General features: G+C 72.2%; 209 protein-coding genes, 3 tRNA genes and 1 riboswitch (2 of these 213 only partly in view). Of the genes, 114 read left to right on the top strand and 98 right to left on the bottom strand.

The genetic code is table 11. The annotated features are described in order from the left end of the window. From JOD49_RS15755 to JOD49_RS15745, 3 genes are all read left to right on the top strand, one after another. Positions 1-713: the 3' portion of an ABC transporter ATP-binding protein gene (locus JOD49_RS15755; RefSeq protein WP_205308006.1), read on the top strand. The gene continues 262 nt to the left of window position 1, outside the view; the window shows 713 of its 975 coding nt (coding positions 263-975); its start codon lies beyond the left edge, outside the window; the stop codon is at positions 711-713. Beyond that, positions 710-1,939: an ABC transporter permease gene (locus JOD49_RS15750; RefSeq protein ID WP_205308005.1), complete on the top strand. Its 1,230-nt coding sequence runs from the start codon at positions 710-712 to the stop codon at positions 1,937-1,939. Before JOD49_RS15755 ends, JOD49_RS15750 begins: the two co-directional genes overlap by 4 nt. 80 nt (positions 1,940-2,019) lie before the next feature. Further along, positions 2,020-2,520, top strand: a complete 501-nt coding sequence (locus tag JOD49_RS15745) for a MarR family winged helix-turn-helix transcriptional regulator (protein ID WP_205308004.1) — start codon at positions 2,020-2,022, stop codon at positions 2,518-2,520. A gap of 51 nt (positions 2,521-2,571) precedes the next feature. Here JOD49_RS15745 and JOD49_RS15740 read toward each other — a convergent pair whose 3' ends face one another. From JOD49_RS15740 to JOD49_RS15685, 12 genes are all read right to left on the bottom strand, one after another. Continuing rightward, complete coding sequence (locus tag JOD49_RS15740; RefSeq protein WP_205308003.1) at positions 2,572-4,458, bottom strand: ABC-F family ATP-binding cassette domain-containing protein; 1,887 nt, start codon at positions 4,456-4,458, stop codon at positions 2,572-2,574. A 116-nt stretch (positions 4,459-4,574) separates the two neighbouring features. After that, positions 4,575-5,513 (bottom strand): 4-(cytidine 5'-diphospho)-2-C-methyl-D-erythritol kinase, encoded by a 939-nt coding sequence (locus tag JOD49_RS15735; RefSeq protein ID WP_205308002.1) that lies wholly within the window; start codon positions 5,511-5,513, stop codon positions 4,575-4,577. After that, a complete protein-coding gene (gene rsmA, locus JOD49_RS15730) occupies positions 5,510-6,430 on the bottom strand; it encodes a 16S rRNA (adenine(1518)-N(6)/adenine(1519)-N(6))-dimethyltransferase RsmA (protein WP_205308001.1) in 921 nt (306 codons plus the stop codon). The genes JOD49_RS15735 and rsmA overlap by 4 nt, the downstream gene beginning before the upstream one ends. A 67-nt stretch (positions 6,431-6,497) precedes the next feature. Next, positions 6,498-7,634: a resuscitation-promoting factor gene (locus JOD49_RS15725; RefSeq protein ID WP_239525234.1), complete on the bottom strand. Its 1,137-nt coding sequence runs from the start codon at positions 7,632-7,634 to the stop codon at positions 6,498-6,500. 607 nt (positions 7,635-8,241) lie between these two features. Next, positions 8,242-9,393, bottom strand: a complete 1,152-nt coding sequence (locus tag JOD49_RS20305; protein WP_275588980.1) for a resuscitation-promoting factor — start codon at positions 9,391-9,393, stop codon at positions 8,242-8,244. Between the two features lie 530 nt (positions 9,394-9,923). After that, positions 9,924-11,102, bottom strand: a complete 1,179-nt coding sequence (locus JOD49_RS15715; protein WP_307822582.1) for a resuscitation-promoting factor — start codon at positions 11,100-11,102, stop codon at positions 9,924-9,926. A gap of 156 nt (positions 11,103-11,258) precedes the next feature. Beyond that, entirely contained in the window at positions 11,259-12,188 is a 930-nt protein-coding gene (locus tag JOD49_RS15710) for a TatD family hydrolase (RefSeq protein ID WP_205307998.1), read from the bottom strand. Positions 12,189-12,190: 2 nt separating this feature from the next. Next, complete coding sequence (metG, locus tag JOD49_RS15705; protein ID WP_205307997.1) at positions 12,191-13,828, bottom strand: methionine--tRNA ligase; 1,638 nt, start codon at positions 13,826-13,828, stop codon at positions 12,191-12,193. 97 nt (positions 13,829-13,925) lie between these two features. Then, entirely contained in the window at positions 13,926-15,158 is a 1,233-nt protein-coding gene (locus JOD49_RS15700) for a PQQ-dependent sugar dehydrogenase (RefSeq protein WP_307822581.1), read from the bottom strand. Positions 15,159-15,304: 146 nt separating this feature from the next. Continuing rightward, complete coding sequence (locus tag JOD49_RS15695) at positions 15,305-16,501, bottom strand: aminotransferase class I/II-fold pyridoxal phosphate-dependent enzyme (protein ID WP_205307996.1); 1,197 nt, start codon at positions 16,499-16,501, stop codon at positions 15,305-15,307. Between the two features lie 64 nt (positions 16,502-16,565). Continuing rightward, on the bottom strand, positions 16,566-17,786 hold the full coding sequence (locus JOD49_RS15690; RefSeq protein ID WP_205307995.1) for a variant leucine-rich repeat-containing protein: 1,221 nt from the start codon (positions 17,784-17,786) through the stop codon (positions 16,566-16,568). Positions 17,787-18,000: 214 nt separating this feature from the next. Next, entirely contained in the window at positions 18,001-18,528 is a 528-nt protein-coding gene (locus tag JOD49_RS15685) for a winged helix DNA-binding protein (protein ID WP_205307994.1), read from the bottom strand. A gap of 185 nt (positions 18,529-18,713) precedes the next feature. Here JOD49_RS15685 and JOD49_RS15680 point away from each other — a divergent pair, with 185 nt between their 5' ends. Then, positions 18,714-19,319, top strand: a complete 606-nt coding sequence (locus tag JOD49_RS15680) for an isochorismatase family protein (protein WP_205307993.1) — start codon at positions 18,714-18,716, stop codon at positions 19,317-19,319. Positions 19,320-19,431: 112 nt separating this feature from the next. Here the strand turns inward: JOD49_RS15680 and rsmI are convergent, their stop codons facing one another. Next, on the bottom strand, positions 19,432-20,487 hold the full coding sequence (rsmI, locus tag JOD49_RS15675) for a 16S rRNA (cytidine(1402)-2'-O)-methyltransferase (protein ID WP_307822580.1): 1,056 nt from the start codon (positions 20,485-20,487) through the stop codon (positions 19,432-19,434). A 25-nt stretch (positions 20,488-20,512) separates the two neighbouring features. Here rsmI and JOD49_RS15670 point away from each other — a divergent pair, with 25 nt between their 5' ends. After that, positions 20,513-22,201, top strand: a complete 1,689-nt coding sequence (locus JOD49_RS15670; protein WP_205307992.1) for a dolichyl-phosphate-mannose--protein mannosyltransferase — start codon at positions 20,513-20,515, stop codon at positions 22,199-22,201. 157 nt (positions 22,202-22,358) lie between these two features. Here JOD49_RS15670 and JOD49_RS15665 read toward each other — a convergent pair whose 3' ends face one another. From JOD49_RS15665 to JOD49_RS15655, 3 genes are all read right to left on the bottom strand, one after another. Continuing rightward, a complete protein-coding gene (locus JOD49_RS15665) occupies positions 22,359-23,822 on the bottom strand; it encodes a beta-N-acetylhexosaminidase (RefSeq protein WP_205307991.1) in 1,464 nt (487 codons plus the stop codon). Positions 23,823-23,945: 123 nt separating this feature from the next. Continuing rightward, positions 23,946-25,520 (bottom strand): hypothetical protein, encoded by a 1,575-nt coding sequence (locus JOD49_RS15660; protein WP_205307990.1) that lies wholly within the window; start codon positions 25,518-25,520, stop codon positions 23,946-23,948. 195 nt (positions 25,521-25,715) lie between these two features. Continuing rightward, positions 25,716-26,804, bottom strand: a complete 1,089-nt coding sequence (locus JOD49_RS15655) for a fatty acid desaturase family protein (RefSeq protein ID WP_239525233.1) — start codon at positions 26,802-26,804, stop codon at positions 25,716-25,718. Positions 26,805-27,064: 260 nt separating this feature from the next. On the opposite strand from JOD49_RS15655, the gene JOD49_RS15650 reads away from it, so the two are divergent. Together JOD49_RS15650 and JOD49_RS15645 are read left to right on the top strand one after the other, a co-directional pair. Then, the gene (locus JOD49_RS15650) at positions 27,065-27,556 is read left to right on the top strand and encodes a DUF4190 domain-containing protein (protein ID WP_205307989.1); all 492 of its coding nucleotides are present in this window, start codon (positions 27,065-27,067) and stop codon (positions 27,554-27,556) included. 220 nt (positions 27,557-27,776) lie between these two features. Next, positions 27,777-28,079, top strand: a complete 303-nt coding sequence (locus JOD49_RS15645) for a hypothetical protein (protein ID WP_205307988.1) — start codon at positions 27,777-27,779, stop codon at positions 28,077-28,079. Positions 28,080-28,143: 64 nt separating this feature from the next. Here the strand turns inward: JOD49_RS15645 and JOD49_RS15640 are convergent, their stop codons facing one another. Next, positions 28,144-29,004 carry a carbohydrate kinase family protein gene (locus tag JOD49_RS15640; protein WP_205307987.1) on the bottom strand — a complete coding sequence of 287 codons (861 nt, stop codon included), beginning with the start codon at positions 29,002-29,004 and terminating at the stop codon, positions 28,144-28,146. A gap of 224 nt (positions 29,005-29,228) precedes the next feature. On the opposite strand from JOD49_RS15640, the gene JOD49_RS15635 reads away from it, so the two are divergent. The 6 genes from JOD49_RS15635 (at position 29,229) to JOD49_RS15610 (ending at position 33,679) form a co-directional block, all read left to right on the top strand. Next, positions 29,229-30,143: a hypothetical protein gene (locus JOD49_RS15635; RefSeq protein ID WP_205307986.1), complete on the top strand. Its 915-nt coding sequence runs from the start codon at positions 29,229-29,231 to the stop codon at positions 30,141-30,143. A 120-nt stretch (positions 30,144-30,263) separates the two neighbouring features. Beyond that, a complete protein-coding gene (locus JOD49_RS15630) occupies positions 30,264-30,659 on the top strand; it encodes a NucA/NucB deoxyribonuclease domain-containing protein (protein WP_205307985.1) in 396 nt (131 codons plus the stop codon). Positions 30,660-30,667: 8 nt separating this feature from the next. Next, complete coding sequence (locus JOD49_RS15625; RefSeq protein ID WP_205307984.1) at positions 30,668-31,183, top strand: hypothetical protein; 516 nt, start codon at positions 30,668-30,670, stop codon at positions 31,181-31,183. Positions 31,184-31,427: 244 nt separating this feature from the next. Then, on the top strand, positions 31,428-31,589 hold the full coding sequence (locus JOD49_RS15620) for a hypothetical protein (protein WP_239525232.1): 162 nt from the start codon (positions 31,428-31,430) through the stop codon (positions 31,587-31,589). 89 nt (positions 31,590-31,678) lie between these two features. Beyond that, positions 31,679-31,945 carry a hypothetical protein gene (locus JOD49_RS15615; protein WP_205307983.1) on the top strand — a complete coding sequence of 89 codons (267 nt, stop codon included), beginning with the start codon at positions 31,679-31,681 and terminating at the stop codon, positions 31,943-31,945. A 612-nt stretch (positions 31,946-32,557) separates the two neighbouring features. Then, the gene (locus JOD49_RS15610; RefSeq protein WP_205307982.1) at positions 32,558-33,679 is read left to right on the top strand and encodes a tyrosine-type recombinase/integrase; all 1,122 of its coding nucleotides are present in this window, start codon (positions 32,558-32,560) and stop codon (positions 33,677-33,679) included. On the opposite strand, the gene JOD49_RS15605 is transcribed toward JOD49_RS15610, so the two are convergent. The 3 genes from JOD49_RS15605 to JOD49_RS15595 are packed head-to-tail and all read right to left on the bottom strand — an operon-like array spanning position 33,676 to position 35,177. Then, positions 33,676-34,137 (bottom strand): hypothetical protein, encoded by a 462-nt coding sequence (locus tag JOD49_RS15605; protein WP_205307981.1) that lies wholly within the window; start codon positions 34,135-34,137, stop codon positions 33,676-33,678. The genes JOD49_RS15610 and JOD49_RS15605 overlap by 4 nt on opposite strands. Positions 34,138-34,183: 46 nt before the next feature. Beyond that, the gene (locus JOD49_RS15600; RefSeq protein ID WP_205307980.1) at positions 34,184-34,582 is read right to left on the bottom strand and encodes an ImmA/IrrE family metallo-endopeptidase; all 399 of its coding nucleotides are present in this window, start codon (positions 34,580-34,582) and stop codon (positions 34,184-34,186) included. Between the two features lie 10 nt (positions 34,583-34,592). Next, complete coding sequence (locus JOD49_RS15595; RefSeq protein WP_205307979.1) at positions 34,593-35,177, bottom strand: hypothetical protein; 585 nt, start codon at positions 35,175-35,177, stop codon at positions 34,593-34,595. 217 nt (positions 35,178-35,394) lie between these two features. Here JOD49_RS15595 and JOD49_RS15590 point away from each other — a divergent pair, with 217 nt between their 5' ends. The 22 genes from JOD49_RS15590 to JOD49_RS15485 all read left to right on the top strand — a co-directional run bounded on the left by JOD49_RS15590 (position 35,395) and on the right by JOD49_RS15485 (position 48,045). After that, entirely contained in the window at positions 35,395-35,664 is a 270-nt protein-coding gene (locus JOD49_RS15590; protein ID WP_205307978.1) for a helix-turn-helix transcriptional regulator, read from the top strand. Then, positions 35,661-36,470, top strand: coding sequence for a BRO-N domain-containing protein (locus JOD49_RS15585; protein ID WP_205307977.1), 810 nt, complete (start codon positions 35,661-35,663; stop codon positions 36,468-36,470). Before JOD49_RS15590 ends, JOD49_RS15585 begins: the two co-directional genes overlap by 4 nt. Next, complete coding sequence (locus JOD49_RS15580) at positions 36,467-36,694, top strand: hypothetical protein (RefSeq protein WP_205307976.1); 228 nt, start codon at positions 36,467-36,469, stop codon at positions 36,692-36,694. Before JOD49_RS15585 ends, JOD49_RS15580 begins: the two co-directional genes overlap by 4 nt. A 78-nt stretch (positions 36,695-36,772) precedes the next feature. After that, complete coding sequence (locus JOD49_RS15575; RefSeq protein WP_205307975.1) at positions 36,773-37,201, top strand: hypothetical protein; 429 nt, start codon at positions 36,773-36,775, stop codon at positions 37,199-37,201. Then, positions 37,198-38,421: an AAA family ATPase gene (locus JOD49_RS15570; protein ID WP_205307974.1), complete on the top strand. Its 1,224-nt coding sequence runs from the start codon at positions 37,198-37,200 to the stop codon at positions 38,419-38,421. Before JOD49_RS15575 ends, JOD49_RS15570 begins: the two co-directional genes overlap by 4 nt. After that, the gene (locus tag JOD49_RS15565; RefSeq protein ID WP_205307973.1) at positions 38,418-38,846 is read left to right on the top strand and encodes a hypothetical protein; all 429 of its coding nucleotides are present in this window, start codon (positions 38,418-38,420) and stop codon (positions 38,844-38,846) included. Before JOD49_RS15570 ends, JOD49_RS15565 begins: the two co-directional genes overlap by 4 nt. Beyond that, complete coding sequence (locus JOD49_RS15560) at positions 38,843-39,043, top strand: hypothetical protein (protein WP_205307972.1); 201 nt, start codon at positions 38,843-38,845, stop codon at positions 39,041-39,043. The genes JOD49_RS15565 and JOD49_RS15560 overlap by 4 nt, the downstream gene beginning before the upstream one ends. After that, positions 39,040-39,285: a hypothetical protein gene (locus JOD49_RS15555; protein ID WP_205307971.1), complete on the top strand. Its 246-nt coding sequence runs from the start codon at positions 39,040-39,042 to the stop codon at positions 39,283-39,285. The genes JOD49_RS15560 and JOD49_RS15555 overlap by 4 nt, the downstream gene beginning before the upstream one ends. Beyond that, on the top strand, positions 39,282-40,295 hold the full coding sequence (locus JOD49_RS15550) for a YqaJ viral recombinase family nuclease (protein ID WP_205307970.1): 1,014 nt from the start codon (positions 39,282-39,284) through the stop codon (positions 40,293-40,295). The genes JOD49_RS15555 and JOD49_RS15550 overlap by 4 nt, the downstream gene beginning before the upstream one ends. Next, positions 40,295-41,188, top strand: a complete 894-nt coding sequence (locus JOD49_RS15545) for a recombinase RecT (protein ID WP_205307969.1) — start codon at positions 40,295-40,297, stop codon at positions 41,186-41,188. The genes JOD49_RS15550 and JOD49_RS15545 overlap by 1 nt, the downstream gene beginning before the upstream one ends. After that, complete coding sequence (locus JOD49_RS15540; RefSeq protein WP_205307968.1) at positions 41,185-41,877, top strand: DUF2637 domain-containing protein; 693 nt, start codon at positions 41,185-41,187, stop codon at positions 41,875-41,877. Before JOD49_RS15545 ends, JOD49_RS15540 begins: the two co-directional genes overlap by 4 nt. Next, positions 41,874-43,511: a DNA cytosine methyltransferase gene (locus JOD49_RS15535; protein WP_205307967.1), complete on the top strand. Its 1,638-nt coding sequence runs from the start codon at positions 41,874-41,876 to the stop codon at positions 43,509-43,511. The genes JOD49_RS15540 and JOD49_RS15535 overlap by 4 nt, the downstream gene beginning before the upstream one ends. A gap of 109 nt (positions 43,512-43,620) precedes the next feature. Continuing rightward, a complete protein-coding gene (locus tag JOD49_RS15530; protein ID WP_275588979.1) occupies positions 43,621-43,953 on the top strand; it encodes a WhiB family transcriptional regulator in 333 nt (110 codons plus the stop codon). 57 nt (positions 43,954-44,010) lie between these two features. Beyond that, on the top strand, positions 44,011-44,685 hold the full coding sequence (locus tag JOD49_RS15525) for a hypothetical protein (protein WP_205307966.1): 675 nt from the start codon (positions 44,011-44,013) through the stop codon (positions 44,683-44,685). After that, positions 44,682-45,125 carry a hypothetical protein gene (locus tag JOD49_RS15520; RefSeq protein WP_205307965.1) on the top strand — a complete coding sequence of 148 codons (444 nt, stop codon included), beginning with the start codon at positions 44,682-44,684 and terminating at the stop codon, positions 45,123-45,125. The genes JOD49_RS15525 and JOD49_RS15520 overlap by 4 nt, the downstream gene beginning before the upstream one ends. Then, positions 45,122-45,418, top strand: coding sequence for a hypothetical protein (locus JOD49_RS15515; protein ID WP_205307964.1), 297 nt, complete (start codon positions 45,122-45,124; stop codon positions 45,416-45,418). Before JOD49_RS15520 ends, JOD49_RS15515 begins: the two co-directional genes overlap by 4 nt. Next, positions 45,415-46,164, top strand: a complete 750-nt coding sequence (locus tag JOD49_RS15510) for a DNA-methyltransferase (RefSeq protein WP_205307963.1) — start codon at positions 45,415-45,417, stop codon at positions 46,162-46,164. The genes JOD49_RS15515 and JOD49_RS15510 overlap by 4 nt, the downstream gene beginning before the upstream one ends. Then, positions 46,161-46,463, top strand: coding sequence for a hypothetical protein (locus JOD49_RS15505; RefSeq protein WP_205307962.1), 303 nt, complete (start codon positions 46,161-46,163; stop codon positions 46,461-46,463). The genes JOD49_RS15510 and JOD49_RS15505 overlap by 4 nt, the downstream gene beginning before the upstream one ends. After that, positions 46,463-46,657 (top strand): hypothetical protein, encoded by a 195-nt coding sequence (locus tag JOD49_RS15500; RefSeq protein WP_205307961.1) that lies wholly within the window; start codon positions 46,463-46,465, stop codon positions 46,655-46,657. The genes JOD49_RS15505 and JOD49_RS15500 overlap by 1 nt, the downstream gene beginning before the upstream one ends. Next, on the top strand, positions 46,657-47,448 hold the full coding sequence (locus JOD49_RS15495) for a hypothetical protein (protein ID WP_205307960.1): 792 nt from the start codon (positions 46,657-46,659) through the stop codon (positions 47,446-47,448). Before JOD49_RS15500 ends, JOD49_RS15495 begins: the two co-directional genes overlap by 1 nt. Continuing rightward, positions 47,441-47,725 (top strand): hypothetical protein, encoded by a 285-nt coding sequence (locus JOD49_RS15490; protein ID WP_205307959.1) that lies wholly within the window; start codon positions 47,441-47,443, stop codon positions 47,723-47,725. Before JOD49_RS15495 ends, JOD49_RS15490 begins: the two co-directional genes overlap by 8 nt. Further along, positions 47,722-48,045 (top strand): hypothetical protein, encoded by a 324-nt coding sequence (locus JOD49_RS15485; protein WP_205307958.1) that lies wholly within the window; start codon positions 47,722-47,724, stop codon positions 48,043-48,045. Before JOD49_RS15490 ends, JOD49_RS15485 begins: the two co-directional genes overlap by 4 nt. 40 nt (positions 48,046-48,085) lie before the next feature. Here JOD49_RS15485 and JOD49_RS15480 read toward each other — a convergent pair whose 3' ends face one another. From JOD49_RS15480 to JOD49_RS15470, 3 genes are all read right to left on the bottom strand, one after another. Continuing rightward, positions 48,086-48,331 (bottom strand): hypothetical protein, encoded by a 246-nt coding sequence (locus JOD49_RS15480; protein ID WP_205307957.1) that lies wholly within the window; start codon positions 48,329-48,331, stop codon positions 48,086-48,088. Between the two features lie 237 nt (positions 48,332-48,568). Continuing rightward, positions 48,569-49,438, bottom strand: coding sequence for a nucleotidyltransferase domain-containing protein (locus JOD49_RS15475; RefSeq protein ID WP_205307956.1), 870 nt, complete (start codon positions 49,436-49,438; stop codon positions 48,569-48,571). Continuing rightward, positions 49,431-49,964 (bottom strand): SLATT domain-containing protein, encoded by a 534-nt coding sequence (locus JOD49_RS15470; protein ID WP_205307955.1) that lies wholly within the window; start codon positions 49,962-49,964, stop codon positions 49,431-49,433. The genes JOD49_RS15475 and JOD49_RS15470 overlap by 8 nt, the downstream gene beginning before the upstream one ends. 140 nt (positions 49,965-50,104) lie before the next feature. On the opposite strand from JOD49_RS15470, the gene JOD49_RS15465 reads away from it, so the two are divergent. Further along, positions 50,105-50,782, top strand: a complete 678-nt coding sequence (locus tag JOD49_RS15465; protein WP_205307954.1) for a hypothetical protein — start codon at positions 50,105-50,107, stop codon at positions 50,780-50,782. Between the two features lies 1 nt (position 50,783). Here JOD49_RS15465 and JOD49_RS15460 read toward each other — a convergent pair whose 3' ends face one another. Continuing rightward, entirely contained in the window at positions 50,784-51,200 is a 417-nt protein-coding gene (locus tag JOD49_RS15460; protein ID WP_205307953.1) for a hypothetical protein, read from the bottom strand. Positions 51,201-51,322: 122 nt separating this feature from the next. Between JOD49_RS15460 and JOD49_RS15455 the strand changes: the two genes are divergently transcribed. From JOD49_RS15455 to JOD49_RS15315, 29 genes are all read left to right on the top strand, one after another. Then, positions 51,323-51,589, top strand: a complete 267-nt coding sequence (locus tag JOD49_RS15455; RefSeq protein WP_205307952.1) for a hypothetical protein — start codon at positions 51,323-51,325, stop codon at positions 51,587-51,589. A 5-nt stretch (positions 51,590-51,594) separates the two neighbouring features. Next, positions 51,595-51,879, top strand: coding sequence for a hypothetical protein (locus JOD49_RS15450; protein ID WP_205307951.1), 285 nt, complete (start codon positions 51,595-51,597; stop codon positions 51,877-51,879). Positions 51,880-52,090: 211 nt separating this feature from the next. Further along, positions 52,091-53,068 carry a hypothetical protein gene (locus JOD49_RS15445; protein WP_205307950.1) on the top strand — a complete coding sequence of 326 codons (978 nt, stop codon included), beginning with the start codon at positions 52,091-52,093 and terminating at the stop codon, positions 53,066-53,068. A gap of 9 nt (positions 53,069-53,077) precedes the next feature. Next, complete coding sequence (locus JOD49_RS15440) at positions 53,078-53,698, top strand: hypothetical protein (RefSeq protein WP_205307949.1); 621 nt, start codon at positions 53,078-53,080, stop codon at positions 53,696-53,698. A 339-nt stretch (positions 53,699-54,037) separates the two neighbouring features. Beyond that, positions 54,038-54,493, top strand: a complete 456-nt coding sequence (locus JOD49_RS15435) for a hypothetical protein (RefSeq protein WP_205307948.1) — start codon at positions 54,038-54,040, stop codon at positions 54,491-54,493. Between the two features lie 22 nt (positions 54,494-54,515). Next, on the top strand, positions 54,516-56,003 hold the full coding sequence (gene terL, locus JOD49_RS15430) for a phage terminase large subunit (RefSeq protein ID WP_205307947.1): 1,488 nt from the start codon (positions 54,516-54,518) through the stop codon (positions 56,001-56,003). An 18-nt stretch (positions 56,004-56,021) separates the two neighbouring features. Next, positions 56,022-57,626, top strand: a complete 1,605-nt coding sequence (locus tag JOD49_RS15425; protein WP_205307946.1) for a hypothetical protein — start codon at positions 56,022-56,024, stop codon at positions 57,624-57,626. A gap of 38 nt (positions 57,627-57,664) precedes the next feature. Then, positions 57,665-58,687, top strand: coding sequence for a phage minor head protein (locus JOD49_RS15420; RefSeq protein ID WP_205307945.1), 1,023 nt, complete (start codon positions 57,665-57,667; stop codon positions 58,685-58,687). A 165-nt stretch (positions 58,688-58,852) separates the two neighbouring features. Then, a complete protein-coding gene (locus tag JOD49_RS15415; protein WP_205307944.1) occupies positions 58,853-60,091 on the top strand; it encodes a hypothetical protein in 1,239 nt (412 codons plus the stop codon). A 1-nt stretch (position 60,092) separates the two neighbouring features. Continuing rightward, entirely contained in the window at positions 60,093-60,428 is a 336-nt protein-coding gene (locus JOD49_RS15410) for a DUF2190 family protein (RefSeq protein WP_205307943.1), read from the top strand. A 13-nt stretch (positions 60,429-60,441) separates the two neighbouring features. Further along, complete coding sequence (locus JOD49_RS15405; RefSeq protein WP_205307942.1) at positions 60,442-61,557, top strand: phage major capsid protein; 1,116 nt, start codon at positions 60,442-60,444, stop codon at positions 61,555-61,557. Between the two features lie 26 nt (positions 61,558-61,583). Continuing rightward, positions 61,584-61,988: a hypothetical protein gene (locus JOD49_RS15400; RefSeq protein ID WP_205307941.1), complete on the top strand. Its 405-nt coding sequence runs from the start codon at positions 61,584-61,586 to the stop codon at positions 61,986-61,988. Continuing rightward, a complete protein-coding gene (locus tag JOD49_RS15395) occupies positions 61,988-62,437 on the top strand; it encodes a DUF6093 family protein (RefSeq protein WP_239526474.1) in 450 nt (149 codons plus the stop codon). Before JOD49_RS15400 ends, JOD49_RS15395 begins: the two co-directional genes overlap by 1 nt. Continuing rightward, positions 62,434-62,802, top strand: coding sequence for an HK97-gp10 family putative phage morphogenesis protein (locus JOD49_RS15390; protein ID WP_307822578.1), 369 nt, complete (start codon positions 62,434-62,436; stop codon positions 62,800-62,802). The genes JOD49_RS15395 and JOD49_RS15390 overlap by 4 nt, the downstream gene beginning before the upstream one ends. Then, on the top strand, positions 62,799-63,218 hold the full coding sequence (locus JOD49_RS15385; protein ID WP_205307939.1) for a hypothetical protein: 420 nt from the start codon (positions 62,799-62,801) through the stop codon (positions 63,216-63,218). Before JOD49_RS15390 ends, JOD49_RS15385 begins: the two co-directional genes overlap by 4 nt. Positions 63,219-63,284: 66 nt before the next feature. Further along, the gene (locus tag JOD49_RS15380; protein WP_205307938.1) at positions 63,285-63,470 is read left to right on the top strand and encodes a hypothetical protein; all 186 of its coding nucleotides are present in this window, start codon (positions 63,285-63,287) and stop codon (positions 63,468-63,470) included. 6 nt (positions 63,471-63,476) lie between these two features. Continuing rightward, on the top strand, positions 63,477-63,998 hold the full coding sequence (locus JOD49_RS15375; protein WP_205307937.1) for a phage tail tube protein: 522 nt from the start codon (positions 63,477-63,479) through the stop codon (positions 63,996-63,998). A 101-nt stretch (positions 63,999-64,099) separates the two neighbouring features. After that, on the top strand, positions 64,100-64,795 hold the full coding sequence (locus JOD49_RS15370; RefSeq protein ID WP_205307936.1) for a hypothetical protein: 696 nt from the start codon (positions 64,100-64,102) through the stop codon (positions 64,793-64,795). Between the two features lie 32 nt (positions 64,796-64,827). Then, positions 64,828-65,091 (top strand): hypothetical protein, encoded by a 264-nt coding sequence (locus JOD49_RS15365; RefSeq protein ID WP_205307935.1) that lies wholly within the window; start codon positions 64,828-64,830, stop codon positions 65,089-65,091. 81 nt (positions 65,092-65,172) lie between these two features. After that, positions 65,173-68,406 carry a phage tail tape measure protein gene (locus JOD49_RS15360; protein ID WP_205307934.1) on the top strand — a complete coding sequence of 1,078 codons (3,234 nt, stop codon included), beginning with the start codon at positions 65,173-65,175 and terminating at the stop codon, positions 68,404-68,406. Beyond that, positions 68,406-69,254, top strand: coding sequence for a hypothetical protein (locus JOD49_RS15355; RefSeq protein ID WP_205307933.1), 849 nt, complete (start codon positions 68,406-68,408; stop codon positions 69,252-69,254). The genes JOD49_RS15360 and JOD49_RS15355 overlap by 1 nt, the downstream gene beginning before the upstream one ends. After that, positions 69,254-70,429, top strand: a complete 1,176-nt coding sequence (locus JOD49_RS15350) for a hypothetical protein (protein WP_205307932.1) — start codon at positions 69,254-69,256, stop codon at positions 70,427-70,429. Before JOD49_RS15355 ends, JOD49_RS15350 begins: the two co-directional genes overlap by 1 nt. Further along, on the top strand, positions 70,422-71,333 hold the full coding sequence (locus JOD49_RS15345; RefSeq protein WP_205307931.1) for a hypothetical protein: 912 nt from the start codon (positions 70,422-70,424) through the stop codon (positions 71,331-71,333). Before JOD49_RS15350 ends, JOD49_RS15345 begins: the two co-directional genes overlap by 8 nt. 1 nt (position 71,334) lies before the next feature. Then, a complete protein-coding gene (locus tag JOD49_RS15340) occupies positions 71,335-71,886 on the top strand; it encodes a hypothetical protein (protein WP_205307930.1) in 552 nt (183 codons plus the stop codon). Continuing rightward, positions 71,883-72,194 carry a hypothetical protein gene (locus tag JOD49_RS15335; protein WP_205307929.1) on the top strand — a complete coding sequence of 104 codons (312 nt, stop codon included), beginning with the start codon at positions 71,883-71,885 and terminating at the stop codon, positions 72,192-72,194. Before JOD49_RS15340 ends, JOD49_RS15335 begins: the two co-directional genes overlap by 4 nt. A 66-nt stretch (positions 72,195-72,260) precedes the next feature. Beyond that, positions 72,261-72,956 (top strand): M23 family metallopeptidase, encoded by a 696-nt coding sequence (locus tag JOD49_RS15330; protein WP_205307928.1) that lies wholly within the window; start codon positions 72,261-72,263, stop codon positions 72,954-72,956. A 13-nt stretch (positions 72,957-72,969) separates the two neighbouring features. Continuing rightward, positions 72,970-73,332 (top strand): hypothetical protein, encoded by a 363-nt coding sequence (locus JOD49_RS15325; RefSeq protein ID WP_205307927.1) that lies wholly within the window; start codon positions 72,970-72,972, stop codon positions 73,330-73,332. Positions 73,333-73,422: 90 nt separating this feature from the next. Further along, positions 73,423-74,358, top strand: coding sequence for a hypothetical protein (locus tag JOD49_RS15320; protein WP_205307926.1), 936 nt, complete (start codon positions 73,423-73,425; stop codon positions 74,356-74,358). A 26-nt stretch (positions 74,359-74,384) separates the two neighbouring features. Beyond that, positions 74,385-74,987 (top strand): hypothetical protein, encoded by a 603-nt coding sequence (locus JOD49_RS15315; protein WP_205307925.1) that lies wholly within the window; start codon positions 74,385-74,387, stop codon positions 74,985-74,987. A gap of 548 nt (positions 74,988-75,535) precedes the next feature. On the opposite strand, the gene JOD49_RS15310 is transcribed toward JOD49_RS15315, so the two are convergent. Together JOD49_RS15310 and JOD49_RS15305 are read right to left on the bottom strand one after the other, a co-directional pair. After that, positions 75,536-75,778 (bottom strand): hypothetical protein, encoded by a 243-nt coding sequence (locus JOD49_RS15310; RefSeq protein WP_205307924.1) that lies wholly within the window; start codon positions 75,776-75,778, stop codon positions 75,536-75,538. Beyond that, on the bottom strand, positions 75,778-75,957 hold the full coding sequence (locus tag JOD49_RS15305) for a hypothetical protein (protein WP_205307923.1): 180 nt from the start codon (positions 75,955-75,957) through the stop codon (positions 75,778-75,780). The genes JOD49_RS15310 and JOD49_RS15305 overlap by 1 nt, the downstream gene beginning before the upstream one ends. A gap of 307 nt (positions 75,958-76,264) precedes the next feature. On the opposite strand from JOD49_RS15305, the gene JOD49_RS15300 reads away from it, so the two are divergent. Both JOD49_RS15300 and JOD49_RS15295 read left to right on the top strand, forming a co-directional pair. Beyond that, positions 76,265-76,522: a hypothetical protein gene (locus JOD49_RS15300; RefSeq protein WP_205307922.1), complete on the top strand. Its 258-nt coding sequence runs from the start codon at positions 76,265-76,267 to the stop codon at positions 76,520-76,522. A 49-nt stretch (positions 76,523-76,571) separates the two neighbouring features. Then, complete coding sequence (locus tag JOD49_RS15295; RefSeq protein WP_205307921.1) at positions 76,572-76,823, top strand: hypothetical protein; 252 nt, start codon at positions 76,572-76,574, stop codon at positions 76,821-76,823. Positions 76,824-76,969: 146 nt separating this feature from the next. Here JOD49_RS15295 and JOD49_RS15290 read toward each other — a convergent pair. The 3 genes from JOD49_RS15290 to JOD49_RS15280 all read right to left on the bottom strand — a co-directional run bounded on the left by JOD49_RS15290 (position 76,970) and on the right by JOD49_RS15280 (position 79,315). Beyond that, positions 76,970-77,045, bottom strand: a tRNA-Ala gene (locus JOD49_RS15290). A gap of 107 nt (positions 77,046-77,152) precedes the next feature. Continuing rightward, the gene (locus JOD49_RS15285; RefSeq protein WP_205307920.1) at positions 77,153-78,568 is read right to left on the bottom strand and encodes a SepX/GlpR family protein; all 1,416 of its coding nucleotides are present in this window, start codon (positions 78,566-78,568) and stop codon (positions 77,153-77,155) included. 81 nt (positions 78,569-78,649) lie between these two features. Continuing rightward, the gene (locus JOD49_RS15280) at positions 78,650-79,315 is read right to left on the bottom strand and encodes a GNAT family N-acetyltransferase (RefSeq protein ID WP_239525231.1); all 666 of its coding nucleotides are present in this window, start codon (positions 79,313-79,315) and stop codon (positions 78,650-78,652) included. Positions 79,316-79,573: 258 nt separating this feature from the next. Between JOD49_RS15280 and JOD49_RS15275 the strand changes: the two genes are divergently transcribed. Further along, positions 79,574-80,212 (top strand): 5-formyltetrahydrofolate cyclo-ligase, encoded by a 639-nt coding sequence (locus tag JOD49_RS15275; protein WP_205307919.1) that lies wholly within the window; start codon positions 79,574-79,576, stop codon positions 80,210-80,212. A gap of 154 nt (positions 80,213-80,366) precedes the next feature. Here the strand turns inward: JOD49_RS15275 and JOD49_RS15270 are convergent, their stop codons facing one another. Then, positions 80,367-83,063: a penicillin acylase family protein gene (locus JOD49_RS15270; RefSeq protein ID WP_205307918.1), complete on the bottom strand. Its 2,697-nt coding sequence runs from the start codon at positions 83,061-83,063 to the stop codon at positions 80,367-80,369. A gap of 170 nt (positions 83,064-83,233) precedes the next feature. Between JOD49_RS15270 and JOD49_RS15265 the strand changes: the two genes are divergently transcribed. The 3 genes from JOD49_RS15265 to mscL all read left to right on the top strand — a co-directional run bounded on the left by JOD49_RS15265 (position 83,234) and on the right by mscL (position 85,005). After that, the gene (locus tag JOD49_RS15265) at positions 83,234-83,569 is read left to right on the top strand and encodes an FmdB family zinc ribbon protein (RefSeq protein WP_205307917.1); all 336 of its coding nucleotides are present in this window, start codon (positions 83,234-83,236) and stop codon (positions 83,567-83,569) included. Between the two features lie 100 nt (positions 83,570-83,669). Then, positions 83,670-84,374 (top strand): Flp pilus assembly protein CpaB, encoded by a 705-nt coding sequence (gene cpaB, locus JOD49_RS15260; protein WP_205307916.1) that lies wholly within the window; start codon positions 83,670-83,672, stop codon positions 84,372-84,374. Between the two features lie 136 nt (positions 84,375-84,510). Continuing rightward, a complete protein-coding gene (mscL, locus tag JOD49_RS15255) occupies positions 84,511-85,005 on the top strand; it encodes a large conductance mechanosensitive channel protein MscL (protein WP_205307915.1) in 495 nt (164 codons plus the stop codon). Positions 85,006-85,308: 303 nt separating this feature from the next. On the opposite strand, the gene JOD49_RS15250 is transcribed toward mscL, so the two are convergent. The 3 genes from JOD49_RS15250 to JOD49_RS15240 form a co-directional block, all read right to left on the bottom strand. Next, positions 85,309-85,593, bottom strand: coding sequence for a hypothetical protein (locus JOD49_RS15250; RefSeq protein WP_205307914.1), 285 nt, complete (start codon positions 85,591-85,593; stop codon positions 85,309-85,311). Positions 85,594-85,692: 99 nt separating this feature from the next. Beyond that, positions 85,693-89,796, bottom strand: a complete 4,104-nt coding sequence (locus JOD49_RS15245) for a PDDEXK-like endonuclease domain-containing protein (RefSeq protein ID WP_307822577.1) — start codon at positions 89,794-89,796, stop codon at positions 85,693-85,695. Positions 89,797-90,250: 454 nt separating this feature from the next. Continuing rightward, the gene (locus JOD49_RS15240; RefSeq protein ID WP_205307913.1) at positions 90,251-90,895 is read right to left on the bottom strand and encodes a vitamin K epoxide reductase family protein; all 645 of its coding nucleotides are present in this window, start codon (positions 90,893-90,895) and stop codon (positions 90,251-90,253) included. A 788-nt stretch (positions 90,896-91,683) separates the two neighbouring features. Here JOD49_RS15240 and JOD49_RS15235 point away from each other — a divergent pair. The 3 genes from JOD49_RS15235 (at position 91,684) to JOD49_RS15225 (ending at position 95,048) form a co-directional block, all read left to right on the top strand. Next, positions 91,684-92,940, top strand: coding sequence for an alpha/beta hydrolase (locus tag JOD49_RS15235; RefSeq protein WP_205307912.1), 1,257 nt, complete (start codon positions 91,684-91,686; stop codon positions 92,938-92,940). Positions 92,941-93,246: 306 nt separating this feature from the next. Beyond that, positions 93,247-94,227 carry a hypothetical protein gene (locus JOD49_RS15230; protein WP_205307911.1) on the top strand — a complete coding sequence of 327 codons (981 nt, stop codon included), beginning with the start codon at positions 93,247-93,249 and terminating at the stop codon, positions 94,225-94,227. A 62-nt stretch (positions 94,228-94,289) separates the two neighbouring features. Beyond that, on the top strand, positions 94,290-95,048 hold the full coding sequence (locus JOD49_RS15225; RefSeq protein ID WP_205307910.1) for a hypothetical protein: 759 nt from the start codon (positions 94,290-94,292) through the stop codon (positions 95,046-95,048). A gap of 26 nt (positions 95,049-95,074) precedes the next feature. On the opposite strand, the gene JOD49_RS15220 is transcribed toward JOD49_RS15225, so the two are convergent. From JOD49_RS15220 to JOD49_RS15190, 7 genes are all read right to left on the bottom strand, one after another. After that, entirely contained in the window at positions 95,075-95,335 is a 261-nt protein-coding gene (locus JOD49_RS15220; RefSeq protein WP_205307909.1) for a hypothetical protein, read from the bottom strand. A gap of 279 nt (positions 95,336-95,614) precedes the next feature. Beyond that, positions 95,615-95,687 (bottom strand) — tRNA-Arg (locus JOD49_RS15215). A 209-nt stretch (positions 95,688-95,896) separates the two neighbouring features. After that, positions 95,897-96,943 carry a glycoside hydrolase family 6 protein gene (locus tag JOD49_RS15210; protein ID WP_205307908.1) on the bottom strand — a complete coding sequence of 349 codons (1,047 nt, stop codon included), beginning with the start codon at positions 96,941-96,943 and terminating at the stop codon, positions 95,897-95,899. Positions 96,944-97,144: 201 nt separating this feature from the next. Then, positions 97,145-98,344: an ABC transporter permease gene (locus JOD49_RS15205; protein ID WP_307822576.1), complete on the bottom strand. Its 1,200-nt coding sequence runs from the start codon at positions 98,342-98,344 to the stop codon at positions 97,145-97,147. Then, positions 98,338-99,258 carry an ABC transporter ATP-binding protein gene (locus JOD49_RS15200; RefSeq protein ID WP_307822575.1) on the bottom strand — a complete coding sequence of 307 codons (921 nt, stop codon included), beginning with the start codon at positions 99,256-99,258 and terminating at the stop codon, positions 98,338-98,340. Before JOD49_RS15200 ends, JOD49_RS15205 begins: the two co-directional genes overlap by 7 nt. Further along, the gene (locus tag JOD49_RS20810; RefSeq protein ID WP_205307907.1) at positions 99,255-100,370 is read right to left on the bottom strand and encodes a peptidoglycan-binding protein; all 1,116 of its coding nucleotides are present in this window, start codon (positions 100,368-100,370) and stop codon (positions 99,255-99,257) included. The genes JOD49_RS15200 and JOD49_RS20810 overlap by 4 nt, the downstream gene beginning before the upstream one ends. Next, the gene (locus tag JOD49_RS15190; RefSeq protein WP_205307906.1) at positions 100,367-100,981 is read right to left on the bottom strand and encodes a hypothetical protein; all 615 of its coding nucleotides are present in this window, start codon (positions 100,979-100,981) and stop codon (positions 100,367-100,369) included. The genes JOD49_RS20810 and JOD49_RS15190 overlap by 4 nt, the downstream gene beginning before the upstream one ends. A gap of 112 nt (positions 100,982-101,093) precedes the next feature. On the opposite strand from JOD49_RS15190, the gene JOD49_RS15185 reads away from it, so the two are divergent. Beyond that, positions 101,094-101,750 (top strand): response regulator transcription factor, encoded by a 657-nt coding sequence (locus JOD49_RS15185; RefSeq protein WP_205307905.1) that lies wholly within the window; start codon positions 101,094-101,096, stop codon positions 101,748-101,750. After that, on the top strand, positions 101,747-103,117 hold the full coding sequence (locus tag JOD49_RS15180) for a HAMP domain-containing sensor histidine kinase (RefSeq protein WP_205307904.1): 1,371 nt from the start codon (positions 101,747-101,749) through the stop codon (positions 103,115-103,117). The genes JOD49_RS15185 and JOD49_RS15180 overlap by 4 nt, the downstream gene beginning before the upstream one ends. On the opposite strand, the gene JOD49_RS15175 is transcribed toward JOD49_RS15180, so the two are convergent. The 3 genes from JOD49_RS15175 to JOD49_RS15165 form a co-directional block, all read right to left on the bottom strand. Then, positions 103,050-104,528: an ATP-binding protein gene (locus tag JOD49_RS15175; RefSeq protein WP_239525230.1), complete on the bottom strand. Its 1,479-nt coding sequence runs from the start codon at positions 104,526-104,528 to the stop codon at positions 103,050-103,052. The two genes, JOD49_RS15180 and JOD49_RS15175, sit on opposite strands and share 68 nt — an antisense overlap. 99 nt (positions 104,529-104,627) lie before the next feature. Then, positions 104,628-105,233, bottom strand: coding sequence for a dihydrofolate reductase (locus tag JOD49_RS15170; RefSeq protein WP_205307903.1), 606 nt, complete (start codon positions 105,231-105,233; stop codon positions 104,628-104,630). Then, positions 105,230-106,069: a thymidylate synthase gene (locus tag JOD49_RS15165; RefSeq protein ID WP_307822574.1), complete on the bottom strand. Its 840-nt coding sequence runs from the start codon at positions 106,067-106,069 to the stop codon at positions 105,230-105,232. The genes JOD49_RS15170 and JOD49_RS15165 overlap by 4 nt, the downstream gene beginning before the upstream one ends. A gap of 163 nt (positions 106,070-106,232) precedes the next feature. On the opposite strand from JOD49_RS15165, the gene JOD49_RS15160 reads away from it, so the two are divergent. The 3 genes from JOD49_RS15160 (at position 106,233) to JOD49_RS15150 (ending at position 108,358) form a co-directional block, all read left to right on the top strand. Continuing rightward, the gene (locus tag JOD49_RS15160) at positions 106,233-106,706 is read left to right on the top strand and encodes an OsmC family protein (protein ID WP_205307902.1); all 474 of its coding nucleotides are present in this window, start codon (positions 106,233-106,235) and stop codon (positions 106,704-106,706) included. A gap of 63 nt (positions 106,707-106,769) precedes the next feature. Continuing rightward, positions 106,770-107,792, top strand: coding sequence for a hypothetical protein (locus JOD49_RS15155; RefSeq protein WP_205307901.1), 1,023 nt, complete (start codon positions 106,770-106,772; stop codon positions 107,790-107,792). After that, on the top strand, positions 107,789-108,358 hold the full coding sequence (locus JOD49_RS15150) for an SRPBCC family protein (protein WP_205307900.1): 570 nt from the start codon (positions 107,789-107,791) through the stop codon (positions 108,356-108,358). The genes JOD49_RS15155 and JOD49_RS15150 overlap by 4 nt, the downstream gene beginning before the upstream one ends. A gap of 129 nt (positions 108,359-108,487) precedes the next feature. Here JOD49_RS15150 and JOD49_RS15145 read toward each other — a convergent pair whose 3' ends face one another. Then, positions 108,488-109,468 carry a PadR family transcriptional regulator gene (locus JOD49_RS15145; protein ID WP_205307899.1) on the bottom strand — a complete coding sequence of 327 codons (981 nt, stop codon included), beginning with the start codon at positions 109,466-109,468 and terminating at the stop codon, positions 108,488-108,490. Between the two features lie 392 nt (positions 109,469-109,860). Between JOD49_RS15145 and JOD49_RS20295 the strand changes: the two genes are divergently transcribed. The 5 genes from JOD49_RS20295 to JOD49_RS15120 all read left to right on the top strand — a co-directional run bounded on the left by JOD49_RS20295 (position 109,861) and on the right by JOD49_RS15120 (position 115,583). After that, positions 109,861-110,811, top strand: a complete 951-nt coding sequence (locus tag JOD49_RS20295) for a dimethylarginine dimethylaminohydrolase family protein (protein WP_239525229.1) — start codon at positions 109,861-109,863, stop codon at positions 110,809-110,811. Beyond that, positions 110,808-112,070, top strand: a complete 1,263-nt coding sequence (rocD, locus tag JOD49_RS15135) for an ornithine--oxo-acid transaminase (protein ID WP_205307898.1) — start codon at positions 110,808-110,810, stop codon at positions 112,068-112,070. The genes JOD49_RS20295 and rocD overlap by 4 nt, the downstream gene beginning before the upstream one ends. 10 nt (positions 112,071-112,080) lie before the next feature. Further along, on the top strand, positions 112,081-113,352 hold the full coding sequence (locus JOD49_RS15130) for an aspartate aminotransferase type Ic (protein ID WP_307822573.1): 1,272 nt from the start codon (positions 112,081-112,083) through the stop codon (positions 113,350-113,352). A 279-nt stretch (positions 113,353-113,631) separates the two neighbouring features. After that, positions 113,632-114,741: an ATP-binding cassette domain-containing protein gene (locus JOD49_RS15125; RefSeq protein WP_205307897.1), complete on the top strand. Its 1,110-nt coding sequence runs from the start codon at positions 113,632-113,634 to the stop codon at positions 114,739-114,741. Beyond that, positions 114,741-115,583: an ABC transporter permease gene (locus JOD49_RS15120; protein WP_191796297.1), complete on the top strand. Its 843-nt coding sequence runs from the start codon at positions 114,741-114,743 to the stop codon at positions 115,581-115,583. Before JOD49_RS15125 ends, JOD49_RS15120 begins: the two co-directional genes overlap by 1 nt. Positions 115,584-115,662: 79 nt before the next feature. Here the strand turns inward: JOD49_RS15120 and JOD49_RS15115 are convergent, their stop codons facing one another. From JOD49_RS15115 to JOD49_RS15105, 3 genes are all read right to left on the bottom strand, one after another. Next, positions 115,663-116,610, bottom strand: coding sequence for a universal stress protein (locus tag JOD49_RS15115; protein ID WP_205307896.1), 948 nt, complete (start codon positions 116,608-116,610; stop codon positions 115,663-115,665). Between the two features lie 187 nt (positions 116,611-116,797). Continuing rightward, complete coding sequence (locus tag JOD49_RS15110) at positions 116,798-117,583, bottom strand: C40 family peptidase (protein ID WP_205307895.1); 786 nt, start codon at positions 117,581-117,583, stop codon at positions 116,798-116,800. Between the two features lie 2 nt (positions 117,584-117,585). Then, positions 117,586-117,748, bottom strand: a riboswitch (cyclic di-AMP (ydaO/yuaA leader). Positions 117,749-118,009: 261 nt separating this feature from the next. Next, a complete protein-coding gene (locus tag JOD49_RS15105) occupies positions 118,010-118,726 on the bottom strand; it encodes an iron-dependent transcriptional repressor DtxR (RefSeq protein ID WP_205307894.1) in 717 nt (238 codons plus the stop codon). A gap of 133 nt (positions 118,727-118,859) precedes the next feature. On the opposite strand from JOD49_RS15105, the gene serC reads away from it, so the two are divergent. Beyond that, positions 118,860-119,993 (top strand): phosphoserine transaminase, encoded by a 1,134-nt coding sequence (gene serC, locus JOD49_RS15100; RefSeq protein ID WP_307822572.1) that lies wholly within the window; start codon positions 118,860-118,862, stop codon positions 119,991-119,993. Between the two features lie 141 nt (positions 119,994-120,134). On the opposite strand, the gene JOD49_RS15095 is transcribed toward serC, so the two are convergent. The 4 genes from JOD49_RS15095 to JOD49_RS15080 all read right to left on the bottom strand — a co-directional run bounded on the left by JOD49_RS15095 (position 120,135) and on the right by JOD49_RS15080 (position 123,950). Further along, entirely contained in the window at positions 120,135-121,481 is a 1,347-nt protein-coding gene (locus tag JOD49_RS15095) for an MFS transporter (protein WP_205307893.1), read from the bottom strand. Further along, the gene (locus JOD49_RS15090; RefSeq protein WP_205307892.1) at positions 121,478-121,945 is read right to left on the bottom strand and encodes a MarR family winged helix-turn-helix transcriptional regulator; all 468 of its coding nucleotides are present in this window, start codon (positions 121,943-121,945) and stop codon (positions 121,478-121,480) included. The genes JOD49_RS15095 and JOD49_RS15090 overlap by 4 nt, the downstream gene beginning before the upstream one ends. A gap of 119 nt (positions 121,946-122,064) precedes the next feature. After that, positions 122,065-122,850: a DUF6270 domain-containing protein gene (locus JOD49_RS15085; RefSeq protein WP_205307891.1), complete on the bottom strand. Its 786-nt coding sequence runs from the start codon at positions 122,848-122,850 to the stop codon at positions 122,065-122,067. After that, a complete protein-coding gene (locus JOD49_RS15080) occupies positions 122,847-123,950 on the bottom strand; it encodes an LCP family protein (RefSeq protein WP_307822571.1) in 1,104 nt (367 codons plus the stop codon). The genes JOD49_RS15085 and JOD49_RS15080 overlap by 4 nt, the downstream gene beginning before the upstream one ends. Before the next feature lie 236 nt (positions 123,951-124,186). Here JOD49_RS15080 and JOD49_RS15075 point away from each other — a divergent pair, with 236 nt between their 5' ends. From JOD49_RS15075 to JOD49_RS15050, 6 genes are read left to right on the top strand one after another with little or no spacing between them, the layout of a single operon-like run. Further along, entirely contained in the window at positions 124,187-125,485 is a 1,299-nt protein-coding gene (locus JOD49_RS15075) for a glycosyltransferase family 4 protein (RefSeq protein ID WP_205307889.1), read from the top strand. Then, positions 125,482-127,227 (top strand): glycosyltransferase family 4 protein, encoded by a 1,746-nt coding sequence (locus JOD49_RS15070; RefSeq protein WP_205307888.1) that lies wholly within the window; start codon positions 125,482-125,484, stop codon positions 127,225-127,227. The genes JOD49_RS15075 and JOD49_RS15070 overlap by 4 nt, the downstream gene beginning before the upstream one ends. After that, positions 127,224-128,156: an ABC transporter permease gene (locus JOD49_RS15065; protein WP_205307887.1), complete on the top strand. Its 933-nt coding sequence runs from the start codon at positions 127,224-127,226 to the stop codon at positions 128,154-128,156. The genes JOD49_RS15070 and JOD49_RS15065 overlap by 4 nt, the downstream gene beginning before the upstream one ends. After that, on the top strand, positions 128,149-129,087 hold the full coding sequence (locus tag JOD49_RS15060) for an ABC transporter ATP-binding protein (RefSeq protein WP_205307886.1): 939 nt from the start codon (positions 128,149-128,151) through the stop codon (positions 129,085-129,087). Before JOD49_RS15065 ends, JOD49_RS15060 begins: the two co-directional genes overlap by 8 nt. 17 nt (positions 129,088-129,104) lie before the next feature. Continuing rightward, positions 129,105-130,241, top strand: coding sequence for a non-hydrolyzing UDP-N-acetylglucosamine 2-epimerase (gene wecB / locus JOD49_RS15055; RefSeq protein ID WP_205307885.1), 1,137 nt, complete (start codon positions 129,105-129,107; stop codon positions 130,239-130,241). Beyond that, the gene (locus tag JOD49_RS15050; RefSeq protein ID WP_205307884.1) at positions 130,238-131,404 is read left to right on the top strand and encodes a nucleotide sugar dehydrogenase; all 1,167 of its coding nucleotides are present in this window, start codon (positions 130,238-130,240) and stop codon (positions 131,402-131,404) included. Before wecB ends, JOD49_RS15050 begins: the two co-directional genes overlap by 4 nt. 575 nt (positions 131,405-131,979) lie before the next feature. Here JOD49_RS15050 and JOD49_RS15045 read toward each other — a convergent pair. The 7 genes from JOD49_RS15045 to JOD49_RS15015 all read right to left on the bottom strand — a co-directional run bounded on the left by JOD49_RS15045 (position 131,980) and on the right by JOD49_RS15015 (position 144,503). Next, the gene (locus JOD49_RS15045; RefSeq protein ID WP_205307883.1) at positions 131,980-133,278 is read right to left on the bottom strand and encodes an alginate O-acetyltransferase AlgX-related protein; all 1,299 of its coding nucleotides are present in this window, start codon (positions 133,276-133,278) and stop codon (positions 131,980-131,982) included. Continuing rightward, positions 133,275-136,739, bottom strand: coding sequence for a glycosyltransferase (locus JOD49_RS15040; protein ID WP_205307882.1), 3,465 nt, complete (start codon positions 136,737-136,739; stop codon positions 133,275-133,277). Before JOD49_RS15040 ends, JOD49_RS15045 begins: the two co-directional genes overlap by 4 nt. Before the next feature lie 53 nt (positions 136,740-136,792). Beyond that, entirely contained in the window at positions 136,793-138,049 is a 1,257-nt protein-coding gene (gene wecC, locus JOD49_RS15035) for a UDP-N-acetyl-D-mannosamine dehydrogenase (protein ID WP_205307881.1), read from the bottom strand. Between the two features lie 19 nt (positions 138,050-138,068). Beyond that, the gene (locus JOD49_RS15030; RefSeq protein WP_205307880.1) at positions 138,069-139,970 is read right to left on the bottom strand and encodes a glycosyltransferase; all 1,902 of its coding nucleotides are present in this window, start codon (positions 139,968-139,970) and stop codon (positions 138,069-138,071) included. Positions 139,971-140,098: 128 nt separating this feature from the next. Continuing rightward, entirely contained in the window at positions 140,099-141,382 is a 1,284-nt protein-coding gene (manA, locus tag JOD49_RS15025) for a mannose-6-phosphate isomerase, class I (protein ID WP_205307879.1), read from the bottom strand. A 16-nt stretch (positions 141,383-141,398) separates the two neighbouring features. Then, positions 141,399-142,871, bottom strand: a complete 1,473-nt coding sequence (locus JOD49_RS15020) for an NCS2 family permease (protein ID WP_205307878.1) — start codon at positions 142,869-142,871, stop codon at positions 141,399-141,401. A gap of 114 nt (positions 142,872-142,985) precedes the next feature. Further along, positions 142,986-144,503, bottom strand: a complete 1,518-nt coding sequence (locus JOD49_RS15015; RefSeq protein ID WP_205307877.1) for a sugar transferase — start codon at positions 144,501-144,503, stop codon at positions 142,986-142,988. A 637-nt stretch (positions 144,504-145,140) separates the two neighbouring features. Here JOD49_RS15015 and JOD49_RS15010 point away from each other — a divergent pair. Further along, positions 145,141-145,425 (top strand): DUF2530 domain-containing protein, encoded by a 285-nt coding sequence (locus JOD49_RS15010; RefSeq protein ID WP_239526458.1) that lies wholly within the window; start codon positions 145,141-145,143, stop codon positions 145,423-145,425. On the opposite strand, the gene JOD49_RS15005 is transcribed toward JOD49_RS15010, so the two are convergent. Genes JOD49_RS15005 through JOD49_RS14990 form a run of 4 tightly spaced genes read right to left on the bottom strand, consistent with a single transcriptional unit; the run spans position 145,422 to position 151,659 of the window. Beyond that, positions 145,422-146,720 (bottom strand): MFS transporter, encoded by a 1,299-nt coding sequence (locus JOD49_RS15005; RefSeq protein WP_205307875.1) that lies wholly within the window; start codon positions 146,718-146,720, stop codon positions 145,422-145,424. The genes JOD49_RS15010 and JOD49_RS15005 overlap by 4 nt on opposite strands. Before the next feature lie 49 nt (positions 146,721-146,769). Then, positions 146,770-150,273 (bottom strand): sacsin N-terminal ATP-binding-like domain-containing protein, encoded by a 3,504-nt coding sequence (locus JOD49_RS15000; RefSeq protein ID WP_205307874.1) that lies wholly within the window; start codon positions 150,271-150,273, stop codon positions 146,770-146,772. Then, the gene (locus tag JOD49_RS14995; protein ID WP_205307873.1) at positions 150,270-151,277 is read right to left on the bottom strand and encodes a DUF3027 domain-containing protein; all 1,008 of its coding nucleotides are present in this window, start codon (positions 151,275-151,277) and stop codon (positions 150,270-150,272) included. Before JOD49_RS14995 ends, JOD49_RS15000 begins: the two co-directional genes overlap by 4 nt. Before the next feature lies 1 nt (position 151,278). Next, positions 151,279-151,659: a cold-shock protein gene (locus tag JOD49_RS14990; protein ID WP_030144143.1), complete on the bottom strand. Its 381-nt coding sequence runs from the start codon at positions 151,657-151,659 to the stop codon at positions 151,279-151,281. Between the two features lie 229 nt (positions 151,660-151,888). On the opposite strand from JOD49_RS14990, the gene JOD49_RS14985 reads away from it, so the two are divergent. After that, complete coding sequence (locus JOD49_RS14985) at positions 151,889-153,856, top strand: hypothetical protein (protein WP_205307872.1); 1,968 nt, start codon at positions 151,889-151,891, stop codon at positions 153,854-153,856. Between the two features lie 111 nt (positions 153,857-153,967). Here JOD49_RS14985 and JOD49_RS14980 read toward each other — a convergent pair whose 3' ends face one another. Further along, positions 153,968-154,627: a TetR/AcrR family transcriptional regulator gene (locus tag JOD49_RS14980; protein WP_205307871.1), complete on the bottom strand. Its 660-nt coding sequence runs from the start codon at positions 154,625-154,627 to the stop codon at positions 153,968-153,970. A gap of 72 nt (positions 154,628-154,699) precedes the next feature. Here JOD49_RS14980 and JOD49_RS14975 point away from each other — a divergent pair, with 72 nt between their 5' ends. The 3 genes from JOD49_RS14975 to JOD49_RS14965 all read left to right on the top strand — a co-directional run bounded on the left by JOD49_RS14975 (position 154,700) and on the right by JOD49_RS14965 (position 160,007). Further along, a complete protein-coding gene (locus JOD49_RS14975) occupies positions 154,700-155,611 on the top strand; it encodes an alpha/beta fold hydrolase (protein WP_205307870.1) in 912 nt (303 codons plus the stop codon). A 97-nt stretch (positions 155,612-155,708) separates the two neighbouring features. Next, positions 155,709-158,291: a helicase-associated domain-containing protein gene (locus JOD49_RS14970; RefSeq protein ID WP_205307869.1), complete on the top strand. Its 2,583-nt coding sequence runs from the start codon at positions 155,709-155,711 to the stop codon at positions 158,289-158,291. 48 nt (positions 158,292-158,339) lie between these two features. After that, positions 158,340-160,007 carry a DNA repair helicase XPB gene (locus JOD49_RS14965; RefSeq protein WP_205307868.1) on the top strand — a complete coding sequence of 556 codons (1,668 nt, stop codon included), beginning with the start codon at positions 158,340-158,342 and terminating at the stop codon, positions 160,005-160,007. Between the two features lie 229 nt (positions 160,008-160,236). On the opposite strand, the gene JOD49_RS14960 is transcribed toward JOD49_RS14965, so the two are convergent. After that, complete coding sequence (locus JOD49_RS14960) at positions 160,237-160,728, bottom strand: GNAT family N-acetyltransferase (protein WP_205307867.1); 492 nt, start codon at positions 160,726-160,728, stop codon at positions 160,237-160,239. A 124-nt stretch (positions 160,729-160,852) separates the two neighbouring features. Here JOD49_RS14960 and JOD49_RS14955 point away from each other — a divergent pair, with 124 nt between their 5' ends. After that, complete coding sequence (locus JOD49_RS14955; RefSeq protein WP_205307866.1) at positions 160,853-161,641, top strand: SAM-dependent methyltransferase; 789 nt, start codon at positions 160,853-160,855, stop codon at positions 161,639-161,641. Between the two features lie 136 nt (positions 161,642-161,777). On the opposite strand, the gene JOD49_RS14950 is transcribed toward JOD49_RS14955, so the two are convergent. The 4 genes from JOD49_RS14950 to JOD49_RS14935 all read right to left on the bottom strand — a co-directional run bounded on the left by JOD49_RS14950 (position 161,778) and on the right by JOD49_RS14935 (position 165,118). Further along, complete coding sequence (locus JOD49_RS14950) at positions 161,778-162,794, bottom strand: hypothetical protein (protein WP_205307865.1); 1,017 nt, start codon at positions 162,792-162,794, stop codon at positions 161,778-161,780. Further along, positions 162,791-163,384 (bottom strand): SigE family RNA polymerase sigma factor, encoded by a 594-nt coding sequence (locus tag JOD49_RS14945; RefSeq protein ID WP_307822570.1) that lies wholly within the window; start codon positions 163,382-163,384, stop codon positions 162,791-162,793. Before JOD49_RS14945 ends, JOD49_RS14950 begins: the two co-directional genes overlap by 4 nt. A 535-nt stretch (positions 163,385-163,919) precedes the next feature. Next, positions 163,920-164,405 (bottom strand): hypothetical protein, encoded by a 486-nt coding sequence (locus JOD49_RS14940; protein WP_205307864.1) that lies wholly within the window; start codon positions 164,403-164,405, stop codon positions 163,920-163,922. Positions 164,406-164,506: 101 nt separating this feature from the next. After that, entirely contained in the window at positions 164,507-165,118 is a 612-nt protein-coding gene (locus JOD49_RS14935) for a TetR/AcrR family transcriptional regulator (protein WP_205307863.1), read from the bottom strand. A 622-nt stretch (positions 165,119-165,740) separates the two neighbouring features. On the opposite strand from JOD49_RS14935, the gene JOD49_RS20920 reads away from it, so the two are divergent. After that, positions 165,741-166,499, top strand: a complete 759-nt coding sequence (locus JOD49_RS20920) for an LPXTG cell wall anchor domain-containing protein (protein WP_205307862.1) — start codon at positions 165,741-165,743, stop codon at positions 166,497-166,499. A gap of 640 nt (positions 166,500-167,139) precedes the next feature. Here the strand turns inward: JOD49_RS20920 and JOD49_RS14920 are convergent. Next, entirely contained in the window at positions 167,140-167,883 is a 744-nt protein-coding gene (locus JOD49_RS14920; RefSeq protein WP_239525226.1) for a DUF5701 family protein, read from the bottom strand. Between the two features lie 225 nt (positions 167,884-168,108). Here JOD49_RS14920 and JOD49_RS20585 point away from each other — a divergent pair, with 225 nt between their 5' ends. After that, the gene (locus JOD49_RS20585; RefSeq protein ID WP_307822569.1) at positions 168,109-170,283 is read left to right on the top strand and encodes a TPM domain-containing protein; all 2,175 of its coding nucleotides are present in this window, start codon (positions 168,109-168,111) and stop codon (positions 170,281-170,283) included. Between the two features lie 98 nt (positions 170,284-170,381). Then, positions 170,382-171,176, top strand: coding sequence for a PspA/IM30 family protein (locus JOD49_RS14910; protein ID WP_205307861.1), 795 nt, complete (start codon positions 170,382-170,384; stop codon positions 171,174-171,176). A gap of 175 nt (positions 171,177-171,351) precedes the next feature. Here JOD49_RS14910 and JOD49_RS14905 read toward each other — a convergent pair whose 3' ends face one another. Together JOD49_RS14905 and JOD49_RS14900 are read right to left on the bottom strand one after the other, a co-directional pair. Continuing rightward, a complete protein-coding gene (locus JOD49_RS14905; RefSeq protein WP_205307860.1) occupies positions 171,352-171,651 on the bottom strand; it encodes a Dabb family protein in 300 nt (99 codons plus the stop codon). A 90-nt stretch (positions 171,652-171,741) separates the two neighbouring features. Continuing rightward, positions 171,742-172,500, bottom strand: coding sequence for a type 1 glutamine amidotransferase (locus JOD49_RS14900; RefSeq protein WP_307822568.1), 759 nt, complete (start codon positions 172,498-172,500; stop codon positions 171,742-171,744). 140 nt (positions 172,501-172,640) lie between these two features. Here JOD49_RS14900 and JOD49_RS14895 point away from each other — a divergent pair, with 140 nt between their 5' ends. Next, entirely contained in the window at positions 172,641-173,249 is a 609-nt protein-coding gene (locus JOD49_RS14895; RefSeq protein WP_205307859.1) for an NYN domain-containing protein, read from the top strand. Between the two features lie 82 nt (positions 173,250-173,331). Here JOD49_RS14895 and JOD49_RS14890 read toward each other — a convergent pair whose 3' ends face one another. After that, positions 173,332-174,531 carry a winged helix DNA-binding domain-containing protein gene (locus tag JOD49_RS14890; RefSeq protein WP_205307858.1) on the bottom strand — a complete coding sequence of 400 codons (1,200 nt, stop codon included), beginning with the start codon at positions 174,529-174,531 and terminating at the stop codon, positions 173,332-173,334. A gap of 154 nt (positions 174,532-174,685) precedes the next feature. On the opposite strand from JOD49_RS14890, the gene JOD49_RS14885 reads away from it, so the two are divergent. From JOD49_RS14885 to JOD49_RS14860, 6 genes are all read left to right on the top strand, one after another. Beyond that, positions 174,686-175,435 (top strand): response regulator transcription factor, encoded by a 750-nt coding sequence (locus JOD49_RS14885; protein ID WP_205307857.1) that lies wholly within the window; start codon positions 174,686-174,688, stop codon positions 175,433-175,435. Positions 175,436-175,671: 236 nt separating this feature from the next. Beyond that, positions 175,672-177,183 (top strand): sensor histidine kinase, encoded by a 1,512-nt coding sequence (locus tag JOD49_RS14880; protein ID WP_307822567.1) that lies wholly within the window; start codon positions 175,672-175,674, stop codon positions 177,181-177,183. Positions 177,184-177,245: 62 nt separating this feature from the next. Then, positions 177,246-177,983, top strand: a complete 738-nt coding sequence (locus JOD49_RS14875) for an HD domain-containing protein (protein WP_205307856.1) — start codon at positions 177,246-177,248, stop codon at positions 177,981-177,983. A gap of 196 nt (positions 177,984-178,179) precedes the next feature. Next, positions 178,180-178,470 (top strand): WXG100 family type VII secretion target, encoded by a 291-nt coding sequence (locus JOD49_RS14870; protein ID WP_205307855.1) that lies wholly within the window; start codon positions 178,180-178,182, stop codon positions 178,468-178,470. Between the two features lie 71 nt (positions 178,471-178,541). After that, positions 178,542-180,149: an outer membrane protein assembly factor BamB family protein gene (locus JOD49_RS14865; protein ID WP_205307854.1), complete on the top strand. Its 1,608-nt coding sequence runs from the start codon at positions 178,542-178,544 to the stop codon at positions 180,147-180,149. 29 nt (positions 180,150-180,178) lie between these two features. Continuing rightward, positions 180,179-181,003 (top strand): 4'-phosphopantetheinyl transferase family protein, encoded by an 825-nt coding sequence (locus JOD49_RS14860; RefSeq protein ID WP_205307853.1) that lies wholly within the window; start codon positions 180,179-180,181, stop codon positions 181,001-181,003. Positions 181,004-181,070: 67 nt separating this feature from the next. On the opposite strand, the gene JOD49_RS14855 is transcribed toward JOD49_RS14860, so the two are convergent. From JOD49_RS14855 to groL, 18 genes are all read right to left on the bottom strand, one after another. Beyond that, complete coding sequence (locus tag JOD49_RS14855; protein ID WP_205307852.1) at positions 181,071-182,294, bottom strand: FecCD family ABC transporter permease; 1,224 nt, start codon at positions 182,292-182,294, stop codon at positions 181,071-181,073. Further along, positions 182,291-183,337, bottom strand: a complete 1,047-nt coding sequence (locus JOD49_RS14850; protein WP_205307851.1) for a FecCD family ABC transporter permease — start codon at positions 183,335-183,337, stop codon at positions 182,291-182,293. The genes JOD49_RS14855 and JOD49_RS14850 overlap by 4 nt, the downstream gene beginning before the upstream one ends. Continuing rightward, positions 183,334-184,326 (bottom strand): thioesterase II family protein, encoded by a 993-nt coding sequence (locus JOD49_RS14845; RefSeq protein ID WP_205307850.1) that lies wholly within the window; start codon positions 184,324-184,326, stop codon positions 183,334-183,336. Before JOD49_RS14845 ends, JOD49_RS14850 begins: the two co-directional genes overlap by 4 nt. Further along, a complete protein-coding gene (locus JOD49_RS14840) occupies positions 184,319-185,242 on the bottom strand; it encodes a siderophore-interacting protein (RefSeq protein WP_205307849.1) in 924 nt (307 codons plus the stop codon). The genes JOD49_RS14845 and JOD49_RS14840 overlap by 8 nt, the downstream gene beginning before the upstream one ends. Continuing rightward, entirely contained in the window at positions 185,239-186,669 is a 1,431-nt protein-coding gene (locus tag JOD49_RS14835) for an MFS transporter (RefSeq protein ID WP_205307848.1), read from the bottom strand. Before JOD49_RS14835 ends, JOD49_RS14840 begins: the two co-directional genes overlap by 4 nt. Then, positions 186,666-186,923 (bottom strand): MbtH family protein, encoded by a 258-nt coding sequence (locus JOD49_RS14830; RefSeq protein WP_205307847.1) that lies wholly within the window; start codon positions 186,921-186,923, stop codon positions 186,666-186,668. The genes JOD49_RS14835 and JOD49_RS14830 overlap by 4 nt, the downstream gene beginning before the upstream one ends. A 1-nt stretch (position 186,924) precedes the next feature. Then, complete coding sequence (locus tag JOD49_RS14825; RefSeq protein WP_205307846.1) at positions 186,925-191,094, bottom strand: non-ribosomal peptide synthetase; 4,170 nt, start codon at positions 191,092-191,094, stop codon at positions 186,925-186,927. Next, on the bottom strand, positions 191,091-199,679 hold the full coding sequence (locus JOD49_RS14820) for a non-ribosomal peptide synthetase (protein ID WP_205307845.1): 8,589 nt from the start codon (positions 199,677-199,679) through the stop codon (positions 191,091-191,093). Before JOD49_RS14820 ends, JOD49_RS14825 begins: the two co-directional genes overlap by 4 nt. Continuing rightward, positions 199,676-203,143, bottom strand: coding sequence for a non-ribosomal peptide synthetase (locus JOD49_RS14815; RefSeq protein WP_205307844.1), 3,468 nt, complete (start codon positions 203,141-203,143; stop codon positions 199,676-199,678). The genes JOD49_RS14820 and JOD49_RS14815 overlap by 4 nt, the downstream gene beginning before the upstream one ends. After that, positions 203,143-204,171, bottom strand: coding sequence for an ABC transporter substrate-binding protein (locus JOD49_RS14810; RefSeq protein ID WP_205307843.1), 1,029 nt, complete (start codon positions 204,169-204,171; stop codon positions 203,143-203,145). The genes JOD49_RS14815 and JOD49_RS14810 overlap by 1 nt, the downstream gene beginning before the upstream one ends. A 91-nt stretch (positions 204,172-204,262) precedes the next feature. Then, positions 204,263-204,511 carry a phosphopantetheine-binding protein gene (locus JOD49_RS14805; protein WP_205307842.1) on the bottom strand — a complete coding sequence of 83 codons (249 nt, stop codon included), beginning with the start codon at positions 204,509-204,511 and terminating at the stop codon, positions 204,263-204,265. Next, entirely contained in the window at positions 204,508-205,338 is an 831-nt protein-coding gene (locus JOD49_RS14800; protein WP_205307841.1) for an ABC transporter ATP-binding protein, read from the bottom strand. The genes JOD49_RS14805 and JOD49_RS14800 overlap by 4 nt, the downstream gene beginning before the upstream one ends. Next, entirely contained in the window at positions 205,335-206,681 is a 1,347-nt protein-coding gene (locus tag JOD49_RS14795) for a lysine N(6)-hydroxylase/L-ornithine N(5)-oxygenase family protein (RefSeq protein WP_205307840.1), read from the bottom strand. Before JOD49_RS14795 ends, JOD49_RS14800 begins: the two co-directional genes overlap by 4 nt. After that, on the bottom strand, positions 206,678-208,402 hold the full coding sequence (locus tag JOD49_RS14790; RefSeq protein ID WP_205307839.1) for a (2,3-dihydroxybenzoyl)adenylate synthase: 1,725 nt from the start codon (positions 208,400-208,402) through the stop codon (positions 206,678-206,680). The genes JOD49_RS14795 and JOD49_RS14790 overlap by 4 nt, the downstream gene beginning before the upstream one ends. Next, on the bottom strand, positions 208,399-209,754 hold the full coding sequence (locus JOD49_RS14785) for an isochorismate synthase (RefSeq protein ID WP_205307838.1): 1,356 nt from the start codon (positions 209,752-209,754) through the stop codon (positions 208,399-208,401). Before JOD49_RS14785 ends, JOD49_RS14790 begins: the two co-directional genes overlap by 4 nt. 92 nt (positions 209,755-209,846) lie before the next feature. Continuing rightward, on the bottom strand, positions 209,847-210,722 hold the full coding sequence (locus JOD49_RS14780; protein WP_205307837.1) for an SDR family oxidoreductase: 876 nt from the start codon (positions 210,720-210,722) through the stop codon (positions 209,847-209,849). Beyond that, complete coding sequence (locus tag JOD49_RS14775) at positions 210,719-211,378, bottom strand: isochorismatase family protein (RefSeq protein WP_205307836.1); 660 nt, start codon at positions 211,376-211,378, stop codon at positions 210,719-210,721. The genes JOD49_RS14780 and JOD49_RS14775 overlap by 4 nt, the downstream gene beginning before the upstream one ends. Positions 211,379-211,652: 274 nt before the next feature. Continuing rightward, positions 211,653-213,284: a chaperonin GroEL gene (groL, locus tag JOD49_RS14770; protein WP_205307835.1), complete on the bottom strand. Its 1,632-nt coding sequence runs from the start codon at positions 213,282-213,284 to the stop codon at positions 211,653-211,655. A gap of 236 nt (positions 213,285-213,520) precedes the next feature. Between groL and JOD49_RS14765 the strand changes: the two genes are divergently transcribed. Continuing rightward, positions 213,521-214,975 (top strand): glycoside hydrolase family 15 protein, encoded by a 1,455-nt coding sequence (locus JOD49_RS14765; protein ID WP_239525225.1) that lies wholly within the window; start codon positions 213,521-213,523, stop codon positions 214,973-214,975. A gap of 35 nt (positions 214,976-215,010) precedes the next feature. Here the strand turns inward: JOD49_RS14765 and JOD49_RS14760 are convergent, their stop codons facing one another. From JOD49_RS14760 to JOD49_RS14745, 4 genes are all read right to left on the bottom strand, one after another. Continuing rightward, positions 215,011-216,501 (bottom strand): phytoene desaturase family protein, encoded by a 1,491-nt coding sequence (locus JOD49_RS14760; protein ID WP_307822566.1) that lies wholly within the window; start codon positions 216,499-216,501, stop codon positions 215,011-215,013. Between the two features lie 5 nt (positions 216,502-216,506). Further along, positions 216,507-216,710 carry a cold-shock protein gene (locus JOD49_RS14755; RefSeq protein WP_205307833.1) on the bottom strand — a complete coding sequence of 68 codons (204 nt, stop codon included), beginning with the start codon at positions 216,708-216,710 and terminating at the stop codon, positions 216,507-216,509. Positions 216,711-216,833: 123 nt separating this feature from the next. Further along, positions 216,834-217,502, bottom strand: coding sequence for a LytR C-terminal domain-containing protein (locus tag JOD49_RS20805; protein WP_205307832.1), 669 nt, complete (start codon positions 217,500-217,502; stop codon positions 216,834-216,836). A 31-nt stretch (positions 217,503-217,533) separates the two neighbouring features. Continuing rightward, complete coding sequence (locus tag JOD49_RS14745; RefSeq protein ID WP_205307831.1) at positions 217,534-217,854, bottom strand: DUF3263 domain-containing protein; 321 nt, start codon at positions 217,852-217,854, stop codon at positions 217,534-217,536. Positions 217,855-218,104: 250 nt separating this feature from the next. Between JOD49_RS14745 and JOD49_RS14740 the strand changes: the two genes are divergently transcribed. Together JOD49_RS14740 and JOD49_RS14735 are read left to right on the top strand one after the other, a co-directional pair. Further along, positions 218,105-218,761, top strand: coding sequence for a uracil-DNA glycosylase (locus tag JOD49_RS14740; RefSeq protein WP_239526447.1), 657 nt, complete (start codon positions 218,105-218,107; stop codon positions 218,759-218,761). A 127-nt stretch (positions 218,762-218,888) separates the two neighbouring features. After that, positions 218,889-219,710: an SGNH/GDSL hydrolase family protein gene (locus JOD49_RS14735; protein ID WP_307822564.1), complete on the top strand. Its 822-nt coding sequence runs from the start codon at positions 218,889-218,891 to the stop codon at positions 219,708-219,710. 156 nt (positions 219,711-219,866) lie between these two features. Here the strand turns inward: JOD49_RS14735 and JOD49_RS14730 are convergent. The 4 genes from JOD49_RS14730 to JOD49_RS20280 form a co-directional block, all read right to left on the bottom strand. Then, positions 219,867-219,939 (bottom strand) — tRNA-Thr (locus JOD49_RS14730). Between the two features lie 129 nt (positions 219,940-220,068). After that, complete coding sequence (locus JOD49_RS14725; RefSeq protein ID WP_205307829.1) at positions 220,069-220,911, bottom strand: DsbA family protein; 843 nt, start codon at positions 220,909-220,911, stop codon at positions 220,069-220,071. A gap of 137 nt (positions 220,912-221,048) precedes the next feature. Next, on the bottom strand, positions 221,049-221,663 hold the full coding sequence (locus JOD49_RS14720; RefSeq protein ID WP_205307828.1) for a hypothetical protein: 615 nt from the start codon (positions 221,661-221,663) through the stop codon (positions 221,049-221,051). Positions 221,664-221,713: 50 nt separating this feature from the next. Next, positions 221,714-224,032 carry a serine/threonine-protein kinase gene (locus tag JOD49_RS20280; protein ID WP_239525224.1) on the bottom strand — a complete coding sequence of 773 codons (2,319 nt, stop codon included), beginning with the start codon at positions 224,030-224,032 and terminating at the stop codon, positions 221,714-221,716. Positions 224,033-224,152: 120 nt separating this feature from the next. On the opposite strand from JOD49_RS20280, the gene otsA reads away from it, so the two are divergent. The 4 genes from otsA to JOD49_RS14695 all read left to right on the top strand — a co-directional run. Further along, a complete protein-coding gene (gene otsA, locus JOD49_RS14710) occupies positions 224,153-225,643 on the top strand; it encodes an alpha,alpha-trehalose-phosphate synthase (UDP-forming) (RefSeq protein WP_239525223.1) in 1,491 nt (496 codons plus the stop codon). Next, positions 225,640-226,536 (top strand): trehalose-phosphatase, encoded by an 897-nt coding sequence (gene otsB, locus JOD49_RS14705; protein WP_205307827.1) that lies wholly within the window; start codon positions 225,640-225,642, stop codon positions 226,534-226,536. The genes otsA and otsB overlap by 4 nt, the downstream gene beginning before the upstream one ends. A 257-nt stretch (positions 226,537-226,793) precedes the next feature. Next, the gene (locus JOD49_RS14700) at positions 226,794-227,915 is read left to right on the top strand and encodes an ABC transporter ATP-binding protein (RefSeq protein ID WP_205307826.1); all 1,122 of its coding nucleotides are present in this window, start codon (positions 226,794-226,796) and stop codon (positions 227,913-227,915) included. A 131-nt stretch (positions 227,916-228,046) separates the two neighbouring features. Then, a protein-coding gene (locus JOD49_RS14695; RefSeq protein ID WP_205307825.1) for a DUF4032 domain-containing protein crosses the window boundary here: on the top strand, positions 228,047-228,348 show its 5' end (the start). 940 nt of this gene lie beyond the right edge of the window; only the first 302 of its 1,242 coding nucleotides appear in the window; its start codon is at positions 228,047-228,049; the stop codon falls past the right edge of the window.

Raw genomic sequence — 228,348 nt, 5'->3', positions numbered from 1 at the left:
TGAAGGTCGGCGACCAGCTCGTCTACCTGGCCCGGCTGCACGGGCTGAGCCCGGCCGCGGCGCGCACCGCGATGGAGCACTGGACACAGGTGCTCGGGATCGACGCACGCCGCGGCGACGAGGTCCAGAAGCTCTCGCTCGGCAACCAGCAGCGCGTGCAGCTCGCGGCCGCGCTCGTGCACGATCCCGAGATCCTGGTGCTCGACGAGCCCTTCTCGGGCCTGGACCCGGTCGCGGTCGACGTCATGAGCGGCGTCCTGCGGGACCGCGCGGCCGCGGGCGTGCCCGTCGTCTTCTCCTCGCACCAGCTCGACCTGGTCGAGCGCCTGTGCGACCGCGTCGGGATCGTCAAGGCGGGCGAGATGGTCGAGGTCGGCGGGATCGAGGAGCTGCGCGCGACGCAGCGCCCGCAGTGGGTCGTCGACGCCCCGGCCGCGCCGCCGGGCTGGGCGTCCGAGCTCCCGGGCATCCGCGTCCTGCGGTACGACGGCGCCCGGACCTTCCTCGAGGTCGACTCGTCCCAGGAGGGCGCCGAGCAGGCGGTCCTGCGCGCGGCCCTGGCCACGGGCCCGGTGCGCGAGTTCACGCCGCAGCGCCCGTCCTTGACCGAGCTCTTCCGGCACGTCGTGAGCAGCGACGAGGCCCGCGCCCCGAGCGGCACGACCGACGAGAGCCCCACGACCCCCTCGACCCGACAGGAGGCCTCGGCATGAGCGCCCTGCGACAGCCCACGACGACGGCCCACTCGCCCGTGAGCACGTGGGGCGCGGTGTCCCTCGTGGCGGGCCGCGAGATCTCGACCCGCATCCGGTCCAAGGCGTTCGTCTGGACCACGGTCGCGCTGCTCGTGGGCGTGGTGCTCGGCGGGTTCCTGCTGAGCCTCGTAGGCGACCAGGGCCCCGCCGTCCAGAAGGTCGGCGTCACGTCGGGGGCCGAGGCCCTGGGGCCCCAGCTCACGGCGGCGGGCGAGGCCGTGGGGGCCGAGATCCAGGTCAGCGAGGTCTCGGAGCCCGAGGGACGCACGCAGCTCGCCGACGGCGACCTCGACGCCCTGGTCACCGGTACCCCCGAGTCCTTCACGGTCGTCGTGCAGGAGGAGCTGGGCACGACCTTGACGCCCGTCTTCACGGGCCTCGCCCAGCAGGCGGCCCTGGCGGGGGCGATCAGCGACCTGGGCGGCGACCCGTCCGCCGTCGCGCAGGAGATCGCGTCCGCCGCACCCACGGTCGAGACGCTCGAGCCCACCGAGGCGCGCGACCCCGCCCAGATCGTCACGGGCATGGTGGGCGGCATCCTCATCTTCATCGCGCTCATGACGTGCGGGCAGCTCGTGGCCCAGGGCGTCGTGGAGGAGAAGACGAGCCGCGTGGTCGAGCTGCTGCTCGCGACGATCCGGCCCTGGCAGCTCATGGCGGGCAAGGTCCTGGGCATCGGCGCGATCGGTCTGATCCAGCTCGTGGTCGTGGTCGGGGGCGGGGTGGGCACGGCCTTCGCCCTGGGGCTGGTCGACGCGAGCAGCGTGAACCTCGGCGCGACCGCGGCGTGGGTGCTCGTGTGGTTCGTGATCGGCTTCGTCATGTACTCGCTGGCCCTGGCCGCGCTCGCGGCGCTCGTCTCGCGCCAGGAGGACGTGGGCTCGGTCATCACCCCGGTCCTGATGCTCATGATGATCCCGTACATCATCGGGATCTCGATCGGCCCGTGGGACCCCGAGAACCCGCTCGTGGTGTGGCTGTCGTACATCCCGTTCTGCTCGCCGCTGCTCATGCCGATCCGCATCGCGCTGGGCACGGTCGAGACGTGGGAGATCCTGGTCGCGGTCGGCCTGTCGCTCGCGCTCGTGCCGGTCCTGGTGTGGCTCGCGGGCAAGATCTACTCGAACGCCGTTCTGCGCACGGGCGGACGGGTCAGGCTCAAGGACGCCCTGCGCGCGAGCTGACCCCGGGGCGCACCGGCTTCCCGGGCGCGTTCCAGCCGTCAAGACTCTTGATGTCAAGGAATATCGAGTAGCCTCACGTCATGCAGCACCCGCACCCGGACGAGGTCGACCGCATCGTCGACGCCTGGCAGCGCGAGCGTCCGGACCTGGACGTCGAGCCGCTCACCGTGTTCTCACGTGTCAGCCGGCTCGCCCGGCACCTGGACCTCGCACGCCGCAGCGCGTTCGCGCGCGGGCACCTGGAGACGTGGGAGTTCGACGTCCTGTCGGCGCTGCGCCGCGCGGGCGAGCCGTACCGCCTGTCCCCCGGCGCCCTCATCACGCAGACGCTCGTCACGAGCGGCACCATGACGAACCGGATCGACCGCCTCGAGGCGCGCGGCCTGGTGCAGCGGCACCGCTCCCCCGACGACCGGCGGGGCGTGCTCGTCGAGCTCACGCCCGAGGGCCTGGAGCGGGTCGACGCGGCCATGAGCGACCTCCTGGCCGTCGAGCGCGAGGTCCTCGTGGCCCTCGACCCCGCGGACCGGCTCCAGCTCGCGAACCTGCTGCGCACGGTCATCGGCCAGTTCGAGGCCTGACCCCTCCGCGTGCGGGGCAGGGCTCCTCCGAGCCCTGCCCCGCACGGGCGGTCAGTCGAGCAGCTCGGCGGCTTCCATCCACTCGGCCTCGAGCGCGTCCTTCTCGTCCGCGAGCTCGCGGAGCTGCTTGTCGAGGTCGGTCACCGCGGCGTGGTCGGTCGCCTGGGCCGCCATCTTGTCGTGCAGCCGCGCCTCGAGCTCCGCGATCTTGGACAGACGCCGCTCGATGCGCCCGATCTCCTTCTTCGCGGCCCGCACGTCCGCGCTCGACGGAGCGGGTGTCGCGCCCGCGTCGCCCGCGCTCCCAGGGCTCCCCGCCCCCGACGACGCAGCACCGGCCCCCGCACCCGTCCCACCCGATCGCGTTCCCCCCGAGACGGCCGCGGCCATCGCGGCCTTGCGCAGCGCGAGGTACTCCTCGACACCGCCCGGCAGGTCGCGGATGGTCCCGTCCCCCAGCAGCGCGACCTCGCGGTCGCAGACCCGCTCGAGCAGGTAGCGGTCGTGCGAGACCACGACGAGCGTCCCGGGCCACCCGTCGAGCAGGTCCTCGATCGCCGCGAGCGTGTCGGTGTCGAGGTCGTTGGTGGGCTCGTCGAGCAGCAGCACGTTGGGCTCGCCGACCAGCAGGCGCAGGAGCTGGAGGCGACGACGCTCGCCCCCGGACAGGTCGCGCACGAGGGTCTGGGAACGTTCGCGCGTGAAGCCGAGGCGTTCGACGAGCTGGGCCGCGGTGAGCTCCTTGCCGTCGACCGCGACCGTGCGCTTCTCCGCCTCGATGACCTCCACGACGCGCAGGCCGCCGATCTGGTCGAGCTCCTCGACGTCCTGGGTCAGCTCGGCGACGTGGATCGTCTTGCCGCGCTTGACCGTGCCCTCGTTCGGGGCGAGCCGGCCGGCCAGCAGGCGCAGGAGCGTCGTCTTGCCCGCGCCGTTGACCCCGACCACGCCGTAGCGGTCGCCCGGACCGAGGCGCCAGGTGACGTCGTCGAACAGGACCTTCTCCGCCGAGTCCGGGTCCCCCTCGCGTGCGGGCATGCGCACCGTGACGCCCTCGAGGTCCAGCACGTCCTTGCCGAGGCGGCGCGTGGCCATGCGCGTGAGCTCGAGCGTGTCGCGCGGGTCCGGCTCGTCGGCGATGAGCGCGGCCGCGGCGTCGAGACGGAACTTGGGCTTCGACGTCCGCGCCGGCGCCCCACGACGCAGCCAGGCGAGCTCCTTGCGGAGCAGGTTGTTGCGCTTCTCCGCCGTGACGGCCGCGGTGCGCGCCCGCTCGGCGCGGGCCAGGACGTACGCGGCGTACCCGCCCTCGTACCCCTCGACCGCCCCTGAGCCGTCGCCCGTGACCTCCCACATGCGCGTGCAGACCGCGTCGAGGAACCAGCGGTCGTGCGTCACGACCACGAGCGCGCCGCGGACCCCGGGACGCGCGTAGCGCGCCTGGAGGTGCTCGGCGAGCCACGCGACCCCCTCGACGTCGAGGTGGTTGGTGGGCTCGTCGAGGAACAGCACGTCGTGCTCGGCGACCAGCAGCGCCGCGAGCGCGACCCGGCGGCGCTGGCCGCCCGACAGGGTCGACGCCGGGGCGTCGAGGTCCAGGTCGGCGAGGAGCCCCGCGTGGACGGCGCGGATGCCCGCGTCGCCCGCCCACGTGTGCTCGGCCGACTCGCCGTGGACCAGGTCGCGGATCGACGTGCCCTCGGGCGACTCGTCGCGCTGGTCGAGCATCCCGATCCGCAGCCCGCCCACCCGGGTCACGCGTCCGGCGTCGGGCGTCGCGGTCCCCGCGAGGAGACGCAGCAGCGTGGACTTGCCGGCACCGTTGGGACCGACGACGCCCACGCGGTCGCCGTCGTCGAGGCCCAGGCTCACGCCGTCGAGCAGGGTACGGGTGCCGACGACGAGGCGGATGCCGTCGGCGCCGAGGAGGTGTGCCATGAGTTCCTTCGTGAAGGGGGAGATGCCCTAGCGAGGATACGCGCCGACCCGCGAGGGCCAGGACCCGTCCTCGCCGGGCGGAGCTGCCCGAGGCGCTCGGGCGCCGACGCCGCAGGTCAGGACGACAGGACGCGCGCGCCCGACGCCGGGCCCGTCGCGCAGTGCACCGAGTCCGCGACGCCAGCCGCCGTCCACGAGGCCGCGATCGCGAGCGCGTGCTGCCTGCTGCGGGCGAGGGCCGCGATCGTCGGCCCCGAACCCGAGACGATCACGCCGAGCGCACCCGCCTCGCGCGCGACCTCCAGGGTCCGCCCGAGCTCGGGGGCCAGCGCGAGCGTCGCGGCCTGCAGGTCGTTGTGGAGCGCACGGCCCAGTCCTACCGGGTCCCCGGCGCGCAACGCCTGCATGAGCTCGGTGTCGTCCGAGAGCTCGACGTCCGGGGTCCCGCCCACGACCTCGTCGAACGTCCGGAAGACCTGGGCGGTGGACAGGCCCTCGTCGCGCACGGCGAACGCCCAGTGGAACTCACCGCGAGACATCGCGGGGGTCAGCAGGTGCCCCCGTCCCGTGCCCACGGCCGTGTGCCCGACGAGCCCGAACGGCACGTCCGAGCCCAGGCCGGCCGCGAGGTCGGACAGCTCGGCCCGCGAGAGCCCGGTCTCCCACAGCAGGTCGCACGCCACGAGCGCGGCGGCGGCGTCGGCGGACCCCCCGGCCATGCCCCCCGCGACGGGCACGCCCTTGTGCAGGTGCAGCCGGACGTCGGGATCGACTCCCGTGTACCGCGCCAACGACTCCGCGGCACGCCACGCGAGGTTGGTCTCGTCGACCGGGACGCGCTCCGCCTGAGCACCGGACACCGTCAACGAGATGCCCGCACCGGGGGCGGCGAGGGTCGCCTCGACCTCCTCGGCCAGCGAGACCGCCTGGAAGATCGTGACGAGGGGGTGGTAGCCGTCGTCCTGGCGGGCCCCGACCCGCAGCGACAGGTTGACCTTCCCGGGCGCCCGCACCCGCACGGCGACGGGAGGAGCAGCGGACAGGTGGGAGCTCACGCGTCCACTGTGCCAGGTCGGTCCGGGTGCTCGCCTGCGGAAGCCGCGGCCTCGGCCCGGACGAGCGGAAGCTGCTCGGCGATGCGTGCGAACTCCTCGACCGTGAGCCTCTCGCCGCGCGCGGTGGGGTCGACGCCCGCGCGCTCGAGCGCGTCGACCGCCGCGGCCGACGACCCCGCGATGCCCGCCAGGGCCGAGCGCAGCATCTTGCGGCGCTGGGCGAAGGCCGCGTCGACGACCGCGAAGACCTCTTCGCGCGTGGCCGTCGTCGTCGGGGGCTCGCGGCGGTCGAGCGCGACGAGCGCCGAGTCGACGTTGGGGACCGGCCAGAACACGCTGCGCCCGACCGTCCCGGCCCGAGAGGCCGAGGCGTACCAGGCGGCCTTGACCGACGGCACGCCGTAGGTCCGGCTTCCGGGCGGCGCCGCGAGGCGGTCCGCGACCTCTGCCTGGACCATGACCAGGACGCGCTGCAGCGAGTCGAACCGCTCGAGGAACGTCAGCAGGACGGGGACCGCGACGTTGTACGGCAGGTTGGCGACGAGCGCGGTGGGCGCCTCGCCCGGGAGCTCGGTGACGTCGAGCGCATCGGCGGCCACGACCGTGAGGCGCTCGGCCGCATCGGGCTGGTGGACGGCCACGGTCGCCGCGAGCTGCTGCGCGAGCGGCGGGTCGATCTCGACCGCGACCACGCTCGCACCGACCTCGAGCAGCCCCAGGGTCAGCGAACCGAGCCCGGGGCCGACCTCGACCACGCGGTCCCCCGCCCCGATCCCGGCCGTCCTGACGATCTTGCGGACGGTGCCGCCGTCGTGCACGAAGTTCTGCCCGAGGGTCTTGGTGGGCCGCACACCCAGACGCCCTGCCAGGTCGCGGATCTGTGCCGGACCGAGCAGGGCGCTGGGGGTGTCGTTCATGCAGGGAAGCCTACCGGGTGAGCAGGTGCGTCCCCTCTGCCGAGCGGGCTTCGCCGTGGGTGGGGGCTCAGTACCAGTTCTTCGCCTGGGAGTGGCTCCAGGCCGCGCACGGGGTGCCGTAGCTGCCCGCGATGTAGTTCAGGCCCCAGGTGATCTGGGTCGCGGGGTTGGTCCGATAGTCGGCACCCGCCGAGGCCATCTTCGACGCCGGCAGCGACTGCGGGATCCCGAAGGCGCCCGACGACGGGTTGGTCGCGGAGGAGTTCCAGTTGCTCTCCTTGGTCCAGAGCCTGTCGAGGCACTGGAACTGGTCGCCGCCCCAACCGCGGGCCGCGACGAGCTGGCGCCCGATCTCGCGTGCCGACCCGGCCGCCGCGGGGCCGCTCGGGCGTTCCTTGGTGCCCTGCACCACGATCTTGGCGACCGGCTCGGCCGTCACGCCGTCCGAGACGACCTCGCGGGACTCCTCGACGCCGTCGACCACGGTGATCCGCTCGACCACGGTGTGCACGCCCTCGGCGCCCTCCTGGGCGACCGTCGGCGCCTCGTCCTTGTAGACGTTGGCGTCCTCCTGGACCGTGGTCTCGAAGGGGATCGGCGTGGCGGTCGGGACGTCGCTCACGGCGACGCGCTGGACGACGAGGGAGACCGCGGGGTCCGCAGCCTCGTCGCGGGCGACCGAGACCCGGTCGTGCTCACCGAGCACGACACCCTGCTGGTCGAGGATCGCGTCGACCCCGATCGAGCCGTCCGGTGCGACGAGCGTCTGGCCGTCGACGACCACGTTGACGGGCCCGTCCGCGTCGAGCTTGACGCCGAGCGCGGGGCGTCCGTCGGCGGTGGAGCGGGAGGCGACCAGACGCACGTCGCCGCCACGGTCCGCGAGGGTGTCCAGAGCCTCGTCGGCGTCCAGAGCCGTGAGCCACACGTCACTCTGCTGACCATCGGTCTGCACCGTCACCTGACGCCCATAACGCACCACGACGTCCGCACCGTTCTTCAGCGCAGAGTCCCCCGCCGGGGCGATCAGGTCCTTGTCCGTGACCCGCACACCCTCCTCGGCGAGCAGACCCTCGACCGAACCGGCGAACGTGCTCACCGTCGTGATCTCACCATCGACATCGAGCTCGACGGTCTTCTTGGCCGAACCATAGGCAACCGCACCGGTCGCCACGAGCGCGACAGCAGTCGCACCAGCGATCAAGGGCCACCGACGACGACGCGTCGCAGCCGAACTGGCGGAGACATCAGCCTCGACACCATCAGAGGTGGAAGGAACAGGGGTGGAGTGACGCGCCGCGCGCTGGGCGCTCACGGTGGTTCTGAAGAGGTTCTTCACTCGGGGTCCAGTCGTCGAGCTGTCCGGGCACGGGGGGTCGATGGGCTCCTCGACGGGCTCTCCCCGGTCCGCGCAGGGCGCGAAGGCGACGGCGTCGCTCCGGGTTCTCGACCAGCCGATCCGGCGGTCTGGGCACCCCGGGGCTTCTTCCCGGTCGGCGCCACCCGCGGCGATCACACTCTGGTGAGCTCTGCACGCGAGACACTCGACCGTAACCGATTCGTTATGGGGAACCAAGTCGATCGGGTGGTGTGCGGGACACGTCACAGGACGAAGCGGGACCCCGGCCGCAGACCGCGCAGACCTCTCGGACCGCACGGACCGCACGGACCGTCGCCGGACCGGGCACGAGACTGCTCGACGCGAGCCCTCACCCCCACCGGACGCGGCGAGAGGGTGCGGCCCCGCAGCTCTCGCTGCGCACCGCACCCTCTCGACGTCGGGCTCAGGTCCCGTCAGGCCGTCCTGCTGCTCAGCGCAGGCCCAGCTTCTTCGAGCAGGCGGGCCACTGGCCCCATCCCGACCGCGCCTGGAGCATCTGGGCGCGCATCGTCTGCTCCTCGGCGGACGCCTGCGACGGGAGGCCGGAGCCGCCCATCGACTTCCACGTGCCGGCGGAGAACTGGTACAGGCCGTAGTAGCCGTTACCGGTGTTCGTCGCGGGGTTGCCACCCGACTCGCACTTCGCGAGCGCGGCCCAGACGTCGCCGCCCACCGTGCTCGGAGCCGCCGCCGGAGCGGGAGCGGCCGCAGCGGGCGCGCTCGCCTTCGGGGTGGCGGCCGGCTTGGGCGCGGGAGCAGCCTTCGGGCGCTCCTTGGTGCCCTGCACCACGATCTTGGCGACCGGCTCGGCCGTCACGCCGTCCGAGACCAGCACGCGGGACTCCTCGACGCCGTCGACCGTGGTGATGGTCTCGACCTTGGTCGAGACGCCCTCCGCACCCTCCTGCTTGACGACCGGGTCCAGGTCCGCGAAGCGGTTCGCGTCCTGCTCGGTGACCGTCTCGAAGGGGATCGGCGTGGCGGTCGGGACGTCGCTCACGGCGACGCGCTGGACGACGAGGGAGACCGCGGGGTCCGCAGCCTCGTCGCGGGCGACCGAGACGCGGTCGTGCTCACCGAGCACGACACCCTGCTGGTCGAGGATCGAGTTGACCCCGATGCTGCCGTCGGGGGCCGTCGTGGTCTGGCCGTCCGCGACGACCGTGACGGGTCCGTTCGCGTCGAGGCGCAACGGCAGCGCCGCGCGCCCGTCGGCGGTGGAGCGGGAGGCGACCAGACGCACGTCGGCGCCACGTCCCGCGAGGGTGTCCAGAGCCTCGTCGGCGTCCAGAGCGGTGAGCCACACGTCGCTCTGCTGACCATCGGTCTGCACCGTGACCTGACGGCCGTACCGCACCACGACGTCCGCACCGTTCTTCAGCGCAGAGTCCCCCGCCGGGGCGATCAGGTCCTTGTCCGTGACCCGCACACCCTCCTCGGCGAGCAGACCCTCGACCGAACCGGCGAACGTGCTCACCGTCGTGATCTCACCATCGACATCGAGCTCGACGGTCTTCTTGGCCGAACCATAGGCAACCGCACCGGTCGCCACGAGCGCGACAGCAGTCGCACCAGCGATCAAGGGCCACCGACGACGACGCGTCGCAGCCGAACTGGCGGAGACATCAGCCTCGACACCATCAGAGGTGGAAGAAGTGGGGGCAGGGGGGCTGGCCGCGTTCGCGGACCGGTTCAGGGGGTTGTTCACTCGAGTCCAGTCGTCGAGCCTCCCGGGCACGGAGTTCGGGCGACGCGGTGCGCCACCGGCGGTCCCGTCACTCCGAGGAGCGTCGGGGCAGGTCACCCGAGGGTGTCCCACCGCTGGTTCCGAAACGACCGATCCGGCTGTCGTTTCCGCCGACGGCCCGGTGCTCAGGACCACAGCAGGACGCGCACCCTCCGGTCCTGGGCACCCGGTGATGAGCGGGTGACGACAGGACGGGCAGCAGCGCGCGACAGTTGACCGTAACCGATCCGTTATGCAGTGCCAACCCTGCGACACGGGTCGAGGCGTCGCTCTGTCCGGTTTTCTCCGCCTATGTCACGGGCCTCAGGCGGCGTACCCGGGTGAAACCTTCACAGGTCCGCCCTCCCGGGCTCACTCCCGGGAGGTCAGTACCACCCCTTGGCCTGCGAGTGGCTCCAGGCCCCGCACGGCGTGCCGTAGCGGCCCTCGATGTACCCCAGGCCCCAGGTGATCTGCGTCGCGGGGTTGGTCCGCCAGTCGGCTCCCGCGCTGGCCATCTTCGACCCAGGGAGCGCCTGCGGGATGCCGTAGGCACCGCTCGACCGGTTCTCCGCGGTCGCGTTCCACTTGCTCTCCTTCGTCCAGAGCAGGTCGAGGCACGCGAACTGGTCGTCACCCCACCCGCGCTGAGCGGCGAGGGACTTGGCGATCGCCTTGGAGGAACCTGGGTCGACCTTGATCGTCGACGGGTCGAGCGTGCCCACCACGACGACCTCGGTGCGCGGCTCGCGCGTGACCGTCCGCTCGAGCACCGTCCGCGAGACCTCGGCGCCTCCGACCGTCTGGATCTCGTACGTGGTGATCGCCTCGCCGACCTTGCCGGACGTCCGGACGTTGCGCTGCCCCTGCGGCAGATAGGGATCCTTGACCTCCTCGGTGGCGAAGGGCAGCGATTCCGTGACGGTCGCCGCCCCTTGCGCTGCACGAGTGACCAGGATGAGCATGCCGTCGACCGCCGCGGCGCCGAGCGGTACCGACACCGCGTCGCCCTCGGCCAGGACGATCCCTGCATGGTCGAGGACCCCCTGGACCGACGCCTCGGCCGTGGTCGCGGAGACGATCCCGCCGTCGACCGCGACGTGGACCGTCTTGAGCGTCGAGACGCGGATCTGCTCGCGGCCGATCGCCTGAGAGCGCGACGCCGACGTCTTGGCGCCCTCGGCGCGCGGTCCGAGGGCGCTGATGAGCTCGCCCACGGTGCTGGCCGTCGTGACGAAGGTCTGCGGCTCGCCGTCGAGCTCGAGCGAGACCTCGCGGCTCGTGCGGACGACGATCGTGCCCCCGTCGCTCGCCGCGACCGTGGTCGCGGGCTCGACGATGTCGCCTTCCTTGACCGCGATCTTCTGGAAGGCGAGCAGCTCACCGACCGTGGAGCCGTAGGCGCTCACGGTGCGGACCTCGCCGTCGAGATCGATCGTGACCGACTTGTGGGCGAGCGCGAAGACGCCGGTCGCACCGACCACGGTCGCGAGGATCGCCGCCTGCGCGACGAGCCGCCGCCTGCCCGTCAAGGTGTCCCTGGGGGTGCTCGCGCGACCGACCACGTGAACCTTCCGTTCTGCTCGCATACCTGCTCGCGACGCACCGGGCATCACGGACATGCAGACCGTAATGGATACGTGACCTCCGGGGGAAGTCCGTCCGGCGCGTCGTCACCGACGCGCTGGCCTACGGGCGGCGCGCCCCGCGCCGGCCCCGGCTCACCAGGGGCCGTAGACCTGCTCTGCGGTCGCGCTCAGCCGTGCACAGACGTCGACGAGCGGTACACCCGTGACCTCGGCGACCTTGCGCACCGTGTGGGGCAGCAGGTAGGGGGCGTTGGGTCGTCCACGGTAGGGGTGCGGCGTGAGGTAGGGCGCGTCGGTCTCGACGAGCACCTGGGCGAGCGGGACCGCCGCGAGAGCCGCGCGCAGCTCGTCGTTGGCGCCGAACGTCACGGGCCCCGCGAACGACAGGTACCAGCCCTGCGCGGCGCACAGCCTCGCCATCTCGGCGTCCCCCGAGAAGCAGTGGAAGACGGTCCGTTCGGGGGCGCCGTCGGCGAGGAGCACCTCGAGGACCTCGGCGTGCGCGTCGCGGTCGTGGATCTGGAGCGGGAGCCCGAGCTCCTTGGCGAGCGCGACGTGCGCGCGGAAGGACTCACGCTGGACCGCCGCGCCCTGGGGACCCGTGCGGAACAGGTCCATGCCCGTCTCGCCGATCGCCCGGATGCGGTCGTTGCCGCGAGCGATCGCGGCGATCTCCGCGATCGCGTCGTCGAGCCCGACGGCGTGGCGCGCCTCGGGCGACGGCGTCAGCCCGTCAGGGCCGACCTCCGTGACGCCCGCGTGCAGCGTCGCCTCGTTGGGGTGGATCGCGATCGCGCCGACGAGGGCCCGGTGCTCGCGCACCAGGACGTCGGTCAGCCGCGCCGAGGGCAGGTCGCAGCCGACCTGGACCATGCGGTCCACGCCCACCCGGGCCGCGTCCTCGAGGTGCTGCTCGACCGTCGGGACGGGCACCGGGCGCCCCTCCTCGTCGACGTCGGGCAGGACGCCCGCGATCGACTCGAGGTGCGTGTGGTCGTCGACCACGGGCAGCGGCAGCGCCTCGGGGGCAGGCGGCCAGCCGCGCTCACGCTTGCGGGCCACGGTCAGGCGCCCTCGACGACCGGGTCCTCGAGCCGCGGGAACAGCGACGCACCCTTGGTGACCGTGGTCCCCGCGGGCAACGCACCGAAGCGCGCGGCGCCGTCGACGGGCTGGACCGCGAGCGCACCGAGCGGCGCCGCGGCGCCCAAGGACTCCCACAGCGCCTGAGCGGCCTTCGGGGTGATCGGGTGGAGCAGCACCGCGAGCGAGCGCAGCGCCTCGGCGGCCGTGACGAGGATCGTGGCGAGACGGCCCTCCTGCGCCGATCCGCCGTCGGGCAGCTTCTCCTCGTCGGCCTTGGCGACCTTCCACGGCTCCTGCTCGGTGAGGTACAGGTTCGTGGCGTCCACGAGCGTCCACACCGCGTTGATGGCCTCGTGGATCGCGAGCGCGTCGATCGCCTTCTCGGCAGCCGCGACCGCCTGGGCGGCGACCTGCTCGAGCGCCTGCTCGGCCGGGCCCGCGGGGCCTGCCTGCGGGAGCACGCCGCCGTAGTACTTGCCGACCATGGCCGCGACGCGCGAGGCCAGGTTGCCGAAACCGTTCGCGAGCTCCGCGTTGTAGCGGGCCGAGAGGTCCTCCCACGAGAACGACCCGTCCTGGCCGAACGCGATGGCGCGCATGAAGTAGTAGCGGAACGCGTCGGACCCGAAGTGGTCGATGATCTGGCTCGGCGCGATGCCCGTGAGCTTCGACTTGCTCATCTTCTCGCCGCCGACCAGGAGCCAGCCGTGCGCGAAGACGGTCGTGGGCAGCGGCAGGCCCGCGGCCATGAGCATCGCGGGCCAGATCACCGCGTGGAAGCGCAGGATGTCCTTGCCGACGAGGTGCACGCTCGCGGGCCACGTGGCCGCGAACTTGGCCTGCTGCTCGGGGTCGTCGCTGTCCAGCCCGACGGCGGTCGCGTAGTTGAGCAGCGCGTCGAACCACACGTAGAGCACGTGCGTGGTGTCCCACGGGATGGGGATGCCCCAGTCGAACGTGTTGCGCGAGATCGACAGGTCCTGCAGCCCACCCTTGACGAACGCGAGCACCTCGTTGCGAGCGCTGGCCGGCTGGACGAACTCGGGGTGCGCCTCGTAGAGCGCGAGCAGGCGGTCCTGGTACGCGCTCATCTTGAAGAAGTAGTTCTGCTCGGAGAGCATCTCGACGGGCTTGCCGTGGATGGGGCAGAGCTTCTGGCCCTCGTACTCGCCCGTGCCGTCGACCAGGTCGCCCGGGAGCTTGTACTCCTCGCAGCCCACGCAGTACGGGCCCTCGTACGAGCCCGCGTAGATCTCGCCCTTGTTGTACAGGTCCTGGATGAATGCCTGTACACGCTCGGTGTGGCGGGGCTGCGTGGTGCGGATGAAGTCGTCGTTGAGCGCGTCGAGCGTGTGCAGGACGGGCTTCCACGAGCTCTCGACCAGGCGGTCCGCCCACTCCTGAGGGGTCACGCCGTTGGCCTCGGCCGTGCGCATGACCTTCTGACCGTGCTCGTCCGTCCCCGTCAGGAACCACACGGGCTCCTGGCGCTGGCGGTGCCAGCGGGTGACGACGTCGGCCGCGACCGTCGTGTACGCGTGCCCGATGTGCGGGGCGTCGTTCACGTAGTAGATCGGGGTCGTGAGATAGAAGGTCTCCGAGGCTGCGTCAGGCATGGTCCTCATCGTAGTTGGCTCGGCCCTGCTGCTGCGCCGCTGTCCCAGGATCACGGCGACCGCGACGCTCGCGTCGGTCGACCGCGACCGGACCCGCTCAGCCCGTCCCGAAGCCGACCCGCAGCAGGTGGTCGTCACCCGCGGACGGGCTCCCCCGCCCGTCCGTCTCGTTCGTCAGCACGAGCAGCGCCCACGGCCGGTCCGGGTCCTGGGGCCGGAAGGGGAACGGGACCACGGCACGCAGCCGCCCCCACTCCCCCGTGAACAGCGCCTGCGGCTCGCCGAACGCGGCCGGCGAGCCTCCGCCGTCGGGCGACTGGTCGGGGGCCCACGCGAACGGGACGCGCCACAGGCGCTCGCCCCGCAGCCCTGCGACGTACACGGCGTCGTGCAGGACCGCGAGGCCGCTCGGGCTCGCGTCCGACGTGGGCCAGGTGACGACCGGGTCGACGAAGGGCGAGCCGTCGGAGGCGGTGGCGTCGCCGAGGGTGCCCTCGCGGTCGGGCCAGCCGTAGTTGCCGCCCGGGACGATCACGTTGAGCTCGTCCAGGGTGTTCTGCCCGAACTCGCTCGCGAACATCCGCCCCGTCACGTCCCAGCCCAGGCCCTGGACGTTGCGGTGCCCCAGGCTCCACACGCGCGAGCCGCCCGGGTTCCCCGGGGCTGCCTCGCCGTCGAGCGTGACCCGCAGGATCTTGCCCGCGAGCGAGTCCGGGTCCTGCGCCGCACCCGACTCGGTCGCGTCACCCGTCGCGACGTACAGGAACCCGTCGGGCCCGAACGCGACCTGCCCGCCGTTGTGGTTGCTCGCCTTCGGGATGTCGTCCACGACGGTCGTCAGCTCTCCCAGCTCGGCCGTGACCGGGTCGAGGGCCCCCCGGAGCACCTCGTTGCCGCTCGCGCCGGTCCGGTAGACCACGACCGTGCCGTCGGCCGAGAAGGTCGGCGAGACCGCGACCCCCAGCAGCCCGCCCTCGCCCCCGTGGTCGGTACCGGACGCGAGCTCGTCGGCCCCTTCGCCCGTCACGGCTGTCGCGGAGCCTGCGTCCGGGTCCAGGACGCTCACCGTGCCCTCGTCGCGCGACGTGCTCAGCAGCCGCTCGTCGGGGAGCGCGGCGAGGCCCCAGGGCGAGGGCAGGTCCTCGATCAGCGACGTCGCCGTCGCGGTGACCGATGGGACCACCGTGACCGCTTCCCCGCCGGGGGCGGGCGAGGAGGTGGTCGTCGGGGGCGGCGTCACCACGGTCGGTCCGGGGACGTCGTCCGCCGAGCACGCTGCCGTGAGCCCGAGCGCGGCCACGAGCAGCACGACGGACACTGACTGCCTCACGGGCGCCTCACCTCCGGGACGGGTTCGCTCATCGTCGCAGCGATCGTGCACCGCGGCACGCGGCGCGGCGGGACAGGACAGGACGACCCGTCCGACGGCGGTGCTCCCCCCGGGCGCGCGGGTGCGGCCCGCCGTCGGGCCGGCTGCTACTGCAGCCGCGTCAGCCCCTTCTTGAGGTTCCGGATCGCCTGGCCGGTGCGCTGCTCGTTCTCGATGAGCGCGAACCGCACGAACCCGTCCCCGCCGGGCCCGAACCCGACCCCGGGCGAGACCGCGACGTCGCACTCCTCGATCACGTGCGTCGCGAACTCGATCGACCCCATCTCGCGGTACGGCTCGGGGATGCGCGCCCACGCGAACATGGTGCCCTTCGGCCGGTGGATGTCCCAGCCGATGCGGTCGAGCCCGTCGCACAGCGTGTTGCGGCGCGACTCGTAGACCGCCGAGACCTCCGTGGGGAAGTCGAGGGCCTCGTTGAGCGTCACGGTCGCCGCGATCTGGATGGGCTGGAACGTGCCGTAGTCGAGGTACGACTTGAGCTTGGCGAGCGCCCCCACGACGTCGGGTCGCCCCACGAGGAACGCCACGCGCCAGCCCGCCATCGAGTACGACTTGGTCATCGAGTAGAGCTCGACCGCGACCTCCTTGGCCCCGTCGCACTCCATGATCGAGGGCGGACGCCAGCCGTCGAACGTCATGTCGGCGTACGCGAGGTCGTGCACCAGGACCACGTCGCGCTCGCGCGCCCAGTCGACCAGGCGCTGCAGGTCCTCCTTGGTCGCGATGGTCGTGGTCGGGTTGTGCGGGAACGACAGCACCACGACCCGGGCCTTGGGCCACCCGTACTCCCACGACTCCATCACGCGGTCGATGTAGCCCGCCGCGTCCGTGCCGTCACCGATCGCGACCTGGCGGGCGTCGGCCCCCGCGAAGTACGGACCCCAGATGTGGATGGGATAGCTGGGCGTCGGCACGATCGCGGCGTCGCCCGGCTGCAGCAGCACCCACATGAGGTGGCTGAAGCCCTCCTTGGCGCCGATGGTCGAGATGATCTCGGTGTCCGGGTCGAGCGTCACGCCGAACCGGCGCTGGTACATGTCCGCCGCCGCCTGCCGCAGCTTGGGGATGCCACGCGACGCCGAGTAGCGGTGGTTGCGCGTGTTGTGGACCGCCTCCGCGAGCTTGTCGACCGCGATCTGCGGGCTCGGCAGGTCGGGGTTGCCGAAGCCCAGGTCGATCACGTCGCGCCCGGCGCGGCGCGCCTCGAGCTTGAGCGAGTCGATGATCGTGAAGACGTACGGGGGCAGGCCGGGGATCCGGCGGAACTCCATCTCGCGTGGCATGCATGGCAGGGTACGCCTGCCCCGCGCCGGGCCGTCGCCCGGTCCGCGGAGGCGGACGACGGGCTCAGACGGACTCGCCCTCGATCGCCTGCGTGAGCGCCTGGGGGTCGGTCCAGTCCCCTTCCCAGCGCTCGCCGTCGATCACGATGGTCGGCGTGCCGAAGCCCCGCGGGCCCGCGAGGGCCGGGTCCCCCGTCGCGGTCCCCGTCGCCGCGGCGACCCAGCTCGCGAACCTGGACGCGCCGCCGTCGGCGATCTCGGCGACGACGTCCGCGGGCACGCCCGCCGCACGGGCGACGTCCGCGATCTGCTCGTCGCTCAGCCCTGCCGTCCCCTCCTCCGGCTGTCCCGCGAGGAGCCCGGCGTGGAAGTCCTGGAACGCGTCAGGGGCCCGGTCGGCGACGAGGGCCGCCGACGCGGCCGCGCGCGTCGAGTACCGCGAGCCCTGCGAGTAGCGGTCGAGGATCGCGACGGGATGGACGACCACACGGGCGCTCCCTCCCTCCCGCAAGGCCGTGAGCCCCGCGCCGTTGATCTCCTCGAACTGCCCGCAGATGGGACACATGTAGTCGACGTAGACCTCGATCGTCACGGGGGCCGCCGGATCGCCCGCCCCGGCGAGGAGGCCGTGGTCGGGCGTCGCGTTCGCTGGGGCGTCCGACGTGGACCCCTCCTCGGGCGCGGGCGAGGTGCCGGGCGAGGCGCCCTGGCCCTGCTCTGCCGGGTCCGCGGGTGCGGCGGACGGCGTCCCGCCGGTCGTGGCCAGGAACACGACGAGCGCCACGAGGAGCACCAGGACCAGGCCGGCGAGCACGGCGAGCAGGGTCACGCGGGCCCGCCGCTGGGCCGAGGGCTGCGGCCCGTGGGCGGCGACGACCTGCGGCCCGACGGCGTAGGGCGCCCCGCCGGGGTACGTCGTGGCGGGCTGTGGTGCGGCGGGGTGCGGCGCGGTCGGGTACGCCGCCCCTGGGGACGGCGCAGCGGGGTGGGCCGCAGCAGGGTAGGGCGCGGACTGCTGCCCGACCTCCGCCGGACCGGTGACGGCGCGTGGTGCGTAGGGCGAGGCGAACCGGGGCGTGTCGGCCTCCTCCTGTCCACGGGCCGCGAGCGCCGCGTCGACGGCCGGGTCGCCCCAGCCGGCGAGCCAGGAGAGCAGGTCGGGGTAGGCACCGGGGTGCACGGCGACGCGCGGGCGCAGGTCGGGGTGCTCGGCCGCGACCTGGGCGAGCACGGCCGGTGGGGCCGCCGGGTCCTGGACGGCGCGAAGGGCCTCGTCGTGAAGCATGTCGGTCCTCGGTGTCTCGTCGGGCGGCGGTGTCTCGTGGGCGGCGGCCGTGAGCGGCGCCGTCGGGCAGGACCGTCCTCCTGACCGGTGCGGCTCGCGCCGTCAGGGTACGCGGTCCTGGTGCCCCCGGCGGCGCGATCCACAGGGGCGGTCCGCGCGGGTTCGGCCGCCTGGCCCGAGGTCCCGCCCGGGTCGTACCGGCCGTCCCCCGCCCTCAGGTCCCCGGTGCCCACCCGAGGTTGCGGGCCATCTGCTCGAGCGTCGCGATCGTCTGGTCGTACTGCTCACGCGTGATGCCCTCGGCGAGCCGTTCGCGCGTGATCGAGACGGCGTCGAGCAGGTCGTGGTAGGCGTGCCGGCCCGCGACCGTCACCTCCCAGCCCGATCCTCCCTGCGCGATCCAACCTCGGGTCCGCAGGTCGGAGATCTCGGCGCTGACCCCGGCTGCCTGGCCCGTGGCCACCCCGGTACCGCCGGGCGTCGCGAACGGCGACAGGACGCTGTCGACCGTCGTGGCGTCCGAGACGCCGTCGCGGATCATGTTGAGGACCTGCCAGTGGCGGCGGGTGAGGCCCGTGCGCAGGAAGACGTCGTCGAAGCTCTGGTCGATCAGCCGGTCGACGAGCTTGAGCCAGTACCCGACGGGCCGCTCCCCCGGTGAGGGTCCCGCGGACGGAGCCGGCGCCTGCTCGGTCGCGTGCTCGGTCGGGGTCGGGCGGTCGGTCGCGCCTGTGGTGCTCATCCTCGGGCTCCTTCGCTCGGACCGTCCGACGAGGTCCGCCGGCGGATCTCGACCCAGCCTACGAACCACGGGCTCGGCGCGCGCCACCAACCCGCCACCGACGTCCGCACCCCGCGCCCCCGCCGAGCGGGCCGGGACCGCGACCGGACGTTCCCCGCGCTGCCGGGCGGTGGCAGAGTGGTGCCATGACCAGCACCGACACCCCGGCCTCGGGCCGCGCCCTGATCGTCGTCGACGTCCAGCCCACGTTCTGCGAGGGCGGTGAGCTCGCGGTCGAGGGCGGCAACGCGGTCGCCGAGGCCGTCGCGGTCTTCGCGGCCGGACGACGCGCGGGATACGACCTCGTCGTGACGACGCAGGACTGGCACGTCGACCCGGGCCACCACTTCGCGACGGACCCCGAGGTCCCCGACTTCGTCGACACCTGGCCCCCGCACGGTCTGGCGGGCACGCCGAACGCCGAGCTGCACCCGGCCCTCGCGGACCTCGCCCCCGACGCGAGCGTCAAGAAGGGCGAGTACCAGGCGGCGTACTCGGGCTTCGAGGGGGTCGACGCCGAGGGCCGTACCCTCGCGCAGATCCTTCAGGAGGCCGGTGTCTCCTCGGTCGACGTCGTCGGGATCGCCGAGTCGCACTGCGTCCTGGCGACCGCGCTCGACGCGCACGCGCTGGGCCTCGCGACGCGGGTCCTGACGGACCTCACGGTCCCGGTGTCGGCCGAGCTCGGTGAGGCGGCCCGGGTGAAGCTCGCGGCGGCGGGGGTCGAGCTGGCACGGTCGAGCGACGTCTGAGTGGTGTCAGAACGAGCGTGACCTCGGGTTCACGCACGTTCTGACACCTCATCCAGACCCACCTGGTTGTCAGAACGAGCGTGACCTCGGGTTCACGCTCGTTCTGACACGTTCACTTGCGGGCCGCGAGCGCCGCCGCGTACAGGTCGCGCTTGGGCACGCCCGCGGCGGTCGCGACCTCGGCGACGGCCTCCTTGAGCCGCTCCCCCGCCGCGACCCGGGCGAGGACCTCGGCGACGAGCTCCTCGACGGACACGGCCTCGCGCGCGGGCGCCCCGGCCACGACGACGCAGATCTCTCCCCGGAGCTGACGCTCGGCAGCCTCGGCCGCGAGCTCGCCGAGCGTGCCGCGCAGGACCTCCTCGTACGTCTTGGTGAGCTCGCGGCACACGGCCGCGGGGCGGTCGGCACCGAACCCCTCGGCCATCGCGGCGAGCGTGTCGTCGATGCGGTGCGGGGCCTCGAAGAAGACCATGGTCCGCGGCTCGCGCGCGAGCGCGGCGAACGTGCGCGCCCGCTCGCCGGGCTTGCGCGGCGGGAAGCCCTCGAAGCAGAAGCGGTCGGTCGGCAGCCCCGACAGCGCGAGCGCCGTGAGGACCGCGCTGGGCCCCGGGGCCGAGGTGATGGGCAGGTCGCGCTCGACGGCCCGGGTCACGACGCGGTAGCCGGGGTCTGAGACGGACGGCATGCCTGCGTCGGTCACGATCACGACGGTGCCACCGCCCTCGACGACGTCGAGCAGCTCGTCGGCACGCTCGACCTCGTTGTGCTCGTGGTAGCTCACGACGCGCCCGCCGATCGAGACCCCCATGCGCGCGGCGAGCGCGTGCAGGCGGCGCGTGTCCTCGGCGGCGACGACCGCGGACTCCGCCAGGAGACGTCGCAGCCGCGGGCTCGCGTCCTCGACGTTGCCGATGGGCGTCGCGGCCAGGACGAGGTGCCCGTCGTCCTTGGCGCCGCGACCGGCGGGCAGCGCCTCGCCCGACGTCTCGTCGTCCAGGGCATCGAGATCCTCCGGCCCGACGACGTCGCTCGCCCCGGTCGCCTCGTCCCCCGCCTGCTCGCCCGCCTCGACAGGGTGCCCTGCGGTCCGGACCGGTGCGGCGCCGTCGGGCAGGGGGGCGGGCGACTCGGGGGTGGGCGCGGGCGTGGGGCGGGCGTTGCTCATACCCCCTAGCGTTCCACGTCCTACGATGGCCGACGTGCCTCAGCCTTCCTCGGACCCGACGCCGGCCGTCCCCGCCCCCGCGACCGACGACCCGTTCCCGACACCCCGGGCCGCGGCGGCCGAGGCACCGGACCCGGCCCTGCCCGCCCGTGACCGCCTGCTGCTCACGCTGCTCGGCGCGCGCCGTCTGGCGCTCGGGGCGACGTCCAAGGACCGGCTGTGGGGCTGGCTCGGTCCCGCGCTCGTCGCGGTGCTCGCCGGCGTGCTGCGCCTGTGGGACCTGGGCCGGCCCGGCACCCTCGTCTTCGACGAGACGTACTACGTCAAGCAGGCCTACACCCTGCTGCGGGTCGGGTTCGAGGCGAAGTGGCCCGACGAGCCCAACCCTGCGTTCGAGGCGGGCGACGTCGACACGTTCCTGAACGTGCCCGACTACGTGGTCCACCCTCCCCTGGGCAAGTGGATGATCGCGGGCGGCATGGAGCTCTTCGGGGGCGCCGAGAACCCGTGGTCGTGGCGCATCTCGACCGCGCTGATCGGCGTGCTCGCGGTGTTCCTCCTTGCCCGGATCGCGCGCCGCCTGTTCGCCTCGACCGCGATGGGCATCCTCGCGGGCGGGCTGCTCGCGATCGACGGCATGGCGATCGTGCACTCGCGCACGGGGCTGCTCGACAACTTCCTCATGTTCTGGGTGCTCGTCGCGTTCGGCTTCCTGCTGCTGGACCGCGAGCAGGCCAGACGACGGCTCGCGGACAAGATGGGGGCGATCCTCGAGTCGGGCCAGGAGATCGGCCGGTACGGGCCCTGGCTGGGGTGGCGATGGTGGCGCTTCGCCGCGGCCGTCTCGCTCGGCCTGGCGTGCGGGGTCAAGTGGTCGGGCCTGTACTTCCTTGCGGTCTTCGCCCTGCTGTCGGTGCTGTGGGACGCGAGCGCCCGACGCGCCGTCGGGATCAAGCGGTGGTGGGAGGACGCGCTCCTGCTCGACGCCGTCCCGGCCGCCCTGATCATGCTGCCCACCGCGGCCCTCACCTACCTGGCCACGTGGTTCTCGTGGTTCCGCTCCCCCAGCGCGTACCTGCGGGACTGGGCCGTGCAGCACCCCGGCGAGGGCGTCCAGTGGCTGCCGGAGGCGTTGCGGTCGCTGTGGGAGTACCACCTCAAGATGTGGGACTTCCACACCGGGCTCAGCGCCGAGCACGCGTACGCCTCGAAGCCCATCGGCTGGATCGTCCAGTGGCGCCCGACGTCGTTCTACTACCGCGACGGGTCCGACGGCGTCACGGGCTGCGGCTACGACGACTGCGCGCGCGTCATCACGTCGCTCGGGAACCCGGTCCTGTGGTGGTCGGCCGCGCTCGCGATCATCGCGACCGTCGTGCTCCTGGTGTGGCGCAAGGACTGGCGGGCCACCGCCGTCCTCAGCGGGCTCGTCGCGGGCTGGCTGCCCTGGTTCGCGTACCCGGACCGCACGATCTTCACGTTCTACGCGATCGTGTTCACCCCGTGGGTGGTGCTCGCGCTGGTCTACGTCGTGACGGTCCTGCTCGAGCGGACCGAGAAACGCCTCGCGGCCAGGGGCTGGGTGATCTGGGGGGTGACCGCGCTCATGACGGTGATCGTGGTCATGAGCATCTTCTTCTACCCGATCTGGACGGCCATGAACGTCCCCGAGTGGTTCTGGCGTCTGCACATGTGGCTGCCGAGCTGGATCTAGCCGGCCGTCTCGGCCGACCTGGCCCTTGGGTCCCGGGGTCGCCCGGTGCCGGGCGGGGTCGAGCGGTGCCGCCCGGGGTCGAGCATGCGGTCGGCGTCGAGATCCTGGGGATTCCGGACGCCGCCCGCATGCTCGGCACCGAGCAGCCGCGGTCCGGCTACGACCAGTCGACCTGCGGGGTCTCGTGGAACGGGAGCCCCTCACGGCGCCACGTCGCGGCCTCGCGCACGACGCGGCGACGGTAGTCCTCCCAGTCCTTGCGCTCGGGGGCGGTCCAGGCGACCTCCGCCGTCGCCGAGAGCCTCGGCAGCAGCATGCTGAACAGCTCCTCCTGCGTCGAGAGGGTCTCGGTCCAGATCGCGGCCTCGACCCCCTCGACCTGGTCGGCGGGCAGACCGGGGATGACCTCGGCCGGGTCCCAGTCGTACGCCGTGCGCAGCTCGATCAGGCCGGCCCAGTCCTGTCCGAGCGGGTACTCGGCGGTGTACTTCATGTCGAGGTAGGCGTGGTTGCCGGGCGACATGACGAAGCGCGAGCCGCGCTCGGCCGCGGCCAGGAAGGGCGCGACGTCGGTGCGCGTGTCCCAGTACTGGACCAGCGTCTCGGGTCGGGTGTCGGCCTGCGCGGCCTCCTGCCAGGTGATGACCTTCTTCCCGGTGCCGAGCACGATCTCCTCGAGCAGCGCGATGAACTTCGCGTACTCCTCGGCACCGAGCGTCAGCGCCTCGTCGCCGCCGACGTGGACGTAGTCGCCGTCGGTGATCGCGGCGACGTCGGCGAGGACGTCGCGCAGGAAGGGCTCGGTCGCGGGCAGGTCGTAGGTGAGCTGCGAGAACCCGACCTCGATGCCCTCGTACTTCGCGGTGCGCTGCCCGTCGGCGCGCAGCTCGCCGTAGACCGCGGTCGCGGCGTTGGTGTGCCCCGGCAGGTCGATCTCGGGGACGACGGTCACGAAGCGGTCGGCCGCGTAGTCCTGCAGGCGGCGGAAGTCCGCGAGGCTCAGGTGTCCACCGGCCTTGCCGCTCGTCGAGGTGTCGGACGAGAGCTTCGCGAGCTCGGGTCGCGACGGCGTCTCGATGCGCCAGCCCTGGTCGTCCGTGAGGTGCAGGTGCAGGACGTTGAGCTTGTACGACGCGAGGACGTCGATCACGAGCTCGAGCTGCTCGAGGGGGAAGAAGTTGCGGGCGACGTCGAACGAGAGGCCACGCCAGGCGTAGCGGGGGGCGTCCCGCACGACGACGGCGCTCACCTCGGCACCCTGCTCGCCCTCGGTCACGAGCTGGCGGAGGGTCTGGACGGCGTCGAACAGCCCGACCGGCTGGGCGGCTGTCAGGACGGCCCCCGACCCGCTCACGTCGAGCGTGTAGCGCTCGGGGCTCGTCGACCCCACGGGGCCCGCGTCCTCGGCGAGACGCAGCTCGACGGAGGGGGCGTCGTCGGGCCGAGAACCCGCGACGGTGACCGGCGTACCCGCTGCGCGCGTCAGGAGCTCGGCGGCGTACGCGGCGACGCGCTGCTCGGCCGCGGAGGGGCCGGCGACGACGACGGCCCCGTCGAACCGGAACGCGTCGCCCCCTGCCGGGGACTCGACCTGCAGTGGCTGGGGAATGATGGCGACCATCGGGACCTCATCGTCGTGGTTGTCTCGACCCGACCCTGTCGAATCGATTCGTCTGTACTGGCCGACATACCGTAACCGGCCCGGCTGACGGGAACAAGAAGCGCGTCGTGCGGCGCGCCCGACCTACTCGACGACGACGACGAGAGGTGCCGGGGCGACGGGCTCCGTGGTCGCGGCCCGCTCGGGCGTCACCTCGCCCGCGAGATCGGTCCGACCCCAGCGCAGGGCTGCCGGCGCACCGACCGTGAGCGCGTCCCACGCCTTGCTGCGCGTGGTGTACGAGCCCGCGACGTCCGAGTGGACCACGACGACGACCGCGTCACCCGTCGCGGCGAGAGCCCCCAGGTCGGTCACCGACCTCGGGCTCGAGGCGTGCACGACGAGCATCTTCTGCGGGAGCGCCTTGGTCTTCACGAAGCCCTCAAGGTACGAGACGACCGCGTTGATCTCCTCCGCGGGAACCTCTCCGTCCTTCTTGACCGCGCCGCCCGCGCGGCGAGCGTCGAGATCGAGCGAGACGCCCACCCCGGGCAGCGCGAGCAGGTCCTCGTACCGCTCGACCTGGTCGACGAACGACGCCCGGCCGGGCTGGATCTCGAGCAGCACCTGCTGCCCTGCGTCGAGCGCGGCCTGCACCGCAGGACGCACGGCCTCGACGGCGAGCTCGGTCGAGTAGTTGCCGTCCTTGCCCGCGGCTCCCGAAGCCTCGGTCACGACGAGCTCGACCGTCGGCACGGTCACGGTCCGGTCTCCCGACGCGGTCGCGACCTCGACGTACGGCTCGGCACGCGCCGCAGCCTTCGCGACCATCTCGGCGGCCTTGGCCGGGGTCGACGGGACGGTGGTCGAGGGCAGCACCACGTAGCGCTTGCCCGTGGACACGAGCTGCCCGCCCCCGGCGAGCTCCACCCCCGTCTCTGCGGCGCGCACGCGTGACGTGAGGTCCTCGACCGTGCCGAAGGATTCACCGATACCGACGACGGCCAACGCCTTGGCCTTCGCCATGGCCTGGACCGACGCGCTCGTGGCCCGCGGGTCTCCCCCGGCCACCGCGAGCGGGACCACCCCCGCCGCCTGCGCGGTCGCCAGTGCGGCGGTCTGCCCGGGAGCCTCGTCGACCAGCGCCAGCACCTCCGTCAGGAGGCGGGGTGCCGCGGTCTCGGGCAGCTGGTCACGGGCCTCGGCAAGGTCGTTCTCGTCGATCTCGGTACCGCCGTCCGCACGCGCGACGAGTGCTCCCGCGTCGAGCGTGACCGCGTCGAGAGCGGGGTCGATCGCCTCGACAGCGCGCCTCGCCTCCTGCTCGAGGTCCTCGCTCGACACCGCAGGCACGGCAGCAGCTCCCTGCGTCACGACTCCCGCCGCGTCGACGTTCGGCGCCCGGTCCGGCGTCACGACCACGGCGGTGACCGCCCCGAGACGTGCGACCTCCTTGGCCAGCCCGCTGTCGGCGATGGACCCGCCCACGAGCAGGACCGGCGCGTGCAGCTCGAGCGCGGCCGCCGCTGCGGCGTCCTGCGCGGTCGCGTCGTCCGCGTCGGCCAGGACCACCACGGGGGCCTTCGCGAAGAACGACTGGCTCGCGGTGAGAGCGAGCTCCGCCGGGTCGCTCGAGGTCAGGACGAGCACGGGTGCGATCGGGTCCACCGCCGCGGCGCGCAGCGCCTCGACCTGACCCTCGGGCCTCTCCGCAGCCACCTCGCCGCCACCGCAGCCGGCCAGCAGAGAGGTCGTCAGAGTGAGCGAGGAGGCAACAAGGGCAAATCGGACCTTCCGTGAATTCACGTCTCTATCATCCCCTACTGCGTCTGCCGTGCCGAAGCGTCGGTACGCCCCACGGGATCTCGCCGTCCGACGAGCTCCTGGCTCGTCGGGACAAGCGCCCCGGCAGACTCAGCGTACTGAACGGTACTGAGCCGTCAGAGGGCACTGGAACGGGTCGCGGGCCGCGAGACCCACCCGGTTGAGATACCGGATGACGATCCGGTACGACTCCACGAGGGTCGTCTCGGTGTAGAGGATGCCCCGCTCGGCGCAGAACTCCTTGACGATGGGGCGCACCTTGCGCAAGGACGGGCGCGGCATGCTCGGGAAGAGGTGGTGCTCGATCTGGAAGTTCAGCCCTCCCATCGCGACGTCGACCCAACGACCGCCCGTGATGTTGCGGGACATGAGCACCTGACGGCGCAGGAAGTCGATCTTGACGTCGGGCGCGACGGTCGGCATGCCCTTGTGGTTCGGGGCGAACGACGCCCCCATGAGGACGCCGAACAGGCCGAGCTGGACGCCGAGGAACGCGAAGGCCATCCCCACGGGCAGGACCAGGAAGACCGCTGCGAGGTAGCCGCCGAGCCGGACGAGCACGAACACGATCTCCACGGTGCGGCGCTTGACCGGCCCGCGGCCGAAGATCGTCTTGATGCCCGAGACGTGCAGGTTGAGACCTTCGAGCAGCAGCAGGGGGAAGAACAGGTAGCCCTGACGAGCCGCGAACCACGCGCGCAGCCCGGTCTTGGTCTCGGTGAGGGTCTCGGTCTCCCAGACGAGCACGCCGTTGATCATGTCCGGGTCGCCGCCACGCGTGTTGGGCTTCGCGTGGTGACGCGAGTGCTTGTGCTGCCACCAGCCGTAGGACAGCCCACCCAGGAGGTTGGCCACGACGAGGCTCGCCCAGTCGTTCCATCCTCCGGACCGGAAGATCTGACGGTGCGCGGCGTCGTGGCCGAGGAACGCCGTCTGCGTGAGGAGCACCGCGAGCAGCGCGGCGATGCCCATCTGCCACCAGGACTCGCCGATGAGGACGAACGCGACCCCGGTCGCGGCGAGCAGCGTGAGCAGGACGGCGAACTTGGTCCAGTAGTACCCGTAGCGACGGCGCATGAGGCCGAGCTCCTGGACGGTGCGGGTGAGGGCGGTGAACTCGCTGACCTGGCGTTCACGCGGGGACTGCGTGCGACCAGGAGCGGTGGCGTCGAGCGTCAAGGGTGGGCCTCTCGTGGTCGTAGACGCGGCGCCCGAGGGCAGCACATCCAACGGTGGTTTCGTCGCGAACGTGACCGACAGTACCCGCACAACCTACGCAAGCGTAGGTTTGTCCACGAGCAGATCGCCGACGCCACGAGACCTTCACAACCCGCAGCGCTCGACGGCGTCGCTCCCGACACGATGCGGGCGACCGTTGTCCCTGGTCACCAGGCACGCCATACTTGGCCCCGATCCCCGCCCGTCCCACAAGGAGTGACATGTCCAACCCCGAGCAGAACCCCTACGGAAAGCCCGACCCGAACGGCGCGCCCCAGGACCCGGCCGCAGGCCAGGCCCCCCAGGCTCCCCAGTACGGCGCACCTGCCGCCGGCGCGCCGCAGGCACCTCAGTACGGCGCACCCCAGGCACCCGCCCCCCAGGGGTACGGCGCCGCGGCTCCCGCCGCGACCGACCCGGGCAAGACGCTGGGCATCGTCGGCCTCGTCCTGTCGATCCTCACCTGCACGTCGCTGATCGGCCTGATCCTCAGCATCGTCGCGCTGAGCAAGTCGAAGAAGGCCGGCTACAAGAACGGCATCGCGCTCGCCGGCATCATCGTGGGCGCCGTCCTGCTCGTCGCCTCGATCGTCGGCGGGATCATCTTCCTCGTCGCGGGTGGCGCGCTCGTCAACGACCTGCTCGAGGCCTGCCAGAACGTCCCCTCGGGCGAGACCGTCGTGTGGCAGGGCGAGAACGTCGTCTGCCCCTGACGCCTGTCCTCGCACCGTCATCCGTGGGCTCCGACCGTTCTCCGGTCGGGGCCCACGGCCGTTCACGGACCGTGCAGCCACCGCTGGCGGTCGCGTCAGGAGCCGGGCCGGGGCATCCGGGATACTGGACGCGGCCCGGCCCGAGGCGCACCCGGAGCCACGTCCGCAGTCGACCGACCAGACGCCGTCGAACCCGCACCGAAGACAACGAGGAAGCACCGTGACCCACCCCGAGCCCGTCGTCCACAACCCCGGCAAGACCCTCGGGATCGTCGGCCTCGTGCTGTCGATCCCCCTGTCGCTGGTCGGCCTGGTCCTGGGGATCGTCGGGCTCGTGAAGTCACGCCGGGCTCGCCTGAACAACTGGTGGGCGGTCGCCGCGATCGTGGTCTCGTTCCTCGTGATCGTGGCGATCGTGATCTGGGCCGCGACCCTGGTGTGGCTCATGGGCGAGTGCGCCGAGCTCGGCCCGGGGATCCACGACGTGAACGGACGTCCGATCGAGTGCGTGTCCGGCGCCTGAACGAACCGCTCACCATGGGGCGCACCGTGGCCTCCACCCGGCGCGCACGGCCGGCTGCCGAGCCTCAGCCGAGCGGTGCCAGGTCCGGGCTCTGCACGCACAGCGCGCCGCGCCGCGCGCCCTCGCCCAGCGCCTCGTCGACCCCCACCCCACGCAGGTGGGCGTCCAGGTAGCCCGCGAAGAACGCGTCGCCCGCGCCGTTGGTGTCCACGACCTGCTCGACGGGAACGGCAGCCACCTCGATCCACTCACCGTCCGCCGTGAGGGCGCTCGCCCCGCGTGCGCCGTGCGTGCACACCACGAGCCGGGCACCGGCCGCGACACGGTCCTCCATGAACGCCCGGTACTCCGGCAGCCGGTCCGAGCTGAGGAACAGGTACGACGCCGACTCGACGAACTCGCGGTGGAACTCGGCCTCACCGTCGTAGTCGTGCACGTCGCACCACACGTCCTTGCCCAGCCGGCGCGCCTCGCGCAGCAGCGGCAGAGCGGGCCCCGCAAGGTCGATCACGACGGCCGGGGCAGCGGTCAACGCCCCGACGGCGGCGTCCCACGTCCGCCCAGGAGGCACGTCGCCCGGCGCCTGGAGATAGATCGACAACCGCTCCCCCGCACCGCCCATGAGGTTGAGGTGCCGCTCGGTCCGGCCGTCCGACGACGGCTCCACGAGGAGCGTGACCCCTGCGCGCCGCAGGACGTCCTCGACACGGGGAGCGACGTCGTCGGACCCCAGGACCGTGCGCAGCACGACCTCACGGCCCAGGGCGCGCAGGTTCAGGGCCTTGCCCGCCGACGTGCCGCCGACCGTCGTGCGGTGACGCTCGGCGAACAGGGTCTGCGAGCGCGGCTGGGGCAGGGCGTCGAGGTAGACGAGCTCGTTCCACGAGGCGGGACCGGCGACGAAGACGGGCGCGGAGGTGTCCATGAGGGGTGACGCTACCCGGGCGCCCGCACCCGACGACGCCAGGGCCCGGAACCGTCAGGACGCGGTCGGGGTCTCCCGGGAGCGTCCGCCGAGCGACCGGCGGCGGTCGGTCCACATGCCCTCGACACGGAATCTTCATCGTCCGCGGACGGCACGGCCATAGTTTTCTTGCCGGTGCGGCGTCGCAATAGGGCTTCGTCGCAGCCGCAACGAACGGAGCTCGCATGGTCCCCGCTGCCATCGCCACGGCCGCCGAGACCCCCGCCAGCAGCACGGCCACCGCGGTGGATCCGACCCCCGCCCCTGAGCCGCCCGTCGACCCACCCGTCGACGAGTCCCTGCTGCTCCCGTGCGTCATCGCTGGCACCCCCGAGGCCGTCGGCTACGAGGGCTGTGTCACCACGGAGGAGTGGGTTGACGGCACCGTGACCGAGCCTCCCGGCGGGGCCTACCCGGATGTCCCGGCCGAGGAGAAGGCGCGGTGGCCCCGGACGAGCACGGGGGGAGAACCCCTGCACTGCACGGAGGGTCTCACTGCTGACGGGCGCACCACGTTCGCCTGCATGGAGCCCGGGCCCCCGCCGTCCGAGGAGGTTCTCCAGTCCATGATCGACGAAGCGCCGGCGATGCCTACCGAGGAAGCGAAGGCTCTGAACTTCGAGGCCGGCGCAGCCGACCCGGGCTCGGCACCTGGTGCGAGCGCACGCGCAGCAGCGCCGCCGCTGCGTGTGGTCAGGCCGCCCGCGGCGTGCCTGCGGGCCACCGACAAGCCGCGCATCACACGTCTCAACTCGTGCTTCTACAGCACGGGCACCATGGTCTTCTCGGAGACCACCAGCAGCGGGGTCACCGTGCTAGGCACCTTCATGGTCAACGAGCTGGTCTACGTCTACACCGATCCGCGCAATAGCCAGGTCTTCAACCAGACCTCACTCAAGGTTACCAATCGGACGGGAATTGCCACGTCGGGTTTGACGCTCAGCGGCGATTTCGTGTGCACGACCTACTGCGACGGCAAGAGGGGTTCGCTCCCTTCGCGGACCGTCGGAACGCAGACCATCTACGCGATCGGCAAGCTCGAACCGGTACTGGCCCGCGGCACGAAGTCGAACATCTTCAGCAACTGGTCGTTCACCTAGGCCAAGGCGGGCCACTCCTCGGAGACGTTCTCGTCCAAGGCCCTCACCCCGCGCTGCGACAACAACGCGATCAACCGCATGGGCAGGGGCTGCGTCTTCCCCGAAGGACGAGTCACCCTCGTGTACTCCAAGTCGAACCCGCTCATCGACCAGGTAGCACGGCACATCGGCCTGGCGCAGGAGTCCGGCCTGCCCAGCACCCTGACACGGATCGACCCACGCCTGGTCAAGGCGAACCGCGATATCGCCTGCCCGTCTGGACTCACCCGGCCTCCGGGAAAGCAGTGCGATGAGTACCCGTTCGCCTCGTCGGTCCAGGGTGGCGCCGCCGGCGGCACGGCAAGGGTCTTCGACGGTTGCGACCTCACCATCATTCCCGGTTCAGGCGCGACAGGGTTCAGCCGATGCATGGTCGACGAGACCGACAACCAGGAGGCAGGGAGAATGTTGACCCGGATCTACCACGCCCAGCGGGTCATTGCTGGGGACAAGTTCAGTGTCCTGATTACCCCCTAGGAGCGTCGATGAGCACCGGAACGATGGTCCAGTTGGCCGACTACAGCGCGTTCACGATTGAGAACCCGGAGGATCCGGGAGGTCCTGCGGGAGTGAACTGGTCCAACGGGCTCGTCTTCGCTGACCCGCGAGGGGGCGCGTGGATCCACAGCGGCATCTACATGGGCCCGGTTCGGGTCTCGTGGTCGACGGGAGGGCTCCCGACTGCGGATCTCGACGAGTGGGAAGACGTCGCTCAAGTGAGCATCACACCCGTTGGTGGGGTCCTGGCAATCAGGGGCTTCATGGTGTCCGGCGAGGACGGCGATTCGCCGAACCTCGCTCTGGACCCCGAAGCGCAGCACATGCTGCGCTGCTACGCCAGGGGCAGGGACATCACGCCCCAGGCCGCAATGGACGAAGAGGACGAGCCCGTCGAGGAGTACCACCTCGAACTCTGGCTGCGCCGCCCCGTCGACGAGGCCCGCGTGCTCAAGCTCACGAGCGAGTTCGGCAAACAACTGGCTGCCAACGCGTCGTCCTGAGGTGACGCTGAACCCGCAGGTGCTGTCACCGGCGCCTGCGGGTTCGGACCTGGTCACACTGGGCCGGCCCCCGGTACGGTTCGCGCTCTGGCCCTCATGTACCGCGTCACGATCACACCCACCGCACCCGACGCCGACGCCCACCTGATCACGCAGACCGACCGGCCACACCTCCTTCCCCAAACGGGCGCGGACTCTGAGCCCGAAGCAGTACGGGCGCGACGTCACAACGCCGGAGACGCCGATGCCGGTCCGAGCGTGGATCGTGACGATGGAGGGCGACGAGTTCGAGATCGACGCAGACGCGATTGCCTGGACCCGACGCGCCGTCCACATCAGCTACATCGACCGGTTCGAGCGCCCGGACACCGCGTGGGTCTGGGCGGGGGCGGTGGTCAGACGGTAGCTCGGTAGCGGGGGCATCGCCGGCCCGATCAAGGTGGAAGCGCTCCTAACGGCACTGCCCCCTAGGCGTAGACACAAAGAACGCGCACGATGACGCTTGACCTCAGGGGGCGAGGGCATGTCCGCATCTTCGTTGCATGCACAACCGGAACGACAACCCGACCCATCGAGGTGGTAGTCCTCGTCGGACTGGTCATTGCGATACTCGGGATCCTGCTGCTCGCCCGGGTCGTGACAGGCGTTCGCCGACGCGCGACCGAGCAGAGCACCGGCGCCCAAGGGGCCGGGGCGGCCCTAGGGGGCGGGCTCATCTTCTGGGGAACGCTACTCGTCGTCGTCGACGTGTGGAACACCTAGGTCAGCCCCCTTCCGCCGCCCGTGCTTCCACGCCGCCGACCGTGCGATGCGGCGGGCTCGACACCTGCGCCGTGCCTGATCGTCCCAGGCGAAGCGGTACGTGATCCCCTCGCTGTACGCATGCCCGGCCGCGAAGCTGCACGCCGGCCTGCCGGACGGACGGCGCGGCCTGTGGCTCCGGAGCGCCTCAACGGCCGTCGAGCCCCACCTGGCCCCCTGAACGCACCGAGCGATGGAACGACGAAGGCCCGGAACCTTGGAGGTTCCGGGCCTTCGGCCTGGTGGAGCTAGGGGGATTCGAACCCCCGACCTTCTCATTGCGAATGAGACTCTGCGGTAGAGTAGGGAGCAGCGAAACAGCGTCTGACCTGCATATATACAGCCCACGGATAACCCAGGGATACCCTAGGCGTGGCTGTTGTCATGGCTAAAGAGTGGAGACTCACATGCAGAACCAGGGAACCCGCCGTGGCTAGCGCCCGACGCCCTCCGGGCACGGGCTCGGTACACAAGCGAGAGTCAGACGGCAGATGGGTCGCCACAATCGAGGCGGGGTACACAGCCAGGGGCACCCGTCGACGCATCACCGTCACCGGGAAGACGAAGTCCGAGGTGCAAGGCAAGCTGCGGGAGAAGCAGCGTCAGATCGCCGCAGAGGGGCTACCCGTCGAGGGCGCGTCCGCCAGGGTCACCATCGCCACCTGGGCCAAGACCTGGACGGAGCGGCGACAGCACGAGGTGCGATCGAGCACGATGAGCAACGACGTCTCCCAGGTGCGTCGCTGGGTCGTCCCGACCATCGGCCACGTCCGGCTTGAGCAGTTGACGCCGGCGCACATGCGCGCGGTCACGGCCGCGATCCTGTCTGCGGGCCGCGCACAGTCGAGCGCCCTCCGCGCTCAGGTCGTGCTCAAGAAGATGCTCCGTGACGCGATCGTGGAGGGCTACCGTGTGCCGCAGCGCATCCTGCAGATGCCGAACCCCGAGAAGAACGTCACCGACCGCGACGCCGTGCCACTGATCGACGCGCACGCGATCATTCGCGCCGCGGGCAACCTCGGCCCCGAGGGCTCCCGCTGGGTCGCGGCCTTCCTGCAGGGGATGCGGCAGGGTGAGTGCCTAGGGCTGACCTGGGACTGCGTGGACTTCGAGCGGAAGACGATCGACGTGGCGTGGCAGCTCGACGCGGTCCCCTACCGCATCCCCCGCGACCGATCGTCGGGGTTCCGGATCAAGCCGGGCACCCCACACCGCCACCTGATGGGGCGCTGGCACCTCGTCCCGCCGAAGTCGAAGTCCGGCACGCGCGTGATCCCGATGGTTCCGTGGATGGAAGCCGCACTCCGTGCGTGGCGCGAGGCCGCGCCCGCTTCACCTCATCGCCTCGTGTGGCCTGCGCCCGACGGTTCACCGCGCGACGACAAGGACGACTCCCTCGCCTGGTACGCCTTGCAGGACGTCGCGCAAGTCGCGCGGGTCGACGAGGCTCCGCACACTTCCGGACTCAGGCTCGACGAGCGCGGGGGCCCACTCGTCGGTCGCCGCTACGCCCTCCACGAGGCCCGCCACTCGACCGCAACCCTGCTGATGGAGGCCGGGGTGTCGAACACGGTAATCACCGCGATCATGGGACACAGCTCCATCGTGTCCTCGCAGGCGTACCTGCACGCATCACGGGAGATGACCCACCAGGCGCTCGACGGCGTAGCAGGCCGGCTTGGGCTGAACGCCTAGCCAGCAGGGGCGACGATGAGGGCCTCGGTCGCGAGGTCCGACTCAGCGACAAGCTCCGACTCCCAGTCGAGCACGGTGGCCTTGTAGAAGCCACCCCCTGCGGGGACGTCGACGCGGAACTTCCACGCACAGTCAGAGGTCAGCATGGTGCCAGGTTCGAGGTTGCCCACGCCGACGACCTTGCCAGTCGAGTCGGAGATGGACACCTGGACGCCCTCCTCGATGTCGCTGTAGGAGGAGTGCGCGGTGCACTGCCCGGCGGCGGGCATGTCCGGGATGAACCGCTTCGAACCCAGCCCCACGGCGCCATAGGCCTCGATCGTGGCAGGAGTCTCGACCTCCTTCTCCGCGGTGGGGCTGAGAGACGGCGCCAACGGGGTGGGCCCCTCCGGGCCCTGGCAGCCAGCAACGGCGAGGCCGATGCACAGCGCAGCGAACGGGACAGCGAGACGCTTCATGGAGTCGATCCTTCCGCTGGGCACTGACAGCCCAACAGCCGTGGGCTCAGACAGCCCGGAGGTGGCGCCGCGGGGCGCGCATGTAGTCGAGGCGCCAGAGCTCGATGTGCAGCGGGGTGACGTTGAGCTCCTTCGCGAGGCTGCCGACGTGCTCGCCGTAGGTGGCCTCGGCTCGCGCGTACTCCTCGGGTGAGATCAGCAGGCGCGCGGCGTAGGTCTGTGCCTGGCGCTCCTGCCACTCGAGCCTGCACCGGTCACCGGCGCGCTCGTGCCCGTGGGCGTAGTGCCCGATCTCGTGGGCAAGCGTGATGCGCATCGCCTTGACCGGCCGGTGATCGTTGATGAACACGAGGCCGCTCGAGTGGACCTCTCCGTGCCGTCGGCCAAGGTTGACGTACTTGATGCGCAGGCCGAGCTCGTGCGCCACCTTCTCCAGGTCTTCCACGCGGATCCTCCTAGGGCTCCTCTTCATGCGCTTCGAGGTGCTCCAGCAGGTCATCGTCCTCATGCGCTGCGATGAACGTAGCGGGATCTGGTACGTCTGTCTCGCGAGACGCGCGCCGGTGCGCGAGTTCATCCGCGCCAACAGCGACCGTGGCCGACATCTTCGGGGCGTCGTTCATGGGGGCGGGGTGCTCAGCATTTCCCACCACCTCCGTTACTTGTCGCGCGCTCTCGAGCGCTCGGTTGAGCTCTGCGAACTGGCGGATGGCGCCGAGGACGACGCTCCGCTGTTCGGGCGACAGGGAGTCCGCGTCGGGTGGGAGTTGCTCAGCGAGCGGGGCGAGAGGGAGCGGGACGCCGGCAACCTCATGGACGCGCTCGAGAGGCACGCCTGAGAGTGTCGCCAGCGCCTCGAGCGTCTTGCCCGCGGGGCGTGAGAAGTACTTCCCGGAGAGGATCCTGTCGACCGTCGTGTACGACAGCGTGAGGCCGGCGGCCTCGGCGATGCGGCCGAGCTCCCTGCCTCGTGCTCCGCCGTTGCGGTCGGAGGCCAGTTGAGCCACTTCCCGCAGCGTCTGCGGTTCGTCGTTGGTCATGGGGTGATCCTCTCGGGTGTGTTCTCACTGATACGAACGCGATTCGAGCAAATCCGCACAAGTAACACCCCAACAGTACGGGCTGACCTGCGGTGATGCATGCACCACTTGACAAGTGGTTGGTGCGTGAGCCACGCTTCACTTGTCAACGACGAAGAACGGAGGCAGGATGTACGCACGAGGACGACCAAAGTCCCGATACCACAGGGAGGTGCTCATGCGGATCAAGGATCGAGAGACCATCCGCGAAGCCCGGCTCGCAGCCGGGTACACCCAGTACGACCTCGCCGCGCTCTGCCGGTGCACCCAGGCCACGATCTCCGCCCTCGAGACTGGCGCCATGACGGGCTGCTCGGAGTCGCTCGCGAAGGACCTCGCGAAGTGGCTCAAGCGAACCGAACGCGAGCTCTTCATCCGCACCGAGGGATCTCGCATGCCCCGAGTGACAAACGCATCAGGGTCCAAGCGTCAGGCGGTGGCGGCATGACCACCGCCCTCACCCCGTTCGACTTCGACGGCCAGGCCGTCCGAGTCGTCACCATCGACGGCGAGCCGTGGTTCGTGCTCACCGACCTCTGCGCAGTGCTCGGGCTGGCGAACGTCGGGAACGTTGCCGCCCGGCTCGACGAGGCTGGTGTCCGCTCGGCGGACATCAGGTCCGGCGGCCAAATGCGCGGCGTCACCGTCGTCTCAGAGGCCGGCATGTACGAGGTCGTGATCCGGTCCGACAAGCCGGACGCTGTCCGCTTCCGCCGCTGGATCACCTCCGAGGTGCTGCCCGCGATCCGCAAGACGGGCACCTACGGGCCCCCTTCCCTCGACCTCTCGACGCCGGCCGGTGTCGTGGCGATGGCGGAGCAGTTCCTCAGCACGGCCCGCCAGCTGGAGGCCGCTCACGCACGGATCGAGCAGGATCGGCCGCTCGTCCAGCAGGCCACGACCTTCGCCGCTGGCACAGGGGACGTCACGAAGCAGACGTTCGCACGCGACGTGATCCTGTGGGCGCAGAACGAGCACGGCGTCCGGGTGCTGCACGCCGAGGTCGTGGACTTCCTGTCCCGCAAGCTCGGGCTGTTCGTCCGCGGGAACCGGTCCGACAAGGGGCAGGCGACCACGGACGCCGAGCGTCGAGGGCTTGCTCGCACGCGCCGCGGCACCTCGGACTCCGGGCACAACTACGGCACCGGACTCCTCACACCCACGGGCCAGCAGTACGCATGGGAGCGGATCATCCGGCACATCGACGAGCACGGGGCCCTCGCGACGTCGCACCTGATGGCGGTGGGCTCGTGAGCACGATCACCGAGCAGAAGGCGTTCTCGATCGCTGACGTCGCGACGATCACACCGTTCTCGCAGAAGCAGATCCGCGCGGCGATCCGCGCTACGGACCCGACGGCCTGGCCGCCGCCGCTCAAGGCGAAGGTCACCAGCCGCAACGCCGACGGCTCGCCGCGGCAGTACATCGTCCGCGAGAAGGACCTCGACGACTGGCTCGAGAGCCTCGACGACGCCTGACTCCGCACAGCAAGAAGCCCCACCTCAACGTCCAAGCCAGGGCGGGGCAACTCACAACACACCCCTAGGAGAACGCAGATGTTCGGATTTCTCAAGCGGCGGCGTCCGGCCCCGCTCCCTGTCCAGGCCCTCGCGGCGATCGTCGACCAGGACCCGGCGCCGGAGTACTCGGCGCTCGACCACGCGGACGGCCTGCCTCGCCGGGTGTCGGAGCTGCACTTCGGTGCGGGCGCGACGGCGGCGACCGAGGACGAGGCGATCGTGATGGCGCTCGGCGCGCTCGAGCAGCACGGCCCACGTGAGGCTGCCGCGGTGCTCGAGGGCTTCGTCTCGGTGCGCGAGTGCGTGGCGGACGTGACTGCCGTGCCGGACACGGGGCTGCTCGGGTCGCTGCTGGCGGACGCCGACGCCCGGCAGAAGGGCATCACGTCTTCGCTGGCGACCGAGGTCATGGTCACGCCCGACGGCGGGCTCGTGCACGGCAACCTGACTGGCGGTGCGGCATGAGGATCATCAGCCTGACCGCCGAGAACGTGAAGCGCCTGCGCGCGGTCGACATCACCCCGGACGGGCACGTCCAGGTCATCACCGGGAAGAACGGCGCCGGGAAGACCTCGGTCCTCGACGCGATCTGGCTTGCCCTCGGAGGAGGCCCTGCGGCGAAGGGCACTGTCCGCCCGATCCGCGACGGTGAGACGAAGGCCAGCGTCCGCCTCGATCTCGGAGACCTTGTCGTGACGCGGACGTGGACCGAGTCCGGGACGACGCTCAAGGTTGAGTCCGCAGACGGCGCGAAGTTCTCCTCGCCCCAGAAGATGCTCGACGACCTCGTCGGGCGCCTGTCGTTCGACCCGCTCGCGTTCACCCAACTGCCGGCTAAGGCTCAGCGCGACGCGCTCCTGTCCCTCGTCGAGCTGCCGTTCGACCCCGCCGACCTCGACCGGCGCCGCGCGCGCCTGTTCGACGAGCGCACCGAGATCGGCCGCGCCGGGGTCTCGCTCAAGGGGCGCCTCGACGGTCTGCCCCCGGTGGACGCACCGGACGAGGAGGTCTCGTCCGCATCCGTCCTCGCCGAGCTCCGCGCCGCACAAGACGCGAACCGAGAGCGGGAGCAGATCATCGCCGCGGCGGAGAGTGCACAGTCCGCGTGGGAGCAGGAGCAGCTGCAGTTCGAAGAGGCCAGGGCGCGACTCGAGGCTGCCAGGACTCACATGCAGGCTGCGTGGATCGCGGTCAAGGACATCCCCGCCGAAGTCGATGCGGTAGAGATCGAGCAGCGTCTCGCCTCGGTCGACGAGGTCAACGCCGCGGTCCGCGCCAAGCGGGAGCGGCGCCAGGTCATGGACGAGCACTCCCGCGTCCGCAAGGAGTACGAGGCCAAGACCGACGCGATCGCCGCGCTCGACCAGGAGAAGGCCGACGGCCTCGCCGCTGCGACCTTCCCGATCGAGGGCCTCGGCTTCGACATGGACGGCGTGACCTACCAGGGCGTGCCGTTCTCCCAGGCGTCGGCCGCCGAGCAGATCCGCGTCAGCCTCGCCATGGCGATGGCGCTCAACCCCAAGCTGCGCGTCATCCGCATCCTCGACGGGTCGCTCCTCGACGCCGACAACCTCGCGCTCGTCGCGGAGATGGCGACCGCTCAGGACTACCAGGTCTGGATCGAGCGCGTCACCGACGGCTCCGGCGTCGGCATCGTCATCGAAGACGGCGAGGTCTCCCGATGAACGGGCCGCAGGTGGAAGCCGCGTGGGACGACTCGGCCGAGGCGAAGGGCCACCCGTCGTTCGGGCAGCTCGCGCTGGGGCTCGTCCCGGTCCCGAGGACTGCTGGCGGTGTCGTCACAAGCAGCGACCAGCAGCAGTGGGGCTACGACCCGGCCGGGCGGCGCACGCCTGCGGTGCAGGACCGTGTCCGCCCTCTGCTCGCGTCGCTCCCGCCCGGCGTCGCCGACCAGATCGAGCGCGCCGCAGCCGCACCAGAGGGCGACGTCCTGTACGCCGCGTGCTGGTGCGACGACGGCGCGCACGCCGAGGCCGACTCCACGGCCTGGCGCACCACCCGTGAGCGCGCCGAGCGCGACCAGCTCCAGGCCCTCGGGCCCGAGTCCCACCTCATCCGCCAGACCCAGATCACGGAGGTGATCGCATGACCGTCCACACCGTTCGTCCCGGCCAGATTTGGGCCGACAACGACAAGCGGTCCGCCGGGCGACGCGTGACCGTCCTGAGCGTCGGGCAGACGCACGCGCTCGTCGAGACGTCACTGCTCCGCCGGACCTCAATCCGCCTCGACCGCTTCCGCCCGACCTCGACCGGGTACCGACTCGTGAAGGACGTGACCGAATGAGCCACGACACGCACCTGTCTCTCGCCGCCGAGGCGCACGACGCGGAGACCGCGCGCCGCCAGCAGCCGATCGGCAGCAACGAGCGGATCATCCTCGCCGCGATCGACCTCGCCGGCTGGGAGTTCGGACCCGGCGAGGACCTCCGCCAGTGGTCCGTGGCCGACGAGACCCGCTTCCTCGCGGACTGGCAGGCCCTCCGCGACGCCGTCGCCTCGCTCACCGCCCCCTGGAGCACCTCATGAGCACGATCACCGAGCACATCACCGGCGTCCTGCTGGGCACCTTCGTCCAGGACTCCCCCGAGTGGCACGCCGCACGGCTCGAGGGCATCGGCGGGTCCGACGTCGTCGCGATCTTCGGCATGTCGCGCTGGCAGGGATCCACGCCCTACGGCGTCTGGGAGGACAAGACCGGGCGCGCCCGCCCCCTGCCGATGACGTGGCCGCTGTTCCGTGGGCACGCCGACGAACAGAAGCTGCGCGACTGGTTCACGCACGTCACCGGCATCCCCGTTGACACGACCGGGACGTGGATGCACCGCGAGCACTCGTGGATGCGGGTCAACCCTGACGGTCTCACCGGCGACGGCGGGGGCTTCGAGGCGAAGTCTCACTCGTGGCGCATGGGCGAGGAGTGGACCGACGAGCAGGTGTCGGACGCCGCCGAGCTGCAGGCGCAGTGGGGCATGGCTGTCACCGGTCTCCCCCACTGGTGGGTCGTGGCGCAGATCGGGCAGGACGAGCCCCTGATCCGTCGTGTCGAGCGTGACGACGACCTGATCGCCGTCCTGATCGACGTCACCGGGAAGTTCTGGCACGAGCACGTCCTGACCGACGTCGCACCGCCCGCCACCGGGCTCGACCTCGTCTCCCTCAAGGACAAGTGGCGCACCGACCTGACCGACGCCGCTGACGGCGACCCCGCCGAGTACGAGCCGCTGATCCGCGACCTCGAGCAGGCGAAGGCCGACGTCAAGGAGGCCGAGGCGCGCAAGGCCGACATCGAGGCCGCGCTGCGTCAGAAGGTCGGGCCCGCGCAGGTCGTCCAGCTGGCCGGACAGAAGCGCCTCTCCCTCGTGCGGAACGGGACGTTCGCGCCGAAGAAGTTCGCCGCGGACCACCCCGACCTCGCCGCCCAGTACATGGCGACGGCCCCCGTGCTGGACGTCGCCCGGCTCCGTCAGGAGCACCCCGAGAAGTACGACGCATACCGAGCCAGCGTGCTCCGCGTCCACACCCCGAAGGAGAAGTGATGGGCAACGACCTCGCCGCCCGCGCACAGCAGGCCGCGGCAGTCCAGACCAGCCCCCAGGCCGAGCAGGGCCCCAAGTCGATCGGGTCCCTGATCCAGCAGCTGCGTCCCGAGATGGAGCGCGCCCTGCCGAAGCACATGGACGCCGACCGCATGGCCCGGATCGCCTTGACCACGCTGCGGCAGAACCCGGGGCTCAACGCCAGCACCCCCGAGTCCTTCATGGGCTCGCTCCTGACGTGCTCCCAGCTCGGCCTCGAGCCCGGCGCAGGCGGCGAGGCATACCTCGTGCCGTACCGGCACAAGCGCGGCCCTCTCGCGGGCAAGACCGAGTGCCAGCTCATCATCGGCTACCAGGGGTACGCCAAGCTGTTCTGGCAGTCCCCCATGGCCCAGCACCTCGACGCCCAGGCCGTCTACGAGCGCGACGCCTTCGACTACGAGTACGGCCTCGAGCCCTTCCTCCGGCACAAGCCCGCGATCGGCGACCGCGGCCCGGTCATCGCGTACTACGCCGTGGCCGCGCTCACCACGGGCGGCAAGGCGTTCGTCGTCCTGTCGCCCGACGAGGTCAAGGCCCTGCGCGGCGGGAAGGCCGGCCCTTCCGGCAACATCGCCGACCCCATGCGGTGGATGGAGCGCAAGACCGTCCTGCGCCAGCTCGTGAAGCTCCTGCCGAAGTCGACGAACCTCGCGCGTGCCCTCGAGGCGGACGAGAAGGTCCGCACCGACCTCACCGAGGCCAGCATCGACGAGCCCATGCGGCAGATCCCCGCCGAGCCCGCGCGTCAGATCGAGCAGACCGAGCAGGGGCCGGTCGACACGGCCACCGGCGAGCTCGACCCCGGTGCCGCGGCCGCGGACGAGGCGTGGATGAACGGAGAGCCCACGTGACCGAGCCCCGCCGTCCGGCACAGATCAACCCGGACACCCTGCCTGTCCTGCTCCTGCTCTTGCTCGTCCTGAGCGCGAGCGCGTCCGCGTCGTTCACGCTGTCGTTCGCGGGCCTGTCCGCCGTCGCCCCGTGGTCCGCGACCCCGCCGCATCTGGCCTGGCTCATCCCGGTCGCGTTCGAGGTCGCGCTCCTCGGGTTCATCATCGCTGCGTTCGTGAAGCTGCACCGCGGCGCTGCAACGTGGCGCGTGTGGCTCCTCGTGTGGGCCTGGACGCTCGCCTCGTCCACGGTCAACGCGCTGCACGCCTGGGACGCAGGGCCGAAGGGCTGGCAGGGCACCGCGGGCGCGACCCTCGCTGCCGCGTGGCCGGTCATCACGGCCGTCACCGCGCACACTGTCGCGGGCCTCGCGTTCGCCAGTCCAAGCGTGGACACCGAGCGTCCGAGCATGCCCGTCTGGCCCATCGAGCCCGGCCGACTCCAGCGCCTCATCGCGCTCCGGCAGCCGCCGGCCGTGCTCACTGCTCCGGTCCCCCGGCCCCCGTCGGCCTACGTGAAGGAGCAGCGGGACACGATCGTCCGCCTCAAGAACGAGGGCATGAAGCCCGGGGACATCGCCGAGCACCTCGACGTCTCCCGCTCCGCGGTCTACGCCCAGCTCGCCGCCGCAGCCAAGGAGAACGCATGAGCCACAACCTGACCGCGACCGACCTGTTCTGCGGCGCCGGGGGGTCGTCCACGGGCATGGTCCAGATCCCTGGTGTCGAGGTGCGTCTCGCGGCGAACCACTGGGACATCGCGATCGAGACGCACAACGCGAACCACCCGGATACCGATCACCTGCAGGCCGACATCTCGAACACCGACCCGCGGTACATCGCGACGACGGACCTGTTGTGGGCGTCACCGGAGTGCACGAACCACTCCCGTGCGAAGGGCCGCAAGCTCGCGGGCCAGCAGCCCGACCTGTTCGGCGACGTCCTGCCCGAGGCTGCGGCCGAGCGCAGCAGGGCGACGATGTGGGACGTCGTGCGGTTCGCCGAGGCCCACCACTACAAGGCGGTCCTGGTCGAGAACGTCGTCGAGGTCGTCGACTGGTCCTCCCCCTGGGGCGTGCGCGGCGGGCTGTTCCAGTCCTGGCTCGGCGCGATGCACGCCCTCGGGTACCGGCACCGCATCATCTCGATGAACAGCATGCACGCCCAGGCTTACGGGCTCCCGGCCCCGCAGTCGCGTGACCGCGTCTACATCGCGTTCTGGCGCACCGGCGACCGCACCCCAGACTTCGAGCACATGCTGCGCCCCAAGGCGTACTGCGCGCGCTGCGACCAGGTCGTCGACGCGATGCAGTGGTGGAAGAAGGGCGACGGGCAGGCCCGCCCCGGCCGGTACCGGTCGCAGTACCTGTACCGGTGCCCGAACGTGGCGTGCAGGAACGACGTCGTCGAGCCCGCGTGGCTCCCGGCGTCCTCGATCATCGACTGGTCGAACCCCGGCACCCGGATCGGCGACCGCGCCAAGCCGCTCGCCGAGAAGACGATGCGACGCATCCAGGTCGGCATCGAACGTTACTGGTCCCCGATCCACGTCGAGCACGGCGGCAACCAGTACGACGCCGCCGACCCCAAGCACGTCGGGTTCGGCGACCCGAGCTCGTACTACCGGGCCTGGCCCGCGTCCGAGCCACTACGCACGATGCACACCCGCGAGTCCAAGGCGATCGCGTACATGCCCGTCATGGTCCCGGTCGAGGGCCGCGACGGGAAGCAGCCCATGACCGTGGGCGACGCGCTGCGTACCCAGACGACGCGCAACGAGTCCGGGCTCGCGTTCCCGCCGTTCCTCGCCGAGCTCCGCGGCGGCGGCTCAACCGCGCGACCAGCGGCCGACCCGCTCGCCACCGTCACGGCGTCCGGGAACCACCACGGGCTCGTCATGCCGTACTACGGACGAGGGCAGGTATCCCCCGCCGACCGCGCGCTGCCCACCGTGACGACGATCGAGAAGCACGCGCTGATCCACCGCAACAACGGCGGCGGCGCCGAGATGACCACGCCTGCCAGGGAGCCGATCCGCACCATCACCACCGCGGGCCACCAGTCGCTCCTCACGGGCGGCACGGTCGACATCGAGGACGTGCGCTTCCGGATGCTCGAGCCCTCCGAGATCAAGCAGGCCATGGCGTTCCCCGCCGACTACGTCATGGCCGGCAACCGCCGCGAGCAGGTCAAGCTCTCCGGCAACGCCGTCACCCCGCCCGCCGCACGCGACCTCGTCGCGACCGTCGTGCACGCCCTCACCGGAGAGGGAGCCCCGTCGTGATGGAGCCCATGCCCTACTCCCTCGACTGCGCCACCGGCCAGCACCGCACGTGCACCACCACCGACCCCGCCGCCTGCGCATGCGGCTGCCACACCGAGGAGACCCGACCATGAGCGTCCGCCGAGCGATGTTCGTCCCACCACTCGCCACCCCGACCTCGCAGCGCGAGCCCGAGGACTGGCGCCTCGACTCCGCATGCCGCGACGAGGACTCCGAACTGTTCTTCCACCCCGAGGGCGAGTCCGGGGACGCGAAGCGGAGCCGCATCTCCGCCGCGAAGGCCGTGTGCGGCCGGTGCACCGTCTCTCTCATCTGCTTGGAGAAGGCCGTCGCCAAGGGCGAGGCCTACGGCGTCTTCGGCAACACCACGCCCGAGGAGCGGCACCCGCTCATTGTCGCCGCACGCGCCGAGCGCCGAGCAGCACAAGTGGTGGCCTCGTGAACGGCATCGCAGACCTCGCCACCCACACCCCACCACCACCTGGAGAGGAGCCACACCGTGGCGCGTGACCACGCCCGCATCCGCCTTGACATCTGGGAGGACGACGACTGGCGCGACCTGACGCACGACGGCCAGTGGCTGTACATGCACCTCCTGTCCTCCCCTGCCCTGTCGTTCGCCGGTGTCGGGGACTGGCGGCCGGCGCGGATCTCGGGCGCTGCTCGTGGCCTGTCCGCGGCCCGGGTCGAGGCGTTCGCCGTCGAGCTCGAGGTGGAGCAGTTCATCCTCGTCGACCGCGACACCGAGGAGGTCCTGATCCGGTCATGGGTGAAGCACGACGGGCTGATGAAGTCGCCGAACATGGCGGTCGCGTTCGCGAAGGCCCACGCCGCGGTCGCGTCCCGGGTCCTGCGCGCGGTGATCGTGGACCAGCTGCACCTGCTGCAGGAGGCCCAGCCCGACCTCAAGGGGTGGGCGCACGAGGCGGCGCGAAGGGTTCTCGGGAAGCGGTCGATGCCCTTCGTCGAGGGGTTCGCGGCACTGCCTCACAACCCGTCGTTGATCCCTTCCCGAACCCCTTCCGGAACCCCTTCGGGGAAGGGTTCGGGGAACCCTTCCGACACCCCTTCGTCTACCCCTTCGGCAACTCCTAACTCCTTACTCCTAACTCCTAACTCCTCATCATCACCTCTCCCTGAACCTCACCAGAGCGCGCCGGAAGCGAGCTCATGATGACGAGGATCAACCGGGAACAGGCCCACGCACTCGCTGCGCTCGTCGCGGCGCTCCGGGGCGACTGGGACACCCCAGGCGTCCTCAAGGCACTGTCCGACGCCAGGGACCGCGGCGACGTCTTCCGCCTCGCGCACGCCGCCCTCTACGCCGCCGAGACCCCGACGAACCGCACCCCGGCCGTCATCGCGCTCGCCGGCGAGCACTGGGCCCGGGGACGCGACGTCGGGACTGGCGACACCCGGTTCGACCGGTGCGACGTCCCCGGCGACGCACACCGCTCCTACCCGAAGGGCCGGTGCGGCGCCTGCAGGGCCGACGAGCTCGCAGCCGACGACCACACCCCCACCCCGGCCCCTGCGCCCATCCCAGCCGCCTACACCAGCGGCGCCAACCTCGTCCGGCAAGCCGCCAGACTCCCGATCAAGGAGCACCCGTGACCAGTCCCGACCCGTACCTCGACGCCAACCGCCTCTACGTCCTGTCCAACGCCGTGCCCGCGATCGCCGCCCACCTCGGCCTCACTCTCGACACCGACGGCGCCCCGATCGCCCCCACCCCGGGCCCCCTCGTCGACGCGGTCGCCGCCCACATCTACGCCCGCCACACCGAGAACCGGTACACCACCTGGGACGACCTCTCCCCCGCCGGGCGCGCGCCCTGGATCGCGACCGCACAGGGCGTCATCCAGCTCTCCACCGCCGCGAACGAGACCGTCGAGGCCGGAGCATGACCACCCCGTACTACCAGGATGAGCACGTCACCCTCTGGCACGGAGACTGCCGCGAACTCGCCCTGACCGCAGACGTCGTCGTTACGGACCCGCCCTACGGCGATACCAGCCTGACCTGGGACATCTGGCCCGACGGCTGGGTCGAGCATGTCACCGCACGCCTCCCCGCCGCGGCGTCGCTCTGGTGCTTCGGGTCCATGCGCATGCACCTCACCCACCGGACCGAGTTCGACGCCTGGACCTACGGCCAAGAGATCGTCTGGGAGAAGCACAACGGCTCCGGATTCAGCGCCGACCGCTTCAAGCGCGTCCACGAGATCGCCATGCACTGGTACCGCGGCCCCTGGACCAACGTCTACAAGGACCCCCAGTTCACCAACGACGCCACCGCCCGCACAATCCGCCGCAAGACCCGACCCACCCACACCGGAAACATCGACGACACCGCCTACACCAGCGTCGACGGAGGCCCGAAGCTCATGCGCTCCGTCCAGTACGTGCGGTCCATGCACGGGCGCGCGATCCACCCCACCGAGAAGCCCACCGGCATCCTCGAGCCCCTCATCCGCTACTCGTGCCCACCAGGCGCCACCGTCCTCGACCCGTTCGCCGGCTCCGGCTCAACCCTCGCCGCCGCAGCAGCCACCGGCCGCAAGGCAATCGGCGTCGAGATCGACGAACGCTACTGCGAAGCCGCCGCCCAACGCCTCAGCCAGGGCGTCCTCGACCTAGGAGTGACCCCGTGACCGCCCCGACCTCACCGAAGCCCCACACGCCGGCCGACCCCACCGTTGCCCTCCCACCCGAGATCGTCGCAGCCGCCACACGAGCCGCCCTGGTCGCGCGCGGGTACGACCCCGACGTGAGCGTGCGGGACCTGCCGCCCGAGGACCGCGACCTGCTGGACGTGGCCCGCGCTGTGCTCGCTGCGGTGGCCGCACCGCTGTGGGCGCAGGGCGAGGACGCGGGGCACGAGAACGCGCGCCGCACCGACTCCACCCTCTTCATCAGCAACCCCTACCCGTACACCCCCGAGGAGTCCTGATGGCGAGCGGAACCGTCCCGATCCAGACGTGCGACGACGAGTCCTGGTGCGACGCCTGGGAACTCGACCTTGAGGCGACGGGCGCGGTGATCGTGTCTGGCCGCAACCCGCTCGACGGGTGGGTCATCGACCGGCGCGCAGACCAAGCTCTGTGCCCCGAGCACGCGCCCTCCGATCCCACCGAGGAGTCCTGATGACCACCGACACCCTGCGCACCGCCCTCACCAAGCTCGCGGACGATCTCGACTCGTACATGTACGTCCCCGCTGTCCGCGCGGTCTGTGACGAGATCCGCACCCTGCTCGCCGCTCACCCGGCACCCGAGATGCAGGCTCAGGCGCGCATCTGCCCGACCTGCCACGACGACCACACGGCCCACCAGCGCTGCATGCCCGCCCCGGCACCCGAGACTCCCGCCACCCTCCCAGTGCCCGACCCGGCGGGCCACGAGTTCATCGGCGTCGCGGGCCACCCGGACGACGACGAGTGCACGTACCGAGCGGACGGGACCGACCGCACGTACTGCGGGGCGCGCAAGGAGAGCCACGACCCCGCCCCGGTGTCCGACACCCGACGCGAGGACGTGGCGCGGGACCTGCACGATGAGAACAGCGGTGATGGCGCGACGTGTGGCGTGTGCCTCGACAAGGCCGACACACGACGCGAGGACGCGGCACGGGAGATCGCGGAGACGCACTGGACCACGACCCACGAGGGCTTCCACTGCGTCGGCTGCGGGTGGAGGGGCAACGGTCCGCACGAGGACTACGGGCACGCAGCGCGCCGTCACGTCGCCGAGGTAGCACTGGCCGTGCTCCCTGCCCCGCCCGTGGTGGACGAGGCGGAGATCGCGCGCGACCTGCACGAAGCTTCGCCGAACTTCGAGGGCGTCGACTGGGGCGACCTTCCGCCCCGGGTGCGCGAGGACTACGCCCGCATGGCCGCTGCTGTGGCCGCCCGCCTGAGAGGAGCAACCCGTGGCTGACGAGTACACGCCGAAGGTGAGCGCCGTGAGGGGTGACTACGCGGGGTACGGGCTGTCACGCGACCGCCGGCTGGCCGACTTCGACCGGTTCCTGGCCGCGCATGAGGCGGAGGTTCGGGAGCGCATCGCCCAGGACATCGAGGCCGAGGCGGCAGCCGAGTACTGCTACACGCTCGGGGGAAACTCTGGTCCGACGAACGGGCAGAAGAAGCGCGCGGACACCATCGCCTGGCGAGGCAAGGTCGCCGCCCGGATCGCGAGAGGAGCAACCCGATGATCGCCCCTGACTACGTGGCCCAGGTCGCCGAGCTGCTCGGTCAGCACCGCATCGAGTGCACCGGGATGGAGGGCGTGACGTGCCGGGCGTGTCGCGAACACGGATGGATGCCCATGCGGACGTTCGCCGCGCACCTGTCGGAGGTGTTGGCTGCTGCTGGCCTGCTCCCCACCCGCACCGAATGGGGCGTGCGGGGCCAGCGTGGGCACACGATCGAGACGCTCAACGGCCGACGCATGGACGAAGAGGACGCGCGGGACCTTGCAGGCGGCGTAGGGACCGTCGTCTCCCGCGCCGTGACCGACTGGAAGGACGCATGAGCACCGACGACCTGACCCGACGCGCGCGCGACTGACCCGACTACTGCCCCGGCTCCTCGGTGAGACCGTAGAACGTCATCCCCTTGTGCTGCTGGAACATGAGGCCAAACTGTTGCTCGGGATCGCAGTGCTCGCACCAACCGAGAATCTTGATGAAGTGCCGACGCGCGTTCGAGAGCTGCCGCTCGGCACGCTTTGCGGCGGCCGAGCCGTCGTGGGAACTGGTGACACGAACATCCGGAATAGCACCCGCATCCTCACCACGGTTCTCTACCTGCACAACCACCCCGCCAGCACCTCCGACCAGAACGGTGTCAAGGTGGAGCCCAGTGGATTCACCACATCGAGGGCACGCTAGCGCCCACAGCCCGTTGCCATCATCATATGAATCAACCGAAAGCACAGGATGTAGCGCGGTCATCAGATCATCCAATCGTCATGTGAAAATATCAATGATTACCCCAGTGCGACGCCAGGGCTAGCCAAAGCGCTTACCTCTGGAAAAACTCCGGAATGGGTACTGCTAATAAAACCGACTTGGAAACCTGCCTGGGAAGATCTCATTCAGCTTGTAGAATGCATCACTGGCCTTGCCGATCTTCTCAAGCTCCAACGCGGACCGCGCTCGGATCGCATCCCCTCGAAGAGTGGCGAGCGCGGTCGATCGATACGCCTCGGTAGAGGTCGCTCCGATACGACCAGAGATCCCCATGGGGTCATTCATTGCCGCCAGCCCACTGGCCGCTAGTCGTTCCATCATTGTTGCGAAGTCCTGAGACGCTTCAAAGAACGGCTCATCCCGCATATATCGAGCCGCCCTCATTTCAAGATAGAACGACGAGACGGGAACATTGTTGGAGTACTTCCATACCTTCAGGAGTCGCGCAAGGCTCTTCGCTCCACCTTTTGGGTCTTCATTCTGCTGGGTGACATACTTCAAATGCGCACTGGGTGCGGTCTCCATCCAACCTCCGCCCGGCGCGGGGATGTCAAAGACATTCCAACTCTGCTCCTGGCCCCGGTAGAACCCTGGTATAACTTCCCAACGCTCTAGGCCGCCAGCAAAGTTGACCACAACGGCAGGACGGCTCACACGAATGGGAGTGGTCGGGAATCGGTACACTAGCGCGTCTTTGACCCACTTGAGTGCAGTATCCGAACTAAGCGGCTTCGTCGCACCAAGGCTCACAATGACATCAACATCGCTGTGATTGTGTATTCCGGTACCATGTCTGAAAGAACCTGTTTCCCACACGTTCCGCACTGACAGCTTATCGCGAAGCGCAGTCTCCACGGAGCTACGGTGTCGAGCCGACGCCTCCCGCTCCGCCGAACTGGGAATTTGCCAATCCAAGAAGACCTTGTACGCCTGCGCTACCGATCGCTCAGCCACTCTCGCCTCCAGTGCGTGCCCTATTATCTACGTCATAATCCTGACCGCCGGCCTCAATGTTCCTGCTGGCGCGCAGGTAGTTGCCCTTGCTCGTCGGTTCGGCCGACTTGTTCTGCTCGTCGATCCGCGCGGTGAGCTCGCTCAGGACCTGGCGCGCGTCCTCAATCTCAAGCGTCGGGAGGTCGATCAGCCGCGCTTGCCGTGCTGCAGTCTGGATCTCGAGGTAGGCGTTTCCGGCTGTCGAGGCGCGGTCCGCACGAGCGGCTGCATTGACGGCGGTCAGGACACCGCCACCTGCTGCGGCTGCGAGTGCCAGGATGCCGCCGATCAGGTTGAGTGAGTCCGTCGCGAGGGTGAGGCCACCGGCGATCGCAGCGCATACCGCCGAGGGGGCACCGATCCACAGGTTGACTCCTCGCCAAACCTTGGATCGCTCGAACTGCCCCTGAGCGCTCCACATCGCACGCTCTTCGAGACGGTCGAGTTCGTCAGAGATTGCCTTACGCCTCACTTCATCCCCTGCCATGCCGGGAGTCTAGGGGGTCGATACCCCCACGCACAGGATGAACTTCGAGAACAGCCCATTCGTTCCAAAGGGCAGCGTTGGTGATTGCACCTTGCTGCGCTTGTCAGTATCCTGAGACCTCCACTACTGGAGGCGAGCCAGTGCCAGCGAGACCCTGCGAACGATGCGGCCAGGACCACCCCGGCTGCACCGGCCACACCAAGAACGGCCCCCGCGCCGGCCAACCCTGCGCACGCCCCTGCAAGCCCGGCGAGACCTGCAACTCGCACGGCGGCGCAGCACCCCAAGTCGCCCGAGCGCGGGCCCGACGTGAGCAGGAAGCCGAAGCCGCCCGCCAGGTCGTCACCCTCGGCCTCTCGCTCGACATCACCCCCACCGACGCTCTGCTGCAGGAGGTCCAGTGGACCGCGGGGCACGTCCAGTGGCTCCGCACGAAGGTCCAGGAGCTCGACGAGCAAGCCCTCGTGTGGGGCACGACCGCTGAGTCCGAGAAGGACTCCGACAAGAACGGTCGCGAGACCTCGTCCACGGTGTCAGCGAAGCCCAGCGTCTGGTACTCGCTCTACCAAGCCGAGCGCGCCCACCTCGTCGCCGTCTGCTCCGCAGCGCTCAAGGCCGGTGTTGAGGAACGCAAGGTCCGCCTCGCCGAGCAGCAGGGCGACCTCGTCGTCGCCGTCATCCGCCGCATCCTCGACGGCCTCTACGCCTCCTTGCTCGCGGCCGGGCTCACCGCGGACCAGCTCGCCGACGCCTGGCAGACCGCCATCGCCGACGTCGTGCCGCGCGAGCTCCGCGCCATCGCAGGCGGTGCGTCGTGACCTACCTGCTCACCCTCCGGCCGCTCGCGTCGCGGGCTACCTTTTTCCAGCTTTCAACGAGGCCATATAGGCCAATGGAGCCAGTGATGGCAGCCGCAACCCACAGCAACCGCCACCACGAACCGCCGGAGTACCCCTGCCAAACGGTGAGCGCACAGACGATCAAGAAGATGAGGGCGATCGTGACTCCACCGACATCCCGGCGTTCTGCACTTCCACCGAGCAGCCCCAACACGCGCTGGTCGATAGAAGTCCTCAGCGCCGACTTGCCCTCTGAATCGCCCGGAAGCGCAGTGAGGATCCGCAAGTCTTGCTCGATTCGATCTCGGTCCCTGTGTGAGGTCCGGCGAGACTGCCAGAATCCGCCCCCGATTGTCAGTACGGCGGCAATGACTGTAGCGACCGCTCCATCGTCCATGCCCCGGATGGTAGCGGGCACCCCAGCCCTCGAAGAACGTGTAGCCACTTCGTGAACGCAACTCGGGACGCCCTCGCCGCGGCCGGCATCTACCCCTTCCGCCCCAACCATACGGAGATCCCATGAGTGCCGACCTGCTGCGCCGCGCCGCCCAAGTCGAGCGGGAGGAGTGGGGCGGGGAAACCAACGCCCGGATGTACCCGAACAGGTCCGCCCTCCACCTGGCCCTCGCGAACTGGCTCGACGCCATCGCCGCGACCTGGGATCACATCGCCGACAAGGCCGACGACCCGGACGACCCAGCCGACGAGAACGGCTTCCGACTCGAGGACACCCTCGACCACCACGCCGTCATCGTCGCCCGCCACATCCTCGGGGAGGCGGTCTGATGTGCATGCAGTGCGTTCGCGCGGACCGGCGCGAAGCCGAAGGACGCCCCGCCCAGTGGCAGCAGAGGCAGGCCCGCGTGCTGTTCGTGCGCTTCCCGCCTCCGGACTTCAGCAGGCTCGAGCGCGCGCTCCGTGAGATGGGCAACGCCGCACAGCGCAAGCTCCTCATGATGCGCGAGGCCCAGGGGATCCTCTCCGAAACCGCGCCGACCCCGGCCCAGCTCGCCCGCGCCACCGAATTGAGCCCGTACATCGTCCCGGGCTCGCTTCGGATCGGGAGGGGCGCCTGATGCCGTGGATCGAGAAGGCGCGCCACCCTCACAGCTGCTATGCCCCCGTCCCGCCAATGCGTCGGGCTCCCGGCTCCATCTGGCAGTGCCGCCGATGCGGCACCCGCTGGGTCCTCACCATCAACCGCCTCGACATCACCGGCCGCCGGCACTGGAACTGGGACCACGAGGAGACCAAGACCGAGCCACGGACGAGGGAGGTCACCGGACAGTGAGCACCACCCAGCTCTGCACCGTCGACGGGTGCGCCCGCCAGGTCCCCGACACCTGCTACGTCTGCCCCGAGTGCGGCGACGCCCTCCTCGCACTGCTGCGCTCCGTCCCGGACATCGTCGGTGAGCGGAGCCGCGTCCTGACCTACCCCCACCGGCCCCACCACGAACGGTGCGACGACTGCGGCACCCCCGACCACCCGCACCTGAACCCGCTGCGTGAGACCGGCGACCGCCCCGTCAGCCCCGGCCTCGCCACGGACCTCGACGACGCGATCGCACGCCAGTCCACAGGCATCGGCATCGTCCCCGCCGACCACGAAGCCGGCCTCCCCGACGAGACCGGCCTCGTCCGCCTCCCCTACGGGTACCGCGCCTCCGAAGCGCGCTGGGACCTCCTGTCCACCATGACCGCCACCGGCGACGACATCGCCCGCCGCCGCGGCCTCTTCCGACCCCTCAACACCCTCGACGCCCTCGCCAACTGGCTCACCCACCAGGTCCAGTGGCTCCGCCAACAGCCCGACGGCGCCGACACCATCGCCGCACTCACCGACCTCCTGCGCGCCGCCCGCCGCGTCATCGACCGACCCGCCGACCGCAAGTACGCCGGGCCCTGCACCGCGACCACCGTCGACGAGCACGGCCTCGCGCAGGACTGCGCCGGCGAGCTCTACGCCCACCCCGGCCACGACACCGTCACCTGCCCCGACTGCGGCACCGCCTACCCCCTCGACGCACGCCGCGCATGGCTCCGCGACCAGGCTGAGGACATGCTCCTGCCCGCCAGCGAGCTCGCACGCGCGATCGATGGGCTCGGCGTCCAAGTCAAGGCCGCCACCCTGCGCAAGTGGGCGTCCCGGAAGCGGATCGTGAACCGTGGTACCCACACCCACCCCCTCTACCGCGTCGGCGACGTCATCGATCTCGTCACCGGAAGAACGACAGCCGTGGCCCTTGTGAGCGCGGGGCGCTAACGTGCCTGCATGACGACACAGGACAGCCCGTGGGAGGGCCACCCGGCGTTCTCGATCGATCCCGCCACGCTCCGTCGCCTCGTAGAAGCCGCGAACCGCGTGGCGATGCCCTCGAACTATGCTCAAGTCGCCGAGAGTGCTAGAGAACTGCTGAAGAACATCCCAACCTCGCCGGAACTCGAGAAGTCCATCGATCGGGTGTGGCAAGTCATCACCCGGACTCTCTATTCCGAGCTGCCGGATGGCCTGATGGCCGAGTTTCACACTCAGTTGCCGGCAGATCGGCTGGAGCAAATCCGAGCAGCGGCAAGCGGCATCACGGAGGCCTTGCCCCCGGACTCCCACCTGCAGTTGTCGGATGAACTTGCAGCCGCGATCTTCGATGACGACGAGGTTCCATCCTCTCCTGACCGGCGGCTTTCAACGAAGCAGTTCTCTCGTGTGAAGACCTTCCTGGGCGCATGGGGCGGCGGCTTTGGAGTCTCGATGGAGTCGCTGGACCGTCTGGTTGGCCCCGACGACTATCCGGGGCAGTCGATCACGTGGGGGGCGATCCTCGGGCTGATCATCGCGATCGTCTTCATCTACGGCGTAGATCGTTTTGGACCTAACGACGACCAGAGCACCTAGAACGTGAGGCTGTTGCGCCCTCGCGGCTGTCACGCTACGTTGTGCTCACATAGAAGTCGTGTCGGAAGGCCCCGGTAGAGCAAGTGCTCCCGGGGCCTTTCGCATGCCCCCTGTCTCCCGCGCTCGCCCGCGGGACCCGTCATCGACGACGCCACGGAAGAACCGTGCAGGCTGCTGAGTCCGGCCCCCGACGTGGCCACGTCAGCCCGTCGTCGATGCGCACCCCTTACTCCCTGACGGCGTCGCCGGAACCCCGCGATCAACGGTCGAGACCAGCGCGGTGAGCGACCCCGACCCGTCAGGGCACCACGTGTCGGTACGCAGCGATATCGTGTGCCGATGAGCGACGATGCTGCTGAAGTCGACGAGCCAGTTGAAAGCCCCCGCAAGTACAGCGCGCTGGGCAAACTGCCCGACTCCTTCCTTGAAGGACTCCGAGTCTCGAGCAAGCAGTGGTTCGACGTGCCGTCCCTGGCGAGGTCGCTAGAAATGTCCCAACCGCGTTTCGACCTGGGGGACATTCCAGAGACTTTCGATCTCGCGCCCAACCCCACCTTCGAAGTTGTCGAGCGGCTCGAGGAGCAACAGGCGCTGCTCATCGAATCGAACGAGCACCTCCGGGAGATGGTCGAAATCGCCCGGGCGGACGCTGCGGCTGCCCGCCTTGACGCGGAGGCCGCGCAGGCAGCCAGCACGAGGGCCCAGAACTCGACGAGGCATGGCATCGCGGCCGCCTGGGCTGGGGTAGCAGTAGCGATCATCCTCGGAATCATCACCCTGATCCTGGCCAGCTGACAGAACTCGGAGGTGAGCGGCCATGTCGCTCGCCTTCCTCGAGCACGCCGCCCGCCAGTTCGAGCCCGCCCCGCCCCCGCGTTGGCCCTCCCCCGCAGAGATGGCCGTCGAGCTCGACCCGAAGTTCCGGCGCACCCCGGCGATCGACGTCATCAACGCCGCGATCCTCGAGACGCTGAACACTCCCGACGGGCGCCTCATCGTGTCGATGCCCCCGCAGGAGGGGAAGAGCACGCTCGCCACGAAGTGGGCGCCGACCTGGCTCCTACAGGACCGGCCCGACACGCGCATCATCATCGCGTCCTACGCCGCGAACGTCGCCCGCCGCATGGGCCGCCTCATCCGTGGCGAGGTCGGCACCCACGCCGACACGCTGGGGATGCGGATCGCGGACGACGTCGCAGCCCAGCACGAGTTCCAGATCTCCGGGCACCTCGGGGGCGTCTATGCCGTCGGCATCGGCGGTGGCCTCACCTCCCGCCCTGCCGACCTCTTGATCATCGACGACCCCCTCAAGGACCGCGCCGAAGCCGACTCCGAGGTGTACCGCGACCGCGCGTGGGACTGGTGGACCGACGTCGCCTCCACGCGACTCGCCCCCGGCGCGCCCGTGATCCTCATCCTCACCAGGTGGCACCACGACGACCTCGCCGGCCGACTCAAGGCCGCCGAGGACGGGCACCTGTGGCGCGTCGAGAACATCCCCGCGCAGGCCGACCACCGGCCCGAGCAGGGCGAGACCGACGTCCTGGGCCGCCAGCCCGGCGAGTACATGATCTCCGCCCGCGGTCGCACCCCGGCCCAGTGGGAGCGGCGCAAGGTTCAGTCCGGTCCCCGCACCTGGGCCGCGCTCTTCCAGGGCCGCCCCTCCCCGGACCAGGGCGACCTGTTCCCGTCCGAGTGGCCCCGCTTCGACCAGCCCATGCACGTCAACCGGGAGGGCGGGTCCTGCTGGATCCCCGGCCACGACTTCGAGCTCGTGCAGTCCTGGGACCTCGCGTTCAAGGACACCAAGGCCAGCGACTACGTCGTCGGGCAGGTCTGGCTCCGCATCGGCGCCGACGTGTACCTCCTCGACCAAGTCCGCGCCCGGCTGTCCTTCACGGCAACGCTGGACGCGATCAAGGCCATGTCGGCGAAGTGGCCCCAGGCCATCGCGAAGTTCGTCGAGGACAAGGCGAACGGGCCCGCCGTCATCAACGCCCTGTCACGCCAGCTCCCCGGCCTCATCGCCGTCGAGCCCGAGGGCAGCAAGTACGCACGCGCCGCCGCGGTGTCCCCGTTCGTCCACTCCAAGAACGTTCACCTCCCCGCCGCCGAACTCCTCCCGAACGTCGAGGAGTTCCTCGAGGAGACCCGCGCCTTCCCGAACGGCGCCCACGACGACACGGTCGACGCGTTCTCCCAGGCCGTGAACCGGCTCCTCCTCATGCCCCTGTGGGAAGAGGACCAGTTCGACTCCGACGACTTCGTCGACGACAACCCGCACGCCTACCTCGGCGGCTACTGACCCCTGGAAGGCGGTGACGTGTTGCGCATCCGCCAGATCTTCGGCATCCAGGAGTCCCCCGTCGTGACCGCCGCCCTCGAGCGTGCGCGCATCGCCGAGGAGAACGTCGAGCTCGCCGTCGAGTCGATGGCGGACCTCGAGCGCGCGCTGGACGACCGCGGGTGGGACGCCCTCAACGCCACTGGCGAGCGCGAGTTCTCCCGTGAGGGCCTGCGTCGCAACGCGCAGACCGCCCGGGTCATGGCTGTCGCGAACCCCCTCATCAAGCGTGGCCTGTCCATCCGTCAGGCGTACGTGTGGGGGCAGGGCGTCCAGATCCAGGCCCGCGCCACCGGGAAGAACGAGAAGAACACGGCCGAGCAGGACGTGAACGCCGTCGTGCAGGCCTTCCTCGATGACCAGGGCAACCGTGCCGCGTTCACTGGCGACCAGGCCCAGGAAGAGCTCGAGCGTGCGCTCGGCACCGACGGGAACGTGTTCCTTGCCTGCTTCACCTCCCCCCTCACGGGGTTCGTGCAGGTCCGGTCGCTGCCGTTCGACGAGATCGTGGACGTCATCACCAACCCGGACGACCTCGACGACCCGTGGTTCTACAAGCGCGTCTGGACGCAGACCCGCATCGGGAACGACGGCCGCACCACGACCGAGAACCTGACGGCGTTCTACCCCGCGCTGACGTTCCGTCCCGCGACCCGCCCCCGCACCATCGACGGGTATCCAGTCCACTGGGACTCCCCGGTCCACCACACCAGCGTGAACCGCCTCGACGGGTGGAAGTTCGGCATCGGCGACGCCTACGCCGCGATCACCTGGGCTCGCGCCTACAAGGACTTCCTTGCCGACTGGGCCACGCTCATCAAGGCGCTGTCGCAGTTCGCGTTCCGCATGACGTCGAAGGGCTCCAAGGCGCAGAAGGCTCGCGCCGCGGTCGCTCGCCGCCCCGGCGGGTCCGGCATCCCTGGCAACGAAAACAGCGTCGGTGCGACCGCGGTCATGAGCCCGGACACCACGCTCGAGGCGATCCCGAAGACCGGCGCCACGATCGACTCCGAGTCCGGTCGCCCGCTCGCCGCGATGATCGCCGCTGGCCTCGGCGTCCCCGTTACGACGCTCCTCGCCGACCCGGGCCAGACCGGTGCCCGTGCCGTCGCCGAGACTCTGAACCTCCCGACCCGCCTGGAGATGACGCAGCGCCGCTCCCTGTGGGCTGAGACCGTCCGCAGCATCGGGCAGTACGTCATCCTCCAGGCGGCCAAGGCGCCGCGTGGACCTCTGCGCGGCACCATCACGCGCGACTCGTTCACGGGCCGGGAGGTTCTCGTCCTCGCCGGTGACACCGACACCACGATCGAGATCGACTGGCCCCCGATCGACGAGGTCCCGCTCAACGTCATCATCGAGGCCATCGCCAAGGCCGACTCCACGCGCACGCTGCCCCCGATCCAGATCGCGAAGCTGCTCCTCGCCGCGCTCGGCGTGAAGGACGCGGACGAGATCATCGACGACCTCACGGACGACCAGGGGAACTGGCTCGACCCCTACAAGACGGTCGGGCAAGCCGTCGGGGACGCCGCCACTGCAGCGTTCCGCAGGGGTACTGACCCGTCCGAGGCGGTGCGCTGATGGCCGTGAACCGGGAGACGCAACGCCTCCTGCGGTCCATGCGCGTTGCCCTCGACAAGACGGTCGACGCCGCGACGAATGACCTCGTGAAGGCGTGGGTCTACGCGTGGGACACCCTCTCCCACGACTGGGAGCTCGCCCTCACGGACCTGATCGCGCAGGCGCAGGACGGCGCCTGGCCCACGCGGGCGACGATCTACCGTGCGGAGCGGGTCCTGCGGACCCTCGACGCCACGCAGGCCGCGCTTGAGCGGCTCGCTCGCGAGGCCGGGGTCCGGATCGTCGAGGACCTGGCTGCGATCGCGGCAGAGTCCGTGGAGTGGCAGGCGCGCCTGACCGCGTCGCAGATGCCCGCCCAGGCCGGCACGCAGGCTGTCCTCGGCGCCCAGTTCAACCGGGTCGAGGCCTCCGCGCTCGAGGCGATCGTGGCGCGCACGACGGAGCAGATCACCTCGACGCTCCTGCCCTTGTCCGCAGAGGCCGCCGCGTCGCTGAACGCGGCCCTGCTCCGCGGGGTCGCGCTCGGCGAGAACCCGAAGTCGGCGGCGAGAGCCATGCTCAAGCGCATCGAGTCGACCTTCAACGGTGGCCTCACGCGCGCCATGAACGTGGCCCGCACTGAGATGCTCGACGCTCACCGCGGCGCCGCCTACGCGCAGGACCAGGCCAACGCTGACGTCCTCGCGGCGTGGGAGTGGCATGCGGCCCTCGACCGGCGCACGTGCCCGTCCTGCCTCGCGCAGCACGGCCGCCAGCACCCGATCGACGAACCAGGGCCCTACGACCACCAGCAGGGCCGGTGCGCTCGTGTCCCGGTCACGAAGTCGTGGGCCGAGCTCGGGTTCACCGGGATCAAGGAGCCGAAGTCGCTCACCCAGGACGCCCGCGCGTGGTTCGACGCCCTGCCGGCGAAGGACCAGCTGCAGATCATGGGCCCCGCCCGACTCGACCTGCTCAAGTCCGGCGACATCGAGTGGGACGACCTGTCCCAGCGCCGCACCGCGACCGGGTGGCGCGACACCTACACCGTCACCCCGGTGTCAGCCCTGGCGTCGTCCTGAACCGGTCGCCTGGCCCCTCGAACGCGGTCGAGCCGCACCGGGAGCACTCGTGCTCCAGATGCGCACCATCACGTCCCAGCACCGCGCCCGTGAACACCCACACGTGTTCGACGCAGTCGACCTTGTCGGCTTCGCTCACCGCCCCATCATCCACCGGAGGTACCAGTGACGGTAACCCTGGCCGAATCTGGCCTCGCCGAAGCAGCGGCCCCCACCCACGGGCCCGGCCGCATGAACGTGCAGATCATCAACCCCGGTTGGGGGTCCTCCGGGTACTACTCCCAGGACGTCCTCGAAGCCGCGGCTCGCGACCGGATCTTCCCCGCCGGCACGCACATGTACGTCAACCACCCGACCGCGACCGAGAACTACGAGCGCCCCGAGCGAGACCTGAACACGCTCGCCGCGGTCCTCGCCGAGGACGCCCACTGGGACGGCGGCAAACTCGTCGCCGAAGCCGTCGTGTTCTCGAACTGGCGCGAGCCCCTGACCGAGATGGCCGAGGCGATCGGGGTCAGCATCCGCGCCGCCGCCGAGGTCGAGGAAGGCGAGGCCGACGGCCGCAAGGGCCGCATCATTACACGCCTCGTCGAGGGAACCTCGGTCGACTTCGTGACCAAGGCCGGGCGCGGCGGCAAGATCCTGCAGGTCCTCGAATCCGCCCTCGCCGGCGTCTCCGAGGCGAAGGCAAACGATCGCCGCGAGCAGCTCTCGATGCTCCTCAAGGACGCGTACAGCGCGGAGAACACCTGGGTATGGATCCGCGATCACGACGACACCGCACGGACCGTGTGGTTCGAGGTCGAGACCGGTGAGGACGCGGGCATCTACCAGCAGTCCTACGACGTGAGCGACGACGTCGCGACCACGCTCACCGGCGACCGCATCGAGGTGCGCGTCCGCACCGAGTACGTGCCCGTCGCCCCCGCAGATGTCCCGAGCCGTCCGGCCGGGCAGACCACCGCCACCGAATCCCAGGAGGGAACCATGGCAACGACCCAGATCGAGGAGAGCCGCCTGGCTCAGCTCGAGACGGACGCCGGCCGGGCCACCGTGCTCGAGTCCGAGCGCGACACCGCCCGCAAGGAGACCGCCGAGGCCCACCGCGAGGTCGACACCGAGCGCGCCGCCCGCATCATCGCCGAGTCCGACCACGACTTCAACGACCTCGAGACCGCGGGCCTCCTGGCCTCGGCTCCGCGCATCGCTGAGTCCGGCCGCCTCGACACCGACGCCTTCACCAAGGCCGTCGCCGAGCACGCCGCGAAGATCGCCGAAGCCCAGGGCGCAGGCAGCGTCCGCGGCCTCGGCGGCAGCACCACCCCCAGCGGCGCCGCCCCGAGCGTCGCCGACGTCGACGAGTCGATCGCCACCGCGTTCGGCCGCTCCGTGAAGGAGGCGTGACATGAGGAACCTCATCTTCAACGAGGCGCGCAAGATCTCGCTGCCCGTTCCCGCCGACACCAAGTCCGGCGCCCCCGTCAAGGTCGGCTCCCTCATCGGCGTCACCGCCACCGCGGAGGGCGAGGGCGGCAACGCCGAGGGCTACGCCACCGTCTGGCGTGAGGGCTCCTACGAGCTCCAGGTCGCCGGTGCGATCGCGTCCGTGGGCCTGCCGGTCTACATCACGAGCGCGAACGCGCTCACCGCCACCGTGACCGACAACACCCTGTTCGGGTACTCGCACGGCACCAAGGGGACCGGCACCGGGCCGCTCCCGGTCATCCTCGCCCAGGTCTGAGAAAGGACCCCTCATGACCATCTCCAACGTGGGTGAGGCGTTCGGCCTCACCGATGCCGGCACCATGCTCGGCAACAGCCCCACCCAGCGCCGCCAGTACTCCCCCGCCCGGGCCAAGGCCATCGTCGAGGCCGCCGAGCTGTGGGGCCGCGCGTGGGACGGCAACGACCGCGCAGCGCTCCTCGTCAAGGAGGCCCTGTCGACGTCGGACCTGTTCCGGTCCGTCACCGGCGACGTCCTGGACCGCGAGCTCCTCACGAAGTACAACGACACGCCCGCGCAGTGGACCCAGTGGGCCACGCGCGCGAGCGTGAAGGACTTCAAGCCGAAGAAGCTCGTCGACATCCTCGGCGGCCGCGAAGCCCTCGACGAGGTGCCCGAGCTGTCCGAGTACCCCGAGGGCGTCCACGACACCGACGAGTACGAGATCTCGGTGAAGAAGTTCGGTCGCCGGTTCGGGTACTCGTGGGAGGCGAGCATCAACGACGACATCGACGAGCTGAAGCAGATGCCGTCGAACTTCGCGATCGCCGCCACGGTCACCGAGGACAAGGTCGCGAACTCGCTCCTCGTGACGAGCACGGGCGCCCCGAACCCCGGGTTCTTCAAGACCGCGAACGGGAACGCCCCCGAGACGAAGGTCCTCGACCACGACAACCTCTCCGCGGCGATCACGAAGGTCTCCACGAAGGAGGACGCCGAGGGCGAGATCCTCGTGCCCGGCGCGCTGATCCTCGAGGTCGGGCCCGCGCAGGAGATGAACGCCCGCCGGCTCCTCAACGCGACCGAGGTCCGGGTCACCAACGGCGGCAAGACGACGCTCGAGCCGAACTGGCTCAAGGGCGCCATCACCCTCGTCGTGAACGCCCGCCTCAAGGGCACGGCCTGGTTCGTGCTCCCCGCCCCGACGGCACCCCGCCCCGCGTTCGCGGTCGCGTTCCTGCGCGGCTACGAGACGCCGGACATCCGCAAGAAGAACGACCAGGGCACGACCGTCAGCGGCGGCGCGCTCGGTGCCGACGCGGGGTCGTTCAACGAGGACGGCGTGTACTTCCGCGTCCGCCACGTCGCCGGTGGCGCGAGCCTCCTGCCGACGCACACCTACGCGGCCACGGGCGCCTCGTCCTGACCGTCCACTGAGCGAGGAGGCGCACCATGTCGATCGACTACACCACCCCCGTAGGGCAGGTGCGCCTCCTCACCGCGGACGTGAACGAGGGCGCGTTCCTCCTCTCGACCGAGATGCTGACGGGCTACCTCGCCCTGAACGGCGTCCCCGCGGATGAGGCGGAACCGGCCTCGTGGTCCGTGAAGCGGGCCGCGGCGGACGCCCTCGACGCGATCGCGACGTCCGAGGTCCTCGTGTCGAAGGCCATCAAGACCCTCGACCTGTCCACGGACGGTGCGAAGGTCGCCGCCGAACTCCGAGCCCAGGCTGTGGCGCGGCGCAAGGCGGCGGACGAGGAAGAGGCGGCAGCGGAGGACGGGTTCTTCGGCGTTGTGGAGTTCCACCCCTACCCATCCCGCGGGCCCGAGCTCACCGAGCGGGTGTGGCTCTGATGCCGTTCCCCGGAACCACGGTCATCCCGGCCGGGTGGGCCGCGCACCACAAGCCCGTCACCGAGGGCGCCATGGGCGCGACGTGCCGCATCACCACCGGCGGCGCTGGCGGCTGGGACCCCGGCACCGGTGCCACCGGCCCTGGTGCGGAGACCGTCCTGTACGAGGGCAAGTGCCGCATCCAAGCCCAAGCGACCACCCCCACTACAGGGGACGCCGCGGGCCAGCTCGTCACCCAGCACACCTACCTCGTCGTCATCACCGCGGACGCCCCCGTGATCCCGACCGGCGACGCCGGCGCGAAGGTCCGCATCCTCACCGTCGACGCCAACGGCGACAGCGCGCTCCCCGGCCGCACCCTCACGGTCTCCGACGCCCGGTACTCGTCCCTGCGGTGGGAGCGAGACCTGACCTGCATCGACGACCACACCAACCAGGAGGCGTCGTGAGCTTCAGCATCGACGCGTCCGAGCTCAACGCCCTCGCCGCGGACCTCTCGAACGTCGCCGGCAAGATCGGGCCCAAGGTGCAGACCGTCATGCGAAAGACCGCGCGCGACATCGAGGCCGACGCGAAGGCGTTCGCCCCGGTCGACACCGGCAACCTCCGGTCCAGCATCGGCCACTCCGACCTGCGCACGGTCGGGCAGTCCGGCACGCTCGAGGTCGAGATCGGGCCCACCGCGAACTACGGGGTCTTCGTCGAGTTCGGCACCTCCCGCATGGCGCCCCACGCGTTCATGGGCCCGGCGTTCGATCGCCGCTCCCCCGGGTTCGTGTCTGCGCTCGAGGACATCGTCGGGGAGTTCCTGTGACGAGCGCGGCTGAGCTGCACACCGCGGCCCTCGCGCTCCTGCGGGCGGTCCCGACCATCGGGGTCTACGACGGCAAGGTCCCGGACAGCCCGCCAGCGGACGCGGCCGGGCGCACCTACCCGTACGTCGTCGTGTGGCCCTCCGCCGGGCACTACCCGAAGACGGAAGCTGGCGCCCTGGACGCGACACCTGGCGACGAGCTCACCTGGCCCGGCCAGTTCACCGTCGCCGCAGGCGAGCCCCTGTGGGTCCTGCAAGCCGCGGCCCTGGTACGAAAGGCCCTCGCGGGCAAGCACCTCACCCCGCTCACCGGACCCCTTGTCGAGGACGAGGTCTCGGTCCCGGTCCAGGTCGACCCGGTCGTGAAGCCCGCCCGGTTCTTCGTCCCGATGATCTTCCGCACCACCGGCGCCTGACCCACCACCGACCAGCCCCCGTCGACCGGCGCGGGGCCCGTACCCATGCCCAGAAGGAGGCCAGTCATGGCTGAGTTCGTCGACGCCTACGACAAGCGCACCGGGGAGAAGACGCGCGTCCCCGCGCACTTCTTCGACGTCCCGTCGCTGTCGCGGCACCTCTCGAAGACCCCCCGCCAGTCGGCGGCGGACAAGGCCGCGACCGCGGCGACCACCACCAAGACCCCGGCCGCCGGGGACAAGAAGGAGTGATCCGGCATGCCTCGTTCCCTGGCTGACGGCAAGACGAAGTTCACCATCCTCACGACGAAGCCGGCCGACCCCGCGAAGCCGACGGCCGCCGAGCTCAACGCGGGCATCGACGCGTCGTGCAACCTCATGGCGTCCGACTTCCTGTGGGGTGCCACCGACTCGGACAAGGTCGCGGAGAAGGCGCTGTGCGTCGAGAACAACGCGAACAGCCTCGGCGCATCGAACTACCAGGTCGGTCTGACGCCGTTCCGGTACTTCGACGCCACGACCGGTGCGTCCGCGACCGACGAGGGCGACGACGTGTTCCAGGCACTCAAGGCCAAGGGCACGACCCTCTACGGGTACGCCCGCAAGACGTCGAAGAAGTCGACCGAGGCGTGGGCCGCGTCCGACGAGATCTACCTCGGCGGGGAGTTCCTCACCGACGAGCCGCAGCCCCCGTCGGACCTGGGCGGCTTCGTGAAGTGGCGTGTCCCGGGCGAGATGCAGGCTGCGTGGCCGTTCATCACGGTCGCGGCTGGCGCCTGACCTCCTGACTCCGGCGGGCCCGTTCTTCACGGGTCCGGGCCCGCCGGTACCCCTTCGCCACCGACCCGTGACAGCAGCACCCGAGACCCGTGGAGAGACCCGTGAACGAGAACCAGAGCACCGACAGCACGCCCGCCGACTTCGACATCCTCGACTGGATCCAGTCCGGCACGATCGCGCGCCGCGAGGTCCCGATCTACAACGACCCCCGACTCGTCGAGGAGTACGAAGCCGTCGAGGCCCGCCTCGCCGAGGCCGGGTGGGTCGAGACCGACGCCGCGCCCCGCTCCCGTGACGACGACCGATCCGAGGCCACCCTCGGCGACACCCACACGGACGAGATCGCCGAGCTCCTCGCGCAGCGTGACGACATCGCCGCCCGGTGGGAGCAGTCGAAGTCCCTGTGGACGGTGCGGGCCGTCTCCCAGGACGAGGTCGATGCCTCGTTCGACGTCGTCCCGGTCCCGAAGCAGCCCCTGCCCCCGAAGCAGTTCGACGCCGCGCCGGACAGCGTGCGCGAGGCCTTCCTCGAGAAGGCACGCCTCGCGCAGCAGGCCGCCGCGCAGGCTGCCGAGGACCGCAAGCTCGCTGTCATCGCTACCGCCGTCGTGAGCATCGTGACCGCCAAGGGCACCGCCGAGGGCATCACGCTCGACGCCCTCAAGACGCTTCGGTCCCGCCCTCACGGCAAGCAGTGGATCGACCGCCTGTACGACGCCGTGAACGCCGCAACGTCGACGGACACCGAACTGCCCCGCCCTACGTCGAACGGGCGCTCCGCGAACGTCCAGGCCTAGTCCTGGCGCTCCAGGCCGCCCGCGCCTGGAGTGTGCGCCCGACGAAGTACCTCAAGAAGTGGTCCGCCGTCGACCGGACCCTCGCAGAAGCCCTGCTCCTGCACGAGAGGGCGTTCGACCCGCACGGCATCCCGTGGGAGGTCGCGCTTGACCCCGAGAAGGGGTCCTGGCTCGACGTCGACGAACGCATCAACTGGGCGTCCGCCGCCGTGGAGAACTGGCGCGCCCAAGGCAGCCATGAACCAGGCGCCTACCCGGTCGTGATCGACACCCGCAAGAGCGACCCAACCGAATAGCGCCCACACCTGGGAGGTGTCATGACCGACCGGACCGTATCCGTCCGCCTCCGTGCTGAGGTTGCCGACTTCAGGCGGCAGATGGCCGAGGCGACTCGCGCGGTCGAGGGCGTCGGTCGTGGGAGCGAGGACTCGGCTGCTCGCGCGGACACGGCCCTCGGTCGCATGGTCCAGTCCGCTACCCGGAACCAGCAGGCGTGGGATCGAGCCGGCACGACCCTGACCGCATTCGGTGCGGTCACGACTGTCGCGCTCGGCGCCACCGTCAAGGCCGCGATGGACTGGGAGTCCGCCTGGACTGGGGTCCTCAAGACCGCCGACGGGTCGGGCGCGCAGCTCGCGGCGCTCGAGAGCGACCTGCGCAACCTCGCCACGACGCTCCCGGCCACGCACCAGGAGATCGCTGCGGTCGCGGAGGCTGCCGGTCAGCTGGGCGTCGGTGTGGACTCGGTCGCGTCGTTCACGAAGACGATGGTCGACCTCGGCGAGACGACGAACCTGTCGGCCGACGAGGCCGCTACGGCGATCGCGCAGATGGCCAACGTCATGGACGCCTCCCTGCTCTCGAGTAAGGACGGCGTCTCACGGTTCGGCGCGACTCTCGTCGCCCTCGGCAACGACGGCGCGTCTACCGAGAAGCAGATCCTCGAGATGGCCCAGCGCATCTCCGGGTCCGGCAAGCTCGTCGGCGCGTCCGAGGCCGAAGTCCTGGCCCTGTCGAATGCCCTCGCCTCGATGGGCATCACGGCCGAGCTCGGTGGCGGAGTCGTGTCCCGCATCCTGCAGGACATCTACTCCGCGGTGAAGGAAGGCGGCCCCAAGCTCTCCCAGTTCGCCGCCCTCGCCGGGCAGTCGGCCGACGACTTCGCGAAGGCGTTCGCTGACGACCCGGTGCGCGCTCTCGACGCCGTCGCGCAAGGCCTCAACGGGGTCGATGCGTCCGGCGGCAACGTCGTGGCGACCCTCAAGGACCTCGGCTTCCTCTCGACCGAGGAGCAGCGTGTCCTGCTGCAGCTCAAGGGTGCCGGCGACCTCCTCACGGACTCGCTCGACCTCGCGAACGCGGCATGGGCGGAGAACAGCGCTCTGCTCGACGAAGCGAACAAGCGGTACGACACCGCCGAGGCGAAGGTCCAGATCGCGAGGAACGCGATCAACGACGCCGCGATCACCATCGGCGACGCGCTCCTCCCCGCCGTTGCCGCCGGCGCTGAGGCCATCGCGGACCTCGCCAACTGGTTCGGGTCCCTGCCGGAGCCCGCGCAGCAGGCGATCGGCGGCATCGGTGGCCTCGTCGGCGTGACCGCCCTCGCGGCAGGCGGCTTCCTGCTGCTGTTCCCCCGCGTCATCGAGACCGTCACCGCCTTCAAGACCCTCAACGCGACCAGCCCAGGCGTCGCAACCGGGCTCACCAGGGTCGGCAAGGCTGCGGGCGTGGCCGTCGCGCTCGTCGGTGTGGCCGCTGCCCTGAACGAGATCAACGCCGCTTCCTTCGACGCGGTGCCCTCCGTGGAGCAGATGACACGGGCGCTCCTCAAGGCGGAGGGCGTCAAGGGCGTCCAGGAGTCTTTCACGGGCCTGTCCGAGACGTTCGACGACATGAAGGGGGCCGCAGACCGGCTCTTCACGGACAACATCAACACCTGGGCGGACCGCAACATCGGCGGCCTGCTCGGGCTGTCCACAGCGACCAGCAAGGCCGAAGAGGCCTACGCACAGCTCGGCAGCACCCTGGCCGTCGTGTACTCCTCGAACCCAGAGGAAGCGGAACGTCGGTTCGCGGCCGCACTGCGTGAGACGGGCCGCACCCGAGACGAACTGCTGAGCATCATGCCTGCCTACGCAGACGCGATCGCTGAGACGGACAACACCCAGAAGCTCGCTACCGAGAGCGCCACAGGCGTGTCGGCCGCGCTCGATCTCATCGCCGAATCGGCGCCGTCCGTCACCGAGGCCCTGGCCGAGTGGATGAAGATGGTGGGCGACGCGGACGCATCGTTCTCCGACATCGCTGGCGCCTACCAGGGCGTCATCGACAAGAACAAGGAAGTCGCGCAGGCGACCGCGGACGCCACGAAGTCGTCGAAGGACTCCTGGGAGGACTTCTACGACGGCACATCCGTATCGATGGCCGACTGGATCGCAAAGCTCGAGGAGCAGGCCAAGGCCCAGAAGAACTGGCAGGACAACATCCTCGCCATCACCTCCGAGATCCGCACCCAGATGCCGGCCGACATGGCAGCAACCGCGGACGCCATGATCGACGAGCTCATCGCCCTGGGACCCGAAGGGGCCGCGGCACTTCAGACGTTCCGCGACGCGAACGCCGAGGAGCGGCTCCGACTCGTCGAGGCGTGGGCCGGCACCGGGACGGAGATCTCGGAGGACTTCGCGACCGAGCTCGATGCGGCGCGCACCCCCACGCTCAACCTGGACACATCACCTGCTTCGATCGAGGCTCGGATCCTCGCTGGGGAGCTGCATGTCTTCGGTGAGTCGGTGAGCCCGTGGGAGATCACCGCGAACAGTGACTCGGCCGCTATCGAGGCGCAGATCCTCGCGGGCGAGCTGTACGTCTTCGGCCAGTCTGTCTCCCCGTGGGAACTACGTGCTGATGCGTCGAAGGCTGACGCGACGGCCCAAGGGACTGTCAACGCGTTCGGGCAGATGGTGCCCGACCCGTTCAACCTCAGCGCTGATCCGTTCAACGCGAACCAGACCACGAGCGCGTGGCTGAACACTCCCCGCAGCACGTCCGTCTCGGTCAACGCCGACGTCAGCCCCGCCGAACGGGCCGTGGGGCGCGCGATCGCGGCGATCAAGATGATGACTGCCGTGATCCCCGGGATTCCCGGAGGCTTCACCGGTGGGCAGGTCGGTGGCATCGCAGGCTTCGCTGCTGGCGGTCAGGTTCCGGGCACCCCGCCGTCGGACCCGACGCACGACAACGTGTTCGCGATGACGGAGCGTGGCCGTCCGCTCATGGTCCGCTCGAAGGAGTGGATCCAGCCGCAGCCCGCAGTCGAGTACTACGGGGCCGGCGTGATGCGGGCCCTGCAGTACCGGCAGATCCCGAAGTCCGTACTTGCGGGCTTCGCCGCCGGTGGTTCACCGTCGGCTCCCCAGTACGCCTCGGCGACCGCCACCCAGGCCGCCGCTCCTGCCCAGACGTTCGACCTCACCGGCCTGCAGCTGGTGGGGACGCTGATGGTGAACGGGATGGAGGCGCGCATGGAGGCGGTGGCGGTGGGCGTTGTCGACGCGCGCGACCGGTCCGACGCTGGCACGAGGCAGACCGTGGGAAGGACTCGCTGATGGGCATCTCGGTGGAAGTCCTCCCCGATTCGGGGGCGCCGCAGGTCGGTGTGACGGTGACAGGGTTGGCCCCTTCGGGGGACTCGGTCGTCAGCGTGCAGGTGTCGTGGGACTCGGGCCGAACGTGGCACGGGGTCCGCGGCGCTGAGCGCGTCGTGGTCACGGGAGGCGACTTCTTCCGTGACCACGTCCCGCCACTGAACGTCCAGGCGACGTATCGCCTGGTCGTGCACTCGGGTGCGTTGACGCCGTCGCCGCTCGAGGCGACAATCACTGTCCTGTCTACCTGGGTGTGGATCCAAGATCCTCTCAACCCGAGGGGCGCGGTTCAGGTGGAGTGCGTTCGTACCGGAGCTGGGCTGATGCTGATGACCGGCACGGCCACGCGGATCGTGCGACGCCAGGCCGTGGACCTCACGACTGTCGAGGGCGCCCGCTATCCCGTCGCGTCCATCGGCGTCCGTCAGGCCCCGGCCGGCGTGCCGCTCGCACTCCGAGCGGTCGCAGCGTCGCAGGGAGCGCTCATCAACGCCATGCGTGATCTGCTCGATTCGTCGGGGCAGGTCGTCATCCGCGGATTGCCGTCCGACATCCCCCTTGACGCCGTCGCGCATGTCACCGCGGGCGACGTCGAGGAGGTCCCTGTTGTGGGTGGGCTCCTCGGCTTCCGCAACGACTGGGCACTGTCGGTGACCCAGGTGCGTCCGACGGCGATGCGGATCGCCATCCCGTGGTGGACCTACGACCAGGTCCGGGCCTTGTGGTCCCCGCGTTCTTACAACGCCGTCAAGGCCACCCGGCCTGGCGCGACGTACATCGACTGGTCCCGAGACCCGGAGGTCCCCTGATGCGCGTGCAGTCCACCGAGCTCGACGCGGAGATTGCTGGCACGACGCAGGGTGACCGGCTCGAGGTTCATGCCTGGCGCGACGGGCAGGTCGTTGCTCGGGACCTGCAGGCGTCGGCGTGGTCGTTGGCCCATGACGCGGACCGTCAGGTCCAGGGACAGGCCACGATCACGGTCGCGGACCCGGACGGCACGCTTGCACCATGGGGCATGTCGGACCCGCTAGGTCCCGGTGGTTCGCGGCTACAGGTGACGTGGATCTCGGGCCTGTCCGGGGTTCGTGTGCCGCTGGGGTGGTGGCGGATCCGTCGCCCGGACCCCCGGGAGACGTGGTTGACGTACAACCTCGACGACGGGCGGGCCGTGCGAGTCGCGGGCGGTGGGTCGGTCACGATCCAGGCCGACGAGCAGACCGCGACGATCGTCATGGACCGGCTCGACGCCGAGGTCGTCACCGAGTCGACCTGCGTCACGGAGGTGCGGCGCCTGCTGCGCGACATCTGCCCCGTAGTCGCCCACCCTGACGTGGTCGACGGCCCGGTGCCCGGCTCGCTGGTGTACGGCGAGTCACGCATGGACGCGGTCGAGGACCTGCTGTCCGCGATCGGCGCCGTGTACCGGATGGGTCCGGACGGCGCGCTGGAGATCGTGCCCGCCGCCGGGGTCGGCCCGGTGTGGACACTGGCCGGCGGCGAGGACGGAGTCCTGGTAGGTCTGGCCCGGTCACTGTCCGACGAGGGCATGTACAACGGCGCGATCAGCACCGGACAGACCCAGGACGGACAACCGCTGATCGGGCGCGCGTACCTCAACGCCGGGCCCCTGCGCTGGGGCGGCCCGTTCGGGCGCGTCCCCATCTTCCACCGCTCGATCGCGACCACACAGGCCGGGGTCGACGCCGACGCGGCAACCGTGCTGACGAACCGCATCGCCTCCGGTGAGGTCGACCTGCCCGTGACGTGCCTGACCCACCCCGGCCTGCAGATTCAGGACCGGGTGATCGTGATCGCGGCGACCGTCGCTGGTGAGCTGCCACTGGAAGGACGGGTGGTCGGGATGCGCATGACCTCGGCCACGTCCGACTCCGGCACGACCCCGGCGAAGAAGATGACCCTCACCGTCCGGGTCTCAGCCGAGGCGCTGGAGACTGTCGCGGCCCGGGTTCGCCGTGGGTGACCTGTCCGTCGTGCGCCTGCGCGCCGGGGTCGTCGTGACGCTCGAGGGCGTCCCGGGGCACGCGGTCAACATCGACGGCTCCACGCCCCCTGTCGCGTGGCCGGCCGGGTACATCCCGACCGTGGGCGACCCGGTCCGGGTCCTGATGGTCGACGGTGAGGCCGTCGTCCTGGGTCCGGTCATCCGCGACGGCCTGCGCCCCCTGACCGGGACGGTGCAGGGCGCCGCGACCTCGGGGACCGTGCCGGTCACCACGACCGCAGGGCTCCTGCAGTGCCGGTACGTCGGCACCGCCCCCTCGATCGGGTCCCTGGTGCGCCTGGACTGGCAGTCCACGGCCCCGTGGATCTGGCCCTCGGCCGCCGCCACGATCCCCCCGCCCCTGCCTGGCGGCGGCGGGACCGCGCCCGAGCCCCCGCCCGTCTCGACGTCCGGCACCCTCACGGTCACCGCGATCGACTCCGGGTCGTGGCAGGTCGGCGGCAGCTGGGCGTGGGCCGGGACGGACGTCTACCAGTGGCGCTACGGGTCCGCACGCGAGAACCGCGGCGCGTGGTTCTACGGGGCCGCGGCGTCCCAGCTCGCGGGCGCCACCATCACCGGTGCCCGCATCCGCCTCGGCGCGCGCCTGCGCATCGGCAACTACAACGGTGCAGCCGCCCTGCACCTGTACCGGCACACCAACCCCGGCCGCCCCGACGGCGACGTCAACCGCGCCGCCGGACCTCACGACATCACCCTCGGTCCGAACGCCGGGCCCGGCTGGGTGACGATCCCCACCGAGTGGGGTCAGGCGCTCATCTCCGGTGGCGGCATCGCCGTGACCGGCTCCCCCTACGTCGGCATCGCTGGTGTCGGCTCCGACCCTGCCTCCGGGCAGCTACAGCTCGACTGGAGGCGCTGACATGGCGACCACACCCACCGGCCTCGACGTCCCCGCCGGCACCGACCCGTTCGACCCCGACGGCGATCTGCGAGCTCTCGGCGCCTCGCTCGAGGGGCGCATCATCGTGCCCGTCCCGAACAAGACCGCCCGCGACGCCCTCGCCGCCACGCTCAATCCCACTGCGTCCGAGCCGCTGTACGCCCACCGCACCGACGGCGGATCCAGCGGAGCACTGGAACGCACAGTCGACGGCACCACGTGGGAGGCCGTCGACCGGCGCATGGTGATCCGCGCGGCCGACGGCACAAGCCCGCCCGCAGGCGCCGTCCCCCTCATCCAGACGTTCCCCGTCCAGGACAATGTCGGCGCGAACGGGGTCCTGACGGTGAACTTCCCGACAGCATTTGCCAAGGCGCCGATCGTCCACCCGACCACCGTCCAGGGCGCATCCGTCAATCCGGTCGTCGACTCCAACGGCGTCACGGCCACGAACGTGCGCCTCGTCTGGCCTGGCATGGCCGCAGGCAGCACCGTCCGAGTCCACGTGACGGCATTCGGGTGGGCCCCGTGACCCCACCCGAACAGCAGGCCGAATCCGTCCCCGTGACCCTCGCTCGCCTCGAGGGCAAGGTCGACGCGGCCCTGGCCGTGCAGACCGCCCGCCTCGAGGAGCACGCCCGCCGCCTCGACGCGACCGACCGCACCGCCGCCGCGCACTCCGTGAGCATCGGCGAGCTGCAGCAGGCCGCCGCTGCCGGCACCCGCGCAGGGACCTCGGGCTGGACCATCGCCTCGGTCGTCGTGTCATCCATCGTCGGGCTCGGATCGCTCCTGGCGGTCCTGCTCACGCTCGTGCGCATCGTCCCGGGCGCACCCTGACCTCACCCCACCCACGGCCCCGCACGCGAACCGCGTCGGGGCCTTCGTCATGCCAGGAGGCAGACCATGTCGTGGCACCGTCCCAACGCCCCCAGCGGGAAGATCACCAGCCCGTTCGGCCCTCGCGGCCCGATCCCGGGCGCGCCAAACGCGTCCCGCGACCACCTCGGTGTCGACCTGCGCGCCGGGACCAGCGGCGTCTCATCCGACATCTACGCCGCCGCGCCCGGCACCGTGCGCCGCATCTACAAGACGCCGCTCGGCGCGTGGGTCCTCGAGCTCGACCACGGTGGCGGCGTGTGGACCCGGTACGCGCACATGCAGCGCGCCGGGATCGCCGTCGCCGCCGGGGCCCGGGTCGCCGGCGGGCAGCGCGTCGCCGCGGCCTCCAACTCCGGCGCCCCGACCGTCCACCTGCACTTCGAGGTCCTCGTCGACGGCCGCCAGGTCGACCCCGTCCCGTACCTGCGGGCACGCGGCATCGACCTCACCACCACGACCGTCTCGCGCCCCGGCGCGAGCATGGGCCAGGTCAGCACTCCCACCATTCCGGGGCGCCCTGCCCCTCTCACCCCCGTCCAGGAGGACGACATGCTGCTCATCCGTGACAACAAGACCGGCGCTGTGATGCTCGTCCTCGGCGGCATCGGCTCGGCCGTCTCTGGCCCCGACTACGCGGCCTACCAGCGCGCCGGCATCCCCGTCGTCGGCGTCAGCGCCGAGGGCTACGACACCGCCACCAAGCGCTACCTCCACCGCTGAGAAGGGATCGACCATGACCACCATTCCTACGCACCCGATCTCCGACCGCGCCGTGTCCTACCTGCGCACCGTCGTCCCGGTCCTGTGGGGCTCGGCCGTCGCCGCGATCCTGCGCGCGACCACCCCGCACCTCCCCGGCGACCTCGGCACCGCCCTCGCCGACTGGCTCAGCTCCGAGACCACGCTCGCACTCGTCACCGCCGCGGCCATCGCCGCCTGGTACGCCCTGTGGCGCTGGGCCGAACCCCGCATCCCCGACTGGCTCACCCGACTCGTCCTCGGCTCCGCACAGACCCCGGTGTACGTTCACGACGCGGAGATCGGCGTCCTCGAGGAGTACGTGCCGCCGACGTCCGGCGCACCGCTGGCCGGGTGAATTCTGGTCGGAACTTGTCCACGGCGTGACGGTCGCTGCTCGGCGGGCATCACGTTCCGGTACGCTCCCCGCGATAGCGAGGGGGCCAACGTGGCACACATTCTGAACGCGTACATGATCACCGTGCGGAAGAAGCAGAGCAAGGAGACGCTTCTCCTCGGTAACTTCGACGGCAACGGCGCGGACCTCCTGGCCGAATTTGAGGCGTTCTTGAGGGCTCCCGAGCACAAGGACTGGCACGACCCGGAGGCCGAAGCGGCCGCACGCGTCGACCAGGTCTACTCCCCGACTCCTGATGCTCCTGGCGTGCTCGCTGCCTGGGTCAAGGCTGGGGAGATGGGCGTCACAAGCGAACTCGTCCGGACCGATGACGATGCACTGGGCGCCGAGGTCGTGTTCCAACGCCAGCCCGAACACGCAGAGCTCATCCCAGTTCTGATGCTCCTACAGCTCCCGGGCACTCACCGGCACGGATTCCTCGTCGCCCACTCCCCCAAGGGGCGAGGCGTCAAGACCAAGTTCTGGACTCGCTTCACCACCTGGTTTGCCCAGCGCCACCCCGACTACAAGGTCGACATGCCTCGCACGATTCCCGAGGGCTTCCAGAAGCGCCTGCTGGAAGAGGAGAGCCTCAAGAAGGTCACCTTGACCCGCTACCGGAAGCCCAGCGACTTCGCCGCCTCGGAGAACCAGTGGCTACGCGCCGGCGATCTCGGCAAGATCGTCACGACGATCCAAGCCGCTGGACGCATGGGGTTCCTCAAGAAGACAGGTCTCAAGTCGGCCCTCAAGGACGACGCCGACCTCAGCCACCTGCTCACCTTCCAGGGGGAGGAGTACGACGAAGTGTCGACGACCTTCCGAGACGGCAACGGCCGCGATCACACGCTGATCATGAAGGGAAAGCATGTCCCACGCGGCGGCTACGATGTCACCTCTCGCGTGAAGGAGGACGAGTACGGGAACCCTACGTATGAGTCGCTCCGAGAGGCGGCCCTCGACTACCTGACTATCCTGGACGGGTAGGACCTCAGCCACGAAAGGCGGAGACCGTGAAGATCGACCCTCGCGACATCGCCGAGAAGATCGACCCTCGCGACATCGTCAAGAAGCACTACCGGACCCTCTACGACAACCGGAACGGCAGACCCAAGGCTGGTGACTACGCACTCTTCCTCGGAGCACCCGCCGTGGTGTGCAGTTTGCCCTTCTGGACCGGGGTCGCCGTGGGGTCGACGTCAGGACTGCTCGCGGCCAGTTCTGTACTGGGCGGGCTCCTCTTCGCGCTCCTGATCCTGGTGCTCGAGATGGCGGCTGGGACCGCCGCAAGTGCCGAACAAGGTGGCGTCACGACCAGGATTCTTCGCCGCGTCAAGGTCCTCTCCGAGCTCTCGGCGAACGTGTCGTACAGCGTCCTCATCTCGATCGTCCTCACCATCATCCTGACGGCAGGCGAGTTCATGCTTCCCGCAGGGATCGCCCCGATCCCTGGCCAGCCGATCATCCAGCCCGTACAACCAGCTTCGTTCACCGCGATCGCCCTGTTCTTCCTGGCACACTTCGTGATCACCCTCGCGATGGTCCTCAAGCGAACGTTCGCTCTGACGCAGCGCGAGCTCGAACTCGCTGCTGTACCCGTCGAGCGACACAACTAGGCTCACACGACGAACGGCCCCGCCTTCCCTCGGGAGGGCGGGGCCGTTCGTCGTGTGAGGTCAAGTTCAGGAGTCGGTGCGGTTCTTCCATGTGTAGCGACGACGACGGCGTGACCACCCTGAGCCTCGTCCGTGCCAGGTCACACGCACCTGTGTGGTCCCCGATGCGGGGCGGATGGTCAGTGTCGCGACTTCGCCATCAGCAAGTAGGCGGCGGGTGAGGTTGTCCTTCACGATGGCACCTTCGACTCTGTCGGCCTTGACATCCCACATGTCACCTCGCGCCCGACACTCGAGGACCCAGTGGCCTGGGCGGAAGTTCCCCGACCGCATGCCCGTACTGGTCGCTACCGCCCACTGAGGAGAGGGCGACCACTTTGCCTCGACCGCCAGCTCTGGTGACCTTCTACGCCCGACGGCCCACGCGACCAAGACTGCAACAATCGCAACGGCGACTCCGCCGGCGGCGATCCAATCACCCAAACCCATGGCGCGATGCTACATGTATGAGCATGCGCCGACGTCATCAGTAGGGCTGCCAAGGGCGCCTACCCGACAAGACCAGCCCTCCGCTCTGGCGTGAGAGCTCCACTGGGGCTCTCACGTCCGACGTCGGTGAGGTAGTCGATGAGGCGGTCGCGGTCGACGCCGCGCAGGACGAGCTCGACGCCCGCCCGCACGACGTCGGACTGCGCCACCCCGGCGGCGGCGGCGATGGCCTTGAGCTCGTCGCTGTCGGCCTCGGAGACCTTGGTTGCTGCGGCTACGCGCCGCTCGCCGGGGCGGGGCATCAGTCGGCCGCCTTGCGGTGGGCCCACCACAGGGCGAGGCTGGTCGCGGCGACCCATGCGACGCCGAGAGCGATCCAGGCCGCGGGGTAGGCATCGGCGAAGAACACCGCGAGCGTGGCGATGGTGATGCCGGAGACCGCGGCGGCGCGGACGCCTGGGTCGTGCAGGTACTTCCTCATCTGTCTCTTCCTTCCTCGTGTCTCCAGGTGGGAGGATGGGTCCCGGGCCGGGGGTACTTGTTCTACCCCCGGCCCGTCCGTCACTTCCTGTGACGACCCTTCGGTGGTTTCTTCGGCCTGCTGTTCCAGGCTTGGTAGATCGTGACGATCAGCGTCAGGATCGAAACCACCAGTGCGGCTATCTCCACCGCATCCCTCCTCTCTGTTGTTGTAGTAGTAACACTATCCTTGTCGGTGGATAGTGTCAACACTAAGGCGAGGCCGAGCGGGTGAAGTCGTTCGAACACATGTTCGATACGCTTGTCTCGTGAGTAGACCGACCGGCAACACGTCCTTCCCGAAGCGGGCCCGCACGCTGAGCCCGAAGCAGTACGGGCGCGACGTGACGACGCCGGAGACGCCGACGCCGGTCCGCGCGTGGATCGTGACGATGGAGGGCGACGAGCTCGAGATCGACGCCGACGCGATCGCCTGGACGAAGCGTGCCGTGCACATCAGCTACATCGACCGGTTCGAACGCCCGGACACCGCGTGGGTCTGGGCCGGCGCCGTCGTCCGGCGCTGACCATGTGGACAACCCGAGCAGCCCGTCCCGCCGTCGAAGGATGTAGAGCATGACCCGCGCGCCCGAGTCCCGCGACTTCTCCATGCTTGTCGTCAACGCTGGCGGGGCCCTCCGCATCACACAGCACTACGACCCGCCGCACCGGGCCCGCGTCACGACCCACACCTACGGGCGCGGCGAGCAGACCTACGAGCTCGACGTCGTCGCCCGCTCGGGGTCATGGCTGTGTGTCCGCCAGAGCGCGCCCGGCTGGCCCGAGTGGCTCGCGTGGGTCCCCGTCGCGCACTGCACCCGGATCTAGCTGAGCACATGGCAGAGCGTGGGATCGGGCGCACGACGATCCGACTTGAAGCGCCAGGGACGATTGGCTGTCGACTTGGCTGTCGGACCGACAATCTGCCCGGAACGACGAAGGCCCGGAACCGTTACGGTTCCGGGCCTTCGGCCTGGTGGAGCTAGGGGGATTCGAACCCCCGACCTTCTCATTGCGAACGAGACGCGCTACCAACTGCGCCATAGCCCCAGAGCGATGCCTACATTAGCACCCGTCCCCCGGCCCCGGAAAATCCGCGCCCTGTCGGACCTGGCCGTGCGCGGACCGGCGCGGCCCCTGGCCCAGGACGGGACCTGTCACCCGCCCGAGACGCGGCGGCGGGCCAGGATCTCGTTGAGGTCCAGGCCCAGCGTCTCGGTCTTGGGCTTCTTGTCGTCGCCCGCCGCGGGGGCGGCAGGACGGGTCGACACCGGAGCGGCCGGCACACCCGGCGCCACCGGTGAGCCGGTCGCCCCAGCGCCCGTCGTCTCGGGAGCAGGGCGTGGCGTGGCGGCCGGCGCGACGGGTACTGCGAGCTGTACCGGCGGGACGCCGGACTCGGAGGCGGTGGGCTTCATGGTGTACGTCGGGCGCGGGACCGGCACGGGCTCCCAGGCGCCGCCGGGGTCGCCGTCGGCGGGCGGCGCAGAGCGCTCGGGACGGGGTGCCTCGTCGGATGCGGTAGCGACGGGAGCGACCGCGACGACCTCGGCCCCGGCCCCGGCCCCGGCACCCTCCCGGTCCTGGTCGTCGAACAGCTCGCCGCCGCTCGTGCCGGACCGGGGTCGGGCTAGGTCGGGCTCCGGTTCGACGCGTGCGGTCGACCCCGCCGAGGACTTCCGGTCACGCGTGCGCGCAGCGCCTCGTTCGAGGTCGGCGGGCGTGACGCGCGGGATCATCTGGGTGCTCGTCTGCGAGGGGCGCACGGCGTGCCCCGTGACGCGCGAGGAGTGGACGTTGCGCGGAGCCACCGGACTGCCCTGCACGGGCCCCCGCGAGGCGCGTGCGGCCTCTCTGGCGGCGGCGCGCCGGTCCGCGAGCCACGCGGTGTCCGCCCTGCGTGCGGCGAGCACCGCCTGGCGGCCCAGGACGAGGACCAGGGCGAGCGCCGCCGTCGGGCCTGCGGCCGCGTACCAGGACACCAGACCGAAGCCGACCGCGACCCACGCACCCGCGGTCGCGAGCAGCAGCAGGATCGTCAGGACGAGGCGGCGCCGCGCCGCCTTGGCACGGCGCTCGAGCAGGGCGATGCGGGACGGCGAGGGGGCCTTGCGGGCCGGGAACGGGTCGTCGAACCCGCCCTCGGCGCGCCGCCCGGGCGGGATGGACGGGCGAGGGTCTCCCGTGCGGACGTCGTTCTCCATGGTCTGCGGCCCCTCCTTCGACGACGGCCTGTGGCCGGTGCCACCGGCCGTGACCTGCTGGACTTCTCTCGGTGCGTCCGCGCCTGCGTCCGAGACACGCAGCAGGAGGCCGACGTCGGGCTCGGTCGCGACGGCCGGCCCGAGGAGCAGCGAACGCCCCTCGGCCCCCCCGAGGTGACCCGAGGACGCCCGGCGCTCACGCCTGCCCGACGCGACCCCCAGAACCCGCAGCGAGCCGGAGAACCGGTCCTCGACCCGCGAGTCCAGGAACTGCTGACGCTGCTTGACCCGGTGAGGTACGTAGTAGGCGAACCAGATCACGAACAGGGCAAGGACTGCCACGCCTGCCGAGCCCGTCGTCGATTCCACATGCCGACCGTAGGCGAGTCGCCAGGTGGGCTCCCGGACGCCGCACGGCGTGTCGGTCCTTTTCCCTGACCGGACCATGCACTATGGGGCGTCGCGACGTCGCTCCTGCCAGCGGGTCAGCAGCCCGTCCGGGACCTCCTCGGTCGTGATCGCGAACGTCCGGTGGTCGCACCACTGCCCCTGGATGTGGAGGTAGCGCTCACGCACCCCTTCGTCACGCAGGCCCAGCTTCTCCACGACGCGCAGGCTCGGGCCGTTCTCCGGGCGGATGTTGATCTCGATGCGGTGCAGCCCCAGGACCTGGAAGCAGTAGTCGATCGACATCGCGACCGCGGTCGGGATCACACCGCGTCCTGCGACGTGCTCCCCCACCCAGTACCCGATGCTCGCCGAGCACAGCGACCCGTACGTGATGCTCGACACGGTGAGCTGTCCGACGAGCTCGCCGTCCAGCTCGACCGCGAACGGCAGCGTCGTGCCCGCCCGCGCCTGGGCCGAGAGGATGCGCACGTATTCGCCGAAGGTCGGTGGTCCACCGCCCGCGCCGGGTCGGGGCGACGTCGCCTCCCAGCGTTCGAGCCACGACGCGTTGCGGGCGCGCAGCGTCATCCACGCGTGCCCGTCCTTGCGGCGCAACGGCCGCAGGACCACGCTGCCGTCGGTCGCGTCCTCGCGGAGCGTCACCGGCCACGGCTTGGACACGCTCCACGTCCGCGCGAGCTTGTTGGTCATTGTTCCCGTGCCCATCGATCGTCCGTCCCCGGCAGCAGAGCCCGAGACGTCGTGCCTTCGAGCACCAGGATCACCGACGCGACGCCTGGTGGACAGGGTGTATCACGACCTGACACGCAGGCACCAACAGCGGGTACGCCCGTACCAGGCTCGGACAGGTCACCGTTGCGGCGCGCCGTCCTGGTCCGTCTACCGTGCTCCGCGATCCGGACCTTTCCGTCCGACGACGGCAGCACGGACACTTCTTGGCCGAACCTTTGCGACAATAGGCGCATGAGTGGCCCGGTTCAGCCCTATCCCCTGCATGGAAGCATCGAACCCGAGGACGCGAAGGAGATCCTCCGAAAAGCCATCCGCACCGCCCGATCCGCCCGCACCGAGCGCCGCCGCGACGAAGCGGCCCTGGCCATCGCCGACGTGATCGAGACCATTCCCGACGTCCTGTCCGCACGCTGCGTCGCGACGTACGCGGCGCGTCCCACCGAGCCCGGCACCACGGCCATGCTCGAGCGGCTCTCCGCACGCGGCGTGCGCGTGCTCCTGCCGGTCCTCGGCGCGGGGCTCCAGCGCGACTGGGCCGAGTTCGACGGCGCGCACGACCTCCAGGTCCGCGCCCCGGGCCGGCCCCCCGAGCCGAGCGGTCCCACGCTCGGCGCGGCTGCGCTCGCCGACGCGGACGTCGTCATCGCGCCCGCGCTCGCAGTCGACTCGAACGGCGTCCGCCTCGGGCAGGGCGGCGGCTGGTACGACCGCGCGCTCGAGCACGTGCGCCCCGGTACCAAGGTGATCGCGGTCGTCTTCCCCGAGGAGGTCTACGACGCGACCGACCGCCCGCTGCCCCTCGAGAAGCACGACCGCACGGTGGACGCGGTCGCGACGCCGCTCGGCTGGCGCTGGCTCGGTCAGGACTGACCGGCTCCCCCACCCCTCGGACACGCACGAAGGGCCCGCCCGGGCAGTCGCCGGGCGGGCCCTTCGTCGCTCTCCCCGGCCACCGCCGAGGGTGGGCCGGGCGGGCGGGTGCGTGGCGCCGTCGGGCAGGGGGTGCCCGACGGCGCCGCTCGCCTCAGGGGACGAGCGTCAGCGTGTCCTTGGTCGCGGCGCGCACGGCGTCGGCCGTGAACGGCCAGGCGTACGTCTCGCCCGCGGCCCAGGTGCCGAGCTGGTCCTCGTAGTGCTTCGACGCCGGGTGCCCCGAGGCGCCCGTGACGGTGACCCAGGTCGAGGCGTCGAGGTCGTCGAGGTCGACGACCATGCGCATCGAGGGCCCCGAGGTGACCTCGAAGCTGCCCGAGGCCGCGTCCCACGACGTCGCGTTGACGATCGACGAGCCGCCCGGCATGGCCACCGTGCGCGGGTTCACGTAGGCACGCACGAACCCCGGGACGGCGTCGTCGTCGAGGACCAGGTGACCGAGGGAGAGCGTGTGCAGCTTGCCCCACTCCCAGTCGCTGGTCTTCTTCGACAGCTCGGTCGTCAGGTCGAGGCGGGCCGAGGTGATCGCCCGGTTGAGGACCTCGTCACGGGTCTCGACGACGCTCACGGTCTGCCGGTCGTCCCAGAACGCGTTGGTCTCGTCCGCGAGCATGTTCTGCACGACGGCCAGCCAGCGGCTGCCGCCCGCGGGGCGGATGCTCTCCGGCAGGTCGTCCCAGAACGTGATCTCGAGAAGGTTGCGCCACACCGCGGCGAAGTACGCGGCCGCGGCCGAGTCCTTGTCCATGTGCTGGTCCCAGTCGGCCAGGAGGTCCTGCCCCTCGGCGGCGAAGGCGTTGCGCACCCCCTTGCTGTTCTCGATGTCCTGCTCGAGCAGCAGGGGCACGAGAGCCGCGGCGTACGGGCTCCAGTCGTCGTTCTGGATCTCGTTCATGGTCCGGGCGTCGACCTTGCGGCCCGAGTCGATCTCCTGCTCGAGGAGGGTGCGGATGCGCTGGGAGCGGTAGCCGTAGTCCCAGTCCGTGGTGAGGAACGGCGTGGTCCCGGCCGGGAGGACGGCCTGGTTCGCGGCCACGATGAACCCCTCCTCGGGGTCGACCACTCCGGGCATCTGCGCGGCGGGCACGTACCCGGTCCAGTCGTAGCGTTCGTCCCAGCCCGGCCGCGGCCACGTGCCGTCGGAGGGCACGGGGCCCTCGACGCTGGCCCGTACCGGGATCCGGCCCGGCGCCTGGTAGCCGATGTGCCCGTCCGTGGTCGCGAAGACGATGTTCTGCGCCGGGACCTCGAAGAGGGCCGCAGCGGCCTTCATGTCCTGCGCGTCCGCCGCGAGGTTGAACGCGAAGACCGCGTCCGCGGTGCGCCCGGGCTCGAGCGCGGTCCACCGGAGCGAGACCTCGTAGTCGCCGAGGGGCGTGCCCTCGGTCGGGGAGGCCGCGACCTTGTCCATGGGGAGCACGGTCGAGACGATCGGGCCGTGGACCGTCGAGCTGACCGTGAGCTCGACGTCCTCGCCGCCGTTGACCTTGATGGTCTCGGTGCGGGTCTCGAGGGGCTCCCAGTCGTCGCCCCGGAGGTACGTGTCGTCCCGCACGCGCTCGATGAAGAAGTCCGTGACGTCCGCTCCCATGTTCGTCAGGCCCCAGGCCAGGTCGGCGTTGTGACCGATGATCACGCCGGGGAAGCCCGCGAACGAGAACCCCGAGACGTCGAAGCCGCACGCGGGGCCGACCTCGTTGCAGTGGAGGCCGACCTGGGCCCAGACGCCGGGGGCCTGGAGGGACAGGTGCGGGTCGTTGGCCAGCAGCGGCTTGCCGCTCGTCGTGTGCTCCCCCGAGACGACCCAGGAGTTGGACCCCGTGCCCTCGCCGCGCCCCACGAGCACGGGCACCGCGGCGAGCGCGGCGTCGGCCGACTCGACGGCCGACTGGAGCTCGCTGCCTGCGAGGGTGGGTGCGTACGCGGTCTGCTCCGCGCCCTCGACCTGGACCGGTTCGCTCGTGGTGGGCACCTCGGACGGGTCGAGGATCGGGAGGTTCGCCTGGGCGGGGTACGCGGGGAAGAGCGCACCCACGCGAGCCACGTCCTGCGCGACCTTGGCGGGGTCCTGGGCGCCGCTGGGGGCGCCCGCGAAGCCGCCGTAGGCGATGGCGCGCTCGAGCTCGTCGTCGTAGTTGCCGCGCAGGTCCCAGGCCATGGCCTTGAGCCACGCGAGCGAGTCGATCGGGTCCCAGGGCTCGGGGTCCGGCATCGAGACGCTCATGCCGAGCACCGTGTACTCGAGCGCGATCTCGCTCGGGTCGCGGTCCTCGATGTACGCGTTGACGCCGTCGGCGTACGCCTGGAGGTAGCTCTTGGTCTCGGGGGCCAGGATCTTCCACTCCTCCTCGGCGACCAGGCGCCAGCCGAAGGTGCGGGTGACCTTGTCCGCGTCGATCGCGACCTGGCTGTCGCCGACGAGCTCGGCCAGCCGTCCCGCGGTCACGTGGCGGCGGTAGTCCATCTCGAAGAAGCGGTCCTGCGCCTGGACGTACCCCTGGGCGCGGAAGAGGTCCTCGGACGTGTCGGCGTAGATCTGCGGCACGCCCTGCGCGTCACGGAGCACGCTGACCTCCGCGTCGAGGCCCGTCAGGGTCAGGGTCCCGTCGGTCTGCGGGAGCGGCCGGCGGACGGTGACGACCGCGAACACCGAGACCGCGACCAGCAGCAGGACCACGAGGCCGGCGACGGCGATGATGCCCCGACGGGCACGAGAACCTCCCCGTCGGGCAGCAGGGACGGGCGGCGGGGGGTCGCCGTGAACTCCGGCGGGGACATCAGCAGACACGGTGCGAGACTACCCCGGGCGGGCCAGGCGTATGATTAGCACTCAGAAGCTCCGAGTGCCAGTCCGGCCGTGTCCTGCCGTCGACCCGACGCGCGTGCCGGACGCCACGGACCGGGCTCGCGCCCGGACCGTGACCACCACACTCCCCCGCGACCTCTTGAGGAGAGACCGTGCCCACCTACGCGTACACGTGCACTGCCTGCGGCCACGCCTTCGACATCCACCAGGCGTTCACCGACGACGCTCTCACGGTGTGCCCCGAGTGCGGCGGCCGCCTGCGCAAGGTCTTCTCGTCGGTCGGCGTGACCTTCAAGGGCTCGGGCTTCTACCGCACGGACTCGCGTTCCTCGAAGTCGTCGAGCACGGGCTCGACCACGCCCGCGACGCCCGCCAAGTCGTCCGACTCGTCGAGCGGCTCGTCGAGCGGATCCTCGGCCGGCTCGTCGTCGAGCGGCGGTTCGTCCTCCACGGGGACCTCATCCTCCTCGACGCCGTCCGCGAGCTGACCTCCCTCCGAGCCGTGCACAGGTAGTGGGCGGCACCGCCTGTCCACAGGTCGCCGCGCTGCGTCCCCGGTCGCCCGGTCGGGGCGCCTAGCGTCGGCGCATGGCTCCTCCTGCATCGACCGCCCCGCACGTGCCGGGTCGCCGTGCGTCCACGGCCCGACGGCGGCTGCGCGCCCTCGTCTGGCGCTCGCGCCTCGTAGCCCTCGCCCTGGGCTGCGGGCTGGTCGCCGCCGTCGTGGTCGAGCGGCTGAGCCCGCCCCCGCCGGACACCCGCCCCGTGGTCGTGTCGGCACGCGACGTCGACGCGGGCACGGTGCTCGACGAGAAGGACGTCAGGGTCGTCCACGTCGCCGCCCCCCTCGCCCCGGACACCGCGCTGACCCGGGTGAGCGACGCCGTCGGGCGGACCACCTCCGTCGCGCTGCCGCCCGGCCAGGCGCTCACCCCCTCGCTCGTGGCCGCGGGCGACCTCGCGGCCACCGCCCCTGCCGGGACCGTCGTGGCACCCGTGCGACTGTCCGACCCCGACGTGGCCGCGCTGCTGCACCCCGGCGACCGGGTGGACCTGCTCGCCAGCACGGGGAGCACCGGGAGCACGGGCGACCCGGCGAACGGGGCCGGGGCTCATCTCGCGCGGCGCGCCCTCGTGCTGGCCGGCGCCCCGCCCTCGCCCTCGGAAGGTGGACTGCTCGGCGGTACGGGACCGGAAGGTGGCGTCACGCTCGTCGCCGTGCTGCCCGAGGAGGCTGCGGCGCTCGCCGGGGTCGGGGAGTGGGGAGGGCTGTCCGTGGTCCTGGTGCCGTGACGCTCGGGCACGCGTGGCGGGTGCACGCGTGGGTGGGCGCCCGCGCACATGGAAGGATCGCCCCGGACCGGTGCTGAACCCGGCACCGCCGAGACCTCGGCGGACCGGTCCTCCCCCGCTGAAAGGACTCCCCCGGATGAAGAACGTCATCAACGGCTTCAAGGACTTCGTGCTCCGCGGCAACGCGATCGACCTCGCGGTCGGTGTCGTGATCGGTGCTGCGTTCTCCCAGCTCGTCACGGCGATCGTCGACTTCCTCATCAACCCGCTCATCGGGGCGATCTTCGGCAAGCCCGACATCTCCAGCCTCTGGGACATCACCCTCCGGGGCGCCCACGACGGCGTCCCCGCCTCGGTCCTCTCCGTGGGGGGCATCCTCAATGCTCTGCTGCAGTTCCTGATCGTCGCCGCAGCCCTCTACTTCGTCATCGTGCTGCCCATGAACCACCTGGCGGCCCGCCGCAAGAAGGGTGAGGAGGCCGCCCCCGCGGCCCCGGCCGAGGACGTCCTGGTCCTCCAGGAGATCCGCGACCTGCTCGCGGCGCAGAGCGCGCCCGGTGCCGGTCCCGCGGGCCCTGCGACAGGCACCGGCCCGTTCGGAGGCCCCACCGACGGTCTCAGCGGCCGCTGACCTCTCACTCGCCTTCCGACGAACGCCCCGCCTCCTCCGGCGGGGCGTTCGTCATTCGCAGTGCCGTACACCGCGAGCCGCAGCAAGGGGTCCATCCCCGCGCCGGAGCAACGCACGAGCAACGCCGGCACGATGCACGAGCGCGACGGCGGCCGATCGCACCGGGACCCGCGAGCCAGATGGCGTCGCGAGGCTTCCGGGGGCCCTGCGGAACGGGAGTCGAGCGTGGCAGACCGGGGACGGGCCTCTCACCTCAGGCTGTCAGTGGCCCGCGGCGAGGAGGCCCGCCAGTCCCCTTGTTGCTCAGGACCAGTGCGGCGGGACGTCGCGCAGGAGCTCGGCGTCGTGGCTGTCGGTCGACGCCCCCGGACGGACGTCTCCCCAGACCGCCGCGTCGTCGTCGGACCCCAGGCCCGCGACGCCCGCCTGCTCGGTCCCCGGGCGCACGACACGACGCGAACGACGCCTGGGGGCGGTGGGCTCGCCGGCCGCCGGCGCGGCGGGCGGGGCGGGCGTGGTCCGCTCCGCCCGGATCGGGTCCACGGGCGCGGAGTCGTCGGAGCGGGGGGCCGGGTCGGCGGGGGTCACGTCCCCATTCTCTCAGCGCTCTCCCGGCGCCCCGGCCGGCTCTCTGCCGCGGACGCGGCGAGCGGGCCCCCACCCCGTCTCGGGCAAGGGCTTCGCCCGTCAGTCCGTCCCGAACTCGTCGTCCGCGACCGTCGGCACGACGACGATGCGGTCGCGACCACCCGTCTGCGCGATCCCACCGAGCTCGGGCAGCCGTGCGTCGCGGACCGCCTGGACGACGCGGCGGATGCGCTCGGCCTCCTTCGCGGGGTCGAGGAAGGCCGCAGCGGACCACACCTGCGCGACGACCCAGCCGGTGCGCTCGAGGCGCTCGGCGAGCTGACGGTCGCGCACGCGCACGCTGCGCTCGGAGACGTAGGCGTCGTCGTCGGTCAGGACCGCGACGAGGAGCTCGCCCGGGATGTCGGGGTGACCGACGACCAGGGGGATCCGGTCGCCACCTGCGACGCCGTAGTCGGTCTCGACCACGAGCCCCGCGCGCCACAGGCGCTCGGCGAGGTCGATCACGAGCCGGTCGGGGTTGCCGCCCACGTCCACGCCGTTGCCGAGCGTGACCTGGTCGGCACGGCCGCTGCGCTGCTCGGCGAGGTCGAGGACCTCCGCGAGGAGCTTGGCTCCGTGCCCGCGCAGGCGCTCGGGGTCGAGGTCGGACGCGGTGAAGCACGTGACGACGTGCAGGCGTCGGCGCGTCGAGCCCAGGGTGTCGAGGAGCATCGCGTCGCCACCCGGGGCGTTCAGGACACCGAAGCGGTGCAGCACGCGACCGTGCGGGGTCCGGCCGTAGCCGATCGACAGGACGATCGCGTCCCGGCTGAGCCCGGCGACTCCCGAGACCTCGGCGACCACGACGGGTTCGGCGCGAGCGCCCGAGAAGAACACGGCCAGGGCCGGGTTCTGGCGGACCTCGCCCAGCAGCGCGTCGCGGATGCGGTCGGCATGCACCGAGCTCACGGTGACGATCGCGAGCGATTCCTCGGGTCGTGTCATGGCGTGCTCGATCGCGATCTCCACGACGCGGTCGACCTCGGCCTGCGTGCTCTCGACGGCACCGGAGGCGGGGTCGGGCATGCCTGCGCCGTCGACCAGGTCGAGGTGGACGAGCGGCTCCGCGCGGGGCAGCGGGCTGGGGCGCAGCACGCCCTCGTAGCCGTGCGCGGCGAGGAAGGCCGTGAGGTAGGGGTCGCGCCGCGTGCCGCCCGCGGACAGGGCGACGGTCGGCAGGATCGCCGCGAGCTCGCCCACGGTCGAGCCCGAGGCCGCCCGCGGGTCTCCGAACACGACGACCTGACGCCCTCGAGCCAGCGACGACAGGACCAGCTCGACCGGGATGTGCTGGGCCGCGTCGAGGATCACGAGGTCGACGGTGCGCGTGGGGGTGAACAGGTGCGGCACCAGGGTCGGGGACGCGACGACGCACGGCCGCAGGCGCCGCAGCACCTCGGGGTAGCGCTCGTGGGCGTCGCGCAGGCTCGTCATCCGTCCCTCGAGGAGCTCGGTGAACAGCGCCTCGGCCTCGGTGCGGTGGTCACGCATCGCGGCCCCGAGGTGCTCACGCACCGCGAGCCGGACGGGGGCCGAGAGTGCCGCGACGTGCGTGCGGTCGAGGTCGCGGAACCGGCGGGCCAGGGCTTCGAGACCCGCGCCGTCCTGGCCGGCGAGCGCCGGGTCCTGCGCGAGGATCTGCTCGAAGACCGAGCTCCACCAGGCGAGGTCGAGCTCGGCTCCCACCAGCTCGGGCTCGACGCGGCGCGCCGAGAGGTCGTCGAGCAGGTCGCCGAGGCCCTCGTCACGCAGGGTTCGCAGCGCCGACGTGCGCGCGGGCAGGTTCTCGAGGGCCTCCTGGTCCTCGCCGAGGCTCGCGAGCCGGGCGGCCAGCTCCGCGATGGGCAGGTCGAGCAGGTCGGACCCGACAGGGGTCGTGGCGAGCACGGGGTCGAGGTACTCGAGGTCGATCCGGACGGCCTCGTAGGTGTCCTCGATCGCGGCGAGCCCCTCGGGGAGGGTCGGCCACCCGCCGCGCGGGCACTGCGCCTGCCAGACGGCGCGCTGCGCCTGGACCTGGATGAGCGCGGCGTGCAGGTCGGGGACCCGGACACCGGGGCGGAGCATGTCCTTGGCCTGCCGGCGCAGGCGCCGACGGAGGGCCCAGCCCATGTCGATGCCGTTCTCGGCGCGCCACTCGCGCGTGCCGGTCGCCTCGACGAGATCGGTCGCGGTGCGCTCGAAGATCATGGGCTGGAACGCGTCGAGCGTGCCCCGCATCCCGCCGAGCATGCGGAGCTGGTCGCCCCACTGGCGGACGGTCGTGGCGGGCGTGAGCCCCGTCGTCGTCGCGACCGACGCCACCTGCTCACGGAGCTGCGGCAGGGTCTGCCCCGACAACCGCTCGACGCGGAGCAGGGCGTCCTGCGCGTTCTCGGCGCTCGTGATGTCGGCACCGAACCAGGGCGTCGACGTCGAGCGGAGCGTGAAGGCCCCGACCTCGGCCGCGCGCACCAGGCGGGTCGAGAGCTCGACCCTGCGCTCGGCGCCGATGCGGATCGTGACCTCGGGTCCCAGGCGGACGGTCGTGCCGGGCGCCGGGCGCTGCGCGGTGAGCCGGGCGAGGGCCTGGAGCGCGGCGTAGGCGGACACGCCCCAGGGTTCGCGCACGAGGTGCAAGGACTCGATGTAGCCCGAGAGCTGGGCGCGCGCGCCGAGGAGCCCGTCACGGACCCGCGCGACGGCGTCGCTGTCCACCGTCTCCGCCTCGGCGGCCATGGCCCCCAGCAGACGGTGGGAGGCCGTGGTCCGCCACGTGGGTTCGGGGGCGATGTCGAGCAGCAGCCCGTCGAGACCCAGCGCGGTCAGGCGGTTCGCGAGCGTCTCCGCGGAGCGGCGGTGACCGGGGACGTAGAGGATGCTCCGGCCGCTCGCCGCGGCCTCGGCGACGACGGCGGCGATGGTGCCTGCGGTGTCGGCCCCGGGGGGTGCGTCGACGAACAGGTGGCTGCCGGTGGCGAGGGCGTCGATGACGTGGCGCTGCGCGGGATCGAGGTCTCCCACGCCCCGCTCCTGGGTGGGGTCGGCATCGCCTGCTCGCGGGGCGGGGAGATCGCGCGCGAGCGCGGCAGCGGCCTCCTCGGACCCGGCGAGGGCCGCGACGACCTCGTGCCGTTCGAGGCCCGCCGCGAGCTCGTCGAGGTCGTCGACGAGGACCTGGCCCGGGTGGACGAACGTCCCGACGAGGACCCGCTGCGCGAGCTCGAAGTCGCCCAGGACGGCCTTGCCCACGGCCGTGATGCGGGCCAGGGCGTCCGAGGGGTCGAAGCCCGCCGGGGTGAACGCGCTGCGCGCGAGCGTCACGGGGTCGATCAGCCCGCCGTGGGCGCGCAGCGTGCGGGCCAGGACGGGGTTGATCTCGACGGTCGGCTCGAGCGTGAGGTCGTAGTCGGTCTCGCTGTCGCCGCGCGGGGTGAGCGTCAGGGGGCGCAGCAGGACGGGGGCGCGCACGGTGCGCGGGAGCACCGGCTCGCCGTCGGTGCCCTCGGCGCCGTCACGCGCGGGCCCTTCCCCCTGCCCGACGGCGCCGCCCGCCGGGGAGGTGGCGGTCCCGGTCTGCGTCGGGTCGGTCGGGTCCGTGGGGCCCGCGGGCAGGCCCGTGGCGCCGTCGATGGTCCTGCTGTACGTGGTTCCCGCGACGTGCGCGAGGGCGGCCACGTCGTCGGTCGGGAGACGGGAGGGTTCGCCCTCGGTCCAGGTCGTGACGCCGATCGCGAGATAGGTCGGTGCGACGCCGTACCGCTGGGCGTGCTCCTGCGAGCGGACGACGACCGCGCGTGCGCGGCGTCGTGCGGCAGGGAGCGACGCGCCCTCGCGGAAGAGGTTGGACAGTCGTGTCGGGCGCCCGGCGAAGAGCTGCGCCACCCCCGAGGGGTGGGCCGCGGTGAGGTCGACGACCGCGTCGCCGAGCAGACCGATGTCGGCGAGCGACGACCCGCCTGCGAGCTCGACGAGCGAGGCACGCCACGAACTGACGGCGTCCTCGACGAGCTCGGCCGTGGTCGGCGCCTCGACGAGGGTGGGCCTGCCGAGCGACGCCGAGTCCTCGGAGGCCGGAGCGGCACCTCGGACGGCACGCTCGTGCGTCTCCTGGTCGGTGAGCAGCCGGGCGGGATCGGCCACGGTCTCGCGGGCAGATGGGTGGCGGGCGGCAGCATTCACTCTCGCACGCTAACCGCCGGGTCGGTCGGATCGGGGACCGGCACGCCGTGAGCGGCGACTTCTGGTCGATCACGGGGACGACGACCAGGGTGCGGGGGGCTTTCGAGGGGGTCCGGCTCCTGCAGCCTCACGCGCACCGTTGCGCCGTGGGGAGGGCCGAGAGTTTGAGGACGGTGCGCACCGCGCAGGGGGCAGGCGATACGCACCGTCAGAGATGATTCTGCAAGGTCTGCGCGCATTCGTCAAATGTGGCCGCGAGTTCGGCCCCACCGACGTGGACAAGCGTCCAGTTCGATGTGGTCGATTGTTCGTGGACGACCGGTCGGCACGTCACCCCCGTCCTCCCGCACGGCACCCCGGACGCAGCACGGCCACGCCCCGGACGAGGCGTGGCCGCGAGGTGAGCGGCGCCGTCGGGCAGGGAAGATCCCCCCTGCCCACCGGGCGCGGACGCTCAGCCGAAGATCTTGGACCCGTGCTTGAGCAGGACGCCCGCGATCATCAGGACGACCCACGTCGCGGTCAGGAACACGTCCGCGTCCGCCCGGACGAACGCCAGCGCACGCTCCTGCGCCTTCGCCGGCAGGTACAGGTTGCCCTCGATGATGTTCCAGTGCAGCAGCGTCATGAAGACGAGCGTCGTCGAGAGCGTGACCAGCAGGCACCACGGGCACAGCGCACCGATCACGAACATCGACTGGTAGAAGAGCCAGTAGGCGAAGATCAGCCCCAGGGCGTACACGACCTGCGCCGAGAACATGAACCAGCGCGGGAACCGCACCCCACCAAGGCTCGCGACCGCGATCGTGATGACCACGGGTTCGGCGATCAGCCCCAGGAACGCGTTGGGGAAGCCGAACAACGACGACTGCCACGCGACGCCGACGGCCCCGCAGGACAGGACCTCGTTGACGTTGCACGAGAGCTCCGCAGCGGGGTTCGCCGCGAGCAGGACCGCGTCGTAGGACAGGACGAACGAGGCCGTCAGGCTGATCAGCGCCGAGACCAGCATGGTGCCGAACACCCACTGCCTGCTGTGCCGGAACCCCTTGATGCTCGACGGCTCGAAGATCTGGTCGTCGTGCGGAACGTCGCTCATGCGTGGTGCCCTTCCGGCGATGGCCCCCGGCCATCCCCGGAAGCCCCTTCAGCCTAGAGGGGGCCATGAGGCTGGACCCGCCGGTGGGGCGTCTCGCGGACGGGTCGCGATCAGCAGATGGACGAGGGGTTGTCGAATGCCGGGAGGGGACGGGTGGTGCGTGCGCTCGGGGCATTGCTACGGGACACGGAAAAGACCTCGTCGTGACGTGCGCGAAATGCGCCGTGCGTCTTCTCGGGAAATTCAGCCCGGTCGTTCACGGGGTCGCGTCGCCCGCACCCCGGGAGCAATTCCGCACAGACGTCGCGGGTATTCCGATGCCGCCTCACCCGCCCCCCCTTCTCGTGCCGTGCAGGTCCGCCCCGCGAGGCGCCGGTCGCCTCGCCAGGTCTCTCACCACCCGCTCGGGGCGCCGGGGGCGCGGCGACCAGCGTCCGCACCCCAGGCAGAGGGCGCTCAGGGAATCGCGGACAAAGGTCTGGTCGACGAAACATCACCCGGGGCCGATCCCCCGTCGACCGCCCGAGCACAGGGCCAGACCTCCGAGAATTCAGTACGGTTTTCAACTACTTATGCGCCGGGTGCGGCGCTCGTCGTGGAGTCGGCATTCTCGGGCCTTGCCCAAGCCCGCGACGGGCCTTTCACCCCTGCCTCGCGCGCCTTTCGACCGTCGTGCGGAAACCACTGCACCCCGCGCCAGGACCGACCGGCCCGGCGCGCACCACCGCGCGCACCGGTGTAGACCGGGACCAGGGGGCGTCGCGCCCACCGGCAGCGAAGGAGCCACCATGCCGATCGGGTATCTGGTCCCCGTCCTGCTCGTCGCGTGCTGCACGACCGCTTCGCTGAGCCCGGCCCGGCGGCCTCCGCGCCTGGGACGGCTCAGCTTCCGGATGAGCGTCCTCGTCAACGAGCAACCGTTCGCCCTGCTGCTCGTCCTGGGGGCCGTGACCGCCTGGGCGCTCGCCGAAGGAGACCTGGGGTCGACGGGTGGACGCGTCGGGCTCGCCCTGGCCGTCCTGACGGCGTTCGGCCTGCTCGTCGTCGCCCGGCGCGGCCTGCTGGCGGTGCCCGCGCTCGACCGCGCCCTGGTCGACGGTCTCCGCACACGGCCAGGGCGCGTCACCACCCGCGGACTGCCCTGGACGCGGATCCTCCTGGCCCCGTTCGCGGTGCGACGACGCGACGTCGAACGCCTGGCCGACCTGCTGTACGGCGCGGACGAGCACGGCGGGGGCGGCGGGGGCGGCGAGGTCGGCGGGGGCGGTAGCGAGGAAGTGGGCAACCGTGACTCACGCGGCCGCGAGCACCGGCTCGACGTCTACCGCCCCCGGTCCCGCCCGGCCGACGGCCCCACGCTCGTCTACTTCCACGGCGGCGGGTACGTGAGCGGGCGCAAGGAGCTCGAGGCCCGCGCGATGCTCTCGCACCTCGCGAGCCAGGGGTGGGTGTGCGTGAGCGCGAACTACGGCCTGCGCCCGACGACGAACTTCCCCGGCCACCTGGTCGACGCCAAGAGGGTGCTGGCCTGGGTCCAGGCCCGCGGTGCTGCGTACGGGGCCGACCCGCACCGCGTCCTCGTCGCGGGCAGCTCGGCGGGCGCGCACCTCGCGTCGCTCGCGGCCCTGACGCCCGGCGACCCGCGGTTCCAGCCCGGCTTCGAGGACTCCGACACGTCCGTCGCCGGGGTGGTGTGCCTCTACGGCTACTTCGGCGAGTACTACGGGAGCGGCCGCGACCGGGGCGTCGAGTCGGCGCCCGGGGACTACCTGCGCTCCGACGCTCCGCCGTTCCTCGTCGTGCACGGCGACCAGGACACCCTGGTCGCCGTCGAAGGTGCACGGCGGTTCGTCGCGGACCTTCGCGAGGTCTCGGCCGGCCCGGTCGTGTACGCCGAGCTCCCCGGCGCGCAGCACGGGTTCGACCTGTTCCACTCGGTGCGGTTCGACGCGGTCGTCACGGCGGTCGAGGAGTTCGCGGGGCGTGTGGTGGCGACGCGGGACCGGGCGCCGGAGGCGTCTGTCGAGCGGCGCGAGGAGAGTTGACGCGGGCGATCCCGATCGGATGGCGTGGGGCATGGTGGCGCGCCCGGCCAGATGTGGCCAGTCGCATGGGTCTCATCGGCAGTATGCTCCAGGCGCGCTCCTGGTCCAGCGGGCTTCATCCGATCCGATCAGCCGGCCGCGGACCGTGGGGACCGTCGCTCGGCCGTTGCCGTGACGGGATGGCAGGGTGGCCCTGTTCATGGGCAGCTGCGCTCGCGCGAGCAAGCTAGCGCTATTACCAGGTTAGCCGTAGTCTGTCCAACAAGTCAGTACCCATGAGATGGGTCGAGATTTGTTGGAGGCCCGGTGGGTATCGATGTAGGCGAGCTCCTTCGCGAGTTCGGTCTCCGCATCGACGAGGGAGGGCGCGGGGCCAGGTGGTTCCTGCGCGGACCGGGCGGGCACAAGCTCGTCGTCGAACCGACACCGCCGATGACCCACCTCAACGCGCACGTGGTGCGCAAGCTCCCAGACGAGGACAGGTCCCGCCTGCTGGTCGCAGAGACAGCGACCGACAGTGTCGTCCATGAGGCCTTGGCAGGCCGGCTGGACATCCTCATCGCTCACCCGCCCCGACTGATCCACTCCGGGCACGACTTTGCGCTCACCAGCGACCCAGCCCCGACGCCACCGGCCCGTCCTCGCCCTGCCCGCACCGCCTGGACACGGTGGACGATCGAGCGCTACCTCTTGCTGGCGACCGAGCCCTCCCGTCAGCAGCTCATCGCGCACACTGTCGGGACCACCCAGCAGTCCGTCTCCAATGCGGTGCGGCACCTGGCCGGGTTCGTCAACGAGACTCGAGAGGGATTCGCGGCGACGAACCGGGCAGAGCTCCTGCAGCACTGGTACAGGGACTACGCCGGTCCCGGTGGGGTCGAGCTGGGCTGGTACAGCCTTGACCCCGTCGTACGCCAGGTCACGACCGCCCGTGAGGCTGCGGACCTGCTGCAGGTGCCGGCCCTGGTCAGCGGTGACGTCGCCGCCGACCTGATGGCTCCCTGGAAGCTCCCGGCACGTGGCCGGATGTACCTCGCTGGCCCTGTCGACCTTGAGAACGACGGCTTCGTGCCTGCACCGCTCCAGGAGGCGACGCTCGTGACGTGCGTCCCGGCAGACCCGAGCCTGTGGCGGCTCACACACCTGTGCACGACCGCCCCGGAACCACCGTCGATGCCGCTGGCCGACCCCGCGATCGTGTACTGGGACCTCAAGAGAAGCGGCGAGCTCGACAGCGACGAAGCGGCCGAGCACCTGGCCTCCCTGATACTGAAGAGGCCGCTGTGAGCACCCCTGGAACGAACCCGACCACTGTGAGCGAAGCCTCGCTGCCCATCCAGGTCCACTCCATGAGCAAGGCTGACGACCTGAGCTTCCTCGGCCAGAAGGCCGTCGCCGACGCGTTGCCCGATGACGGCGACTACCGCATCGTCGGGGGCACGATGGTCCGCCTCCTTGGCCTCGCGTACCCCACTCCTCAGGCACGGGCGCGAGCGACCGTCGACGCCGACACGGCCGTCGACGACATCAAGATCGTCTGGACGCTGGCTGAGCGCCTCAAGGCCGACGACTTCACCCAAGAGGGCGGCAACCTCTTCGTCAAACCACTCGAACCAGAGCGACGGATCGAGGTGAACCTGCTGCTCTCCCGCCGCGGCACAACCCCCGGCATGCGGCAGCAAGAGGTTCCCGGTGTGGGGCAGGTGGACACTCTTCCCGAGCTCGTCTTCGCGTTGGCCCAGCCAGCACTCAAGCTCGCCATGACGGTCACACTGACCACCACCGACGTCATCGAGTACACCACGCGCATCCCCGGCCTGGAGTCCGCCACGGTCTTGAAGGCGCACGCCTGGAAGAACCGCCTGGCCTCCAGGGATCTGGTGGACCTGAACTCGCTGCTGGAGATCCGCGAGGCTCACCCCCACCTGCCGTGGCGACTGAGCACCGCACCCCTCAAGGCGACACGACGCGAAGCCGCCCGGATCCTGCACACGCTGCGCACCAACAACTTGTCCCGGCCGAGCGGGCGAGGGCCCAGCACCCTGCCCGAGGGGATCGACCGGCTTCGCATGGCAGCACTCATCAACCGCCACATCGCCGGCGTGTAGCCACCGGCCACGGACAGGAGCGGGTCTCAGCCCTTGCGGGACGATGTGGCGGAGTAACACTCGACCGAGCGCAGGTCCTCGTTGGCGTCGTCGATCGCAGGGTCCTCGGGTTCCATGCGGTTGCGGATCTCGAAGAGCGCAGGACAGTCGGCCCCCTCCTGGAGAGCCGCAGTGAACGTCGCATAGGAGACGACCCTGTCGTGGGCTTCCGGGTCGCTTTCGCCCGAGCAGGCAACCGTCAAGAACACCCCGGACAGCAGGACCGCGTACACAGCCACACGTCTCATGCTCACGAGGATAGAGGGCCGAAGAGCTCACCGGCACCGCCCAGCCCGGCCGGTTTCTGTCCAACAAGTCAGTACCCATGACGTGGGTCCAGATTCGTTGGAGGCCAACTGGGGATACATGCTGACGAGCGCACGTTCGAGCTGCGGAACTGAGCTCTTGCGCCGGAGAGTGCACCCGTGCACCCGTCCGGCGACCTGCCGGTGGTCGTCCGCGTGTTGTGAGGCACCGAAGAGGAGAAGCCTCAAGAATCTGCGCCTGTGACCTACGGTTGTACTCGGTGCGCCTGGCCAGATTCGAACTGGCGACACCCGCTTTAGGAGAGCGGTGCTCTATCCCCTGAGCTACAGGCGCGTGGGCGCGAACACGTTGTCGGGCCCGGTGGGACGCCCGACAGCCTAGCGTCCCGCCCCCGCAGTGTCCCAACCGCGCCCACGCCCGCGGCGCGCCCGTCCGGCGGCCCGGTCGTCCGGCGGCCCGGTCGTCCGACGGCCCGGTCGTCCGGCGGCCCGATCATCCGACGGCCCAGGTCCCGCCCCGCGCCGGGACGCGGGCCGGCCGCCCTACCCGCCCGCGCGCTCCACGAGCCCGATCGCGTACTCGGGCCAGAACTGGCCGGCGGCCGGGTCGCCGCGGTCGCACTCGCCGTCGGACTCCCCGGGGACCTTGACCCAGAGGTACGCGTCGAGGGCGCTGCCGTCGTCGACCGCGCCGGGCTTCTCTCCGATCGCGCGCCCGGCGGGGTTGCACCAGTCGAGCGGGCCGTCGCCGAGGGGCCCGAGCCCGTTGCGCGACGTGTCGATGACGTAGTGCGTGCTGAGGAGCGCGGCGAGCCGGTCGGCGTACGCGCGCTCGTCGGCCGTGGTGCGGACGTTGGACACGTTGGTCGCGAAGCCGCGCGCGTCGCCGATCCCGGCCTGCGTCAGCCGGTCGGCCATGGTCGGGGCGTCGACCCACGCCGAGTTCCCGGCGTCGAGGTAGACGCTCGCGCCCGCGTCCGCGAGCGCTGCGGTGGCCTGCCGCAGGAGCCCGGCGCGGTCGCCCTGCTCGGGGCACGCGCCGAGGTCGGGCAGGGCGTCGGGTTCGAGCACGACGGCGGTGCGGGTGCCGCGCAGCCCGTCGGCGACGGCCTGGACGAAGGCCGGGTACTCCTCGGGGGTCAGGCCGCCCGCGGAGAAGGACCCGCAGTCGCGGGCGGGGATCGCGTAGAGCGTGACGATGCCGGTGCGTCCGGCCTCGTTGGCGGCGTTCGCGTAGTCGCGCACGAGCGCCTCGGCCTCCGCCGGTGCGAACCAGTCGCCGATCCACAGGGACGCGCCCGCCTCGCTGATGACGTCGAGCGCCGCGGCAGCGTCGGGGTCGCTCGTCCGGAGCGCTGCGGCGGCGTGCACGGACTGCATGTCCGGGTGGGCGTAGGGCGCGCCCTCGAGGAAGGGGTTCGCGTCGGCGCCCACGGGCTGTGCGGGGGCCGGGGGCGCCTCGGCCGTGGTGGTGTCGCGCGGTGGCTCGGCGGCCCCGGGCTCCCCGGGAGAGCACGCCCCCAGCCCGACGGCGAGGATCGCCGCCCCCAGCGTGGTCGCGGTCAGGTATCGGTCGGCTCGCGCGCGCATGTCTCCCCTGTCGTGGTGCGGGCGGCCGGGCCGGGTGGGGGCGGGCCGCCTCGTGCCGACGGCGCCCGGTGGCGCGGCGTCGGCGGCTCGCACGCTACGCCGTCGGGGGTGACGCCGCGCCGTCGTCCCACGGTGGAGGACGCCCGGGTTGTCAGAACGAGCGTGAGCTCTGGTTCACGCTCGTTCTGACAACCGGGCGGGTCAGACCGCCGTGAGCGCCTCCGTCGGGGACATCCGTGCTGCCCTGACCGCGGGGTAGAGGCCCGCGACCGCGCCGATCCCGAGCGTCGCGACGAGACCGCCCACCACGACCACGGGCGGGACGGAGACCGGCCACTCCTGGGACGTGGCGTAACCGGCCGTGATGCCGACGCCGATCAGGACCCCCGCGGCCCCGCCCATGAGCGAGAGCACGAGCGACTCGACGAGGAACTGCCCGCGGATCTGGCCACGGGTCGCGCCGAGCGACCGGCGCAGACCGATCTCGGCGCGTCGTTCGAGGACCGAGATGACCATGGTGTTCGCGACCCCGATCCCGCCCACGAGCAGCGCGACCGCCCCGAGACCGACGAGCAGCCCCGTGAACGCCTCGTCGGTGGCCTGCTGGGCCGCGAGCGCGTCGGAGGGGCGCGAGACGTCGACCTCGTTGGGTGCCTGCGGGTTGGCCGTGGCGCCGAGGACGCCGCGGACCTGCTCGACGGCGTCCTCGCGGGTGCGCGTGTAGATCATGGTCGGCAGCTCGTCCCAGTCGAGGTACGTCACCGCTGCCTCGCGACCCACGAGCGCCCCGAGGTCCATCTCCGGGGCGAGCGGCACGGGGTCGAGGATGCCCACGACCGTGAACCACTCACCGCCGATCCACACCTTGACGGCCGGATCCGGCGTCGTGATCCCCAGGCGCTTCGCGGTCGTGTGCCCCAGCACGACGGCCGGGTACCGCGCCGTCGCCTCCGAGAGCCAGGCGCCGTCCGCGACCGTGCCCCCGATGGACTCCAGCAGGTCGAGGTCCGCCGCGTACACGCCGATCCCGCCCGACTCCCCCGTCGGGACCAGGTCCGAGCGGTACGCCTTGGCGTCGAGCTGCGCGACCGAGGTCGCGTTCTCGACCGGGGCGATCCGCCGCACCATGTCGACCGACTCGGGCGGCAGGGTCGCGGCCTCACCGAACAGGTCGGTCCCGGGCGCGACACGCAGCAGGTTCGTCCCGAGGGCCGTGAGCGTCCGGTCGAGCTCGGCTCGTGACGAGCTCGAGATCCCGACGACCGCGACCATCGCCGCGATGCCGATCGCGATCCCCAGGGCCGAGAGCACGGCCCGCAGCGGTCGGGTGCGCAGCCCGGTCGCGCCGACGCGCAGGACGTCTGGCGGACCGAGGCGCGCGGGGCGCAGCGTGGTCAGCACGGTGCCTCCTCGTCGGCCGCGGTCGCCGGGGAGTACGGGTCGGCAGCGCCCGCAGCGCCACCAGTGCCACCAGCGCCACCAGCGCCACCAGCGCCACCAGCGCCACCAGCGCCACCGAGGACCGTCCCCGCCCCGCTCGGGGCCAGGGTCCCGTCCGCGACGATCTCGCCGTCGCGCATCGCGACCTGTCGGGGCAGCGAGGCCGCGAGCTCACGGTCGTGCGTGATGATGACGACCGTCGTCCCGACCGCGTTGAGCCCCCGCAGCACGTCCATGACGCCGGCCCCGGCGGCGGTGTCGAGCGCGCCCGTGGGTTCGTCGGCGAGCAGCAGAGGCGGGTCCCCGACGACGGCGCGCGCGATCGCGACACGCTGCTTCTCGCCGCCCGACAGCTCGTGCGGGCGGTGCGTGAGCCGGTGCCCCAGGCCCACGCGCTCGAGGGCCTCGGCGGCCCGACGGCGTCGCTCGCGCCGTCCGACCCCCCGGTACAGCAGCCCGTCGGCGACGTTGTCGAGGGCGCAGACGCCGACGGCGAGGTGGAACTGCTGGAAGACGAACCCGATGCGGCTCGCGCGCAGCGCGGACACCTCGCGGTCGTCGAGGTCCTCGACGAGGAAGTCGTCGATCAGGACCCGGCCGGACGTGGGCCGGTCGAGCGTCCCGATGACGTTGAGCATGGTCGACTTCCCCGAGCCGGACGGCCCGACGATCGCGAGCAGCTCGCCGCGGTGGACGTCCAGGTGGACGTCGCGCAGCGCGGCGACCCCGCCCGGGAAGACCCGGGAGACCTCGTGCAGGGTCACGACGGGGCCGCCGCCCGCGTCGGGGTCGGTGCCCGGCGAGCCCGCGCCCGTGGCGGTGCCCCAGGTCTGCGGGTGGGCCACGGCGTCGCGCGCGACGGCGAGCGCGCTCACGACGGCATCCCGACGACGTCGCCCTCGGCCACGTCGCCCGTGATCTCGACGCTCCCGTCGGCGAACATCCCGGTGTCCACGGCCACGATCCGGGTCGCACCGTCCCCGACGACCTCGACCCCGTACCCGCCCTCGGCGAGCGCGAGGAGCGCCGCGACGGGCACGGTCAGGACGTCGGGGCGCTCGGCCGCGACGAACGTGACCTTGACCGAGCCGGAGTCGGCGTCGGTCCCGTCGGGGAGCGTCACGGTCACGGGGATCGTGGTCTTGTCGGAGGCGCCGGGCATGCCGCTCTCGTCCTCGACGACCTCGGGGCTCCCGACGGCGGAGATCACCGCTTCCGTCGTGGCGCCTCCCGGCAGCTCGACCGTCACGGTGCCGCCCTTCACGGCCCGGTCGCGGTCGGCGACGTCGAGGTCGACCGAGATCGCCCGGTCGACGCCCGTCGTCGTGAGGATCTCCGCGGCAGCGGCGTCGCCGACGCGCACCTCGAGGGCGTCGACCCGCACCGGCCCGGAGGCCACGAGGACGTCGGACGGGCCGACCGTTCCCGTCTTCTCGACGCCGCGGTCCTTCTGCCACTTCGTGACGGCCTGGGCGGTCGAGTCCGTGAACTTCGTGTCCACGGTGAAGCCCGTGTACCCCAGGGCCACGAGGTTCTCCTCGAGCTGGCGCACGTCCTCGCCCTCGGCCCCCGTGCCCAGCTCGCGGTACACGGGCAGCGTGCCGAGCAGGAGCACGGTCGGGCGTTCGTCGACCTTGAAGAGCACTCCCCCACGGTCGACGACGTCACCCACGCCCGGCAGCCACGTCACCGTCCCGCCGCCCCCGCCCTCGGCTCCGCCGGTCCCCTGGTGCCCGCGCGCGACGGCCTCGCCGTGGCCGAGCGTGCCCTTGACGGTCGAGCGCTGCACGAGGGTCTGGCGGGTCACGGTCGCGGTCTCCTCGGGACCGGTCGCGGCGGGTGCCGGGTCGTCCCCGCGGCCGAACCCCGTCAGGGCCAGCACGACGCCCGCGCCGATCACCACGGTGCCCACGACCCCACCGACCACGAGCCCCCGGCGACGGCGCTTCGGACCGGGCGCCCCGGGCACCGCGCTCCGGCGGCTCACTCGCCACCTCCGGGCACGCTCTCGAAGATACCGAGCCCGGCGGACCCGGGCTCGTTGCACGCTTCGAGCGCGGCCTCGAAGGCCTCGATGTCGTCACCCACCTCACCGGCCGCGGTCATCCCGCCGTTCGGGTCCGGGTCGGGCATGTCCATGCCGTGCTCGCGCATGCACTTGGCGAACTCACGCTGGGCCTCGAGGTCCTCGGGGGTCATCTTCAGGGGCTCGCCGCCGTTCGGCATGAACTCCCTGCAGGCGTCGAAGGCCGCGTCCATCTCGTCCGTGCTGCCCGCCTCGACGGTGCCCGACGTGACCGCCAGCCCTCCGTCGGTGCCCGGGTCGGGCATGTCGACGCCGTTGTCGCGCATGCAGCTCGCGAACTGTCGCGCCATGTCGTCGCGCTCGGCGTCGGTCATGTCCTCGTACGACTTCTTGTCCTCCGCCTGGCTGGTCTTCCCCTTCCCGTCGCCGGCGCTCGCGACGTCCGGGGCGTCGTCGGGCGCGCAGGCCGAGAGCGTGACCGTGAGCAGCGCGACGACGAAAGCCGCGGCGGCCGACCGGCGGCGCGTCACGAGGGGGGCCGCCCCACCAGGGCGGGTGTCGGAGATGGTCATGATGATCCTCACGTCGGGAACGGGTCAGGAGCAGTCCACCCGACCCCCTGTGAGACCCCCGTGAGCCGCGACCTCACAGAGATCTCACAGTGCCCACCTGCATGCTCCTGGTGTGCGAGTACTGGTGGTGGAGGACGAGGAGCTCATCGCGCAGGCCGTCGCGACGGGCCTGCGGCGCCTCGCGATGGCGGTCGACGTCGCGCTCGACGGGCACGAGGCGTTGGCGCGGATCGACGTGAACGCGTACGACGTCGTCGTGCTCGACCGGGATCTGCCCGGCGTCCACGGCGACGACGTGTGCCGGGCGATCGTCGCCTCGGACGGGGACTCGCGCGTCCTCATGCTCACGGCGTCGGGCGGCGTGCTGGACCGGGTGACCGGGCTCGACCTCGGCGCCGACGACTACCTCGTCAAGCCGTTCGCGTTCGCCGAGCTGAGCGCCCGGGTCCGAGCCCTGGGACGCCGGGCGCGCCCCGCTGCACCGCCCGTGCTCGAACGCTCGGGCCTGCGCCTCGACACGAGCCGGCACGAGGTCTACCGGGGCGGACGCTTCGTGCACCTGTCGCGCAAGGAGTTCGGCGTCCTGGAGGAGCTGCTGCGCGCCGACGGGCGGCCCGTCTCGGCCGAGCACCTGCTCGAGAAGGTGTGGGACGAGAACATCGACCCGTTCACGGGCGTCGTGCGCTTCACCATCAAGCAGCTCCGCCGCAAGCTCGAGGACGCGACGCTCGTCGAGACGGTCACGGGCGTCGGGTACCGGGTCCCGTGAGGCTGCCCCGGCCCGCGCTCCGCCCGACCCTGCGGGCCCGCCTCACGGCCGTCTACGCCGCGGCGTTCGTCGTCGCGGGAGCCGTGCTCATCGCCGTCCTGTACGTGCTGCTCGCGGCGGCGATCGACCGGCAGCCGATCGACTCGGTGGGCCTCGCGGTGGGCGCGGTCGAGGCGTCCGACCTCGAGACGTACTCGACCCTCGACCCGTCGCTGACGGCCGAGCTCGTCGCGGGGCAGACCTTCCCGCTGCACGCCGCGGAGACGGTCGACCCCGCGATGCCCCTCCCGCCCGGGTCCGACCCGTTCGCGGACCTGCGCAAGGTCGTCGAGATCAACAACCAGGAGGCCCGCGACGCGACGCTGCGCAACGTGCTCACGTGGTCGATCCTCGCGCTGCTCGGGATCGGGGTCCTCGCGGTCGGCTTCGGGTGGGTCATGTCGTCGCGCGTCCTCGCCCCGCTGCACCGGATCACGGCCACCGCCCGCCGTGTCGCGGACGACAACCTGCACGAGCGCATCGCGCACACCGGCCCCGACGACGAGCTCAAGGACCTGGCGGACACGTTCGACCAGATGCTCGAACGTCTCGACCGGGCGTTCGACGGGCAGCGACGGTTCGTCTCGAACGCGTCGCACGAGCTGCGCACCCCGCTGACGATCACCCGCACCGTCCTCGAGGTCGCGCTCGACGACCCCGGCACGCACGACGACGCGCGCCACCTGGGGACGACGCTGCTCGCCGTGAACGCACGCCAGGAGCGACTCATCGAGGGGCTCCTGACGCTCGCCGCCGTGGACCAGGCGCCGCTGGTCCGCGAGCCCGTCGACCTCGCCGAGGTCGCCGCACAGGCCCTCGCGACCGCCGGGGCCGCAGCCCGCGACGCCGACGTCGACCTGCACCTCGACGCCGATCCGACCTCGACGCAGGGCGACGCGGTCCTGCTCGAACGGCTCGTCCAGAATCTCGTCGACAACGCCGTGCGCTACAACGAGCCGGGCGGCCGCGTGGCCGTCGCGACGCGCCCCGGACCGGACGGCTCGGTCGAGGTCGCGGTCTCCAACACCGGACCCGTCGTGCCGTCCTACGAGCTCGAGGCGCTGTTCGAGCCCTTCAGACGCCTCGGACGCGACGGCGCCGTCGCCGACCGTCGCGGGGGCTACGTGCGCGGCGGTGTCGGGCTGGGGCTGTCGATCGTCCGCTCGGTCGCGGCCGCGCACGGCGGCCAGGTCACGGCCGAGCCGCGCGAGGGCGGCGGCCTCACGGTCGTCGCACGCCTGCCGGGCGCGCGCGGACCCGTCAGCCCGGCATCGGCACCGGCACGTCCGAGCCGCCCTCGACCGTTCGCCGCGCTCCCATCTGGATGATCGCCGGCGCCGGCACGAACCCTCCCGCGACGAGCGCCTCCCCCTGCCGGAAGAAGGGCGTGGCAGCGAGGAGCTCGGGCGGCGCGAAGCCGAAGACGGACTCGAGCTCGGCCAGGTCGGCGGGCGAGCTCATGCGCATGACGATCACGTTGTCGCACTGCGAGAGCACGTTGGGGTGGATCTTGGAGGGCCGCTGCGTCGAGAGCAGGAGCCACAGCCCGAACTTGCGCCCCTCGGCGGCGATCTGGACGACGCGCTCGGTCGTGAGGCGCTGGAGCTGGGTCGCGGGCTCGGCCGAGACGATGTTGTGCGCCTCGTCGATCACGACGAGGCGCGGCCTGCGCTCGGCCCGGGCCGCCCAGAGGTCGTCGAGCAGCGCGAGCGAGACCGCGAGCTGTTCCTCGTGCGTGTGCAGGCTGCCGAGGTCGACCACGACCGCGCGCGGCCCCTCGTCGAGCACCTCGCTGACCGACTGCCCGACGCCCGCCCACACGTCCCAGTCCAGGATCCCCAGGTTCTCGACGCGCTGGGCGAGGCGCAGCGCGTCGGGCTCACCCGTCGCGCGCAGGGCCGAGGGGATCGAGTGCGGGTTGAGCATGCCCTCGGCCGCGATGCTCCGGTGACCTGCTGCGGCCGCGCCGACCGCGCCCGCGAGGTCCCCCGGCCCCTGGGCGTCCTCGAGCATCCGCAGGAACGTGTTGTACTCGCCGCGGTCGGTCAGCGGGTCGAGCTGCAGGACGGCGGCCTGGCTCGCGGCCTCCATGGCGGTCAGCCGGGCGGTCACGGGGTGGTGGTCGCCGTCGTTGCGCAGGACACGCACGTCGAGCTCGCGCAGGCGCGCGGCGTCGTCGGGCGACGCGGTCTCGAGCAGCTCGCCGATCCGCACGAAGTCGGAGTTCGGGTCGAGGAGGACCATGGGCAGGTCGGTGTCGATGAGGAGCTGTTCGAGGAGCACCCCGAGCGCGTACGTCTTGCCCGACCCCGACTGCCCGCACAGGAACGTGTGCCGGTTGAAGCGGTGCGGCTGGAGCAGGGCGGCGACGTTCCCGCGGCTGTGGTGCAGCTCGCCGATGCGCAGGGTCGCGCGCTCGCGCGCCTGGAGCGCCTCGAGCACGCCGGCCCCGGCGGGCGTGAGGTCGTGCGACGTGAACGGGTCGCCCCCGGACCCGGCCACCGTGCCGTCCGGGCGCAGCTCCCCGAGGACCCGCCCGTGCCCGACGGCGTCACCCGCCTTGGTCGCGCGCGTCAGGACCTGCCCCATCACCAGGGCGTCGCCGGGATGCTCGGCCGTCTCGGGGAACACGACGCCGATCGTCACGAAGTCCCCCGGCCCGATGCTCGACTCCCTCGGCAGGCGGTACGTGAACCGGCGTCCGTCGAAGGACTCGGCGAGCGTGGTCTCGGTCGTCATGCGGGGCCTCCGGGGTCGCAGGTCGCGGTGCACGACAAGGATCGACCCGCACGCCCGGAAGCGCACCCGCAGGCGAGGGCGCGGCCCGGTCGGTCCGGGCTAGCGACGCCGCTCGTACGTGAGGAACCGGAACCGGACGCCGTCGGCCGAGGTCTGCCAGCCGTCGAGGGCCGCCCCCGCGACGCCGGGAGAGCCCGGCGATCCCGCGAGCGCCCAGTCGCCGTCCGGACCGGCCGCGAGCGCGGGCGCGAAGGCGTCGCCGTCCACCACGAGGTCGATCTCCGTGACGACGCAGCGGTCCGCGAGCGGCAGGGTCGCGGTGTACACCTGTGCGCCACCCATGACCCAGACCTGCCCCGAGCCCGACTCCTCGGCCGCGGCCGACGCGAGCGCCAGCCCCTGCTCGACCGACGGGGCGACCACGACGCCGGTGGCGGGGCCGCCCGGGTGGGCGGCGCCGTCGGGCAGCCAGTCCTCCTGGCGCGTGACGACCACGTTGAGCCGGCCCGGCAGGGGACGGAAGCGCGGCGGGAGCGAGTCCCACGTGACGCGGCCCATGACGACCGGGTGGCCCGTGGTGACGCGGCGGAAGTGCGCGAGGTCCTCGGGCAGGTGCCACGGCATCCCGCCACGGGCTCCGATCACGGGACGGCCCTGGGTGTCGCGCGCCTGCGCCCAGACCAGTCCGACGACCGGACGGCTCACACCGCCACCGGTGCTTTGATCGTCGGGTGGTGCTGGTAGCCCACGACCTCGACGTCCTCGTACGTGTAGTCGAACAGCGAGTCGCGCGGGGCCAGGCGCAGCGTCGGGGCCGGGTAGGCCGCACGGCTGAGCTGCTCGCGCACCTGCTCGACGTGGTTGTCGTAGATGTGGCAGTCGCCGCCCGTCCACACGAAGTCGCCGACCTCGAGCCCCGACTGCGCCGCGACCATGTGCGTGAGCAGCGCGTAGGAGGCGATGTTGAACGGGACGCCCAGGAACAGGTCCGCGCTGCGCTGGTAGAGCTGGCACGAGAGCTTGCCGTCGGCGACGTAGAACTGGAAGAACGCATGGCAGGCCGGCAGGGCCATCTTGTCGAGCTCGCCCACGTTCCACGCCGAGACGATCATGCGCCGCGAGTCCGGGTCGGTGCGCAACGTCTCGAGGACCTGGCTGACCTGGTCGACGTGCTGCCCGTCGGGCGTGGGCCACGAGCGCCACTGGACGCCGTAGACGGGGCCGAGCTCGCCGTCCTCGTCGGCCCACTCGTCCCAGATCTTCACGCCGTGCTCCTGGAGCCAGCGCACGTTCGAGTCGCCGCGCAGGAACCACAGCAGCTCGTAGACGATCGACTTCAGGTGCACGCGCTTGGTCGTCACGAGCGGGAAGCCCTGCGACAGGTCGAAGCGCATCTGGTGGCCGAACACGCTGCGCGTCCCCGTCCCCGTGCGGTCCGACTTGTGCGTCCCGGTCTCCAGGACGAGCCGGAGGAGGTCCTCGTAGGGCGTCGGGACGGGAGAGCTGATGGGCGCGCTGGAGCTGTCGCTGACGGTGACCACGGGTGCCAGTCTAGAGAGGGAGTCTCCCCACAGCGCACTCGTGGACCCCTTCCAGGCTGTGAAACCGATGACTCGTCCGGGGAATGCGCGGTCTGCGGCCGACGTTGGTCCGGGAACCGGTCGCACGGAACGGCCGCACCCCGAGGATGGGAAGATCAGCAGCATGACGAACACCGCAGCCGAAGAGATCCCCGCGTCGTCCCCGTCCGCGACGGACGCCCTGTGGGTCGAGCGCACCGGCACCCGCACGTACACCGGCTTCTCGGCGCGCGGTGCGAGCGTGTCGATCGGCCCCGCGAGCGCGGGTGCGGTCTTCACGCCCGGCGAGCTCCTCAAGATCGCGCTGGCCGCGTGCGCGGGCATGAGCAGCGACGCGCCGTTCGCACGCCGCCTGGGCGACGACTACGAGGTCACGATCCGTGTCGACGGCGCCAAGGACATGGCCGAGGACCGCTACACGGCCATCACGGAGCACTTCGAGATCGACCTGACGGGCCTCGAGGACGACGCGCGCGAGCGTCTCCTGAAGGTCGCGGACCGCGCGATCGAGACCACGTGCACCGTGGGGCGAACGGTCAAGAACGGTGCGACAGTGGAGCACACCTTCGGCCCGGTCGTGGGTGCGGTCGGCGAGTGATCGCCGCCTGATCCTGCGACCACGGGTCGCCGGGTCGCAGCCGCCACAGGAGGGAGTCGTCCGATGGGTCGCAAGAAGAAGGACACCGACGCCCAGATGGCCGTCTGGGGAACGTCGGACAGCGTACGACCAGCACCGCAGCCGCACGCGCACCTGGCCGCGGTCCAGGACGTCCCCGAGGGGACACCGACCGACGACTGGGGCGACCTGCGGGGCACTCCCCTGCTCGACGCCGCGCTCGACAAGGCCGTCACCATCCCGTCGTCGGTCATCCACGCGCACGTCGACGGGCTGCGCCGCCGCAACCCGCACGCGTCTCCCGCGCAGATCATCGGGATCCTCGAGCGGGAGTACCTCCTGGTCATCGGCACGGCCGGCGGCGCGGTCGGGGCGGCCGCGGCGATCCCGGCGGTCGGCACGGGCGTGGGCATCGCCCTGACCGCGAGCGACGTCGCGACGTACTTCGGGTCCTCCGCCGCGTTCTCCCTCGCGGTCGCGGACGTGTACGGCTTCGAGGTCGACGACGCCGCCCGCCGTCGTGCCTTCCTGCTCGCGTCGGTCCTCGGCGACAAGGGCTCGCAGCAGGTCGAGAAGGCCGTGGGCGGGTCCGCCATGGCCTGGGGCAAGGTCCTCATGACGAGCATGCCGTCGAGCACGCTCAAGCAGGTCAACAAGGCCCTGACGAACAAGTTCCTGCGCACCCAGATGGTCAAGCACGGTGGCCTCGCGATCGGGCGGCTCGTGCCGTTCGGCGTGGGCGCGGTCGTGGGCGTCGCGGGCTCGCGCGCGCTCGGCAAGACCGTGATCACCCAGACGCGGCGAGCCTTCGGACCGCCGCCCCAGACGTTCCGGCCCGTGCTGGAGGTCGTCGAGGTGCCCGACGGCGCCGCTCCCCCGCTGCTCGTCCCCGCACCTGCCGACCGGTTCAGCCTGGTCGACGCCCCGGTGCCCGGTGCGGGCCCCGGGGTGGTCGACGAGGCGGCCGAACGAGCGGCCGCACGACGGGCCGGTGGCACGGGCCCGACGGACGGCACGCCGCGCGGCATCCGGTCGGTGCGCTGGCGCCGCCCCAAGAAGTCCTCGTGACCCCTGGGGACCCGGGGGGACGCACGTCGACGACCGGCCGCGTCGAGCTCACGCACGTGCTCCCGCTCAGCGCCGAGCGCGCGTTCGCGCTGGTCGCGGACGTGCGGACGCATCCGCGGTGGGTGCCGCTCAGCCGCGGCGTGTTCCACGGTCCCGATGGTTCGCCGGTGCCCGCGACCGCCTGGCGGCCGGGGGTGGGCGCCGAGTTCACGATGGTCTCGGGGCCGTTCGCCCCGCAGGGTGCGGCGGGGTTCCCGGACCGGATGCGGATCACGCGGTGGGAACCGCCCGGGGCCGAGGGGCAGGCGGGTCACGCGACCTACCTGAAGCTCGGGCCGGCGCTGCTCGGGGAGGCGGGGATCGTCGTCGTGCCCCTCGCGGGCCATCACCTGCCCTCCACGTCACCGCACGAGCCCCTCGCGCGGTGCGCCGTGACCTGGTGGGAGGACGTGTACCTCGCGGGTCCGCTGCCCAGGGCGGTGACGGCCCCGTTCGCCGCACGCGTGCTGGACCTCATGATCCGGCTGTCGCTGCGCCGTCTGGACCGCATGGTGGCCCGGGGCTGAGGCTGAGGCCGAGCCCCTCCACGGTGCCGGTGCCGGTGCCCAACATGCGGTTGGCGTCGGCCGAACATGCGGTTGGCGTCGGATTCCGGCTGGATTCCGACGCCAACCGCATGTTCAGCACCGTGGGGGTCAGGCCTCCTCGGCCTCCGGGGCCGGGGTCTCCGGGGCTGCCGGCGTCTCGTCGGCCGGCGTCTCGGCCGGGCCCGCGAGGATCAGGTAGAGCTCGCGACGCGTGCGCTCGAGGAGCGCGACGGCCTGGGCGGCCTGCTCGTCCGAACCGGACCGCGCGACCTGCTGGAGGGCGGCCGCGACCGACGCGAGCGCCCCCCGGAGCTGCCGGGCCGGGCGGACCCCGCCGTCGGCGACGTCCTGCCAGGGGGTACCGAGCTCGTCGGCGTGCTCGGTGACGTAGGTGCGACCGTCGTCGGTGAGGCTCGCGAGCTTGCGCCCGCCCTCGGCCGTGATGGTCACGAGACCCTCGTCCTCGAGCAGGCTCAGAGCGGGGTAGATCGCGCCGGGGCTCGGCCGCCACGCACCCGAGGTGCGCTCGCCGATCTCCTGGATGACCTGGTAGCCGTGCATGGGCTCCTCGGCGAGGAGGAGCAGGATCGCGGCGCGGATGTCGCCGCGCCCGGCACGACCGCCCGGTCCGCGGCCACCGGGGCCACGGTGGCCTCGGCCGCGCGGGCCGCCACCGGGGCCGCCTCCCGGTCCGCCGCGGTGCCCGCGGGGACCGCGGCCCTCGAAGCGGTCGTCGAACCGCTCGTCGTGACCGTGGTGGCCGTGGTCGTGGTGACCGTGGTCGTGAGGGCCCTGGCGGTCGGGTGCGCCGTCGGCGCCACGGCCCGGTCGCCCGGAGCCGTCGCGACCGGAGCGGTCACCGCGACCCGAGCCGTCAGGGGTTCCGGCGCCGTCGGGACGACCGCCGCGGCGACCGCGCGGGCCCCCGGGGAAGTCACCCGCGAAGTCGGGGCCGAAGCCCTCGCCCTGCTCGGGGAAGTCGTCGCGTCGGCGACGGGGTCGACCCCCGAAGGGGTCGAAGGCACCTGCGCGGCCGGAGCGGTCGCGGGGCGGACGGGAAGAGTCTGGGTGCTGATGGGGGGTACGCATGGGATGTCTCCTGACGAGTGCGTGTGTCTGTGTCTGTGGGAGCCCCTCCGCAGGGGCACGCCGAGCGATGCTCGGGGGACGGGTGCGGGCGGGTTGTCGTCGGTCGTCCGACGGAGCCTCGGCCTGCATCCGGATCGTCGACACGGGTGCGAATGGCTACGCACTCTCTGCGTCGATGAGTTAAAGATATATCGTTGACGTATCGATAGTCAACCCCCGATCTCGATCGGGTTGCGGAGCCCGCGCGGGAACCGTCCAGGTCGTACAGTGACGGGAAGGACCCGGGGCACTCGCGCCACGGGACCGGCACCCGCTCAGCAGTCACCGTGCAACGACGCACACCCCGCACCGTCGCACGTCCCACGCCCGCACCGGACCAGACAGAGGCGCAGATGACGACCAGCACCCCGGGACCCACGCACGTCCCCCGGCACTACCTGATGTGCCGCCCCACGTACTTCACGGTCAGCTACGAGATCAACCCGTGGATGGACCGCGCCCTCCCGGTCGACACCGCGCTCGCCGTCTCCCAGTGGGAGCGCCTGCGCGACGTCTACCTCGACCTCGGGCACCGCGTCGAGCAGATCGACCCCGAGCCCGGCCTGCCCGACATGGTCTACGCGGCCAACGGCGCGACCGTCGTCGACGGCCTGGTCTACTCGGCGCTGTTCCGCCACCCCGAGCGGGCACCCGAGGGCCCGGCCTACCTCAAGTGGTTCGCCGACCGTGGGTACGTGACCCACTCGGCCGACCACGTCAACGAGGGCGAGGGCGACCTGCTCGTCGCGGGCGACGTCGTCCTGGCCGGGACGGGATTTCGCACCGAGCGCAGCGCGCACCGGGAAGCCGCGGGACTCTGGGGGCGCGAGGTCGTCACGCTCGAGCTCGTCGACCCGCGCTTCTACCACCTCGACACGGCGCTCGTGGTGCTGCGCGGCAGCGAGGGAGCGCCTGGGGTCGCGCCGGGCGGCACGCCGCCGCCGTTCCTCGCTCCCCTGCCCGACGACGCAGCCCACCCCGACAGCGCACCGCACCCGGGCACGGCCCGCCCTGCGACGGACGTGAGCGTGGACCTCGCGTACTACCCACCCGCCTTCTCCCCCGCGTCCCAGGAGCTCCTGGCCGAGCGCTTCCCCGACGCGCACCACGCGACCGAGGCCGATGCCCTGGTGCTCGGGCTCAACGCCGTGAGCGACGGGCGGCACGTGGTCCACACCCCCGCCGCGACCCACTTCGCCGGAGCTCTCGCGGAGCGCGGTTACGAGACCGTCGCGGTCGACACGTCCGAGCTCCTGCGCGGCGGCGGCGGAGCCAAGTGCTGCACGCTGGAGATCCGCTCATGAGCACCGTCCAGCCCACCGCCGTCGAGATCCCTTCCCCCGCCGGCGACCACCTCGCGCACAACTACCACCCGCTGCCCGTGACCCTCGCCACGGGCGAGGGCGCCTGGGTCGCCGACGTCGACGGTCGACGCTACCTCGACCTGCTCGCCGGGTACTCGGCGCTCAACTTCGGGCACCGGCACCCCACCCTGATCGACGCCGCGACCGAGCAGCTCGGGCGCGTGACCCTGACCTCGCGCGCGTTCGACCACGACCTCCTGCACCCGTTCGCGGACCGCCTGACGCACCTGATCGGGCCGCTGGTCAAGGGAACGGGTCCGGGCGCGACCTCGATGATGGTCCCCATGAACACGGGCGCCGAGGCCGTCGAGACCGCGATCAAGATCGCCCGCAAGTGGGGCTACGAGGTCAAGGGCGTACCGGCCGGGCAGGCGAGCATCGTCGTCGGGCACGGGAACTTCCACGGGCGCACAACGACCATCGTGTCGTTCTCCGACGACCCCGACGCGCGGGACGGCTACGACCCGTTCACGCCCGGGTTCCGCCTCGTACCCTACGGCGACGCGCAGGCCGTGGCCGACGCGATCGACGAGACCACCGTGGCCGTCCTCATGGAGCCGATCCAGGGAGAGTCGGGCGTCGTCGTGCCCCCGGACGACTACTGGCCGACCCTGCGCCGCGTGTGCGACGAGCGCGGCGTCCTGCTGATCGCCGACGAGATCCAGTCCGGCCTGGGCCGGACCGGGACCACGCTCGCGTGCGAGCTGTGGGACGTGAAGCCGGACCTCGTGACGCTCGGCAAGGCGCTGGGCGGCGGCGTCGTCCCCGTCTCGGCGGTCGTCGGGAGCAGCGACGTCCTCGGCGTCCTGACGCCCGGCACCCACGGGTCGACGTTCGGCGGCAACCCGCTCGCGTGCGCCGTCGGTCTCGCGGTCGTCGGGCTCCTCGAGACGGGCGAGCACCAGGCGCGGGCCCGGGACCTCGGCGCCCACCTGCACGCACGCCTCGCGAGCCTCGTCGACGACGGTCTGCTGACGGGCGTCCGGGGCGTCGGGCTGTGGGCCGGTCTCGACCTCGACCCCACCCGCGGGACGGGCCGCGACCTGTGCGAAGCCCTGCTCGCGCGGGGCGTCCTGGCCAAGGACACGCACGGCTCGACCATCCGCCTCGCACCCCCGCTCGTGATCGACCGTCCAGACCTCGACCTCGGGATGGCCGCTCTGCGTGACGCCCTGACGCAGCTCGCCACGGATCGGTAGAGTCCGGAGGGTGACCACTCCTGCCTCTGACACCTCCACCCGCCTCGCCGAGTGGCAGCAGGCCTACGCAGACCTGCAGTCCCTCGGCCTGAAGCTCGACCTGACCCGCGGCAAGCCCTCCGCCGAGCAGCTCGACCTCTCCGACGCCCTCCTGGCACTGCCGGGCGCAGGAACGGTCACCGACGCCGACGGCACCGACGTGCGCAACTACGGCGGGCTCGACGGCCTGCCGCAGATCCGCCGCATCTTCGCCGAGCTCCTCGACGTCCCCGTCGACCAGCTCCTCGCGGGGGGCAACGCGAGCCTCACGCTCATGCACGACACGCTCGCGTTCGCCATGCTGTTCGGCCTGCCCGGCTCCGAGCGGCCGTGGTCACGCGAGGAGAAGGTGCGGTTCGTGTGCCCGGTCCCGGGCTACGACCGCCACTTCGCGCTGTGCGAGGCGTTCGGCATCGAGATGGTCACGGTCCCCATGACGGCCGACGGCCCCGACGCCGAGGCCGTCGCCGCGCTCGTCGCGGACGACCCGAGCATCAAGGGCATGTGGGTCGTGCCGACCTACGCGAACCCGGACGGCTCCGTGGTCTCGCGCGAGGTCGCCCAGCGCCTCGTCTCGATGCCTGCCGCAGCCCCCGACTTCCGCATCCTGTGGGACAACGCGTACGCGGTGCACCACCTCACGGACGTCGAGACCGAGTCCGCCCCGGCCCTGGCCCTGGCAGCCGAGGCCGGCAACCCGGACCGCGTGCTGCTCTACGCCTCGACCTCCAAGATCACGTTCCCGGGCGCGGGGGTCGCCTTCCTGGGCGCCTCCCCGGCCAACATCGCCTGGTACAAGAAGCACCTCGCGGCCCAGTCGATCGGCCCGGACAAGATCAACCAGCTCCGTCACGCCCAGTTCTTCGGCGACGCCGAGGGCGTGCGCGCCCACATGCGCAAGCACCGCGACGTGATCGCCCCCAAGTTCGAGGCCGTCGACACGATCCTGCGCGAGCGCCTGGGTACCGGCTCCGGCGCCTCGTGGACCGCGCCGCTCGGCGGGTACTTCGTGTCGCTCGACGTGGTGCCGGGCACCGCGGCGCGCGTCGTCCGGCTCGCCAAGGAGGCGGGCATCGCCCTGACGCCCGCGGGGGCCACGTTCCCGTACGGCAAGGACCCCCACGACGCCAACATCCGCCTCGCCCCGACGCTGCCCCCGCTCGACGAGGTGCGCGTCGCGATCGACGGCGTCGCGACGTGCGCGCTGCTCGCGGCGGCCGAGAAGGCGGCTGCGGAGGACTGACGAGCGTGTCAGAACGAGCGTGACCTCGAGGGCACGCTCGTTCTGACACGTTCTCTCGCACGACCGCAGCACGCACCGCTCCCGACGGGCGGCCCGGACCCCTGGTCCACGGCCGCCCGTCGTCGCATGATGGAGACCTGGGCCACCGTCGACGCAGCCGCCCTGGGCGCCCGCCCGGGAGACGAGCATCTCGACCGTCCTGGCGCCGATGAGTTCTCGCGCTCGTCGCAGTCGACCACTGGACAGACCCGTGCACCACCCACGACACAGGGAGCACGTATGACCAGCGCACCAGAACTCGCGATCGAGGCCCACGGCCTCGTCAAGCACTTCAAGGAGACCCGGGCCGTCGACGGGATCGACCTGGCCGTCCCGACCGGCACGGTCTACGGGGTGCTGGGCCCCAACGGCGCGGGCAAGACGACGGCCGTCCGCATGCTCACGACGCTCCTGCGGCCCGACGCCGGGACCGCCCACGTCCTGGGCCACGACGTCCTCGCCCAGCCCGACGCCGTCCGCTCGCTCGTGGGGCTCACGGGCCAGTACGCGTCGGTCGACGAGGACCTCACAGGCGCCGAGAACCTCGTCGTCATCGCGCGCCTGTACGGCTTCACGACGCTCGCCGCGAAGCGCCGCGCCCTGGACCTCATGGAGGCCTTCGGGATCGCGGAGGCCGCGAACCGGCCCGTCAAGACGTACTCGGGCGGAATGCGCCGCCGCATCGACCTCGCTGCGAGCCTCGTCATGAGCCCGCGCGTGCTGTTCCTCGACGAGCCCACGACCGGCCTCGACCCCCGCAGCCGCAACCAGGTCTGGGACATCGTCCGGGTCCTGGTGGCCGACGGCGCGACCGTCCTGCTCACGACGCAGTACCTCGAGGAGGCCGACCAGCTCGCGGACCGCATCGCGGTCATCGACCACGGCAAGGTCATCGCCGAGGGCACCGCGACCGAGCTCAAGCGCTCGGTCGGCGAGGGCTCGGTGACGCTGCGCCTCGCCTCCTCGGGCGACCGCGGCCGAGCAGCGGAGATCGTCGAGCGGGTGCTCGGCGCGGAGGTCGCGCTCGCCCAGGACCCGTACGCGTTCTCCGCACGCGTGCCCGACGACGGCGCGGACCTCGTGGCGCAGCTCCTGCCCGCGCTCGCCGACGCCGGGATCTCCGTGCCCGAGTTCACGTTGGGGCAGCCGAGCCTGGACGAGGTGTTCCTGGCCATCACGGGCCAGCCGGTCGACGAGGGTGGCCGTCCCGACGCCGACGGTGGCGCCCCCTCCGCCGACGCAGACCAGACCGACCGTAGAGGGCGACGCACGCCACGTCGCGGCGACGATCGAGGCAGTGACGACGCACGTCGCGCCGGCAACCGCACCAGCACCGGGGAGGTGGCCTGATGGCCGCGACTCAGACCGAGGTGATCACGACGCCGGAGGCGCAGGTCCTGCGCGCGGCGATCGCGATCGACCAGCACCCGACGAGGCCCTCGCCGCTCGCGAACACCTTCACGTTCGCGTGGCGCGCGCTGCTCAAGATCAAGCACGTGCCGGAGCAGCTCTTCGACGTGACGCTGACGCCGATCATCTTCACGCTCATGTTCACGTACCTGTTCGGCGGCGCGATCGCGGGAGACCCCGAGACGTACCTGCAGTACCTGCTGCCCGGCATCCTGGTGCAGACCGTCCTGATCATCACGGTGTACACAGGCTTCACGCTCAACACCGACATCACCAAGGGCGTGTTCGACCGGTTCCGTTCGCTGCCCATCTGGCGCCCCGCCCCGATCGTCGGGGCGCTCCTGGGCGACACGGTCCGCTACACGATCGCCTCGGCGATCACGGTCGGGCTGGGGCTCGCGATCGGCTTCCGGCCCGACGGCGGGGTGGTCGGCGTCCTCCTGGCCGTCGCCCTGTTGCTGGTCTTCGCGTTCGCGATCAGCTGGATCTTCACGATCCTGGGGCTCGTGATGCGCACCCCCAACGCGGTCATGGGCGTCTCGATGCTGGTCCTCATGCCGTTGACGTTCGCGTCGAACATCTTCGTGAACCCGGACACCATGCCCTCGGGCCTCAAGGCCTGGGCCGAGATCAACCCGGTGAGCCACCTGGCCACCGCGGTGCGCGCGCTCATGGCCGGGACGGCGACGTTCGACCAGATCGGGTGGGTGCTGCTGGCCTCGGTCGTGCTCACCGCGATCTTCGCGCCGATCACGATGCACCTGTACCGGACCCGCAACTGAGCCTGAGCGGCCCCGGCGTGCCGGAGCGGGCGCGACCTCGAGGTCACGCCCGCTCCGGCACGGCGGACGAGGGGCTCGGTCAGCGAGCCGGCGGCCGGCCGCCGTCAGCAGGTGCCTTGTCGTCCTCGCAGCGCTTGGTCACGACCATCACGGGGCACGCCGAGTGGTGCAGCACGGCCTGGCTCGTGGAACCGAGCAACAGGCCCGTGAACCCACCGCGCCCCCGGGAACCGACCACGACGAGGTCCGACGCCGTGGAGAACTCCGTGAGCAGCTCGGCACCGGTGCCGTCCAGGACGATGCGCTTGATCGGCACGTCGGGATTCTCGGCCTCGTGGCGGTCCACGATGACGTTGAGCCCCTCGGTGATGTCGTCGAGCACCTGCTGGTGGTCGATCGAGGCGGGCAGCCATGCGAGGAGCCCCGCACCTGCACCGACGGGCACCCCCGCGACGGCCACGAGCTCGGCTCCCCACGCCCGCGCCTGTTTGATCGCGTGCCGGAGCGCGATGTCGGCCGACGGCGAACCGTCGACGCCGACGACGATCCGCTTGAGCGGGGTGACAGCGGGGAGCTCCTCGTCGCCCGGCCCGCTCTTGAACGGCACGACGACCGTGGGGCACCTCGAGTGGGCCGGCAGCGCCGACGAGACGGTGCCCAGCAGGCGTTCGGTGAACCCACCCCGGCCCCTCGTGCCGACCACGACCAGCCCGTAGTCCTTCGAGAGCTCGACGAGCACGCCGGCGGCGTCGCCCGTCGCGATCGCCGCGGTCGTCCTGACGCCCGCCGCCTCTGCGCGCTGGGTGGCCTCGGCGAGAACCGCCTTGGCCCCCTCCTGGATCGCGGTGTCGTCGAGGGCCGCGTAGCCACCGTCGAGCGAGGCCGCGGTGAAGGAAGGAAGCGAGTACGAACACACGATGTGCAGGGGCCATCCGACCTGACGGGCGTACGCGGCCGCCCAGTCCAGCGCGTGCAGACTGGGGGTTGATCCGTCGACACCGACGAGCACGATCTGGGCACGGGTCATGGTTCCGTCTCCTTCCGAGGGCAAACGTCCATCCTGAGACAAACCTATCGAAAGAACTGGCAAAGTCCCACCGGCGCGCACGTTCCGGGAGACTGGGCCGACGCAAGAACCCCGCCCTCCCGCACGAAGCGGAAGGACGGGGTTCTCGGCCGGTCTCGCGGAGGGTCGTCCGCTGGTCCGGGTGGTCTCAGGCGACGCGGATGAACGTCGGGTTCGACTGCCAGATCTGACGGATCTGGATGGTCTTGCCGGGACGCGGAGCGTCGATCTGCATGCCGTCACCGGCGTAGATCGAGATGTGACCGGGGGTCCAGATGAGGTCGCCGGGCTGGGCGTCGGCGGCCGACACCTTGGTGCCGACGCTGCCCTGGCCGCTCGACGTGCGGGGCAGGCTGATGCCGGCCTGAGCGAAGACGTACTGGGTGAAGCCCGAGCAGTCGAAGCCGTCGGGCGAGGTGCCGCCGTAGACGTACGGGACGCCCACGTAGCGGCTGGCGATCGAGACGATCGAGGAGCCGGCAGCCGAGGCCGGGACCTGGACGGCGGCAGCCGTCTCGGTGGTCGCCGTGGTGGCGGCGACGGAGGTGCGCTCGTTGGAGCGCGACGGGGTCTGCGTGGCGCGCGTCTGGACGACGCGCTCGACGACGGGCTCCGGCGCGGGGGTCACGGCGACGGCCGCGCTCTCGATCGCGAAGCCGGCCTCGGCGGCGACCGTGACGGCCGGGGCGGACTCGAGCGCGGCACGGGCCTGGGCCGTCAGCGCGTTCAGGTCGACGGTGTTGAGCTTGGTCGAGTCCTGCTCGACGGGTGCTGCGTTGGCGGCCGTACCACCCAGCATCGAGACGATGAGTCCCGACGAGGCAGCGACGACAGCGGTGCGGCGGCCGACGGAGGAAGCCGTCGCCGCCGAAGCAAGGGTGGAAAGCGGGCGCCGTGCGGCACGATGCCGTGCGCCGTTCGTCACTGCAGTCACTAGTTACCTCTCCTGGACGCCTGCGAGGTCAGCTGTCGGGTTCGGGTGGGAGAATCACCCGGCCGTCCGGACCGAGGTCCTTCTGGCTTCACCCCAAGGGCACCGTTGCCGGTACCCGAATTTGGGTCCCCCGTCCCTGTCATCGGGTCGTGGTGTTCCTCTCGCGGTGACAGGGTTAGGCGTTCCGCGCGAGGGCTTCGACGAATGAGTCTTCCGTGAAGCAGAACCGAACGTACACGACCCCGGGGTGAATGTCACGTTCCCATCACGACGTCCTGAAAGGGCCCCGCACAACGGGACGAACCGGCACAAGACCGTTGCCCCGGGCCCCCGGCCGTCGCTCCTCGCGCGTCCCGGGCAGCACGTCGCCCCGCATCCCGGGTGGGGGGTGCGGGGCGGTGCGGGGGTGTGTGGGGTGGGTGGTGGTCAGGGGGCGGTGACGAAGAGGTGGCGGGCGACGTCGTCGGGCAGGTCCAGGACGGTCTCGGCGCCGTCGGCCCAGACGGTGAACCCCCCGGCCTCGGGGGTGATCGTGACCTCCTGGCGGGGCAGGATGCCCGCGGCCGCCAGGCGCGCGAGCAGGTCCGTGTCGGTCTGCAGGGGCTCGGCGATGCGCTGCACGACCACGCGCAGCGCGCCCGGCACGCGCCCCGCACGGTCGGCCGCGGCCACGAACGCGGGCAACGCGACGACCCCGTCGAGGTACTCGATCTCCACGATGTCCTCGCCCAGCTCCGACAGGCCCGGGATCGGGTTGCCGTACGGGTCGTGGTGGGGGTGGTCGAGCAGACCGATCAACCGCTTCTCCACGAGCTCGCTCATCACGTGCTCCCACCGGCACGCCTCCACGTGCACGAACTCCCAGTCCAGCTTGATCACATCGGTCAGCAACCGCTCCGCCAACCGGTGCTTGCGCATCACCCGCTGCGCCTTCGCATGACCCTCAGGAGTGAGCTCCAGATGACGATCCCCCGTCACCACGACCAGACCATCACGCTCCATGCGCGCCACCGTCTGAGAGACCGTCGGACCCGAATGACCCAGCCGCTCCGCGATCCGCGCACGCAGAGGGACGATCCCCTCCTCGTCCAGCTCGTAGATCGTCTTCAGATACATCTCGGTGGTGTCGATCAGGTCGGTCACGTCGCGCTCCTGTCGCTTGGGGGCTTGGGGGCACCTGCCGCACCGGCGGGCCGCTGACCACTAGTTTAGGTCCGAGCCACCGACATTGTGGACGGCGAGCGGTGTTCGCGCCAGGCCGGACTATCGTTGCCCCGTGCCTGAGCCCACCCAGATCACCGTCCCCCCGCACCTGCTGCCCAGCGACGGCCGTTTCGGCTGCGGCCCCTCCAAGGTCCGCGAGGCGCAGGTCCGCGCGCTCTCGGAGGCCGGCACGTCCCTCCTGGGGACCTCCCACCGTCAGGCACCGGTCAAGTCCCTGGTCGGTCGGATCCGGTCGGGCCTCGCCGAGCTCTTCGACGCCCCGGACGGCTACGAGGTCGTCCTGGGCAACGGCGGCTCGTCGGCGTTCTGGGACGTCGCGACGCTGTGCCTGGTGCGCGAGCGCGCCCAGCACGCGGCGTTCGGCGAGTTCGGCGCCAAGTTCGCGACCGCGACCACGCGTGCACCGTTCCTCGAGGCCTCGCAGGTCATCACCGCTCCCCCGGGTTCGGTGGCCGTCCCCGAGGCCGCGGACGGGATCGACGTCTACGCCTGGCCCCACAACGAGACCTCGACGGGGGCCGTGGCCCCCGTGCGCCGCGTCGCGGGTTCACGCGAGCAGGGGGCGCTCACCCTGGTCGACGCGACGTCGGGCGCGGGCGCCCTCCCGGTCGACCTCGCGGAGACGGACGTCTACTACTTCGCCCCGCAGAAGGTCTTCGGGTCCGACGGCGGGCTGTGGGTCGCCATCATGTCCCCCGACGCCGTGGCGCGCGCCCAGGAGATCGAGTCCGGTGACCGCTGGGTCCCCGAGTTCCTCTCGCTCGGCGCGGCGATCACGAACTCCCGCCAGGACCAGACCCTCAACACCCCGGCGGTCGCGACGCTCGTGACGTTCGCCGAGCAGGTCGACTGGCTCAACGAGCAGGGCGGCCTCGAGTGGGCGAGCGCCCGGTCCGCGTCCTCGGCCCGGACCCTGTACTCGTGGGCGGAGTCGCGCGACTGGGCCACCCCCTTCGTGGCGCGCCCCGAGGACCGGTCCACGGTCGTCGGGACGATCGACCTCGACGAGTCGATCGACGCGACGCAGGTCATCGCCGCGCTGCGCGCCAACGGCATCCTCGACGTGTTCCCCTACCGCAAGCTCGGGCGCAACCAGCTCCGGATCGGGATGTTCCCCGCGATCGAGCCCACGGACGTCGAGCTGCTCACGCGCAGCATCGACTTCGTGGTCGACGCCCTGGCCTGACCCGTCGACGCACGACGCCCGCCCTGCCGACGAACGGCGGGGCGGGCGTCGTGCGTCCCGGGCCGAGCGACGTCGTCGGGGACGCGACGTCGTCGGGGACGCGACGTCGGCAGGCGAGCGCCGCCGTCGGGCCGCGAGCCGTCAGGCAGCCGACGCGGCATCCTCCGCGTCGTCCACACCGAGCCGGTTGCGCGCCTCGCCGCGGGCCCCGACCCGGCGGGCCGCGCCGCCCTCGGGGTAGGTCACCAGGAGGTGCGGGCGCTGGGTCACGCGGTAGCTGACCGTGAACTTCCAGTTCCGCATGGCCCAGATCGCGGCCCCCACGGAGACCAGCAGCGCCGTGAGGGAACCGATCCCGATCGCCCAGCGCGGCCCGTAGGCCTCGGCGATCCAGCCGACGATCGGCGCACCGACGGGCGTCGCACCCAGGAACACGATCATGTACAGCGACATGACGCGCCCGCGCATGACCGGGTCCGTCGTCATCTGGATGGTCGTGTTGGCCGCGGTCATCATGGTCAACGACATGAACCCGACGGGGATGCAGGCGATCGCGAACGTCGTGTAGCTCGGCATGAGGGCCATGACGCCGGTCGCTATCGCGAAGCCGAACGCGGACCCGATCACGAGCCGCACGCGGGGGCGTTCGCGGCGGGCCGCCATGAGCGCGCCGGTCAGCGACCCGATCGCGAGGATCGACCCGAGCATGCCGTACTCCCCCGCCCCCATCCCGAACTCGACGCGCGCCATCATCGCGGACGTGAGCTGGAAGTTGAGCCCGAACGTCGAGACGACGCTCAGCACGACCATGATGACGATGATGTCGGAGCGGCCGCGCACGTACCGGATGCCCTCGCGGATCTGCCCCTTCTCGCGCGAGGCGCTGGGCAGCTTGTGCATCTCCCGGGTCCGCATGCGCGACAGGGCGAAGATCGTCGCGCCGAAGCTGATGCCGTTGATGATGAAGACCCAGCCGGTGCCCACGGCGGCGATCAGCAGGCCGGCGACGCCCGGGCCGATGAGCCGTGCGGCGTTGAACGAGGCACTGTTGAGGCCCACGGCGTTCGACAGCTTGTCGCTCGGGACCATCTCGGCGACGAAGGTCTGGCGCACCGGTCCGTCGAGCGCGGAGACGCACCCGAGCGCGAGCGCGAAGCCGTAGACGTGCCACAGCTCGACGTTGCCCGAGAGCACGAGCGCGCCGAGGCCCAGCGCGAGCAGGCCCGAGGCCCCTTGGGTGGCCATGAGCATCTTGCGGCGCGGCAGCCGGTCCGCGAGGACGCCCGCCCAGGCGGACAGCGCGAGCACGGGTGCGAACTGCAGGGCCGTGATGACACCGACGGCGACGCCGGAGTTCGCGGTCAGGACGGTCAGGACGAGCCAGTCCTGCGCGATGCGCTGCATCCAGGTGCCGATGTTCGCGACGAGCGCGGACCCGAACCAGAGGCGGTAGTTGAAGTACTTGAGGGAGGAGAACGTCGCGCTCATCGGGCGGCGATCCGGGTCAACAGGTCACTGGCGCGGGCCAAGGTCTCTCTTTCGTCGGGGGTCAGACTGGTCAGCTGCTGGGTCAGCCACGCGTCGCGGCGCCGTCGGGTCTCCTTGACCTCGAGGACGCCGGCCTCGGTGAGGGCCACGACGACGAGCCGCTTGTCGGTCGCGTGCTCGAGCTTGTGGACGAGTCCGAGCTCGACGAGCGCGTTCACGGTGCGCGTCATGGACGGGGGCTTGATGCGCTCGTGCGTCGCGAGCGCGCCGGGGGTCATCTCGCCGTGCTTGTGCAGGACGGTCAGGACACCGAACTGCCCCTCGGGGAGGTCGGCGCCGCCACGCTGCGAGCGCAGCGCGCGCGAGACGCGCGTGAGGGCGACGCGAAGGTTGCCGCCGAGGGTCGCGGGCCGACACTGCGCCTTCGTGGGGGACGAGGGCGTGGTCTGTTCCGCAGGAGGCATCTCTTTACCTTAACTCATTACCTTAAGTAAGGAAATGGGTCGTGAGCGAGATCACCCCCCCGTGCGACGTCGAGGAGACGCTGTGGGCCGAGCGGGCCGGGTCGGCCGCACGGGGCGGATCAACCGCGGGCCGGGTCCGCCGCACGCGGCGGTGCCGAGCGGGCGACCAGGCCCTCGGCGAGCAGGTCGAGGAACGTCCGGTAGTACTCCTCGGTGTAGTGCACGGGCGACCGGCCCCAACGATGGTCCGGGTCGCCGACCGCGAGCCGTGCGGGCACCCGGACGAACTGGTGAGGAGCAAGGTCCAGCCGCAGTCGCCCGTACATGTGCTCGAGCAGCTCGTTCGCGTCGGCCGTCGCCCGGTGGTCGAACAGCGTCCCGTCGGCGCACACCTCGGCCCAGCGGGCCTGGTGCACGACGATGCGATCGATCAGCCCGGCGGCCCGCGCCTCGACCATGAAGCGACGACGACCGGCCTCCCAGGCCAACAGGAAGTCGGCCGTCCCCGGACCGGCGCGATGCAGGTCCGGCGAGAGGCCGTCGGCGCGGAGGAGCTCTGCGGAGGGTGTGCCGACCCCGGCGCGGTCGTCGACCAGGATCCCGAACCTCTCGTCGACGAGGTCGACGACGAGGACGTCCGCCCGCACCCCGGCGAGCCCGCGCCAGAACTGCTTGCCGAGGTCCCGCTCGACCATGCGCCGTTGGAAGGGCGACGCGATGGTCGAGGTGTCGACCCCTTCCAGGCCGTGGTCGGCGAAGGCGCTCGCGAGAGAGCTGCGCGCGTAGTAGTCGACGAGCCGGAACCTCGACTCGCCCGGCAGCGCGAAGGCGTCCCGGGTGACGCAGCTCCCGTGGACGAGGACGGAGAAGGCCACGGGGCCGGGCAGGTCGACGGCCCCGGTCACTTCACCGTGGGTGGGAGCACGGCGAGCACGCCCTTGTTCTCCTCGACGAACCGGCCGGAGGTGTCGTCCGCGAAGGAAGCCATGAGGGGATCGAGCAGGCCGCGGTCCAGGACGACGATCGACTGACCGTCGGCGGACCGTCCCGTGCCGGCATGAGGCGCGGTGAGGAACGTGACGTCGTTGGTCGACAGGCCCCGCGCGCTCAGGTAGAGGTCCTGGATCCGGTCCATGGTGAAGCCCTCGTCGACCGCCACGGACTCGCTGAAGGCCGTGAAGAAGGACGTCATCCTGGGCACGTCGTTGCGGTTGTTGTTGACCTTCGCGAGGATCGATCGCATCCAGTTCTGCTGGCGCTGCGCGCGCCCGAAGTCACCGTTGGCGAGGCCGTGGCGCTGGCGGGTGTAGGCGAGAGCCTCTTCCCCGGACAGGTTGTGCACACCCGCTGCGAACTGGACCTTCTTCCCGTCGCCGATGTCCTCGGGGATGCGGATCAGGACTCCGCCGAGCGCGTCGGTGAGCGTGGTGAAGGACGTGAAGTCGGTCAGGGCGAAGTGGTCGATGCGCACGCCGGTGAGCTGCTCGACGGTCTCGATCATGAGCGCCGGCCCTCCGTAGGAGAAGGCTGCGTTGATCTTGGCCTCGCCGTGCCCGGGGATCGGCACCCAGCTGTCCCGGGGGAAGGAGACGACCTGTGCCGACTTCCTGTCCGCGGGCAGGTGGACGAGCATGATCGCGTCGGTGCGCTGGGCGCCTGCCTTCCACTGCGACGGGTCACCGGCCGAGATCCGGCTGTCCGACCCGAGCACCAGGATGTTGACCGCCTCGTCGGGCAGGTCGGGGTCGGTCGGCGCGGGCGCCGGGCGGTCCGTGAGGTCCGCGAACGGGTCGGCGAGCTTCTCGATGTTCCGGTCGAGGCTCTGCCGGAACGCGACGACGGCCGCGAAGCCCCCGAGGCAGATCACGGCGACGAGGGCGCCGAGGACGACCAGGGCGGTCCTGCTCCCACGCCGTCCCGCACGGGCGCGGCGACGGCCGGGGCGCCTGTCGTCAGGGCTGGGGGTGGGCGGGTCCGCTGGGGACAGGAGCTCGAAGTCCGACACGGCTTGCATCTTAGGAGCGATGTCGCGCGATTGCCGTCCGACAGGGCCCGGACGCAGGGTTTTCGCCCGTTCCACGGGTGAGGTCGCCTGACACGTCGGCTCCGTGCATAGGCGAAGGGATGTGCGCAGCGAACTTGTGGGACGTAAGTGCAGCGACCGTTCGGGTCCGTCGACGTCACCAGAAGACCGGACGGTCGCACCGGTACCACCGTCTCACCGAGAGCGGGAAGGACACGATGGCACGCAGCGATTCACCCCGGGTCGACCGTCGTGGCGACACGCCCGCCCGGCACCGCCTCCTCCTGGTCACCCACCACTACGCCCCGGAGACCGGCGCCCCTCAACGACGCTGGGGATCTCTGGTCGCGCGGCTCGTCGGATCGGGTGTCGACGTGAGCGTGCTCGCTCCCCCGCCCCACTATCCCGGCGGGACGCTCGCCCCGGGCCACGAGGACCTCCGTCCAGGGACCGTCTCCACGGGAGCGCACGGCGAGCGGATCGTCCGCGTCCGCTATCGGGAGCACGGCCCCTCGCTGGTCTCCCGGACCGCCGACCACCTCGTGGCCGCGCTGAGCTCCGTAGCGCTCGGATGGCGACACCTCCGAGGCCGCGACGTCCGGCCCACGATCGTCGTGGGGACCGTGCCCGGGATCCCGAGCATGTTCGCGGCGTGGCTGCTGGCACGGATGTTCCGCGCCTCCCTGGTGGTCGAGATGCGCGACGCCTGGCCGGACCTCATCCGCCCCAGCGGGATCCTCACCGGCTCGCTCGCGGACCGCAGGACCTGGCGCGCGCTCGCGACGACGTTCGCCCACCGTGTCATCACGAGGCTGCAGTCCCGCGCCGACCTGGTCGTGACCACGACCGAGACCTTCGCCGACGTCGTCCGCGCCCGCGGAGCACGTGACGTCGCGGTCGTGCGCAACGGCACGGCCTTCACGTCCATCGAGCCGACCGTGGACCGCGCGTCCCCCGGTCTCGCGCCGCGACCGTTCCGCGCCGTCTACGCGGGCACGCTCGGGCGCTCGCAGGGGCTCGACGTCGTGGTCCGCGCAGCGGCTCTCGTCGCGGCCCGTGGGCTGGCCATCGAGGTCAGGCTCGTCGGTGCCGGCAGCGAGGCCGGTCGGCTCGACCAGCTGGCCCGGTCGCTGGGCGCGCCCGTCACGGTGGCCCCCAGCGTCCCGCACGAGGAGATCGTCGCCCTGTACGCGTGGTCCGACACCCTGGTGGTCTCGCTGCGCGACTGGGAGCCCTTCCAGTGGACCGTGCCGTCCAAGCTCTACGAGGTCATGGCGTCCGGACGCCACGTCACGGCGTGCATCGCGGGCGAGGCGGCCGAGCTGGTCCTGGCCCTCGAGGCCGGTGACGTCGTGCCACCCGGGGACGTCGACGCGCTGGCGGACCTCTGGGCACGCTTCGCCGCCGGGGGCACCCCCGTCGCGGGTCGCGCCGCGGGCACCTGGGTCGCGGCGCACGCGAACGACGACGTCCTCGCAGGGTCCTACCTCGCTCTGCTCGACGGGCTCGCCCGATGAGCCGCCCTCCCGCTCTGCGCGAGCTCGCGCGCAACGTCCGTCTCGTCACGTCCTTCGGGTCGCGCGCGCTCCTCGACGACCCCGTCTGGCTCCTGATCCAGGCCGCACGACGCTCCTCGCCGACCGTGCGCGCGGCCGCGGTCCGGGTGCTGGGCCTGGCCGCGTCGCCGTCGGCCCCCCGGGCGCTCGCGTCCCTCCTCGCGGGAGACTCGCCGGGTGCCGCACGCGAAGCGTCCCGCCTGCTCGAGTCGTCGGGCGGGCGGTCGCGGATCGGCTCCGAGGTGGCCGTCGCCGTCGGGCGCCCCGACCTGCTGGACGGCATCGCCTCCCCCGGCCCGGCGGGCCTGCGCGCCCACTGGGCACGGGGCGACGTCACCGCGCTCCGCGCCGCGCACGCGACGGGCCGGGCCGAGCGGCGCGTCCTGAGGAACCTCCTGGGCCAGGTCGGTGCGCTCGAGACTCGGCCACGGGTCCGGCCTCGCCTGCCCGCCCCCGTCAGCCCGACGGCGCAGCTCACGGTGCTGCACCATCTCACCAACTCGTTGCCCCACACGCAGAGCGGGTACACCCTGCGCAGCCACGCGATCCTGACCGCGCAGCAGGGCTCGGGGGTGAGGGTCGAGGCGACCACCCGCCCGGGCTACCCCGTGACCATCGGGACGCTGGGCGCGCGCGGGGTCGACGTCGTCGACGGGGTCACCTACCGGCGGCTGATCCCGCGGCGCCTCGCGAACGATCCCGCCCGACGCTTCACGGACGCGACCGACCTGCTCGTCCGGTGCGCCGAGCAGCTCGGACCCGACCTCCTGCACACCACGACCCCGGGGATCACCACGGGCGAGGTGACCCGCGCAGCGGCCCTGCGCCTGGGCCTCCCGTGGGTCTACGAGGTCCGCGGGCTGCCCGAGGAGACCTGGGTCGCCTCGCACGCGACGCCCGCCGCCCGCGCCACCGCGGAGCGCTCCGAGCGACGGACGCTGCTCCGCGCGAAGGAGACCGAGCTCGCGATCTCGGCCGACGCCGTCGTGACGCTGAGCGCGACCCTGCGCGACGAGCTGGTCTCGCGCGGCGTCCCCCCGGAGCGGATCACGGTCGTGCCGAACGCCGTGAGCTCGTCGCTCCTGTCCGAGCACCCCGAGCCCGCCGCGGCGCGGGCGTCGCTGGGGCTGCCCGAGGCGTCCTTCGTCGTCGGGTCCGTGAGCAGCCTCGTCGGATACGAGGGGCACGCCACGATCCTGCGGACCGTCGCGCTGCTCCGGCGGCGCGGCCTCGACGTGTCGGCGCTGATCGTCGGCGACGGGGTCTGCCGTCCTGACCTCGTCCGCCTCGCCGACGACCTGGACCTGGGTCGGTACGCCGTCCTCCCGGGCCGGGTCCCGCGCGAGCAGGCGCCGCGGTACACGGCCGCGCTCGACGTCCTCCTCGTGCCGCGCCGCGACGATCGGGTCACCCGGCTGGTCACGCCCCTCAAGCCCGTCGAGGCCATGGCGATCGGCAGACCGGTGGTGGCCAGCGACCTGCCGGCCCTGGCCGAGGTGCTCGACGCCCCGCGCGGGGGTCTGCTCGTCGACCCCGACGACGTCGCCGGCTGGGCCGACGCCGTCGAGGCCCTCCACGACGACCGCGCGCTCTACCGACGACTCGTCGCGACCGGACGATCGGTCGCGCGCGAACGCACCTGGGAGAGAGCGGCCGACACCTATGACCACGTCTACCGCACGTGCGGAGGAGGCTCCGCATGAGCGCCGGACCGGGCACGGACCACGCGGTCCACGCGCTGCCCGCCGTGGACCAGCCGTCGGGACCGCCCGACGGGACCGGGGCGCGCGTCGAGATCGTCGCGGCGGGTCGGCTCGCACGGGTGGGTTCTCGCCCCCCTCTGGGGCGCTACCTCTCGTCGCTGTGGGACCGTCGCCACTTCCTCTGGGCCGACGCGCGGGCCAAGGTCACGAGCGGGACGCGCGAGACGGTCCTGGGCGCGGCCTGGCTCGTCCTGAAGCCGGTGCTCGACGGCCTGGCCTACTTCCTCCTCTTCGGGCTGCTCATGAGCTCGAGCCGCGGGATCCCCAACTTCCTCGGGTACCTGATCGTCGGCGTGTTCCTCTTCTCCTTCACGACCCAGTGCGTCACCTCGGGGGCGGCCTCGATACTCAACGGACGCAACCTCGTGCGGGCCTTCTCGTTCCCCCGCGCAGCCCTGCCGATCGCGGTGGTCCTGAGGGAAGCGCTCGCCATGATCCCGACCCTCGTCGCGATGGTCGCCCTGATCCTCGTCCTGCCCCCGGTGGAGAACCTGACCTGGAGGGTGGCCCTGACCCCCGCCGTCCTGGTCCTGCAGGGCGTCTTCTGCACCGGGCTGGCCCTGCTCCTGGCCCGCATCACCGCGGGGTTCCCCGACATGAAGCTCATCATCGGTCTCTCGATGCGGTTCTGGCTGTACGGGTCGGCCGTGTTCTTCTCGTTCGAGAAGCTCGTCGAGCACCCGGGCCTCGTCACCGTCCTGCAGGCGAACCCCATGTTCATGGTGCTCGACATGGTGCGCGACTGCTTGCTGTACGGGGTGACCCCGGCCGGTGGCACGTGGCTGGCCCTGAGCGCGTGGGCCTTCGGCACGCTCGTCGTCGGCCTCCTCGTCTTCTGGCAGGCCGAGGAGTCGTACGGCCGTGCCTGACCCCTTCGCCGACGCCGCCGCGACCGTGACCGTCGCCGTCCAGGACGTCCACGTGCGGTACCGCGTCCCCTCGACCGACACCTCCGACCGGCGACGCGCGAAGGGCTGGTCCCACGCTGCACGGACCCTGCTGGGAAGGCCGCCCGTGGTCATCGTCCGGGCCCTGTCCGACATCTCGTTCGTCGCGAGGTCCGGCGAGCAGATCGGCATCGTCGGACAGAACGGATCCGGCAAGAGCACCCTGCTGCGGGTCATCGCGGGCCTCGAGCGGCCCGCTCGCGGCCAGGTCCTCGCGGAGAGCGACCCGGTGCTCATCGGCGTCAACGCGGCACTGGTCCCGGACCTGTCGGGGACGCAGAACGTGCGGCTCGGCTGCCTGGCCATGGGACTCACGCCCGAGGAGACGGACCTCGCGGCTCCCGACGTCACGAGCCTCGCCGGCCTCGGTCCGTCCATCCACCTCCCGATGAAGTCGTACTCGTCGGGCATGGCCTCCCGGCTGCGCTTCGCCATCGCCACCGCCACCAACCCGAACATCCTCCTGATCGACGAGGCCCTCGCCACCGGTGACGCCGCGTTCAAGGAACGCAGCGAGGTCCGCATGCAGCGGCTGCGCGACAACGCCGGGACGGTGTTCCTGGTGAGCCACGCGGCTCAGACCGTCGAGGAGACCTGTACGCGAGCGATCTGGCTGGACCACGGGCGTCTCGTCCTCGACGGTCCCGCCGAGGACGTCGCCCTGCGCTACCGCAAGTGGGCCTGGGCGATCGCCAAGGACAGACCGAAGGAAGCCAGATCGATCATCGACGACGCGTTCGCACGACGCGAGCAGACCGTCGTCACGATCGAAGAGCCACCGGGGAAGTTCTACGCGCCCCGCCACGTACGAGGGCAGCGGAAGAGCGCCCGCGACACAACAGAGAGCAGGTAGCGGTGCGCCCCCGCATCATGACCGTCTACGGGACCCGGCCAGAAGCCATCAAGGTCGCCCCGGTCATCAAGGCCCTCGAGGCCAGTGAGGACTTCGAGAGCGTCACTGTCGTCACCGGGCAGCACCGCGAGATGCTCGACCAGGTGAACGAGCTCTTCGCGATCACGCCCGACCACGACCTGGACATCTTCGAGCACGGTGCGACGCTCGTGCAGATCTTCGCGCGGGTCATCGAACGCCTCGACCCGGTGCTGGAGACGGCGAAGCCGGCGGCAGTGATCGTCCAGGGCGATACCTCCACGTCGACAGCCGCCGCCCTTGCCGCCTTCTACCGTCAGATCCCGGTCGTCCACCTCGAGGCCGGACTCCGAAGCGGCGACACCTCGTCGCCGTTCCCCGAGGAGGCGAACCGGAGGATCACGACCCAGATCGCTGCACTCCACCTTGCCCCGACCGAGACGAGCCGGGCCAACTTGCTGGCCGAGGGAGTAGACGACTCGACGATCGTGGTCACGGGGAACACCGTGATCGATGCCTTGCTCATGACCGTCGGGAGGCAGCTCCCGTTCAGTGATCCGCACCTCGAGGATCTCGCCGCCTCCGGCCGACGCATCCTGCTCGTCACGACCCATCGTCGTGAGAGCTGGGGCGAAGCGATGGAAGGTGTCGGTCGCGCGCTGGCACAGATCGCGCGCGCCTTTCCCGACGTCGAGATCGTACTCCCGGCGCACCGGAACCCCGTGGTGCGCGAGGCCGTCATTCCTCGGCTCGCAGGACTCCCGAACGTGATGGTGACCGAACCGCTTCCCTACGGTGAGTTCGCCCGGCTCATGTCGTTGAGCACGGTCATCCTCACGGACTCCGGCGGGGTGCAGGAAGAAGGGCCCAGCCTCGGAAAGCCAGTTCTCGTCATGCGTGACAACACGGAACGTCCCGAGGCCGTCGACGCCGGGGGCGTCCGACTGATCGGCACCGAGGAGGGACGCATCGTGACGGAGACGTTCAAGCTACTGCGCGCCGACGACCTCGCAGGCATCACCCCGAACATCAGTCCGTACGGAGACGGGAACAGTGCCCGGTCCGTTGTCAGTGCCCTTCATCGAGCACTGCGGGTGGCCCCTGCTCTCCTGCTCGAGAAGGGGCGCCCTCTGTGAAGGTCGTCATCGCCGGAACGGGCTACGTCGGTATTTCCAATGCGGTGGTCCTCGCACAACATCACGACGTCGTCGCAGTCGACATCGACCCCGGCAAGGTCGATGCCGTCAACCGCCGTGAGTCTCCGATCGCTGACCCCGAACTCGAGGAATACCTGCGAGAGGGCTCACTCTCCTTGACCGCGACGACCGACGGGCCGACGGCGTTCGCCTCTGCAGAACTTGTCGTCGTCGCGACACCGACGGACTACGATCCGGACGCGAACTACTTCGACACGTCAACTGTCGAGTCCGTGGTCGCCCAGGTGTGCGCCGCAAATCCGCATGCCCTGATCGTCATCAAGTCCACCGTCCCGGTCGGGTTCACCAAACGCCTCCGCGATCGCCACCCCGGATCGGTGATCATCTTCTCGCCGGAGTTCTTGCGGGAGGGACGCGCACTCTACGACAACCTCCACCCCTCGCGGATCGTCGTCGGCGATCAGGGCGAGCACGGCAAGCTCTTTGCCGACCTCATGGTCGAAGGCGCCCTCGACAAGGATGTCCCGGTACGACTCACCGACGCCACCGAGGCTGAGGCGATCAAGCTCTTCGCCAACACCTATCTCGCCCTGCGTGTCGCCTACTTCAATGAGCTGGACACGTATGCCGCGACACACGGGCTCAGTACCTCTCAGATCATCGACGGGGTGAGCCTGGATCCCCGCATCGGCACGCACTACAACAACCCGTCATTCGGCTACGGTGGCTACTGTCTCCCCAAGGACAGCCGTCAGCTCCTTGCGAACTATCAGGACGTGCCTCAGAACCTCATCGCTGCAGTCGTCGAAGCGAACACGACGCGCAAGGACTTCATCGCGGCGGACATTCTCACCCGGGAGCCGAAGGTCGTCGGAATGTTCCGCCTCATCATGAAGTCCGGATCAGACAACTTCCGGGCGTCGTCGATCCAAGGCGTCATGAAGCGGTTGAAGGCCAAGGGTGTCGAGGTCATCGTCTACGAGCCCAGTCTCGAGACACCGGAGTTCTTCCGATCTGAGGTCGTGAGCGACCTGGACGACTTCAAGCGCCGTGCGGACGTGATCGTCACGAACCGGCGGTCGTCCGCGCTGGACGAGGTCAGTGAGAAGGTCTATACCCGAGACATCTTTGGTCGGGACTAGGACGTGACTCCCTCAGGCCGACCTCGTCCGGCGTTCGCCGACTCTTGCGGGGATCACGACCTTGGTCCCGCGTCGACGCAGTATCGCGCGGTTGCCGCAGAGGAGCGACCCTTGGCCGAGCGCAGCACCGGGCGTCGTGCTGGGCCGACCGGACCCGTTCCTCGGAGCCCTGATGTCGCCGAGCAACAGTCAGGGCGCGCTCGTCGCGCGTTGGTGAGCCCGGTTGATCGCGAAGTGCACCGCTACCCGTCCGATCGATGTCACCGACCGTGTCGGCCTCGGCCCAGAGCTGGCAGGATGCAGTCCCAAGGTGCTGTTGCCGGAGAGCTTCTTGTGCTGCTTCGACACCGACTGCCATGGCCCGAACGGCTCGCGGGGCAGTCACACCACGTGACCCGGGCCCGATACCCGAGCACAGTCCCCTCCAGGACCGCGCGGCGATCACCGAACGGGCGCCCCGCCCGGCCCGTCAGGACCGGACGCGAATCTGCTGCCCGATCGTTCGAGCCCAGGACTTCGTCACAACCGAAGGAGCCGCACGGGCGGACCCCGCACCGCGCCCACTATCACTTGCCTCAGCCCAGGTCGTCCGGCACTCCCCCGAGAAACCGCTCCACCGTCTGCGCGATGACGACATCAGGTCGTACCCGACGTACGTACTCATGGTCGACAGCAGGCGCCCAGAAGAAGTGGTGCTCCCGGAAGAACCTTGTGAACCACCAGTTCAGGCGGGCAGAACGCGCCGGATCCCCGAAGTAGCTGTTACCGAAGACAACGACCTTCTTCGGGATAGGCGCATGCTCGTTCTGCCACACACGATGCATACCCAGCCAGCGGTTCTCCCCGGCGGGCGGGTCCGAGCTCTCGACGAGGTCAACGCCGGATCCAAGGTGCTCGAGGAGACGAGAGCGTGGGACGAGGTCTGTCTCACCGATGTCCGTGCCGAAGAAGCGACGGCTGAGGTCGCCACGATGAGACTCGGTGGACTCGAGCGGGATCTCAGGTAGCACGGACGCCAGATCAGCTCTCTCCAGAAGCGCCGTGAAAAGCTTGAGCGCCCCTGCGGTAGAGACGTGTGTGTCCAGTCGCAGCCACGAGCGCCCCGCTGCAGCTCCTCGACCGAGCACCTCGAGGCCGCTCAGATATGACGGATCGTCGGCCAGACGCTCGTCGAGGCGCTCCAGCACGACCGTCACCCCCTCCAGCTCCGGAATGCCGCTGTCGAGTGAGCTCGACTTCTCCGGGACGATCAGCTGCAGGAACTGCGCGCCACTCTCCCCGCATCGCTTCTCGCGATCCCTGACAAGCCTGCACCACTTGTCGACCTCTTGTTCGACCCGCTGCTCCTCAGCAAGCGTGCCCGGGCGACGGTACCGACGAGCAAGAAAGTTCGAACCCTTGAGCAGGAAGAGGTGACCATCTCGCCCTATCGCACCACTCCCGTCGGTACTGCGGGAACCGAGCGGGAACGGAACACGAGAGACTTCCACGGGACCAGGCGGATACGACTGCTCAAGAAGACCGTGGCCCCCTTCTCGCAGCCGCTCGACGGTGCTCGTGTGGATAGCCGCCTCGGACTCCAGCAACCCTCGCGCAAGCTCGATCCGGACGCCCTCCACGGAAACTCCCACTGAGCCAGACGTCAACGCGCCAGGCCACAGAGGGGCACAACTTAGCGTGAAGCTTCGGCAGGTCAGCCCGATCTTCGACGCGACGTCTCGTCGCTCCTGCCCGATCAGTCCCCGTGCCACTGGGGCACCATCCAGGTGAAGGATGACCTGCGGATCCTCCTCGTCGGTCGCCAACCACCCCGAAAGCTCGCAACGATCAGCCGAGATCGTCTCGACATACCCCCGCACGCTGTCGCGGATCATCGCGCCGAGTCGAGCATCAGGCGATGTGAGTGCTCGCGGGTTTCGGAGCTCTCGACGACTCGCGCCTTCGGCAGCGGCTCAGGACTCACTGACCTCCATGTGGCGAGGATCGACGCCGTCGCCTCGACGAGCTGCTCGGCACGCCGCGTGAACGAGTGTGCTCGACGAATCTCCTCGGAGATCCTCGCCAGTTCGCCTGGCGGAGGAAAGAGCTGGTCACTCCCCGGAGCGCACAGCTCACCGAGCTCGGACGGCGTCGTGTACGTCTGGACGGCACCGCGGAACACGTCGGCGATACCTTCGACCTCGTCGGAGATGACGTAGCAGCCTGCAGCGACGGCGTCGAACAATCGATTCTGGATGAACCCCTCATCGGCCATCACTTCCCAGTGGTCAGCGAGGACTCGATGGGCACCCCGATAGTAGCTGGCCAGCTCGTGGTTCTCGACGTACTCACCGAGGTGGACGCCCTCTGGGAGCCTGCCGGCCCAACCCGGCCCGTAGACGCCGAGCGGAACACGGGCAGCGAGCGCGTCGTTGACGACCGGCCGTTCCCGGCCGACGTGGATACCGCCCACGAAGAGGACAGCGTCCAACAAGCGCGGTGCAGCTGTTTCATTGAAACGCGCCACGTCGGTGGCTTGGAGTAGCGGCAGCACGTCGCGACCCGAGAGCTCCGTCATCTTTCGACTCCAGGAGAGCGACGCCGCAAAGACGAGGTCGAACTCGCGGATCTCCTCGACGGACACAGCTTCCGGATGGCTGATGACCCACAGAATGTTCACCTGGCCTGGCATTGGGCGGACCCGGTCCAAGCCTCGGATCACGAGGTTGACGTCGTCGTGCGCCGTGCACGGTGCTGTGTGCGACCCGTGTCGATGGACAACAGCAGCCTGCCCCGTTGCCACGAGCGCAGCCCGCAGGGACTCACCGAAGTGGGTGTCACCCCACATGTCGCCCCTCGCACCTGGGATGCTCGCAATCTTGATTCCCCAGCGAAGCGCACTCCCGCCACGCCGGTCGCGAACGACGACAGGCTTGGGGCCGGGGACCTCACGGCCGTCGGTACCGACTGCGGCGACGGAGAAACCCGTCGACCGATACAGGTGTTCCTGAGGAGAAGGTAGCCGTCCACGCCACCTCTGCAGGAAGATCCTTCGATTCTCGAGGACGTTCGTCCCTCGGCCAGCCGACTTGCTCTCAAGGTGCGTCACGACCGCCGAAGGCACCAGCGCAAAATGTCCCCCAAGGATCTGCCTGGCACGCAGGCACAGATCGACGTCTTCCATGCCGTTTACGAAGATCGGGTCAAACCCTCCCAGTTGGCGAATGTCTTCTGACCGCATGACCAGCGCCGCCGCAGTCACTGCATCGAACGCTTGGTCCGCAAGAGGAAGCGCGTCTGCAGGCGGGTGCCCGGTTAGGAGGTGGCAGGGCAGGGAGTCGCGAGCGGGAAACACGGTCCCGGCCGTCTGGATGGTCTCGTCTGCGTAGACCAAGAGCGGCTGAACGCCGAGGACCGCTGGGTCGGCCATCCTCTCCATCAGCTCACGCAAGGCTCCTGCTCGAACGACGGTGTCGTTGTTGAGAAAGAGCACCAACTCACCGGAGGCGGACGCAGCGCCGACGTTGCATCCGATCGCGAAGTTCAGGTTGCGAGGCAGTCGGTTGTACCGGACCCGCACGTCCGTTCCGAGGTTCGCGAGGATCGCCTGGCCGAACTCGAGCCGGGAACCGTTGTCGATGACCACGACCTCGACATCCAGCCCGGACGCGTCGGCGTCGGCCAGCACGCTGGTGACAGCGGCTATCGTCATGGCGCTGTCGTTGTACGTAGGGACCACAACGGTCAGTCGGCCCTTGACAGTCTCGCAGGCGGCACCCCAACTTACCCAGTGCCTTCCCAGCACCACCCACTGCCAATGCTCCGACTCGCGAACGGTAATCCTGTCCACCGAGTCTTCGGAATGGTCGTACGCGCACCCGATGAAGGGAAGCAGCTTGGGCTCGAAGATCGTTGCGACCTTGATTGCGAAATCATGATCTACCCATCGGCGCAGTGACTCGTCGAAACGAATTCCAGCACCCAGCACGTCTTTCCGGACGACAAGAACGTTGAGATCGATATGATTCAACATGAGCAGGTGCTCTCGACCCCCGACGAATGCCCGGTAGCGCACATCCGCGTCGGTCTTTGCGTGCACTGCAACCGCAGCATAGGCCGCAAGAAGATTGTCTCGACGCATTGCGAGGAGTGAGGTTCGCAGGAAGTGCTCCACCCATTGATTGTCACTGTCAAGAAAAGCGACATATTCTCCGGAAGCCTGGTCGAGCCCGCTGTTCCGGGCCGCCGACACCCCGCCTCCCGAGCCTCGAATGAGGCGAACTCGTTCATCGAAGTCGGCGATCTCGGAGATCACTTCCCAAGTCTCGTCCGAGGACCCGTCATCGACGACCAGCAGTTCCCAGTTGGTGTGGGTCTGCGCTTGAATCGACGCGATGGCCTCTTGCACCACGCGCGCGCGGTTCTTCACAGGCATCACCACCGAGACAAGCGGGAGCTCATCCTCGAGCGAATGGATCTGCCTCAGCCAGACTCGCTCCGCCGCGTCGTCCCACCCGGACTGTTCCCTTGGACCCGTGAGCTTCTTAGCTGCATGGACGCCGCGTGCGTGCTCGACCAAGGTATCGCGCACGGACATGACCCGCCCGCTGTATGTCGCGGCCTCCGGGGACTCCACCTTCCATGTGGGATCCTCTCGATCCATGTCCAGAAACGCCCCGAGGACACCGCCCGGGTGGAGCATGGCTGCCTGCTTGTGGACGCCGGACTTGACGGGATCGAACAAGACACTGAGTGGCCGCTCGAGGGCGATGTCCGTTCGGAGATAGTCGAGCATCGGACGAGCATCCCCACCCAAGATCGCCTTCTTGGCCACCTTGGGCAGGAAGGAGAGATCGAGCAGGGGCGTCGGTGAGATCTCCTTCGTGGCACCGAGACTCAAGAAGTGCGAAGCAGCATCCGCCTCGCGATCGAACCTGCTGTTGGTAACCGCCGCGTAGTGGTCAGCGTCGAAGATTCTCGACTCGAGCAGCAAACTCGCCTGTGGGTGATTCTTCCAGGAACTTCTGTTGTTCTGCTCGGCGACCACGGGCTCTGGCATGTCTTCGACTGCAGGGCGCGCAACTCCAGCCAGGTCGAGGCGGGCGTCCAGTCGGGAGTTCCAGATCGACGCACGCTTGTGGTTTGCAACTGACAGCCGTTCAAGGCGAATCAGCACCCGATACATTCCTTGCATGGACGTGCGGACGAGAAACCCGATCGTCGAGATGCCACCAAGAGCGAGGAGAGCCGCCGCAAGGCTCTGAAGTCGCGTACCGGGTGAAGCAAAGACCAGAAGCGCACCGAAGAGCACGGTGGCGGCGCCGGCCAGAACGGCGCACCGGAGGTTATTGTTCATCAATCCAGAGTCCTTTGTTGTCTTGTGCCCGGGAGCGATTCGACGCGACGACGTCAGGGCGACCAAGAGGAGGCGAGCCCTCGGGTGTCTATGAGCGACTCAAGGTGCCGCAGACGCGAGGCGGACGACCGGAAGACCGCGTGATCGACGAGCAGGATCGTCGTGTCCGCGACCTCGAGGGCGAGCTCGAGGTCGACGAGTTCGACGTTGTCCAGCGATTTCAATTCCGACGGAAGGTCATCGATGTGCGGCTCGACCACCACCACTCGGGCTCGTGGCATGGTCTCTGCGATCTCTCGGACGATCGCGACGGCAGGGGACTCGCGCAGGTCGTCGATGTCCGCCTTGAAGGCAAGCCCGAGGGCGGCAACCGTCGGACGGTCCAGATGGGAGACGCGACGCGTGGTCTTCTCGACTACCCATCGGGGTCGGGCGTCGTTGACCTCCCGCGCCGTGCGGATGAGGCGCGCATCCTCCGGTGCCGTGTCCACGATGAACCAGGGATCCACCGCGATGCAATGTCCCCCGACACCGGGCCCCGGCTTCAAGATGTTCACGCGAGGGTGATGGTTCGCAAGATCGATCAGTTCCCAGACGTCGATGCCGAGGTTGTCGCTGATCATCGAGAGCTCGTTGGCGAACGCGATGTTCACGTCGCGGAACGAGTTCTCGACGAGCTTGGCCATCTCCGCCGTGACTGCGTTCGTCAGGTGGATCTCGCCCTGGCAGAACAGCTGGTAGAGGTCTCGAGCACGCTCGGCGGCCTCGGTCGTCAGACCGCCGACGATCCGGTCGTTCGTCACGAGCTCGATCATGACTCGGCCTGGGAGGACGCGCTCAGGGCAGTGCGCAACATGGATGTTCGGACGGTCACCCGAACCGTCCAGGCTCAGGTCCGGACGGGCCTCGAGAATCCAGTCCGCCATCCGCTGCGTCGTGCCGGGGGGAGACGTCGACTCGAGGATCAGAAGCTCACCACCCTGCAGATGGGGGGCGATCGCCTGAGCGGCGGCCCGGACATAGGACAGGTCTGGCCTTCTGTCGTCCGTGAAGGGCGTCGGGACCGCCACGATGAAGGCATCAGCGGGCGACGGCACGAGCGCTGCTCTGAGCTTGCCCTGCGTCACCGCGCCCGCGACGTACGTCGCGAGGTCGGGCTCGACGAACGGTACATCGCCACGATTGACGGCGTCGACGGTCCGCTGGTTGATGTCGACGCCCAGGACACTGACGTCTTGCGACGCAAGGATCGCTGCTGTAGGGAGACCGATGTATCCCAGTCCGATCACCGCTACCGCGCTGATACCCATGGTGATTCGTTCTCCTTGATCAGACCAGGACGTGCGAGTCCGCACGTCCGTAGAACTCGACACGACCGCTCGCCAGCAGCTCGGCGTCGGACACCGTCCAGGTGTGCGCGCCGGCCCCGGAGCGCACCTGGACGAAGTTGAAACGGTCGGCCGAGTAGACGTGCGCTCCCGCGTCCACGACGTCCCGCAGGAACGCGGTGTCCTCGCCGCGACCCACGTCGCGGAAGGGCGTCGCCGCCGCCAGGCCGCGCTCGACGACGATCGTCGGCCCCATCACCCGGTCGGTGAAGCGGTGCTCCCGGTCCTCGAAGCGCAGCAGCGTGGCGTCCAGCCCCTCGACGTACATGTAGTGAGCCTGCTTGCCGACGACCTCCGCGCCGCTGTAGGCCATCGCGTACAGCTGGTCCGAGAGGTACTGCGCCCCGTAGAGGTCGTCGTCGTCCATCTTGGCGACGACGTCGCCGTCGGCTGCGGCGACGAGCCGGTTGAGACACCCACCGAGCGAGACGTCGGAGCCTGCGGAAAGGAGCACGAGGTCCTCTATGCCCGCGACCGCGGCGTCACCCCGCACCGCCTTCTCGTCGACCTCGAACCCGTGGGTCAGCAGCGCGAGCTGGACCGGCACGCCACGCTGTCCACCGATCGTCCGCAGGGCGTGCCCGAGCCGGTGCGGGCGGTTGGTCGAGAGCAGGACCGTCACCGTGGGTCGTCGGACCGCGGCGGTCTCCGCGAGGCCGACGCGGTGCAGCACGTCCTGCACCCGGTGCCCGTACGTGTGCCCGTCCCAGATCCTGCGCTGTCCGAGGTGCGTCGCGCGATCCCGGAGCTCTGCGGAGCGGACGAGCGCACGGACCGTGTCGGCGGCCTCCGCGCGGTCGCCGACGACGAACACCTCGTCGGCCGGGAAGACGTCGCCGATCGCACGGCTCGGCGTCGTCACCACCGGCGTCCCGCACGCCGTGATCTCGAAGACCCTGCGAGCGCACATGCTCGGCGAGTCGACGATCGAGTTCACGTTGAGGAACACCTTGTACTCGCGGTACGCCGTGAGCATCCGCTCGTAGTCCAACGACCCCACGACACGGCCTGCCAGGGGCTCCGGAAACTGGTACTTCTCGTCCCCGCCCCGGAAGCGGGAGAAGATCTCCAGGCCGTGCTCCATGCGCGGGGAGGCGTCGAGCGCACCTCCCAGCAGCAGGTCCATCTGCTCGCGCCGCTCCGGGTACTTGTGGGCGAAGTACATCCCGGCGAAGGCGACGTCGCGTCCCGGGCCCCGCCCGTGGGCCCGCACGGGGTTGTGGATCGCGGGCTGCGCGGCGAAGGTCAGGACGCTCACGCGGTCGTGCCCGAGACGACTCACGTAGTCGGGCACCCGAGCGACGTCGGTCGTGCAGACCTGGTCGAACAACGCTGCGGTGTCGAGGAACTCCTCGAAGTGGACCGGGTCCTCCTTGTTCCAGAAGACCGTCGGGATCCCGTGCTCACGGCAGTAGGACACGAGCTCCACGAGCTCGGGGCGCGGTGCCGACGCACCCGTCAGGTGGAACTGCCAGGCGCCGCGGTTGCCGTTCCAGGCGGACTCGACGAAGAGCAGGTCGACGGGGTCGGTGCTCAGCACCTTGCGCCAGGACGACGGTTCGAGCAGGACCTGATCCCACTCGAACTCGAACGCGAGCCGAGAGAAGTCGTCGAGGATCACCCCGACCCGCAGGTCCGGCCGCGAGGGCGGACGGTCCCCCAGGTTCCAGGGGTCGAACGTCAGTCCGTCCCTGCCGAGGTACCCGCCGCGACCACCGCGGGCGTTCCCGGGCCCCGGGTCCCGCCGGTGCAGGAAGGTCCTGAGCTGGGAGATTCCACCGTGCCGAAGGTGCCAGAGCGCTCGGCGCACTGCGCGGAGCCCTCCTCCGCTGCGAGAAGTCACGACTGCCCATCCTGGTTCGTACCGACAAGGGCACCTGGAACCGGCGTGGGCGCGAGACGTCGCTCGGGACGAGCAAGCCAGAGTGCTGTACTACCGTACTGCTCTCCGTCGGGTACGGTCCGGAGGACTCACGGCACGTAGGCGACCACCACGTGGCCCGAGCCTCGCACCACCAGCGCACCCGCACCGTGCGGGACGAACACCGACTGTCCCGGGCCCAGGGGCGTCCACCCGGCCGGCCCCCGCGACGAGCTCTCGCCCGCCTGCGCAGGGCCCAGCTCGAGGAGCCCGTCCAGAGCGAGGACGATCCTCGGCCCCTCGGCCGGCAGGGGCACGGCGTCCGGGCCCACCTCTCCCATGACCAGCGCGAACTCCGAGATCGATGCCCGGTACTCCCGCAGCCCACCGTCCGCCTCCGGCAGATCGCGCCGCTCCGTCGTCGCCGGAACAGCACCCACGCGCCGGACCCGCGGCCGTGCTGCCGGCCCCGGGGCGTAGGTCACGCATCCCAGGAGCGACTCGACGTCCACGTGCTTGGTGGTCAGCCCCGCGCGCAGCACGTTGTCCGAGCTCGACATGATCTCGACAGCACACCCCGACAGGTAGGCGTGCACGTGACCGGCCGGGACGAACATCGACTCCCCGGGCTCGAGCGTGACCCGGTTGAGCATCAACGACACCAGCGCACCGGGATCTCCCGGGTGCTGCTCCGCGAGGGCGACGACGGTCGCGTCGGCGCGCGGCGACGTCGTGCCCGCGTTCAGGCGCGCCTCCACGTCGGCGACGGTCCTCGCGAGGTCCGCGGCGACGTCGGGCATGGTGCGTGCGTGCAGCGCGAGCGTGAGCGCGTCCCGCAGGCCGGCCGCCGAGGGCTGCGCCTCGAGCGCGGCCCTCATGCCGGCGACGAGCTCGCCGCCCAGACCGTCCATCAGCTCCAGGATGCGCACCGGCCGCCGGAACCCGGAGAGGCCCTCGAACCGGGAGACGGCCACGACCATCTCGGGCTTGTGCTGGTCGTCGTGGAAGCTGCGCTCCGGCGAGTCGCGGGGGACGCCCTCCCGGTTCTCCCGGTTGAACCCGGCACGCGCCCGGTGCGGCTGCGGGTGCACCTGCAACGACAGCGCGCGGTCCGCCGCGAGCACCTTCAGCAGATAGGGCAGCCGTGGACCGTAGTCGTCGAGCACACGCTGCCCGAGCATCTGGACCGGGTCGTTGCGGATCAGGTCCGCGAGGGACGCCGAAGGCCCGCCGTCGGCCGAAGCCGACGACGGGCCCTTCGGATGTGCCCCCATCCACAGCTCGGCGAGAGGCTCACCGTCCTGCTCCACCCCCAGGAGCGCGTGGAGCGCGCTCCTCGAACCCCAGTCGTAGGACTGGAGGGTGGGCGTCAGGCGCAGGATCGGGAGGCTCATCGCCTGAGAGCGTACGTCAGACGCCCAGGGCGTCGCTGATCGGGTCGAGGGTGAAGTAGATGATGAACGCGACCGCGGAGACCCACATGAGCGGGTGGATCGCCTTGATCTTGCCGAGAGCCAGCTTGATGACCACGAAGGCCAGGAAGCCCGCACCGATGCCGGCGGTGATCGAGTAGGTGAAGGGCATGAGGGCGATCGTGAGGAACGCGGGGATCGCGACCTCGACGTTCGTCCACTTGATGCCCGTGATCTGCGTCATCATGAGGAAGCCGACGAGGACGAGTGCCGGAGCGGCCGCCTCGCTCGGGACCAGGGCGACGAGCGGCGACAGGAAGGTCGCCAGGAGGAAGGCGATGCCCGTCACGACGGCCGCGAGGCCCGTGCGTGCCCCCTCGCCCACACCGGTCGTGGACTCCACGTAGCTCGTGTTGGACGAGACGCTCGCGGCGCCACCGGCCGCGGCGGCGACCGAGTCGACGATGAGGATCGCGCGCGACTTGGGCGGGTTGCCCGTCTCGTCGAGCAGCTTGCCCTCGGCGCCGACGGCGACCATGGTGCCCATGGTGTCGAAGAAGTCGGCGAGCAGGAGCGAGAAGACGAGCAGGACGACCGTGACGATGCCGACCTTCTCGATCGACCCGAGGAGGGAGAACTGGCCGAGGAGACCGAAGTCGGGCACCGCGACCGGGCTGCCGTCGAGCTCGGGTGCGTTCAGGCTCCAGCCGTTCGCCGCGCCGCCGCCCTTGGTACCGACCCCGGCGACCGCCTGGATGACCACCGCGACGACGGTCGCGGCGAGGATCGAGATGAGGATCGCGCCCCGGACCTTGCGGACCCACAGCACGATCATGAGGACCAGACCGACGACGAAGACGAGGATGGGCCAGCCCGCGAGCGAACCGGTCGCACCGAGCTGGAGCGGCGTGCCGCCGCCCGCGGCGACGAATCCGGCGTTGACCAGGCCGACCAGGGCGATGAACAGGCCGATGCCGACGCTGATCGCCGTCTTGAGCTCGACCGGGACCGCGCGGAAGACCGCCTCGCGGAAGCCGGTGAGGACCAGCACGAGGATGATGAGGCCCTCGATGACGACGATGCCCATCGCGTCGGCCCAGGTGACCTCGGGGATCGACGCGATCGTGAAGGCCACGACCGCGTTGAGGCCGAGCCCGGCCGCCAGGGCCATGGGGTAGTTCGCGAAGACACCCATCGCGATCGTCATGACGCCCGCGACGAGTGCCGTGGTCGCGGCGATCATCGGGAAGTTCGCGCCGTCCGCGCCGCCACCCAGGAACTGGCCCGTACCGTCGGGGGCCGTCCCGAGGATGATCGGGTTGAGGATGATGATGTAGGACATCGCGAAGAACGTGACGAGACCGCCACGGATCTCGGCGCCGATGGTCGAGCCGCGCTCGGTGATCTTGAAGAAGCGGTCGATGCCGCTGGAACGCGGGGGGGCTTCGCGCTCGTCAGTCGTGGTGGTCATGGGGAGAATGGTGCCAGATCCCGTGTTGCGCTTCCGAATCGTCCACGTGACGTGCTAGTGACGTGTCCGCGGTCACGTCCCGTCGCCGGGCGAGCAGCCCGGCGACGGCAGTGATCAGTACGCCCCGCTCCCCGAGACGACGGCTCTCGCCGTGCGCGCCAGGATGAGGATGTCCCCGAACAGCGTCCAGTTCTCGACGTAGTAGACGTCGAGGCGCACGCTCTCCTCCCAGGACAGGTCCGAGCGTCCACCGACCTGCCACAGGCCCGTCAGGCCGGGCTTGACGAGCAGGCGCCTGCGCACCTTCTTCTCGTACGTGCTGACCTCGCGCGGCAGCGGCGGGCGGGGCCCCACGAGGCTCATGTCGCCCCGCAGGACGTTGAAGATCTGCGGCAGCTCGTCGAGCGAGTAGCGACGGATGAAGCGCCCCACGGTCGTGACACGAGGATCGTTGCGGATCTTGAAGAGCGGCCCCGAACCCTCGTTGTCCGCGGCGAGCGCGGTGAGGTCCAGGTCCGACCCGACGCGCATCGAGCGGAACTTGAGCATCGAGAACGTCTCGCCGTTGCGTCCCACGCGCTGCTGGGAGTAGAAGACCGGCCCGCGGCTCGTGAGCCGCACCGCGAGGCCGACCGCGATCAGGACGGGCAGGAGGAGGAACGTCAGGAGCGCGGCGCCGAACCAGTCCGAGATCGACTTGACCACGAACTTGGGGCCGCTGAACCGGGGCGCGTCGACGTGCAGGAGCGACACGGACTCTGCCGGGGTGATCGTGATGCGCGGCCCGGCCACGTCGACCAGCTCCGTCGTCAGCATCAGGTCGACGCCGAAGGGCTCGAGCTCCCAGCTGAGGTGGCGCACGACGTCCGCGGTCACGGCGTCCGACCCGCTCACCGCGACGCACCCGGCACCGACCCGTGCCGCGATCTCGCCGGCCGAGCGGAGGTCGCCGAGGACGGGCACGCCCAGGATGGCGTCCCCCTCGCCCGCGCGCCCGCTCGGGGTGCACACGGCGACGACCCGGTACCCGGAGCTGTCCCGGTCGTTCAGGTCGCGGATCAGGCGCTCGGCCTGGTCCCGGTGCCCGATCGCGAGGACGGCGGTCCGGTGGGACCCCGCGGTCCGCTTGCCGTGCAGCCACTGACGCCAGAGGTAGCGCCCCAGGAGCAGGCCGGCGAGACCGAGCGGGAACGCGAAGATCAGGTAGCCGCGGGCCTCCTGGAACCTCAGCAGGAAGGCGAGGATCGCCAGGACGCCGAAGAGGCGCCAGGACGCGTCGAAGACTCGCTGGTACTCGGTGGGCCCGCTGCCCACGACCCGGACGTCCCGCGTCTTGGCGAACGCGAGAGATCCTGCCCAGGCGAGGCCGATCAGGACGCTGAGCGCGAGGTACGGGAGGAACAGGTTCTCCCGGACGGGCTGGCTGATGAACTGGTCCCACCGCAGGAAGTAGGCCGCGGTGACGCCGACCGTGATCGCGAGGACGTCGGTGACGACGAGGCGGATCCGGTACGACCGCTCCCACGTGACCGACGCGAACGCGGCGCGAACCGCCCGGAAGGGGCCGGGTGGCGCTGCTGTCAGGATGTGGCGGAGTCCACGACGCGAGTCGTGAATGACGCTTCCGGCCATGGGCCCGGCTACCTCTCGATCAATCCGACGGCCGCTTCTGGACCGCCGGAACGCCTCATCGTAAGAGTCGGCACACAAAGTTATGAACGATTCACAGTCCTTTTCACCCGGGTGAGAAGGCCCTCGGTCTCGGCGAGTCCGAGCCCTGGATCCCGCGGATCCTGGGCCCCGACCCGCAGACTGGTGTGGTCGGACAATATTGATGGACACATGTCCAGTACGAGGAATGCAACGCATTTCTCGGAGCAGCAAGCGATCGTCGCCCTCGGATCTTGTACAACTGTCCAACGAAGCGGTGGCGGCGAAGTTCGGATCGTAGCGTCTGGCGATACGGCCCCGGAACCCTGTCCGCTGCACGTCTCACCCGGGAAAGACGGCTCGTCGACCGTCCTGTGACGGCAGTCACGGGTGAAAAGGGTCATGTCCTCCTAGCGGGTCGCCCTCGCCGTCGGGGGCTGCGGGGCCCACGCCGCCTGGTTCACCCTGCTTTGCGTGGTTCGGCACCGCGCCGGCGGGCCCGATCGCCCGTCCCCCACCACGAGCGCCCACCTGAGCCCCGTACGGAAGCCCCCTCGACACCGGCCTCCTTTTCACCCGGCGCGACCTTCACGAGACGTAGACTGCGGGCGTGCCCTCGATGATCTCCTTGCTGATCCACCCCGAGCGGCGCCGCCCCAACCCGCCGGCGCTGCGCGTCGACCTGCGCCCCGTGATCCTGGTCGGAATGAGCCTGTGGGCCGTCGCCCTGCTGGTCTCGGTCGTCCTGGTCGTCCTCGACCGGGCGTCGTTCGAGCTTCCCGCGACCTGTGCGGCCGGGATCGTGCTGGGCATCATCGGGCTCGGTTGGGAACGCCGCAACCGGAGCGAGTACCGCTCCCGCGCCGACGAGTCGGCCGAGATCCCCCCCGAGAACCCCGCCTAGCTCTCGATCCCCGCCCGACGGCGCGTGGTCCGGTTCGCATGGACCGACCACCGTGGGACCCACCTCGCGAGCGCGACCGCGCCGAGCAGGCCGACGGTCCCCGACGCGACGATCCCGCCCGCGAGGCTCCCCAGCGCGGCGCCGGCCGACACCACGAGCGGGCCGAGCGCGGTCCCGGAGTCCTGGAAGAGCCGCCAGATCCCGAGGAACTGCGCGCGCACGTCCGGGGGTGCGACGTCCGCGCCGAGCGTCATGAGGATGCCCGACCCGATCCCGTTGCCGAATCCCATGACCATCGCGACCACGGCCACCCCGGCGACCGTGGTCGTCAGCGGCAGCACGACGATCGCCCCGCCGAGGACGACCATGCACGGGATCGCGACCCACAGCCTGCCCCACCGGTCCATGACCCTGCCCGCGGGGTAGAACAGGAGCATGTCCACGGCCCCCGAGAGCCCGAAGATCACGCTCGTCGTGGCGGGGCTGAACCCCAGGTGCTCGGACCACAAGGGCAGCACGACCTGGCGGGCCGCACGCGTCGCCCCGACCATGACGACCGCGATCCCGAGCGTCGCGAAGACACGCCAGTTCGCGGCCAGCACCGTCCGGAAGCTGACGGGCGCCACCGACCGCCGGTGGGCCGTGGAGCCGGCAGCGACGTCGGGCACGAGGGCCGTCACCAGTCCGGCGACCACGCTCGTGCCGACCGCGAGCCAGTACACCGCCGGGAGGTCCCACGCCCACAGCACCGCGGCCGCCGCGAACGGTCCCACGAACGCCCCGATGCGGTGCGTGCCCGCGAGCGTCGACAGCGCCCGGGCCCGCTTGAGCACGGGCGTGACCTCGGTCAGGTAGGCCTGCCGGGCGAGCATGAACACCGCGTTGGTCATGCCGACGCAGAAGACCCCGGCGCCCAGGACCCACAGGTTGGGGGCGAGCGCGCACGCCACGAGGCCGACGATCGAGGCGGCTGCGGCCGTCATCATGGCCCGCCTGTCACCGAACCGCGCAGCGAACGCCCCGGCCGGGACGTCCCCGGCGATCTGCCCGAGCCCCAGCAGCGCGACGACGAAGCCCGCCAGCGCTATCCCTGCCCCCATCGAGATCGCGCTCAGCGCGACCACGGGGACGATCGCGCTCACCCCCGCCTCGAACACGAACGTCGGGACGTACACGCCACCCACGAGCCGGCGGTCGAAGATGCCGGACGGTCCCGGGGTACGGGGACCGCCGCCGTCCGCCCGGCCGGTCTCGCCGCCGTCCTTCGCCGCGCTCGTGCCGTGCTCTGCGCTCATGCCCCTCGTCCCGGTCGCACCAGTGATCGAGGACCCGCGACCGGAAGGTTCACGCGCGGTCCCACGCGGTCTCGGCGAGCAGCTCCTCGGCGGCGGCAGGGTCGAGCAGCGCCGACTCCAGCAGGTGCCTCGCCTCGGGCCGGCCCGCCGCCGCGGCCAGGCCACGTGCCAGGCCCGCGGTCGTCGAGGCGTGGACCTCGGGGCCCGCGCTGCCCGCACACACCCACCAGTCGACCTCGACCCCGGCCACGGACAACGCCTCGTGCTCGAACCAGCGGCCGGCCGCTCCCGGGACGAGCGCCTCGACCCGAGGGTCGAGGGTCTGGGGCGACCCGGCGTCGTCGGGCCGGGGGACGTCCGGCGCCCCGGGTGACGGGAGCAGCGGGAGGTCGAGGAGGTCCGCCAGGACCGCGCCCGTGGCCCGCACCTCGTGCACGATCGGCACGACCCATCGGGTCTGCGCCCACATCGCGCTCGTCGCCACGGCCAGCTCCTCGGCCGCCATGCACGTCGCAGCGGCCCCGCGCAGCCCGGGCAGCCGGTCGGGCAGCTCGTCGAGCGCACGTCCGTCCGCGGAGCGCGCGAGCACGCCCAGGCCCTGCCACACCGCGAGCGCGGCGGACAGGTCGAGGGGCGTGCCGGCGTCGGGCAGCGCGGCCAGGTAGTCCGGCCAGTCGCCCGGCGCGAGATCTCCCAGGTCCACCACCCCGCCCAGCGCACGCACGACCTCGGCGTCCAGGCCGAGGATCTCGTCGGGCGGGTCCGGGAGGAACGGCACCCCGCCCGGCTCGGCCGCGAAGGGCGCCCCGAGATGTCGGCGCAGCCACCACGCGGTGTACGACGGCGCGTCCCCGGACCGTGCTCCTCCCTGGCCACGCACCGGGGCGAGCAGGGCCGCGCGGGCGGCCGGGTCCCGCGCGAGGCGCGCGAGGAACGCGGGCCACGCGTCCTCGGCGACGGCGTCCAGGTCCGCGACCGCCTCGAGGTCCCCCACGAAGGCCCCTCCCCCGAGCTGGTCACCGAGCGACGCGAGGTACTCGGCCCAGCCGTCGAGCCACGACTGCGGGTCGTCGGGGTCGTCGGGCAGGTCCGCGTCCCCGTCCCACGGCGTCAGCACGTCCCGGACCCGGTGCACCGACACGTCGGCCTGGACGCCCACCGCACGCAGGACGTCCTCGCCCCAGCGCTGCGCGACGCCGTCCGCGAGGGGGACGAGACCGTCCAGGTGCTCGGCGGCCCACGACCCCGGCACGAGGCACTCGCGCGCCGCCGACAGGTCGCCGTCGGCCGTGGGCAGCGGGAGCTCTCCCCACCAGAACGGCACGTCCTCGGGCAGTGCCCCCTCGGCGAGCGCGGCACGCACGAGGCCCAGCACCTGCCCGACGGCGGCGGGCACCGGGTCCGCCACGTCGCCCACCGCGTGGGCTGTGCCGGCAGACGCCGCGCCGCGCGGCGACCCGTCCTCGAACGGGTCGCCGGTCTCCGCGCCAACGTCCGTCCGCTCGAGCGCGTCGCCGTCCGCAGCCTGGTCCGCGAGACGCAGCACGCGCTCCCTGACGGACGGCTCGGTCAGCAACCCACGGGCCGACGACGGGGTCGCGCCCAACCGCTCCAGGAGCGGGTGCGCCGCGTCCGGGTGCACCAGGCGCAGGCCGAGCGAGCGGGCGAGGGCGAGGAAGCCCGGTCCTGCACCTGTCTGCTCACCACCGTGAGGATCCTCGGCCCCCAGGAGGAGGACGCCGCGAGCACCTCGCGCCGTCCGGCCGTCCGCGAGCGGGACCGTCACCGCACCCAGCGCGTCGAGGACGCCCGGCTCGCCGACGTGCGGTGCGAGGACCGCGTAGACCTCGCGCCACGCAGCCGGTCCCATGCCCCCGGGCAGCTCGTCGAGCAGGTCCGCCAGCTCCCGCGACCGCGCACCCAGCGACCGTGCGACCGCCTGCAACGACGACGGCACGTCGACCAGGTCGGGCACCGCCCGACCGAGCACCGCGACCACGGCGGCGTCGCGCCCGACCTCGCCCGAGAGGAGCTGGGCGTCGCGCGGCGCGACGAGGTGCTGGACCGGCAGCGGCGCGGGACCGTCGTCGAGCGGGAGGGCGTCGTGCCCCGGTACGTCGAGGAGCGTTCCACCGGTCGACGCGCTCGACGGCGGTGCGAGCCGCCCCGGCCCCTCGGACCACGACCGGACCGCGTCCCCCGCGAGGACCGCGTCCGCCGGGAGGACCGGGGACAGCAGGGGCGTGCCGCGCGTCGCGGCGAACGCGGCGTCGCGGACCTGGCCGTCGAGCGTCCCGGCCGGCAACCCCGTGGGGAGCAGCCCGAGGACGGCGGCGCCCCGATCAGCGGCGACGAGCCCGAGCAGCCGCGCGTACGCCTCGCCCGCGCGTGCCGCGAGCTCGTCCGTCACGGGCCCGGGCAGGACGTGCCGACGGCTCGGGTCCAGCGGGAACGACGCCACGAGCAGGGCCGGGAACGTCAGCGGCTCGTCGGTCGGCGTCGGAGCGTGCAGGACCTGGGCGACCGTCGCAGGAGCCCCGCTCGACGCCGAGGGCGACGTGCGAGACGCGGACGCCGACGACCGGGGCAGCGCCCACAGCACGCTCCACCCCTCGTGCCGCTGCTCGACCGGGAGCGAGTCCAGGACCTCCGCGTCGAGGGCCCCTCGCGCACGCACGACCGTCCAGCGAGCAGCCACGTCGTGCAACCGGCGTGACCTCGACGTCCCGTCGGCGTCCTCGATCTCCAGCAGGACCTCCCCCAGCGCGGGAAGGGCCAGGAGCAGCGCGTCGTCCACCTCGTCGAGCTGGGCACGGACCGCCTCGACGGCAACCGCGTCCCGCAGGCGCAGCGAGACGACCGTGTCGGGAGCTACGAGACCTGCCACGTCCTCGGAGGCGACCGGGCCGACCGGGCCGACCGGGCCGACCGGCAGAGCGTCCGCCGCGAAGGGCAGCCTGAGCACGGGCAGGGCGGGACCTCGCTCGCGGACCGCGGCCTCGAGCCGGTCGGCCGCCACACCGCCGGCGCCGCCCGTCCCCCGCGCGCCCGCGACCGCCTCGGCCAGCGCCGCCCGGGTGCGGTCCAGGGAGAACACCACTGCGCCGAGCGTCGAGCGGACCTGGATCTCGTCCGCGACCGAGCGCACGGCCGCGAAGCCCACCCCGAACCGGCCCACCCGCGCGGGCGCGCCGTCCGCGTCGGCGAGCTCCGCCGTCGGGCCCGAGGAGTGCGCGACCTTGGCCGACGCGCGCATCGACGCCAACGACGCGACGCCCTGCGCGTCCAGCGGCGAGCCCGAGTTCTCGGCAGTCAGCCACCACACGCCACCCTCGTCCCGGGCGAGGCGCAGCGCCAGGCGCCCGACGACGCCCGCGTGCGCTGCGGCGTCGGCCGCGTTCTGCGCGAGCTCGACGACCACGCGGTCGCGGTAGTACCCGCGGGCGTGGTCCTCCTCGGTGTTCGCGTCCTCCCGGAACCGGGTCGGGGACGCGAGCCACGCCTCCGCGACGGCTCGGCGAAGAGCCGACGTCCCGAAGGCGTCCTCCGTCACCGGGCCGGCTCGTCCGGGTCCACGTCCTGCGAGGCGTCCGGTGCGGGCTCCGCGGCTCCGGTCGAGACCGACGACGCCCCCGGCTCCGGCAGCGTGATCCGCGACAGCGCCAGCTCGATGCTCGCGGCGGCCTCCGCGGACCGCTCAGCCCTCGTGTCCGCAGGCGGCACGTCCGGACCGGCAGAGGCGTTCGACGCGTCACGGGCCGCGTCGAGGAGCTGGACGATCTCGACGTCCATCTCGTCGATCAACGGGTCCGGTGCCGGCCAGTCGGTCGGGTGCGGCTCGACGTCCGTCTCCGAGTGCGCGCCGCACCCGTGGTCGAGGCTCACGACCTTGCCGTCGTCAGGGGACCACGGGTTGGCGCAGACCGCGAAGAGCTGTCCGAGCGCTCCCTGGAGCGGCACCAGGAAGCCGCACGACCTGCACTCGGCGCTCGACGCGACCGCGCCCGGTGCCGTGGGGCCACGCGTACCGCGGTACCAGCGCTCCGCCGCCTCGTCCCGACCCTGCGGGGACAGGACGCGGACGCGCGCGAGCGCGAGCTCCTCGATCGCGACCTCGTCCTGCTCCTCGTCTCCCGTGGGGACGTATCCCGGCTCGAGACGAGGGTCGTCCGCCTGGAAGGGCAGCACGTCCCCCGTGCCGATGTCCCCCGGTCGCAGGCGCTCCGACCAGGGCAACCACTCGGGCGCGAGGATCGAGCCCTCGCCCGGCAGGAGCTCGACCTCGCACACCGTCGCGGTGCGACCGCGCGGGACCCGGGCCAGCGTGACCGTCCAACGCCACCCCCGGTAGCCGAGCATGGTGCACGCGAACTGGTGCGAGATGAGGCGGTCCTCCTCGACGACCGTCCCCAGGTGCTCGCCCACGTCCCCCGCGTGCTCGGCGACCTGTTCCGCCGCAGCACGCGCGAGGTCCACCGCGCCCGTGAGCACGGCGTCCTTGGCGGCGCGCGCGCTCACACGACGGGTCGAACCTTCAGCGGCGGCTACGGCAGCCATGTCATGCCTCCAGGTCGTCGGCGACGGCGCGCAGCACCTTGGCGAGCTGGGCCCCCTGCGCGGCATCCGGGTACCGGCCGCGGCGCAGCGAGCCGCCGACCTTGTCCATGACCTTGATGAGGTCCTCGATCACGACCCCCAGGTCCTCGGCCGGGCGCCGCTGCGCCTTGGCCACGGACGGCGCCGGGTCGAGCAGCTTGATCGCGAGCGCCTGCGGGCCGCGTCGCCCGTCGGCCACGCCGAACTCCACCCGGGCACCGGGCTTGGGTGCCGCCCCGTCGGGCAGGGCGGAAGCGTGCAGGAAGACCTCGTCGCCCTCATCGCTCGCGATGAAGCCGAACCCTCGTTCGGTGTCGAACCACTTGACCTTGCCGGTGGGCACGTGAACCTCGTTTGTGCTCGTGGGAATCAGAACTCCCAGGTTACCGGGACAGAGCCCTCACAGTCGCATCCGCCGAGCCGCACCCCGCCGAGCGCGTCCGGGTGAGTTCGTGCGGCGGGGAGTTCTCCCCATGGAAGGAGGCTGCGCCGTGTCCGCGGCCTCCACTAGCCTTCGGGCGACTGCCGGCGCACCGCGCCGGTCGAGCCGACACCGACCCAGAGGCTTCTCCATGACCACGCCGCCCACCTTCCCCCCTGCCGACCCCTCGGGGACGTGGCAGTCACCCGACGGCGCGGCTCCCCTGCCGGGCGCGGTCACGACCGTCCGGCCCTCCCGGCTCCGCACGGGCCTGGTGCTGGGCGGCGCGGCGACGGCGGCCCTCGTCCTGGTCGGCGGAGGCGTCTTCGCCTACAGCGCCCTCGACGGCGGCGGGGCACAGCCCGAGGAAGCCCTCCCGGGCACCGCGTTCGCCTACGTGCGCGTGGACCTCGACCCGTCGGCCACGCAGAAGGTCAACCTCCTGCGCCTCGCGAACCGGTTCCCGGACCTCGCCACGGACCTCGACGTCGACCTGGGCGACGACGCCGACCTTCGTCGGCTCGTCGTCGACGCGATCTCGACGAGCGGCACGTGCGAGATCGACTACGCGACCGACGTCGAGCCGTGGATCGGCCACCGGGCGGCCTTCGCCGCGCTGCCGGCCGCGGAGGGCGCCACGACCGAGGGTGCGGCCGCGACGCCGGAACCCGTGATCGCCCTCCAGGTGACCGACGAGGGCGCCGCACGGGCGGCCATCGAGTCGGGCCTGGGCTGCGGCGACGGCGTGAAGCCCGCGCAGGTCGCGTTCGCCGACGGGTACGCCCTGATCACCTCCGAGCAGGTCGTGGCCGCCGACGTCGCGGCCGCGGCGAAGAAGTCCCCGCTGGCCGAGGCCCCCCGGTTCGTCGCGGACATGAAGGCCCTGGGTGACCCCGGGCTGATCTCCTACTGGGCGGACCTCGACGGCGTCGCCACCGCACTCGACGGGCAGGACGGCGCCGAGGCGCTGAGCACCGCGACCGACGGCCTCCACTCGTTCGCCGGGGCGGCGCGGGCAGGCGCCGACCACCTGGAGGTCGCGATCGCCGTCGGCGCCGACGAGAAGGTCCTCGCACCGTTGGACGGAGCGGGAGGCTCACTCCTCCCGGGCCTGCCGGAGAGCACCCTGTTCGCCTCGTCCGCGACGATCGACCCTGCGTCGGTCGACCGTCTCTGGGAGCAGCTGAGCACGCTCGCCGACACCTTCGGGTCGAGCGGCCTGGGCGCCCTGGGCTCCGGTGAGGACCTGCTCGGCGACGACTGGTCCTTGTCCTCGCACGAGGTCCGCACGGCGGGCACGCTCCCCGCTGCCACGGAGGCCGAGTGCGCCGCGCTGCTCGCCCTGCCGGAGAACGCGCTCGACGCCTCGGGCTGGGGCTTCTCGCCCGAGGAGCTGGCCGAGGTCACCCAGAGCTACAACGAGTCGTTCATGGCGGGCTGCACCGGGGACTACTCGGCCCTCGACCAGGACCTCGACGTCGGCCAGGGCGCCGAGGACACGGGCCTGCTCGGTGACGACGGCCTGTCGAGCGGCTCGACGACCGACGACCTCCTGCCCAGCGGCCTCACCTTCCAGGAGACGGTCGACGAGCTCAAGAAGACCTACGACCTGCGGCTGCCCGAGGACCTCAAGACTCTCCTGGGCGAGCAGGTCGTCGTCGCACTCGACTCCGCAGGACTCGACGACGTCTCGGCCGTGACCGGCCTGGCCGACCTCGACCTCGGCGCACGCACCCTCGGGGACAAGGCCGCGCTCGAGGACCTGCTCGGCCGGATCGACGCGGTCCTCGTGGACGCCGGTGCGGAGAAGCTCACGAGCGCGCCCACCAAGGACGGGCTCGTGATCGCCTCGAACGACGCCTACGCCGCACGGCTCGCGGAGGAGGGGGGCCTCGGCACCGTGGGCGCCTTCCGGACCGTCGTCCCCGACGCGAGGAACGCGGCCAACGCGGCCTACCTCGACGTCGACGCGCTCGAGTCGATCGCGCGCGCGAACATCGACGCGCTGGGTGGCGACGACTCGTGGATCGCGTACGTCGCGCCGGTGCGCGCCGTCGGGGTCGCCACCCGGGTCGACGGTGGTCACAGCCTCACGAGCCTGCGCGTCAGCTTCGACTGACACGCACGCCACCCCCGCGGGCGACGGGCGGCCGGCCCTGTCCCCCGCGGGCGGCGGCCGACCGCGTCCGAGGGGTTCTCGGCGTGAGCGGGTGAGTCCGTCGCGAGGGGCTCAGGTCGCGCGGGTCAGCCCGTCGAGCAGCGCAGGGTCCGCACCGGCGGCCAGCAGGCGTGATCGCATGCCGAGCGCCGCGAGCGCGTAGGGACGGTCGTCCCCCAGGAGCAGCGACCGCGTGTTGGCGGCCTCGTCGAGCGCGAGCAGCTCGAACGTCAGCTGCTCGGCCTCGTCCTCGTGGATCGTGAGGTCGCCCGCCGCGACCGCGGCCCTCGCCTGGACCTCGAGGTAGCCGTACCAGGTGGTGAGAGCCGTGCGCACGGCGTCGTTCACGGGTCCCGGCTTGGAGTCCACGTCGGCGGAGGTCGCCGCGAAGAAGCAGCCGCCCGGAAACACGCGGTCCCGGGAGTACGCCAGGGCGTTGCGCAGCAGAGCGACGAGGCGGCGCAGCCCGGGTGGCTCGACGCGCGCCGGTGCCACGATCGTCGCGACGAAGATCTCGCGCGCGGCGGCGACCGTCGCGAGCTGCAGGCCCTCCTTGCCGTGGAAGAGCGTGGCGATGCTGCTCTTGCTGCGACCCGACTCCTCGGCCAGGCGACCGATCGTCAGCCCGTCGAGCCCCTCGATCGAGGCGAGGTCGGTCGCGCTCTTGAGGACGACCTGGCGTGACGCGTCGCCGCGGGCCCGTCTGCCGTCCAGCACTGTTGGATCAGCCATCTCCCTAGTCTACGAACGATCGATCGCGTAATCTACACAACGAACGTTCGTACGTATTGATCTGGAGGAGCCATGTCCACGCCGTACACCCTGGTCGGTCGCACCCTGCGCACCGTCGGCACGCTGTCACCGCCCCTCGCCGGGCACCTCGCGCTGCGCGCCTTCTTCGTCACCACGCCGCGCGCCCCCGTGCGCGACGCGGACCTCGACACTCACCACGCCGCGCGTCGGACCCGGCTCGACGTCCGCGGGAACGACCTCACGGCCTACGAGTGGGGTGCCGGGAGGGACAGCGTGCTAGTCGTCCACGGGTGGCGCGGGCGTGCCTCCCAGCTCTCGCCCGTGGTGCGCGAGCTCGTGGCCGAAGGGTTCCGCGTCGTGTCTTTCGACGCCCCGGCCCACGGGGACTCCCCCGGTGGACGCGCCGACATCCGCGACTGGGTCGCGGCGACCGAAGCCCTCGAGCGTCGCCACGGGCCCTTCCGTGCGATCGTCGGACACTCGCTGGGAGCCCTGGCCGCGCTCACCGCTGCCCGCACGTCCGTGCGGACCGGTCGGGTCGCCGTCGTCTCCGGGGTCGGCGGCCCGGACGCGTTCCTCGCCGAGTTCGCGCGCGAGTTCCGCCTCGACGACGCGACTCGCACGCAGCTCGAGGCGCGCTTCGACGCCCGTTTGGGCGAGGACCGGCACTCGGTCGCCGCGCGCTACGACGCGGTCGCCCACCCGCTGCCCGGGGACACCGAGCTGCTCGTCGTGCACGACCGGGGGGACCGACGCATGCCGGACGACGACGCGCGCAGGCTCCACGACGCGCACGTCCCCCGGTCCGCCATGGTCCGCACCTCCGGGTTCGGCCACACCTCCGTCCTCTCGTCGGACGTCGCGCTCGACGCCCTCACCGCGTTCGTCCGCGGCGGGCTGGCCGCGGTCGCGGGGCTCGACGTCGCAGCCGAGCCCGCGGCGTCCTCCGCCACCAGGACATAGGTCGCCCCGCACCGGACCGGCCGCACAGGACGCGGGGTCCGTCCGCGCCACGGGGTGCCGGGCCGGGCGCGCCCCCGACCCGCGTAACATCGGACGGATGGCCTCAACGCCTCCGGCTCCGCGCCGGACCTTCCCCGAGGCTCTTCGCTCCCGCAGCGACGAGCACCTCGTCGCGCTGCTGCTGCAGCGCCCTGACCTGGCCACTCCTTCGCCGTCGACGCTGCGCTCGCTCGCAGCACGTGCCACCAGCCGTACCAGCCTGGACCGGGCGATCGCCCGGATCGACGCCCTCGAGCTCCAGGTGCTCGAATCCGTCCTCGTCCTCGGGGACCAGCCGGCCCGGACCCCACGGACGACGACGTCCCGTTCCACGAGCCGCAGCCCCGGCGACACCACCGGGACGGCCGTCACGGTCGACCGCGTCCTCGCCGCCCTCGGTGCGAGCGACGTGGACGCACCGGTCGTGCGGGCCGCGGTCGCGCACCTCGAGGAGGCCGCGCTCCTGTGGGACCGTGACCCGTCGCAGCACACGGACCTCGCGGTCGCGCCGGGCCTGTCGGAGGTCCTCGGCCCCTACCCTGCGGGTCTCGGACCTGCCGATCCGTCGTCGCCGCTCGCAGCGCCCGCGACGAGCGGCCGGGCCGGCGAACGACCAGGCGCCGACGCACCGAGCCTCGCCGCACTCCTGGCCGAGGCTCCCCCTGGCGCACGCAACATCCTCGACGCCCTGACCTGGGGGCCGCCCGTGGGCGTCGCGCCGCGCGCCGACCCCGTGGGCCGCGAGGCGACGACCTGGCTCCTGCGTCAGCGCCTGCTCCTCGCCTCGGACGAGCGGCACGTCGTCCTGCCCCGCGAGGTCGCCCTGGCCCTGCGCGGTGGCCGCACGCACGCGCGCCCGCTCGCGCACCCTCCCGAGCCCGAGGCCCCGCACTTCACCGAGGAGACCATCGCCGCGGAGGCGTCCCGCGCCGCGCAGGACGTCGTCCGGCTCGTCGCCCACCTCCTCGCGCTGTGGCAGGCCTCGCCGCCGAACGTCCTGCGCGCGGGCGGCCTGGGCGTGCGGGACCTCCGGCGCCTCGCGACGACGCTCGAGGTCGAGGAGCCGACGGCCGCGTTCGTCGCCGAGCTCGCTCTCGCCACGGGGCTGGTGGTCGACGACGGCGAGGACCCGCCCTCGTTCACCGTCACGATCGCGGGCGAGGACTGGCTCGACCTGCCCCTCGCACCGCGCTGGGCGCTGCTCGCCGCGGCGTGGGCGAGCTCGGGCCGCACGCCGTGGACCGTCGGCAGCCGCGACGAGCGCGGCACGCTGCGCGCCGCGCTCGAACCCGACCTCAGCCGACCGTGGGTCCCCCGCCTGCGCTTCGACGTGCTGTCCGCGCTCGCCGACCGCCCGGGGACGGCCCTGACCTCGGCCGACCTCCTGGAGATCCTGCGCTGGGGGTCCCCCCGGTCGGTCCCACCGGTCCAGGCCATCGAGGGGCTGCTCCAGGAGGCCCATCTCCTGGGCGTCACGGGGGTCGGGGCGCTCGCCCCGACGGGCCGCGCGCTCCTGCGGCCCGACGACGCCACGTCCGCCGCGCGCACCCCCGCACCCTCGGCGTCGAGCAGGACGGGCCCGCCGCTCACCGCGCCCGAGGCAGCGCTCGCGACCGCGCTCGAGTCGGTCCTGCCGCCCGAGGTCGACGAGCTCCTGCTCCAGGGGGACCTGACGGGGATCGTCCCCGGCCGACCGAGCACCGCGCTCGAACGGCTCCTGGAGGACGCCGCAGAGGTCGAGTCACGCGGGGCCGCGATCACGGTCCGCTTCACGCCCGAGTCCCTGACCCGGGCGTTCGACGCGGGCCGCACCGCGGACGACCTGCTGGCCGACCTCGCGAGCCACTCCCGCACGGCACTGCCCCAACCTCTCGACTACCTGGTCCGGGACACGGCCAGGCGGCACGGGAGGCTGCGGGTCGGGAGCGCGTCGAGCTACGTGCGCGCCGAGGACGCCGCTCTCCTGACGGGCCTCGTCGAGGACCCGTCGCTGCGCCACCTGTCGCTGTTCCGCATCGCCCCCACGGTCCTGGTCGCCCTCGTCCCCGCGGCGACGCTCCAGGCCGCGCTGCGCGACCGCGGCCTGGCCTCGACGGTCGAAGGGCCCGACGGACGGGTCGTGCGCACCGAGCGGCTCCGGACCACGGTCCGTTCCCGCGTGGGCGGGCGACGGCCGCTGGACACTGCTACCCGGGGGCGCTCCGCCGTCGGGCCGGTGGTGCACCAGGAGGACCTCGTGGCCCGGCGCGAGCGGTACGCCGAGCTCGTCCCGCGTCTGCGCGCGGCCGACGACGCCGCCCTCGCCGCACCCCCTGCGGCGACGACCCGCGAGGACGTCGCCCCCGAACCTCGCGGAACAACCGAACCCCCCGCGGCGTTGGGACTCCTGCGCGACGCGATCGACGCGGGCGACCACGTGGTCCTCGAGACGATCGACCCCACGGGTCAGCCGACCCGGCGCCGCGTCAAGCCCCTCGTCCTGGAGGGCGGGCGCCTGCGCGCCCTCGACCCCGCGCGCGACGCCGAGCTGACCGTCGCCGTCCACCGCATCGCGGGCGTCTTCACCGACGCCCCCGCCCCCACCCAGGACGCGTCGACCGACGCGACCACGAACGCTCCGGCGGGGGCGCCGAACGACTAGCCCGCACCACCCGCGTCACGACACGGCGCACCACCCGGAAGGACGCCCATGGCCGACGGCCCCCTCATCGTGCAGAGCGACAAGACCTTGCTGCTCGAGGTCGACCACCCGCGCTCGGGCGACGCCCGACGGGCGATCGCCCCCTTCGCCGAGCTCGAACGAGCCCCCGAGCACGTCCACACCTACCGGCTCACGCCGCTCGGGCTGTGGAACGCGCGCGCCGCGGGGCACGACGCCGAGCAGGTGGTCAACGTGCTGCTCGAGTACAGCCGCTACCCCGTGCCGCACGCGCTGCTCGTCGACGTCGCGGAGACCATGTCGCGGTACGGGCGGCTCCAGCTCGTCGCGCACCCCACGCACGGGCTCGTGCTCCAGGCGACCGACAAGGCCGTGCTCGCCGAGGTCCTCAAGTCCAAGCGGACCGCGGGGCTCGTGGGCGACCGGCTCGGGGACGACTCGGTGGTCGTGCACCCGTCCGAGCGCGGGCACCTCAAGCAGGTGCTGCTCAAGCTCGGCTGGCCCGCCGAGGACCTCGCGGGGTACGTCGACGGCGAGAAGCACCCCATCGACCTGTCGCCGACCGACCCGGCGCACGAGGACAAGCCCTGGGCCATGCGCCCCTACCAGCAGCAGGCCGTCGAGGGGTTCTGGCACGGGGGCAGCGGCGTCGTCGTCCTCCCCTGCGGCGCAGGCAAGACGATCGTCGGCGCCGGGGCCATGGCGAAGTCCGGGACGACGACCCTGATCCTCGTGACGAACACCGTCAGCGCGCGCCAGTGGCGCGACGAGCTCGTACGGCGCACGACGCTCACCGAGGACGAGATCGGCGAGTACTCGGGCGCCCGCAAGGAGATCAAGCCCGTCACGATCGCGACGTACCAGGTGCTCACGACCAAGCGGAAGGGCGTCTACACGCACCTCGAGCTGCTCGACGCGCGCGACTGGGGACTCGTGGTCTACGACGAGGTCCACCTGCTGCCCGCGCCGATCTTCCGCATGACCGCGGACCTCCAGGCGCGCCGCCGCCTGGGCCTGACCGCGACCCTCGTGCGCGAGGACGGACGCGAGGACGAGGTCTTCAGCCTCATCGGACCCAAGCGGTACGACGCCCCCTGGAAGGACATCGAGGCCCAGGGGTACATCGCGCCCGCGGACTGCGTCGAGGTGCGCCTCACGCTGTCCGACCGCGACCGCATGGCGTACGCGACCGCCGAGCCCGAGGACAAGTACCGGCTCGCGGCCACCGCGGCGGGCAAGAACCGCGTCGTCGAGCAGATCGCGGCCGCGCACCCCGACGACCAGGTCCTCGTGATCGGCCAGTACCTCGACCAGCTCGAGGAGCTCGGCGACCACCTCGACGCGCCCGTCATCACGGGGGCCACGACCGTGCGCGAGCGGCAGCGGCTGTTCGAGGCGTTCCGGTCCGGGGAGATCTCGCGGCTCGTCGTGAGCAAGGTCGCGAACTTCTCGATCGACCTGCCCGAGGCGTCGGTCGCGATCCAGGTGTCCGGGTCGTTCGGGTCGCGCCAGGAGGAGGCCCAGCGTCTGGGCCGCATCATGCGACCCAAGCAGGACGGTCGCACCGCGCACTTCTACGCCGTGGTCTCGCGCGACACCGTGGACCAGGACTTCGCGGCGCACCGCCAGCGCTTCCTGGCGGAGCAGGGCTACGCCTACCGCATCGTCGATGCCGAGGACCTGGGCGTCGTGCAGTGACCGGTGGGGACCGCAGCGGAGCAAGGTAGCCGCCGGGCACGCAACGACGCCCAGGTCCGACCGCGGATGGAGTGGACCTGGGCGTCGCGCAGCAGAGGGGCGCGATGCTCGCGGGGTGGTGGGGGTGTTCGCGGCGAAGTGGCAACAATAGTTGTCGCTCCGCAGCGGAACACCCCCGCCCCTGCGCCCCGACCGCCGGTCACGCCCGCGCCGCTCGGGGTGCCGCGTCTCAGAGCTCGCGGTAGTAGTGCACGAGCGGCAGCGCGGTGAACCCGCTCGCCTCGTACATCGCGCGGGCGGGCCCGTGCCCGTCGTCGCCTCCGGTCCAGACGCTCGCGTAGGCGCACCCGGCCTCGCGCATCAGATCGAGGGCGGCGTCCATGAGGGCCCCGCCCACGCCAGCTCGGTGCACGGCCGGGTCGACCGCGATGAGCTCGACGTCCCCCGTGCGTGACGTGTCGAGGCCCGGTGCGCCGAGCACGACCGTGGCGAACCCGACCGGTCGTCCGTCCCGCTCGGCCACGAGCGTGGTCGTGGCGTGCGTGGCGCAGGCCGAGCGCACGGTGTCGCTCTGGCTCCGACGCCAGTCCGGGTACGCGAGCTCGTAGATCCGCTCACCGAGGTGGGCGCGCCACGCGTCGTACACCGGCTCCCACGCACGCAGCGAGAGGCTCACCAGGGCATCGAGGTCGGTGGGCTGGAACGTCCTGATCGTCGTCACCCGCGGAGAGTATCGAGGGCCCGAGTGGAAGTCCTGGCTTTTCACGTCGCCTGCCTGGTCGGGCCCGGACGCTCCACGCAAGAATCCCGTGTCCCGGCCCTTGCTCCTCGCATAGTGTCCGGGGATGGAACGATCCACACTCCTGCGCCTGGCGCACTCCGAGCACCCGATCGCGTCGCCGCTGAGCGATGTCCGCGTCGACGGCCTGCTCGACCGGACGACGGGCGGCCGAGGGAGCGTCCTCGACCTCGGATGCGGTGACGGCACGTGGCTGCTGCGGGCGCTGGGCCGCGAACCGGGCCTGGCCGCGGTGGGGGTGGACACGTCCGACGTCGGGTTCGAGGAGACGCTGGCCAAGGCTGCTGCCGCGGGCGTTGCGGACCGCCTGACGCTGGTTCAGGGCGACGTCCGGGAATACGTGAGCGAGGCGCCGTTCGACGCGGTGCTCAGCGTGGGCGCAGCGTACGCATTCGGGGGCCTGGGACCCACGCTCGAGGCCGCGCGCGGCCACCTCGCCGCCGACGGCCTGCTCCTGCTCGGTGACTGCTTCTGGCCTGCACCCCCGACGGCGGCCGTCCTCGACGGTCTCGGTGGCCTCTCCCCGGACGAGTACCTCGACCTGCCCAGCACCGTCGACCTCGTGACGCGGCACGGGTGGGCGACGGTGCACGGGCACGTCAGCACGCAGGAGGAGTGGGACGACTACGAGTGGGCGTGGACGGGGGCACCCGCTCGCTGGGCGGTCGAGAACCCGGACCACCCTGACGCGCGTGAGGTGCTCTCCGCGGTCGAGACGCACCGCGACGGCTGGCTCCAGGGATACCGTGGCGGTCTCGGGTTCGTCACGCTGGTCCTGCACCCGGGCCGGGCCGCCGTCACGAGTCGTCGAGGGACGGTCTCCCGGCAGCGGTGACGTCCGAGGCCCGACGCGCCCGACCGGCCCACACGTTTCACGGTCACCTCCTCGGACGAGACGACGTCGCCGGCCGGGTCGAGCGCCGCGCCGGCGAGCACGAGCGCTCCGCCGCACAGCACGACGAGCACTTCGCTCACCAGGTGGCCGGGTCCATCGACATCCCTTGCTCCTGGAGGTAGGCACGCGAGACCTCGAGCGCGGCCTGCTCGACCGGACGTCGTAGCTCGAGGTAGTCCCTGTTGCGGGCGATGTACTCGGCCTCGTCGGCGGCCTGGATGTCGGCGAGCCGTTGGACGACACCGAGCTCGTCCTTGCACGCGAGGTCGATCTCACCGATGCGGATCACCTCTTCCGGCGACGCGTCGCGCACGCCGGGCGGGACCATTCCCTCGTCTGTCCCGGGGGCTTGGACCCCTCGCTCCGTCAGGCACTGCTTCCACTCGTCGATGACCCCGATCCCCTCGGGGGTGCTCGTCGCCGGGGTGAGACCGGCCGGAGCCGACGCCTCGAACTGACCCGGGTCGTATGAGAGCCCGGCCGCGATCACTTGACCGAAGCACGAGCGCTGCTGCTCGAGGGCGGCCTCGTCCTCGACCCGGGCCCGAAACCGGTTGGGACTCTGAACGGGTTCCTGGGTGTAGCCGTTCGTTGCGAGCGAGCCGTGACGCCACAGGCCGAACTCCGCTCCGTCGGAGCTCTTCTCTGCGGGGACGGGGCCCACGAGCTGCACGAGATCCTCGTATCCCGCTGCCGTCATGCAGCGGGCTACGAACACGTCCCGGGCGGTGTCCATCTCGGCGCGCTCCTCGGCGCTGACGAACCAGCCGTCCAGGGCGGTCGTGATCGTCCCGGCGTCCTCATCGACGATCGCCCGAGCCGGTTCTTCGGCCGCGCTCTCCGCAGGCTCCGGGCTCGTCGTCGTGGTGCTCGTGGCGGGCACGACCGGGGTCTCGCGCGGCGGTGACGGTACGAGGGCGAGCGCACCGGCGACCAGTCCGCCGCACAACGCGCCGACGCCGAGAGTCGTCGTGGTTGCTCGTGCACTTCGCCGACGACGACCGGACCGCAGGACCGTCGCGTGGTCGACGGTGAGGTCGGGGGCGTGCTGCGAGACGGCGCGCAGTCGCACGACGAAGTCCTCGTCGTTCATCGCTCCTCCTTCAGGGTTCCGGCCGTGGTCATCTCGTCTCCGAGGATCAGGCGCAGGTGCGTCAGGCCCCTCGATGCCGCCGACTTCACCGCGCCGAGGCTCAGGCCCAGCTCGTCGGCGACCTGCCGCTCGGGCAGGTCGAGCAGATATCGCAGCACCAGAACACGTCGACGCTGCGGGCTCAGCTGCAGCAGCGCTCGGACGAGGGCGTCACGCTCGGCGTGCCCGCGCTCCGCCGACGCGTGCTCGCCGGAGGGCAGCTCGTGCGGTTCCGTGAGGTGTTCTCGCCGGTACCTGCGCCAGTTGTCGATGCGCGCGTTCGCGAGCACCCGTCTCGCGTAGGCGAGCGGATCTCCTTCGCGCGCTCGGGGCCATGCCACGTACGTGCGCACCAACGCGTGCTGCACCAGCTCCTCCGCCCGGTGCACGTCTCCGCACAGCAACCAGGCCGTCCGGGAGAGTGTCGACTCCGCGTCGACCATGAAGGCCGTGAACTCCATGTCGCGCTGCGTCCTGGCGCCGGACCGGGCAGGAAGCACGACCTCGTCGCTGTCGCCGATCGGCGCCACGAACCCCCCTGTCGTCGTCACACATAGAACACGGGCCACGACCCGAAAAGGTTGCTCACCACCCCGGTTCAGTCGGCGACCCCTGATCATCGGACATGCAGTGACGCTATCGTGACCAAACCTTGGCCATTCGATCCCGGAGTGGCCGGACACCGCTCAACCGACCGCTTGTCGGGCGTCGCACAAACGGGTTCTGCGACGTCGGACAACGACCTGGTGGGGGTTTTTTTGCGCCAGTGCGCTCAGCGGCCGTGACTACGTCCTGTGCAAGCACGGCATCCGCCTGGGCCAACTCGACCAGCCGCGGAGGCACGATCGAGGCCCCGCGCGTCCACCGCCGCGGGCTGCGCTGTCGGGCAACCGTGACGGGCGCAGAGACGGATCGCCACCGTGATGACGAAGGCTGCGACGAGGAGGAGCAGGACGCTCAGCACCGTCACGACGAGATGATGCGTCGACGGGCGCTCGGCCGCGTACCTGGCCCGGAGGCGGCCTGCACTCAAGGGGACCCCACGCGCCCGAGCGCACCCAATCGGCGACGAGCGCTGCCCGGGTCTCAGGTAGCGGCGAGCTTTTCGATCTCGTAGTCGGGCACGTGAACGCCCACTGTGAAGCTCGGGCTCCAGTCGATTCCGAGCTCGTCGGCGGCGCGCTGGGCTTCGATCGCGCCTTCCTTGCCCTCGTAGGTCGACCATGGATTGAACGCGACGAACGCAGGCTTAGCGTCCGGCGACGCCTCCCACGCCGCCACCAGCACCGTCCGCAAAGTCTCGCTCGTGACGACGTAGCCCAGCGGCACCTCCGCCCTGATCAACCATCCGCGGGTGAGGCCATCCGGGATCGATTCGACCTCGACCTGCAGGGATTCAGGAAGCGCGGCCTCTACGGCTTCGATCACGGGTGCAGGATCGGCCGGTTCGGCGCTCGGGTCGGCCTGTTCGGCGGCTGCGGGCAGCGGCGTCCCCGGGGTAGATGTACCCGCCGGGGAGCATCCGGTCAGCAGCAGCCCGGCGAGACTCACCCCGGCGGCACCGAGAGCCACGCGTCGCATCATCAGTCGCCCTCCCCCCGAACCCCAGCGCCGCGCCAGCCAGGCACATGCCGACGATCCACCGCCTCGGGATCGTGACGACCGCCGGGTGTTCAACCATCGTGATCCTCCTGGTCGCGCGGGGGTGGGCTGAGAAACCCCCGGGCGGTACGGCGCAACTCTGCGTGCGGCGAGTGCCCGGGCCGGGCGTTGAGGTAGGTCGCATCGACGATCGCCTGCAACCAGGCGGCCGCCTCGGTCGCATCGAGGCGCGGATCGACGGTGCCGGCCGCGACGCCACGCGAGATCAGCGCGGCCAGGCCGTCGCGCACCACGCCGGCAGTGCGGGCCACGACCGCGAGCAGCTCGGGGTCGTGATCGACCCGACGCAGCAGCTCGACGAGCATCCCCGACGCGCTCGGGTCGGCGGCATCCTCGGCGAGAGCGTCGAGCACGTCGAGGATCGCCGTCATCGGGTCGGCTGCCTCAACATGGCGGGCGATCAACGCTTCCACGGCCGGGAGGTCCCGCTCGAACACCGCCCGGAACAATGCGGCCTTGTCCTCGAAGTAGTAGAAGATGCTGGCAGGGCTCGTCCCGACCGCCTTGGCCACCTGTGCGACGCTCGTGCGGTCGTAGCCCTGCGCGGCAAATAAGCGGCCCGCCTCGGTCGCGACCTGTTCTCGTCTGAGGGCGATCCGCTCAGGATCAGCCTGCCTCGTCACCTGGACCCCAATCCTTGTCTGATTGATCAGTCAAAGAATACCCTCGAGCGCGCCCGGCTCCGGGACCTGACGGCGCGAGCCAGGCCCACCGCGTGAAGGGGGTTCAACTGAGACCGAGTTCAAAGCCGACCTCATCGGCGGTCTCAACGCACCACCTGATGGTGGATTGGTATTGAGGAAGCGGTGCGCATCGCAGCAGACCTCGCCAAGAGGGGGCTGCCACCAGGACGCCTGACGCTTCCTGAGCCCGCGGACGGCCCTACGACGGCGCCACGTGCCCCTGCGGGCGTGGGGGCACCGTCATCGCGCACAGGGGCCTCGTCCGGCACGGGGGCGTCCCTGTGCTCCCGCCCCCCCCCTGTTGAGGTCGCCCGAACGCTCCGGGAGTGACACGCTCGACACGGGGCGCGGCGCGCCTTGGGACGCGTAGGACCCGTTCGTCGCAGCGCAGCAACATCGATTCGACCGTGACCTGACATGACGCGCTCTCGCGAGGCGCCCGGATTCAGCGCACTGGCCGACCTTCGGCGTCGACATCACGTTTCGCGTGATGATCGGCTTCGAACGAGTTCTTGTCGAAGGAGAAGCCTTTCGGCTCTCGCTGTCGAAGACGTGAGAAGAGATGAACATGCCACCTCAGGACTCGTGCATCGAGCTCGCCCAGACTGGGTCCGGCTCGGGCCTCCTCGCCGTCGTGGGGGTCCTCGCAGTGCTCGCTGGGACCGCTCTGCTCGTCGCCCGGCGGCGCCGCTCTGCTCATGCGGGCCTCGGTGCGGGCGCGGGGGCTGCAGCGATCGTGCTGCTGTCCGCCACTCTTGCCTTCGGGCCGTCCACGAGCGTGGCCCGTGCTGCCGACTGCCCTCCTGACACCTCGTCCCAGCGACAGTCTTCCGCGCCCGCGCCGGTCGTCCCTCCGGCGGCACCCGCGCCCGCCCCCGCACCGCCTGCCGCGCCCACACCGGAGCCAACGCCGGAGCCTACGGTCACGCTGACCCCGGAGCCCACGCCGACGCAGACGCCGCCTCCGGCACCGGCGTGCCCGGTCGGCAACGACCTGGGGTCACTGCCCGCCGGGCAGACCATCGCGTGGACTCCTGTCACGGTCCCCGATCCGACTGCGTCGCCGGGCACCGAGGACGGGGAGCTCGCGCTGGTCTATACGAACAACGTCTCCGGTTTCACCTGGCACGTCGTCGACCCGGCGACCGGCGAGGAGTCGGGCGACTGTGCCGGGACTCCGGTCCAGGCCGGGGCTTGTGTCCCCTACCCGACGCCGGTGAGCTGGGTCCAGTGGGTCTGGCAGGCCTCGCCGCCGGAGTGGCTGCAGACTGGTGGGTCCGGCGGGAACAGTGGGTGCGGTGGGGGCGGGGGCAACAACTGAGCCTCACGCGAAGCGCAGCGACCGCTCCTGACGGCCCCACGATGGTGCCTCTGCACCCCTTCTGGGTCTGGCTCGCCGTGGTGATGAGCGCCTGGAACCGGGTAGCGATTCGCAGCGGCTACCGGGTCGCACCTTAAGTTGTGCGGAATCTGGACCTTGTTCACGCGGTTGCTTGACGGGTGATCTCAACCGGTCGATCCACCAGCTGTTGGTGGAACGGAAGTTCGTTGGATAGTAGTGCGTTGGACAGTTCGGTAGATGGTGGCGCGTGAGACGCCGAAGAGTTCGGCGAGCTCGTCGCTGGTGTGCTGGCCGGCCGGCCCACTCGTCGACGTCCTGGAACAGGTGCCGGTGGATGGCCTGCAGTCCCTCGAGGTCGTACGTCGCGGGGATGCCAGCCTGGCGCAGGGAGAGTGCGCGAGCCTCGACGAAGGCGTCCTCTGCTCGGCGGAGGTCGTGAGGGCATCTGGTTCCCCCTCTCGTCACCCGCAAACCTAGCGGGATGACGATGAACCAGGCCGCAACCTCGGGCGCGCATCCGGCTTCTCCGGCCTGGGCCAGGAAATCGGCGATGCCCTTGGTCGACTTGGTCGGGTCAGGCGCAAAGACGAGCCCCCGACGACGCCAGAGTTGATGCCGCCTACACCCGCGACGTCCCGACACGACCCGCGCCCGACGCGAAGCCGAGCCACGTGTGCCGGTTGCCCGCCCAGCACCAGCCCACCTTGGGGGCACCTCGGCGCTCCTTGCCGTCGCGGCCGGTGCCGTTCGAGATCCACACGGCGGGCGTGCGGGAGTCGAGGCGTCCCTTGTCCTTGCGGAGCCGCGACCCGATCGTCATGTAGCAGTGGTTGCGCTCGACGACGTCGGGCGCCTGGAGGGCCCAGTGGATCCCTTCGCTGAGGACGAGCGGCGTGCGGCCGCGTCGGGTGATCTCGGGCAGCGCCTCGTCGGGCGACCAGTTCGCCAGGTCGTCGCCGCGGTCGACGTCGGTCACGACGTACAGCGGGCTGTCCGGCAGCGCGAGCCCTTCGAGGGGTTCGAAGCGGTCGACGTCCTCCATGTCGACCACGACGAAGCCCGCCTTGTCACCGAGCCGCAGCAGCGGCGCGAGCACGGACGGCGGGGCGAGGCGGGGGTGCAGGGTGAGCAGCCCGCCGTCGGGTGCGCCCGGGGCAAGGTGCTCGACGGCGTCGCGCACGTCGTCCGCGGACAGCCCCGCGATCTCGTGGACGCCGAGCGCGACCAGGCGCTGTGCCTGGTCGGCGAGCGGCGGCAGGACCGCTCCCGGGGAGAGCTGCGCCGGTCGGCCGGTCGTGGGTGCGGCGGCTCGCTCGGCCGTCCCTGGCGTGGCGGATCGTGCGGGCGTCGTGCTGGTCGTCATGGGTTCCTCTCGTCGACGTCCTCCACTGAACATGGTACGCCGTACGAACATTCCCGCGACGGTCCGCGACGCTTGCCGCGCGCCGAGCGGACGAAGGCGACCCGGCACCGACGAGGAGGCGCCCACCGCCGAGAGCCGCACCCCGTCAGAACCGGTCGGGTGAAATGCCCCCTGCTGTCCTGTTTCGCGATTGCGGCCCCCGCACCCGTGGGAAAGGATCACGAGGTGACCTCGTCGTCCGTTCACCCTGCACTCCCCCGGCACGTCCAGCGCGGCCGCCGGTCCGTCCTCCGCATCGGCCTGGCGCTCGGGATCGCCGGCACGATCGCCCTCGGTGGTCCGGGTCTCCCCGCGAGCGCGGAAGCCGTCTCCCTCGGGACGCCCGACGCCCCGGTCGTCGCCGCTGCCGCCGCCACGTCCGACGCCGCACGACCTGCCCTGGCCGCGACAGCCCTCCCCGCCGAGCAGCCGCTCGACCTCCCGGGCCGCATCACCGACCCCAGCGGGGTGCTGGGTGACCGGACCGCCGAGGTCGAGGCCGCGATGGACCGCTTGGAGGAGGACACCCCGTACCAGCTCTTCGTCGTCTACGTCGACACCTTCGACGGCCAGGACGCGCAGTCCTGGGCCGCGGCGACGGCCAACCTGTCGGGCATGGGCCGGGACGACGTCCTGCTGGCCGTCGCGACCCAGGACCGGCGCTACGACCTGTCGGCCGACCACAACATCGGGTTGTCCGAGACATCGCTCGACACCGTGCAGGCGGCGGTCGAGGACCAGCTCAGCCAGGACGAGTGGGCGGGGGCCGCGGTCGCCGCCGCGGACACCCTGCGGGCCGAGGCGACCGGCTCGTCGTCCTCGGGCGGCTCGGGCTGGCTCGTGGCCCTCGTGGTCGGGCTGCTCGCCATCGCGGGCTTCTTCGTGGTCCGCGCGCTCCTGAACAAGCGCCGGGGGACGGCGGCGAAGCCCGGCGGGCCCGACGAGGCAGACGAGCTCGCCCAGCTCCCGACCGACGAGCTGAACCGACGGGCCAGCTCGGCCCTCGTCGCGATCGACGATGCCCTCAAGACCTCCGAGCAGGAGCTCGGCTTCGCGCAGGCCCAGTTCGGTCTCGAGGCGACGCAGGAGTTCCAGGTGGCGCTCGCGACGGGCAAGCAGAAGGCGTCCCAGGCTTTCGCGCTGCGCCAGCAGCTCGACGACGACACCCCGGAGTCCGAGCCCCAGGCCCGCACGATGATGGCGCAGATCATCGCGCTGTGCACCGAGGTCGGCCGCTCGCTCGACGCGGAGTCCGCCCAGTTCGACGAGCTGCGTGACCTCCAGTCCCGCGCCCCGGAGGTCCTCGACACGGTCGAGCGTCGCGCGGGCGAGGTCGAGGCCCGGGTCGCCCCGGCCCGCAGCACCCTGGCAGCGCTCTCGACGACCTACCCTGCCGCAGCGCTCGCGTCGGTGTCCGCGAATCCCGACCAGGTTCTCCAGCTCGTCGCGGGCGCCCGCGAGGCCGTCGCCGCCGGGCGCACGGCGCTCGAGAACACGGACCGGGCGTCGGCCGTCGCGCACGCCCGCGCGGCGGAGAACGCCGTGGGCCAGGCCGTGACGCTCCTCGACGCGATCGACTCGGCGGGCGAGGTCCTCGCACAGGCCGGGCAGCGCCTCGACGTCGCGGTCGCGTCGATCACCGCCGACATCGCCGACGCCGCCCGCCTGGCACCGTCCGACCCGACCGTCTCGGCACGCGCAGCCGACGCCCAGGCCGCCGTGACCGAGGCCCGGACCGCGCGCGACGGGGGCGACCCCATCGCCGCCCTGCGGCGACTGACCGACGCCGAGGCCGCGATCGACGCCGCGCTGGCCCCCTTCCGTGCGAGTGCCGAGCAGACCGCGCGCGCCGCGGCGCTCCTGCGCGACACGCTCGGGCGCGTCGACTCCCAGGTCCGCGCGACGAACGACTTCATCGAGACCCGGCGCGGCGCCGTCGGGCCCGAAGCCCGGACGCGACTCTCCGAGGCGATCCGCTACCTCGGCGAAGCCCGCGCCCTGCAGCCCTCCGACCCCGTGCGCGCCCTCGCCACGGCCCAGCAGGCCGACTCCCTCGCCCAGGCCGCCGCACAGCTCGCGCAGCGCGACGCCTCGGCCTGGGAGTCCCAGCAGAACGGCCCCGGGATGTTCGGCGGAGGATCGGGAGGAGGCGGGAACAACGTCGGCGGCATGGTCCTCGGCGGCATCCTCCTCGACCAGATCCTGCGCGGCGGGGGTGGCGGGGGACGCCGCTCGGGCGGAGGTTTCGGCGGGGGCTTCGGGGGCGGGGGCTTCGGGGGCGGCGGCTTCGGCGGGTCGTCGGGCGGCCGGTCCTCCCGGGGATCGTCGGGCGGACGCTCCAGCAGAGGGGGACGGTTCTAGGGACCGCGCCGACGGGACCACGGTCGAACGGCAGTCGAACAGCACAGCACGCGCGACAGCGTCGCGTACCCGCATCCACGAGCAGGAAGGCACGACCGATGGCAGAGAAGCAGAGCATCTTCGGACGCATCACCCAGCTGGCCAAGGCGAACATCAACTCGCTCCTGGATGGCGCAGAGGACCCGCAGAAGATGCTGGACCAGCTCGTCCGCGACTACACCAACAGCATCGCCGACGCCGAGCAGGCCGTCGCGCAGACCATCGGGAACCTCCGGCTCGCCGAGCAGGACTACAACGAGGACGTCGCAGCCGTCCGTGAGTGGGGCGACAAGGCCGCCGCGGCCTCCGCGCAGGCCGACCGGTTCCGCTCGTCGGGCGACACCACGGGCGCCGACAAGTTCGACAACCTCGCCAAGGTCGCGCTCCAGCGGCAGATCTCCGCCGAGGGCGAGGTCCGCCAGGCCGAGCCGCTCATCGCGTCGCAGCGCGAGACCGTCGAGAAGCTCAAGACCGGCCTCGCGCAGATGAAGGGCAAGCTGGGCGAGCTCAAGTCCAAGCGCGACTCCCTCGTCGCCCGCCAGAAGTCCGCCGAGGCGCAGCAGACGGTCCAGGGCGCGATCAGCTCGATCAACGTCCTCGACCCCACGAGCGAGGTCTCGCGCTTCGAGGAGAAGGTGCGCCGCGAGGAGGCCAAGGCGCTCGGTCAGGCCGAGGTCGCCGCGTCCTCGCTCGACGCGCAGTTCGAGGAGCTCGAGGCCTCCGGGGCGAACATCGAGGTCGAGGCGCGACTCGCGGCGCTCAAGAGCGGTGGAGCCTCTCCCGCCCCGCAGATCACGCCCACGACCGTGACGTCGATCGAGGCAGGTACGCAGGACGCACCCGGCCAGTGGTAGGCCGCCGGTGGGCCGCCGGCGGGCGGCCCACCGCAGCGGACACCCGAGACGAGGACGGCCGGTGACCACCAGGTCACCGGCCGTCGTGCGTGCGAGGGCCCCGACCGGTCGCCGCCTTCGCGCGGGCGACGTACGCGGCGTGCGCGCCGCCGCTGGGGTCCGGCCGCCTCGGGGGTCAGTCGGCTGCCAGCGGCTCGTAGTCGATCTCCAGGAAGTCCTCCACCTCGGGGACCCAGCGCCGGGCGACGAACGCCCGGTGGTCCGGGTGCCCGTCGTAGGCCGCGTAGGCGTCGGCGTCGGCGAACTCCATCGAGAAGCCGAACGTGAACGCGTTCTTGGTGCTCGTCTGGCGGAGCTGTTCGAACCTCTCGACGCCCGGGATCTGCGCCAGGACGCGCGCGTCGGTCAGGAAGGCGGCCTCGGCGGCGGACCCCTCGGGGTGGCGCAGGCGGAAGGCGACGGTGTGTCGGATCATGTCGACACCCTGCCACCGACCACCCGGTAGCGATCGCCGGACACGCAGCCGGTGCGCGGCGGGGAAGGCAGGGCCGCCCCGCCGCAGGACCTACGCCCGCACGCCCCGGCACGCGACGTCGTCGTGCACGACGGCGAGGAACGACTCCGCGAGGAGACGCCCCGTCTCCAGGACCTCACCCTCGAACGGCTCCGCTTCGGCGAGGACGTTCTCGGTGTCGACGTCCGGGTGCCCCTCGGACCAGCGGCGGATCGTGTCGAGCGTCGCCTCCGGATGGAACTGGACACCCAGCGCCGAGCCGAGCCGGAACGCCTGGTACGGGTACATGTCGGACATGCCGAGCCAGGTCGCGTCCTCGGGCAGGTCGATGATCGCGTCGGCGTGCATGCTGAGCGTGAGCGAGCGGGCACGCTTGCCCGTCCCCGCCGCGGCCCGCGCCAACGGGCCGAGAACCGGGTCGGCCTCCGCGCCCGACCTCCAGAACACGCGGGTCAGGCCGACCTCGCGCCCGGGAGGGGCCGCGACCTGCACGTGCCCGCCGCCCGCGACCGCGAGGAGCTGGGCCCCGAGGCACACGCCGAGCGTCGGCACCGCGGAGCGAACCGCTGCGCCCAGGAGGTCTCGCAGCGCGGGGAGCCACGGCGCGACGTCGTCGGCGTAGGCGGACATCCGACCGCCGAGCACCACGAGGCCGTCACCCACGTCGGTCACGTCCGGCAGGGCGTCTCCCTCGAAGGGGCGCACCAGACGGACGTCGGGCCCGAGCCGGTCCGCGAAGGCGTCCAGGGTGACGTCCGGGGAGTTCTGGACGACCGTGATCCGGACCGGGTCGAGAAGCTGGAGGTTCACCGCTGAAAGGTACTCGTAACCTGGGGTTCACATGCAAACCGTGCTCACGCCTCGGCGGGATCTGTGTCAGGGCGCCCGCGTCGGCCCGACGCAGGCGCGGGCGACCGACCCGCCCCACAGCGGCGGATAGGCTGGACCCCATGTCGGACTCCAGCACGTCGAACGGCCTCGTCAGCACCCAGGGTGAGGCCAGGCGCCGCACCTATGTGATCGTCGACGGGGAGAACATCGACGCGACGCTCGGGATGAGCGTCCTGGGACACCGGCCGAACCCCGAGGAGCGCCCCCGCTGGGACCGCATCGTCGACTTCGCGGCCACCCTGTGGGCCCAGGACGTCACCCCCCTGTTCTTCCTCAACGCCTCGTCGGGCCAGATGCCCATGGCGTTCGTCCAGGCGTTGCTCGCGATGGGATACCGCCCCATCCCGCTGGCCGGGTCCAGCTCCGAGAAGGTCGTGGACATCGGTATCCAGCGCACCCTCGAAGCACTCAAGGACCGCCCGGGCGACGTGCTCCTCGCGAGCCACGACGGCGACTTCATCCCGCAGGTCGCGGAGCTGCTCGAGGACGGCGACCGCCGTGTCGGGCTGCTGTGCTTCCGTGAGTTCGTCAACTCGCGCTTCACCGAGCTGGCGTCGCGGGGCCTGAGCTTCTACGACCTCGAGGACAACGTGGGCGCGTTCCAGACCGTCCTGCCGCGTGTCCGGATCATCCCGCTCGAGGACTTCGACCCGCTGCGCTACCTCTGAGTCCCCTCGGACCCCGGGAGGGCGGGACCGCGCCGCGTGCGCGGTCCCGCCCTCCTCGCGTCCGCGGGACGCCCGGGTGCGGTCAGCCCCGCAGCTCGCGGTACAGCGGCGTGGGGAACGACGCCGTCACGCCGCCCCCGTCGAGCAGACCGGTGAGCCGGGCCGCCTCGGCGTCGACGGCCGCGGCCCCGTCCGTCCCGATGTCCTCGAGCAGCCGCACCGCGGGGGACCCGTCCGGCCGCACGGCCCACGCCCCGACGATGCGGCCCTCCCACCAGACGGTGGCCCCGATGTTCCCCGCCGTGTCGAAGAGCTGTTCGCGGTGTGGCCCGAGGTACCAGTCCCTGTGCTTCCAGCCCATGGCGGTGGGGTCGAGCGAGGGCAGCAGGGCCACGTGCCCGGCAGCGGCGTCGGGCGCCGGGGCCAGGTCGGTGGATCGCAGCGCGACACCGGCGCCGACCCCCTCGAGCTCGACCTCGCGCACGTCGAGCGCGGAGAGCGCCGCCCGCGTCTGCCCCAGGTTCCACCCGGTCCACCACTGGAGGTCCGCGACGGTCGCGGGGCCGAAGGAACCGAGCCACGCGGACGCGAGCCGCACCCGGGCCGCGGCCTCGTCGAGCTCGGGGATGCCTCCCGGCAGCCAGTCCTCGACGGGGCGCCACAGGAACCGGTTGGACGACCACCCCCCGGTCGGCTCGCCCCGGACGATCCGCCCCTCGGCCGACAGCAGCGACAGCAGCGGGGACGTCAGCGAGCGCCGCACGTCCCACGACCTGGTCGTGGTCGGCAGGAAAGCGGTCCGCAGCGCGGGGGCCCGTGCGGAGAGCTGTGCGCCCGTGAGGGGCCCGTGCTCCGCGAGGGCGTCGTGGACCTGCGCCTCGGCACCGGCGAGGAAGCCCTCTGCGTCCTCGACGGGCGGGTCCGTGGGGATCGTCGCGAGCTCCTTGAGGAGACGGGCACGCAGCCGGCGCCCGACGGCGGCGCTCGCCCCCGCGTGCACGACCGGCACCAGGTCGCGCGGCACGACGAACAGGGTGCGGCGCATCGCGAGGACACGGACCAGGGAGCGCCGCTCGTACATCGCGGCCCGCACGTCCTCGACGCGCAGGCCGGGAACCCGCGCGAGCACCGAGAGGTAGACGCTCGGGGCGTCGGTCGCGTGGAGGGCCACGAGCCGGTCGACGACGCCCTCGACCGAGGTCACGGGGTGCGGGCCCGTGGGCCCGAGGTCGAGCTGGTGCGCGACGAGTCGCGCTCTGCGGTGGTCGTCACTGATGCGCATCCCTGCATCCTTCCTCCTCGACCCACGACCTGCCAGAACCCGGGACGTCCGGACCCGCGCCACGTCCCGGTACGAGCCCCCCCGCACCCCGGGTGCGCACGGCTCCACCGCTGCCGCCCAGGCGACTCCCAGGGTTCGGTCGCACACTGGAACCATGAGCGAACCCGAGGCGCGGCTCGTCGTGGTCGACGACGAGCCCAACATCCGCGAGCTGCTGTCCACGTCCCTGCGCTTCGCCGGTTTCGAGGTCTACGCGGCCGCGGACGGCACGAGCGCGCTCAAGCTCGTGCGCGACGTCGAACCGGACCTCGTGGTCCTCGACGTCATGCTGCCCGACATGGACGGCTTCACCGTGACCCGCCGCATGCGCGCGACAGGGCACCACACGCCCGTGCTGTTCCTCACGGCGCGCGACGACACGCAGGACAAGGTCACGGGCCTCACGGTCGGCGGCGACGACTACGTGACCAAGCCGTTCAGCCTCGAGGAGGTCGTGGCCCGGATCCGCGCGGTGCTTCGGCGCACCCACGCCGAGCCCGACGACTCCGCGGTCCTGCGCTTCGCGGACCTCGAGCTCGACGAGGACTCGCACGAGGTGCGCCGCGCGGGTCAGGTCGTGGACCTGTCGCCCACCGAGTTCAAGCTCTTGCGCTACCTCATGCTCAACGCGGGCCGCGTCCTGTCGAAGTCGCAGATCCTCGACCACGTGTGGCAGTACGACTGGGGCGGCGACGCGAACATCGTCGAGTCCTACATCTCGTACCTGCGACGCAAGATCGACAACCTCACGGTCGTCGGTCCGGACGGCACCGAGGAGCCCGTCCAGCCCCTCATCCACACCAAGCGCGGTGTGGGGTACCTGCTGCGCACCCCTCCGGAGTCCGGGAGCACCCGCCGGTCATGAGCACGCCCTCGTCGTCGCCCGGTGGTCCGGCCGGCCCCCCGGGCTCGTCGGCTCCGGACGACCTGCCCCCCGTCCCGCCGCCTCCCGCTTCCCGCCCGACGCCGTCACGCCCCTCCGCGGGTCCCCGCGCCCCGGGTGCGGCGCGTCCTGGGACGCAGGCTCCGCCGTCGGGCACGGGACCCACTCCCGCCCCGCAGTCCCGAGCGGGCCACGAGACCCGCCCCTACGGCAAGACCGTGCCCACGGAGAGCTGGAGCTGGTTCGCGCGGATCCCGCTGCGCACCCGGCTCGTCGCGATCATCACGCTGCTGCTCGCCACGGGGCTGGGCATCGCGGCCGTCACGACCATGACCGTGGTGTCGAGGTACCTCGTGGGCCAGGTCGACTCCCAGCTCGAGCGCGAGGCGGCGTCGATCGCGAGCGAGCCGCTGCAGCAGCAGCAGAGCATGTCGGGCGGCGACTCGCTCCCCAGCGACTACTACGTCGTCTACCGGTTCGACGAGGGCGGCATGACGCAGCGCGTCCTCCCCGAGACCGCGCTGCGGTTCGGCATCCCCGACATCCCCGCGCTGTCGGTCGACGAGGTCCGCCGGATGGGTGGCGAGCCGTTCACGGTCGGGGTCGCGACCACGCCGTTCGTGCCGATCGACCCGTCGGACTGGCGGGTCATGCCGCTCCTCATCAACGACGGCGACGCCGGGACCGCGTTCGCGGCGCTCCCCCTCTCCAAGATCCACGAGACGGCCCGGATCCTCGGCCTGACCCTCGGGATCAGCGGGCTGGGGATCGCGCTGATCGGCGGGGCCATCTCGTTCGTCGCCGTCCAGCGTGCCCTCCGGCCGCTGCGCGAGATCGAGGTCGCCGCGGCCGACATCGCGGGAGGCGACCTGACACGGCGAATCCGCCCGGCCCCGCCGACGACCGAGGTCGGCTCGCTCGCGGAGTCGCTCAACATCATGCTCAACCACATCGAACGCGCGTTCGCGGCGTCCGAGGCCTCCGAGGCACGCATGCGACGCTTCGTCTCGGACGCCAGCCACGAGCTGAGGACCCCCCTCGCGACCGTGCGCGGCTACGGCGAGCTCTACCGCATGGGCGCCCTGACGACCCCCGAGCAGATGGACGACACGATGCGCCGCATCGAGGACTCCGCGGCCCGCATGGGCACGCTCGTCAACGACCTCCTCGCGCTCGCGCGCCTCGACGAGGGCAGGCCCATCCGTCGCGACCCCGTGAACCTCGCGGCCCTCGCCCGCGACTCCGCCGGTGACCTGCACGCCCTCGACCCGACGCGCGAGGTGCGGCTCGTGGGGCTGGGCGGGGCGTCCGGGGACACGCCCCAGGACCTCACCGTGATCGGCGACGAGGACCGGCTGCGCCAGGTGCTCGCCAACCTGATCGGCAACGTCGCGCAGCACACCCCGGCCGGTACCCCCGTGGAGATCGCGCTCGGGACGCAGGTCCAGGACGGCGACGGGCCCCCCGTCGCGGTCCTCGAGGTGCGCGACCACGGACCGGGCATCACCCCCGAGCAGGCGGCTCACGTGTTCGAGCGGTTCTACCGCGCGGACTCGTCGCGCAACCGCGCCTCGGGCGGCTCTGGGCTGGGCATGGCGATCGTCGCGGCCATCGTCGGGGCGCACCACGGGCACATCTCCGTGGCCCCCACGCAGGGCGGTGGCCTCACGGTTCATGTGGAACTCCCGACTCAGGGCTACGATGGCGGGTCGTCGGCGGATCGGACGTAGGCTCGAAGGAGCATCCGCGCTCGACGACGCATCCTGTTCCCGCATCGAAGAAGGCTGATCTCATGGGCGTCACCACCTCTGACGCACCGCAGTGGTTGCTCACCTCCTGGACCCGTAGCTGCAAGGGCGCCGGGGCGAGCGCCCCCACCGAGGAGATCGTCGCCGTCGGCGAAGGGCTCCTCGAGCGCTGGAGCCAGCCCGACCGCCACTTCCACAACCTGCGTCACCTCGCCGACGTCCTCGGACGTGTCGACGAGCTCGCGGAGGAGACGCACGACGCCGACGTGGTCCGCCTCGCGGCCTGGTACCACGGCGCGATCTTCGACGCGGCCCGCAAGGCCGCGTACGCCAACAAGGGGGGCGAGGACACGAGCGCGAGCGCGGCGCTCGCGTTCGAGCAGCTCTCGGGCCTGGGCGTCCCCGAGAAGGCGTGCCGCCGCGTCGAGTTCCTCGTCAACGCCCTCGTGCGCCACGCGCCGGACCCCGCGGACTTCGACTGCGCCGTGCTGTGCGACGCGGACCTCGCGATGCTCGCGGCCGAGCCCCAGCGGTACAAGGAGTACCTCAAGGACGTGCGCGACGAGTACGCGCACATCCCGCTCGCCGACTACCTGCGGGCGCGCACCGCGATCATCACCAGGCTGCTCGAGCGTCGTTCGCTGTTCTCGAGCCCGCTCGGTGCCGCGTGGGAGGAGCCCGCGCGGCAGAACCTGGACGCCGAGCTGCAGCGCCTGCGCAAGGAGCAGAAGAAGCTCGAGGCGTCGGCCCCTCCCGCGCTGGTCGCGCCCTCGCCGTCCTGAGCTCGCCTCGGACCTGGCACGCCGAGGGGGCGACCCGTGCACAGGCCCGTGTCCTGAGGCCGCGCCCACAGGGCACGGTGCCTCCCCTGCCCGACGGCGCCGCTCGCCTCTAGCGTCCTGCTCACCCGGTCGCGCACCGCGCCCCGGGGCGGGACGCCGACCGGTGCCCCGCAGGCACGGTGAGAGGCAGGACGACATGAGCAGGTACGAGGTCGACAGCGCACGGGTGGCCCAGGCGAGCGCAGCGGTCGGAGGATCGGTGGCGGCCATCCGCGCCGAGGTCGGGGCCATGATGCGCAACCTCCAGGACCTCCAGGCGAGCTGGCAGGGCGGCGCGGCCACCGCGTTCGCGGGCGTCCTGGCCGAGTGGCAGGGCGCGCAGGTGCACGTCGAGACCGCGCTCGACTCGATCACGACCGCGCTGGGCTCCGCCGCCCAGACGTACGCGGACGCCGAGGCGCAGGCGTCGAGGTTGTTCCTGCGCTGACGGGCTCCTCCCTTCGCGGCGGGCCGCGGCGGCGCTCGTGGTGTGCCGCCCGGGCCGCTAGGCTCCGCTCCATGCCGCGCCGCCGCCAGTCCGCCGCCAGTCGCACGGTGTCGTTCGAGGTCGTCGAGGACCTGGACGACGACCGCCCGGTGCCAGCAGACCGGGCCGGGCCTGCGGAGGCTGCCGGGTCCGACGAGTCGGCCGCCGCCGCGGGCGGCGGATCTGGTGCTGACGGCTCCCACGACGACCCGGAGGCCGCGGCCCCTGGGTCTGGGGGCGCGCCGTCGGGCAGGAAGCGCTGGTGGCCTGTGGCCGCTGGTGCCGGTGTCCTGGCCCTCGTGGCCGGCGGGCTCGCGATCGGCGGGGAGATCGAGGAGCGACGCACCGCGACGCGTCTCGTCGCGAGCGAGGGCGGGGTGCTGCCCTTCACGGGACCGCCGCACGAGATCTGGTCGAGCGACCTGACAGACCAGGTCTGGACGCCCTGGGGCGGGCTGCTCCTCGCCCGCGACGGCTCCGGCACCGACGAGACCGTCACCGCTGTCGACGTCCTGACCGGGCAGGACGTGTGGGAGGCGAGGGTCGGCCCCCAGGCGATCTGTGGTCGGAACAGCTTCTGGCAGCCGTTCGCCGTGGACGACGGCCCCCTCCTGTGCCTGTCAGGCACCCCGGAGGCCATGACGGTCACGGCCCTGGACCCGGACGGGCGGACCACGGGGCGCAGGGACCTCGGCGCGGTCGACGAGACGTCGGGCTACGCCGTCGGGCCCGGCAGCACGGTCGTGACGGTCCGTCGCGACGGACCCGTCGGTCCGCCGGTCGGCCGGCGCGAGATCTGGAGCGAGGACGGCTCCCCGACCTTCGTCGACGTGCCCGGCGGACGCGGCGTCGTCGTGACCCTGGAGGACGCGCTCTCGGGAGACGTGCTCTGGGAGAACCGGGTGCCGTTCGTCGCACCGGACGAGGCCTGGGAGTGCCAAGGGCGCCCCGACGGGACCGAGCCCGTGCTGATGCTCGACCAGGTGACCGCCTGGACGGCGGGCCACGTCGTCCAGGTCGACGGTTGCGGCGTCAGCGCGTCGTTCGATGCGGGCGGTGACCGCCTGGACGACCCGGCCGCCCCGGACGACCAGGTCGAGCCCTTGACGGCGACGACCGCGGCCAGGTTCGACCAGACGACCACGCGCACGATCGTGCTCGACCGCACGGGCGCACCGTCGTGGGAGGTCACCGGTCAGATCCTCCGCCCGTCCGCCACGGACGGGACGGGCGAGAGCACGGTCTTCGTCGACACCCTGAGCGGCCTCGCGGCGTTCACGCCCGAGGGCGAGGAGCTCTGGGACGTCTCGACGTCCGCGAACGCGTTGTTCGTGCACACGGCCGCCGTCATCGTCGTCGGCGACGGCGCGAACGGCGTGACCGCTCTCGACCCGACCACGGGCCGCAGGCTGTGGACCGTGCCCGGAGAGGACTCGGTCTACCCGTCCGGTGCGGCGACCGACGGCTCCCAGGTGATCGTCCTCACCTTCGGCGCCGACGGGGCTTCCCGGAGCACTGGATACGACCTGGCGACGGGTGACGTGCTGTGGACCGGCGAGAGCACCGCGAACGAGGGGCTGATCGGCTACCGCGGTGCGCTGCTCCGGCTCACCCAGGACTCGGTGGGCAGGGTGGGGTGACGCCGCCCCGACGACCTAGGGTGACAGGTGTGCCGACGTCCCCCCTGACCGCGAGCGTCACGGTCTGGTGCGCGCCGCCGACCCCCTGGCTGTCGGGCCCGGAGGCCTGGTTGTCGGCCGACGAGGCGGCCAAGGCGTCGAGGTTCCGACAGCCCGTGGATCACGACCGGTTCGTCACGGGACGGCTCCTGACCCGGGCCGTCCTCGGGGAGCGACTCCACCAGGCTCCCGAGGACGTCGACATCCGGCTCGGCGCCCGGGACGGCGCGGCACCCGGCCGACCGTTCGTCGAGACGGGGCCGTCGTTCTCGATCGCGCACGCGGGCTCCTGGGTGCTCGTCGCCGTCGTCGATCCGGTGGGTCCGTCCCTGCCCGGGGCCGCTGCTGCGACGGTTCCCGACACCGGGTCGGACGTCGGGGCGGGGGTGGACGTCGGCGTGGACGTCGAGTCCGCAGCCCCTGCGCGCGCCCATCTCGCCGACCTCCTCGACGCGGTCCCGGCGGGTGAGAGTCCGGTCGACGGGTGGGGCGCCGAGTCGTTCACGCGGTCGTGGGTCCGTCGCGAGGCCGTCCTCAAGGCGGTCGGCACGGGGCTCCTCGCACCGCGCGACGACCTCCTCCTGTCCCGTGCGGACCGGCCGGCCGGAGTCGTGCACAGCGGAGGGTTCCTCCCTGCTCCCGACCGGCTCGTGGTCCGGGACCTCGAGCTCCCGGCGGCGCCCTCGGCGGGCCGGCACGACACCTACCTCGCCGCCGTCGCGCTCTGCTCACCCCGCCGCCCCGTCACGCTCGGAGTCGTCACGCTCGCCGACGGGATCGCGCTGCTCGCCCGGCACGGCCTCACCGTCCCGTGACCGCCAGGCGTCGACCGCGCGCACCACGACGCGCGGCCCCGGCTCGACCTGCCCGTGCGCCCGACGCTCAGCGGACCTCCTTGCTCTCGCGCAGGAGCAGCCACAGCAGGAACGGCGCACCGATCGCCGAGGTCACCACACCGACCGGCAGGTCCACGGGCAGCGAACGCGCCCCGAGGTCGGCGGCGAGCACCACGCACGCTCCCACGAGCCCCGCGCCGAGCGGTGGGGGCCCCTGCGTCGCGAGCGCCCGCCACGCGATCTGCGGTGCGACGAACGCGACGAACGGGACGGGCCCGGCCGCCGCGGTCGCGGCGGCCGCCAGGACCACGGCCAGCGCGATCTGGAGCAGCTGAGCCGCCGAGCGCCGGACGCCCAGCCCGACGATCACGCGCGAGTCGAAGCGCAGGATCGCGAGCCACCGGGCCGAGAGCGCACTGACCGCGACCGTGACCGCGACGACCGCCGCGACGGGTCCCACGATCTCGAAGCTCGCACGGTTGAGGCTCCCGGTCATCCAGATGAGGGCCGCGTTGAGGTCGGGCAGCTCGGCGCGCACCAGCATCCACGACGTGATCGCCGAGGCCCCGGCGTTGACCCCGAGACCGACGAGCACCAGGCGGTACCCCTCGATCCCGCCGCGCCACGCGAGCAGGCACACGAGAGCGGTCGCGACGAGGCCGCCCAGGACGGCGACGACCGGCAGGCCGGCCGTGACCAGGAAGCCGCTCAGGGCCCCGGTGCCCGCCAGCACGATCGCCCCGACGGCGGCTGCGGTCGCACCGGCCGTGACCCCCAGGATGTCGGGGCTCGCGAGCGGGTTGCGGGCCACCGACTGCGTGATCGCACCGGCCGCGCCCAGGGCGAAGCCCACGACGATCGCGGTCGCGGCCCGCGGCGCGCGCAGGCCCAGGATCACGAACCGGTCGGCCGGGTCCCCGGCACCGAGCAGGGTCCGCACCACGTCCCGGGCGGGCAGCACGTACTCGCCGACCATGACCGACGCGACGAGCAGCACGAGGACCAGGCACACGAGCCCCACCCCGACCAGCACCTGCCGACGACTGCCCGGGTGGCGGAGCAGGGGACGCAGCACGCGTCGGAGCACGTGCCTCAGCGGGCCCCGCCGCTCCGAACCGCCTGATCGGCCCGACGAGCCGTCCGGCCCGGGCCGCGGGGCACCCCGGTGCAGCTCCGGCACCTCGTCGGTCTGCGCCCCGCGCCCCTGCGCGGCCCGCGAGGACGGTGGGCGCCCGGTCCCGGGCGCGTTCCCCGGCAGGATGGTGGTCACGATCGATCTCCCAGGTAGCCACGGGCGAGGACGACGAACAGGGGTGCGCCGACGAGCGCGATGACGATGCCGACCTGGATCTCCGAGGTCGCGGGCGCGAGGCGACCGACCACGTCGGCGCCCAGGACCAGGACCGCCCCGCACAGCCCGGCGACCGGGACCCGCCACGCGGGCCCCCCGAGCCCGAGCCGGGTCGCCGCGTGCGCGGCCGCGAGACCCACGAACGCGATCGACCCGCACGCGGCCGTCGCTGCGGCGGCGAGCAGCGTGACGGCCAGCAACCCCACCGCCCGGTCTCGCACGACGTGCCGGCCGAGCGCGACGCCGAGCTGGTCCCCCATCTCGAGCGCCCCGAGGGTCGGCGCGTTGACGACCGCGAGCAGCAGCCCGAGCAGGAGGAACGGCGCGACGGTCCAGATGACCTCGGGTCCGCGGCCCACGAGCGACCCGATGCTCCAGAACCGGAAGACGTCCATCGTCGTACGGTCGAGCAGCAGGACCCCCGACGTGATCGATGCGAGCAGGGCCGTGACGACCGACCCCGTGAGGACGAGCGTGACGCCCGGCGCGAGCACACGGATGCGCTGCGAGAGCACCACGACGATCCCCCCGGCGCACAGCGCGCCGACGAGCGCGAAGCCCACGGCCCCCGACGGGCTCGTGACCCCCAGCACGTGGATCGCCAGCACCACGGCGCACGCCGCGCCCGACGTCACCCCGAGCAGGCCGGGGTCGGCCAGCGGGTTGCGGGTGTGCGCCTGCGTGAGCGCGCCGGCCACGCCCAGCGCGATCCCGACGAGCAGCCCCAGGATCGTGCGGGGTACACGCATGTCCCACACGACGGCCGAGGCCTCGCTCACGCCCGGTTCGCGCAGGACCGCGAGCACGTCGGGCAAGGGCACGGGCTGCGAACCGAACGCGATGCTCGCGGCGACCGCGGCCAGCAGCGCGAGGGCGAGCGCGGCACCCACGAGGGGGGACGACCGGCTGCCGGGTCGGCGTCCCGTCCGGGCCGCGACCGCGGAGGCGGCCGTGCCGCTCATGACCCGGCTCCCGCCGCTGCGCCCGCGAGCCGCCGCAGGTCCGCGGCGACGATCTCGCGCGACCGCACCCACCGTTCCTCGGCGGCCGGGCGCGCGACCCGGTCGGCGTAGGTGCCCGCCGTGACGGCGGTCAGTGCGACGCGCAGCGCCTCGACCACCTCGGGCGCACGGTCGCCCACGAAGAAGTGCCCGCCCTGGACGACCCGCCGTCGGACCCCTGCCCGGGCGTGCTCCACCCACGGCGCGACCGCCTCCGGAGGGGACGCGACGTCGTCGGACCCGGCGAGCAGCAGGAGCGGCACCGTGATCCCCACGGGCTCCCCCGCCCCGGTCGCGAGCGAGTCGTGGACCGCGAGGTCCGCGCGCAGGACGCGCGCGTGCAGCGCGAAGAACTCCGCGTCGGCGAGCAGCTCGGGCGGCGTGCCGCCCAGCGCGGTGATCCACGCCCGCAGCGCGGAGTCGTCCCGCGCGGTGAGCCTCCCCGGCCCGACGACGTCGCTCCCGTCCCCGTCCCGGCCACCGGACCGTGGGCGGTCGGCACGCGCCGCGCGCCCCGAGACCACGAGCAGGTCCGGGCCCTCCCCCGGACCGAGGCCGGCCGCGACGCGGACCGCGACCGACGCCCCGAGGCTGTGCCCGAGCAGGACCGTGGGGACGTCGTCGGCAAGGAGCGAGCGCACAGGGCCAGCGACGTCCGCGAGGAGGTCGGCCATGCTCTGCACGGGCGGCTCGACGAACCGTGTCTCACGGCCCGGGTACTGCACGGCCACGACCTCGGGGACCGAGGCGAACGGCGCTGACGACCCCCTCGGGCTCCTGGGGTGCCCGCCGACCGCCCGGTCGCGGGCGAGGACGAGCCGCCGGTAGTAGCTCGCGGCCCCACCCGCGTGCGGGCACACCACGACGCGCCACGTCGCCCCCGGGGGCGAGGACAGGACACGCAGCGCCGGGTGGTCGTGGCGGGGCACGACACCCTCCGCGTCAGTCACGAGGGGCACCGTCGGCCTCGGACGCGGCGTCGGGCACGGCCTCGGTCTCGTCGGTGTCGTCGCCGTGGTGGTCGTGGTCCGAGACGCCCTTGCGCCAGTACCCGTCGACGTCGAAGTTGTCGCGCCCCAGCCCCAGCTCGTTCTTGAGGTAGCGGCGCAGCGGCTTGATCGAGAGCGACTCCCCCGCGACCCACACGAACCCGTTGCCGGGCGGCAGCTCGGTGCCGCGCACCGCGTCGGCGAGCAGCGAGGTCGTGCCCGGTGCGCGGTCCTCACGGAAGAGCCACGTGACGTCGACGCTCGCCGACGACGCGAGCGGCAGCACGTCGCCCTCGTCCTGGACCTCCACGAAGACCGTGACGGGCACGTCGGCGCGCAGCGTCTCGAGCCACCGGGCCGCTGCGGGCAGGGCCGTCTCGTCGACCGCGAAGACGTACCAGTCGAACACGTCGTTCACCAGGAACGAGCCGCGCGGTCCCAGGACACCGACCAGGTCGCCGACCTGCGCGCGTCCCGCCCACCGACCCGCGACCCCGTGCTCGTGCACCACGAGGTCGATGTCGAGCGTGCGTGCCTCACGGTCGAAGGACCGCACCGTGTAGTCGCGGCTCGTGAGGTGGCGGCCGCCGACCCAGCGGTCGTCGACCACCTGCGGCATCTCCGGGGTCCCGCCCACCTCGGTCGGCAGGAAGATCTTGACGTGGTCCTCGGGCGCCACCGTCACGAAGTCCGCGAGGTCCTCGCCCGTGAGGCGGACCCGGACCATGCGCGCCGCGACCTGCTCGACGGCCGAGACCGTCAGCAGGCGGGTGCGGAGCGGGTGGGTCAGCAGGGTGACCTGCTCGACCGAGTCCGCGGGGGCCTGCGCCCGGGTGGCCGGTCCGGTCGTGTCGAGCCTGCTCGTGGTGCTGGTCATGCGTTCTCTCCTCGGGTGGTGCCGACGCTCGCGTCGACGGGCTGGGGGGAAGGTCGGTGGGGGTCGGGGACGACCGGGTCCGGCTCGGTGACCGCGCGGCGCAGCCCCGGGATCAGCAGCGCGACCAGGCCCGTCGCGACGGCCGCGAGCGCCCCGCCCACGGCGATCGCGCCGCCCGCGCCGAGCGCCCGGGCGATCAGGGTCAGCAGCGGGCCGCCGAGCGCGTCTCCCGCGGTGCCCTGCGCGGTCCACAGCGCGCTCACGCGGCCGCGCAGGTGGTCGGGCGTGCGCTCGTAGAGCAGCGTGAACCGCAGGATCTCGCCCAGGACGTCGCCCGCGCCGACCAGGGTCATGGCGACGACCGCGAGCACGACCGACTGCGACAGGCCGAGCATCGCGACCCCGGCGCCCGAGGCCGCGAACACGATCAGCAGGACGCGACCCGTGCGCCGCACGCGCCCGGTCCACCCGCTCGTGAGCGTCGCGACGAGCGCACCGACGGCCGGGGCGCTGAAGAGCAGGCCCACGACCTCGGGTCCCGCCCCGAGCTGCTTGTCGACCAGCTCGGGGAGGAGCACGTGCGGGGACGCGAAGAGGATCTGGACGAAGCCCAGCAGGACGATGCCGCCGATCACGCGGTCGGTCGCGACGAAGCGCAGCCCCTCGACCAGGTCGTCCCACGGGCGCGGACGCCGACCTGACGCGTCGGCCGCAGGGGTCTCGCCCGAGCCCGGCGACGCGAGGGCCGAGCCGGCCTGCCCGGGCGAGGCGGCGTCGTCGGGCACGATCTCCCCTGTCCCCTCACCACCGCCCGGCGGCAGCGGCGGGAGCCGGACCAGGAAGCCCAGGCTCACGAGGCTCGCGACGACCACGGCCCCGAACACCAGGCTCGTCCCACCGTGCGCGATCGCGATCCCCGCGACGAGCGGGGACACCACGGCTCCCAGGTCGAGCGAGATCGCCTGGAGCGCCGCGACCGCGGGAAGCTGGCCGCGCGGCACGAGCGAGGGCACCGCGGCCGCGAGCGCGACCACGCTGAACCCGCCGGCGAGGCCGTCCCAGGCCGCGATCACGTAGATCGCGGCCACCGACGGGGACTCGGCGAGCGAGTTCACGAGCAGCGCGGCGAAGCCCGCGATCGCGGCCGAGCGCGACCACAGGATGACGCGGCGCCGGTCCGTGCGGTCCGCGACGACCCCCGCCACGAGGGTCCCCGCGAACGCCGCGACACCGAGCGTCGTGCTGACGCCCGCGACGTGCAGCGACGTGCCCGTCAGGGCGTAGACCTGGACGGGCAGCGCCACGACGAGCATGCCGAGCCCCAGCAGGGACACGACCCGCCCGGCGAAGAGCAGGCGGAAGCTGCGGCTCGCGCGCAGCGGGGTCAGGTCCAGGGCGAGCGCGGAGAGAAGTCCCGGGCCGCTCACGTCGCTGTGGTGGTCGGCGCAGCCGTCGGGTCGCCGGACCGGGGCGCGGAGGCGTCGAGCACGCGACGCAGGCTCGCAGGGCGCAAGTCCGTCCAGTGCGCGTCGACGTACGCGAGCGCGACCGCGCGCGTCGAGGCGCCCAGCACGACGTCCCACCCGGGCGGGACCGCCGCGAACTCGGGCCACAGGGAGTGCTGCCGCTCGTCGTTGACGAGCACCAGGAAGGTGCCCTCGGAGTCGTCGAAGGGGTTCATGTCAGGGCCTCTCGTCGGTGCTGGTGAACGTTCTCAGGTGCTGCGCGAGGACCGGGCCGAGCTGCCCGATCGCCGCGGGCGACACCATGTCGTGGTGGCCCGCGAGGACCGCGTGCTGGGTCACGACGCCGGTCACGTGCGGGGCCCAGGCGTCGCGCTGGGTCGTGGGGTCGTGCGTGGCCGCGGTGTCCCGCGCCGTGAAGAGCAGCAGGTCGCCGCGGAACGGCGTGTAGCGGGCCTGGCCCATGAGGTCGCACGAGTAGAGGTACGTGTCGACGACCGCGGCGAGCCCGTCCTCGTCGAGGTCGCCCCACGCACCGGGCGCGTCGGCCAGGACGTCGAGGACGTCGTCGCGCGTGGGCGCGGCGCACAGGTCGGGGTCGGCCCCGCCGGCCGCGAGGAGCGACCGGAGGGCGTCGAGCTCCTCGGCGTGCGCGTCCGCCGCCGACGACGGATCCTCCGGCCCGACGGCGGAGGGCGCCCCGGGCGCGACGGCCTCGGCGTCGAGCATCGTCAGGCTCGCGACGACGTCGCCCGCCTCCTGCAGACGCGTGGCCACGAGGTGGGCCAGGTGCGCACCGAACGAGTAGCCGAGCAGGTGGTACGGCCCGCGCGGCCGGACCTCGCGCACCGCCCGGACCGTCTGCTCGGCGAGGTCGACGAGAGAGGAGGGGGCGCCGCCCGGCCCCGCGAGACGCGGCGACTGGAGCGCGTGCACCGCCGTGCCGGCCGGGACGTGCGGGACGAGCGATGCGAAGGACCACCCGAGGCCACCCGCCGGGGCGAGGCAGAACAGCGGAGCCGCCTCGCTCCCGGGCGCAGGGGCGCGCAGCGTGAGCGTGCCCGCGAACGGGTCGGTCTCCGGGGCGTCCCAGTGCGCGACGATCGCCTCGACCGTCGGGGCCGTGACGAGGACGCCGACGCTGAGCGGGCGCCCCAGCCGCGTGCGGACCATCGAGACCGCACGCATCGCCAGGAGCGAGTGGCCCCCCGCGGCGTAGAAGTCGTCGTCGGCGCCGAAGGTCGTCACGCCCAGGACCTCGGCGAAGATCGCGCACAGCTCGCGCTCGAGGTCGGTCCGGGGCTCGCGCCCGCCCTCGCGCGTGAGGTCGGGTGCGGGCAGGCGCCGGACGTCGAGCTTGGCGTGCGGCGTCAGCGGCAGCCCGTCGAGCGGGACCAGGGCCGAGGGGACCAGGTGGTCGGGGAGCGTGCGGCGCATGGTCCGCAGGACGTCGGCGAGCACGTCGGCGTCACCCTCGGCGGGGGTCTCGGCAGGGGTCTCGGCAGGGGTCTCGGCCCCCTCGGCGAGCACCACGTAGCCCACGAGGACGTGCCCGCCCCCGGCGCCCCGGCGTGCGACGACGGCACACTGCGCGACCCGTGGGTCGCGCGCCAGCACCGCCTGCGACTCCCCCGGCTCGACCCGGTAGCCCCGGATCTTGACCTGGCCGTCGCTGCGCCCCAGGAAGTCGAGCTGCCCGTCGGGCCTGCGGCGCACCACGTCGCCCGTGCGGTACATGCGCGCGCCCGGGGTCCCGAACGGGTCGGCGACGAACCGCTCGGCGCTCAGACCGGGCTCCCCGTGGTACCCGCGGGCGAGCCCGATCCCGCTCACGTACAGCTCGCCCGGCGTGCCGTCCGGCACGGGCGCGAGCCCCGAGTCCAGGAGGTACACCGACGTGTTGGCGATGGGGCGGCCCACCGTGGGGCGCCGGCTCTCGTCCGTGCCGCCGCCGAGCGTGTTGATCGTGTACTCGGTGGGGCCGTACAGGTTGTAGCCGCGCGTCCCGGGGGTCCGGGCGATCGCGTCCCACACCTCCGCGCCCACGGCCTCGCCCCCCAGCAGCACGAGGCTCGGGCGGTACCGACCCTCGTCGAGCAGTCCCTCCGCGAGCAGCGCCGAGCACACCGAGGGCGTCACGTTGACGACGTCGATCCGCTCGGCCGCGCAGTACGTCGCCATGGCGTGCGGGTCGCGGCGGACGGCCTCGTCGAGCAGGTGCACCTCGTGGCCGTCGACGAGCCACAGCAGCTCCTCCCACGACATGTCGAACGCGAACGAGACCGTGTGCGCGACCCGGACCGGCTCTGCGCTGAGCGCGGCCGGGCGGGAGGCGACGAGCGGCTCGAAGATCTCCGCCCGGTGGTTGCGCAGCATGTTGACCAGCCCGCCGTGCTCGATCGCGACTCCCTTGGGCGCGCCCGTCGAGCCCGACGTGTACATGACGTACGCGAGCCGGTCGTGGCGGTGGGCCGGCCACGGGTCGTCACCGCGGGCCGGGTGCGCGTCGCCCGCGAGGGGCGCGAGCCTCACCGTCGGCGGCCCCGCGTGCTCGGGCGGCACCGGGAGTACCGGGACGTCCGCGAGTACCGGGACCTCCGCGCGGCCCGCGAGCGCCGGCCCCACGAGCCCCCGGAACGACTCGTCCAGCACCACGGCCCGGGCCCCGGCCGCCTCGACGATCGCGCACAGCCTCTCGGCCGGGTGCGCGGCGTCGAGCGGCACGTACGCCGCCCCGGCCCGCAGGGTCGCGAACAGCGCGACCAGGAAGTCGATCCCGCGCGGCACCGCGAGCGCCACGACGTCCTCGGGCCCGGCACCGGCCGCGACCAGGGAGCGCGCGAGCAGGTCGACGCGCTCGCCGAGCCGGGCGAACGTCAGCGAGCCGGTGCCGTGGACCAGCGCCGTGCGGTGCGGGTAGGTGGCGACGGCCCGGTCCAGCAGGTCGAGCAACGAGTCGTCGCCCACGTCCTGCGCCGCGCGGACGCCAGGTGCCAGGAGGAGGGGCGCGACGTCGTCGGGCACCGCGGCGACCCGGGCGACCGGTGCGTCCGGGTCGCCCACCGCGCGGCGCAGGACCGCCTCGACCTGGTCGAGCAGGGCGTGCGCCCGGGCGGCGTCCACGACGTCGGTGCGGTGCGACAGGATCAGGCGGTACGGCTGCCCGGGGTGGACCACGAACGTCAGCGGGTAGTGCGTGGCGTCGCCGCCCTCGACGTCCTCGAGGCCCACGGCCGCGCTGAGGCGGTCGAGCTCGGCGTCGTCCTCGGGCGTGTTGCGCATGACGTAGAGCGTGTCGAACAGCGCCCCGACGCCGGCGCGGCGCTGGAGCTCGCCCAGGCTCACGTGGTGGTGGTCCATGAGCTCGGCCTGCTCCGACTGGAAGCGGCGCAGCAGGTCGCGGAACGGCTCGCCGGGGCGCGTCGCCAGGCGCACGGGCACGGTGTTGAGGAACAGCCCGACCATCTCCTCGACGCCCGCGAGCGCCGGCGGGCGGCCGGAGACGGTGCTGCCGAACACCACGTCGTCGCTCCCCGTGACCGAGCGCAGCGCGAGCGCCCACGCGGCCGAGTAGAGCGTGCTCACGGACACCGCGCACGTGCGCGCCAGGGCGAGCACCGCGAGCGAGAGGGTCGGGTCGAGGTCGCGCTCGACGACCTCGGGCATCGACGCCCGACGGCGCGGGTCCGGCGGGGCGACGAGCGTCCCCTCCGCGAGGCCCGACAGCGAGACGTCCCACGCGCTCGCCGCGGCGTCGTCGTCCTGCGCCGCGACCCACGCGAGGTAGTCACGGAACTGCGGGGCGGGCGGCAGGCTCGTGTCCTCGCCGCCCGCGGCGTAGTGCCGCAGGAGCTCGGTCACGAGCAGCGCGTCGGACCAGCCGTCGAGCAGGATGTGGTGGTTCGTCACGACGAGCGCGGCCCCCTGCTCCCCGAGCCGCACGAGCACGAAGCGGAGGAGCGGCGGGCGGTCCATGGTGAAGCGGCGCTGGCGCTCGTCGTACTGGAGCCGGTCGAGAGCCGTGGTGCGCTCGTCGCGCGCCAGGTGGTCCAGGTCCTGGACACGCCACGGGACCGTGACCGCCGTGGGCACGAACTGCACCGGGCGCGCGAAGCGCTCGTGCGCGAACCCCGCGCGCAGGACCGCGTGCCGCCGCAGCAGCGACTCGCACGCACGCTGCATCGCGTGCTCGTCGACACCGCCCGGGAACCGGTAGGTCGACTGCATCGTGTAGACGTCGAGGCCCGTGTCCTCCGAGACGGCGTGGAAGAGCAGGCCCTCCTGGAGCGGAGCCAGGGGCAGGACCTCGGCGATCGTGGGAGCGGGGGCCGCGGAGGCGGCCGTACCTCCGGCGGGGGCCGTGCCCGTGCGCTCGTCGGTCGTGGTCATGTCAGGTTCCTCATCAGGTCGTCGAGGTCGCCCAGCTCGCTCGCGGACATCGCGAGGAGCGGGGAGACGAGCGGGAAGTTGTCAGAACCAGCGAGGTCTCCAGTCCTCGCTGGTTCTGACACCTCGGTGGTGGGGACGGCGGTGGGGCGGGCCCGCAGCGCGAGCGCGGCCGGGGTCGGTGCCGCGAACACCGACCGCGGGTCGACCGTCCAGCCCCGTGCGCGGAGCGTCGTCGTGACCTTCATCGCGACGATCGAGTCGCCGCCCAGGGCGAAGAAGTTGTCGTCGTCGGCCACGCGCCGCACGCCCAGCGCCTCGGCGAAGACCTCGCGGACGACGGCCACGGGCGCCCCGCCCGGGGCGGCCGCGGCGGGCACCGCGGCGCCGTCCGGACCGGTCGAGGTGCGCTCGGCCAGTGCCGGGTGCGTGACCGCGAGCCCGGCCAGGACGTCCTCGACCCGCGTCGAGGGCGCGTCGGCCAGCAGGCCGAGCACCTCGACGACGGCCGCGAGCGCCGCGCCCGCCCGCTCGGCGGGCACCGAGGCCAGGTGGTCGAGCTGCACGCTCAGCCCCTCGGACGCGTCGACCGTGAGCGCGAGCGGGTACTGCGTGCGGTCGTCCCCCTGGACGTCGGTGATCCGCAGCCCGGCCTCGGCGCCCGGCTGGGCGTCGGCGTCGCGCGGGTAGTTCTCGACCACGAGGAGCGTGTCGAACAGCTCGCCGACCCCGAGCGCGCGCTGCACGTCCGCGAGCGCCACGTGGTCGACGTCCCGCAGCCGCGCCTGCCGCTCGTGGACCGCGCGCACCAGGTCGGTGAGGGTCCAGCCCGTGCCGTCCCCCGGCTCGGCGACCGGGATCCGCACGGGCACGGTGTTGACGAACATCCCGAGCACGCCGTGCGCTCCCTCGACCTCCGTGGGCCGCCCGGCGACGGTCGTCCCGGTCAGCACGTCGCGCTCTCCCGTGAGGGCCGCGAGGACGACCCCCCAGGCCGAGGTCACGACGTCGGCCGTGGTGACCTGCGTGGCACGCGCGGCGGCGACGAGCCGTGCGCCCAGGCCGTCGGGGGTCGCGTGCAGCACGGTCGGGCGCTCGCCCGTGTCCTCGGGCTCGGCCACGCGGACCGGCCGGGCTCCGGCGAGGGCGTCGCGCCAGACCTCGACCGCGCCGGCGTCGCGCCGCGCGAGGCGTCGCGAGAGCTGCCAGGCCGCGCCCGGCGTGGGCGGCACGAGCCCGGTCGGGTGCGTCGTCGGTCCGCTGCCCGACGGCGTCGCTCCCGTGGGTGCACCGACGCGCCGCACGTACGCCCCCAGCAGGAGGTCGACGAGGAACGGCACCGACCAGCCGTCGAGCAGCACGTGGTGGTTGGTCACGACGAGCCGGTGCCGGGCGCCCTCGGGGGAGCCGACCCGGACGACGACGAGCCGCAGCAGCGGCGGTCGCGCGAGGTCGAAGGGCCGGTCGAGCTCGTCGGCCATGATCTCGTCGAGCGCGCGACGCTCCGGGTCAGGGGCTGCGGGCCCGGGCGGTGCGTGCCCGGGACCCTGGCCGGGCCCGGCCGCCGAGATGAGGCCGTCCGGGGCCGGAAGCCCGCCGGAACCCGCGTGGCCCGCATCTCGCGGGACGTGCACGGGGTGCGCGACGTCGTCGGGCAGGGTGACCTCGCGCAACGGGACCTCGGTGACGTCCGTGACGACGAGGCCCACGTCCTGCGGTCCGCGCGCCGCGACCGCGAGACGCAGCTGCGGGTGGGCCGCGAGGACGTCGGCCGCGGCGGCGCGCAGCGCGGCGACGTCGAGCGGACCGTCGAGCCCCACGTCGATCGCGCTCGTGTACCGGTCGACGGGCGCCTCGAGCGCGTGCAGGACCATGCCGCGCTGCACGGGCGTGACCGGCCAGGGCGCCCCCGTGGGCAGCGGGGGCGCCGCCGTCTGGGCCGAGCCCTCGGCCGAGCTCTCGGACGTCACGGCGGAGGCGGCCCCACGGACGAGCTCGCGCAGACGCTCGACCCACCCCCCGATCAGCGGCTCGGCGGCGATGCGCGTCGTGCCCGCCGAGGGTGCCGTCCCCCCGTCCGTACGGTCCGTCCTGTCCGTCCTGTCCGTCCCTGCGATCCCGTCGACCCCGGACACCCCGGACACCGCGAGCGCCAGCAGCCAGCGCGCCACGAGCTCGGGGCCGTGGGGGCCGTCGGCCACGTACGCGTTGAGCTCGACCGGGTGGGACAGCGGCAGGTCGGCGTGCAGGTCGAGCGTCGACTCGACGTGCGCGGCGTCGGCCGTGCTCCCCCAGTCCTCGACGCTCTCCGTCTCCCGCCCCAGGTAGTTGACGAGGACCTGCGGCGGGCAGGCCGTCGCGGCGTCGCGCAACGCCGCCTTCGTGGTGGGCTCCAGGTGCCGCAGCAGTCCGTACGCCCGACCGTCGCCGGGTACCGTCGCGGCCTGGCGGGCCGTGTCCCGCAGGTGCGTCGTCGGTGCGACGCCCGGAGCGGCGTGCAGGCGCAGGGGCCAGGTCGTCGTGAACCAGCCGACGGTCCGCGACAGGTCGGGTCCCTCGCCGTCGAGCCGGCGCCCGTGCCCCTCGGTCTCGACCACGAGGTCCGGGCCTGCCCCCCGCCCGCTCGGGCCCGTCGCCCCCGCCACGGCGCCCGCCGCCACGTCACCGGCCGCGAGCGAGAGCGCCGCCAGGAGCACGTGGTCCGTGCGGTGCTCGGGCGCGAGGTCGAGCAGGAGCCGGGTGTCGTCGGCGCCGAGGCGCACGACGACCTCGCGCGCGCTCGACACCGTGTCGAGCGCCGGGTCGAGCGGTCGGGACGTCAACGAGACCGCCGGACCGGAGTGCACGTCGAGCCAGGCGGGCAGCTCGCCCGACACCCCGGCGGCCTCGTCGTGCATGGCCGACGCGGCGGACCGCAGGCTCGCGGACGCGGCGGGCAGGACGCTTCCCGCCGCGAGAGCCCGCAGGTCGTCCACCAGGATGCGCCACGAGACCGCGTCGACCGCGACGTGGTGCGCCACGAGCGCCAGCTCGCGCGCGCCCTGGTCCCACACCGCGCGCAGCACGCGGCCCGTCCCGGGGTCGATCTCGGCCGCTGCGGCCCGCAGCGCCTCGTCGAGCCCGTCACGACCGGCGAGCCGCAGCACGTCGTCCGCCCCGTCCGAGACCTCGGGCGAGGCCACGTCGAGGACGCGCGCCGCGCCGTCGTGCACCGCGAGACGCAGGGCGCCGTGCGCTGCCACGAGGCTCCCGAGCGCCGTGCGCAGCACGTCCTCCGTGAGGCGGGCGGGCGTCCGCAGGACGCGCACCTGGACGAACCCGCGGTGGTCGCCGCCGCTCTCCAGGAGCCAGGCGAGCGCGGGGGTGAGGGGCAGCGCGCCCGTGTCGGCGTCGTCGGTCACGACAGGCGTGCGCTCGGTGCGCGGCGCGGTCCCGACCTCGGCCGCGGCGCGTGCGATCCCCGCGGCCGTGCGGCCCGCGAAGACCGCGCCGACCGTCACGACCAGCCCCTGCCCGCGCAAGGCGCCGACGAGCTGCATCGCGCTGATGCTGTCGCCGCCCGCCGCGAAGAAGTCGGTCGTGGGGCCGACGTCGACGCCGAGGACGCGGGCCACCTCGGCCCGCACGCGTCCGGTGCGCTCGCCGCCGAGGACGGCCCGCGGCCCGACGACGTCGGCCGCCCGGTCGCCGAGGTCGCCCCGGTCGTCGCTGCGGGGCGCAGTCGCGGCGGACTCGGCAGGGGCCGGTCGCGGCACGCGCACCTCCCCGACGAGCTCGTGCGCCGTCGGGAGGGCACCCCCGCGGGCCAGGCGTTCGACGGCCGCGGTGAGCGCTGCCGGGAGGACGCCGCTCACCGCAGGGTCGAGCGCACCGGGACGCTCCTCGATCTCGATCGTGAGCCCCTCACCGTCGGGCGCGGGCAGGACCGTGACGGTCACGGGGTAGTGCGTCGCGTCGTGGCCGCCCGTGGGGGCCACGACGACGGGCCGGGGCCGGCTCCCCTGCCCACCGACGGTGGGTGCGGCACCCCCACGCGGGTAGCTCTCGACGACCACGAGCGTGTCGAACAGCGCGTGACCCGCGATCCGTGCGATCGACGGGAGGCCCACGTGGTGGGCGTCGAGCAGCCGGGCCTGTCGCGCCTGGACGTCCTGGAGCAGCGAATCCGCCGTGAGGTGCGCACCGGCCGGTACCCGGACCGGCGACGAGCTCACGAACATCCCGATGATGCGGTCGGCGCCGTCCAGGTCGGTGGGGCGACCGGCGACCGTGGACCCGACCAGCGCCTCGAGCCGCCCGGTCAACGCCGCGACGACGAGGCCCCACGCCGTCTGGACGACGGTCGCGGGCGTGACCTCGGCGCGCAGCGCAGCGGCACGGAGCCCGTCCGTACCGGTCGCGAGCCGGGTGACGGCGCGTGCGTCACCGTCGACGCGCGCGTCCGTCGCCGTGGGCGAGCCCACGGTCCCCAGCAGCGACGGCCCTTCGACCCCGTCGAGCTCGGCGCGCCACAGGTCCTCGACCTCTGCGCGGGAGACCTCGGCGTCACGCAGCCACGTCAGGTAGTCGCGGAACGAGGGCTCGCCGCTCGCTGTCCCGGACGCCGTGGCACCGTCGTGCGGAGCCGACCCGGCCAGCGTCGCCCGCAGGTCCGCCGCGAGGAGCGGCACCGACCAGCCGTCGGTCAGCAGGTGGTGCATCGCCAGGACGAGCACGTGCTCGTCGTCGCCGGTCCGCACGATCGTGCCCGACACGAGCGGCGCGGACGACAGGTCGCCCAGGCGCGAGCGCTCGGCCAGGTCGGTCTCGTCGAGCAGCACGGCCAGCGCGTCCTCGGTCAGTCCGCGCGCGTCGTGCTCGACGAGGGGCACCCGGGCAGCGTCGGGCACGAAGAGGACCGGGGCAGGGAGGTCGAGCTGGAGCACACCGCCGCGCAGGTTCGCGTGCCGCGCGACGAGCGACTGCACGGCCTCCGCGACCCGGGCACCCCCGTCGTCGCCGACTCCCGTCACGGTGAACCGGGTCGTCGTGCGGTAGGCGTCGGCGGCGTCGCGCGCACCTTCGGCGACCATGCCGAGCTGGGTCGGGGTCAGGGGCAGCACGTCGACGACGCGCGTGGCCCCGGGCACCACCGCGCGCACGTGCTCGTCGAACGCAGCAGCCTGCGCGTCCGTCAGCGCCACGAGCACGTCGGCGGCGCCACCCGCACCCGTCCCGGCGCCCGAGGCGACGGACCCACCCGCGCTCGCGGCGCCGTCGGGCCGGACGCGGTGCGCCATCTCGCGCGGGGTGCGCGCCGCGAAGAGGTCCGCGGGCGTCAGGACGAGTCCCTCGCGGCGCAGGGCCGCGATGAGCTGGAGCGCGTCGATGCTGTCGCCGCCCGCGGCGAAGAAGCTCTCGTCGAGGCCCAGGCCGTCGCCGCCCAGGATGCGCGTGGCGGCCGCGTGGACCTGCGCCTCGACAGGGGTCGGGCCGGCGCCGGAGGGCGCAGCGGCCCCGGACGTCCGGGCCCCGTCCCAGTCGGGCGCGGGCAGCGCGTGGCGGTCGAGCTTGCCGTGACGCGTCAGCGGGAGGGCGTCGAGGGGGACGAACGCGGTCGGGACGAGGTGCCGCGCGAGACGCTCGGCCGCCGCGGCGCGCAGGACGTCCGGGTCGAGCCCGGCTCCCGTCACGTACGCGACCAGCCGAGCACCCCAGCGCGGGTGCTCGGCGAGCACGACCGCGGCCTCGGCCACGCCGTCGAGCGCCACCAGGGCCTGCTCGACCTCGCCCGGCTCGATGCGGAAGCCGTGCAGCGAGATCTGGTCGTCGTTGCGACCCAGCAGGCTCAGGGTGCCGTCCTCGGCGCGGCGCGCGAGGTCGCCCGTGCGGTACATGCGCTCGCCCGGGACCCCGCCGGGGCGGGCGACGAACCGGCTCGCGGTGAGGCCCGCGCGCCCCAGGTACGCCTCGGCGAGCTGGGGGCCAGCGAGGTACAGCTCGCCCACGGTGCCGACCGGGACCTCGCGCAGCGCGGCGTCGAGCACCACGGCCTGCGTGCGTCCCACGGGCCGCCCGACGACCGGCTCGGCCGTGTCCGCGACGTCGGCCGCGAGGGCGTCGACGGTCGCCTCGGTCGGTCCGTACAGGTTGACGACGCGCGCGCCCGTGGGCGCCGCGAGCTCGCGCATCCGCGTCCACAGCGCGGGTCCGAACGCCTCGCCGCCCGCGACGCAGATCCGCGGCAGGTGCGCCCACTCGGCGCCCGCGAGGAGCGCCCCCCAGACGGTCGGCGTGAAGTCGAGGTAGTCGATCGCGTGCTCGGTCGCGTAGTCGCGCAACGCGACCGGGTCGAGGAACACGTCCTCGTCGAGCACGTGCAGCTCGTGGCCCGCGGCGAGCGCGAGGAACGCGTCGTAGTGCGCGTCGAACGAGAACGCCGCGGTGTGCGCGACGCGCAGCCGCTCGCCCGGCGGGTAGAGCTCGGTGCGGTGCCGGTCGAGGAGGTGCGCGAGCGCGTCCTGGCCCACGGCAACCCCCTTGGGCTCGCCCGTCGAGCCGGACGTGAAGATGATGCTGCCGACGCACGCGCGCAGGGTCGCGGTGTCGGGGGCGGGCGGCAGGTCGGGCCCGACGACGGCGCTCGGCTCGGGAGTCCGGGCCGCCGCAGGCGCGTCGTCGGTCCCGACGGCGATGCTCGCCCCGGGTGCGTCCGGCGCCCTGGGAGCGGGCGTGGACGGGACAGCGGACGCCGTGTCGAGGCGGCGCGGTCCGGTCTCGTCCCACAGGAGCCGCGCACCGCTGAGGCGCAGGACGTGCGCGCGGCGCTCGGGCGCTCCGTGCGGCAGCGGCGTCACGGCCAGGCCGCGGCGCAGAGCCGCCAGGATCACGTGCACGATCCGTTCGTCGCGCGGCAGGTCGATCGCGAGCGCATCGCCCGGTGCGGCCCCGCAGGCCGTGAGGCGGCGCTCGGCGCGGGTGACGGCGAGGTCGAGCTCGGAGAACGTCCACCGCTGGTCCCCGACGACGAGCGCACCCGCGTGCGGGTGGCGCGCGATCGAGTCCGCGAGGACGTCGGTGACGAGGGCGGGCCGTGCCGTCGGCGTGCGGTCGGCCGCCGATCCCGCCGATCCCGCCGGCGCGTCCGCGGCGATCGGGGCGCCGCCGGTCGAGGAGGCAGGGTGCGCGACCAGGTCGAGGCTCGCGACCCGCGCCCCGGGGTCGGTCGCGACCGTGCGCAGGATCCGCTCGAACGTCGCGAGGAGCGCCTCGGCGGCCGTCGTCGTGAAGGCGGCCGCGTGCGCGTCGAGGGCGAGGTCCCACGTGTCGGGCCCGGCGTCGACCGCGAGCGCGAGCGGGAAGTGCGTGGCGTCGTGCGTCGCGAGGACACGGAGGTGGACGGGGTCGAGGCCCACGACCGTCGGCGCGAACGTCCCGGCGCCGGGCGCCTGCTCGAACGACACGAGCGTCGTCGCGACGGGCGTCTCGGAGCCCGATGCCGCCTGGATGCCGCGCAGCCCGACGTGCTGGTGGTCCCACGAGGCGTTCCAGCGGCGGGCGTGGTCGGCGACGACCTCGCCGAGGGTCGCGGCGGCCTCGGCGTCGACCCGGGCGACGACCGACTCGGTGAGCATCCCGACGATCTCGTCGGCGTGCTCGACCTCGGGGCTGCGGAGCGCGACCGGGACGGCGAACGTCGCCCGGGTCGTCCCGGCCTGGGCCGCGACCATCAGGCCCCACGCCGCGCGCACGAGCGTGGCCGACGTGACGCCCTGCGCGCGCGCACCCGTGCGGACGGCGTCGACCGTGGTCGTGTCGAGGGCTCGACGGGTCGTGAACGCGTCACCGGTGGTCGGTCCGTCGCCGGAGCGGGCGGGCTGCCCGTCGGCTGCGGTCGCGCCCGGGTCGGAGGCGCTGTTCCGGGCCGCGGCCCACGTCTCGGCCGCGGGCCACCCGGAGGGTTCGACGTCGGCGAGGGCCTCTCGCCAGTGCGCACGCGCGGCCTCGGCGTCCTGACGCCCGAGCCACGCGAGGTGGTCGACGAACCGGCCACGGGCGGGTGCGAGGGCGTCGTCCTCGGCGGACAGCTCGGCCCCGTACAACCGGGCGACCTCACGGACCAGCAGCGGCATCGACCAGCCGTCGAGCACCAGGTGGTGGCTCGTGACGACGAGCACGTGGTGCTCGGCCCCGAGCGCGACGACCCCGAAGCGCACGAGCGGCGGGTCGGACGGGTCGAACGGGAGCGCCCGCTCGGCCGCGACCGCGGCACGGGTCAGGTCCCGCACGACGTCGTCGGTGCCGCGGTCCGACCGGGAGCCGTCGGCGGCGTCGTACCAGACGACCTCGGCCGTGGCGTGGCGGGGGACGAACTGGACCGGGTCCAGGTCGTCGTCGACCGCGAAGCCCGCGCGCAGGTTCGGGTGGGCCACGAGCAGCGCGTCGAGGCTGCGTTCGAGCGCGGGACCGTCGAGCGGTCCGCGCAGCTCGACGAGGGTCTGACCCACGTACGGGTCGTGACCGTCGGTCGCGAGCCCGGCGTGGGCGGTGAGCGCGCGCTGCAGCGCGGTCAGGGGCCAGACGGCCTCGATGGCCTCGGTCGAGCTCATGGTCGTGCCTTCCGTGTGCGTCGGCGGTCGCCGAGGAGTGCGCCGAGGCGGTCGAGGTCGCCGGGTGCGAGGTCGAGGAGCGGGACGGCCGCGTCCGTGGAGGTGGACCCTGGTGCGTGCGTCGTCGGGGCGGCCGGTGCGACCGGTTCGAGGCGCCGCAGCATGGCCGCGACGCCCGTGACGGTGCGCTGCTCGAACACGTCCTGCACGCTCGAGCGCCAGCCCTTGTCGCGCAGGCGTGCGACGACGTGGATCGCACGGATGCTGTCGCCGCCGAGCGCGAAGAAGTCGGCGTCGGGTGCGACCGCGGCGAGGTCGAGGGCCGAGGCGAACGCGAGCGACACGTCGGTCACCGTCGGCGGGAGGTCCGGTCGCCCGGGGTGGGCGGGTCCGTCCCCCTCGGCGGGCAGGTCCGTCGCCGTCGGCACGGGAGGGGTGGGCTCGGGAAGTGCCGCGACGTCGAGCTTGCCGTTGCTCGTGAGCGGCAGTGCGTCGAGCACCACGACGACCGAGGGCACCAGGTGGTCCGGCAGCACGTCCGCGAGCGCCGCCCGCACCGCGTCTCCCGCCAGACCTGGCGCCACGACGTACGCGACCAGGCGCGCGCCGAGCGCGGACCTGCGCGCCTGCACGGTCGCCTGCGCGACGCCGGGCAGCGCGAGCAGCGCGGCCTCGGTCTCGCCCGGCTCGACGCGGAACCCGCGGATCTTGACCTGGTGGTCGCGGCGACCGACGTAGTGCAGCAGGCCCTCGGTGTCGCGGCGCGCGAGGTCGCCCGTGCGGTACATGCGCGCGCCGGGCTCCCCGAACGGGTTCGCGACGAAGCGTTCGGCCGTGAGGTCGGGGCGGCGCAGGTAGCCGCGCGCGAGCTGGGGGCCGGCGAGGTAGAGCTCGCCGACCACGCCGTCGGGCACGGGGCGCAGGTGCTGGTCGAGGACCAGGGCGGCGGTCGCGCAGAGCGGTCGCCCGATCACGGGCCGCTCCGCGTCGTGGCCGGTCGCGCCCACGGCGTCGACCGTGTACTCGGTGGGCCCGTAGAGGTTGAGGACCCGGAGCCCGGGCTGTGCGCGCAGCGTGGTCCACAGCGCGGGCGGGCACGCCTCGCCGCCCACGGACACGGTCCGCAGCTCGTGGTCCCGGGTGAACAGCCCGGCCTCGACGACGGCCGACATGACGGTGGGCGTGAGGTCGATGCGGTGGATGCCGCGCTCGACCACGAGGTCCACGAGGGTCCCCGGGTCGCGGTACTGCTCGACGTCGAGCAGGTGCAGCTCGTGTCCCAGCAGGAGCGTGAGCAGCGTGTCCCACGAGCCGTCGAACACGAGCGGCATGGTCTGCGCGACGCGCTGCGCCGGGGCCGGGTGGCTCCCGACGGGCGGCACGACGTGCGCCGCGTGGTGGGCGAGGAACTGTGCGAGCGCGCCGTGACCGACCCCGACCGCCTTGGGCTCACCCGTGGACCCCGAGGTGTGCAGGACGTAGGCGAGGGAGTCGCGCGGCACGTCGAGCGCGTGCCGCAGCGGGACGGCCCCGCGGGTCGTGGCGTCCCCGCGTGGCCCGACGACGACGCGCCCCCTCCACAGGGAGCCGTCGCCGGTGGGGAGGGACGCCGCGGCGGCAGCCGCCTCGCCACCGGCGACGCCCGGGCCACGGGTGGCACCCGTGACGTCGGCGACGACGATCCTCGCCTCGTGGCGGTCGGCGAGCGCGAGGCGTCGCGCGGGCGGGGTCCGGTCGTCGAGCAGGAGCGCGGCGGCCCCGCAGCGGTGCAGCGCGAGCAGGGTCACGACGTAGTCGGTGCCGCGCGGCAGGTCGATCGCGACGAGCGTGTCGGAGCGGGCGCCGGCGGCGACCAGGCGCCCGGCGAGGTGCGCGACGGCCTCGTCGAGCTCCCGGAACGTCGAGGTCTCGTGCGCGACGAGCGCCACGGCGTCGCCCCGCGTGGCCACGGCGCGGTCGAACAGGGCCCCGGCGAGCAGGGGCACCGCGTCCCCGGGCAGCGCGGGGCCGGTCGAGCGGGCCACGATCGCGGGCTCCGCCCGGGCGGGCACGAGCCCGAGGGACCCCACGCGAGCGCCGGGCGCCGCGTCTCCCACGCTCTCCAGGAGGTGGGCCAGCTCACCCAGGCGAGCGGCGACGTCGGACGCGGTGAACAGCCGGGCCGGTGCGGTGCCCGTCAGACGCAGCTCGTCGCCGCCCGCCCCGGGGACGCGCACAACCGAGACCGCGAGGTCGTCGACGGGGCCCTCGGCCACGGTGCGCAGCCGGCCGACGGCGGAGCCGAGGTGCAGGTCGTGGTCGAACAGCTTGACGTTGAGCTCGGCCGCGGTCACGGCCGAGCCCGCGTCGCGCACGATCTGCTCGGCGGGGTAGCGCCCGTGGCGGCGCAGCTCGCGCACGCGCTCGCGGACCTGCGTCACGAGGTCGTCGACGCGCTGCCCCGGCGCGACGTCGACCACGACGGGCAGGACGTTGACGCGCATGGTCGGGACGACCGCCGCGACGGACCCCATGCGGTTCATCGCGGGCATCGCGACGCTCACGCGGCGGCGCCCCGCGACGAGCGCGAGGTGGACGGCGAAGGTCGCGGCGACGACGTCGGGCCAGCCGGCGCCGGACCGCGCGGCGACCTCTTCGAGCGGCCCGACGGCGCAGCCCGCCCCGTGCGCGACCCGCACCACGGCGTCGGCCGGAGCCGGGCCGACGGTGGCCTCGGGGAGCGGTCCCTCGCTGAAGCTCCCCGGTCCCGCGTCGAGGGTGCCCACCCGGGAGGCCCAGTGCTCCCGGTCCCTCTCCCGCTCGGGGGACGCCGCGTAGCGCGCCTCCTCGGCCACGACGTCCGCGACCTGCCCGAAGGGGCTCGGCCCCACCTCGCGCCCCGAGGTCAGCGCGGTGCAGACCTCGGCCACGCGACGCACGACGAGCGTGATCCCGTACGCGTCGAGGATCGCGTGGTGCACCACGAGGGACCACCACACGGTCGTCGCGTCGAGGCGCACGATCGCCTGACGGGCCAGGGCCGGCACGTCGAGCGCGAAGGGCAGCGCGCGGTCGGTCTCGACGAGCGTGGCCGCCCGCTCCCGGGCGTCGGGCACCCCCGACAGGTCGAGGACCCGGACGCCGCCGGTCACGACGTCCGTGCGCGTCCGCGCGAGCGCGGGACCGCCGGCCGGGTGGACGACCTGCGCGACGTCGTCGGACACCACGAACGCCGTGCGCAGCGCCTCCGTCTCCCCGACCACGATCTCGACCGCGAGCGCCAGCACGTCCGTGTCGAGCTCGCCCGTGATCTCGACGACCTCGCCCACCGCGAACGAGGTCGTGTCGGGACGCACGAGCTGCGCGCCGATCACGCCGAGCTGCGCGGTCGTGAGCGCGAGGCCCGCAGGCACGGGGAGCACCGCGGGGCCCACGTCGACGGGCAGGTCGACGGGCACGAGGTCGGGGGCGGAGGACGTCGTCATCAGCCCTGGAGGTCCTTGAGCACGACCTCGAGCTGGTCGAGGACGTCGAGGGCCAGGCTGTAGCGGTCCGCGAAGAAGTAGCGGATGCCGTACGCGTGCCCCGCGGTCACGGCCGGGAGCGACTGGTAGGTCGACGCGGCCTCGAGCTCCTCGGCGCCGGGGCCGGGCCGGCCCTCGACCGTCTGCTCGGTCAGCACGACGGTCGCGTCGGCGACCTGGCCGAGCTGCTCGTAGGACAGGAAGGCGCCGTTCTCGGTCTTCTCCTCGGCCACGACCGCGGGCAGCGGTGCGCCGATGTCGGTGAGGATGCCGCCGATCCAGGAGATCTGCGAGTAGACCGTGATCTCCTCGAACGAGTCGAGCCCCGCGAACGTGTGGGCCGCGATGACGTCGCCGTACGTCTCCTTGATCTCCGCGACGCGCGCCTCGTACTCGGCCTTGATCGCCTCGGCCTCCGTGCCCGCGCCGAGCGCCGCCGCGATCTCGACCGACGCGTCCTTGACCGTCGCCGAGCCCGTGGCGCGGACGAGGACCGTGGGTGCGATCTGGGACAGCTTGTCGAAGTCGGCCTTCTTCTCGGCGCTGAGCTCCTCCTCCTTGCCGCCGCGCACGAACCCGACGATCAGGTCGGGCTCGAGCGACGCGATCTTCTCGTAGTCCCAGCCGTCCGCGCCCATCACGATCGGCAGGTCCGCGACCTGCTCGAACTCGGCGGGCAGGTACGACTCGGCCCAGTCGCCGTCCGCGGTCGCGACGGGCACGATGCCCGCCTCGAGGAGCGGGCCCGTGCCGCCCTCGAGCGCGACGACGCGCTGGGGGTCCGCGGGGATCTCGACCTTCCCGAACGCGGTCTCGACCGTGCGGGTGCCCGCCTCGGCCGAGGAGCCGGCGGGCTCGTCGGCCGCCGACGTGCCGCCCGCGCACCCGCCCACGGCGAGGACCGCGGCGAGGGCCGGGACGAGCAGCCAGGCGGTGGCGCGCGAGGTCCGGGTGCCACGTGCGGTCGTGAGGGTTCGGGTGCTGGTCATGCTGGGGTTCTCCTTGAGGTGGGTCTGGCGAGGTCGTGCGAAGGTCGGGGTGGCGCGTGGTCGAGGGGTGCGGCCGGCAGGGCGGGGTGCGTCAGGTCGCGACGCCCAGCGCGCGCAGGCAGCCACGGAGCGTGGGCTCGACCGCGACCTGGGCGAACTCGACCGACCAGCCCGCGGCGCGCCAGCGCTCGAGCAGGGCCATGAGCCGCACCGAGTCCAGGCCGTGGTCGATCAGGTCGTCGTCGAGCCCGATCTCGTGCGCGGCCGAGCCGCCGGCGCCCAGGACGTCGACGAGGTCCGCGAGCGCCTGCTCGCGCGTGGGGGCTGCTGTCGTGGTCATGCGGGTCCTCCGGCGGGACGTGGGCTGGTGCGTGCGGGCGAACGCCTGGCCAGGACGTCGGAGCGGACGGGGACCACGAGCGGCCAGCCCTCGGGGTCGGTCACGACGTGGGCGCGGATCCCGAACACGTGCCGGACGACGTCGGCGTCCAGGACCTCCTCGGGGCGCCCCTGGGCCACGACCGCGCCGTCCTTCATGAGGACGAGCTGGGTCGCGTACCGGACGGCGAGGTTGAGGTCGTGCAGGACCGCGACGACCGTGCGGCCCTCGTCGTGCAGGCGCGCGCACGTGTCGAGGACGTCGATCTGGTGGGCGATGTCGAGGAACGTGGTGGGCTCGTCGAGCAGGAGCAGCGACGTCTCCTGCGCGAGGGCCATGGCGATCCACACGCGCTGGCGCTGCCCGCCCGACAGCTCGCTCACGCGCCGGGTCGACAGGTCGAGCGTGTCGGTCGCGAGCAGCACCTCGTCGACGACCTGGTGGTCCTCGGCCGACAGCGCGCGCAGGAAGCCCTGGTGCGGGTGGCGTCCTCGGGCCACGAGGTCGCGCACGCGGATGCCGTCCGGCCCGACCGGGGACTGCGGCAGGAACGCGAGCCGCCTGGCGACCTCGCGGGGCGGCATCGACGTGACGACCTGCCCGTCGAGCTCGACCTTCCCGGCGGTGGGCCGCAGGATGCGGGCGAGAGAGAGCAGCAGGGTCGACTTGCCGCAGCCGTTGGGCCCGACGATGACCGTGAGCTCGCCCTGGAGGATCTCGAGGTCGACCCCCTGGAGGACGTCGCGCTTGCCGTAGCCGACGCGCAGGTCGGTCGTCGTGAGGCTCATCGGACGGCCACCGGGTCGGGACGGACGGCGGGCGCAGCTCGGCGGGCCAGGACCGACGCGAGCACCTCTCCGGCGCGGACGCCCAGCGTGGACAGCAGGGTCGAGCTGAGACCGTGCGAGTGCTCGGACTGCCCCACGAGGTAGAGCCCGGCGTCGGCCGGCTCGGTGAGGCGGGCGCGGTGGTCGCGGTGCAGGTCGAGGGCCCCGTCGGCGTCGCGACCGAGCAGGTCGGTCGTGCCGCCGAGCAGGGTCGCCGGGTCCAGGGGCCGGTAGCCCGTGGCGAGCACGACGAGGTCCGCGTCGAGGACGGCCGTGGTCCCCGTGAGGTTCTCGGCGAGCGTCAGAGCCACCGGGCCGTCCGATGCGTTCCGCACGTCGAGCACCTCGGTGCACCGGTGCCAGTGCAGGCGTTCGCGCCCGAGCCACCGGTCGCGGTACTCGTGCTCGTGCAGGGCGCGGATGGTGTCCTCGGCCACGACCGAGTAGTTGGTGTTGCGGTGGTGCGCCATGAGCTGCGCGCGCCCCGCGGGCGGGGCGTCGTAGAAGAGGTCGACCGTGCCCGGGTCGAAGACCGAGTTGGCGTAGGGCGTCGAGTCCGAGGGCGAGAAGCCGTAGCGGCGCGACACCGAGTGGACCTCGGCGCCGGGGAACCGGTCGTAGAGGTCGAGCATGATCTCGGCGGCGCTCTGCCCCGCGCCCACGACCACGGCCCGACGCACGTCGTGGTCGACGAGCGCGATGCGGTCGAGGTACCGCTGGTTGTGCCAGACGCGGGCCGACTCGGTGAGGCCCTCCGGGAGCCGCGGCTGCAGGCCCGCTGCGACCACGACGTCGCGGGCGCGGGTCGTGCTTCGCCCCTGCTGGTCCCGGACCGTCACGTCGAACGCGACGACCTGCCCGTCGGACCGCACGGGGACGACGGACTCGACCGACGAGCCGTAGCGCGTGAACCCCGCGAGACGGGCCGCGGCCCAGCGCAGGTAGGCCGCGAACTCGACGCGCAGCGGCGCGAAGCTGCCCCGGTTGAGGAAGTCGACGAGGCGGCCCTGCTCGTGCAGGAACGCGAGGAACGAGTAGTCGCTCGTGGGGTTGCGCAGCGTCACGAGGTCCTTGGCGAACGCGACCTGCATGTGCGCGTCCTCGAAGAGCATGCCGTGGTGCCAGCGCGAGGTCGCCTGGCGCTCGTGGAAGACCGCGCGCAGCCGTTCGTCGGACGTCGCGTTGTGCTCCTCGACCGCGATCGCGAGCGCCATGTTCGACGGTCCGAAGCCGAGCCCCAGGAGGTCGACGTCGACGTCGTGCCCGGGGCGGCGGGGGTCCTGCGTGCGGGAAGGGTTGCTCATCGCGGGCTCCACGGCTGGGTGCGGGGTTCGGGTGCGGCACCCGCTGGAGCGGGGGCCGGGTGGGCGCGGTCGACCTTGCCGACCGCGGTGGTGGCGAGCGCGTCGACGGTCTCGAAGCGGTCGGGGATCTTGTAGGCGGCGATGCCGCGTCCGCGCAGGAACCGGCGCAGGGCGGGGCCGGTCGGGGCCGCCGCACCGGACCGGGCGACGACGCGCGCGACCGCACGCTCGCCCAGGTACTCGTCGATCTCGCCGACGACGCTCACGTCGAGCACGTCGGGGTGGGCGCGCAGGTGGTTCTCGACCTCGGCGGGAGCGATCTTCTCCCCCCCGCGGTTGATCTGCTCCTTCGCGCGCCCGACGACCGTGAGGTACCCCGCGGCGTCGCGCACCACGAGGTCGCCCGTACGGTAGAAGCCGTCGGCCGTGAAGGAGCGCGCGTCGTGCTCGGGGGCCCGGTAGTAGCCGCGGATCGTGTAGGGACCGCGGGTCAGCAGGTGCCCCGGCTGCCCGTCGGCGACCGGCTCGTCGTGGTCGTCCACGACGAGGACCTCGTCGGCGGGCGAGATGGGCCGGCCCTGGGTCCCGACGACGACCTCGCGCGGGTCGCCCGCCCGGGTGTAGCAGACGAGCCCCTCGGCCATGCCGAAGACCTGCTGGAGCGTGTCCCCGAAGACCTCGAGCAGGCGCTCGGCCGCGCTCGTCCCCAGCTTGGCTCCCCCGACCTGGAGGACCTGGAGCGAGGAGAGGTCGTGCGTGGCGACGAGCGGCGAGGCGGCCCAGACGTGTGCGAGCGGCGGCACGAGGGCCACGTGCGTGACGCGGTGCCGCTCGACGAGCGCGAACGCCGTGTCCGGGGCGCCGTGCGGGGACAGGACCACGGTCCCGCCCGCGTGCAGGACCCCGAGCACGCCGGGAGACGTCAGGGCGTAGTTGTGCGCGACCGGCAGCGTCGCGAGGTAGGTGGAGCCGGGGCCCAGGCCGCAGATCCGTGCGCTCTCGCGCACCGAGTACAGGTAGTCGGCGTGGGTGCGCGGGATGAGCTTGGGCGTGCCGGTGGTCCCGCCCGAGAGCTGCAGGAGCACGACGTCGGACGGGTGCGCGGCGTCCTCGAAGGGCCCACGGACCGTGGTCAGGTCCGATCGGCGCAGGTCGCCGAGAGCGTGCTCGGTGAACGAGCTGCGCGCGTCCGGCTGCTCGGCGTACGCCGCGGGGGTCGCGACGACGTGCCGCACCGACGCCACGGTCCCGGCGACCTCTCGGGCGAGGGCCGCGTGGTCGAATCCCGCCTCCACCCCGGCGGCCACGAGCGCGACGGCGTCCGTGTGGCTCGCGAAGTACTCGACCTCGGCGCGCCGGTGCGCGGGCAGCGCGAGGACAGGAACGATGCCCGACCGGCCGAGCGCGACCAGCACCTCGACCAGCTCGCACGCGCTCGGGAGCTGCACGACGACGCGATCTCCTCGGCGCAGCCCGAGCGCCGCGAAGCCGTGCGCGAGGTCGTCGGCCGAGCGGTCCAGGTCCGCGTAGGTCAGGCTGCGGTCCGTGTCGACGAGCGCGGTCGCGTCGGGCCGGGCGGCCGCGGCGTCGCGCACGAGCGAGCCGAGCGTCTGGTCGGTCCAGAACCCGGCCGCGCGGTAGCGGTCCGCGGCCTCGGCGGGGACGGGCACGACGCCGTCGAGCAGGTGGGGCGCGGGGCGCACCCGGGGGGCGGCCGTCACGACACGCTCCCCAGCGCGGAGAGCAGCGTCGAGAACTTCACGGCGGTCTCGGCGTGCTCGCCCTCGGGCGTGGACCCGACGACGACGCCTGCCCCCGCGAACAGGCGCACGTCGGCGCCGCGCACCACGCCGCAGCGCAGCACGATCGCCCACTCGCCGTTCCCGGCCTGGTCCGCCCAGCCGACGAGGCCCGTGTAGAAGCCGCGGTCGAACGGTTCGAGCGACCCGATGAGCTCGCGCGCAGCGTCCTGCGGGTGCCCGCAGACCGCGGGCGTGGGGTGCAGCGCGTACACGACGTCGAGCACCGACGTGCCGGGCTTCAGCCGTGCCGTGACGGGTGTGCCCAGGTGCCACAGGTGCGACGTCGCGACGAGCTCCGGGGTGGCCGGCACGTCCAGGTCGTCCTCGTGGGCGACGAATCCGCGCAGCACCTCGCGGATCGCGTCGGTCACGAACGCGTGCTCACGCAGGTCCTTCTCGGACGTCAGGAGCCGCTGTGCGGTCGCGCGGTCCTCCGCGGGGTCGGCCGAGCGCGGCGCCGACCCCGCGAGCGGGTGGCTGTGCAGCACGCCGTCGCGCACCGAGACCAGGAGCTCGGGGCTCGCCCCGACCAGGTGCCCCTGGTCACCGGGCAGCTCGACGTCGAACACGTACGCGTCCGGGTTCGCCCGCCGCATCGCGGCGCGCACCGCGCCCCGGTCGAGCGGGGCGGGCGCGGACACGTCGAGGGTGCGCGCGAGGACGACCTTCTCGGCCACGCCGTCCTCGAGCTGGGACACCGCCCGCCCGACGGCGGCGCGGAAGACCGCGTCGTCACGTCCGGGCAGGCCGGTGGGAGCGGACGCAGCCGCCACCACGGGGTGGACCTGTTCCGCGGCGGACGCGTCGGAGGTCCTCGCGGCACCCGTGCCGGTCGGGCCGAGGGGGGCACGGTCGCTCTGCGCACCCTGCCCCGCGCCGACGGGCCGCCACGACTGGTACGCCGGGACGACGAGGTGCGCGGGACGCGAGGAGTCGAACGGGATCGTGCCCACGAGGATCGGAGCGGGCTCCCCGGCCCAGCGGGCGGACGCGGCACGTGCGAGCAGGTCACGCGCCGCGGCGGCGACCGTCGGGCCGTCCCACGAGGGCACGTCGAGGCGCTCGCGCACCCCGTGCGCGACGAGGCCCACGTCGGGCGACGCGAGACGGAACTCGGCGTGCCCCAGGGGACCGCCGTCGTCGGGCAGGGCGGTGCCCGACGAGCCGGTCGGGGCGGTCGGGGCCGTCGGGGCGTGGTGGCGGCGCGCGTGCGCCGGGTCGAGCGCGACCGCGGTACCTGCCGGGTCGTCGAGCACGGTGAAGCCGGTCATGAGGCGTCCTCGGTGTCGATGGGGATCGTGTACCTGCGGGATCGTCAGCAGGGTGACGTGCGAGAGGTCGTGCGGGGGGTGGGGCGCAGCGGTCAGCGGAGCGTGGCGCCGCCGTCGACCACGAGCTCGTGGACCGTGATGTGCCGGGCCGCGTCCGAGGCGAGGAAGGCGACGGCGTCGGCCACGTCCTGCACCTCGGCGAGCCGTCCGAGCGGGATGCCGAGCCGGAAGTCCGCCGGCACCCCGGCCACGACCCGCGCCTCGGCCGACTCGTCGAGGACCCGCAGGTCGTCCGGGCCCGGCGACCCGGCGAGCGCCGCGAGCATGGGCGTGCGGGTCGAGCCCGGCGAGACCACGTTGCAGCGCACCCCGTACGGCGCGAGCTCGAGACCGAGCGACCGCGTCAGGCTCGACGCCGCGGCCTTGGAGGCCGCGTACGCCGCCATCCCGACGCGCGGGACCCCCGCGGCGTTCGACGCGACCGTGACGATCGCGCCCCGCCGACGGGAGGACAGACATCGCGCGACCTCGCGCGAGACCAGGTACACACCGGTCGCGTTGACCGCGAGCATGCGCTGCCAGTCCGTGAGCGAGGACTCGGTCACGACGCCAGGGCTCAGGACGCCCGCAGCGTTGACGAGGACCTGGAGCGGGCCGATCTCGTCCTCGACCCAGCGGACGACGCGCACGACGTCCGCCTCGTCGGTCACGTCGAGACGGACCGGGACCACGGGGCCGGGCACCGAAGCGCTCCGCGTCCCGGATCCGCTGGGCTCGTCCTGCGTGCTCGTGCAGGCGTCGTCCTGTGCCGCCGGGACGTCGGGCGCGCCGGCGGCCGGGGACGCGTGCGGGACGCGCTCGCCGACGTCCGCCGCGACCACCACGTAGCCCTGCGCCGCGAGCGCGTCCGCGACTGCGGCACCGATGCCGCCCGCGGCACCGGTCACGAGAGCGACGCGCGCGCTCATGCCCCCGCCACCGCGGGGACGCGCGCCCCGAGGTGGGTCAGCACGTCGTCCGTCGTCGCCACGACCGCGCACCGGTCCGCGGCCCAGGCCAGGGCCTGACGGTGGTGGGCGAGCGAGAAGTCCGCGACGGCGTCGCCGACGAGGAAGGGCTGGACGTCGTGCATGAACGCGTCGCACGCCGTGACGAGGCAGCCGATGTGGGCGTAGACGCCCGTCACGACGAGCTGGTCGCGCCCCTGCTCACGCAGGAGGTCCCGCAGCCCGGTGCGCACGAACGCGTCGTAGCGCCACTTGGTCAGCACGACGTCCCCGGGCTGCGGAGCGAGCGCGTCGATCACGACGTCCGAGCCGTCGTCGGGGATGCCCGGGCCCCAGAAGTCCGTGAGCAGGCCACGGTCCGCGGGCTGCTGCGCGGGAGGCTGGGCGGTCAGGACCACCGGGACGCCGAGCTCGCGTGCCGAGGCCGCGAGCCGCGAGATGTTGTGGACGGCGTCGCGCAGGGCCGGCGACGCCGGGTCGAACGCGTTCACGAAGTACTGCTGCATGTCGTGCACGAGGAGCACCGCACGGGCAGGGTCGACCTGCCACGTCACACGGTTGCTCGGGTACTCGTGCGGTGCCGGGCCGTCGTAGGCGGCGATCGTCGGCAGTCCCATGGTCCCCCCAGAGCCAGGCGTATGAAGCGAGGTAGTTGAATGAGTTAGGTAATCCTTCCCTCACTGAGGTAGACCTAAGCACACACTTCACCCGCCTGGGAAGAGCCGTCCACGGAACGGACAGATGCCGACAATCTGCCATCTCGTTCGACGAGGGCGACGTGGACGTCCCCCGGGAACGCCGAAGGGCCGCCCGGACCAGGTCTCCCTGGCCGGACGGCCCTTCGGTTCGGCTGCGCGGGCTCCTAGGAGCCCGGCCGCGTGAGCGGACGGATCAGAAGTCCATGCCGCCCATGCCGCCGTCAGCGGCGGCCGGGGCGTTGCGCTCCGGCTTGTCCGCGACGACTGCCTCGGTCGTGAGGAAGAGCGCTGCGATGGACGCAGCGTTCTGCAGCGCGGAGCGCGTGACCTTGACCGGGTCGTTGACGCCTGCGGCGAGCAGGTCCTCGTAGACGCCGGTCGCGGCGTTCAGGCCGTGGCCCGAGGGGAGGTTGCGGACCTTCTCGGCCACGACGCCACCCTCGAGACCGGCGTTGATCGCGATCTGCTTGAGCGGGGCGTCGATCGCGGCGCGCACGATCTGCGCACCGGTCGCCTCGTCGCCGACCAGGTCGGTGATCGCGGCGGTCTCGAACGCGACGGCGCCGGCCTGGATGAGAGCCACGCCACCACCGGCGACGATGCCCTCCTCGACGGCAGCCTTCGCGTTGCGGACGGCGTCCTCGATGCGGTGCTTGCGCTCCTTGAGCTCCACCTCGGTCGCGGCGCCGGCCTTGATGACAGCGACACCACCGGCGAGCTTGGCGAGGCGCTCCTGGAGCTTCTCGCGGTCGTAGTCGGAGTCCGACTTCTCGATCTCGGAACGGATCTGGTTCACGCGACCCGCGATGAGGTCGGCGTCGCCGGCACCCTCGACGATCGTGGTCTCGTCCTTGGTGACGACGACCTTGCGAGCCTGGCCGAGCAGGTCGAGGGTCGCGGTCTCCAGCTTGAGGCCGACCGTCTCGGAGATGACCTGGCCACCCGTGAGGATCGCGATGTCCTGCAGCATGGCCTTGCGGCGGTCGCCGAAGCCCGGAGCCTTGACGGCGACGGACTTGAAGGTGCCACGGATCTTGTTCAGCACGAGGGTGGCCAGGGCCTCGCCCTCGACGTCCTCGGCGATGATGAGGAGGCTGCGGCCGGCCTTCATGACCTGGTCGAGCAGCGGCAGCAGGTCCTTGACGTTCGAGATCTTCGACTCGACGATCAGGACGTACGGGTCCTCGAGGACCGCTTCCTGACGCTCGGGGTCGGTCTCGAAGTAGCGGGCCAGGAAGCCCTTGTCGAAGCGCATGCCCTCGGTGAGCTCGAGCTCGAGGCCGAACGTGTTCGACTCCTCGACGGTGATGACGCCTTCCTTGCCCACCTTGTCGAGGGCCTCGGCGATGAGCTCGCCGATCGCGGGGTCACCGGCCGAGATCGCGGCCGTGGCGGCGATCTCTTCCTTGGTCTCGATGTCCTTGGCGGCGACGAGCAGCTGGGCCGTCACGGCCTCGACCGCCTTCTCGATGCCGCGCTTGAGGGCGATCGGGTTCGAGCCGGCCGCGACGTTGCGCAGACCCTCGCGCACGAGCGCCTGGGCGAGCACGGTCGCGGTGGTGGTGCCGTCACCCGCGACGTCGTCGGTCTTCTTGGCGACCTCCTTGACGAGCTCCGCACCGATCTTCTCGTACGGGTCGTCGAGCTCGATCTCCTTGGCGATGCTCACACCATCGTTGGTGATGGTGGGCGCGCCCCACTTCTTGTCGAGGACGACGTTGCGGCCCTTGGGGCCGAGCGTGACCTTCACGGTGTCGGCGAGGACGTTGAGCCCGCGCTCCATCCCGCGACGAGCCTCCTCGTTGAAGGCGATGATCTTTGCCATGGGGATTGATCCTCCGCTGGTGGCGTGTGACGGTCGGTCGGCGCCCGCGACGGACGGCTCGCGCACACCGGCGTTCATGTCACGCCGACTCGCGGGCCTCACCTGACGACCAGAGAAACCTGTCACTCTCATACCGAGAGTGCTAACGCCATTATTGGCACTCCGCCGGTGCGAGTGCAAGGCCAGCCTCGACCTATCGCCCGCAGCGGAACGGTGAGGGTCCGGCTCGTCCTAGGATGCGCACTGTGAGGTTCGCGACGACGAGGTGGCGACTGGCGGTGCTGGGGGCAGCGATCGCCCCCGTCGTGGTGCTCGTGACCGCAGGCGCCACCCCCGCCCCGCTACCGACCGACGTGCACGTCGACCTCTACCAGGACGGCGTCGCGATCGCCGGGGACGGCTCCCTGCTCCGCCTCCCGGACGGCATGGCGGCCACCTACCTCGACGGCAGCAGGGTCCTCGACCCCGCCGCGCTCGACCCCGGGTGGCTCGAGGCCGGCCTCGACCCCCGGGACGGCGAGGTCGACCGTCTGACGGTGATCGCCGGCGCTCCCGTCACCGCGGACCTGGTCCAGGACGGCGGGGCCGCCGAACGTGCCGCTGACGCCTCGCGGGCCTGGCTCGCCGCGGGAGACCTCCCCGGGGAGGGCACCCGTTTCGCAGCCCTGGGAGAGGCCGCGCTGCTCGACCTGCACGCCCTGACGCTCGAGAACGGCGCCTCGCTCGCCGCCCCCTCGCCGAAGTGGCGCTTCGTCTGGCCGCGTGACGCGTCCTTCACGGCCGCGGCCTACGCGCGCACCGGGCACGTGGACGACGCCCCGCGGGTCCTCGACTTCCTCGGTTCGGTCCAGGAGGCCGACGGCTCGTTCCAGGCGCGCTACCGTCCCGATGCCTCGGGCGCGCCCGACGACCGGGGCAGCCAGTCCGACGGCAACGGGTGGGCGTTGTGGTCGGCCTGGTCGGTGCTCGACCAGATCGAGGACCCCCAGGACCGGGCGGCGGCGCGCGAGCGGCTCGCCCCGCTCGTCGACGCGTCGACCGCCTACGTCCTGAGCATCCTCGACGAGGACACCGCGCTCCCGCCCCCGTCGAGCGACTACTGGGAGGTCCACCCGACCGAGCTGACGCTCGGCACCGCGGCTCCCCTGCTCGCCGGCCTCGAGGCCGCTCGGTCGATCTACGCCGACGGCGAGCAGTGGGCACCGGCGGCCGACGCCGCTCGCGCCGCCGCCCGGCTGCGCACGGCGATCGAGGAGCGCTTCGGCCCGCAGGGCTACCCGCGGCACGCGTCGGGCGGCCCCCAGGACGCGGCGACGACCTTCGCGCTGCCGCCCTTCCAGCCCACGGCCCTCGCCGGGGCGGACGACGCGTGGCGGTCGTCGGTCATGTCGATGCTCCGCCCCGCGGGCGGGGTCGCTCCCGGAGCGGGCTGGCGGACGGACGGCATCTCGTGGACGCCCCAGACGGCCCTGTTCGCGCTGGCCGGGGCCTCGACCGGTGAGGTCGAGGCCGCCGAGAGCTGGCTCGACTGGCTCGACACCCACCGCACGGCCTCGGGTGCGATCCCGGAGAAGGTCCTGGCGGACGGTTCGCCCGCGGCGGTCGCGCCGCTCACGTGGAGCTCGTCGCTCGTGGTGCTGACCCTCGTCGAGCTCGAGGACCAGCGCGCGGCAGCGGCCGTGCTTCCCTGAGCCGACGGTCGACGTCTGGTCAGGGCGTCAGGGCCTCAGGGCGTCAGACGTGGCAGGTGCGGCACGTCGAACTCTCGGCGGAGCACGCGTTGGGCCGCGTACCAGCCGCCGAGCCCGTGCACCCCTGGACCCGGCGGCGTGGAGGCCGAGCAGAGGTAGACGCCGTCGAGGCCCGTCGCGTACGGGTCGAGGCGAGCGGTCGGGCGCGCGACGACCCTCCACAGGTTGACCGCCCCCGCCGCGATGTCCCCACCCACGTAGTTGGCGTTGTGCTCGCTCATGCGCGCGGCGGGAACGCACCGCGAGGTCACGACGACGTCGCGGAAGCCGGGTGCGAAACGCTCGATCTGGGCGGTGATCGCCTCCGTGACGTCGAGCGTCGAGCCCGCGGGGACGTGCGCGTACGTCCACAGGGGGCGCAGGTCCCCCACGCGGCGGGACGGGTCGACAACCGACGGGTCGCTCACGAGCACCATGGGACGCTCGGCGTGCCCGCCCTCGGCGACCGCGGCCTCCGCCGCGGCCATCTCGGCCCGCGTGCCGCCGACGTGGACCGTCCCCGCCCGACCCACCTCGGGGTGCTGCCAAGGCACCGGCCCGCGCAGCACGAAGTCGACCTTGGCCGCGGCGTTGCCGTACGGGAACGCCGTGAGCGCCCGCGCGGCCCGGCCCGTCAGACGAGACCCGAAGACCTCGACGACCGTGCGGGGCGTCGTGTCGAAGACGATCGCGCGCGCGGGCGGGAGGTCCGCCTCCGAGCGGACGGGGTGGTCGGTCACGACCTCGCCGCCGTGCGCCTCGAGGTCCGCGACCAGCGCGGTCACGATCGCCCCCGACCCCCCGCGGGGGATCGGCCAGCCACCCTCGGAGTGCGCGAGCGACCCGAGGAGCATCGCGATCCCGGCCGACGCGAGCGACGGCACGGGGCCGATCCCGTGGGCCGCGACCCCCGTGAGGAGGGCCGGTGCGACGTCCCCCACGAAGCGCCGGTCCCACAGGCCGGTGCCCTGCTCGAGCACCCCGCGCACGAGACGAGCCGCGGTCGGTACCCCGTGCGGGAGGAGGCCCGCCGGGATGCTGCGCTTGTCGCCGAGCGCCGTCGCGACCGCGTGCCCGGGCTGCCGGGACAGCGAGCCGAGGAGCGAGCGCCACGCGGCGCCGTCGGGCCCCAGGCCGTCGACCGTCCGGTCGAGGTCCCGGTAGGCGATCCCCGCGCGACCGCCCGGCAGCGGCTGGGCGTACGAGACCTCCGGGACGAGCAGCTCGACGCCGCGCGAGGGCAGGTCGAAAGCCTGGAAGAACGGCGACGCCCAGGCCATGGGGTGCACGGCCGAGCAGATGTCGTGGACCAGGCCGTCGGCCAGACCGAGGTCCAGGGTGCGAGAGCCGCCGCCGACGGTGGGCTGCGCCTCCAGGACGCGCACGGACAGCCCTGCCCGCGCGCACGTCACGGCTGCGGCGAGCCCGTTGGGACCCGACCCGACGACGACGACGTCCACCTCGGTCAGGTGCCGGGCGGGGGTCACGGCACTCAGAGCGCGCGCACCTGCTCGGCCTGGGGGCCCTTCTGACCCTGCCCCTGCTCGTACTCGACCTGCTGACCCTCGTCGAGCGAGCGGTAGCCGTCGCTCTGGATCGAGCTGTAGTGGACGAAGAGGTCCGGCCCGCTCGAGTCCGGGGTGATGAACCCGAAGCCCTTCTCGGCGTTGAACCACTTGACGGTGCCGTGTGCCATCTGCGTCTCCTCGTGCGGTGCCGACGTCGAGACACCACGTGCCCCGGGGGTGAGTCCGAGCCTAGTGGCAGGGGTCACACGAGGAAAGCAGGCCGCGGAGCGGCGCGAACCCCGGCCGGGAGATCAGGGAGCGGGCGTGAGCGCCGTCTTGACGACCACGACGACGTCGCCCTCGCGCACCTGCGTCTGCGTCATCTGCGTGGCGGGGATGCCGAGAGCCGCCGCGACGGCCGTCGCCGTCTCCTTGCGGTTCGCGGTGTACCAGACCGTGTTCGCCGTGAGCCCCGAGTCGCCGGGGTAGGGCGCGAACTCGACCTTGGTGAAGCCCTTCGCCTGGAGCGCTTCCTTGCCCACGCGGGACTCGCCCTCGGGGCCGTCGTCGTTCAGGACCCGGACGTAGGCACCCTTGTCGGCCGCGGCGAGCAGAGCCGTGAGGTCCGTCGCGGGGGGCGCAGGAGTCTCCTCGGTGACCGGAGGCTCCTCGGCCGCCTCGCCGTCCGCCGGAGGCTCCTCGGCCGCCCCGTCGTCCGCCGGAGGCTCCTCGGCACCCGCGTCGTCGGCCGGCGGCTGCGCGGCGGGCTGCTCGGCCTCGGCCGAAGGCTTCTGGCTGAAACCACCGGAGATCGCGGCCACCCCACCGATCGCGAGACCCGCGAAGATCACCGCGACGAGGAGGAAGGGCCAGGTCTTGCTCCAGCCGCTGCGTGGAGCGCGATAGACCCCCACGGGCGCGCCCTCGGGCGCGGGGACGTCGAACTCGTCAGGCGCGTAGGGGTAATCGCTCTTGCTCACGGCGACAGGTTAGCCCGACTTGGCCCAGCGACTAAATGTCGCCGAGGCGACGTGCGGAGCGGGCGCGCTGCCGGGTGGACCGCATGCGACGCAGTCGCTTGACGAGCATGGGGTCGTGCGCCAGAGCGGCCGGCGAGTCGATCAAGGTGTTGAGCGCCTGGTAGTAGCGGGTGGCGGTCATGTCGAAGAGCTCGCGGACCGCCTGCTCCTTGGCCCCGGCGTACTTCCACCACTGACGCTCGAAGGCCAGGATCTCCTGGTCGCGGGCCGAGAGAGCCGATTCCGTGGCGGGCCCCTCGTCCGTCCCGGTGGGCGCGTCGAGAGCCTCGGTCGCGGCGAACGCTTCGCTCATGGACGGGATCCTCACTCGTCGGGACGCGACCCGCTCCGGCAGGAGCGGGCACCTGGACCGCACCAGCCTACGCGCGAACCACACGCGTGTCATTCACCCGCTCGCGTACCCTCGCGGCGTGAACAGCTTCGCGACGCCGCCGTCCTCGGGTCCCCTCGAGCACGTCCGGCCCACCACCCCCGACGCGTCCGTCCCGGACTCCGCGCAGGTCGGTGCGGTCGGCCCCGCCCACCGTCCGCTCGCCGAGATCATGGCCCCCGACTGGGCCGAGGCGCTGGCCCCCGTCGAACCCCAGCTCCGCGCGGTGGGCGACTTCCTCCGCGCGGAGGCGGCGGCCGGACGCCCGTACCAGCCCGCGCCGTCGGACATCCTGCGCGCCTTCCAGCGACCGCTGGCCGACGTGCGAGTCCTGATCGTGGGCCAGGACCCCTACCCGACCCCCGGGCACGCGATGGGCCTGTCGTTCTCCGTCCAGCCGCACGTGCGGCCCGTCCCACGCTCGCTGCAGAACATCTACGCCGAGATGGCGACCGACCTCGGGACCCCCACCCCCGTGCACGGCGACCTGTCCGCGTGGAGCGACCAGGGCGTCATGCTGCTCAACAGGGTCCTGACGGTCGGCGCGGGCGACACCGGCTCGCACCGCCGCAAGGGCTGGGAGGCCATCACCGAGGCCGCGATCCGTGCGCTCGTGGCGCGCGACGAGCCGCTCGTCGCGATCCTGTGGGGACGTGACGCCGCGACGCTCAAGCCCCTCCTGGGCGAGACCCCGGTCGTCGAGAGCGCGCACCCCAGCCCGCTGTCCGCGCGCCGCGGGTTCTTCGGCTCGCGGCCCTTCTCGCGGGTCAACGAGCTGCTCGTGGCCCAGGGGTCGGCACCGGTGGACTGGACGCTGCCGACGGCCTGACGCGGGCTCGCGACCGCCCGGCGCCCGGGCCACCACGGCCCCCACCGCGCCGGCCCACCCGGGCGCGCGCCGACGTCGGACCGCGATCTCACGGGACGTAGCCCGCCCGTTGTCACACAATGGACCGGTGACCACCTCGCACCCGCACAGGGAGAACGCGCCCCGCTGGGCCAGCTACGTCGCGATCGGCGACTCGTTCACGGAAGGACTCTGGGACCCCTACCCGAACGACCCGGACCGCCAGCGCGGCTGGGCCGACCTCCTCGCGGGGCACCTGTCGACGCGACGCAGCGCCGCGGGCGAGGCGCCGCTCGAGTACGCCAACCTCGCGATCCGCGGTCGGCTCCTGCGCTCGATCCTCTCGGAGCAGGTGCCGGCCGCGCTCGCGCTCAAGCCCGACCTGGTGAGCCTCATCGGGGGCGGCAACGACATCCTGCGCCCCGCGGCCGACGTCGACCGCCTGGCCCGCAACCTGGACCACGCGGTCGGGCGGCTGCGCGCCGAGGGCATCGACGTCCTGCTGGGCACGGGCTTCGACACGTCGGGTTCACCGCTCGTGGGCCTCACGCGCGGGCGCGTGGGAGTGTTCAACACGCACATCTGGTCGATCGCGCGCCGCCACGGCGCGCACGTCCTGGACCTGTGGGGCATGGCGTCGTTGCACGACTGGCGCATGTGGTCCGAGGACCGCATCCACCTCACGCCCGACGGGCACCGTCGCGTCGCGCAGGCCGCGCTCGTGGGCCTGGGGCAGACGCCCGACGACGCCACGTGGGACGACCCGCTGGCTCCCCTCCCGCCCGTCCCGCTCCTCGACCGCGCCCGGCAGAACGCCGAGTGGGTGCGCGTGCACGTGTACCCGTGGGCGACGCGTCGGCTCCGGGGCCACTCGTCGGGCGACCTGCGCGAGCCCAAGGCCCCCGTGCTGACCCCGGTGCAGTCGCCGTAGCGCCGACGGGTGCCGAACCCGAGGTTCGTCGGGCGACGGGGCCGAGCCGGCCGGCCGACGGCGGGTCCGGCACCCATCCGTCTCGACCGTCTCGACGACGAAGGCCGGCGTCGCGCAGCTCGTGCTGCGGGACGCCGGCCTTCGTGGTGGGACCGGAGCCGCCTGTCGGGTTCGAACCGACGACCTTTCGCTTACAAGGCGAGTGCTCTACCAGCTGAGCTAAGGCGGCACGCCACCCGAGGGCAGCGGCACCGTGAGGTGCGCGAACAGCCTACCGGGTGCCGGGCCTACGGCGGACGCGCGTCGGGCAGGCGGTCGGCGCCCGTCCCTCACCAGGGACGGACGCCGACCGAGCCGATCAGCCCTTGGCGGCCTCGACGGCCTTCTTGAGCTCGGCCGGGTCGGTCCAGTTGCCGTCCCAGCGCTCCCCGTTGATCGTGATGGTCGGCGTGCCGAAGCCACCGCTCTGCGGGTTGGCGAGGTCGGGGTTCTGCGTGGCGAGGTTGGTCGCGCCCTCGGCCCACTTGCCGAACTCCTTGGTCGCGTCGCCCGCGGCGATCTTGTCGGCCACGTCGGCCGGGACGCCCGCGGTCTTGGCGATCTCGGCGATCTGCGCGTCGGTCAGGCCGGCCGTGTTCTCCTCGGGCTGGTTGGCGAACATCGCCTCGTTGAACGCGTTGAACTGCTCCGGGGCGTGCTCGGCGACGTACGCGGCCGCGGAGGCGGAGCGCGTCGAGAACTGGCTGCCGGACGAGAAGCGGTCGAGGATCGCGACCGGGTGCTGCACCAGGGTGATGTCCCCGGCCGTGCGCATCTCGTCGATCGAGGCGGCGTTGACGGACTCGAAGTCACCGCAGATGGGGCACATGTAGTCGAAGTACACGCCGAGCTCGACGGCACCCTCGGTGCTGGTCCCCGCGACGCCGTCCGTACCGACCGGGATGCCGCCCGTGTCGTTGGCCGTGGCGGGCGCCGTGACGCCCGTGAGCGGCTCGGTCTTCTGGGCGTCCTTCTGGTTCATCGCGGGGATGAAGACCCAGAGGAAGGCGCCGATGAGCACGGCGAGGCCGCCCACGAGGGCGCCGATGGTGATCGCACGGTTGCGCTTGTCGCGCTTGGCCTGGGCCTCGCGCAGCGCGAGGGCTTCGGCACGGGCCGCGTCGCGGCGGTCGGCCTTGGTCTGACGGGGTTCGTTCGACATGGGAGTCCTTGGAGGTCGTGTGGTGGCGCGGTCCCGCTCAGGGCCGCACTGGTCGCGAGGGTAGCGGTCCGTGCCACGCGTGCCCAGGGTGCGGGTGGCACCCGGTCGCGCGGCGGTGACGAGTCGGGATCGAGTCGTCAGGCGGCCGCGAGCGCGGCGGGTGGCCCGCGCAGCGAGCGCACCGCGGCGAGCGCGAGGTGGTGCAGCACCTTGGTCGCGGACCGCACGACCTGCCGGCAGGAGCGGGCGACGGGCGCGAGCGGCACCTGCAGCAGTGCGACCGTGCGGCGCGGGCTCAGGACGGCGGTCAGCCGGTCCCGGACGCGCAGGGCCACGGCGGCCAGCCCGCACCCGGCGAGGAGCAGCGCGAGGTGGGCGAGCAGCACGGGCAGCGCGAGCACGCCGACGACGGTGACGACGCGGGCGGGGTCTCCCCCGAGCGCGGCGGTCCCGGCGGGGCAGTGCGCGGACTCGCGCAGGAGCGCCAGGTGGATGCCTGCCACTCCCCAGCCGCCCGGCGCGGGCAGGCACTGGTGCACGAGGCTGAAGCCGCGGTCCGCGAGGAGCGTCAGGGTCCCGACGAGGAGGAGGAAGCCGGCGACGACGAGCGAGGTCATGGCGGGCAGCGACCGGGCGAGCCATCGCTCGGGAGCGTCCGTGCGCACGCGCGAGCGGGCCGCGGGGGCGGCCTCGTTCGGGGCGGTCCCGGGGGCCGCGCCGCAAGGCGCTCCCGGGGTGGACGTCCTGGTCACGAGGTAAGGGTACCCGCGCTGTCTGGGAGTTTCCGGTGAGACACGTGGGCTCACAGGCTCGGCGGCGGACCGGGGAAGGGCGCCCAGTCGATCGGGGCGCCGTCTCCGAACGCGAAGAGCACGAGCGCCGCGAGGACGAGCCCGACGAGCACCAGGAAGATCGCCCCCACACGCCCAGGTGCCACGTGGGCGAGCGTGGTGCGCGCACCGTACCGGGTGAGACCGGACAGCGGCCCGAACCATGCGAGCAGCACCGTGACCGCCATCGCGACGCACAGCACGACCGTGAACACCCAGGGTTCGTTGGCGCCTCCGACCGACCGCGCCTCGACGGACTGCTGCGGGGCGAGGACGAGCATGCCCGGTGCGAGCAGCCACCACGAGCCCACGACGAGCAGCACTCCGCCGCACAGCGCGACGAGCAGCGAGGGCACCGCGCCGACGACGGCGCGCAGCGCGTACCAGGGCACGGCGACCGCGGCGCGCGCCCCGTCGCTGCGCTGCACGCCCTTGCGCTCGCGGCGCCCGTGGAACGAGTCCGCGCCCACGCCGACCACGCGCAGCACGACCACGACCAGCGCGAGCAGCACGAACGCGAGGCCCGGGGAGGTCCCGGCGAGCAGCACGAGCGGCAGCCCGAGCGCGGCCACGGTCCCGGCCCGGCGACGGTGGGCTGGTCGGGCGTAGCCGGGCGCGGAGATCACGCCGAGAGGACGGCCGAACGCGTCGAGCGGGTCCCCGCCCTCCGGCTCGGCCACCTGCGCGCCGCGCCGCTTCTTCCCGCCCGACGCCGGAGCCTCCGCGGGCGGAGCGGGCTGCGGTGCGTAGGGGTTCTGGGAGGGCGGCGGGTACGGCCCCTGGGCGGGCGGGTAGGTCCCGGGGTACGCCGCGGGGACCGCGGGCTGCCGCAGGGTGGGCTGCTGGACGGCGGGTTGCACCGCGGTCGGCTGCAGGGCGGTCGGCCGGACCTGTGCCGCGCCGGCGAGGGATGCCGGGGGCACCGAGGGCGGCGGGACCGCCGCCGACCCCGGCGCGCCGGGTGGGCCGGGCGGGGCCGTGGGCACGGCGACGGTCCGACCGTCGTTCGCGATGATCTGGGTCGCGGCGAGCGGTGGGATCGACGGTGCGGGCGGGGTCGGTCGCGGCAGGGGCACGGCCGAGCGCACGGTCGGGACGACGCTCGTCGGCTGGACGTCACCGGCCGAGGCGGGCAGGACGACCGTCGCCGCGGCACCGGCCGCGCCGACAACACCAGCGCCGGCACCGGCAGCAGCTCCGACGGCTGCGCCGGCGCCCAGGACCTTCGTCGCGGCCGGCGTCGCACCGGCCCCGTCCGCGGCCGCTGCGGCTCCCACGGCGGCGGCCCTCTCGGCCGCCGCGAGCGTTCCCCCCAGGGCACCGGCCGCGGCGGCGCCAGCGAGCGCCGCGCCACCGGCCACCCCGCCCCCGCTGAAGTGCTGCGGGACGATCTCCGTCGCGCCCGTGGCGGGCGACGCCGTCGGGCCGTCTCCGTCCTGCGCCGCAGCGTGCAGGACCCCGGCGACCTCCGACGGGCCGAGCCGGGACGCCGGGTCCGCCCGCAGCGCCGCCGCGAGCGCCGCGGCCGTCCGCGGACCCAGGCCGTCGAGGTCCGCCTCGCCCGCTCGGGCGCGCGCGAGCACGGCCTCGACGGGGCGCATGCCGAACGGCGGCCGTCCGGTCGCTGCGAACGCGAGCAGCGCGGCCCAGCCCCACCAGTCGCTGTTGGCGCTCGGGGCCGCGCCCTCGAGGAGCTCGGGGGCCAGGTAGCCCGGCGTCCCCATGACGAGGCCGGTCGAGGTCGCGCGGGCCTCGTCGAGCCCGTGCGCGATGCCGAAGTCGATGAGGACCGGGCCGTTCTGGGTCACCAGGACGTTGCTGGGCTTGAGGTCGCGGTGCACGACCCCTGCCGCATGGACCGCCTCGAGCGCCTCGGCGAGCTGGTCCGCGAGCTCGAAGAGGTCGCGTGCGTCGAGCGGGCCGCCCGTCGCGATCTCCTCCTCGAGGTTGGGGCCGTCGACCAGCTCGGTCACGATGAAGGCCTCGGAGCCGTCGAGCTCGACGTCGAGGATCTGCGCGACCGCGGGGTGCCGCAGGCGCTGGAGCGCGACGGCCTCGCGGCGCAGGCGCTCGCGACCCTGCGCGTCGACGTCGAGGTGGGCGTGCAGGAACTTGATCGCGACGAGGTTGCCGCCGCCGTCCTCGGCCTCGTAGACGGCCCCCATGGCGCCCGCGCCGAGCCGGGCGAGGATGCGGTACCCACCGACCTCGCTGCCCGTGGGCAGGCCACCGCGCCGCGCGGCACCGGTGCTCCGTGCCGGGTCGACAGGTCTGCTGGTCGCCTCCTCCATGGTGTCAAGGTATCGACAATTCGAGGCCGTGCCCTGCGCTCCCGGGAGCAAGCACGACGCGACACCGATAACCTGGGTGGAGTTTCACCAAAGTTCAACCGAATACCAAGGAGATCTCCATTGACTGGCAAAGACGGCTACGACCTCGTCGTGGTGTCCAACCGGCTTCCCGTCGACTTCACGGTCGACGACGAGGGCCACGTCGACTGGAAGCGCTCCCCCGGGGGACTCGTCACCGCGCTGGAACCCGTCATGCAGAAGTCCGACGGCGCCTGGGTGGGCTGGTCGGGCGCTCCTGACCTCGAGGTCGAGCCCTTCGACGCCGACGACATGCGCCTGGTGCCCGTGACCCTGTCCGCGACCGAGATCGAGCGCTACTACGAGGGCTTCTCCAACGACACGCTCTGGCCGCTGTACCACGACGTCATCGCTCCCCCCGCGTTCCACCGGCAGTGGTGGGACGCGTACCGCCGCGTCAACCAGCGCTTCGCCGACGCCGCCGCCGCACAGGCCGAGCACGGCGCGACCGTCTGGGTGCACGACTACCAGCTCCAGCTCGTGCCGCGCATGCTGCGCGAGCAGCGCCCCGACCTGCGCATCGGGTTCTTCAACCACATCCCCTTCCCGCCGCTCGAGCTCTTCCAGCAGCTCCCGTGGCGCCGCCAGGTGATCGAGGGCCTCCTGGGCGCGGACCTCATCGGGTTCCAGCGCGCGGGCGACGCGTCGAACTTCATCCGTGCCGTGCGCCGCCTCACGGGCTACACGACCCGGGGCCCCATCGTGACCGTGCCCGGTGCCGAGGACCGCCCGTCGCGCAACGTCCGCGCCGCGGCCTTCCCCATCTCGATCGACTCGCGCACGTTCGACGAGCTCGCCCGCACCCCCGAGGTCCAGGCCCGCTCGCGCGAGATCCGCGCCGACCTGGGCGACCCCGAGTGCATGATGCTCGGCGTCGACCGCCTCGACTACACCAAGGGCATCCGCCACCGCATCAAGGCCTACGGCGAGATCCTGCAGGACGGGCGCATCGACGTCGAGCACGTCACGCTCGTCCAGGTCGCGAGCCCGAGCCGCGAGAACGTCGGCGCCTACCAGGAGCTGCGCGAGCAGGTCGAGGGCCTCGTGGGCCGCATCAACGGCGAGTACGCCGAGATCGGTCACGCCGCGATCCACTACCTGCACCACTCCTACCCGCCCGAGGAGATGGCCGCGCTCTACCTCGCAGCCGACGTCATGCTCGTCACGTCGCTGCGCGACGGCATGAACCTCGTCGCCAAGGAGTACATCGCGGCCCGCTCCGACGACCGCGGCGTCCTGGTCCTCTCCGAGTTCACCGGGGCCGCCGACGAGCTCGCGGGCGGCGCGCTGCTCGTCAACCCCCACGACATCGACGGCATGAAGGACATCATCGTCGCGGCCGCGAACATGGACGTGCGCGAGCAGCGCAAGCGCATGCGCCGCCTGCGCCGCCGCGTCCTGGCCGACGACGTCTCCAAGTGGTCCGAGTCGTTCCTCGGCGTGCTCCAGGCCATGCCCTCGCGCGACACCCCGCGCACCCACGCCCCGTCCGGCGCAGCGGACGAGGTGCCCGTCGAGGGGGAGGGCGCGTGACGCCGTCGGGCACCGAGCACACCACGACCGGCGGGGCCGCCGACCTCACCGCGGCCCTCGCGGCCTTCGCGAGCGCGGCCGGGACGGCGCGCACCGGCGCACGGCCCGGCCCCGTCCTCGTGGCGAGCGACTTCGACGGGGTCCTCGCCCCGCTCGGGGACGACCCGCTCGCGTCGCGCCCCACCCCGGGCTCCGCCCTCGCGCTCGCCCGGCTCGCGGCGTGCGGACCCGACCGGGTGCGCGTCGCGCTCGTGTCGGGACGGCGGATCGAGGACCTCGCGCACCTCGCGTCGCCGCCGCCCGGGGCGCTGCTCGTCGGTAGCCACGGCGCGGAGACCGGCGAGGTGCTCGCGCCCCTCCGGGACGGGGCCGACGACGAGCGCCACGTGCGCGCCGACGGCACGGAGGCGCGCGTCCGCCTCATCCCCGTCGCCCTCGACGACGCCCAACGCGAGCTCCTGGCGGGCGTCACGGCAGGTCTCGAGGAGATCGCGGCCCCGGTCGAGGGTGCCTGGGTCGAGCACAAGCCCTCGGCCGCGGTCCTGCACACCCGGCTGTCCCCCGCCGGCCCGGCAGCCGCCGCGTCGGCCGCCGCGGTCGACCTCGGCGAACGGCTGGGCGCCCACGTCATGGCAGGCAAGGACGTCGTCGAGATCGCGGTCACGAGCACGTCCAAGGGCATCGCGCTCGACGCGCTGCGCGAGCGCCTCGGGTCCCCGGCCGTGCTCTACCTGGGCGACGACGTGACCGACGAGCGCGCCTTCGCGGTGCTCGGCCCGCACGACGTGGGCATCAAGGTGGGCGCGGGCGAGACCCTCGCCGCGTTCCGCGTCCCCGACCCCGCCGCGGCCGCAGCGGCCCTGACCGCTCTCGCCGACCTGCTGGGCGCCTGAGCGGCGCACGAGGGGGCGCAGGAGCGGCGCTCCGTGACCGTGACCTGGACGTGACCTGGGTGTGACGGAGAACTCAGGAACCGGGGGTAGGATGCCGAGCAACGATGACGTCGGACCACCGGGTCCCCGGGAGACCGGAAGCCCTGGAGGTTCGACTTCTTCTGTGTCACAGCAGACACGCACCACGTGAAAGCGCGGCACGTCACTACACAACGGATCGTCCGGCACGTACCTGCCGGTGGAGGGATGTACCCATCATGGCTACGGTCACTTTCGACCACGCAACGCGGCTCTACCCGGGGACCGAGCGCCCTGCGGTGGACCAGCTCAACCTGCACATCGAGGACGGCGAGTTCCTCGTCCTCGTGGGCCCCTCGGGTTGTGGCAAGTCGACGTCGCTCCGCATGCTCGCGGGCCTCGAGGACGTCAACGGCGGACACATCTTCATCGGTGACCGCGACGTCACCGACGTGCAGCCCAAGGACCGCGACATCGCGATGGTGTTCCAGAACTACGCGCTGTACCCCCACATGTCCGTCGCGGACAACATGGGCTTCGCGCTGAAGATCGCCGGCACGCCCAAGGCGGACATCCGCCAGCGCGTCGAGGAGGCTGCGAAGATCCTCGACCTCACGGAGTACCTGGACCGCAAGCCCAAGGCGCTCTCCGGTGGCCAGCGTCAGCGTGTCGCCATGGGTCGCGCGATCGTGCGTCAGCCCCAGGTGTTCCTCATGGACGAGCCGCTGTCGAACCTCGACGCCAAGCTCCGCGTCCAGACCCGTACGCAGATCGCGTCGCTCCAGCGCCGCCTCGGCGTCACGACCGTCTACGTCACGCACGACCAGACCGAGGCCCTCACCATGGGTGACCGCATCGCGGTCCTCAAGGACGGTCTCCTGCAGCAGGTCGGCACGCCGCGCGACATGTACGACACCCCCGCCAACGTCTTCGTCGCCGGCTTCATCGGCTCCCCCGCGATGAACCTCGGCACGTTCTCCGTGAACAACGGCCTCGCCGAGGTCGGCCCGGCCCGCATCCCGCTCGAGCGCGAGGCCACGGCCAAGCTGACCGACGCCGACAAGGGCAAGATCACGCTCGGCTTCCGCCCCGAGGCCCTCGAGGTCACCTCGCAGGCCAACGAGAGCGCGTTCCCCGTCGAGGTCAACATCGTCGAGGAGCTCGGCTCCGACGCGTTCGTCTACGGCACCCTCAAGGGCGACCTGGCGACCACGGACATCCACTCGGGTGCCGGCGACAACCAGATCATCGTCCGCGTCGACCCGCGCAACGTGCCCGCCAAGGGCGAGCGCATCTACGTGGCGATCCGCCCGGGCAACACGCACGTCTTCTCGACCGCGACGGGCCTGCGCCTCAGCTGACCCAGCGCGACACGGGGGCGGGCTCGGCGACAGCCGGGTCCGCCCCTTTCGCATATCCTTCCCGGTGGTGCGGAACGTCCGCGCCGCCACACCCCCGCATGCGACCGGCCACCGCGGAGAAAGGACCTGTCATGGTGCAGAACCTGCAGATCACCGCGTCAGCCCCCGACCCAGCACTGCTCGACCTCCCCTGGGACATCCCCCTGGAGGAGTGGCCGGACAGCGTCCTCGCGGCTCTCCCCCGCGGTATCTCGCGCCACATCGTGCGCTTCGTGCGCATGTCCGGCCGCGTCATCGCGATCAAGGAGATCGGCGAGTCCGTCGCGTACCGCGAGTACGAGCTGCTGCGCCAGCTCAGCCGCCTCGACGTCCCCAGCGTCGTGCCCGTGGGCGTCATCACCGGCCGGAGCGACGCGAACGGCGAACGGCTCGA

The organism is Oerskovia jenensis (assembly GCF_016907235.1).
Lineage (GTDB): Bacteria > Actinomycetota > Actinomycetes > Actinomycetales > Cellulomonadaceae > Oerskovia > Oerskovia jenensis.
This window is presented reverse-complemented; position numbering and strand designations above follow the sequence as displayed.

What these genes read in the sequence shown, in the direction of transcription:
- JOD49_RS14950 (WP_205307865.1), bottom strand. Translation starts at nt 162,794, where the DNA reads ATGAACGACGAGGACTTCGTCGTGCGACTGCGCGCCGTCTCGCAGCAC.
- JOD49_RS15360 (WP_205307934.1), top strand. Translation starts at nt 65,173, where the DNA reads ATGGCCGAGGCGACTCGCGCGGTCGAGGGCGTCGGTCGTGGGAGCGAG.
- JOD49_RS15065 (WP_205307887.1), top strand. Translation starts at nt 127,224, where the DNA reads ATGAGCGCCGGACCGGGCACGGACCACGCGGTCCACGCGCTGCCCGCC.
- JOD49_RS20920 (WP_205307862.1), top strand. Translation starts at nt 165,741, where the DNA reads ATGAACATGCCACCTCAGGACTCGTGCATCGAGCTCGCCCAGACTGGG.
- JOD49_RS15070 (WP_205307888.1), top strand. Translation starts at nt 125,482, where the DNA reads ATGAGCCGCCCTCCCGCTCTGCGCGAGCTCGCGCGCAACGTCCGTCTC.
- JOD49_RS15585 (WP_205307977.1), top strand. Translation starts at nt 35,661, where the DNA reads ATGACCACCGCCCTCACCCCGTTCGACTTCGACGGCCAGGCCGTCCGA.
- JOD49_RS14840 (WP_205307849.1), bottom strand. Translation starts at nt 185,242, where the DNA reads ATGACCAGCACCACGAGCAGGCTCGACACGACCGGACCGGCCACCCGG.
- JOD49_RS14850 (WP_205307851.1), bottom strand. Translation starts at nt 183,337, where the DNA reads ATGAGCGGCACGGCCGCCTCCGCGGTCGCGGCCCGGACGGGACGCCGA.
- JOD49_RS15340 (WP_205307930.1), top strand. Translation starts at nt 71,335, where the DNA reads ATGGCGACCACACCCACCGGCCTCGACGTCCCCGCCGGCACCGACCCG.
- JOD49_RS14725 (WP_205307829.1), bottom strand. Translation starts at nt 220,911, where the DNA reads ATGTCGAACGAACCCCGTCAGACCAAGGCCGACCGCCGCGACGCGGCC.
- JOD49_RS15115 (WP_205307896.1), bottom strand. Translation starts at nt 116,610, where the DNA reads ATGACCCGTGCCCAGATCGTGCTCGTCGGTGTCGACGGATCAACCCCC.
- JOD49_RS14995 (WP_205307873.1), bottom strand. Translation starts at nt 151,277, where the DNA reads ATGGCTGCCGTAGCCGCCGCTGAAGGTTCGACCCGTCGTGTGAGCGCG.
- JOD49_RS15640 (WP_205307987.1), bottom strand. Translation starts at nt 29,004, where the DNA reads ATGGACACCTCCGCGCCCGTCTTCGTCGCCGGTCCCGCCTCGTGGAAC.
- wecB (WP_205307885.1), top strand. Translation starts at nt 129,105, where the DNA reads ATGACCGTCTACGGGACCCGGCCAGAAGCCATCAAGGTCGCCCCGGTC.
- JOD49_RS15690 (WP_205307995.1), bottom strand. Translation starts at nt 17,786, where the DNA reads ATGCTTCACGACGAGGCCCTTCGCGCCGTCCAGGACCCGGCGGCCCCA.
- JOD49_RS15380 (WP_205307938.1), top strand. Translation starts at nt 63,285, where the DNA reads ATGGCTGAGTTCGTCGACGCCTACGACAAGCGCACCGGGGAGAAGACG.
- JOD49_RS14980 (WP_205307871.1), bottom strand. Translation starts at nt 154,627, where the DNA reads ATGGCTGATCCAACAGTGCTGGACGGCAGACGGGCCCGCGGCGACGCG.
- JOD49_RS15615 (WP_205307983.1), top strand. Translation starts at nt 31,679, where the DNA reads ATGACGCTTGACCTCAGGGGGCGAGGGCATGTCCGCATCTTCGTTGCA.
- JOD49_RS15010 (WP_239526458.1), top strand. Translation starts at nt 145,141, where the DNA reads ATGATCTCCTTGCTGATCCACCCCGAGCGGCGCCGCCCCAACCCGCCG.
- JOD49_RS15485 (WP_205307958.1), top strand. Translation starts at nt 47,722, where the DNA reads ATGATCGCCCCTGACTACGTGGCCCAGGTCGCCGAGCTGCTCGGTCAG.
- JOD49_RS15330 (WP_205307928.1), top strand. Translation starts at nt 72,261, where the DNA reads ATGTCGTGGCACCGTCCCAACGCCCCCAGCGGGAAGATCACCAGCCCG.
- terL (WP_205307947.1), top strand. Translation starts at nt 54,516, where the DNA reads ATGTCGCTCGCCTTCCTCGAGCACGCCGCCCGCCAGTTCGAGCCCGCC.
- rocD (WP_205307898.1), top strand. Translation starts at nt 110,808, where the DNA reads ATGAGCACCGTCCAGCCCACCGCCGTCGAGATCCCTTCCCCCGCCGGC.
- JOD49_RS15420 (WP_205307945.1), top strand. Translation starts at nt 57,665, where the DNA reads ATGCGCGTTGCCCTCGACAAGACGGTCGACGCCGCGACGAATGACCTC.
- JOD49_RS15120 (WP_191796297.1), top strand. Translation starts at nt 114,741, where the DNA reads ATGGCCGCGACTCAGACCGAGGTGATCACGACGCCGGAGGCGCAGGTC.
- JOD49_RS15160 (WP_205307902.1), top strand. Translation starts at nt 106,233, where the DNA reads ATGACGAACACCGCAGCCGAAGAGATCCCCGCGTCGTCCCCGTCCGCG.
- JOD49_RS15455 (WP_205307952.1), top strand. Translation starts at nt 51,323, where the DNA reads ATGAGTGCCGACCTGCTGCGCCGCGCCGCCCAAGTCGAGCGGGAGGAG.
- JOD49_RS15685 (WP_205307994.1), bottom strand. Translation starts at nt 18,528, where the DNA reads ATGAGCACCACAGGCGCGACCGACCGCCCGACCCCGACCGAGCACGCG.
- JOD49_RS14815 (WP_205307844.1), bottom strand. Translation starts at nt 203,143, where the DNA reads ATGACGACGTCCTCCGCCCCCGACCTCGTGCCCGTCGACCTGCCCGTC.
- JOD49_RS15400 (WP_205307941.1), top strand. Translation starts at nt 61,584, where the DNA reads ATGTCGATCGACTACACCACCCCCGTAGGGCAGGTGCGCCTCCTCACC.
- JOD49_RS15410 (WP_205307943.1), top strand. Translation starts at nt 60,093, where the DNA reads ATGAGGAACCTCATCTTCAACGAGGCGCGCAAGATCTCGCTGCCCGTT.
- JOD49_RS14965 (WP_205307868.1), top strand. Translation starts at nt 158,340, where the DNA reads ATGGCCGACGGCCCCCTCATCGTGCAGAGCGACAAGACCTTGCTGCTC.
- mscL (WP_205307915.1), top strand. Translation starts at nt 84,511, where the DNA reads ATGAAGAACGTCATCAACGGCTTCAAGGACTTCGTGCTCCGCGGCAAC.
- JOD49_RS15620 (WP_239525232.1), top strand. Translation starts at nt 31,428, where the DNA reads ATGCCGGTCCGAGCGTGGATCGTGACGATGGAGGGCGACGAGTTCGAG.
- JOD49_RS14895 (WP_205307859.1), top strand. Translation starts at nt 172,641, where the DNA reads ATGTCGGACTCCAGCACGTCGAACGGCCTCGTCAGCACCCAGGGTGAG.
- JOD49_RS15530 (WP_275588979.1), top strand. Translation starts at nt 43,621, where the DNA reads ATGAGCGTCCGCCGAGCGATGTTCGTCCCACCACTCGCCACCCCGACC.
- JOD49_RS14785 (WP_205307838.1), bottom strand. Translation starts at nt 209,754, where the DNA reads ATGACCGGCTTCACCGTGCTCGACGACCCGGCAGGTACCGCGGTCGCG.
- JOD49_RS14700 (WP_205307826.1), top strand. Translation starts at nt 226,794, where the DNA reads ATGGCTACGGTCACTTTCGACCACGCAACGCGGCTCTACCCGGGGACC.
- JOD49_RS15495 (WP_205307960.1), top strand. Translation starts at nt 46,657, where the DNA reads ATGACCACCGACACCCTGCGCACCGCCCTCACCAAGCTCGCGGACGAT.
- JOD49_RS15460 (WP_205307953.1), bottom strand. Translation starts at nt 51,200, where the DNA reads ATGGACGATGGAGCGGTCGCTACAGTCATTGCCGCCGTACTGACAATC.
- JOD49_RS15680 (WP_205307993.1), top strand. Translation starts at nt 18,714, where the DNA reads ATGACCAGCACCGACACCCCGGCCTCGGGCCGCGCCCTGATCGTCGTC.
- JOD49_RS15535 (WP_205307967.1), top strand. Translation starts at nt 41,874, where the DNA reads ATGAGCCACAACCTGACCGCGACCGACCTGTTCTGCGGCGCCGGGGGG.
- JOD49_RS14910 (WP_205307861.1), top strand. Translation starts at nt 170,382, where the DNA reads ATGGCAGAGAAGCAGAGCATCTTCGGACGCATCACCCAGCTGGCCAAG.
- JOD49_RS15550 (WP_205307970.1), top strand. Translation starts at nt 39,282, where the DNA reads ATGAGCACGATCACCGAGCACATCACCGGCGTCCTGCTGGGCACCTTC.
- JOD49_RS15190 (WP_205307906.1), bottom strand. Translation starts at nt 100,981, where the DNA reads ATGACCATCTCCGACACCCGCCCTGGTGGGGCGGCCCCCCTCGTGACG.
- JOD49_RS15155 (WP_205307901.1), top strand. Translation starts at nt 106,770, where the DNA reads ATGGGTCGCAAGAAGAAGGACACCGACGCCCAGATGGCCGTCTGGGGA.
- JOD49_RS15470 (WP_205307955.1), bottom strand. Translation starts at nt 49,964, where the DNA reads ATGGCAGGGGATGAAGTGAGGCGTAAGGCAATCTCTGACGAACTCGAC.
- JOD49_RS15325 (WP_205307927.1), top strand. Translation starts at nt 72,970, where the DNA reads ATGACCACCATTCCTACGCACCCGATCTCCGACCGCGCCGTGTCCTAC.
- JOD49_RS14795 (WP_205307840.1), bottom strand. Translation starts at nt 206,681, where the DNA reads ATGAGCAACCCTTCCCGCACGCAGGACCCCCGCCGCCCCGGGCACGAC.
- JOD49_RS15590 (WP_205307978.1), top strand. Translation starts at nt 35,395, where the DNA reads ATGCGGATCAAGGATCGAGAGACCATCCGCGAAGCCCGGCTCGCAGCC.
- JOD49_RS15350 (WP_205307932.1), top strand. Translation starts at nt 69,254, where the DNA reads ATGCGCGTGCAGTCCACCGAGCTCGACGCGGAGATTGCTGGCACGACG.
- JOD49_RS14800 (WP_205307841.1), bottom strand. Translation starts at nt 205,338, where the DNA reads ATGAGCCTCACGACGACCGACCTGCGCGTCGGCTACGGCAAGCGCGAC.
- JOD49_RS15235 (WP_205307912.1), top strand. Translation starts at nt 91,684, where the DNA reads ATGCCGATCGGGTATCTGGTCCCCGTCCTGCTCGTCGCGTGCTGCACG.
- JOD49_RS14890 (WP_205307858.1), bottom strand. Translation starts at nt 174,531, where the DNA reads ATGCGCATCAGTGACGACCACCGCAGAGCGCGACTCGTCGCGCACCAG.
- JOD49_RS14905 (WP_205307860.1), bottom strand. Translation starts at nt 171,651, where the DNA reads ATGATCCGACACACCGTCGCCTTCCGCCTGCGCCACCCCGAGGGGTCC.
- JOD49_RS15570 (WP_205307974.1), top strand. Translation starts at nt 37,198, where the DNA reads ATGAGGATCATCAGCCTGACCGCCGAGAACGTGAAGCGCCTGCGCGCG.
- JOD49_RS15015 (WP_205307877.1), bottom strand. Translation starts at nt 144,503, where the DNA reads ATGGCCGGAAGCGTCATTCACGACTCGCGTCGTGGACTCCGCCACATC.
- JOD49_RS14765 (WP_239525225.1), top strand. Translation starts at nt 213,521, where the DNA reads ATGCGCACTGTGAGGTTCGCGACGACGAGGTGGCGACTGGCGGTGCTG.
- JOD49_RS14985 (WP_205307872.1), top strand. Translation starts at nt 151,889, where the DNA reads ATGACCACGCCGCCCACCTTCCCCCCTGCCGACCCCTCGGGGACGTGG.
- JOD49_RS15045 (WP_205307883.1), bottom strand. Translation starts at nt 133,278, where the DNA reads ATGATCCGCGACAGCGTGCGGGGGTATGTCGAGACGATCTCGGCTGAT.
- JOD49_RS15375 (WP_205307937.1), top strand. Translation starts at nt 63,477, where the DNA reads ATGCCTCGTTCCCTGGCTGACGGCAAGACGAAGTTCACCATCCTCACG.
- JOD49_RS15440 (WP_205307949.1), top strand. Translation starts at nt 53,078, where the DNA reads ATGACGACACAGGACAGCCCGTGGGAGGGCCACCCGGCGTTCTCGATC.
- JOD49_RS15405 (WP_205307942.1), top strand. Translation starts at nt 60,442, where the DNA reads ATGACCATCTCCAACGTGGGTGAGGCGTTCGGCCTCACCGATGCCGGC.
- JOD49_RS14865 (WP_205307854.1), top strand. Translation starts at nt 178,542, where the DNA reads ATGCCGCGCCGCCGCCAGTCCGCCGCCAGTCGCACGGTGTCGTTCGAG.
- JOD49_RS15005 (WP_205307875.1), bottom strand. Translation starts at nt 146,720, where the DNA reads ATGAGCGCAGAGCACGGCACGAGCGCGGCGAAGGACGGCGGCGAGACC.
- rsmA (WP_205308001.1), bottom strand. Translation starts at nt 6,430, where the DNA reads ATGAACGACACCCCCAGCGCCCTGCTCGGTCCGGCACAGATCCGCGAC.
- JOD49_RS14975 (WP_205307870.1), top strand. Translation starts at nt 154,700, where the DNA reads ATGTCCACGCCGTACACCCTGGTCGGTCGCACCCTGCGCACCGTCGGC.
- JOD49_RS15605 (WP_205307981.1), bottom strand. Translation starts at nt 34,137, where the DNA reads ATGAAGCGTCTCGCTGTCCCGTTCGCTGCGCTGTGCATCGGCCTCGCC.
- JOD49_RS15210 (WP_205307908.1), bottom strand. Translation starts at nt 96,943, where the DNA reads ATGCGCGCGCGAGCCGACCGATACCTGACCGCGACCACGCTGGGGGCG.
- JOD49_RS15240 (WP_205307913.1), bottom strand. Translation starts at nt 90,895, where the DNA reads ATGAGCGACGTTCCGCACGACGACCAGATCTTCGAGCCGTCGAGCATC.
- JOD49_RS14830 (WP_205307847.1), bottom strand. Translation starts at nt 186,923, where the DNA reads ATGAACCCCTTCGACGACTCCGAGGGCACCTTCCTGGTGCTCGTCAAC.
- JOD49_RS14780 (WP_205307837.1), bottom strand. Translation starts at nt 210,722, where the DNA reads ATGAGCGCGCGCGTCGCTCTCGTGACCGGTGCCGCGGGCGGCATCGGT.
- JOD49_RS15275 (WP_205307919.1), top strand. Translation starts at nt 79,574, where the DNA reads ATGAGTGGCCCGGTTCAGCCCTATCCCCTGCATGGAAGCATCGAACCC.
- manA (WP_205307879.1), bottom strand. Translation starts at nt 141,382, where the DNA reads ATGAGCCTCCCGATCCTGCGCCTGACGCCCACCCTCCAGTCCTACGAC.
- JOD49_RS14920 (WP_239525226.1), bottom strand. Translation starts at nt 167,883, where the DNA reads ATGACGACCAGCACGACGCCCGCACGATCCGCCACGCCAGGGACGGCC.
- JOD49_RS15310 (WP_205307924.1), bottom strand. Translation starts at nt 75,778, where the DNA reads ATGCCCCGCCCCGGCGAGCGGCGCGTAGCCGCAGCAACCAAGGTCTCC.
- JOD49_RS15095 (WP_205307893.1), bottom strand. Translation starts at nt 121,481, where the DNA reads ATGAGCGCGACGTTCTCCTCCCTCAAGTACTTCAACTACCGCCTCTGG.
- JOD49_RS15670 (WP_205307992.1), top strand. Translation starts at nt 20,513, where the DNA reads ATGGCCGACGTGCCTCAGCCTTCCTCGGACCCGACGCCGGCCGTCCCC.
- JOD49_RS15075 (WP_205307889.1), top strand. Translation starts at nt 124,187, where the DNA reads ATGGCACGCAGCGATTCACCCCGGGTCGACCGTCGTGGCGACACGCCC.
- JOD49_RS15740 (WP_205308003.1), bottom strand. Translation starts at nt 4,458, where the DNA reads ATGGCACACCTCCTCGGCGCCGACGGCATCCGCCTCGTCGTCGGCACC.
- metG (WP_205307997.1), bottom strand. Translation starts at nt 13,828, where the DNA reads ATGCCTGACGCAGCCTCGGAGACCTTCTATCTCACGACCCCGATCTAC.
- JOD49_RS14755 (WP_205307833.1), bottom strand. Translation starts at nt 216,710, where the DNA reads ATGGCACACGGCACCGTCAAGTGGTTCAACGCCGAGAAGGGCTTCGGG.
- JOD49_RS15560 (WP_205307972.1), top strand. Translation starts at nt 38,843, where the DNA reads ATGACCGTCCACACCGTTCGTCCCGGCCAGATTTGGGCCGACAACGAC.
- JOD49_RS14970 (WP_205307869.1), top strand. Translation starts at nt 155,709, where the DNA reads ATGGCCTCAACGCCTCCGGCTCCGCGCCGGACCTTCCCCGAGGCTCTT.
- JOD49_RS15695 (WP_205307996.1), bottom strand. Translation starts at nt 16,501, where the DNA reads ATGCCACGCGAGATGGAGTTCCGCCGGATCCCCGGCCTGCCCCCGTAC.
- JOD49_RS15575 (WP_205307975.1), top strand. Translation starts at nt 36,773, where the DNA reads ATGTTCGGATTTCTCAAGCGGCGGCGTCCGGCCCCGCTCCCTGTCCAG.
- JOD49_RS15090 (WP_205307892.1), bottom strand. Translation starts at nt 121,945, where the DNA reads ATGCCTCCTGCGGAACAGACCACGCCCTCGTCCCCCACGAAGGCGCAG.
- JOD49_RS15545 (WP_205307969.1), top strand. Translation starts at nt 40,295, where the DNA reads ATGGGCAACGACCTCGCCGCCCGCGCACAGCAGGCCGCGGCAGTCCAG.
- JOD49_RS15635 (WP_205307986.1), top strand. Translation starts at nt 29,229, where the DNA reads ATGGTCCCCGCTGCCATCGCCACGGCCGCCGAGACCCCCGCCAGCAGC.
- JOD49_RS15520 (WP_205307965.1), top strand. Translation starts at nt 44,682, where the DNA reads ATGATGACGAGGATCAACCGGGAACAGGCCCACGCACTCGCTGCGCTC.
- wecC (WP_205307881.1), bottom strand. Translation starts at nt 138,049, where the DNA reads ATGGGTATCAGCGCGGTAGCGGTGATCGGACTGGGATACATCGGTCTC.
- JOD49_RS20280 (WP_239525224.1), bottom strand. Translation starts at nt 224,032, where the DNA reads ATGGAGGAGGCGACCAGCAGACCTGTCGACCCGGCACGGAGCACCGGT.
- JOD49_RS15395 (WP_239526474.1), top strand. Translation starts at nt 61,988, where the DNA reads ATGCCGTTCCCCGGAACCACGGTCATCCCGGCCGGGTGGGCCGCGCAC.
- JOD49_RS14775 (WP_205307836.1), bottom strand. Translation starts at nt 211,378, where the DNA reads ATGGGACTGCCGACGATCGCCGCCTACGACGGCCCGGCACCGCACGAG.
- JOD49_RS14870 (WP_205307855.1), top strand. Translation starts at nt 178,180, where the DNA reads ATGAGCAGGTACGAGGTCGACAGCGCACGGGTGGCCCAGGCGAGCGCA.
- JOD49_RS15435 (WP_205307948.1), top strand. Translation starts at nt 54,038, where the DNA reads ATGAGCGACGATGCTGCTGAAGTCGACGAGCCAGTTGAAAGCCCCCGC.
- JOD49_RS15650 (WP_205307989.1), top strand. Translation starts at nt 27,065, where the DNA reads ATGTCCAACCCCGAGCAGAACCCCTACGGAAAGCCCGACCCGAACGGC.
- JOD49_RS14740 (WP_239526447.1), top strand. Translation starts at nt 218,105, where the DNA reads ATGGCCCCCGACTGGGCCGAGGCGCTGGCCCCCGTCGAACCCCAGCTC.
- JOD49_RS15305 (WP_205307923.1), bottom strand. Translation starts at nt 75,957, where the DNA reads ATGAGGAAGTACCTGCACGACCCAGGCGTCCGCGCCGCCGCGGTCTCC.
- JOD49_RS15665 (WP_205307991.1), bottom strand. Translation starts at nt 23,822, where the DNA reads ATGGTCGCCATCATTCCCCAGCCACTGCAGGTCGAGTCCCCGGCAGGG.
- JOD49_RS14810 (WP_205307843.1), bottom strand. Translation starts at nt 204,171, where the DNA reads ATGACCAGCACCCGAACCCTCACGACCGCACGTGGCACCCGGACCTCG.
- JOD49_RS15220 (WP_205307909.1), bottom strand. Translation starts at nt 95,335, where the DNA reads ATGAGACGTGTGGCTGTGTACGCGGTCCTGCTGTCCGGGGTGTTCTTG.
- groL (WP_205307835.1), bottom strand. Translation starts at nt 213,284, where the DNA reads ATGGCAAAGATCATCGCCTTCAACGAGGAGGCTCGTCGCGGGATGGAG.
- JOD49_RS15510 (WP_205307963.1), top strand. Translation starts at nt 45,415, where the DNA reads ATGACCACCCCGTACTACCAGGATGAGCACGTCACCCTCTGGCACGGA.
- cpaB (WP_205307916.1), top strand. Translation starts at nt 83,670, where the DNA reads ATGGCTCCTCCTGCATCGACCGCCCCGCACGTGCCGGGTCGCCGTGCG.
- JOD49_RS14875 (WP_205307856.1), top strand. Translation starts at nt 177,246, where the DNA reads ATGGGCGTCACCACCTCTGACGCACCGCAGTGGTTGCTCACCTCCTGG.
- JOD49_RS14745 (WP_205307831.1), bottom strand. Translation starts at nt 217,854, where the DNA reads ATGAGCGAAGCGTTCGCCGCGACCGAGGCTCTCGACGCGCCCACCGGG.
- JOD49_RS15040 (WP_205307882.1), bottom strand. Translation starts at nt 136,739, where the DNA reads ATGAACAATAACCTCCGGTGCGCCGTTCTGGCCGGCGCCGCCACCGTG.
- JOD49_RS14885 (WP_205307857.1), top strand. Translation starts at nt 174,686, where the DNA reads ATGAGCGAACCCGAGGCGCGGCTCGTCGTGGTCGACGACGAGCCCAAC.
- JOD49_RS15625 (WP_205307984.1), top strand. Translation starts at nt 30,668, where the DNA reads ATGAGCACCGGAACGATGGTCCAGTTGGCCGACTACAGCGCGTTCACG.
- JOD49_RS15225 (WP_205307910.1), top strand. Translation starts at nt 94,290, where the DNA reads ATGAGCAAGGCTGACGACCTGAGCTTCCTCGGCCAGAAGGCCGTCGCC.
- JOD49_RS15750 (WP_205308005.1), top strand. Translation starts at nt 710, where the DNA reads ATGAGCGCCCTGCGACAGCCCACGACGACGGCCCACTCGCCCGTGAGC.
- JOD49_RS15145 (WP_205307899.1), bottom strand. Translation starts at nt 109,468, where the DNA reads ATGCGTACCCCCCATCAGCACCCAGACTCTTCCCGTCCGCCCCGCGAC.
- JOD49_RS15020 (WP_205307878.1), bottom strand. Translation starts at nt 142,871, where the DNA reads ATGACCACCACGACTGACGAGCGCGAAGCCCCCCCGCGTTCCAGCGGC.
- JOD49_RS15555 (WP_205307971.1), top strand. Translation starts at nt 39,040, where the DNA reads ATGAGCCACGACACGCACCTGTCTCTCGCCGCCGAGGCGCACGACGCG.
- JOD49_RS15565 (WP_205307973.1), top strand. Translation starts at nt 38,418, where the DNA reads ATGAACGGGCCGCAGGTGGAAGCCGCGTGGGACGACTCGGCCGAGGCG.
- JOD49_RS15295 (WP_205307921.1), top strand. Translation starts at nt 76,572, where the DNA reads ATGACCCGCGCGCCCGAGTCCCGCGACTTCTCCATGCTTGTCGTCAAC.
- JOD49_RS20295 (WP_239525229.1), top strand. Translation starts at nt 109,861, where the DNA reads ATGACGACCAGCACCCCGGGACCCACGCACGTCCCCCGGCACTACCTG.
- JOD49_RS15595 (WP_205307979.1), bottom strand. Translation starts at nt 35,177, where the DNA reads ATGACCAACGACGAACCGCAGACGCTGCGGGAAGTGGCTCAACTGGCC.
- JOD49_RS15125 (WP_205307897.1), top strand. Translation starts at nt 113,632, where the DNA reads ATGACCAGCGCACCAGAACTCGCGATCGAGGCCCACGGCCTCGTCAAG.
- JOD49_RS14825 (WP_205307846.1), bottom strand. Translation starts at nt 191,094, where the DNA reads ATGACCACGACCGACGAGCGCACGGGCACGGCCCCCGCCGGAGGTACG.
- JOD49_RS14820 (WP_205307845.1), bottom strand. Translation starts at nt 199,679, where the DNA reads ATGAGCTCGACCGAGGCCATCGAGGCCGTCTGGCCCCTGACCGCGCTG.
- JOD49_RS15745 (WP_205308004.1), top strand. Translation starts at nt 2,020, where the DNA reads ATGCAGCACCCGCACCCGGACGAGGTCGACCGCATCGTCGACGCCTGG.
- JOD49_RS15500 (WP_205307961.1), top strand. Translation starts at nt 46,463, where the DNA reads ATGGCGAGCGGAACCGTCCCGATCCAGACGTGCGACGACGAGTCCTGG.
- JOD49_RS15175 (WP_239525230.1), bottom strand. Translation starts at nt 104,528, where the DNA reads ATGACGACCGAGACCACGCTCGCCGAGTCCTTCGACGGACGCCGGTTC.
- JOD49_RS14955 (WP_205307866.1), top strand. Translation starts at nt 160,853, where the DNA reads ATGGAACGATCCACACTCCTGCGCCTGGCGCACTCCGAGCACCCGATC.
- JOD49_RS15355 (WP_205307933.1), top strand. Translation starts at nt 68,406, where the DNA reads ATGGGCATCTCGGTGGAAGTCCTCCCCGATTCGGGGGCGCCGCAGGTC.
- JOD49_RS15450 (WP_205307951.1), top strand. Translation starts at nt 51,595, where the DNA reads ATGCAGTGCGTTCGCGCGGACCGGCGCGAAGCCGAAGGACGCCCCGCC.
- JOD49_RS14805 (WP_205307842.1), bottom strand. Translation starts at nt 204,511, where the DNA reads ATGACCACGACAGCAGCCCCCACGCGCGAGCAGGCGCTCGCGGACCTC.
- rsmI (WP_307822580.1), bottom strand. Translation starts at nt 20,487, where the DNA reads ATGAGCAACGCCCGCCCCACGCCCGCGCCCACCCCCGAGTCGCCCGCC.
- JOD49_RS15280 (WP_239525231.1), bottom strand. Translation starts at nt 79,315, where the DNA reads ATGGGCACGGGAACAATGACCAACAAGCTCGCGCGGACGTGGAGCGTG.